The organism is Chryseobacterium sp. FP211-J200 (genome assembly GCF_001643375.1).
Classification (GTDB): domain Bacteria; phylum Bacteroidota; class Bacteroidia; order Flavobacteriales; family Weeksellaceae; genus Epilithonimonas; species Epilithonimonas ginsengisoli.
Genome location: NZ_LSHB01000056.1, coordinates 1 through 230686 on the forward strand (window position 1 = coordinate 1; position 230686 = coordinate 230686).

The 230686-nt window shown below is 37.2% G+C and carries 209 protein-coding genes, 2 tRNA genes and 1 riboswitch (1 of these 212 cut by a window edge); of the genes, 115 read left to right on the forward strand and 96 right to left on the reverse strand.

Annotation, left to right across the window (positions count from 1 at the left end; genetic code table 11):
* Positions 1–57: 57 nt before the first annotated feature.
* Entirely contained in the window at positions 58–927 is an 870-nt protein-coding gene (gene lipA / locus AXA65_RS15585) for a lipoyl synthase (protein WP_063970999.1), read from the reverse strand.
* Positions 928–941: 14 nt separating this feature from the next.
* Positions 942–1499 (reverse strand): RNA polymerase sigma factor, encoded by a 558-nt coding sequence (locus AXA65_RS15590; RefSeq protein WP_063971000.1) that lies wholly within the window; start codon positions 1497–1499, stop codon positions 942–944.
* A gap of 200 nt (positions 1500–1699) precedes the next feature.
* On the opposite strand from AXA65_RS15590, the gene dapF reads away from it, so the two are divergent.
* From dapF to AXA65_RS15610, 4 genes are all read left to right on the forward strand, one after another.
* The gene (dapF, locus tag AXA65_RS15595) at positions 1700–2479 is read left to right on the forward strand and encodes a diaminopimelate epimerase (protein ID WP_063971001.1); all 780 of its coding nucleotides are present in this window, start codon (positions 1700–1702) and stop codon (positions 2477–2479) included.
* 50 nt (positions 2480–2529) lie between these two features.
* Complete coding sequence (gene mltG, locus AXA65_RS15600) at positions 2530–3555, forward strand: endolytic transglycosylase MltG (RefSeq protein ID WP_063971002.1); 1026 nt, start codon at positions 2530–2532, stop codon at positions 3553–3555.
* Between the two features lie 31 nt (positions 3556–3586).
* Positions 3587–6130, forward strand: a complete 2544-nt coding sequence (locus AXA65_RS15605) for a TonB-dependent receptor domain-containing protein (RefSeq protein ID WP_063971003.1) — start codon at positions 3587–3589, stop codon at positions 6128–6130.
* A gap of 91 nt (positions 6131–6221) precedes the next feature.
* On the forward strand, positions 6222–6659 hold the full coding sequence (locus AXA65_RS15610) for a hypothetical protein (protein WP_063971004.1): 438 nt from the start codon (positions 6222–6224) through the stop codon (positions 6657–6659).
* Positions 6660–6775: 116 nt separating this feature from the next.
* Here AXA65_RS15610 and AXA65_RS15615 read toward each other — a convergent pair whose 3' ends face one another.
* From AXA65_RS15615 to AXA65_RS15630, 4 genes are all read right to left on the reverse strand, one after another.
* Positions 6776–7981: an efflux RND transporter periplasmic adaptor subunit gene (locus AXA65_RS15615; RefSeq protein WP_063971005.1), complete on the reverse strand. Its 1206-nt coding sequence runs from the start codon at positions 7979–7981 to the stop codon at positions 6776–6778.
* A 43-nt stretch (positions 7982–8024) separates the two neighbouring features.
* Positions 8025–9293, reverse strand: a complete 1269-nt coding sequence (locus AXA65_RS15620; RefSeq protein WP_063971006.1) for an ABC transporter permease — start codon at positions 9291–9293, stop codon at positions 8025–8027.
* Positions 9294–9327: 34 nt separating this feature from the next.
* Positions 9328–10557 (reverse strand): ABC transporter permease, encoded by a 1230-nt coding sequence (locus AXA65_RS15625; RefSeq protein ID WP_063971007.1) that lies wholly within the window; start codon positions 10555–10557, stop codon positions 9328–9330.
* A gap of 116 nt (positions 10558–10673) precedes the next feature.
* Positions 10674–11375: an ABC transporter ATP-binding protein gene (locus AXA65_RS15630; RefSeq protein WP_256333666.1), complete on the reverse strand. Its 702-nt coding sequence runs from the start codon at positions 11373–11375 to the stop codon at positions 10674–10676.
* A 355-nt stretch (positions 11376–11730) separates the two neighbouring features.
* Between AXA65_RS15630 and AXA65_RS15635 the strand changes: the two genes are divergently transcribed.
* From AXA65_RS15635 to AXA65_RS15645, 3 genes are all read left to right on the forward strand, one after another.
* Positions 11731–13092, forward strand: a complete 1362-nt coding sequence (locus tag AXA65_RS15635; protein ID WP_063971232.1) for a TolC family protein — start codon at positions 11731–11733, stop codon at positions 13090–13092.
* A 152-nt stretch (positions 13093–13244) separates the two neighbouring features.
* Positions 13245–13874, forward strand: coding sequence for an NUDIX hydrolase (locus AXA65_RS15640; RefSeq protein ID WP_063971008.1), 630 nt, complete (start codon positions 13245–13247; stop codon positions 13872–13874).
* A 93-nt stretch (positions 13875–13967) separates the two neighbouring features.
* Entirely contained in the window at positions 13968–14759 is a 792-nt protein-coding gene (locus AXA65_RS15645; RefSeq protein ID WP_063971009.1) for a lysophospholipid acyltransferase family protein, read from the forward strand.
* 90 nt (positions 14760–14849) lie between these two features.
* On the opposite strand, the gene fabV is transcribed toward AXA65_RS15645, so the two are convergent.
* The 8 genes from fabV to AXA65_RS15685 form a co-directional block, all read right to left on the reverse strand.
* Positions 14850–16052 (reverse strand): enoyl-ACP reductase FabV, encoded by a 1203-nt coding sequence (gene fabV / locus AXA65_RS15650; protein WP_063971010.1) that lies wholly within the window; start codon positions 16050–16052, stop codon positions 14850–14852.
* 106 nt (positions 16053–16158) lie between these two features.
* The gene (locus AXA65_RS15655) at positions 16159–18258 is read right to left on the reverse strand and encodes a type IA DNA topoisomerase (RefSeq protein WP_063971011.1); all 2100 of its coding nucleotides are present in this window, start codon (positions 18256–18258) and stop codon (positions 16159–16161) included.
* Between the two features lie 494 nt (positions 18259–18752).
* Entirely contained in the window at positions 18753–20039 is a 1287-nt protein-coding gene (locus tag AXA65_RS15660) for a TolC family protein (protein ID WP_063971012.1), read from the reverse strand.
* An 87-nt stretch (positions 20040–20126) separates the two neighbouring features.
* Positions 20127–22553, reverse strand: coding sequence for an FtsX-like permease family protein (locus tag AXA65_RS15665; protein ID WP_063971013.1), 2427 nt, complete (start codon positions 22551–22553; stop codon positions 20127–20129).
* Between the two features lie 266 nt (positions 22554–22819).
* Positions 22820–25237, reverse strand: a complete 2418-nt coding sequence (locus tag AXA65_RS15670) for an ABC transporter permease (RefSeq protein ID WP_063971014.1) — start codon at positions 25235–25237, stop codon at positions 22820–22822.
* A 115-nt stretch (positions 25238–25352) separates the two neighbouring features.
* On the reverse strand, positions 25353–26075 hold the full coding sequence (locus AXA65_RS15675) for an ABC transporter ATP-binding protein (RefSeq protein WP_063971015.1): 723 nt from the start codon (positions 26073–26075) through the stop codon (positions 25353–25355).
* Between the two features lie 64 nt (positions 26076–26139).
* Positions 26140–26895, reverse strand: a complete 756-nt coding sequence (locus AXA65_RS15680; protein ID WP_063971016.1) for a GIN domain-containing protein — start codon at positions 26893–26895, stop codon at positions 26140–26142.
* 24 nt (positions 26896–26919) lie between these two features.
* Positions 26920–28161, reverse strand: coding sequence for an efflux RND transporter periplasmic adaptor subunit (locus AXA65_RS15685; protein ID WP_063971017.1), 1242 nt, complete (start codon positions 28159–28161; stop codon positions 26920–26922).
* A 258-nt stretch (positions 28162–28419) separates the two neighbouring features.
* Here AXA65_RS15685 and AXA65_RS15690 point away from each other — a divergent pair, with 258 nt between their 5' ends.
* The 3 genes from AXA65_RS15690 (at position 28420) to AXA65_RS15700 (ending at position 32157) form a co-directional block, all read left to right on the forward strand.
* On the forward strand, positions 28420–29763 hold the full coding sequence (locus AXA65_RS15690) for a sigma-54-dependent transcriptional regulator (RefSeq protein ID WP_063971018.1): 1344 nt from the start codon (positions 28420–28422) through the stop codon (positions 29761–29763).
* Positions 29764–29846: 83 nt separating this feature from the next.
* Positions 29847–31163: a sensor histidine kinase gene (locus AXA65_RS15695; protein WP_063971019.1), complete on the forward strand. Its 1317-nt coding sequence runs from the start codon at positions 29847–29849 to the stop codon at positions 31161–31163.
* 154 nt (positions 31164–31317) lie between these two features.
* Positions 31318–32157 carry a restriction endonuclease gene (locus AXA65_RS15700; protein ID WP_063971020.1) on the forward strand — a complete coding sequence of 280 codons (840 nt, stop codon included), beginning with the start codon at positions 31318–31320 and terminating at the stop codon, positions 32155–32157.
* Positions 32158–32255: 98 nt separating this feature from the next.
* Here the strand turns inward: AXA65_RS15700 and AXA65_RS15705 are convergent, their stop codons facing one another.
* Together AXA65_RS15705 and AXA65_RS19955 are read right to left on the reverse strand one after the other, a co-directional pair.
* Entirely contained in the window at positions 32256–32789 is a 534-nt protein-coding gene (locus AXA65_RS15705) for a DUF4136 domain-containing protein (protein ID WP_063971021.1), read from the reverse strand.
* An 8-nt stretch (positions 32790–32797) separates the two neighbouring features.
* Entirely contained in the window at positions 32798–32971 is a 174-nt protein-coding gene (locus AXA65_RS19955; protein WP_165569350.1) for a DUF5522 domain-containing protein, read from the reverse strand.
* A 229-nt stretch (positions 32972–33200) separates the two neighbouring features.
* Here AXA65_RS19955 and AXA65_RS15710 point away from each other — a divergent pair, with 229 nt between their 5' ends.
* The 15 genes from AXA65_RS15710 to hisIE all read left to right on the forward strand — a co-directional run bounded on the left by AXA65_RS15710 (position 33201) and on the right by hisIE (position 48541).
* On the forward strand, positions 33201–33527 hold the full coding sequence (locus AXA65_RS15710) for a hypothetical protein (protein ID WP_063971022.1): 327 nt from the start codon (positions 33201–33203) through the stop codon (positions 33525–33527).
* Positions 33528–33674: 147 nt separating this feature from the next.
* Positions 33675–35654: a KUP/HAK/KT family potassium transporter gene (locus AXA65_RS15715; RefSeq protein ID WP_063971023.1), complete on the forward strand. Its 1980-nt coding sequence runs from the start codon at positions 33675–33677 to the stop codon at positions 35652–35654.
* Between the two features lie 28 nt (positions 35655–35682).
* A complete protein-coding gene (locus AXA65_RS15720) occupies positions 35683–36162 on the forward strand; it encodes a Fur family transcriptional regulator (protein ID WP_063971024.1) in 480 nt (159 codons plus the stop codon).
* On the forward strand, positions 36162–37907 hold the full coding sequence (locus AXA65_RS15725) for an OstA-like protein (RefSeq protein WP_063971025.1): 1746 nt from the start codon (positions 36162–36164) through the stop codon (positions 37905–37907). The genes AXA65_RS15720 and AXA65_RS15725 overlap by 1 nt, the downstream gene beginning before the upstream one ends.
* A gap of 458 nt (positions 37908–38365) precedes the next feature.
* Positions 38366–39544: an aspartate aminotransferase family protein gene (locus AXA65_RS15730; protein ID WP_063971233.1), complete on the forward strand. Its 1179-nt coding sequence runs from the start codon at positions 38366–38368 to the stop codon at positions 39542–39544.
* 409 nt (positions 39545–39953) lie between these two features.
* Positions 39954–40340 (forward strand): START-like domain-containing protein, encoded by a 387-nt coding sequence (locus AXA65_RS15735; RefSeq protein WP_034970246.1) that lies wholly within the window; start codon positions 39954–39956, stop codon positions 40338–40340.
* 49 nt (positions 40341–40389) lie between these two features.
* Positions 40390–41196, forward strand: coding sequence for an aminotransferase class IV (locus tag AXA65_RS15740; RefSeq protein WP_063971026.1), 807 nt, complete (start codon positions 40390–40392; stop codon positions 41194–41196).
* 231 nt (positions 41197–41427) lie between these two features.
* On the forward strand, positions 41428–42285 hold the full coding sequence (gene hisG, locus AXA65_RS15745; RefSeq protein WP_086048247.1) for an ATP phosphoribosyltransferase: 858 nt from the start codon (positions 41428–41430) through the stop codon (positions 42283–42285).
* Positions 42285–43577: a histidinol dehydrogenase gene (gene hisD, locus AXA65_RS15750; protein WP_063971234.1), complete on the forward strand. Its 1293-nt coding sequence runs from the start codon at positions 42285–42287 to the stop codon at positions 43575–43577. The genes hisG and hisD overlap by 1 nt, the downstream gene beginning before the upstream one ends.
* Positions 43567–44598, forward strand: a complete 1032-nt coding sequence (gene hisC, locus AXA65_RS15755) for a histidinol-phosphate transaminase (protein ID WP_063971028.1) — start codon at positions 43567–43569, stop codon at positions 44596–44598. Before hisD ends, hisC begins: the two co-directional genes overlap by 11 nt.
* 1 nt (position 44599) lies before the next feature.
* On the forward strand, positions 44600–45733 hold the full coding sequence (gene hisB, locus AXA65_RS15760) for a bifunctional histidinol-phosphatase/imidazoleglycerol-phosphate dehydratase HisB (RefSeq protein WP_063971029.1): 1134 nt from the start codon (positions 44600–44602) through the stop codon (positions 45731–45733).
* The gene (hisH, locus tag AXA65_RS15765) at positions 45730–46311 is read left to right on the forward strand and encodes an imidazole glycerol phosphate synthase subunit HisH (protein ID WP_063971030.1); all 582 of its coding nucleotides are present in this window, start codon (positions 45730–45732) and stop codon (positions 46309–46311) included. The genes hisB and hisH overlap by 4 nt, the downstream gene beginning before the upstream one ends.
* Before the next feature lie 177 nt (positions 46312–46488).
* A complete protein-coding gene (gene hisA, locus AXA65_RS15770) occupies positions 46489–47205 on the forward strand; it encodes a 1-(5-phosphoribosyl)-5-[(5-phosphoribosylamino)methylideneamino]imidazole-4-carboxamide isomerase (protein WP_063971031.1) in 717 nt (238 codons plus the stop codon).
* Positions 47205–47957 carry an imidazole glycerol phosphate synthase subunit HisF gene (hisF, locus tag AXA65_RS15775; protein ID WP_063971032.1) on the forward strand — a complete coding sequence of 251 codons (753 nt, stop codon included), beginning with the start codon at positions 47205–47207 and terminating at the stop codon, positions 47955–47957. The genes hisA and hisF overlap by 1 nt, the downstream gene beginning before the upstream one ends.
* Entirely contained in the window at positions 47954–48541 is a 588-nt protein-coding gene (hisIE, locus tag AXA65_RS15780; RefSeq protein ID WP_063971033.1) for a bifunctional phosphoribosyl-AMP cyclohydrolase/phosphoribosyl-ATP diphosphatase HisIE, read from the forward strand. The genes hisF and hisIE overlap by 4 nt, the downstream gene beginning before the upstream one ends.
* 27 nt (positions 48542–48568) lie before the next feature.
* Here hisIE and pdxH read toward each other — a convergent pair whose 3' ends face one another.
* Entirely contained in the window at positions 48569–49219 is a 651-nt protein-coding gene (gene pdxH, locus AXA65_RS15785) for a pyridoxamine 5'-phosphate oxidase (protein ID WP_063971034.1), read from the reverse strand.
* 375 nt (positions 49220–49594) lie between these two features.
* Here pdxH and AXA65_RS15790 point away from each other — a divergent pair, with 375 nt between their 5' ends.
* Entirely contained in the window at positions 49595–50143 is a 549-nt protein-coding gene (locus tag AXA65_RS15790) for a YqgE/AlgH family protein (RefSeq protein ID WP_063971035.1), read from the forward strand.
* Between the two features lie 63 nt (positions 50144–50206).
* On the opposite strand, the gene AXA65_RS15795 is transcribed toward AXA65_RS15790, so the two are convergent.
* The 5 genes from AXA65_RS15795 to AXA65_RS15815 are packed head-to-tail and all read right to left on the reverse strand — an operon-like array spanning position 50207 to position 52761.
* A complete protein-coding gene (locus tag AXA65_RS15795; protein ID WP_063971036.1) occupies positions 50207–50596 on the reverse strand; it encodes a DUF1398 domain-containing protein in 390 nt (129 codons plus the stop codon).
* Between the two features lie 2 nt (positions 50597–50598).
* Positions 50599–51435 carry an alpha/beta hydrolase gene (locus tag AXA65_RS15800; protein WP_063971037.1) on the reverse strand — a complete coding sequence of 279 codons (837 nt, stop codon included), beginning with the start codon at positions 51433–51435 and terminating at the stop codon, positions 50599–50601.
* Positions 51436–51445: 10 nt separating this feature from the next.
* Positions 51446–51940 carry a Smr/MutS family protein gene (locus AXA65_RS15805; RefSeq protein ID WP_063971038.1) on the reverse strand — a complete coding sequence of 165 codons (495 nt, stop codon included), beginning with the start codon at positions 51938–51940 and terminating at the stop codon, positions 51446–51448.
* Between the two features lie 3 nt (positions 51941–51943).
* Positions 51944–52438: a metallophosphoesterase family protein gene (locus tag AXA65_RS15810; RefSeq protein ID WP_063971039.1), complete on the reverse strand. Its 495-nt coding sequence runs from the start codon at positions 52436–52438 to the stop codon at positions 51944–51946.
* A 20-nt stretch (positions 52439–52458) separates the two neighbouring features.
* Complete coding sequence (locus tag AXA65_RS15815) at positions 52459–52761, reverse strand: hypothetical protein (RefSeq protein WP_063971040.1); 303 nt, start codon at positions 52759–52761, stop codon at positions 52459–52461.
* Positions 52762–52844: 83 nt separating this feature from the next.
* Between AXA65_RS15815 and truA the strand changes: the two genes are divergently transcribed.
* The 3 genes from truA to AXA65_RS15835 all read left to right on the forward strand — a co-directional run bounded on the left by truA (position 52845) and on the right by AXA65_RS15835 (position 56518).
* Complete coding sequence (gene truA, locus AXA65_RS15820; RefSeq protein WP_063971041.1) at positions 52845–53573, forward strand: tRNA pseudouridine(38-40) synthase TruA; 729 nt, start codon at positions 52845–52847, stop codon at positions 53571–53573.
* A gap of 465 nt (positions 53574–54038) precedes the next feature.
* Positions 54039–55787, forward strand: a complete 1749-nt coding sequence (locus tag AXA65_RS15830; RefSeq protein WP_063971043.1) for an ABC transporter ATP-binding protein — start codon at positions 54039–54041, stop codon at positions 55785–55787.
* A gap of 14 nt (positions 55788–55801) precedes the next feature.
* Entirely contained in the window at positions 55802–56518 is a 717-nt protein-coding gene (locus tag AXA65_RS15835; RefSeq protein ID WP_063971044.1) for a phosphodiester glycosidase family protein, read from the forward strand.
* A 2-nt stretch (positions 56519–56520) separates the two neighbouring features.
* On the opposite strand, the gene AXA65_RS15840 is transcribed toward AXA65_RS15835, so the two are convergent.
* The 6 genes from AXA65_RS15840 to AXA65_RS15865 all read right to left on the reverse strand — a co-directional run bounded on the left by AXA65_RS15840 (position 56521) and on the right by AXA65_RS15865 (position 62719).
* Positions 56521–56766 carry a hypothetical protein gene (locus AXA65_RS15840; RefSeq protein WP_063971045.1) on the reverse strand — a complete coding sequence of 82 codons (246 nt, stop codon included), beginning with the start codon at positions 56764–56766 and terminating at the stop codon, positions 56521–56523.
* Between the two features lie 37 nt (positions 56767–56803).
* Positions 56804–57628 carry a flavin reductase family protein gene (locus AXA65_RS15845; protein WP_063971046.1) on the reverse strand — a complete coding sequence of 275 codons (825 nt, stop codon included), beginning with the start codon at positions 57626–57628 and terminating at the stop codon, positions 56804–56806.
* Positions 57629–57728: 100 nt separating this feature from the next.
* Entirely contained in the window at positions 57729–58985 is a 1257-nt protein-coding gene (fahA, locus tag AXA65_RS15850) for a fumarylacetoacetase (RefSeq protein ID WP_063971047.1), read from the reverse strand.
* 90 nt (positions 58986–59075) lie between these two features.
* Positions 59076–60206, reverse strand: coding sequence for a 4-hydroxyphenylpyruvate dioxygenase (gene hppD, locus AXA65_RS15855; protein ID WP_063971235.1), 1131 nt, complete (start codon positions 60204–60206; stop codon positions 59076–59078).
* A gap of 375 nt (positions 60207–60581) precedes the next feature.
* Positions 60582–61376 carry a hypothetical protein gene (locus AXA65_RS15860; RefSeq protein ID WP_063971048.1) on the reverse strand — a complete coding sequence of 265 codons (795 nt, stop codon included), beginning with the start codon at positions 61374–61376 and terminating at the stop codon, positions 60582–60584.
* A gap of 71 nt (positions 61377–61447) precedes the next feature.
* A complete protein-coding gene (locus AXA65_RS15865) occupies positions 61448–62719 on the reverse strand; it encodes an acetyl-CoA hydrolase/transferase family protein (RefSeq protein ID WP_063971049.1) in 1272 nt (423 codons plus the stop codon).
* 175 nt (positions 62720–62894) lie between these two features.
* Between AXA65_RS15865 and AXA65_RS15870 the strand changes: the two genes are divergently transcribed.
* On the forward strand, positions 62895–63188 hold the full coding sequence (locus AXA65_RS15870; RefSeq protein ID WP_228391696.1) for a hypothetical protein: 294 nt from the start codon (positions 62895–62897) through the stop codon (positions 63186–63188).
* 146 nt (positions 63189–63334) lie between these two features.
* Here AXA65_RS15870 and AXA65_RS15875 read toward each other — a convergent pair whose 3' ends face one another.
* Positions 63335–64672, reverse strand: coding sequence for an IS1182 family transposase (locus AXA65_RS15875; RefSeq protein WP_063971050.1), 1338 nt, complete (start codon positions 64670–64672; stop codon positions 63335–63337).
* A gap of 101 nt (positions 64673–64773) precedes the next feature.
* Positions 64774–65928 (reverse strand): homogentisate 1,2-dioxygenase, encoded by a 1155-nt coding sequence (locus AXA65_RS15880; RefSeq protein WP_063971237.1) that lies wholly within the window; start codon positions 65926–65928, stop codon positions 64774–64776.
* Between the two features lie 373 nt (positions 65929–66301).
* Here AXA65_RS15880 and AXA65_RS15885 point away from each other — a divergent pair, with 373 nt between their 5' ends.
* The 3 genes from AXA65_RS15885 (at position 66302) to AXA65_RS15895 (ending at position 69677) form a co-directional block, all read left to right on the forward strand.
* Positions 66302–66985 (forward strand): Bax inhibitor-1 family protein, encoded by a 684-nt coding sequence (locus AXA65_RS15885; RefSeq protein WP_063971051.1) that lies wholly within the window; start codon positions 66302–66304, stop codon positions 66983–66985.
* A gap of 152 nt (positions 66986–67137) precedes the next feature.
* A complete protein-coding gene (locus AXA65_RS15890) occupies positions 67138–69162 on the forward strand; it encodes a TonB-dependent receptor plug domain-containing protein (RefSeq protein WP_063971052.1) in 2025 nt (674 codons plus the stop codon).
* Positions 69163–69194: 32 nt separating this feature from the next.
* A complete protein-coding gene (locus AXA65_RS15895) occupies positions 69195–69677 on the forward strand; it encodes a thiol:disulfide interchange protein (RefSeq protein ID WP_131797839.1) in 483 nt (160 codons plus the stop codon).
* Between the two features lie 33 nt (positions 69678–69710).
* Here AXA65_RS15895 and AXA65_RS15900 read toward each other — a convergent pair whose 3' ends face one another.
* The 4 genes from AXA65_RS15900 to AXA65_RS15915 form a co-directional block, all read right to left on the reverse strand.
* Positions 69711–71048 (reverse strand): UDP-N-acetylmuramate--L-alanine ligase, encoded by a 1338-nt coding sequence (locus AXA65_RS15900; RefSeq protein WP_063971054.1) that lies wholly within the window; start codon positions 71046–71048, stop codon positions 69711–69713.
* 130 nt (positions 71049–71178) lie between these two features.
* Positions 71179–71583, reverse strand: coding sequence for a hypothetical protein (locus AXA65_RS15905; protein WP_063971055.1), 405 nt, complete (start codon positions 71581–71583; stop codon positions 71179–71181).
* A gap of 140 nt (positions 71584–71723) precedes the next feature.
* On the reverse strand, positions 71724–73721 hold the full coding sequence (locus AXA65_RS15910; protein WP_063971056.1) for an ATP-binding protein: 1998 nt from the start codon (positions 73719–73721) through the stop codon (positions 71724–71726).
* Positions 73718–74422: a LytR/AlgR family response regulator transcription factor gene (locus AXA65_RS15915; RefSeq protein WP_063971238.1), complete on the reverse strand. Its 705-nt coding sequence runs from the start codon at positions 74420–74422 to the stop codon at positions 73718–73720. The genes AXA65_RS15910 and AXA65_RS15915 overlap by 4 nt, the downstream gene beginning before the upstream one ends.
* Before the next feature lie 128 nt (positions 74423–74550).
* Between AXA65_RS15915 and AXA65_RS15920 the strand changes: the two genes are divergently transcribed.
* From AXA65_RS15920 to AXA65_RS15935, 4 genes are all read left to right on the forward strand, one after another.
* Positions 74551–75030, forward strand: a complete 480-nt coding sequence (locus AXA65_RS15920; RefSeq protein ID WP_063971057.1) for a T9SS type A sorting domain-containing protein — start codon at positions 74551–74553, stop codon at positions 75028–75030.
* Positions 75031–75034: 4 nt separating this feature from the next.
* The gene (locus AXA65_RS15925; protein WP_063971058.1) at positions 75035–77578 is read left to right on the forward strand and encodes a beta strand repeat-containing protein; all 2544 of its coding nucleotides are present in this window, start codon (positions 75035–75037) and stop codon (positions 77576–77578) included.
* An 11-nt stretch (positions 77579–77589) separates the two neighbouring features.
* The gene (locus AXA65_RS15930; protein WP_063971059.1) at positions 77590–78000 is read left to right on the forward strand and encodes a hypothetical protein; all 411 of its coding nucleotides are present in this window, start codon (positions 77590–77592) and stop codon (positions 77998–78000) included.
* 296 nt (positions 78001–78296) lie between these two features.
* Positions 78297–79259, forward strand: a complete 963-nt coding sequence (locus AXA65_RS15935) for a helix-turn-helix domain-containing GNAT family N-acetyltransferase (protein WP_063971060.1) — start codon at positions 78297–78299, stop codon at positions 79257–79259.
* A gap of 49 nt (positions 79260–79308) precedes the next feature.
* On the opposite strand, the gene AXA65_RS15940 is transcribed toward AXA65_RS15935, so the two are convergent.
* Positions 79309–79503, reverse strand: a complete 195-nt coding sequence (locus tag AXA65_RS15940; RefSeq protein ID WP_063971061.1) for a hypothetical protein — start codon at positions 79501–79503, stop codon at positions 79309–79311.
* A gap of 322 nt (positions 79504–79825) precedes the next feature.
* Positions 79826–79896 (reverse strand) — tRNA-Cys (locus tag AXA65_RS15945).
* Positions 79897–80192: 296 nt separating this feature from the next.
* Between AXA65_RS15945 and ribB the strand changes: the two genes are divergently transcribed.
* On the forward strand, positions 80193–81314 hold the full coding sequence (ribB, locus tag AXA65_RS15950; RefSeq protein ID WP_063971062.1) for a 3,4-dihydroxy-2-butanone-4-phosphate synthase: 1122 nt from the start codon (positions 80193–80195) through the stop codon (positions 81312–81314).
* A gap of 204 nt (positions 81315–81518) precedes the next feature.
* Here ribB and AXA65_RS15955 read toward each other — a convergent pair whose 3' ends face one another.
* Entirely contained in the window at positions 81519–83717 is a 2199-nt protein-coding gene (locus tag AXA65_RS15955; RefSeq protein ID WP_063971063.1) for a M1 family metallopeptidase, read from the reverse strand.
* Positions 83718–83873: 156 nt separating this feature from the next.
* Positions 83874–84755, reverse strand: coding sequence for an SDR family oxidoreductase (locus AXA65_RS15960; RefSeq protein WP_063971064.1), 882 nt, complete (start codon positions 84753–84755; stop codon positions 83874–83876).
* A 196-nt stretch (positions 84756–84951) separates the two neighbouring features.
* Between AXA65_RS15960 and AXA65_RS15965 the strand changes: the two genes are divergently transcribed.
* The 5 genes from AXA65_RS15965 to AXA65_RS15980 all read left to right on the forward strand — a co-directional run bounded on the left by AXA65_RS15965 (position 84952) and on the right by AXA65_RS15980 (position 88751).
* Positions 84952–85863 carry an alpha/beta hydrolase gene (locus tag AXA65_RS15965; RefSeq protein ID WP_063971065.1) on the forward strand — a complete coding sequence of 304 codons (912 nt, stop codon included), beginning with the start codon at positions 84952–84954 and terminating at the stop codon, positions 85861–85863.
* Positions 85864–85927: 64 nt separating this feature from the next.
* The gene (locus AXA65_RS20495) at positions 85928–86446 is read left to right on the forward strand and encodes a hypothetical protein (protein ID WP_317040361.1); all 519 of its coding nucleotides are present in this window, start codon (positions 85928–85930) and stop codon (positions 86444–86446) included.
* A 71-nt stretch (positions 86447–86517) separates the two neighbouring features.
* Positions 86518–86838, forward strand: coding sequence for a helix-turn-helix transcriptional regulator (locus tag AXA65_RS20500; RefSeq protein WP_317040362.1), 321 nt, complete (start codon positions 86518–86520; stop codon positions 86836–86838).
* Positions 86839–86949: 111 nt separating this feature from the next.
* Positions 86950–87789, forward strand: coding sequence for an SDR family NAD(P)-dependent oxidoreductase (locus AXA65_RS15975; protein WP_063971066.1), 840 nt, complete (start codon positions 86950–86952; stop codon positions 87787–87789).
* A gap of 47 nt (positions 87790–87836) precedes the next feature.
* The gene (locus AXA65_RS15980; RefSeq protein WP_063971067.1) at positions 87837–88751 is read left to right on the forward strand and encodes a helix-turn-helix domain-containing protein; all 915 of its coding nucleotides are present in this window, start codon (positions 87837–87839) and stop codon (positions 88749–88751) included.
* A gap of 36 nt (positions 88752–88787) precedes the next feature.
* Here AXA65_RS15980 and AXA65_RS15985 read toward each other — a convergent pair whose 3' ends face one another.
* Positions 88788–90128, reverse strand: a complete 1341-nt coding sequence (locus tag AXA65_RS15985) for a dihydroorotase (RefSeq protein WP_063971068.1) — start codon at positions 90126–90128, stop codon at positions 88788–88790.
* 157 nt (positions 90129–90285) lie between these two features.
* Here AXA65_RS15985 and AXA65_RS15990 point away from each other — a divergent pair, with 157 nt between their 5' ends.
* The 9 genes from AXA65_RS15990 (at position 90286) to ribA (ending at position 99547) form a co-directional block, all read left to right on the forward strand.
* Entirely contained in the window at positions 90286–92583 is a 2298-nt protein-coding gene (locus tag AXA65_RS15990; RefSeq protein WP_086048234.1) for a GH92 family glycosyl hydrolase, read from the forward strand.
* Between the two features lie 45 nt (positions 92584–92628).
* Entirely contained in the window at positions 92629–94086 is a 1458-nt protein-coding gene (locus AXA65_RS15995) for a lipopolysaccharide biosynthesis protein (protein ID WP_063971069.1), read from the forward strand.
* A gap of 42 nt (positions 94087–94128) precedes the next feature.
* Positions 94129–95148: a sugar phosphate nucleotidyltransferase gene (locus AXA65_RS16000; RefSeq protein ID WP_063971070.1), complete on the forward strand. Its 1020-nt coding sequence runs from the start codon at positions 94129–94131 to the stop codon at positions 95146–95148.
* 128 nt (positions 95149–95276) lie between these two features.
* Positions 95277–96074 (forward strand): DUF4292 domain-containing protein, encoded by a 798-nt coding sequence (locus tag AXA65_RS16005; RefSeq protein ID WP_063971071.1) that lies wholly within the window; start codon positions 95277–95279, stop codon positions 96072–96074.
* Positions 96071–97606, forward strand: coding sequence for a murein hydrolase activator EnvC family protein (locus AXA65_RS16010; RefSeq protein WP_063971072.1), 1536 nt, complete (start codon positions 96071–96073; stop codon positions 97604–97606). The genes AXA65_RS16005 and AXA65_RS16010 overlap by 4 nt, the downstream gene beginning before the upstream one ends.
* Before the next feature lie 30 nt (positions 97607–97636).
* The gene (locus AXA65_RS16015) at positions 97637–97849 is read left to right on the forward strand and encodes a twin-arginine translocase TatA/TatE family subunit (protein WP_063971073.1); all 213 of its coding nucleotides are present in this window, start codon (positions 97637–97639) and stop codon (positions 97847–97849) included.
* A gap of 9 nt (positions 97850–97858) precedes the next feature.
* On the forward strand, positions 97859–98473 hold the full coding sequence (locus AXA65_RS16020) for a DUF4254 domain-containing protein (protein ID WP_063971074.1): 615 nt from the start codon (positions 97859–97861) through the stop codon (positions 98471–98473).
* Entirely contained in the window at positions 98470–98928 is a 459-nt protein-coding gene (locus AXA65_RS16025; protein WP_063971075.1) for a hypothetical protein, read from the forward strand. The genes AXA65_RS16020 and AXA65_RS16025 overlap by 4 nt, the downstream gene beginning before the upstream one ends.
* Positions 98929–98950: 22 nt before the next feature.
* On the forward strand, positions 98951–99547 hold the full coding sequence (ribA, locus tag AXA65_RS16030) for a GTP cyclohydrolase II (RefSeq protein WP_063971076.1): 597 nt from the start codon (positions 98951–98953) through the stop codon (positions 99545–99547).
* Between the two features lie 60 nt (positions 99548–99607).
* On the opposite strand, the gene AXA65_RS16035 is transcribed toward ribA, so the two are convergent.
* Positions 99608–99907 carry an HU family DNA-binding protein gene (locus AXA65_RS16035; protein WP_063971077.1) on the reverse strand — a complete coding sequence of 100 codons (300 nt, stop codon included), beginning with the start codon at positions 99905–99907 and terminating at the stop codon, positions 99608–99610.
* 359 nt (positions 99908–100266) lie between these two features.
* Here AXA65_RS16035 and panD point away from each other — a divergent pair, with 359 nt between their 5' ends.
* Complete coding sequence (gene panD / locus AXA65_RS16040; RefSeq protein ID WP_034970107.1) at positions 100267–100617, forward strand: aspartate 1-decarboxylase; 351 nt, start codon at positions 100267–100269, stop codon at positions 100615–100617.
* Between the two features lie 6 nt (positions 100618–100623).
* Entirely contained in the window at positions 100624–101646 is a 1023-nt protein-coding gene (locus AXA65_RS16045) for a lysylphosphatidylglycerol synthase transmembrane domain-containing protein (RefSeq protein WP_063971078.1), read from the forward strand.
* Here AXA65_RS16045 and AXA65_RS16050 read toward each other — a convergent pair.
* From AXA65_RS16050 to AXA65_RS16065, 4 genes are read right to left on the reverse strand one after another with little or no spacing between them, the layout of a single operon-like run.
* The gene (locus AXA65_RS16050; RefSeq protein WP_063971079.1) at positions 101643–104678 is read right to left on the reverse strand and encodes an AAA family ATPase; all 3036 of its coding nucleotides are present in this window, start codon (positions 104676–104678) and stop codon (positions 101643–101645) included. The two genes, AXA65_RS16045 and AXA65_RS16050, sit on opposite strands and share 4 nt — an antisense overlap.
* Positions 104679–104726: 48 nt before the next feature.
* Positions 104727–105932, reverse strand: a complete 1206-nt coding sequence (locus AXA65_RS16055; RefSeq protein WP_063971080.1) for an exonuclease SbcCD subunit D — start codon at positions 105930–105932, stop codon at positions 104727–104729.
* Between the two features lie 48 nt (positions 105933–105980).
* Positions 105981–108794, reverse strand: a complete 2814-nt coding sequence (locus AXA65_RS16060; protein ID WP_063971081.1) for a T9SS type A sorting domain-containing protein — start codon at positions 108792–108794, stop codon at positions 105981–105983.
* Positions 108791–110134 carry a T9SS type A sorting domain-containing protein gene (locus AXA65_RS16065; RefSeq protein WP_063971082.1) on the reverse strand — a complete coding sequence of 448 codons (1344 nt, stop codon included), beginning with the start codon at positions 110132–110134 and terminating at the stop codon, positions 108791–108793. The genes AXA65_RS16060 and AXA65_RS16065 overlap by 4 nt, the downstream gene beginning before the upstream one ends.
* 73 nt (positions 110135–110207) lie before the next feature.
* Between AXA65_RS16065 and uvrC the strand changes: the two genes are divergently transcribed.
* On the forward strand, positions 110208–111998 hold the full coding sequence (uvrC, locus tag AXA65_RS16070) for an excinuclease ABC subunit UvrC (protein ID WP_063971083.1): 1791 nt from the start codon (positions 110208–110210) through the stop codon (positions 111996–111998).
* Between the two features lie 37 nt (positions 111999–112035).
* On the opposite strand, the gene AXA65_RS16075 is transcribed toward uvrC, so the two are convergent.
* Positions 112036–114855 carry a T9SS type A sorting domain-containing protein gene (locus tag AXA65_RS16075; RefSeq protein WP_063971084.1) on the reverse strand — a complete coding sequence of 940 codons (2820 nt, stop codon included), beginning with the start codon at positions 114853–114855 and terminating at the stop codon, positions 112036–112038.
* Positions 114856–114954: 99 nt separating this feature from the next.
* Entirely contained in the window at positions 114955–115359 is a 405-nt protein-coding gene (locus tag AXA65_RS16080) for a hypothetical protein (RefSeq protein WP_063971085.1), read from the reverse strand.
* A gap of 183 nt (positions 115360–115542) precedes the next feature.
* Here AXA65_RS16080 and AXA65_RS16085 point away from each other — a divergent pair, with 183 nt between their 5' ends.
* A complete protein-coding gene (locus AXA65_RS16085) occupies positions 115543–116106 on the forward strand; it encodes a hypothetical protein (protein WP_063971086.1) in 564 nt (187 codons plus the stop codon).
* 154 nt (positions 116107–116260) lie between these two features.
* On the opposite strand, the gene AXA65_RS16090 is transcribed toward AXA65_RS16085, so the two are convergent.
* From AXA65_RS16090 to AXA65_RS16100, 3 genes are all read right to left on the reverse strand, one after another.
* On the reverse strand, positions 116261–116893 hold the full coding sequence (locus AXA65_RS16090) for a trimeric intracellular cation channel family protein (protein ID WP_063971087.1): 633 nt from the start codon (positions 116891–116893) through the stop codon (positions 116261–116263).
* A gap of 94 nt (positions 116894–116987) precedes the next feature.
* Positions 116988–117752, reverse strand: coding sequence for an exodeoxyribonuclease III (locus AXA65_RS16095; RefSeq protein ID WP_063971088.1), 765 nt, complete (start codon positions 117750–117752; stop codon positions 116988–116990).
* A gap of 3 nt (positions 117753–117755) precedes the next feature.
* The gene (locus AXA65_RS16100) at positions 117756–118259 is read right to left on the reverse strand and encodes a hypothetical protein (protein ID WP_063971089.1); all 504 of its coding nucleotides are present in this window, start codon (positions 118257–118259) and stop codon (positions 117756–117758) included.
* A gap of 184 nt (positions 118260–118443) precedes the next feature.
* Between AXA65_RS16100 and AXA65_RS16105 the strand changes: the two genes are divergently transcribed.
* Positions 118444–118800 carry a type II toxin-antitoxin system RelE/ParE family toxin gene (locus AXA65_RS16105; protein WP_063971090.1) on the forward strand — a complete coding sequence of 119 codons (357 nt, stop codon included), beginning with the start codon at positions 118444–118446 and terminating at the stop codon, positions 118798–118800.
* On the forward strand, positions 118797–119111 hold the full coding sequence (locus AXA65_RS16110; protein WP_063971091.1) for a helix-turn-helix domain-containing protein: 315 nt from the start codon (positions 118797–118799) through the stop codon (positions 119109–119111). Before AXA65_RS16105 ends, AXA65_RS16110 begins: the two co-directional genes overlap by 4 nt.
* 256 nt (positions 119112–119367) lie before the next feature.
* On the opposite strand, the gene AXA65_RS16115 is transcribed toward AXA65_RS16110, so the two are convergent.
* The 3 genes from AXA65_RS16115 to AXA65_RS16125 all read right to left on the reverse strand — a co-directional run bounded on the left by AXA65_RS16115 (position 119368) and on the right by AXA65_RS16125 (position 123135).
* On the reverse strand, positions 119368–120912 hold the full coding sequence (locus AXA65_RS16115) for a PglZ domain-containing protein (RefSeq protein ID WP_063971092.1): 1545 nt from the start codon (positions 120910–120912) through the stop codon (positions 119368–119370).
* A 146-nt stretch (positions 120913–121058) separates the two neighbouring features.
* Positions 121059–122615, reverse strand: coding sequence for a ribonuclease E/G (locus AXA65_RS16120; protein WP_063971093.1), 1557 nt, complete (start codon positions 122613–122615; stop codon positions 121059–121061).
* 229 nt (positions 122616–122844) lie between these two features.
* The gene (locus AXA65_RS16125) at positions 122845–123135 is read right to left on the reverse strand and encodes an HU family DNA-binding protein (protein ID WP_027383593.1); all 291 of its coding nucleotides are present in this window, start codon (positions 123133–123135) and stop codon (positions 122845–122847) included.
* Positions 123136–123182: 47 nt separating this feature from the next.
* Here AXA65_RS16125 and mutY point away from each other — a divergent pair, with 47 nt between their 5' ends.
* The 12 genes from mutY (at position 123183) to rimM (ending at position 136518) form a co-directional block, all read left to right on the forward strand.
* Positions 123183–124241: an A/G-specific adenine glycosylase gene (mutY, locus tag AXA65_RS16130; protein WP_063971094.1), complete on the forward strand. Its 1059-nt coding sequence runs from the start codon at positions 123183–123185 to the stop codon at positions 124239–124241.
* Between the two features lie 29 nt (positions 124242–124270).
* A riboswitch (cobalamin riboswitch) is annotated at positions 124271–124459 on the forward strand.
* A 99-nt stretch (positions 124460–124558) separates the two neighbouring features.
* A complete protein-coding gene (locus tag AXA65_RS16135; RefSeq protein WP_063971095.1) occupies positions 124559–126475 on the forward strand; it encodes a TonB-dependent receptor plug domain-containing protein in 1917 nt (638 codons plus the stop codon).
* A gap of 212 nt (positions 126476–126687) precedes the next feature.
* A complete protein-coding gene (locus AXA65_RS16140; RefSeq protein WP_063971096.1) occupies positions 126688–127947 on the forward strand; it encodes an NAD(P)/FAD-dependent oxidoreductase in 1260 nt (419 codons plus the stop codon).
* Between the two features lie 73 nt (positions 127948–128020).
* The gene (trmD, locus tag AXA65_RS16145) at positions 128021–128695 is read left to right on the forward strand and encodes a tRNA (guanosine(37)-N1)-methyltransferase TrmD (protein ID WP_063971097.1); all 675 of its coding nucleotides are present in this window, start codon (positions 128021–128023) and stop codon (positions 128693–128695) included.
* Positions 128696–128741: 46 nt separating this feature from the next.
* The gene (locus AXA65_RS16150; RefSeq protein WP_063971098.1) at positions 128742–129797 is read left to right on the forward strand and encodes a serine hydrolase domain-containing protein; all 1056 of its coding nucleotides are present in this window, start codon (positions 128742–128744) and stop codon (positions 129795–129797) included.
* A gap of 8 nt (positions 129798–129805) precedes the next feature.
* On the forward strand, positions 129806–130693 hold the full coding sequence (gene bla / locus AXA65_RS16155) for a class A beta-lactamase, subclass A2 (RefSeq protein ID WP_063971099.1): 888 nt from the start codon (positions 129806–129808) through the stop codon (positions 130691–130693).
* A gap of 118 nt (positions 130694–130811) precedes the next feature.
* Positions 130812–131261 carry a hypothetical protein gene (locus AXA65_RS16160; RefSeq protein ID WP_063971100.1) on the forward strand — a complete coding sequence of 150 codons (450 nt, stop codon included), beginning with the start codon at positions 130812–130814 and terminating at the stop codon, positions 131259–131261.
* A 90-nt stretch (positions 131262–131351) separates the two neighbouring features.
* A complete protein-coding gene (locus tag AXA65_RS16165) occupies positions 131352–131864 on the forward strand; it encodes a nitroreductase family protein (protein ID WP_063971101.1) in 513 nt (170 codons plus the stop codon).
* Positions 131865–132455, forward strand: coding sequence for a hypothetical protein (locus tag AXA65_RS16170; RefSeq protein WP_063971102.1), 591 nt, complete (start codon positions 131865–131867; stop codon positions 132453–132455).
* A gap of 176 nt (positions 132456–132631) precedes the next feature.
* Positions 132632–134941, forward strand: coding sequence for a gliding motility-associated C-terminal domain-containing protein (locus tag AXA65_RS16175; protein WP_063971103.1), 2310 nt, complete (start codon positions 132632–132634; stop codon positions 134939–134941).
* A 277-nt stretch (positions 134942–135218) separates the two neighbouring features.
* Positions 135219–135791, forward strand: coding sequence for a 30S ribosomal protein S16 (locus tag AXA65_RS16180; protein WP_028121128.1), 573 nt, complete (start codon positions 135219–135221; stop codon positions 135789–135791).
* 184 nt (positions 135792–135975) lie between these two features.
* Complete coding sequence (rimM, locus tag AXA65_RS16185; RefSeq protein WP_063971104.1) at positions 135976–136518, forward strand: ribosome maturation factor RimM; 543 nt, start codon at positions 135976–135978, stop codon at positions 136516–136518.
* 3 nt (positions 136519–136521) lie between these two features.
* On the opposite strand, the gene AXA65_RS16190 is transcribed toward rimM, so the two are convergent.
* A complete protein-coding gene (locus tag AXA65_RS16190) occupies positions 136522–137451 on the reverse strand; it encodes a hypothetical protein (protein WP_063971105.1) in 930 nt (309 codons plus the stop codon).
* A 102-nt stretch (positions 137452–137553) separates the two neighbouring features.
* Here AXA65_RS16190 and AXA65_RS16195 point away from each other — a divergent pair, with 102 nt between their 5' ends.
* The 8 genes from AXA65_RS16195 to AXA65_RS16230 all read left to right on the forward strand — a co-directional run bounded on the left by AXA65_RS16195 (position 137554) and on the right by AXA65_RS16230 (position 147767).
* Positions 137554–138120, forward strand: a complete 567-nt coding sequence (locus tag AXA65_RS16195) for a hypothetical protein (protein ID WP_063971240.1) — start codon at positions 137554–137556, stop codon at positions 138118–138120.
* Positions 138121–138138: 18 nt separating this feature from the next.
* Positions 138139–138738: a CDP-alcohol phosphatidyltransferase family protein gene (locus tag AXA65_RS16200; RefSeq protein ID WP_063971106.1), complete on the forward strand. Its 600-nt coding sequence runs from the start codon at positions 138139–138141 to the stop codon at positions 138736–138738.
* A gap of 116 nt (positions 138739–138854) precedes the next feature.
* Complete coding sequence (asnS, locus tag AXA65_RS16205; RefSeq protein ID WP_063971107.1) at positions 138855–140303, forward strand: asparagine--tRNA ligase; 1449 nt, start codon at positions 138855–138857, stop codon at positions 140301–140303.
* 105 nt (positions 140304–140408) lie between these two features.
* On the forward strand, positions 140409–142481 hold the full coding sequence (locus AXA65_RS16210) for a M13 family metallopeptidase (protein ID WP_063971108.1): 2073 nt from the start codon (positions 140409–140411) through the stop codon (positions 142479–142481).
* 144 nt (positions 142482–142625) lie between these two features.
* A complete protein-coding gene (rpoN, locus tag AXA65_RS16215; protein ID WP_034976517.1) occupies positions 142626–144092 on the forward strand; it encodes an RNA polymerase factor sigma-54 in 1467 nt (488 codons plus the stop codon).
* A gap of 193 nt (positions 144093–144285) precedes the next feature.
* Positions 144286–144945, forward strand: coding sequence for a succinate dehydrogenase cytochrome b subunit (locus tag AXA65_RS16220; protein ID WP_063971109.1), 660 nt, complete (start codon positions 144286–144288; stop codon positions 144943–144945).
* Between the two features lie 14 nt (positions 144946–144959).
* Complete coding sequence (locus AXA65_RS16225; protein WP_063971110.1) at positions 144960–146969, forward strand: fumarate reductase/succinate dehydrogenase flavoprotein subunit; 2010 nt, start codon at positions 144960–144962, stop codon at positions 146967–146969.
* A gap of 24 nt (positions 146970–146993) precedes the next feature.
* Positions 146994–147767: a succinate dehydrogenase/fumarate reductase iron-sulfur subunit gene (locus tag AXA65_RS16230; RefSeq protein WP_063971111.1), complete on the forward strand. Its 774-nt coding sequence runs from the start codon at positions 146994–146996 to the stop codon at positions 147765–147767.
* Between the two features lie 299 nt (positions 147768–148066).
* Here AXA65_RS16230 and AXA65_RS16235 read toward each other — a convergent pair whose 3' ends face one another.
* The 4 genes from AXA65_RS16235 to AXA65_RS16250 all read right to left on the reverse strand — a co-directional run bounded on the left by AXA65_RS16235 (position 148067) and on the right by AXA65_RS16250 (position 153006).
* Entirely contained in the window at positions 148067–148303 is a 237-nt protein-coding gene (locus AXA65_RS16235) for a hypothetical protein (protein ID WP_034969986.1), read from the reverse strand.
* A 15-nt stretch (positions 148304–148318) separates the two neighbouring features.
* Positions 148319–149587: a DUF2851 family protein gene (locus AXA65_RS16240; protein WP_063971112.1), complete on the reverse strand. Its 1269-nt coding sequence runs from the start codon at positions 149585–149587 to the stop codon at positions 148319–148321.
* A gap of 430 nt (positions 149588–150017) precedes the next feature.
* Complete coding sequence (bshA, locus tag AXA65_RS16245; RefSeq protein ID WP_063971113.1) at positions 150018–151178, reverse strand: N-acetyl-alpha-D-glucosaminyl L-malate synthase BshA; 1161 nt, start codon at positions 151176–151178, stop codon at positions 150018–150020.
* 76 nt (positions 151179–151254) lie between these two features.
* Entirely contained in the window at positions 151255–153006 is a 1752-nt protein-coding gene (locus AXA65_RS16250) for a glycoside hydrolase family 3 protein (protein WP_063971114.1), read from the reverse strand.
* A gap of 114 nt (positions 153007–153120) precedes the next feature.
* Here AXA65_RS16250 and AXA65_RS16255 point away from each other — a divergent pair, with 114 nt between their 5' ends.
* Both AXA65_RS16255 and AXA65_RS16260 read left to right on the forward strand, forming a co-directional pair.
* A complete protein-coding gene (locus AXA65_RS16255) occupies positions 153121–153630 on the forward strand; it encodes a hypothetical protein (RefSeq protein WP_063971115.1) in 510 nt (169 codons plus the stop codon).
* Between the two features lie 144 nt (positions 153631–153774).
* A complete protein-coding gene (locus AXA65_RS16260) occupies positions 153775–154410 on the forward strand; it encodes a peroxiredoxin (protein WP_063971116.1) in 636 nt (211 codons plus the stop codon).
* A 72-nt stretch (positions 154411–154482) separates the two neighbouring features.
* Here AXA65_RS16260 and AXA65_RS16265 read toward each other — a convergent pair whose 3' ends face one another.
* Genes AXA65_RS16265 through AXA65_RS16280 form a run of 4 tightly spaced genes read right to left on the reverse strand, consistent with a single transcriptional unit; the run spans position 154483 to position 160061 of the window.
* A complete protein-coding gene (locus AXA65_RS16265; RefSeq protein WP_063971117.1) occupies positions 154483–155262 on the reverse strand; it encodes a hypothetical protein in 780 nt (259 codons plus the stop codon).
* Positions 155263–155272: 10 nt separating this feature from the next.
* Positions 155273–158056 (reverse strand): T9SS type A sorting domain-containing protein, encoded by a 2784-nt coding sequence (locus AXA65_RS16270; protein WP_063971118.1) that lies wholly within the window; start codon positions 158054–158056, stop codon positions 155273–155275.
* Positions 158057–158068: 12 nt separating this feature from the next.
* A complete protein-coding gene (locus AXA65_RS16275; RefSeq protein WP_063971119.1) occupies positions 158069–159151 on the reverse strand; it encodes a PorV/PorQ family protein in 1083 nt (360 codons plus the stop codon).
* A 10-nt stretch (positions 159152–159161) separates the two neighbouring features.
* On the reverse strand, positions 159162–160061 hold the full coding sequence (locus AXA65_RS16280) for a DMT family transporter (RefSeq protein ID WP_063971120.1): 900 nt from the start codon (positions 160059–160061) through the stop codon (positions 159162–159164).
* 290 nt (positions 160062–160351) lie between these two features.
* On the opposite strand from AXA65_RS16280, the gene AXA65_RS16285 reads away from it, so the two are divergent.
* From AXA65_RS16285 to AXA65_RS16305, 5 genes are all read left to right on the forward strand, one after another.
* Positions 160352–161980 (forward strand): acyl-CoA carboxylase subunit beta, encoded by a 1629-nt coding sequence (locus AXA65_RS16285; RefSeq protein WP_063971121.1) that lies wholly within the window; start codon positions 160352–160354, stop codon positions 161978–161980.
* 37 nt (positions 161981–162017) lie between these two features.
* Positions 162018–162716, forward strand: coding sequence for a hypothetical protein (locus tag AXA65_RS16290; RefSeq protein ID WP_063971122.1), 699 nt, complete (start codon positions 162018–162020; stop codon positions 162714–162716).
* A gap of 144 nt (positions 162717–162860) precedes the next feature.
* Entirely contained in the window at positions 162861–163127 is a 267-nt protein-coding gene (locus AXA65_RS16295) for a DUF2089 family protein (RefSeq protein ID WP_063971123.1), read from the forward strand.
* Between the two features lie 5 nt (positions 163128–163132).
* Positions 163133–163702 carry a YIP1 family protein gene (locus tag AXA65_RS16300; RefSeq protein WP_063971124.1) on the forward strand — a complete coding sequence of 190 codons (570 nt, stop codon included), beginning with the start codon at positions 163133–163135 and terminating at the stop codon, positions 163700–163702.
* Between the two features lie 101 nt (positions 163703–163803).
* On the forward strand, positions 163804–165465 hold the full coding sequence (locus tag AXA65_RS16305; RefSeq protein ID WP_086048236.1) for a serine hydrolase domain-containing protein: 1662 nt from the start codon (positions 163804–163806) through the stop codon (positions 165463–165465).
* A gap of 29 nt (positions 165466–165494) precedes the next feature.
* Here AXA65_RS16305 and AXA65_RS16310 read toward each other — a convergent pair whose 3' ends face one another.
* The 3 genes from AXA65_RS16310 to AXA65_RS16320 all read right to left on the reverse strand — a co-directional run bounded on the left by AXA65_RS16310 (position 165495) and on the right by AXA65_RS16320 (position 166470).
* Positions 165495–165713, reverse strand: coding sequence for a T9SS type A sorting domain-containing protein (locus tag AXA65_RS16310; RefSeq protein ID WP_165596615.1), 219 nt, complete (start codon positions 165711–165713; stop codon positions 165495–165497).
* A gap of 70 nt (positions 165714–165783) precedes the next feature.
* Positions 165784–166044, reverse strand: coding sequence for a hypothetical protein (locus tag AXA65_RS16315; RefSeq protein WP_063971126.1), 261 nt, complete (start codon positions 166042–166044; stop codon positions 165784–165786).
* A 78-nt stretch (positions 166045–166122) separates the two neighbouring features.
* Entirely contained in the window at positions 166123–166470 is a 348-nt protein-coding gene (locus tag AXA65_RS16320; RefSeq protein WP_063971127.1) for a winged helix-turn-helix transcriptional regulator, read from the reverse strand.
* Between the two features lie 185 nt (positions 166471–166655).
* Between AXA65_RS16320 and AXA65_RS16325 the strand changes: the two genes are divergently transcribed.
* On the forward strand, positions 166656–167288 hold the full coding sequence (locus AXA65_RS16325; protein WP_063971128.1) for a nitroreductase family protein: 633 nt from the start codon (positions 166656–166658) through the stop codon (positions 167286–167288).
* 70 nt (positions 167289–167358) lie between these two features.
* Here AXA65_RS16325 and AXA65_RS16330 read toward each other — a convergent pair whose 3' ends face one another.
* Complete coding sequence (locus tag AXA65_RS16330; protein ID WP_063971129.1) at positions 167359–168750, reverse strand: arginine decarboxylase; 1392 nt, start codon at positions 168748–168750, stop codon at positions 167359–167361.
* Positions 168751–169087: 337 nt separating this feature from the next.
* On the opposite strand from AXA65_RS16330, the gene tssD reads away from it, so the two are divergent.
* From tssD to AXA65_RS16375, 9 genes are all read left to right on the forward strand, one after another.
* Positions 169088–169495, forward strand: a complete 408-nt coding sequence (gene tssD / locus AXA65_RS16335) for a type VI secretion system tube protein TssD (protein WP_034976471.1) — start codon at positions 169088–169090, stop codon at positions 169493–169495.
* 196 nt (positions 169496–169691) lie between these two features.
* A complete protein-coding gene (locus AXA65_RS16340; protein WP_371131446.1) occupies positions 169692–171692 on the forward strand; it encodes a type VI secretion system Vgr family protein in 2001 nt (666 codons plus the stop codon).
* Position 171693: 1 nt separating this feature from the next.
* Entirely contained in the window at positions 171694–172746 is a 1053-nt protein-coding gene (locus tag AXA65_RS16345) for a LysM peptidoglycan-binding domain-containing protein (protein WP_063971130.1), read from the forward strand.
* Between the two features lie 2 nt (positions 172747–172748).
* A complete protein-coding gene (locus AXA65_RS16350) occupies positions 172749–173879 on the forward strand; it encodes a PAAR-like protein (RefSeq protein ID WP_086048238.1) in 1131 nt (376 codons plus the stop codon).
* Between the two features lie 137 nt (positions 173880–174016).
* On the forward strand, positions 174017–174481 hold the full coding sequence (locus tag AXA65_RS16355; protein WP_131797840.1) for a hypothetical protein: 465 nt from the start codon (positions 174017–174019) through the stop codon (positions 174479–174481).
* Positions 174482–174889: 408 nt separating this feature from the next.
* Positions 174890–175327 carry a hypothetical protein gene (locus tag AXA65_RS16360; RefSeq protein ID WP_063971133.1) on the forward strand — a complete coding sequence of 146 codons (438 nt, stop codon included), beginning with the start codon at positions 174890–174892 and terminating at the stop codon, positions 175325–175327.
* On the forward strand, positions 175327–176436 hold the full coding sequence (locus AXA65_RS16365) for a PAAR-like protein (protein ID WP_063971134.1): 1110 nt from the start codon (positions 175327–175329) through the stop codon (positions 176434–176436). Before AXA65_RS16360 ends, AXA65_RS16365 begins: the two co-directional genes overlap by 1 nt.
* A 16-nt stretch (positions 176437–176452) precedes the next feature.
* Positions 176453–177007 (forward strand): hypothetical protein, encoded by a 555-nt coding sequence (locus AXA65_RS16370; protein ID WP_131797841.1) that lies wholly within the window; start codon positions 176453–176455, stop codon positions 177005–177007.
* Between the two features lie 387 nt (positions 177008–177394).
* Complete coding sequence (locus tag AXA65_RS16375; protein ID WP_063971136.1) at positions 177395–177607, forward strand: hypothetical protein; 213 nt, start codon at positions 177395–177397, stop codon at positions 177605–177607.
* Between the two features lie 497 nt (positions 177608–178104).
* On the opposite strand, the gene AXA65_RS16380 is transcribed toward AXA65_RS16375, so the two are convergent.
* Both AXA65_RS16380 and AXA65_RS16385 read right to left on the reverse strand, forming a co-directional pair.
* On the reverse strand, positions 178105–178734 hold the full coding sequence (locus AXA65_RS16380) for a thiamine diphosphokinase (RefSeq protein WP_063971137.1): 630 nt from the start codon (positions 178732–178734) through the stop codon (positions 178105–178107).
* Between the two features lie 18 nt (positions 178735–178752).
* Positions 178753–179325 carry a cob(I)yrinic acid a,c-diamide adenosyltransferase gene (locus tag AXA65_RS16385; protein ID WP_063971138.1) on the reverse strand — a complete coding sequence of 191 codons (573 nt, stop codon included), beginning with the start codon at positions 179323–179325 and terminating at the stop codon, positions 178753–178755.
* Between the two features lie 320 nt (positions 179326–179645).
* Between AXA65_RS16385 and AXA65_RS16390 the strand changes: the two genes are divergently transcribed.
* Genes AXA65_RS16390 through AXA65_RS16400 form a run of 3 tightly spaced genes read left to right on the forward strand, consistent with a single transcriptional unit; the run spans position 179646 to position 183428 of the window.
* Positions 179646–181373, forward strand: a complete 1728-nt coding sequence (locus tag AXA65_RS16390; RefSeq protein ID WP_063971243.1) for an ABC transporter ATP-binding protein — start codon at positions 179646–179648, stop codon at positions 181371–181373.
* A complete protein-coding gene (locus tag AXA65_RS16395) occupies positions 181366–182322 on the forward strand; it encodes a helix-turn-helix transcriptional regulator (RefSeq protein ID WP_063971139.1) in 957 nt (318 codons plus the stop codon). The genes AXA65_RS16390 and AXA65_RS16395 overlap by 8 nt, the downstream gene beginning before the upstream one ends.
* Before the next feature lie 5 nt (positions 182323–182327).
* On the forward strand, positions 182328–183428 hold the full coding sequence (locus tag AXA65_RS16400; RefSeq protein ID WP_086048239.1) for a linear amide C-N hydrolase: 1101 nt from the start codon (positions 182328–182330) through the stop codon (positions 183426–183428).
* A 117-nt stretch (positions 183429–183545) separates the two neighbouring features.
* Here AXA65_RS16400 and AXA65_RS16405 read toward each other — a convergent pair whose 3' ends face one another.
* On the reverse strand, positions 183546–184028 hold the full coding sequence (locus AXA65_RS16405; RefSeq protein WP_063971141.1) for a DinB family protein: 483 nt from the start codon (positions 184026–184028) through the stop codon (positions 183546–183548).
* A gap of 179 nt (positions 184029–184207) precedes the next feature.
* Positions 184208–184936 carry an LPS export ABC transporter ATP-binding protein gene (lptB, locus tag AXA65_RS16410; protein WP_063971142.1) on the reverse strand — a complete coding sequence of 243 codons (729 nt, stop codon included), beginning with the start codon at positions 184934–184936 and terminating at the stop codon, positions 184208–184210.
* Between the two features lie 269 nt (positions 184937–185205).
* Between lptB and AXA65_RS16415 the strand changes: the two genes are divergently transcribed.
* Positions 185206–185976, forward strand: coding sequence for a TrmH family RNA methyltransferase (locus tag AXA65_RS16415; RefSeq protein WP_063971143.1), 771 nt, complete (start codon positions 185206–185208; stop codon positions 185974–185976).
* A 50-nt stretch (positions 185977–186026) separates the two neighbouring features.
* Here the strand turns inward: AXA65_RS16415 and AXA65_RS16420 are convergent, their stop codons facing one another.
* Positions 186027–186242 carry a hypothetical protein gene (locus AXA65_RS16420; protein WP_063971144.1) on the reverse strand — a complete coding sequence of 72 codons (216 nt, stop codon included), beginning with the start codon at positions 186240–186242 and terminating at the stop codon, positions 186027–186029.
* Positions 186243–186407: 165 nt separating this feature from the next.
* On the opposite strand from AXA65_RS16420, the gene AXA65_RS16425 reads away from it, so the two are divergent.
* A complete protein-coding gene (locus AXA65_RS16425) occupies positions 186408–187490 on the forward strand; it encodes a hypothetical protein (RefSeq protein ID WP_063971145.1) in 1083 nt (360 codons plus the stop codon).
* On the forward strand, positions 187474–188070 hold the full coding sequence (locus tag AXA65_RS16430) for a hypothetical protein (RefSeq protein ID WP_228391697.1): 597 nt from the start codon (positions 187474–187476) through the stop codon (positions 188068–188070). Before AXA65_RS16425 ends, AXA65_RS16430 begins: the two co-directional genes overlap by 17 nt.
* A 32-nt stretch (positions 188071–188102) precedes the next feature.
* On the opposite strand, the gene AXA65_RS16435 is transcribed toward AXA65_RS16430, so the two are convergent.
* The 3 genes from AXA65_RS16435 to AXA65_RS16445 all read right to left on the reverse strand — a co-directional run bounded on the left by AXA65_RS16435 (position 188103) and on the right by AXA65_RS16445 (position 190431).
* Positions 188103–188339, reverse strand: coding sequence for a hypothetical protein (locus AXA65_RS16435; protein WP_063971146.1), 237 nt, complete (start codon positions 188337–188339; stop codon positions 188103–188105).
* A gap of 171 nt (positions 188340–188510) precedes the next feature.
* Entirely contained in the window at positions 188511–189140 is a 630-nt protein-coding gene (locus tag AXA65_RS16440; RefSeq protein WP_317040364.1) for a 5-formyltetrahydrofolate cyclo-ligase, read from the reverse strand.
* The gene (locus tag AXA65_RS16445; RefSeq protein ID WP_063971148.1) at positions 189088–190431 is read right to left on the reverse strand and encodes a rhodanese-related sulfurtransferase; all 1344 of its coding nucleotides are present in this window, start codon (positions 190429–190431) and stop codon (positions 189088–189090) included. The genes AXA65_RS16440 and AXA65_RS16445 overlap by 53 nt, the downstream gene beginning before the upstream one ends.
* Positions 190432–190707: 276 nt before the next feature.
* On the opposite strand from AXA65_RS16445, the gene AXA65_RS16450 reads away from it, so the two are divergent.
* Positions 190708–192843, forward strand: coding sequence for a S9 family peptidase (locus tag AXA65_RS16450; protein WP_063971149.1), 2136 nt, complete (start codon positions 190708–190710; stop codon positions 192841–192843).
* 73 nt (positions 192844–192916) lie between these two features.
* Here the strand turns inward: AXA65_RS16450 and AXA65_RS16455 are convergent, their stop codons facing one another.
* Both AXA65_RS16455 and AXA65_RS16460 read right to left on the reverse strand, forming a co-directional pair.
* Positions 192917–193198 carry a type II toxin-antitoxin system RelE/ParE family toxin gene (locus tag AXA65_RS16455; protein WP_063971150.1) on the reverse strand — a complete coding sequence of 94 codons (282 nt, stop codon included), beginning with the start codon at positions 193196–193198 and terminating at the stop codon, positions 192917–192919.
* Entirely contained in the window at positions 193195–193452 is a 258-nt protein-coding gene (locus AXA65_RS16460; protein ID WP_063971151.1) for a DUF2281 domain-containing protein, read from the reverse strand. The genes AXA65_RS16455 and AXA65_RS16460 overlap by 4 nt, the downstream gene beginning before the upstream one ends.
* 83 nt (positions 193453–193535) lie before the next feature.
* Here AXA65_RS16460 and AXA65_RS16465 point away from each other — a divergent pair, with 83 nt between their 5' ends.
* The gene (locus AXA65_RS16465) at positions 193536–195209 is read left to right on the forward strand and encodes a peptide MFS transporter (RefSeq protein WP_063971152.1); all 1674 of its coding nucleotides are present in this window, start codon (positions 193536–193538) and stop codon (positions 195207–195209) included.
* A gap of 163 nt (positions 195210–195372) precedes the next feature.
* On the opposite strand, the gene AXA65_RS16470 is transcribed toward AXA65_RS16465, so the two are convergent.
* Positions 195373–195855 carry a GNAT family N-acetyltransferase gene (locus tag AXA65_RS16470; RefSeq protein ID WP_063971153.1) on the reverse strand — a complete coding sequence of 161 codons (483 nt, stop codon included), beginning with the start codon at positions 195853–195855 and terminating at the stop codon, positions 195373–195375.
* Positions 195856–195963: 108 nt separating this feature from the next.
* Here AXA65_RS16470 and AXA65_RS16475 point away from each other — a divergent pair, with 108 nt between their 5' ends.
* From AXA65_RS16475 to recG, 5 genes are all read left to right on the forward strand, one after another.
* Positions 195964–197682, forward strand: a complete 1719-nt coding sequence (locus tag AXA65_RS16475; protein ID WP_063971154.1) for a peptide MFS transporter — start codon at positions 195964–195966, stop codon at positions 197680–197682.
* A 61-nt stretch (positions 197683–197743) separates the two neighbouring features.
* Positions 197744–198739 (forward strand): YhcG family protein, encoded by a 996-nt coding sequence (locus tag AXA65_RS16480; protein ID WP_063971155.1) that lies wholly within the window; start codon positions 197744–197746, stop codon positions 198737–198739.
* Positions 198740–198791: 52 nt separating this feature from the next.
* Complete coding sequence (locus AXA65_RS16485; protein ID WP_063971156.1) at positions 198792–200303, forward strand: peptide MFS transporter; 1512 nt, start codon at positions 198792–198794, stop codon at positions 200301–200303.
* A 38-nt stretch (positions 200304–200341) separates the two neighbouring features.
* The gene (locus tag AXA65_RS16490; protein ID WP_063971157.1) at positions 200342–200878 is read left to right on the forward strand and encodes a thioredoxin family protein; all 537 of its coding nucleotides are present in this window, start codon (positions 200342–200344) and stop codon (positions 200876–200878) included.
* A gap of 115 nt (positions 200879–200993) precedes the next feature.
* Positions 200994–203081 (forward strand): ATP-dependent DNA helicase RecG, encoded by a 2088-nt coding sequence (gene recG / locus AXA65_RS16495; RefSeq protein ID WP_063971158.1) that lies wholly within the window; start codon positions 200994–200996, stop codon positions 203079–203081.
* A gap of 762 nt (positions 203082–203843) precedes the next feature.
* Here recG and AXA65_RS16500 read toward each other — a convergent pair.
* The 5 genes from AXA65_RS16500 to AXA65_RS16520 are packed head-to-tail and all read right to left on the reverse strand — an operon-like array spanning position 203844 to position 209081.
* Positions 203844–204338 (reverse strand): GNAT family N-acetyltransferase, encoded by a 495-nt coding sequence (locus AXA65_RS16500; protein ID WP_086048240.1) that lies wholly within the window; start codon positions 204336–204338, stop codon positions 203844–203846.
* A 56-nt stretch (positions 204339–204394) separates the two neighbouring features.
* Positions 204395–205072, reverse strand: a complete 678-nt coding sequence (gene recO, locus AXA65_RS16505; RefSeq protein WP_086048241.1) for a DNA repair protein RecO — start codon at positions 205070–205072, stop codon at positions 204395–204397.
* A gap of 49 nt (positions 205073–205121) precedes the next feature.
* On the reverse strand, positions 205122–207368 hold the full coding sequence (locus AXA65_RS16510) for a T9SS type A sorting domain-containing protein (protein ID WP_063971160.1): 2247 nt from the start codon (positions 207366–207368) through the stop codon (positions 205122–205124).
* Between the two features lies 1 nt (position 207369).
* Positions 207370–208320: a bifunctional metallophosphatase/5'-nucleotidase gene (locus AXA65_RS16515; RefSeq protein ID WP_063971161.1), complete on the reverse strand. Its 951-nt coding sequence runs from the start codon at positions 208318–208320 to the stop codon at positions 207370–207372.
* On the reverse strand, positions 208320–209081 hold the full coding sequence (locus AXA65_RS16520; RefSeq protein WP_063971162.1) for a 5'-nucleotidase C-terminal domain-containing protein: 762 nt from the start codon (positions 209079–209081) through the stop codon (positions 208320–208322). The genes AXA65_RS16515 and AXA65_RS16520 overlap by 1 nt, the downstream gene beginning before the upstream one ends.
* A gap of 172 nt (positions 209082–209253) precedes the next feature.
* On the opposite strand from AXA65_RS16520, the gene dapA reads away from it, so the two are divergent.
* Genes dapA through AXA65_RS16535 form a run of 3 tightly spaced genes read left to right on the forward strand, consistent with a single transcriptional unit; the run spans position 209254 to position 212187 of the window.
* A complete protein-coding gene (gene dapA / locus AXA65_RS16525; RefSeq protein WP_063971163.1) occupies positions 209254–210126 on the forward strand; it encodes a 4-hydroxy-tetrahydrodipicolinate synthase in 873 nt (290 codons plus the stop codon).
* Positions 210127–210156: 30 nt separating this feature from the next.
* Positions 210157–211119 (forward strand): YjgN family protein, encoded by a 963-nt coding sequence (locus tag AXA65_RS16530; RefSeq protein WP_063971164.1) that lies wholly within the window; start codon positions 210157–210159, stop codon positions 211117–211119.
* Positions 211120–212187: a M48 family metallopeptidase gene (locus AXA65_RS16535; protein WP_063971165.1), complete on the forward strand. Its 1068-nt coding sequence runs from the start codon at positions 211120–211122 to the stop codon at positions 212185–212187.
* 39 nt (positions 212188–212226) lie between these two features.
* Here AXA65_RS16535 and AXA65_RS16540 read toward each other — a convergent pair whose 3' ends face one another.
* Genes AXA65_RS16540 through mqo form a run of 3 tightly spaced genes read right to left on the reverse strand, consistent with a single transcriptional unit; the run spans position 212227 to position 214580 of the window.
* Positions 212227–212622 (reverse strand): hypothetical protein, encoded by a 396-nt coding sequence (locus AXA65_RS16540; RefSeq protein ID WP_063971166.1) that lies wholly within the window; start codon positions 212620–212622, stop codon positions 212227–212229.
* Positions 212623–213099: a GNAT family N-acetyltransferase gene (locus tag AXA65_RS16545; protein ID WP_063971167.1), complete on the reverse strand. Its 477-nt coding sequence runs from the start codon at positions 213097–213099 to the stop codon at positions 212623–212625.
* Positions 213099–214580, reverse strand: a complete 1482-nt coding sequence (gene mqo, locus AXA65_RS16550; RefSeq protein ID WP_063971168.1) for a malate dehydrogenase (quinone) — start codon at positions 214578–214580, stop codon at positions 213099–213101. Before mqo ends, AXA65_RS16545 begins: the two co-directional genes overlap by 1 nt.
* Before the next feature lie 174 nt (positions 214581–214754).
* Here mqo and AXA65_RS16555 point away from each other — a divergent pair, with 174 nt between their 5' ends.
* Both AXA65_RS16555 and AXA65_RS16560 read left to right on the forward strand, forming a co-directional pair.
* On the forward strand, positions 214755–216443 hold the full coding sequence (locus tag AXA65_RS16555; protein ID WP_063971169.1) for an ABC transporter ATP-binding protein: 1689 nt from the start codon (positions 214755–214757) through the stop codon (positions 216441–216443).
* A 138-nt stretch (positions 216444–216581) separates the two neighbouring features.
* A complete protein-coding gene (locus AXA65_RS16560) occupies positions 216582–216917 on the forward strand; it encodes a DUF3276 family protein (protein ID WP_063971170.1) in 336 nt (111 codons plus the stop codon).
* Positions 216918–216940: 23 nt separating this feature from the next.
* Here AXA65_RS16560 and AXA65_RS16565 read toward each other — a convergent pair whose 3' ends face one another.
* The 11 genes from AXA65_RS16565 to AXA65_RS16615 all read right to left on the reverse strand — a co-directional run bounded on the left by AXA65_RS16565 (position 216941) and on the right by AXA65_RS16615 (position 228325).
* Positions 216941–218170, reverse strand: coding sequence for a glycosyltransferase family 39 protein (locus AXA65_RS16565; RefSeq protein WP_165596616.1), 1230 nt, complete (start codon positions 218168–218170; stop codon positions 216941–216943).
* A gap of 81 nt (positions 218171–218251) precedes the next feature.
* Positions 218252–218328, reverse strand: a tRNA-His gene (locus AXA65_RS16570).
* Positions 218329–218362: 34 nt separating this feature from the next.
* Positions 218363–219085, reverse strand: coding sequence for a bacillithiol biosynthesis deacetylase BshB1 (gene bshB1 / locus AXA65_RS16575; protein WP_063971246.1), 723 nt, complete (start codon positions 219083–219085; stop codon positions 218363–218365).
* Positions 219086–219215: 130 nt separating this feature from the next.
* Positions 219216–220859, reverse strand: coding sequence for a tetratricopeptide repeat protein (locus tag AXA65_RS16580; RefSeq protein WP_086048250.1), 1644 nt, complete (start codon positions 220857–220859; stop codon positions 219216–219218).
* Between the two features lie 115 nt (positions 220860–220974).
* Positions 220975–221841 (reverse strand): PstS family phosphate ABC transporter substrate-binding protein, encoded by an 867-nt coding sequence (locus AXA65_RS16585; RefSeq protein ID WP_063971173.1) that lies wholly within the window; start codon positions 221839–221841, stop codon positions 220975–220977.
* The gene (locus AXA65_RS16590; protein ID WP_063971174.1) at positions 221838–222026 is read right to left on the reverse strand and encodes a hypothetical protein; all 189 of its coding nucleotides are present in this window, start codon (positions 222024–222026) and stop codon (positions 221838–221840) included. The genes AXA65_RS16585 and AXA65_RS16590 overlap by 4 nt, the downstream gene beginning before the upstream one ends.
* A gap of 72 nt (positions 222027–222098) precedes the next feature.
* The gene (locus tag AXA65_RS16595; protein WP_063971175.1) at positions 222099–222923 is read right to left on the reverse strand and encodes an energy transducer TonB; all 825 of its coding nucleotides are present in this window, start codon (positions 222921–222923) and stop codon (positions 222099–222101) included.
* A 34-nt stretch (positions 222924–222957) separates the two neighbouring features.
* A complete protein-coding gene (locus AXA65_RS16600; protein ID WP_034976389.1) occupies positions 222958–223497 on the reverse strand; it encodes an ExbD/TolR family protein in 540 nt (179 codons plus the stop codon).
* Positions 223498–223505: 8 nt separating this feature from the next.
* Positions 223506–224111: an ExbD/TolR family protein gene (locus AXA65_RS16605; protein ID WP_034976387.1), complete on the reverse strand. Its 606-nt coding sequence runs from the start codon at positions 224109–224111 to the stop codon at positions 223506–223508.
* 68 nt (positions 224112–224179) lie between these two features.
* Positions 224180–225043, reverse strand: coding sequence for a MotA/TolQ/ExbB proton channel family protein (locus AXA65_RS16610; RefSeq protein WP_034976385.1), 864 nt, complete (start codon positions 225041–225043; stop codon positions 224180–224182).
* 294 nt (positions 225044–225337) lie between these two features.
* Positions 225338–228325, reverse strand: a complete 2988-nt coding sequence (locus AXA65_RS16615; RefSeq protein WP_063971176.1) for a leucine--tRNA ligase — start codon at positions 228323–228325, stop codon at positions 225338–225340.
* A 435-nt stretch (positions 228326–228760) separates the two neighbouring features.
* On the opposite strand from AXA65_RS16615, the gene AXA65_RS16620 reads away from it, so the two are divergent.
* Both AXA65_RS16620 and AXA65_RS16625 read left to right on the forward strand, forming a co-directional pair.
* Positions 228761–229513 (forward strand): glycosyltransferase family 2 protein, encoded by a 753-nt coding sequence (locus AXA65_RS16620; protein ID WP_063971177.1) that lies wholly within the window; start codon positions 228761–228763, stop codon positions 229511–229513.
* A complete protein-coding gene (locus AXA65_RS16625) occupies positions 229513–230139 on the forward strand; it encodes a hypothetical protein (RefSeq protein ID WP_063971178.1) in 627 nt (208 codons plus the stop codon). The genes AXA65_RS16620 and AXA65_RS16625 overlap by 1 nt, the downstream gene beginning before the upstream one ends.
* Before the next feature lie 103 nt (positions 230140–230242).
* Here the strand turns inward: AXA65_RS16625 and AXA65_RS16630 are convergent, their stop codons facing one another.
* Positions 230243–230686: the final stretch of a 3-deoxy-D-manno-octulosonic acid transferase gene (locus tag AXA65_RS16630; protein ID WP_063971179.1), read on the reverse strand. 816 nt of this gene lie beyond the right edge of the window; the window shows 444 of its 1260 coding nt (coding positions 817–1260); the start codon falls outside the window, past its right edge; it ends in the stop codon at positions 230243–230245.

Below are 230686 nucleotides of genomic sequence, written 5' to 3' on the forward strand. Positions count from 1 at the left end.
CTTCCGACCATGACTACCATATAGGAGTCTTTTTATATTTTAAATCTGAATTCAATCTTAATGAATATGTTTCTCTGCGTGATAAGAACTTCTTACCAAAGGTGAACTTTCTACGTGGCGGAAGCCTAAACTTCTGGCAAAATCACCATACTCATCAAATTGTTCCGGCGTGATGAAACTTTTCACAGGAAGGTGTTTTTTGCTCGGCTGCAGATATTGACCCATCGTGATCACATCTACCTTGGCGTTTCTGATATCCTCGATCGTTTGGAAAACTTCATCTCTAGTTTCGCCTAGACCTAACATTACGCCAGTTTTGGTTCTGTTTTGTCCAGCTTCTTTTAAATATCTCAAAACCTCAAGGCTTCTTTCATATTTTGCCTGGATCCTCACTTCTCTGGTCAAGCGTTTTACGGTTTCCATATTATGAGAGATCACTTCTGGAGCAACTTCCACCATTCTGTCAAGGTGTTTTGTAATGCCTTGAAAATCCGGGATCAAAGTCTCCATCGTAGTTCCTGGTGAAATTCTACGGACAGCATTTACAGTTTCGCCCCAAAGAATCGAGCCCATATCTTTCAGATCATCGCGGTCAACAGAAGTCAAAACAGCGTGTTTGATCTTCATTAATTTGATAGAGCGCGCTACTTTTTCTGGTTCATCCCAGTTTACATCCAGAGGTTTTCCTGTTTTCACACCACAAAATCCACAGCTTCTGGTGCAGATATTTCCAAGGATCATGAACGTCGCGGTTCCCTCGCCCCAGCATTCGCCCATGTTTGGGCAACTTCCGCTTTGGCAGATCGTGTTCAGCTTATATTTATCTACCAAATGTCTCAGTTCGCGGTAATTCTTGCCAGTTGGCAATTTTACACGGATCCATTTTGGTTTTTGAATGGCTGTATCTTGTTGAATTAAATCCTCCATTTTTGATCTTAAATTTAAAAATCGGTTTCGTCTTCTTTTAATAATTCGGCCAAGATCTTTTTGGCGCGCATTATTCTCACTTTTGTATTGGCTACAGAAAGATTGAGTTCTTCTGCTATTTCTTTGATGCTTTTTTCCTCGAAAAATCTGAGACGGATAATGTCCTGATTTTTAGCATCCATTGTTTCTATGATCTTGATGATCTTTTGCTGGTCTTCCTCGGAAATCAATAATTCCTCGGGAGATCTTGCAAATTCATTTTTAACGTCTTGTAAATTGGCATTTGGATCTTCGTTTTCGCGACTTCTTTTTCTCCAAAAATCGATGATCGTATTTTGAGCGATCGTCAGGATCCAGGTTTTGAACTGAAAGCTGGGATCAAAAAGTTCCAACTTATTCAGAACCTTGGAAAAAACCGAAACCGTGATCTCATCTGCATCATTTTCGTCTTTCACTTTGTTCATCACAAAGGAGAACACATCCACCCAAAAAGAATTAATGAGTTGTGTCTGAGCCTTTTGATCTTTGTCTCGGGCTTTTAGGATGAGTGTGAGTAACTGATCTTCTTTCATTTTTCCGACGAACAAAGATAGGTATAATAATTAAAAAAAATCGATATAGTAAGATTGAGAAATTCTATAATCCATTGGCATTTTAGATTAAATTTAAATAACATTGATCAAGATTAAATTGTCTTTAAAAGCAGTAATTTTACAGGCTTGATTTTTGTAATGGAAAATCAGATTAATCAACTAATATTCAGAATAATAAAATGAAATTTTATAAATATCAGGGAACAGGAAACGATTTTGTAATGCTCGACAACCGATTAGGCGAATGGGACGACCTATCTATTGAAGAAATACAAAAGCTCTGTGACCGCAGATTTGGGATTGGCGCAGATGGATTGATTAAAATCAATACGGCTCAAGATGTGGATTTTGAAGTGGATTATCATAACTCTGACGGTTCCAAAAGTTTCTGTGGAAATGGCGCGCGATGTTCGGTTGCATTTGCTCATTTTTTGGACATTATTGAAGATAAGACAACCTTCACAGCCATCGATGGAATCCACGAAGCGGAAATCAAGAACGGTATTATCAAGTTAAAGATGGGTGATGTAAAAACCATTGACAGAGACGGTGATGATTTTGTTTTGAATACTGGTTCTCCACATTATATAAAGTACGTGGAAATGTTAAATAATTATAATGTTTTCAAAACTGGTAACGAAATACGAAATTCTGAAACTTATAAGAAAGAAGGAATCAATGTCAATTTCGTAGAAGCATTTTCGGACAAAGAATTATTTGTGAGAACTTACGAACGCGGCGTGGAAGATGAAACCTACAGTTGTGGGACAGGAGTTACGGCTGCGGCTTTAACTTTTATGGATAAAAACAATCAAACCTCTGTTGCAGTCAAGGTTTTGGGTGGACAGCTGAAGGTTTATGCTGAGAAAAAAGGCGAAGGTTTCAGTGATATTTGGTTGGAAGGTCCGGCAAATCAAGTTTTTAAAGGAGATATTGCATTATCATCAAAGATTCAATAATTGAAAAATTAAAAGATTTAAAATTCTAGATCTCTTTTACAAATTAAACTATGAAAAAAGTAATTCTTATAATATCTATTGTTGTCATCATCATTCTGGGATTTTTCGGAATTAGATTTTTCAATAAATATGTCGGAAATAATGTGGAGAAAGATGGATTTGTCTTGATTCCTCACAATGCGAAGTCTCAACGGATCTTAGATTCGATCTCGCCTTATATCAAAAACAAAGATTATTTCACAAGCATTGCCGAAGACAAAAATCTTGGAGAAAATTATAAGCCAGGACGATACGAATTGAAATCGGGAATGAACAACCGCGAAATCGTCAATATGATCATCGCTGGCAATCAAACGCCTAATTCTTTTCGGATCAAAGACTTCGATGATGTTTACCAAATGATCGGGCGCGTGACCAAAAAGACAGAGATCGATTCAACGAAATTCGCTGATCAATTAAATGAAATTGCTATTAGCAAAGGTTACAAAAATGCAGAAGATCTGAAAAAATATTTTTTCAACAACACCTATGATTTCTTCTGGACTGTGACGCCGAAAGAATTTTTTGAGAAATTCGATAATGAATACAAAGCATTTTGGACTGCGGAGAGAATTGCAAAAGAAAAACAATCCGGCTTGACAAGAGACCAGATCTATGCTTTGGCCTCGATCGTTTACAAGGAATCAGGAGGAAAACCAGATGAGCAGAAAACCATTGCCGGACTCTATCTGAATCGATATAAGAAAGGAATGAAACTACAAAGTGACCCAACAGTCATTTATGCAGTGAACAAGGCCAGCAACTTTACATTACAGATCAAAAGAGTTTATTATAAACACCTGAAGGAACCTTCGCTTTACAATACTTATGCGAACAAAGGCATTCCGCCAGGGCCAATTTGTATCGTAGACAAGAATTCTCTGAACGCCGTTTTGGATGCGGAAAACAACAACTACATTTTTATGTGTGCCGATCCAGCGAGATTTGGTTACCATAAATTTACGGACAATGCAGCGGAACATGCGATCAATGCGAAAGTCTACCAGGATTGGCTAGATAAGAAAGATATAAAATAAAATAGAGCAACGGCTCAAAAACAAACTAGGAATGAAAAGAACGGAAATTGTAAGTGTATTTCAAAAGAAAGCTTTTGGTTTGGCACTAACTATTGGAGCAGCAAGCTTTCTAATGGCACAGCAGAAGGTGAATATCACAGGGAATGTAAAAGATACGAATGGCGCTATTGGCTATGCATCTGTAACATTTACGAGTCAACAGAATTCACAATTCAGCGATGCAGCACTGGCAGATGCAGATGGAAATTACACCTTAGATCTGGCTCCCGGAAGCTATGACGTCAGCATAGAAGCTGTGGACTATAAAAAATTCACCCAGACAATCAGAGTTGAAAAAGCGGGGGCCATTGCACCTTTTGTGATTGTTTCTGCAGGAAAAACAAATCTCACGAATACTACAGATATCCAAGGCGTGGTGATCACAGCAGCTTCTACAAAACCATATAAGGTAGAACTTGATAAAAGAACCTATGATCCATCTCAAGATATTGTAAGTAAAGGTGGAAGTCTGCAGGATGTTTTGTCAAACGTTCCTTCTGTTGAAGTTGGTACCGATGGTTCCGTTTCTATGAGAGGAAGTAGTAATGTAAAGTTCCTAATCAATGGGAAACCTTCTGCATTACTTGGAATCGATGATGGTGCAAACGCATTGCAAAGTATCCCAGCAGATCAGATCGAGAAAATCGAGGTGATCACCAATCCATCTTCGAAATTTGAAGCGAGCGGAACAGCAGGTATTCTTAATATTATTTTAAAGAAAAGTAAAAAAGCAGGTTTCAACGGAAGTGTTACAGGTACTTTAGGCTATCTACCTCAAACCAATCTTAATACTAACCTTAGTTGGAGAAAAGGCGACCTGACAGTATTTGTAAATGGTGGTGGTGGTTACCGTGAATCTAAAAACACCAATAGAAATGACATTAATTATTACGAAGGTTTAACTGGTGATCTTAATAACAGACACTCAGATGCCATCACTAAAAGCAAAAGTGAAAATTACAACGCCACGACCGGACTACTTTACGATATCAATGAAAAAACTTCCGTCAATGCTTCAGGTACTGTAAGGACTTTTAGCAATGACAGTAATGGATATACAAATACCAACGAAAATTATTTTGGAGATACATCTATTTTTACTCAGAGAGAAAATACTGGAAGAAGTACCAATTTGGCTTTCCAAGGAGATTTTGGAGTAGATCACAAATTTGATGACAAAGGACAAAACATTTCCCTGTCATTAAGTTTACAAAGAAACCGTTCAAATAACTATACAGGCATTGATGAAACAAAGAATGATGCCTTTAATCTACTAAACATTATCAATCAGAAGACCATCAATAAAACTTTGGTTGGTAAATTGGACTACGAATTACCTATTGGAGAATACTCCAGTTTAAGTGCCGGTTACAGATTAGATGTTAACGAGAATGACTATAATAATATGGTTCAGGAAAGTAGCGGCACCAACCCGGATTTGCGCTATTTAGGCTTATATTCTTACACCGCTAATTATAAGGAGATGTTCAACGCATTTTATCTTCAGTTTAAAAGTAAGATAGGAAAACTTGGTTATCAAGTTGGTCTGAGAGATGAGATGTCAAATGTAACCATCAATTATGAAAACTTGCTAAAACCAGGTGAAGAATTATATACAGAGCCGATTGACAACAAAAAGAAGAATTACAACAATCTTTTCCCAAGTATTTTCTTGAGCTATGAGATCTCCAAAGACAACCAGTTCCTTGTGAACTATTCCAAAAGGATAGACAGGCCGCGTTCGTTCTTTATGATTCCGAATCCTAGCTACAATAACAACCTGAACATTTTTGACGGAAATATAGACCTAAATCCATCCTACGTAGATTCTTACGAATTCGGTTACAGTATTTCTAAAAAAAGTTTTACCATTAATCCTACCCTTTATTATAGACATCAAACTGATGATGTAAAGACAATTACCTACAGTAAAACTGAACTAATTAATGGTGACCCAACAAATGTTATCCATACAAAGCCTGTGAATGTGGGAACAGATGACAGAATTGGATTAGAGGTAAACTTCAGTTGGGATGCTACAAAATGGCTGAAGTTCTTAGGAAATGTAGATGGATTCAGATATAGTACGACTGGAGATTATTTCGACCCAATTCTAATGAAAGAATCTTTACCGTTTGACGGGAAAGGCGTTTCCATGAGATCTAGATTAACTTCTACTTTCAAGCTTGATAAAACATTAAGTTTTCAGGTTCAAGGATTTTATGGCGGTCCAAGAAAAACAGCCAGCCAGGACAGAAAATCGATGTACGCAGTTAACTTTGGCGCATCCAAAACGGTCTTAAACGGAAATGGAACCATCTCATTCAACATTCAGGATGTTTTCAACACAAGAGCAATGCGAATGGTGAATTATAATGGTGACTTCACTTCAGAAAATTACATGCAATGGCAACCAAGACAGTTTGCGCTTTCTTTCACTTATAAATTCAAACAAGGAGAAAAGATAGAACAGCCCAAACGCAAAAAAGATATCAACTCCAACGCAAGTGGCGATGACCAACAAGCGCCAATATAATTCTGGGAATAACAGATTTGAAAAATCCTGCAAAAAAAATTGCAGGATTTTTTTATTAAACAATATTTAATTATATTTAAAATTAAAAAAAATGAAACTGATTACCAATTACATCACTGTATTACTTTGCAGTATTTTCCTGATCTCTTGTGGCAGCAAAGCCTCCACGTTACCCAATGGGAAACAAATAGATCCTAGACTGGCAGGAGTCTGGGCTGGTTCCGAAGCCGACAAGCAGATGGAAGGCATGACGAAGGAATGGGTGATGACCAGAAATACCGATGGTACTTTTGTCCTTGACTTTACATTCACGCAAGACGGAAATACCAATAAAAACGTTGAAACCGGAACCTGGTGGATACAGGATGACAAATTTTATGAAGCCCATTCAGAATCTGGCATGACAGATATTTACACCTATGACGTGCTAGATAACAATCATATCAAATTCAAAGCGGTACATAACAGTATGGACATGAATACCGAATCTTACGAGTTCATTGATACCCGAAAATCTGCTGGGAAATAAAATGTTAATCTGACATCAGCGCTTTACACGGAAAGCGATGCAACACCACTGCAAACAAAAAATCCGTCTCGCTATGAATACGAGACGGATCTTTTTAACAATTATAATTTAAAGGTCTATTTCTTTTTGTCTTTCAACTCCTCCTTGTCTTTGTCAGAAGGATTCCAGACTTTAACTTCTGCATTTTTATCGATTCCGGATAGGATCTGAACATTGATCCCGTCACTAGAACCTAACTTCACATATACTTTTTTGAAGCTTCCGTTCGGCTGTTTTACCTCAACAAAAGCTTTGTCTTTTCCGCCAGACGCTTTTTCATATTGAATAAGTGATTCATCCAAAAGTAGTGCGTTTTTCTTAGAACTTAGCAAAATCTCTCCGTTGGCACTGAATCCTGCACGGATATAATCTCCGGTTTTGTTGTAAACATCACCTTCTACAGCAAATTTGATGGTTCCGCTCTCCTCTTTTCCTTTTGGTGCAATAAGTGTCAATTTTCCAGGGAAAGATTTATTTTGCAAAGCACCAACTACCACTTTCATTTCCATTCCCTGCTGCAGTTTTCCAGCCTGCGCCTCATCAATATCACCTTTGAAGATCAATGAATTAAGGTCAGCAATAGAACAGATCGTAGTTCCAGCATTGAAGGAGTTCGCCTCGATCACCTGGCTACCTACTTTTACAGGAATCTCTAAGACCGTTCCAGCCGCTTTTGCACGAATCTGTGTCGTTGCCATACTTTGAAGTTCCGGCGTTGCACCAGTTCTTACGATCTGCAATTGTTTCTGCGCTGCATTCAAACTTTGAACTGCCAATTTTTGTTGTTGTGTCGTAGTCTGCAACTGTTGTTCAGCAGTGATATATTCCTGTTTGGAGATTACGCCTTGCTTGTACAGTTTCGCCTGCATCTCATATTGTTTCTGCTGATTCGCTACATTGATCTTTGCGTTCGCCAATTGGATCTGTGAGTTGCTAACCTGCATCGTGGCGTTATTAACTTCAGTAATGTTAGGAACAATTCTGATAGTTGCGATCAATTGTCCAGCTTGTACTTTATCACCTTCATCCACGCTGATCGTTTGAATGATCCCCGCAATATTTGGTTTGATCTCAATTTCTTCACGTGGTTCTATTTTTCCAGTGGCCATCACTTTGTCATCCAGGTTTTGGATTGTTGGTTTTCTGGTTAGAAAAACCTCGTTTTCTGCAGAATTTGATTTGATGAGATAACCGATTCCGCCAACCAAAGCCACAACGAACAGCAATCCCAGAAATATGGACAATGCCTTTTTGAATGTAAATTTCTTTTTTTCCTTTTCCATTATGTAGAAATATAGTTTGTTTAATTAATTGTTGATTATTAGTTTACTCAGTCCTTAAAGCTTCGATTGGTCGTATTTTAACCGCTCTTTGCGCTGGGATCAATCCGATGATCAGTCCAAGGAAGATCATAATTCCCATGGCAGAAAAAACGTTCCCGTAATCTACCGTTGGATTGTAAAAAGGAAAAGCATCATTGTTCATCGTTGCAATATTCAGAATGATAAGTAAGAAAATTCCTGATAAGAATCCCAATAATCCCGATGATAACGTAATTACAACGCTTTCCAGCAAGATCTGATTCCTGACCTCCGATGGTTTTGCGCCCAAAGCTCTTCTGATTCCGATTTCTTTTGTTCTTTCTTTTACTGTGATTAATAAAATATTCGATATGGCGATGACACCAGCCAGAATCGTTAACGTTCCCACGATAATGGTCAGTAATTGCATTCCCGTCAGAAATCCAGTCACCTTTTTGAATTCCTTAGCCAGATTGAAACTTCCAAACGCATTCGTATCTTCCGGTGAAACATGATTGATTTTTTTCAATTCATCTTTCACTTTTGTTTCGACAATTGCCGCTTCTGCATTAGGTTTACCAACAATTGCAAAGAAACCAACTTTATCACCTTCGTTATACATTCCGGAATAGGTCGAAAACGGAATATACGCCGATTGGTCATTCTCCATTCCGCCGCCTCTTGGCACTCGGAAAACACCAATAACATTGAAAAATATGCCTTTCAAATTGACAGATTTCCCAATTGGATTTTCATTCTTCTTGGCATCGAAGAGATTTTTGTAGATCTCCTCTCCTATCACGATCACATTCTTTTTGGACTGGATATCGGCATCATTGATGTATCTTCCAAACAATAATTTCTTCTTTGAGATCTGATTACCAACAGGAAAATCCCCTGTGATCATATACGTATTTTTCTTCCCGTTTCTAGAGATCTGATCGCCAGGCGTCCCAAAATTCCCTCGCACACTTTGAGGTGAGATATAATCGACTTCAGGAACCTTCTTGGTGATATATTCTATATCTTTCAAATGAAGATCCATCTTTCTGCCTTTTGGAAAACCTTCGTACGGAATATTTGTACTTTGAGGCCAAAGGAAAACGGAATTGGTAGCAAAACCTGAGAACAATCTGTTGAACCCATTTTCCATTCCGTTTGCCGCCCCCAACAAACTCACATACAAGAACATTCCCCAACCAACGCCGATCATCGTCAGAAATGTTCTGAGCTTATTATTCCGAAGGGAATAATAGATTTCTTGCCAGGTATCTCTTTTGAAAAGTATATTCATTTTTGGTTGATGGTTGTTTCTTGACTCTTAATTTTTATTCTGATCTTAATGCTTCAATCGGTTTGATTCTCGAAGCTTTGTAAGCTGGGACAAAACCGGCAATTGTACCTGAAAGGAGCAAACAGAAAAATGCAGCGATGATCAATCCCCAACCAACAGAAGGTTCTGAGATGAAGTAATCTTCGAGATTGTTTCCTATTAACTTTAAAGCTAAAACGCCAAGTCCAACGCCAACAAACCCTGAAATCACCGTGATCACAATACTTTCCTGAAGGATTAAGGCTACGATTCCGCCTGGTTTTGCACCAATGGCTTTTCTGACACCTATTTCTTTGGTTCTTTCCTTAACAATATATACCATGATATTACTGATCCCAATGATTCCCGCAAGCAAAGTTCCAAGACCAATAAATCCTACAACTGCAGTGATCACAAAAAGGAATGCGAACGAATCTTGCGTATTTTTTGCATTGTTATTAATCCTGACTCCTTGCTGATCTTCGGGTGAGATCTTATGTCTTGCTTTTACCTTTTTCTCCAGTTCATCACCATATTTCACACCTTCTTCTGGTGTCATATTAGGATTGTAAGAAAGCATGACCGTGCTGATTGTATCAGAGCTTTTCTTCATTTGCTGAAGTGTAGAAAGTGGAATCGAGATATGTCGCTCGTCCCAGTCACCACCCGGATCCGAGAAAACACCAACCACTTTGAACATTGTCCCGTTGATCTCCAGATCTTTCCCAATTGGATTTCCGTCTCGGATCAGATCCCGCCAGACCATTCTTCCGATGGAAGCTACATTTTGTTTCAGTTCATTATCTCGCTCATTGATGTACCGCCCATCGATCATGGTTCTGTTCTCCAAAAATTTTTCATCGCCTAGAACACCATTGATCTGATAACCACCGCTTTCTTTTCCATATTTCACGGTAAGACTTGTCGTATATCTTGGGGAAGCATATTCTAATTTACCTTCACTTTCTTTTACGATTTCCTCAAAATCATCATTGTTGAAAGTGATCTGTCTGTCCGACTGTAATCCTGCGTAAGGAATGGTCGTCTTGCCACCGAAAAGCATGATCAGATTGGTCGCATCTCTTGTAAATGCTTTCGCAAAAGAGTTATTGAGACCATTTCCAATCCCGAACAACACGATGAAAATAAACAATCCCAAAGCCACAGTAAACCCGGAAAGTACCGTCCGCAATACATTACTGCGAATAGAACTGAATATCTCTTGCCAGCGGTCTAAGTCAAACATAATTTTTGGGTTGTTGGTGAGTTTGTTGTTAGTTGGTTAATTATTTTTAATAAGATAACTTTATAAATGATGTAAAAAACTGATCACTAATTAACTGTTTTACTTAATAACTACTATTATAATACTATTTGATCAATGAATGTATCGCTTTCTATCAAGCCGTCTTTGAGGACGACATTTCTTTTGGTTTGTGCCGCGACATCGGGTTCGTGTGTTACCACGACAATTGTTTTTCCTTCTTTGTTGATATCCTGAAGGAGCTTCATAATGTCATGCGTGGTTTTGGAATCCAAAGCTCCAGTTGGCTCATCTGCTAGAATCAATTTTGGGTCTGTGATGAGTGCTCTTGCGATGGCGATCCTTTGTTTCTGTCCACCCGAAAGTTCGCTTGGAAGGTGATTTGCCCAAGCTAGAAGTCCTACTTTTTCCAGATATTCTTCGGCGCGTTTGGTTCTTTCTTTTCGGGAGACATTTTGATAATATAAAGGCAAAGCCACATTGTCCAAAGCCGTTTTATAGTTGATCAAATTAAATGACTGAAAGATAAATCCAAGAAAACGACTTCTATATTCCGCCGCTTTTACTTCTGTCAAATGTTTGATGGGAACGCCGTCCAATTCATAAACACCATTATCAGCTTCATCCAATATTCCGATGATGTTCAGCAAAGTAGATTTTCCGGAACCGGAACTTCCCATGATAGAGACAAACTCGCCTTGCTCGATATTCAGGTTGATGCCTTTCAGAACATGAAGTTTGCTTTTGCCTGTATCGTAGGATTTGTTGATATCTTCTATTTTCAGAATCGGATGAGACATTGTCTGGATTTTACATATAAGTAAATGTTAATATGAAATTGTTACAATGAAATAATTAAAAGATCAAAAAAACTGAAAACTCAAATCATAATTGAAATATGAAACAAGGTAGACTGTTGAATAGAGGCGTCAGCGCGTGAGGGCGGAGGGCTTTGTTGGAGCTCTTTTTTATTTTTGTCATCCTGAGGCTCTCGAAGGGTGGCAAAAATAAAAAAGAGCGACTGCCCGTAGACCGAACCATTTTTTTTGCGGAGGGACCTCGGCGATGAAAAAAAATGGGGCACGCCCAAATTATTTTTTTTTCGACGTAACATTTTCACAATTCCGAAGTCTTATTGTATATAATTTTTCTCTTATGCTTAAAAAAGTTTTTTGTATTTCGCTTTTGTCTATTGGAGTTTTGGGGTTTTCTCAGAAGAAATGGACCATTCAGGAATGTGTGGATTATGCGATCAAAAATAATCTGCAGGTTCAGGCACAGGCTTACAACAAAGATGTGCAGACAAAAAATCTTGAAATGGCAAAGAGAGAATATCTGCCTTCGGTTTCCGGAACGATCTCCAACAATGCCAATTTCGGACAATCTTTGGTAGGAACCACAAGTATCCGAAACGACAGCTACTACAACGGTGCAAATGTTGGCGCCAATATTTTGGTTTACAACAACGGAAGGCTTGAGAAAACGGTAAGAAAAACAGGCTTCGATGTCGAGGCAAGTTTACAGGACATCGAAACGATAAAAAATAACATCGCACTTCAAATCGCTCAACAATATTTGAATGTCATGCTAAACAGAGAGATCAAAAAAATCTCTGAAAGCGCGATGGAAAATGCGCAAAAGCTTTATGACAGAGCTAAGATCACCACCGATGTCGGAACAACTGCGCAAACGGTTCTAGCAGAAGCAACCGCCTCTCTCGCCAGAGAAAAGCAAAATGTGAAAACAGCGCAGATCAATGTGGACAAAGCTTTGTTTGCAATGGCGCAGATCTTACAACTTCAGGATTATAAAACCTTTGACGTGGTCGACATTCCTGTTCCGGATGAATTGACGCCTCAAACAGAAACTGTAGATGAAGTTTTGAACATTGCCTACGGCTCTCAACCTGTCATAAAAGCAGCTGAAACCAGAATCAAAGCTGCAGAAGCTCAAACCGAAGTTGTAAGAACCAATTTTTATCCAACGATAAGCGCCTCTGCAGGAATTGGAAGTTTTTACAACAATCTTTTGAACAAGAACACCCTTGGTTACGGTCTGGATGCAGTGGGAAATCCTGTTGCCGTTACAGAAAGAAATTTCACCCAGCAATACAGTGATAACTTCGGACAACAACTTAGTTTAACGGCAAACATTCCGATTTTTAATAAAGGAATCACGAAACTTCAAGTGGAGCAAACGAAGATCAATGAACTGGTGGCCAAGAATAATTTGGAGCAACAAAAATTCCAATTGAAGCAGGATATTCAGCAAGCGCAGTTCAACGCAGATTCAAATTACGAAATATATGTTTCTGCTATGGAAGCTGAGAGAAGTACAAAATTGGCTTTAGATTTCGCCACAAAAAGTTATGATGCCGGACGTTCCACAATCTATGATGTAACGATGGCGAGAAATAATTACGCCAATGCGCAAGGTTCTGTGGCTCAGGCAAAATACAACTATCTCTTCAGCATAAAAGTTCTGGATTTCTATGCAGGACGTGGGATTTCGCTTTAAGTAAAACAAAAACGCAAAGACGCAAGCAAGTTTTTGAATCGATAATATTTTAAAAGTCGCAAAGCCAATCTTTGCGACTTTTTCTTCTTTTGTAGAGACAACTTTTGCGACTTTGCGATAAAAATTATTGATATTTTTCTTATCTTTGAGAGATGCAGACCTTCGGAAAAGATTTACTCAGAGATATAAAAAGCGCGGAACTATTGGGCGAGAATGCACACAAGATCTATTCTCCGCCTTATCGTCCTGTTTACAGTTATGAAGACATCCTGACGAAGAATCCGAAATTTGCAGCCGTCAACATTCTTCTTTATTTAAAAGATAACGAGTGGCATTTTCCATTGATCGTACGTTCTCAAAACGAAAGAGATCGACACAGCGGACAAATATCTTTGCCAGGCGGAAAAAATGAAAAAGAAGATTTGGACTTTGCTCACACGGCAAAACGTGAAACGTCGGAAGAATTGGGAATCGAGGAACATTATGTGAGAATCATTCGAGAAATGTCACCGATATATATTCCACCTAGTAATTTCTATGTTCATTCCTTTGTTTCCTACACCAAGAAAAATCCAGAATTTTTCCTTCAGGAAAGTGAAGCTGTGGAATTGATAGAATTTCCGATCTCGTCTTTATTAAGTCTTCCAGACCAGCCAAAAAATATGGTATTGCCTTCAACAAACGGAGCGCAAGTTCCAGTCATCGATTTTAATGGTTACATCATCTGGGGCGCTACCTCTATGATACTCAGCGAATTCAGTAACTTATTAAAAAATGTTTAGTTTTGCACAGATTCCTACAGCTTAGGAACGGAAATTGGTTATCACTTTCAACACATCACATTGATTTTTAGTCTCAAAACTAATTAAACGTAAATGGCAAAAAAAAATATTTTTACCGATTCTTTTGGAAATATTTATATTCTGAAAAGAGTGATCATCTTCATTCTTGGCGTGGTTTCTTACAGGAGATTCAATGGCTTTAATAAACTGAAGATCACAGGAACAGAAAATCTTTCTGATCTGCCAGACAGCAATGTCCTTTTCGTTTCCAATCATCAAACTTATTTTGCTGATGTTGCCGCGATGTATCACGCTTTCTGCGCGGTAAATAATGGTTATCACAACACGATAAAAAATCCAGTCTATCTTCTAAACCCAAAAGTCGATTTCTACTATGTTGCGGCAGAAGAAACGATGAATAAGGGAATTCTTGCAAGAATTTTTAAAATTGCCGGAGCGATCACAGTCAAAAGAACTTGGCGCGCCGAAGGTAAAAATGTCAACAGAATGGTTGACTTATCCGAAATTGAAAATATTATGAAAGCCCTCGATAATGGCTGGGTCATCACATTTCCCCAAGGTACAACTTCCGCTTTTGCACAAGGCAGAAAAGGAACGGCAAAACTCATCAAGAATCAAAGACCAACCGTCATTCCGATCAAGATCAATGGTTTCCGACGTGCATTTGACAAGAAAGGTTTGAAGATAAAAGTAACAGGCGTAAAACCGACGATGGAGTTCAAACCGGTTTTGGATATTGATTACGACAACGAATCGGCGACTGAGATCCTGGACAAGATCATGCACGCCATCGAGCAGACTCCGGAACACAACATTCTGCACGATTACGATACCAAATTGAAAGAAACAAAAACTCAAGAATAAAAAACGGCTACTGGAAAAGTAGCCGTTTTTGTTTTAATTTAAGAACTTAACAAATCTATTATCTATCAGTCTATTATCTCTTAGTCTTAATTAAGCTTCAATACTTGGAACTTGAACATTCTCGTTTGCATCTTTTTCATAATCGATCCCGTCTACTTCGAAGCCAAAAAGGTTGAAGAATTCTTTTCTATAACCAGCGATATCACTGATTTCAGAAAGGTTTTCGGTTGTCGTTTCCTTCCACAATCTGTCCACCTCTGCTTGTACATCTTCTGCCATTTCCCAGTCGTCAACGCGGATTCTACCAGCTTCATCCAAAGGAACTTCGCCATTTTCTGTGTATAATCTATCAGCAAAAAGTCTTTGGATCTGCTCAATGGTTCCTTCGTGCGTTCCTTTTGCCTTCATCACTTTATAAAGTAGAGAAATATACAATGGAACTACAGGAATCGCTGAACTAGACTGCGTTACCAAAGCTTTGTTCACAGAAACATAAGATTTTCCGTTAAGGTCTTTTAGAAGGTCATTTAGAACTGTTACAGTCGCTTCAAGGTCGTTTTTCGCCTGACCGATGGTTCCGTTTCTGTAGATTGGGAAAGTCAGCTCAGGGCCGATGTAAGAATAGGCAACCGTCTGAACGCCGTCAGCTAAAACGCCAGCCGCTTTCAAATCCTCCATCCAGAATTTCCAGTCTTCGCCACCCATTACGGCAACCGTGTTAGGAATATCCTCTTCGTTTTCAACAGGAGCAATCGTCACATCAGAAACTACGCCTGTGTGGAAATCAACCGTTTTGTTGGTGTAAGAATTTCCAATTGGTTTAAGAACAGATGAATGTGCAACGCCAGTTTTTGGATGCGTTCTTCTTGGAGAAGCCAAACTGTAAACCACCAGATCAATTTGACCAAGATCTTTTTTGATTAGCTCGATTGTTTGTTTTTTGATGTCGTCTGAGAATGCATCACCGTTGATACTTTTGGCGTAAAGTCCGGCTTCCTGCGCTTCTTTTTCGAAAGCGGCAGAATTGTACCAGCCAGCAGTTCCCATTTTCCCTTCAGAAGCTGGTTTCTCAAAGAAAACACCCACTGTAGCAGCATCTGAACCGAAAGCCGCTGTGATCCTGGAAGAAAGTCCAAAACCTGTAGAAGCACCGATGACCAAAACTTTTTTTGGTCCGTTTTTGATGGCACCTTTGGACTTTACATATTCTATTTGATTTTTTACGCTTTGAAGCGCTCCATCAGGATGCGCAGTCAAACATATAAATCCTCTTGTTCTTGGTTGAATAATCATTGTTGAAATTATTTTTAGCATTGCAAATTAAAGAAATTTGAGCAAATAATAAGGAATTATCTGCAAAAAAGGTTTTCAGAAATCGATGCGTGAAGGGTTTGATTTTTTATTTTAAGCCAACGGAAAAATCATCATTCAGAATTAAAACACCTTCTTCCTGGCCTTCTGTGAAACCTTTTAGTTTGGATGTTTTGCTTTTCAGAATCAAATCCTGTAGTTGCTTTTCCGACAGTTTTTTTCCAAGTATTTCAAATGAGACTTTGAAGCCACAAGCTTTGAAATCCGAACAGCCGATGGCCGTTTTTCCTTTCATCAACATATTGGATTTACACTTTGGACATTGGGTTTCTGTCCAGATGATCTCCGTTTTTACTCTTGGTACTTTTTCTTTTGGCGGTGGAGGTTTTTCTTCCTCAAAATTGATCACTTTTCCTTTTGAACTAATGACTTTTCGCGTAAGTTCCGTTACCATTTCTATCAATTCGTCTTTGAATTGGTTGGCTTCGTACTCACCTTTTTCGATTCTGCGGAGTTTGGATTCCCATTCTCCTGTGAGTTCTGGGCTTTTCAAAACTTCATCTTCAATCGTGTCAATCAAATCAATACCAATCGAGGTTGCGACAAGGTTTTTCTTTTTACGTTCGATGTATTTTCGTCGGAACAAAGTTTCGATGATGTTGGCTCGGGTTGATGGTCTTCCGATGCCGTTGTTTTTGAGCATTTCGCGGAGTTCCTCATCTTCCACTTGTTTCCCTGCAGTTTCCATTGCTCTCAGCAATGTCGCTTCTGTGTAAGGTTTTGGTGGCGAGGTTTTTCCTTGATGAATCAAAGGTGTGTGGTCGCCATTTTCGCCCGCTACAAATTCCGGAATTGTTTGTTCCTCGTCTTTATCTTTTTCGTCCTTTTCCTCTTTTTTGTCTTTTGCATAAACCGCTCGCCAGCCTGGTTCCAGGATTTGTTTTCCGGAAGCTTTGAAGGGAATTGTCCCGACTTGACCTTCCACCAAAGTATTTGAAATTTTACATTCTGGATAAAAAACAGCGATGAATCGTTTGGCTACTAAATCATAAATTAATTTTTCCTCTCGACTCAAGTTTGATGAAGGCGGAATTTCTGTCGGAATGATGGCGTGGTGGTCCGTCACTTTTGTATCATCGAAAACCGCTTTCGTTTTCGGGATTGGCTGAGAAAGTAAGGGCGAAATCAAGTCTGAGTAAATCGTCATACTTTTCAGAATTCCACCAATTTTTGGATAGAGGTTTTCTGATAAATAAGTCGTATCAACTCTTGGATAAGTTGTGTGTTTTTTCTCGTAAAGACTTTGAATATAATTAAGCGTATGTTCCGCAGAGAAACCAAATTTCTTATTCGCTTCCACCTGAAGTCCCGTCAAATCGAATAATCTTGGATTTTTTTCTTTTCCTTCCTTAATTTCGAAAGAGACAATTTCGAATTGATTATTCTTGAGATATTCTAAACCTTTTTCTGCTTTTTCTAAGGTTTTTAATCTATCGATTGATGCGCTAAAAAGAACATCCCTGTATTTCGTTTTCAGTTCCCAATATTCTTCCTGAGAAAACGCATCGATTTCTTTTTGACGCTGAACAAGCATTGCCAAAGTCGGCGTTTGAACGCGTCCAATCGATAAAACCGCTTTGTTTCCTCCAAATTTCTTGGTGAATAATCTTGTAGCGTTGATTCCCAGAAGCCAATCGCCAATTGCTCTTGCGTTTCCCGCCTGATACAGATTTTTGTAATCTTCTGCAGGTTTCAGATTTTCAAAACCTTCTTTTATAGAATCTTCTGTCAAGGACGAAATCCAAAGACGTTTCATTGGTTTGTCGCATTTTGCTTTTTGCAGAACCCAACGCTGGATGAGCTCTCCCTCCTGCCCGGCATCACCACAATTGATGACCTCATCACATTCCTGCACCAATTTTGCGATGGTGTTGAATTGTTTCTCAACGCCATTGTTATCAATCAATTTGATTCCGAATTGTTTGGGAATGATGGGCAGGAAAATTAAATCCCAGGATTTGAAATGTGGTGCATAATCCTGCGGTTCTTTCAGGGTGCAAAGATGTCCGAAAGTCCAGGTGACACAATAGCCGTTTCCTTCCATATAGCCGCTTTTGGGATTATTGGCTCCCAAAACTTTGGCAATATCACGGGCAACGCTGGGTTTTTCGGCTATACAAAGTTTCATTTGAGGATTCTATTTTCTTTAAAGGTCAAATGGAACGTCAAGACGTTTCATTTTCAGTTTGGAAATAAGGCTTGCAAAAATGCGATTTTTAAATTGAAAAAACGAGGGATTTTTAATCTAAAGTCTTCAAATATTATTGTATCATTTAACACTTAAGTTTAATTGTAATTGAATATAAAGTCACATAAGAACACGTAAGTTTTTTTAATCTTCGATCTTTAAAATAATGTTTCAACTCTGCGAAGCGCGCCCCGACTTGAGTGGAGCTCATTTTTTGTGGCTGGTTTTAGGGTCGGCAAAAATAGCGGGAACGGAAGGCGGATAAAGGCGCCCAAACCTAACAAAGTGGTTCGACGTAGTCAAATAATTATTAAAAAGAAAAATCCCTCCGAAGTGTGAGCCGTCGGAAGGATTCGTGAGAAAATAATATAATGTATGTTTTGAAATTGGTGTGAAAGTCTTTGACTGCGCTCAGACTGACATTTTTCACATCTTTAAAATCCGGATTCGAAAACTTTGAGCAATTCGGTTTGTTGGATGACTTCGTTTTTGCTGTTGATAAGATTGTAATTCGCTTGAAGCCAGTTGTTTCTGACCACAAAAAAGGTGTAAGCGTCCATTAAACCTTCTTTGTATTTCTCTTCAGATTTTTGGAAAGATAGTTTTTGGTTTTCGAAATTGGCCTGGAGCAAAGTGTATTTTTCTTCGGAGTTTTGGAATTGTGCTTTTATGGAATTGATGCTTTGCGTGAGATTATTAATCACGATTTCCTTGTCGTAATTGGAATTGATGACATTCAATTTGGCAATCTCAACATTGTTTTTAACTTGCAATTTGTTGAAAATCGGAATATTGAGACCGAATCCAACCTGTTGATTTTTGTTTCGTTTGAATTGGTCAGAAAATGCATCTGCCGACTCGCCCAAGGTTTTGCTGTAGAAACTAGACCAATTGTACGAGCCATTCAAAGTTGGTAAATATCCAGATTTTGCGATGGCTACATTTTTTTGCTGTGCTTTGATCTCTGTCTGAATCGATTGATAAGCCGGATTTTTCTCCAAAAGATTTTTCACGAAATCAGCGTCATTGAAATTGGAGCTTGCAAGCGCGTCATCTTCCATTTTGAAATCCAAAGAATCTGTTGTGATAGCCAAAGCATTTAGCAAATTAATTTTGGACAAATCTCTGGAATTTTTTGCGGAAACCCATTGCTCCTGCAGAGTTCCGAGGTTGGCTTTGATGTCGTACACATCACTTTTTGGTCGATTTCCGATTTCGACTTCTTTTTCGGTGCGTTTGATCTGATCCTCGATTCCGGAGATTTGGGTTTCCAAAACTTCTAACCAGCTTTTGCTGTTATGATAATTGAAAAACATTTGGATAACATTTAGTTTCACCTCATTTTGCGCTTGTTTCATTCGGCAAGTTGACGTTTCACGATTGATTTTGGATAATGAAATATTGAGGTAATTGCGCCAGTTCATCAATTCCCAATTGGCTTGTGCGTAAAAATTGTCGTTTTGCGTATTGATACTTTCACGCTGATTGTTCTGCGGATTGATTCCGTTTCCGAAGTTATAATTATGATTGATTCCTACTTCTGCAGACGGCAACAACATTCCTTTTGATGCGGAAACCCATCGGTCATTTTTTTGAATATTTACAGACGATTGCTTTACTAAAGGATGATTGGCGGAGGCATAATCCAGACATTGTTTTAAGGTCCAACTTTGCTGCGCCGGGAAAAGGTTGATGATGAATATGAAGAATAGTTTTTTCATTGTTTTGATTATTTGATAGATTTTCTGCTATCTATTGTTCCATAGGTTTTACCTAAGACTACTGATATTGAACCCATTCGGGTTCTTTTATTCATATTTTAGGTGTTTAACCAAATTGATTTTCGTAGCACGATAAGCTTTGAAACTTACCACGACAAAAGTTAAAATCAATAGAGAAATCATACTCAGAACGTATGGCCAAACGGGCATATCGATTCTGTAAGCGAAATCTTTGAGCCATTCATTCATTGCATAATAACTGATCGGAATGCTTAGTATCACAGCAAAAAAACAAATGATCAAAAACCTTCTTGTCAAATCCCAAATGATGGTTTTCTCTTCTGCACCCAAGGTTTTCTTGATTGCGACGTCTTTTAGTTTTTGTTCTATCAACAATGATGACAACGCGAACAATCCCAATAATGCAACAACCAAAACCACGATATTCAAAGTTGTGAAGAGTGTCTGCTGTTTTTGAAATTTCTCATAAGTTTTTGCAAACTGCTTATCTATGAAGTCATAATCGAAAGGATAACCTGGCTCGGCTTTCGTAAGCCAAAATTCTTTAATCCTCTCAATCGTTCCATTGATATCGTTTCCATCTAATCGGATCTGGAGATTGGTCATACTGTTTTTTGCCCAATTTCTGTCGTAGTTGTAGAAAGCGGCAGCTTCTATCGGTTTGTCGACACCGCCATAATAGAAATCCTTGACCACGCCAAGAATTTTATACTTCTTTTTGTCTTCCCAACCAGGAAGAATTTCTTTCCCAACGGCCTGCTGAATGTTCCAGCCCATTTTTTTTGCAAACGTTTCATTAATAACTGTTCCGCTGATCGTGTCAGACGCTTTTTTCCAATTGAGATCATTGCCGGCAACAATTTTCATATCGTAAAAACGGAAATAGTTTTCCTCAATCCCACCGACTGCAACATTGTTGATCATTTTGGTCGTGTCGGCAGCATATTTTGCTACAGATGCGTTACGAAGTCCCATTCCCAAAGACTGCACAGAACCGGTAGTTTCGACAACGCCTGATATTTTTCGGACCTCATTTTTCAGGAGTTCATATTTTTTGACATCGTAATCTTTCTCATTGTAATTGGTCTTTTTGAAATCGATTTGAATAACCTGATTGCCTTTGAAGCCGAGATCTTTCTTCATCATAAAATCTACCTGAGAATGAATGATCAATGAAGAAATGATGAAAAATGAAGAAATTATCAGTTGTAAAGTCAAGATAGAATTCCGCAACCAAACGCCGTGTTTACTTCTGGAAAAATTGCCTTTCAAAGTATTGATAGGTTTGAAATTCGATAAATAAATGGCCGGAATAATGCCTGCAAACAATGCGAACAAAATCAACAGAATTGCCGAGCCAATGAAAATATTAGGATCATTCAGTTTAATCTCTTTGCCCAGATATTTGTTGTATGAAGGTAAAAGTAACTCGACCAAAGCGAAAGCAATAAAGTAAGCTACCAGACAGATCATAAAAGTTTCTATTAAAAACTGAATGACCAAGCTTTTCTTCGAAGCTCCCACCGCTTTTCTGACACCAACTTCTTTTGCTCTTTGAGCAGATTGTGCGGTTTTTAGATTGATTAAATTAATGCCGGACAAGATCAAAATCAAGACAGATAAGCCGAGTAATATTTTCAAAGATTTCTTGTCGCCTTTTGATATTCCATCGCCTTTGGCATCCAATTTCATTTTTGTGAGTGGTGTCAGAAATACTTTGGTGGGATTTTTCTTATCGACTTTGGAACCCCATTTTTTAGAAAGAATTTCTTCGTGGTATTGCTGTTGTTTTGATAATTTCTCTTCCAGTTTTTGTATATCCGTGCCTGGTTTCACTTTGAAAAGTCCCAAGAAACTATAGCTCATCCATTGCGTATCATCTTTCGGTTGATTTTCTAATGTCAGATAATCTGCTTTGAACACTGAATTCTCTTCAGGTAGTTTATAAATCAACGAAACTGTGTAAACATTGCCATTTTGGTCTTTCTTTACTGTTTTTCCAATACTGCTTTTGTAATCGTCACCGAATAATTGTTTCGCTGTATTTTCTGACAACGCCATTTGTGATTTGTCTGTCAATGCATTATTGATATTCCCAGCAACCGTCTCGAAGGGAAAGAATTTAAAAAAAGAACTGGAAACCTGACCTGTCGTAGAATAGCTTGAATTATCACCTGCTATTAATCTCGTTTTGTACCAGCCCCAAATATTGGCAATCGTATAATCCTCGATCTCCGGAAATTTCTCTTTTGAAACATACAATTCCGGATAACTGGATTGCGACATATCACCAAAAGAAGAAAGATGATTCTCTACCAAATAAATATTCTCCTTATTCGGAACCCACTGTTCATAAGATCTCTCGTCCTGCCAATGGATGAATATCAACAGGAAAACACACAAGCCAACACTCAATCCCAAGATGTTGATCATGGTGGAAAGCCAGTTTTTCCGGTAATTGATGAATGCTATTTTGAGCCAGTTCTTGATCATAATTGATGATTGATAAATTTTAAAAATGGATTCCCCAGGCAAGACCTTTAATTATCTTCTTAACCCCCGTAACTGTCTACTTAAGTTCTGTAAATATCTACTTAACTCCTCTGATTGTTTACTCAAGACCTTTGACAGTCTACTTAACCCCTCTGATTGTCTACTCAAGACCTTTGACAGTCTACTTAACTCTTCTGATTGTCTACTCAAGACCTTTGACAGTCTACTTAAAGTCTTTGATTGTCTGTTTAAGGCGCTTTTTAGCTTTACTCGTATTTCAGATATTTAACCAAATTCACTTTCGTTGCTTGGTACGCTTTGATGCTTACGAGCGAGAATGTCAATAAGAGCAAAACGACAAGGCTTAAAATGAAGGGTAAAATTGGCATCTCAATTCGGTAAGCGAAATCTTTCAGCCATTCATTCATCAAATAATAACTGATTGGAATACTGATGATAACAGCGATTAATGTAATCCAAAGGAATTGCTTCGTTAATCCAAAAATCAAAGTTTTGTCTGATGCGCCAAGTGTTTTTCTGATGGCCATATCTTTCAGTTTCTGTTCGATCATCAATGATGACAAGGCAAATAACCCCAATAATGCGACCATCAAGACCATGGCATTCAGGATGGTGAACAGTGTCTGTTGCTTCTGATATTTCACGAAGGTTTTTGCAAATTGCTGATCAAGGAAATAATAGTCGAAAGGATAGCCTTGCTCTACATTATTCTGCCAATAGGTCTTCAGTCTCTTCACGGTTCCATCTATATCATTGGGATCAATTTTCAATTGGATATTATAGACATTGAATCTCTTCCATTCGGTTTCCCTATAGTGGAAAAAAATGATCGGTTCTACTTCGGCTCTCAAACTTCTGATGTTGAAGTCCTTGACGACACCCACTATCTTGTACTTTTTATTATCAAAGCCCGGCTTGATCTCGTTCTTCAAAGCATCTTCATCTTTCCAACCGAATTTTCTTACAAAAGCTTCATTTATCAAAACATTATTGATGGTGTCTGAAGAAAGGTGAGGATCCAACCAACGACCTGTTTTTAGTTTTACATTGATGAATTGCAGATAGTTAAAATCCATAGAACCATGTTGACCCTGGATACTTTTATCCATAAAATCCATATTGGAACTGCTAGATCGATTGCTTCCCGGCACAGCTTCTCCGTAAGAAATATCAGTCACCCCTTTGATCTTTTTCATTTCGGTTTTCAGTCTTTCATATTTCAGCCAGGGCTTTGGGCTACTTTCGCTGAAGTTGATCATCATAATCTGTTTCCCGCTGTAGCCCAGATCTTTGTTCATCATGTATTTCACTTGCTGGTTCACAATCAATCCACCAATGATGAAGAATGAAGAGATGATCAATTGTAAAGTCAAGATCCCGTTTCTAAGCCAAACGCCGTGTTTGCTTCTGGCAAAATTTCCTTTCAGAGTTTCTATCGCCTTGAAGTTTGAAAGGTAAGTCGCCGGAATCAATCCTGCTATCAATGTTACCATAATCACCATCAAAAATGAGTAGAAGTAGATGCGCCAATCATTCATCACCATTTGCTTGTCATAGAACTTGTTGAAGCTTGGTAGAAGAAGCTCTGTCAAGGCCAGAGAAAGTAGATAAGAAGCCATACAGATCAGAAATGTTTCCATCAAAAACTGTATAAGAAGATTGGATTTTGTACTTCCAATGGCTTTTCTCACGCCAATTTCTTTCGCACGTTGAGAGGCCTGCGCTGTTTTTAGATTGATGAAATTAATGGCTGACAAAATCACGATCAAAACGGAAAGTGTAAATAAAATCATCAAAGTTTTAAAATCTGGCTGTCCGAACCAAGATGCCTTTGCATAAAGCTTTATTTGATCTAGTGGTGTCAGTACACTATCTGTTGGTCCGTAAAGGTCAAGGTATTGTTGAATGGTCATTCCCGCAGAATCTTTGTCCAAACTTGCGCGATATTCAAAGACATCTTTCACAAATTTTTGCTCCACAACCTTCGGGTCTGTTCCTTTTTTCAGCATAAAAAATGAACCGTAATTGAAGTTTCCCCAATTCTGCTCGTCGCCTTTAAACTGTTCCATAGAAGGATGGATGATGAACTCCGGTTTTATCTGGCTGTTTTCTTTTGGCAACTCATAAACTGCCGTTACGACATAATTTTTGTTATCAAATTTCACACTTTCCCCAGCAACATTAGTTCTACCAAAGAGATTTTTTGCGGCATCTGTAGAAAGTGTGATTGCATTTTCACCTTTTAAGGCATTTTTATAACTTCCTGCAGCCAATTTGAAAGGAAAGAATTTGAAAAAACTTTCCGTAGCTGTCATTCCGTCTTTCTGGAAAACAGTTTTAACTTTCGTCGTCATCTTCAGACCAATTCCAGAACCGTTGAACAATACGTAATCTTCGACACCGGGAATCACTTCTTTGGCACGCTTTGCCATCGGGATTGAAATATTATTCCCGTAAGAATTCTCTGGTTTATGATAAGTTTGGAATGAGTAGATCTGGTCTTTCCCCGGATTCCATTTTTCGAAGGATTCTTCGTCATTCCAGTGCATCAGGATGAGCATGAATCCCGTCAAACCAATGGTCAATCCAAACAAATTGATGATGGTGGAAAGCCAGTTCTTTTTATAATTGATGAAGGCAATTTTGAGCCAGTTGTTTAACATAATTGATAGTTGATAAGTGATAAATGATAATCTTGGAAGTCGGTTGCGGGAAGATGGAAGAAATCCGGCAGTGTAAACATCCAGCTTCCATCGTCCAGCTTCCTTTATTTAACAATTATTCGAAGTTCTTGGAATCAGCCTTTTCGAAGACGTCTTTTCTTTGAGAAGAATGTTCTTCGCTGAAAATCTCGCCATCTTTCATATTCACGATCTTGGAAGCGTAACCGGCGTCATACGACGAGTGCGTTACCATCGCAATCGTGGAACCTTCTCTGTGAAGTTCTGCGAGAAGGTTCATCACCTCGTTTCCGTTGGAGCTGTCGAGATTTCCTGTTGGCTCATCGGCGAGGATTAATTTTGGTTTTGTCACCAATGCTCTTGCAACGGCCGCTCTCTGCTGTTGACCTCCGGAAAGTTGCTGTGGATAATGTTTTGCTCTGTGCGCGATGTTGATTTTCTCCATAATTTCTTCTACTCGTTTTTTTCTTTCTGATGAAGAAACGCCGTTGTAGATTAATGGAAGTTCGATATTTTCGTAAACTGTCAGTTCATCAATCAAATTAAAATTCTGAAAAATAAAACCTATATTTTTCTTTCTGATGTGCGATTTTTTCTTCTCAGAAGTTCCGATGGTTTCTACGGATTCAAACTGATAAGAACCGGAAGAAGCGCTGTCGAGTAGTCCAAGAATATTAAGGAAAGTGGATTTCCCACAGCCTGAAGGTCCCATTATGGCTACAAACTCTCCTTCTTTGATGTTTAAGCTTACATTATTAAGCGCATTGGTTTGTACATCTTCGGTTTTATATACTTTTGAAAGGTTTTGGATATTTATCATTTTGATTTAGTTTTAAAGTTTGTGATTTGAGTTTTAATAAAAATTTATCAATAATCGATTGTAATTAAATTGAATCGATTGTCCCGCCGGAATCTCTGTCCGCAGAGAATTTGATTCCCGACAAGGTTTTGTATCTGATTTTCGCCATGGAACTTGCAGAAGCCGTGAGTTCTTTAGAAACACTTAAACTAACCGAAGAAGCCGATTCCGCAGTCACAGTTGCGACAGAAATATTAGTTTTTGTTGCTACGATTCTAGATGCGCCTTGAGAAGTGATTTTTGCGGAATCAATTTTTCCTTGAATATCAATTTTACTTCCTGATCGTGCGTTCAACACAAGATTTTCTGTATTTACAGTTCCTAAAACCGAGCCTCCGGATTGCGTGTTGATGACAATATTTTTCGCATTGGAATCGCCAAATATTTTTCCGCCACTTTCCGTAGAAAATTCCTGAATATTAAAGTTGTCTTTGATTTTCACGATAGAACCAATGCCTGCACTAACGGATTTTACATCTTTTGCGTAAATCACAATTTTGGTATTCACATTTTCCATAGGCTGATTTCTTTTATAGTCAATTTCTAATTTATTATTTGTCACATTGACTTCAACAAAACGAAGATAATTGCTCGTAATCACGACTTTTTCTTCATTTGATCTTCTTATTTCCACATCAAAAACCATCGCAGAGTCAATAGAATCAAAATGTTCCAAATTGATGGTTTTGCTTTCCAGATTTTCAGTCGGTTTTGTTGGGCTTTGTGCGTTTACAAATATCGCAGTGATAGTAATTATAATTAATAATAGTAATTTTTGCATTGTTATATTTTTTAGTTTTTTATTTTATTTTTGGATATCCAATATCTCATATTTCTTAAGTTCGGTGTAATCTGATGTGATTATAGTTTCGCCTTGTTTCAGTCCGGAAACCACTTCATAATACATTTGATTTTCTCTTCCAAGGCTGATGTTTCGTTTTTCGGCTTTGTTATTTTTCATTACAAAAATCCATTTTCCGTTCGTGTCTTTGTAGAAATTCCCTTTTGGAATCATCATACTTTGCGTGTCAGCAGACAATTTCAGCTTCACTCCGAACGTCATTCCGATTTTCAGATTCTCCGGTTTTACATTGACGAAATTAAGTTCTACTGAGAATTGTCCGTCTTTTACTTCCGGAAGAATTTTGGTAATGATGACCTCAAATTGCTTTGCATTGTTTTCCAGACTTCCTTTGATTCCGTTTGTGAGTTTATTAATGTAATATTCATCCACTTTTGCAATCAACTTGTAACCGCCCATCAAATCAACTTTTCCAATGCTTTCGCCAGTCGTCAGATTCTGTCCTAATGAAATATTAAATGACGATAATCTTCCCGAAACAGGCGACATTATCAGGAAATTATTTTTGTTGGAACGAAGGATATTCAAACTTTTTTCCATTTGATTGATGGAATTATTGATGGCAGAGAACTGAGAATTTCTCGAAGCCTTTTCGCTGGAAGCGCCTTTTTCGACAATTACTTTTCTTTGTTTCTGATAATTGAGATTTTGTAAAGCAATATCATAATCGGTTTTCTTTCCGATTTCCGCATCGTACAATCTTTTCTGAAGATTGAAGGACTGCAAAGCTGTATTGTAATCATTTTGAGATTGTAGCAATTCTTTATCCTGATTGAATTCCTGATTCTTCAGTTCCAAAAGCGAACTTCTCATCTGACTGATCTGCTGCATAATTCCAGTTTCCTGATTCAGATAATTAAATTCCGTATTTGGATTGTAAACTCTTGCGATGGGTTGTCCTTTCGTCAACATTTGTCCGTCTTCTGCAAAAATTTCTTTTACCGCACCACCTTCCAAAACGTTCACTAAAGAAGAATTAAGAGATTGCGTTTGCGCCGTAACCATCAACATATCTTCGAATTTCCCATTCGTCACCACATCAGTTTGAATATCTTCTAACTTCACATTGTACGTTTTTTTCTGATTCAGAAAGTACCATCCGAAAACTGAAACTGTCAAAGCAGAAACAACGATAATCGATATTAATTTTAGTTTAGACTTCTTTTTTACTATTTTCGTATCCATCTTTAAGATAACTTATTTACTTACAGACTATTACACAATGTAAATACCAGAGATTTATAAACTACTAACTCCCTGAAAATGTGATTAAATATATTTTAATTAATTTTAAGACTGTTCATTATCGGACACTATTTGTGCGAAAACGGACAATTTTAGTTGATAGTTAATTAGTTTTGAGTGATAGTTAATAAGTACGTTCGGACGATTGTCATCCTGAGGCTCTCGAAGGAATATTAAATAAACTTTCAAATTATAAAAATGCGAAAAAAAGAAGCACATATTTTAATTGTGGATGACGACGAGGATATTTTGTTTTCGGCGAGAATCTGGCTCAAGAAATTTTTCACGGAAGTGAGTTGTCTCAGTCAGCCGAAAAATATTCTGAAGTTTTTAGCGGAACATCAAATTGATACGGTTCTTCTCGATATGAATTTCCGGAAAGGTTTTGAAAGCGGACAAGACGGATTGTATTGGATGAAAGAAATCAAAACTTTGGAACCTCAGCTTCCAATAATTCTGATGACTGCTTACGGCGAAGTGGAATTGGCGGTTGAAGCTTTGAAAAACGGCGCCTCCGATTTTATTTTAAAACCTTGGAATAATGAAAAGCTTTATGCTTCCGTAAATCTCGCAGTCGATATTTCCAGAAAAAATAAAAAACTGAATCAATGGGAAAATGTTAGCGTAAAAACAAATCAGTATCAATTGGAAACTGCTTCTTTTGCAATGCAGGAAGTGATGGACCAAATCACGAAAGTGGCGCCGACTGACGCCAATATTTTACTTTTGGGAGAAAACGGAACTGGAAAATATGTCCTCGCAGAACACATTCACGAATTATCGGAAAGAAAAAATCAGCCATTTGTCCACATTGATTTGGGAAGTCTTTCCGAGAATCTTTTCGAAGCGGAATTATTCGGTTATAAAAAAGGAGCTTTCACCGATGCGAATCAGGATTATTCCGGGAAGATTGAAAATGCTCAGAACGGAACGGTATTTCTGGATGAAATCGCGAATCTTCCGCTTCATCTTCAAACCAAATTATTGAGTTTAATTCAAAATCGAAAATTGACTAGAATCGGAGAAAATAAAGAACGAACTTTGGACGTAAGATTTATTTTTGCAACAAATGAAAACCTTAAAAAAGCTGTTTCAGAGAATCGTTTCAGGAAAGATTTATATTACAGAATCAACACCGTTGAATTACAAATTCCTAGTCTGAGAGAGCGTTTGGAAGACATTCCAACTTTAGCCAATTATTTTTTAGAAAAGTACAAACAGAAATATCATAAATCAGATTTGGCTTTGAATGAATCTTTGATCAACGAACTCACAACGTATTCCTGGCCGGGAAATATCCGTGAACTTGACCATTGCATCGAAAGAAGCGTGATTCTTTCCAATGAGAAAAATTTGAAATTGTTAATGCCTCAAGATGAAGAATCTGATAAACCAATAGTCAATCTCAACATCGAAGAAATGGAAGAAATTCTCATCAAAAAAGCTTTGAAAAAACACCGTGGCAATATTTCTTTGGCGGCGGAAGATTTGGGATTGTCGAGAGCAGCATTGTATAGAAGAATGGAAAAATTTGAGTTGTAGAAAGTCGGAAGATGGAAGATGGAAGTTAAAAATTAGTCTTATCAAGGTTTTGAACCTTGACAAGGCTAGACAATAAAATTAAAATGAACAAGCAACAATTTATTTGGCTGTTATTTATTCTCCTGGCGATTGTCAGCGGGATTATTGCCTTTGATTTTTATTCTCAGAATAAGTGGATTAATTTCGGTTTGTTTACGATTTTGACGATTGGTTGTATTGTTTTGGCTCAAATTTCGGCTTTGACTTATGTTCAAAAAGGGGACAAGATATTATTGGCGATTCAGAAAAAAGATTTTTCATTATTTCCCAAAACTGAGGGAAATAACTTGGTTGACAGTGCTGTAAAACTCTATTATCAAAGCAAAGAAGAACATTTGTCTTTGTCATCTTACAAACTTTTGTACGAAGAAATTCTGAACCAACTGGAAATCGGATTGATGATTCTTTCTGAAAAAAATAATCAATGGGAAGTTTTTTATATGAATCCGGTTTTTCTGGAAATTCTTCAGATTCCAAAATATAATTCTTGGGATTTATATGAATCCAAAACATCAGAATTTTATAAAATCATCGAGCAAACTAATTACGAAAACTCGCAGGAATTTTTTGATATTTCCATTAATGAAAATGTGAAACAATCGTTTTCTCTTCGAACCAAAAAAGTTCAAAATGTGAAAAATCGTTTTTGCATCATCAGTTTGGAATCCGTTCAGAAAATCATTGAGCAAAAAGAAAAACTGGCGTGGAATAATTTGATGAAAGTAATTTCCCACGAACTTCTGAATACTTTAACGCCAGTTAATAGTTTGATTCAAAATCTTGAATATATTGCAAATCAGGAAATCGTTGAAAAAGAAGACCAAGAGGAAATGAAGGAAAGCTTGATGATTATTAATTCAAAATCCAAACAATTACTGAATTTCGTGGATGATTACCGACAAGTTGCTGAACTTCCAAAACCGGTTTTCAAAACCATTTCTTTGACGAATATTGTAGAATCTGCACTTAATTTCCTCAAACCAGAATTCGAAAAAAATCAGATCAAAATTATCAACTCTCTGGAAAATCAAGTGATATTCGCTGACCAGAAAATGATTGAAAGATGTCTGATCAATCTTTATCTGAACGCAATTTACGCAGTTGCCGACAACTCAGAAAAAATCATTAAAACAGAAATTAAAACTTTCAACAAAAGAATTTTATTAAGTGTTGAAGACAACGGAATCGGAATCTCCAATGAAATAAAAGACAAGATTTTCCTCCCATTTTTCACAACTAGAATCAGCGGTTCCGGAATCGGCTTAACTTTGAGCAAAAGCATTATCGAAGCACATAAAGGTTATCTTAACTATAAACCATTGGAACAAGGAAGTCGGTTTGAAATTTGGTTTGTAGAATAAACCGAAGAAAATTTTAACGCAAAGGCGCAAAAATTGATTGAAAATCATCAAATAAAAAGTCGCAAAGTTTTTATCTTCGATAAGATAATTTGCGCCTTTCAACATTATCAAAATCTAAAAAATTGCGCCTTTGCGTTAAAAACCAAACACAACTATGAAAATCAAAAATAACGCTGGCGAAATTGTAGAATTTGAAATCTCAAAACTGGAAAATTCACTTCAGAATTCCGGGGCGGATGAAAATTCTATCAAAAAAGTGATTGATAATATTTTGCCAAATTGCATCGAAGGCGTCACAACAAGAGAAATTTACAAATTGGCTTTCGACGAATTGAAGAAAGTTTCAAACTCGGTCGCAGCAAGATACAGCTTGAAAAAAGCGTTGTTGGAATTGGGACCTGCGGGATTTTATTTCGAACAGTGGATTGCAAGAGTTTTCCAAAATATCGGCTACAAAACGGAAACCGGGCAATTGATAAAAGGCCACGCCGTAACGCACGAAGCGGACGTCATCGCCAAAAAAGACGAGAAAACCTATTGGGTAGAATGCAAATTCCGAAATGCGGAAGACACGAAAATCTCCGTCACAACGCCGATGTACGTTTTGTCGAGAATCAAAGATATTTCTGAAATCAAATATAATCTATTCGGAACTCAAACCGAATTTACAGATGGCTGGCTCATCACGAACACTTATTTCACCAAAGATTCTGTGGCTTTCGGCGAATATTACGGACTCAGATTGTTGTCCTGGGATTATCCGAAAGATAAAAACATCAAAAGTCTGGTTGACCAAAATGCGCTTTACCCAGTCACTTGCCTCACAACGTTGGACGGAAAACAGAAGCAAAAACTGCTGGAGAAAAAATGTGTTTTAGTCAAAGAATTATTCAATAATCAAAATTTACTGGACGTTTTGAATTTGGATGAAGCAAGAAAATCAGAAATTCTGAAAGAAGCAAAAGAACTTCTAGTCATCAAAATTTCCGAATAAAAAACCATCTCATAAAAAATGAGATGGTTAATATAATATTTGTACAAGAAAGATAAAGTCAAAAATTTATCAGTCTATTATCTAAATGTCTTTGAAAACTATTTTCCTTTTTGTGGCGGATAATTTTTCATTATCTCAGCTACGATTTCTGGGATTTGTCTTTGTTTAGACTTCGGCGAATCCACGGAAAGTCCGCTTCCGATGCCCTGCCAAACCAATTTCTGGGTTTTCGCATCTACGATGTCCACTACGATGGTTCCGCTGTTGTAATTGTTCGTCCAGGTGTTTCCCATTCCGAAACCACCGCCCCAGCCCCAAGGTCTTCCCCAGCCGAAACCACCGCCGTACGAAGTTTGGATATCCTGTACTTTCTTATGAGACGCTTTTACATTGATGATCAAATCAGGATTCTGAGCCGACGTCAAAGTTTTTGCCTGCAATTGTTTTGATAATTCGTTCAGGACTCTGTCTTTATCGATGTCATTCAGTTTCAGGTCGTCTGTTCTCAGCAAATACGTTTTGTAGTTGGCAAAATTTGCTGTCGCAGCATAGTCAGATTTCACGTTGAAAGGGCTGCAAGAAGTCACGCCCAAAGAAACTGCTGCCAGTAATATGAAGAAATATTTTTTCATTATAGTAATTATTTAGATTTTTTAATAAATGTATCCGTCTTTTTATCGTAGCCATACGGGCAATGTCGGCATCCACTTTTACAGCAATAGCCGCGTTTCAGATGGAATTTCTCCGTGAAAACCTTGTAACCTTGCTCGTTGTAGTAGAAGTCTTCATTCTCTTTGATGTCATTTAGTTTCATAAGTTAAAAAACTGTACCAAAATTTTTATCTTTGATAGATTATTAATGAGAATTATTATGGCAGCTATTTCCGCCTTCCACTCCCGCTATTTTTTGCCCCCGTTTAACCAGCTGCAAAAAATGAGCTACGTTCAAGTCGGGCTGCGGGCTTTGTCTTCAAATCAAATTTATCCATTAAATATTAGAATTAAAATCTAATTTCTAACATCTAAACTCTAACTTCTCAGAAATGATAATCATCTGCCAAAGATTACTCAAAAATACTAAAATTTCGGGGATTACCTTGTTCCCGTTTATTTTGCTGAGGAAAAAAGAGTTGAGGCAAAACCAGAGTCTCATCAACCACGAGAAAATACATCTTCGCCAACAACTGGAACTTTTGATAATTCCGTTTTACATTTGGTATTTGTCAGAATATTACATCAAATATCTCAAATACAAAGATCCAGAACGGGCTTACCGCAACATCAGCTTCGAAAGAGAAGCTTACGAGAACGACCAAAACTTAGATTATCTCAAAACCCGGAAATTGTGGAGTTTCATTTCGTATTTGTAATTCAATAAAAAAACAAGGCTCACAACCAACTGACAATCAAGTATATCAATTGCAATAACCTCTCCAATATTACATTTTCATCAAAAAAACCTCTAAGACTATAAAATAATCTAAATTTGCAAAATTATTTTCAATAATTCTTAAATTATGTCGCAAGATAGCAGTGGTCATTTTGACCTCAAAAAACTTTCCGCAGTTGGCGTTTTGGTTTCATTAGGAATAGTTTTCGGAGACATCGGAACCTCGCCGTTGTACGTGATGAAAGCCATCATCAATGCTGGAAAATCCGGAGGAATTATTTCTGAGGAATACATCGAAGGGGCACTTTCGTGTATCATTTGGACACTTACCTTACAAACGACGATTAAATATGTTATCATCGCTTTAAAGGCCGATAACAAAGGTGAAGGTGGGATCTTATCGCTCTACTCCCTCGTCAAGCGATTCAAGAAAAAATGGCTTTACGGTGTGGCAATAATTGGTGCGGCGACTTTGGTTGCTGACAGTATTATCACGCCATCAATGACGGTAATTTCTGCGATAGAAGGTCTGGAGTTGGTATTGCACAAACCGCCTGTAGTTCCCATAACTTTAGTCATTCTGATCGTTATTTTTGTTGTTCAACAGTTTGGAACAAGCTTTATTGGAAAATTCTTCGGACCCGTAATGGTGCTTTGGTTCTTGGTTTTAGGAGGCTTTGGACTCGTACAATTGATAGAACATCCCACTGTTTTGAGGGCTTTCAATCCTTATTATGCTGTCAAATTAATATACAACTCGCCAAGTGCAATTGTCATTTTAGGAGCCGTTTTTCTTTGTACAACTGGGGCAGAAGCCTTGTATTCTGACCTTGGACATTGTGGCATCAAAAATATTCAGGCCAGTTGGATTTTCGTAAAAGCGATGTTGATTCTTAATTATCTTGGTCAAGGTGCTTGGTTACTAAGCAATTACCACGAGGTTTTTGCAGGCAAGAATCCATTTTTCGGAATTATGCCTGAGTGGTTCATTATTCCTGGCGTTGTATTGGCGACAGCAGCGGCAATCATTGCAAGTCAGGCCGTAATTACAGGCGCTTTCACAATGTTTTCGGAAGCAATGTCACTCAACTTCTGGCCAAATCAGGAAATCGAATATCCAAGTGGGATCAAAGGCCAAATGTACATCCCGAAAATCAATTGGGGACTTTTGCTGCTTTGTTTCATCGTCGTTATCTACTTCAAAGAATCCAGTAAAATGGAGGCAGCATACGGACTTTCCATTACTGTGACGATGTTGATGACAACCATTCTTCTAATTTTCTGGTTTCTCAAAACAAGAACCAATAAAATCTGGATTGCGATTTTCGCTTTAACTTATATTGTCATCGAAGGTGGATTTTTCAGTGCCAACATCATCAAATTCTTTGACGGCGGTTGGATGTCTGTCATACTTGCAGGATTCATCGGAATCTGTATGTATGCCTGGTACAACGGTAGAATTATCAAAACAACTTTCATCAAATTTGTAAAACTTGAAAAATATATCTCCACGATAAAAGATATGAAGTTGGATGAAACAATTCCAAAATATGCGACCAATCTTGCCTTCATCAGCCGTGCAAAAAGAGACGACGAGGTAGAATCAAAAATCATCTACTCCATCATCAGAGCACAACCGAAAAGGGCTGACCATTATTTCATTCTGAATATCGTTAACCAAGAAGATCCTTACAGTTTCAAATATAATGTCGAGGAAATCCTACCTGGAACAATCTATAAAATCAGTTTCTTGTTAGGTTTCAAAAGAGACCGAAGAATCAACGACTATTTCCAGCAAGTTTTGTCAGAGATGATGGAAGAAGGCACAATCCCTTCCAGAAGTTCTCATCCATCACTTAGAACGCATAATATTCCGCCGGATCTCAAATTTGTTATTATCGATAATGTTTACATCAACGATTTCTTATTGACAATTCGTGACAAGATCATTCTTAACATCTATAATTTTGTGAAGAAACTGGGCAGCAATGATTTCACAGCCTATGGTGTTGCAAGTCACAATGTAGTAGTAGAATCTGCGCCACTACTTGACCAGCAGATCAAAACAGAGAAGATAGAAAGAGTCGAAGGCAAGCATTTTGATTAATCAGAAAAAAAATCGCTAATTTTGTAAGATGGATACGAAACAAAAAGAGTTGAATATCGCAACTATAAAAGATGTTCTAAGGCAATACCTTATGGATAAAGGCTTCCGCAACACGCCAGAGCGTTATACCATCTTGGAAGAGATCTACAATATGGAACATCACTTCAACGTGGACGATCTTTATCTTCTGATGATGCAGAAAAAATACCACGTGAGCAAAGCTACGATCTACAATACGATCGAGATCTTCCTGGATGCAGGTCTAATAAGAAAGCACCAGTTCGGGGAAAAAACATTGAGCACATCGTCTTACGAAAAATCTTATTTCGATAAGCAACACGACCATTTGGTGATCTACAAAGAAGACTCAGATAAAATAATTGAGGAGATCATAGAATTTTGTGACCCAAGGATCCAAGGCATCAAAGACTCGATTGAAAAAGCATTTGGTGTAAGTATTGATACGCATTCCCTGTACTTCTACGGACACAAGAAGTCTGAAAATTAATGAAGAAAGTCTTTCTTTTAATATTACTTTTAGTTGTTGTAAGAATCTTTTCACAAGTTACGCCAACCCAAAATACAGGTTTGGTCAAAGATCCTTTTTTCAACAATTCCAAACCAAATACGGAAGCCTCAAAGAAAGTTCAGCATAAACATTCTGATGTTTTTGGTATCAAACAGGACAAGTACGAAGGCAATCCTGTTTTCTCAGGCAACGTCGTATTTGAACATCAAGGTTCTGTCCTTACAGCTGATGAAGTTGTTCTGTATCAAAAAGAAAATTTTCTGAAAGCCATCGGAAATGTAGTCCTTACAACAGCGGACGGAAGTAAAATTATCGCAGAAGAGATGGAATATGATGGTAATACAGAACGCGGGATAGCTAGAAGAAACGTTGTCCTTACCGATCCGAAACAGACCATCAAAACAGAAACCCTCTATTACGACAAGATCCCAAACACCGCTTACTTCAACACTGGCGGAACAATCTACAGCAATGACGGAAGTGTGATGTACACTAAAGCGGCAACGTATTATCTCAACACCAAGATGATCGATTTCATCGGTCGTTCCAACATCGAAACTGACAAGTACACAATTGTAAGTGATAACATCAAAACCAATCAAGTTACGGGTGTTTCAGACTTCTTTGGTCCAACAACCATTAGAGATAAAGCCAATCTAAGAAACTACGTTTACACAGAATTAGGAACTAATAATTCCAAGACCGGCGAATCTTTCCTTAACAAAAATTCCAGGATCCATTACAACGATAAAATTCTCACTGGAGACAAACTCTACTTCAACAGAAACACAGGTTTCGGAAAAGGAAACGGCAACGTAATGCTCGAAGATCCGAAAGAAAAACGTTTCATCAAAGGTGGTTACGGCGAGATCTATGAGAAAAAAGATTCTGCAATGGTAACAGACAAACCTTACGCTGTGAAAATTCTAACCAAAGATTCGGTTTATATTTCTGCAGAAAAATTCCTGACCTATCAAAAACCTGATTCTGCAAATGCACTCAAGAAAAAAAGTTTTCTGAGAGCCTTTAAAAAAGTGAGGATCTATAAGACGAATATGCAAGGCCGTTCCGATTCATTAAGTTTCAATGAGACCGATGGCGAGATGCACCTGATCAGAAAACCGATCCTTTGGATGGGCGTGAAACAAGTCACTGGCGATGAGATCCGCGTATACAGCAATCCTGAAAAAGAGATCACAGATTCCATCCGGGTTTTAGGAAATGCCTTCGCGATCAGCAAAGTAGACTCACTGAATATGAAAGACGAATTCCACCAGATCAAGAGCAAGAATATGATCGTCTATCTAAAGGACAATGCAATCGATGTTGCAAAAGCAGTTGGAAATGCCCAAGCCATCAATTACGCCGATGACGAAAATGAGAAGACGCACGAGATCACGAGAATTGGGGTCGCCTTGTCCACTTGCGGCGAGATCGCAGCACAGTTTTTGGAGCGCCGTCTGGAAGTTGTAGATTGTAATATTGGTGCCAATACGGACACTTATCCTATGAGCAAGATCTCCAAAGACGAACGTTTTTTCAAAGATTTCAACTGGAATACCAAAGACCGGCCGCAGAAATGGCGCGACATTTTCCTGGACACACCAAACTATCCTGAAACCGTTTATCAATCAGACAATTCCCTCTTTGAACGAGCTGACGCCGAACGCAAAAAACTCGAAGAAAAGAACAAACCGAAAGTGCCAATTCGGGTAAAGAAGTAATTTTATTTGGGCGCCTTTATCCGCCTTCCGTTCCCGCTATTTTTGCCTTCCCTAAAACCAGCCACAAAAAATGAGCTCCACTCAAGTCGGGGCGCGCTTCGCCAAGATTGAAATTTTTGTCGATATTTTTCACAAGAAAATAAGAATTTCACGAACTTTGCAGGAGTTTTTTAGTTGCAATAATTTTAATTTAAATCTCCATACTCCATCAAATGCATAACCTAAATTCAAAAATAATTTTAAAGTCTTTTTTAGGAAAAACAAAGGCGAATAAAAATTATAATGATGGTGAAAACTATTGGATTCTAATTGGCGAAACAGGAGAAATTATTGAAATTGAAGAAACAAGACTATTGATTCTGTTCGACAAGAATTTAGATTCTTTAGGCCTTATCAATCACAATCCTATAAAAAACTCTTTATGGATTTCAAAATCTGATGTAGAAATAATTACAAATATGAACGAAGATTTTTTCAAATACCAAGCCCAAACAACACCTTATGCCGCAGGTTTCGAAGTGGAAAAAGCAGAAGGAAGCTATATCTACGGCAAAAACGGAATCGCTTATCTGGACTTTGTAGCCGGCGTTTCTGCGAACACATTGGGACATTCGCATCCAAAAGTTGTGAACGCCATCAAAGAACAGGCAGACAAATATCTTCACGTGATGGTTTACGGCGAATATGCTCAGGAAAAACCAGTCGCGCTTTGCAAACTTTTGTCAGAAGCAACGCCTGAACCTTTGGAAGTGACATATCTTGTCAACTCTGGCGCAGAAGCCATAGACGGCAGTTTGAAATTGGCAAAACGTTATACAGGAAGAGAAGAAATCATTGCATTCAAAGAAGCTTATCACGGGAACACGCACGGCGCACTTTCTGTTGCTGGAAACGAAGTTCACAAAAGAGAATTCCGTCCGTTGTTGCCGATGGTCAATTTCATCGAGTTCAATAATGAGAATGATTTTGATAAAATCACGGAGAAAACGGCTTGCGTGATTGTGGAAACCATCCAAGGAGCGGCAGGTTTCATTATGCCAAAAGATAATTACTTCATCAATCTGAAAAAGAGATGTGAAGAAGTTGGTACGTTGTTGATTCTTGATGAGATCCAACCTGGTTTTGGACGTACAGGAAAACTGTTTGCATTTGAACATTTTGGGATTGTTCCGGATATTCTTGTGATGGGAAAAGGAATGGGCGGCGGCGTTCCGGTTGGTGCTTTTATGAGTTCTAAGGAAATTATGACCAGCCTTTCACACTCGCCGAAGTTGGGACACATCACGACTTTTGGTGGAAATCCGTTGATTGCAGCGGCCTCTCTTGCAACTTTGAAAGAAGTTCTGGAAAGTGAATTGATGAACGAAACCGACAAAAAAGAAAAGCTCTTCCGAGAATTGCTAGTCCATCCTAAAATCAAAAATGTGAACGGAAAAGGTTTGATGTTGGCGGTGAATCTTGGAAGTCCGGAATATACTTTGAAAGTAGCTTCCAGATGTATGGAAAAAGGATTGATTGTCTTTTGGCAACTTTACCGAAATGAATATATGCGAATTTCTCCGCCTTTGACCATATCAGAAGATGAAATCCGAAAAGGTTGTGCAATCATCTTGGAAGCTTTGAATGAAGTGAAATAGACTTTTACCAACATTCTATTTTAACATCCAGTTTGTCATTCTGTAGGAATCTCGACAGCGAAATTAGATTGACTTCGTCGAACCACTCTGTTAGGTTTCCTCCGGAATGACAAAAGTTCGTTTTTACCTTGACTTGTGATTTGTACTGAAAATTGCAGCCCGACTTGAGCGGAAATCCTTTTTTGCGTGTACTCGAGTTCAACTTAACGGAAATCTTGAGCAAAAAAGATTGGGAGCGGAAGGCGGATAAAGCTGCCCAAATAATCCTTGTAATGCACCTTTCCCGACTGTTTGAAATCAGCTAATAAAAATCATACATTATTTCTATAAAAATTTTGAATTTCCATAGACATTTTGATTTGGAAATAAAAAATTAATTTATATATTGCGCCACAATTAGAATTTGAATATGGCGAAAACGAAAGTGCAGTACGAATACAATATGCATTGTCTCTCAGAGATTTTGTACGAGTATTTGGCGAGTGCAGAAGGATTATCAGAATGGTTTGCGGAAGATGTGGTGGAGCGTGGAGACGATTTTTTCTTCAGCTGGGGAAGTGGTCCTGCTGAAAAAGCGACGCTTATCAGATATAAGCCGGAAAGCTTTGTGCGTTTCCGTTGGGAAGAGGACGAAGGTTCCAAATATTTCTTCGAACTTTCTATCGTTATAGACGAGATCACAGACGACCTTTCTCTTAACATCACAGACTTTTGCGAGCCTGGCGATGAGGAGGAAAACAGACTCTATTGGGAAAACCTGATAGAAAATCTACAGTTAAAATTAGGAGCTTCTTAAAAATAATGGATGAACGATTTTATCGTTCATTATTTTTTTATATTCTACAATGCAGAAGATAGTTTACACACAAGACAATTTACAGTTACTGAACCGTTCTTTCCTTTTTGGAGATTCGGTTTGGGTTTCATTTTTCATCCGAAACGGCCAAATTATAATGGCTGAGGAATCTTACTTTTTCCTGATGGCATCGATGCGGAAAATGAGATTGAATATTCCTTTGACTTACACGTTGGAATTTTTTCAGGATTTATTTCAAAATGAAGTTTTATCAAAAGGCGTCCAGAACGGAATCGTCCAACTGATGGCTTATAGAAAACAGGACGACAAACCGTTGGCAAAATCAGAAACGGCTTTCTTTTTCGAAGTGGATGAGACGGAAGATGTGTTGAGAATCCAGGGAAATGTAGAATTGGATTTAATTAAGGAGATCAATGTGAATGCCAATCTTTTGAGTAATATTCGCGTGCATTCTCCGGAAAATATCTATGCTCAAATCTATGCTAAGGAAAATGATTTGGACGATGTGATTCTCCTTAATCCAAACAAAAAAATTGCCAGAAGTATCTTTGGAAATCTTTTGTTTTTGCAGGATAATGTGATTAAAATACCGAAACAAACCGAAGGTGCATACATTTCACCTTTGATGGAAAACTTCGTCACTTTCATTCATAAAAATAAACTGGCTGAGATAGAAGAAGCGGAAATCATCGCTTTCGAATCTCAAAAGGCGGAAGAGATTTTGAGAATTTCGGATGAAAAAGGTGTTCATTCCGTTTCCAAAATCAGGAACAAAACCTTTGAAAACACTAGGTTTTCCGAGATGGTTCAAACGTGGGCCGAAAATTTTATTTAGTTAATTTTCCAGAAAAGTTAGATTTAATTAAAATAAGTTTTATACATTTGCTTCATCAAAATATCAAAATGACTACACAATTTATGCATCATCATCACCATTTCCTCGCACAGACGGGAAGGTAGTGATATGTCATAACTTCTAAAAATATAAACCGTCTGAGTAATCAGTCGGTTTTTTTTATTCCAAAAATTCTCCTGTCGTTTACTCGGACTTATGTCAAAATCTAAAATGAGTAAACTGAAATTAGCCTTACAAAAAAGCGGACGACTGAGCGAAAAGTCTCTGAAACTCCTCGAAGAATGCGGAATAAAAATTTCCAACGGCACCAGAAAACTGAAAGCTGTCTCTTCCAATTTTCCACTGGAAATCCTTTTCCTTCGCGACGATGATATTCCGCAATACGTGGAACAAGGCGTTGCCGATATCGGAATCCTTGGACTGAATGAAGTTCTGGAACAACAAAAACAAATCGAAACCATTCAGAAATTGGGATTTGCGCAATGCCGATTGTCTTTGGCAATTCCGAAAGAGGAAGGTTATAGCGGAATCCAATATTTTGAAAATAAAAAAATTGCAACTTCTTATCCTGAGATTCTATCAAACTATTTTCAAGAAAAAAACATCAATGCACAAATCGAAAAGATTGGTGGAAGCGTAGAAATTGCGCCGGGAATTGGACTTTCCGATGCGATTTTCGACATCATCAGTACAGGTTCTACTCTACTAACCAACGGTTTGAAGGAAGTAGAAATCGTTGTGGAAAGCGAGGCGGTTTTGGTTTCAAATAATGATCTATCCGATGATAAACAAGAAATTCTGAAAAAATTATTATTCCGAATCAATGCTGTAAAAGCAGCTTCGGAAAGCAAATATATTCTTCTGAACGCTCCCAATGAAAATGTAGAAAAAATCATCAACATTCTACCTGGTATGAAATCGCCGACAATTCTGCCATTGGCGGAAAGCGGTTGGTCATCCATCCATTCGGTGATCAAAGAAGATCAATTTTGGGAAGTTATAGAGAAGTTGAAGAATGAAGGTGCGCAAGGCATTTTAGTTTTGGAAATCGAAAAAATGATATTATGATGAAGCAGTACAAATATCCAAATATCACAGACTGGAAATCACTTTGTGAAAGGCCTTTGCAGAATCAGGAAAACCTTTCTGAGCAGGTAAAATCTGTTTTTAATGAAGTAAAAATTAAAGGCGATAAAGCATTAAAGCTCTTCACAGAAAAATTTGATGGCGTTTTTTTAAATGATTTTAAAGTTTCAGAAACAGAAATCGAAGAAGCGAAAAAATTAGTTTCTGATGAATTAAAATCTGCTATAGAAACTGCTTCCGAAAATATCCGAAAATTTCACATTTCTCAACAAGAAGAGAAAAAAATCGTTGAAACAACGGAAGGTGTTTTTTGCTGGCGAGAAAGCCGAGCGATTGAAAATATTGGAATTTATATTCCTGGTGGAACAGCGCCTCTGTTTTCTACGGTTTTGATGCTGGGAATTCCAGCGAACATTGCAGGCTGTAAAAATATTACACTTTGTTCGCCACCCGATGAAAATGGAAAAATCAATCCTGCTATTTTGTTCGCAGCAGATTTGGTTGGGATTAAAAACATTTTTAAAGTTGGTGGGAGTCAAGCGATTGCAGCTTTAAGTTTTGGGACAGAAACCATTACGAAAGTTGATAAGATTTTTGGGCCAGGAAATCAATACGTGACTTTTGCGAAACAATTGGCGCTCAATTACAATGTTGCCATCGACATTCCGGCTGGTCCAAGTGAGGTTTTGGTGATTGCTGATGAAAGTTCAATTCCTTCTTTCGTAGCGTCGGATTTATTGTCACAGGCGGAACACGGAACCGATTCTCAAGTGATTTTATTGAGTGATTCTGAAACTATTATTAATGAAATTAATGTCGAAATCGATAGACAACTAAAAGAATTACCGCGTAACGAAATCGCTGAAATTGCATTACAAAACAGCAAATCAATTTTGTTGAATTCAATTGACGAAGCCATTGAATTTTCTAATTTTTATGCGCCGGAACATTTGATTTTATCAATAGAAAACGCTGAAAACTTTACTGGAAAAATAACAAATGCAGGTTCAGTTTTCCTTGGAAATTACAGTCCGGAAAGTGCAGGCGATTATGCTTCTGGAACCAATCACACTTTGCCGACAAATGGTTTTGCCAAAAATTACAGTGGTGTTTCTCTGGATAGTTTTGTAAAGAAAATCACTTTTCAAAATATCACAAAGAATGGAATTAAAAACATTGGAAAAACCATCGAATTAATGGCTGAAGCCGAAGAATTAATCGCTCACAAAAATGCAGTTTCTGTCAGATTAAAATATTTAGAAAATGAAAATTGATATTCAAAATTTAGTTCGAAAAAATATTCTTGAGTTAAAACCTTATTCATCCGCAAGAGATGAATTTGAAGGTGAAAACGGCATTTTTCTGGACGCCAATGAAAATCCTTTCGGAGAATTGAACCGTTATCCAGACCCTTATCAGAGGAAAATAAAGGAAAAACTAAGCGAACTTAATCAGATTTCTGCTCACAATATTTTCCTAGGAAATGGAAGCGATGAAGTCATCGACTTGGCTTTCAGAATATTTTGTGAGCCTGGAAAAGATAAAGTCTTGACGTTTTCGCCAACTTATGGAATGTACGAAGTTTCCGCTAACATTAATAATGTAGAACTCGTTAATCTTGACTTGAACGAGGATTTTCAAATTGATTTGGAAACTTTAAAACCTTATTTGAACGACGAGAATCTAAAAATTATCTTCATTTGCTCTCCAAACAATCCGACAGGAAATTCAATCAAAAATATCAAATACATTCTTGAGAACTTCAACGGAATTGTCTTCATTGACGAAGCTTACATTGATTTCAGTCCGGAAGAAAGTTTTAGAAATCAAATAAAAAAATATCCCAATCTCATCGTCAGTCAGACTTTCAGCAAAGCCTGGGGAATGGCTTCTGTTCGGGTTGGAATTGCTTATGCTTCGGATGAAATTATCAGATTTTACAACAAGACAAAACCGCCTTACAACATCAGTCAGCTTAATCAAAATGCAGTTCTTGATGCTTTGAATGATGAAAATATTAAACTCATTCAAGATAATATCAAACTGATTTTGAATGAAAAAAAACTTTTGATTGAAAATTTAGAACAACTGGAATTGGTTAAGAAAATTTATCCTACTGATGCTAATTTTGTTTTGATAGAAGTTGGAAATGCAGATTTGATTTATAAAAAATTAGTAGAAGAAAATGTGATTATCAGAAACCGAAATTCAGTCATCAAAAATTGTTTGAGAATTACAGTTGGTTCTCCTGAAGAAAATTTAAAACTAATAGAAGACTTAAAATCAATTACTTAAAATGAAAAAACTATTATTCATAGACCGCGACGGAACTTTGGTTCTCGAACCCGAAGATTATCAGGTTGATTCTTTTCAGAAACTAAAATTTTATCCGCAGGTTTTCAAATACCTTTCAAAAATCGTGAACGAATTGGATTACGAATTGGTAATGGTGACCAATCAGGACGGTTTGGGAACAGATTCTCATCCGGAAGAAAACTTTTGGACGATTCAAAATTTTATCATTGATACATTTGAAAGTCAGGACATCAGATTCGAAGACGTTTTCATTGATAAAACCTTCGCCAAAGACAATGCGCCCACTAGAAAACCAAACACTGGACTTCTGACCAAATATTTTGATAAAGAAATTTACGATTTAGAAAATTCTTTCGTTATCGGTGACCGAATTACCGACGTGAAACTGGCAAAAAACCTCAATTCAAAAGCGATTTTCATTGATAATGACGAGAATCTTGGCGCTGATGAGATTTTAGAAAATGATGAACTCGAAGCTGTAATTGGTTTAAAAACTACTTCCTGGAAAGAGATCTATGAATTCTTGAAACTCGAAAATAGAGCCGCAGAAATCATCAGAAACACCAACGAAACCAAAATAAAGATCAATCTAAACCTCGACGGAACGGGAAAATCTAATATCGAAACTGGAATTCCGTTTTTCAATCATATGCTCGACCAGATTGCAAAACACGGTCAGATGGATTTGGAAATCAAGGTGGATGGCGATTTGGAAGTGGACGAACATCACACGATTGAAGACACAGGAATTGCCCTTGGAGAGGCATTTTATCAAGCTTTAGGAAACAAATTGGGAATCGAGCGTTACGCTTTCGTTTTACCGATGGACGACTGTCTGGCGCAGGTAGCGTTGGATTTTGGCGGCCGAAACTGGATTGTTTGGGAAGCCGATTTCAAACGTGAAATGATTGGAAAAATGCCCACAGAAATGTTCTTCCATTTCTTCAAATCCTTCTCCGATTCGGCAAGAGCAAATCTCAATATCAAAGCGGAAGGCGACAACGAGCACCACAAAATAGAATCGATTTTCAAAGCCTTCGCAAAATGCCTGAAATCTGCTGTAAAGCGCGACCCAGACAAAATGATTCTCCCATCAACAAAAGGAATGTTATGAATACAGTTATCATAGACTACAAAGCCGGAAACGTGCAAAGTCTGCTTTTCGCAATAGAAAGGCTTGGTTTTTCAGCAAAGATCACGAGCAATCCAGACGAAATTTCGAATGCCGACAAAGTCATTTTTCCAGGCGTTGGAGAAGCTTCGTTTGCGATGAATTCCTTGCGGGAAAACCAACTCGATTTACTAATTCCCGAACTCAAACAGCCACTTTTGGGCATCTGTCTCGGGATGCAGTTGCTTTGCAAAGATTCGGAGGAGAGCAATACGAAAGCTTTAGGAATCTTCGATGTTTCGGTTACAAAATTTCCGGATTCTGTTTTGGTTCCGCAAATTGGATGGAATCAGATTTATGATTTGAAATCCGATCTGTTCAAAGGCATTCCTGAGCAGACTTACACGTATCTAGTTCACAGTTACTACGTTGCGAAAAACGAAAACACGATTGCGACCACAGATTATTCCGAAGCTTACAGCACGGCTTTACAAAAAGATAACTTTTTCGGTGTTCAGTTTCATCCCGAGAAAAGCGGAATTTTGGGAAGCAAAATATTAGAGAACTTTTTAAAATTATAAAAATTGACCACGTCGAACCACTGCGTTAGGTTTGGGGCGCCTTTATCCGTCCTCCACTCCCGCTTTTTTGTGCCAAGGCTTTTCCAAGGCTTACAAAAAGAGCTCCGTTCAGGCCGGGGCGCGCTTCGCAAGTATCGAAGTTTTCCCAATCAATCGAACATAAAAGTAAAATAGAAAATGAGAATCATCCCAGCAATAGACATCATCAACGGCGAATGCGTCCGGCTTTCCAAAGGCGATTACAACCAGAAAACGATTTACAATTCCAATGTTTTGGATGTTGCCAAAAACTTTGAAGCCAACGGAATACAGTTCCTGCATTTGGTAGATTTGGATGGCGCAAAGCAAAATCAAATCATCAATTATAAAATCTTAGAACAAATCTCAAACGAAACCAATCTAATCATCGATTTTGGTGGCGGTTTGAAATCCGAAAAAGACATTGAAATCGCTTTTGAAAGTGGCGCCAATCAAGTTACGCTTGGAAGTGTCGCAGTAAAAAATCCGGAATTATTCCAGTCCAGTTTTAAAAAATATGGTTCAGAAAAAATCATTTTGGGCGCTGATGCAAGAAATGAAAAGATTGCCGTTTCTGGTTGGCTGGAAGAAAGTGAAAGGAACATTTACGACTTCATCACAGAAAAAACAGAAGCCGGAATCGAGTACGTCATATCAACAGACATCGATAAAGACGGAATGTTGGAAGGTCCTTCTTTCGAATTGTATCAAAACATAATTTCTCAAAATCCCAATATAAAACTGATCGCTTCCGGTGGAATTACTTCTACTAATGATTTAGTTCAATTAAAATCATTAGGTTGTGAAGGCGCAATCATCGGGAAAGCTTTATATGAAAACAGAATTACGTTCAACGATTTAAAACCACTTATCTAATGTTAGCAAAAAGAATCATTCCGTGCCTTGACATCAAGAATGGAGAAACGGTGAAAGGCGTTAATTTTTTGGATTTGAAAGAAGTTGGAAATCCTGTGGAAATGGCTATCAAATATTCTGAGCAAGGTGCAGATGAATTGGTTTTTCTGGATATTTCCGCAACCGATGAACGAAGAAAAACTTTAATTCCATTAGTGAAAGAAATTGCGAAAAATATCAATATTCCGTTTACCGTTGGTGGCGGAATCAACGCTTTGGAAAATGTGGAAGAACTTTTGAAAAACGGCGCGGACAAAATCACAATCAATTCTGCAGCATTATCGAATCCAAAATTGATAAGTGAAGTTGCTAAACGGTTTGGCTCACAATGTATGGTTTTGGCGATTGATACCAAATTCGTTGGAAATCAACACAAAGTTTTCAGCAACGGCGGAAAAATCGAAACTGAAAAAGAATTGTTTTCCTGGGCGAAAGAAGTCGAGAATCTAGGAGCAGGAGAAATCCTTTTAACATCAATGAATACAGACGGAACAAAAGCTGGATTCGCGATTGACATTACTAAAGAACTTTCAGCATTAATCAATATTCCAGTAATTGCTTCCGGAGGCGCAGGAACGATGCAACATTTTGAAGACGTTTTCACGGAAACCAAAGCAACTGGAGCTTTGGCGGCGAGTATTTTTCACTTCAATGAAATCGGAATTCCGGAACTTAAAAATTATTTAAAATCTAAAAACCTACCCATACGATGACTATAAAATTTGACAACAATACAGGCTTGGTTCCCGTAATCATCCAAGATTATCTTAATCTGAAAGTCCTCATGCTTGGTTATATGAATCAAGAATCTTTTGATAAAACTTTGGCAGAAAAGAAAGTCACTTTTTTTTCCCGTTCCAAAAACAGACTTTGGACTAAAGGTGAAACTTCTGGAAATTTTCTTGAGTTGATTGATTGGAAAATCGATTGCGACCAAGACGCTATCCTCATCAAAGCAAAACCTTTCGGACCAACTTGTCACAACGGAACGACGACCTGTTTTGCTGAGGAAAATGACAAAGCATTTCTTTACGAATTGCAACAAACGATCTCTGATAAAATTGATACCAATGATGAAAGTTCCTACACCAACGAGCTTTACAAAAGAGGCATCAACAAGGTGGCGCAAAAAGTGGGTGAAGAAGCTGTAGAGCTCGTAATAGAAGCGAAAGATAATAATACTGAATTATTCCTGAATGAAGCTGCAGACCTGATGTATCATTATTTGATTTTGCTGAAAGCGAAAGGTTTTACCTTGGAAGATGTGGAGCAGGTTTTGAAATCGAGAAGTAAATAAAAAAATTCCAGCTATTGCTGGAATTTTTTATGGTGCTAATCTTGATATTTTCCAATCGATATGATTTTCCAAAGTGTAAATAATTCTGTCGTGGAGTCGGTTTGGACGGCCTTGCCAAAATTCGATTTCGTAGGGTTTTGCGATATAGCCGCCCCAATTTTCGGGTCTTGGAATTTCTTTGTCTTCGAATTCTTTTTCTAGGTCTTTCAATTTATTTTCGAGGAAATCTCGATTCGGGATCTCTTGACTTTGTGGAGAAACTGCGGCGCCTAACTGGCTTCCTTTGGGACGTGAATGGAAATAGCCGTCGCTGAGATTTTCTGCAATTCTTTCCACATTGGCTTTGATGATGATTTGTCTTTCCAGACTTGGCCAGAAAAAATGAAGACAGGCTTTGTGCGTATTCTCGATTGATTTTCCTTTTCGACTTTCATAATTGGTGTAGAAGATGAAACCTTCCCAATTGTAGGATTTGAGCAGGACCATTCTTGTTCTTGGACAACCGTCTTCTTCTATGGTTGAGATGGCCATTGCATTGGATTCTGCGACTTCGGGATTATTTTCTGCATCCAGGAACCAATCGCGGAATTGTTCGATTGGATTTTCTTTTATCTGGGTTTCTATGAGTTGGGATTTTTCGTAGATTCTTCTTTTATCGTGGAGGTTTTCTGAGTTCATCTTCTTTCAAATTGTAAAATTTCTAAACGCAAAGTTCGCAAAGTTTTTTATATACTAACTGTTTTAAGTTCGCAAAGATGTAAAACTCATCAAAGAAAAACGAAATGTAACAACAAATGTTGAATTGAAAGACAAATCTTCAACTTGGCGAAGCTGCATCCTACTTTGACTGCGCCCAGTATAAACTCTTTGAACGGAAATCCTTTGATGGCTAGAAATGCTTGTGCAAAAAAGATTGACTACGTCATACCTCTTTGTTAGGTTTGGAAGTAGAAGACGGATCAAGCTGCCCGAATTATTTTAATTGAGATAATTTTAACTTAAATTTTAGATGAATTCTTTTTTCAAAAAAATATTTTTTTATAGATTTGATAGATGAATTACTCTTACAAAGGTAAAATTTTGATATCAACACCGGATATTTCGGGTGACATATTTTCCCGTTCGGTCGTTCTAATTATCGACCACAACGAGAATGGCGCATTTGGTCTGATCCTCAACAAAAAGAATCAGAACATGAGCTCCAAACTGTTGAATATCCTTGGTTTTCCAGTGGAACTGTACGAGGGCGGACCTGTGGAACACGGAAGAATTTACTTTATTTTGAAAGGCGAAAAAATAACGACAGAGTTTATAGAGATCAATAAGGAGTTCTATCTCACAGAAGATATAGATTCTGTGGTTTCGGCAATGATCAATGGAGAAATAAGTACGGCTGACATCAAGGTTTTCTCAGGTTATTCCGGTTGGGGTGCTTTGCAACTGGAGGGCGAATTGCAGCGTAAAATGTGGACCATCGTGGATGTTTACAATCTGGATTACACGTTACCAAACGATCAAGGTCTTTGGAAAAACATCATGCAGAATCTGGGAGGCGAATTTTTGCTTTGGGCGAATGCGCCGGAGGATGTTTCGATGAATTAGATTGAGAGATGATAGAGAAAAGAGAATAGACTTTTCAATTTGATTATAAAATTAAATCCCGAGTTAACTCGGGATTTTTTCTTCGTAAATAGCTGCTCCTTCGCAATCGTAATAAGTGCAGGTTTTTGCTTTTAGATCTACAACCCATTTGAAAACACCACTATCAGCACAATCTTTGCAAAATTGGAAAAAGTCTGTATTTCCCTGTTGGTGATTTCTTAGGTCTGATAAAAATTTCTCAGGATTCACGATGCCGTAAATGAGCAATGCTGCATATCGCTGAGCTGAAGTCACTTGTTCGTCATCATTTCCTTTGTATGTTGAAGATCCATCCTCTACATAAGTTTCGAATGATGAAACACCTAATTCTTTTACGGTTTTGGCAAACTCTGGAAAATCCTTCCCTGTTTCTATGTTTGAATACGCGGCTTCTATTTGTGCAAGTGTGAACATAGTTATAAATTTTTCTGTGTTTTGACTTTCTTTGATATCTCTCTGATTTCCTTTAATAACAAATGAAACCCTGGTTTTGCCATACTCACGTGGTCAAATCCATCTTCCTCTAATAATTTAACTGAAGGATGTTTCACAAGCTCCAACATTCTTGCCAAATAAGCGTTCTCCTCATATCTTCCGAATAATTCCAAATTTCTGTCACCTGTGATCAAGACAATTGGTGATGCATATTTTCTGACGTGGAACAATGGTGCGTACTCGTCAATCGTAGGTTGCAGTTCCGGGATCCCTTTTTCTTTTCTGATCTGGAAATGCGTGATGGCCTGTCCGCTGAAGGGAACCAATCCTGCGATTTGATCGGCATCGATCTTATATTTCTGAAGATATTTTTTGTCCAACGTGATCATCATCGCCAAATAACCGCCAGCCGAATGTCCGGATTGGAAGATCAAGTTTTTATTTCCACCAAATTTTTCGATATTATCAAAAACCCAAGCCGTAGCTGCCGCCGCATCTTCTATGTAAGCTGGTGCTTTCACTTTCGGAGCAAGCCGATATGCTACACTTACGACTGCGATATTTTCATTTAATAATTCTTTTGGCAATTCGTTATTTCCGCCGGTCAATCCACCGCCGTGAAACCAAATGACCGTTGAGAAGTTTTTGACATTGGTCGGATAGTAGAAACTCAGTTTGCATTGCGAATTGATGTAAGCATCTTTGTTGGAAATATTTTCCGGATAATAGGAGATGTTGTTCTCTGTTTTATACTCGGTCTGAGCAAAAGAAAATGCAAAGACAAGGATCAAAATAAGGCTTAAATGTTTTCTTAGCATAATTATCATTTTATAAAAATTTGACTTCTACTCTACCCGATTCGTGGTAGAAAAATCCGTGTTCATCGTATTCTACATTTGACAGACCTTCCAAAATATCATAGACCATCTTTTGCAAAACACCATCTCCAATTCCGTGGATGATCTCCAGATTCTTGATGTGATTTTTCCTGCAGAAATCTATCGTTTCCAAAAGTTTTTCTTTCTGGATCATCAACCTTTCAAAAGCGTCATGATCTGAAGGATTTTTGACCAACAGCTGAAAATGCAGGTCCAATTTCAAAGGTGTTTTGTTATGTTTTTTTGAAACGTTTTTGGAGGTTTCATTTTTTCTAATGACAGGCGAATTCTCGTACAATCCAGAATCGAGTATTGTCAATTGGCTTTTCGGAAAATTGTAGGTGAAACCGTGCTCATCCTCGATTTTCACCTGATCAGCAATGATCTTCAAAATGGTACCTTTCAGATCATCATCGATGACAGAAACTTTATCGCCTATTTTCATATTTTATTTCGTTCCTAATTCTATCACTTCCAGATCTTTGATCTCATCTTTAAAAATCGTAAAACGCATCATCGTCCTCACTTTGTGCCAGCCAACTTTTCCGCAAGCACCAGGATTGAGATGCAACAAATTATTTCGTTTATCATACATCGCTTTCAGGATATGCGAATGGCCAGAAATGAATAATTTCGGTTTGTTCTTCGCAATCTCTTCTTTCGCCAAAGCCGAATATCGCTCTGGATAACCGCCAATATGGATCATCAAAACATCCAAATCCTCACATTTGAAACTTAAAACCTCGGGGAATATCGTTCTGATTTTCGCCTCATCGATATTGCCGTAAACACCACGGATCGGTTTTATCTTTTCTAATTCTTCAATCACCTTCATATTCCCAAAATCGCCACAATGCCAAACTTCATCGGCGTCTTTTGCGTAGTCTAGAATGCGGTCATCAATGTAAGAATGCGTATCTGATAAAAGGAGGATGCGTTTCATTTTGAAATTTAAATTAATAATTAAAGCTGAAAAGTAATTCCGTACTTTGAATAATACCAGATTGCTACGGCTAACGAAATTCCCATTAATAACAAAATCATCAGGATCCAAAAAGCCAGACTTTTAATTCCCTTTTTGTACAAAATCACAAATGTCGATTGCAAAACAATGAAGAGGATCAGCAATACCACGGCATTAACAACGATCTGAGTTTCCGATAATCCTTGACTGAAAAGAAAAACCGAGACCAAAACAAAGATGATGACCATCAGTTTGATGAATTCTGCAGGATTGGAAAGTTTATTGGTTTTGAGAGGTTTCATTGATTCAAGGATTTTTCGAATCACGAAATTACGAATTAAGATCTTCTTGATAATTAAAAAAAAATCAGGAAATTTGCCACGAAATGAGATATTTTATAGAGTTTGCCTACAACGGTTCTTCTTTTTTTGGCTACCAGATCCAGCCCAACCAGATTTCTGTGCAGGAAGAATTGGAAAAAGCCTTGTCAACCATTCTGAGAGAACCAATAAAAACCACTGGTGCAGGAAGAACAGACACCGGCGTGCACGCAAAAAAGATGTTCGCTCACTTCGAAACCGAACAAAAGCTGGATAAAAATCTGGTCTACAAACTCAATTCTTTTTTATCAGAAAACATTTCTATCAAACAGATTTTTGAAGTTGCTGCCGATATGCACGCCAGATTCAGTGCGACTTTCCGGACTTATGAATATTATATTTCGACAGAGAAAGACCCCTTTACAATCAACTCTTCCTGGCAAACCTGGCGACAAAAACCTCTTGATATCGAAGCGATGAACCAAGCTTGCAAAATCCTCTTCGAATACGATGATTTTACAAGTTTCGCAAAATTACATACCGATAATAAAACCAATATCTGCAAAATCTATAAAGCAGAATGGGAACAAATTGAAGATCAATTGAAATTCACGATTTCCGCAGACCGATTCCTGAGAAATATGGTAAGAGCAATAGTCGGGACAATGGTAGAAGTAGGAACCGGAAAACTGCAGCCAAAAGATTTGCGAAAAATCATTGAAGACAAATACCGAAATTCTGCCGGTGTTTCTGCGCCAGCACAAGGACTCTTTTTAGTCGATGTAGGTTATTGATTTTGAACACTTTATTTGTTTTGGAAGAAAATAATTGCAATTTTAAATCATTGATTAAAAGTCCTTTACATTTCTTCTAAAATCCAGAAACTGTCGCAGCCCCCGAAAGCAGAAAGCTGGCAATAGACCCTCTTTCGAAATCAATTGTTAATGTTGAATTTAAGAAAGCTCATAATTCTATCTTATTTATCGGTGGTGGTAACGATGCTATTTTACCCCCGGAATTCACTGCAATAATTTGATAACGTAACCGCAGCCCGGCTTGAGTGGAAATCCTTTTTTGTGGCTGAAAAAGCTAGGCAAAAAGATTGGGAACGGAAGACGGATAAAGCTGCCCAAAATATCATCAAAAACATTCACAGTTTCTATCAATATTTTCTGTGGTTGGTCAAAGTTTAAAATTTTAAAGTCTTATTTTTGCAAAGATTTTTTCGACACTGAAAAATCTCTGGAATCAAAAGAAAAATGAAGAAACAAACGACCTGGGATATTGTAAAACGACTGTTTATGATTGGGATGAAATTCCGGTCGTGGTTTATCATCACCCTTGTAATCTCCATTGTTTTAGCAATCGTTTCTACTTACAGACCGATTCTGACGAAAAATGTGGTCGACATCGACATCGTTCAGCTTAAGGACAAAGCGCAACTGATGAAGCACATCTATCTGCTCATCGGATTGGTTGTCGCAGAGACAATTCTGAATTTCTTTCTGGTTTATTTCTCGAATTTTATTTCTCAAAATGTGATTCGTGACATCCGAGAAAGACTTTATCACAAACTGATTTACTTCAGAACGGCATTTTTCGACAAAACTCCAATTGGAAGTCTTGTTACAAGAGCAGTTGGCGATGTAGAAACGATTGCGACGGTTTACACAGACGGATTTCTAATGGTTTTCGGCGATATCCTGAGAATCATAATGGTTTTGTTTGCGATGTTTCAGGTGGATACGCATCTGAGTATGATCTCTTTAGCGATTCTTCCATTGATGGTCATCATCACAAGAGCTTTCCAGAAAAGGCTGAAAACTGCATTTGGAATGGAGAGAAGCTGGACTTCGACCCAGAATAGTTTTGTGCAGGAACGTTTGGCAGGAATGCCTTTGATTCAGGTCTTCAACAGACAAGAAGCGGAGTTTACGAAATTTGATAAAATCAATATTGAACTTAAGAAAGCCTTACTGAGAACGGTTTTCATCTTCTCATTATTCTTTCCCGTTGTAGAATTGATCTCTTCACTTTTTATTGGATTTATCCTGTTTTATGGAGGTTTTATCAAATCTACGCCAGGTGTAATCATTGCTTTTATTCAGTTTATTAATATGTTGATCCGTCCGTTGAGACAGATTGCGGATAGATTTAATAATATTCAGAGAGGAATTGTAGGCGCAGAAAGAGTTCTTGGCGTGATGGACGAAGACCAGGCGATGCCGAATAACGGAACAATTGCAAGAGACCACTTTGATGGAAAAATTGAATTTCAAAAGGTTCATTTCGCTTATGATGAAAAGCAATTGGTTTTAAAAGGGATTGATTTCAAAGTGAATTCGGGTGAAACTGTTGCAATCGTTGGTGCAACCGGAGCCGGAAAATCGACGATCATCAGTCTGATCACAAGACTTTATGATATCAATTCTGGAAAAATAATGTTGGACGACGTGGATATCAGAGATTATGAATTGTATAATTTGAGAAGTCACATTGGCGTTGTGCTTCAAGACGTTTTCCTTTTCCACGGCAGTATTTTTGAAAACCTGACTTTGGGAGACGAAAGCATCACGCTGGAGCAAGTTAAGAAAGCGGCGAAAGAAATAGAAGTTGATCAATTCATCGAGCAATTGCCTGGCGGTTACGATTATGTGGTGAGCGAAAGAGGTTCGTCGATTTCCCTTGGGCAAAGACAATTGTTATCATTTTTGAGAGCATATCTTTCTGACCCGAAAATTTTGATTCTTGATGAAGCAACCTCATCCATCGACCACGAAAGTGAAAAACTCATCCAAAGAGCAACCGAAAAAATCACTAAAAACAGAACATCAATCCTCATCGCGCACCGACTTTCAACCATTGAAAAAGCGGACAAAATCATCGTGATGGACCACGGATTGATTGTGGAAGAAGGAACGCATCAGGAACTGCTTGCGAAAAATGGTTATTATTCCTTGCTTTATAAGGCTCAGGTGGTTTCTCCGGATGGAGATACTGTGATTTAGATTAATTTTTGGAAATGAAAAACATCATTCTATTTTCGCTTTTAGCATTTGTCATTTTATCTTGTAGTGACAAAATTAAAAATGAAAAAGATTATGTTATTTTCGAAGCGAATCCAAAAACAGAAAACATCAAATTCTATTGGAAAAATGACAGCGGTCAAGTTATTAAAAGCATTAATAATTTGAAAAAACACGTCGAATCCAAAAATGAAAATTTGAAATTTGCAATGAACGGCGGAATGTTTGAAATCAATAATATTCCCAAAGGCCTTTACATTGAAAACTTCAAAATCCTCAATAAAATAGATACTTCAAACGGAAATGGAAATTTCTATTTGCAACCAAACGGTGTATTTTATTTGACTAAGAATAATGAGGCTAAAATTGTAGAAACACAAAAATTTCGTTACAACTCAAATATCGAATATGCGACACAATCTGGCCCAATGTTGCTGATAAATGGAAATATAAACCCCATTTTCCAAGAACAATCTACGAATGTAAATATCAGAAACGGTGTTGGAATCTTGGAGAATGGAAATATCGTATTTGTAATGTCAAAAACCAAAGTCAATTTTTACAATTTCGCCTTATTATTCAAAGAATTGGGTTGCAAAAATGCTTTGTATCTGGATGGTTTCGTCTCAAGAACTTATCTTCCAGAGAAAAAATGGATGCAGGAAGATGGCGATTTTGGAGTAATGATTGGCGTAACGGATTCTGAAAAATAGAATTAATCCTTCACAATCCGGCCTCGAAAACTCAACATTCCAGAAACAATGATTAGGCAAATCACAATGATGATTTTTGAAGCCAATAAGTCCTGACAAAGATTTCTACCAGAAACTAGCGAAATACAATCTTTCATATTTGCGGTTTCGTATTTCAGACTGACTTGGATGTTGACAACGGCAAAAACCGACATCACAATCACCAAAATCAGAAAGCTGATGATGGTTTGATAGACCGATTTTCTCATAGTTTAATTAATGGTTTTTGGTTTTTTTTAACGGTTATCAGTCAGATTTTAAAACATTCCACGCATTTTCAATTTCATTGTTTTTTAAATAATTCTGTGCTAATAAATGTACATCTTTTTCCGAAGAAAAACGACCAATTGGTAAAATTTCCACATTCGCCAACATCCCCAAATCGTTGCCTGTGAAGATATGACTTTGTTTGATTTCATTTGGAAGTTGGTCGTAGCCAATTCCTTTTGTAACCAGCGGTTTTGGAACTTCGAAGATGTTATTCTCGTTATTTCTGGAATAGAAATTCCCGCCTAATCGCGCGACCAGATCCAATTTTTTTTGGTCAAGATTTCCATTTTCGTCGAGATATTTTTCGTTGATATGGATTTTCGCAATCTCTGCAATCACAAGATTTCCCGCGCCACCAAGTTCTCCTAAACTTTTTATTTCAAGAACTTTGCATTCAAAATTAACTGGTGACTCTGAAATCAAAGGTGGTTTTACGATGTCGGCAGGCTTCATCGTCAAACCAGATTTAATGAATTCATTAATGCCATCTTCGTATTCCGTACTTGTCAAAGAAACTTGCTGAACCATCTCGAAATTTACGTTTCCGATGACCAACTCAGGAACTTCTTTCAGGTTTTCCAACGTATGTTTTGTCGTATTGTCACGCACGCGTCTGGAAGGCGAAATAATCACAATCGGCGGAACCGTGCTGAACATATTGAAAAAACTGAAAGGCGAAAGATTGATTTCTCCTTTTGCATTGATTGTACTTGCTAAAGCAATTGGTCTAGGTGAAAGTGCTGTTTGCATTACTTGTTGTAATTGAACTGCGGAAATATGGGATGGAATGATTGTTTTCATTTCTTATTTAATTAGAATATTTTTTAACCACTAGGAACACAAGAGTTTTCCAAAGGATACAAGAAAAAAATCTTTGTGAGCTTTGTGAAAATCTTTGTTTCTATTGTGGTAAAACTGCTGGCAAAATCTTTCCTGAAACCTCACCAAACCCAATTCGAATCCCGTCTTTTTCCGACCAAGCTTTCATCGTAATCGTATCGCCGTCTTCTATAAATTTTCTTTCGATTCCGTTTTTGAGTTGCAATGGTTTTGTGCCTTTCCAAGACAATTCCAGCATCGAACCGTACGATTTTTCATCTTCTCCGGATATGGTTCCGCTGGCGTAAACATCACCAACTTCGACATTGCAACCACCAACGGTGTGATGCGCCAACTGCTGGAACATATTCCAATACATAAATTTGTAATTGCTTTGCGAAATCAGATTTTCTTCTGAGTTTTCTGGTTTCAAATAAACTTCGAGGTTGATGTCATAATTTTTATCTCCTCCGAATTTCAGATAATCTAAAACTTCCGGTTCCTGTTTTGGAGATTCTGTTTTGAATGGTTTCAAAGCTTCCAAAGTCACAATCCAAGGCGAAATGGACGAACCAAAATTCTTTCCTAAAAATGGCCCCAATGGAACATATTCCCAACTCTGGATATCTCTCGCCGACCAATCGTTGAAAATCATCATTCCGAAAATCGCATCTTCTGCCTCAGCCACAGAAATCCTGTCGCCCAAATCGGTATTTTTATTCACAACAAAAGCCATTTCCAATTCGAAGTCGAGTTGTTTTGACGCACTGAAAATCGGTTTATCTGCATCCGGCGGTTTGATTTGTCCACAAGGTCTGATGATATCGATTCCTGACAAAACGATGGAAGAAGCACGACCGTGATAACCAACCGGCAAATGTTTCCAGTTTGGAAGGAGCGCATTGGCCGGGTCGCGGAACATCATTCCCACATTGGTTGCGTGCTGAATACTGCTGTAAAAATCGGTATAATTGGGGATGTGCAAAGGCATCATCATTTGGATCTCGTCGAGATTGTAGAAGCAATCTGTAATCGTTCGTTCGTCTTTTGAAAGAAGTGAATCTTCCAATAAAAGCTGTTGGATTTTTTCTCTGACCTTATTCGTAATTGGTTTCCCAAGTTCGATGAATTCGTTGATGGTGTAAGCTTCGAAGACATTATCGTCCATTTCGGTGATTTCTTCAAAATAGCCAAGGTCGTACAAAGTTGCAAGGTCTATAACGATGTCGCCAATTCTAGTCGCACACGCAATAAATTCTTTATTAAAAACACAAACGCCAAAAGGAATATTGTGAATGGAAAAGTCTGAATCTGAGGGATATTCTATGAATGATTTCATATTTTAGAAGTTAGAGTTTAGATGTTAGAATTTAGACAAAAAATTAAAGCATTAAAAATAATGCTTTAATTCTATAGTGAATGATTTGGTTTATAAGTTGCCACGTTTTTCCTGCTCTTTTTCCAAGGCTTCGAAAAGTGCTTTGAAATTCCCGGCTCCGAAGCTCTGAGCGCCGTGTCTCTCGATGATTTCGTAGAACAAGGTTGGTCTGTCTTCCACTGGTTTTGTGAAAATTTGAAGTAGATAACCTTCCTCATCACAGTCAACCAAAATCCCTAAACTTTGAAGTTTTTTGATATCCTCATCAATATCTCCAACTCTTTCGGGAATCATTTCGTAATAGGCTTCCGGCGGTGGCGAAAGGAATTCGATTCCACGACTTTTCAGTTCTGTAACGGTTTTTACGATATCTTTTGTCGCAACAGCAATGTGCTGAACGCCTTCGCCTTCGTAGAAATCCAGATATTCCTCCACCTGAGATTTTCTCTGACCTTCGGCCGGTTCGTTGATTGGGAACTTTGCAAATCCGTTTCCGTTGGACATTACTTTTGACATCAAAGCAGAATATTCTGTATTGATTTGTTTATCATCAAATGAAAGAATGTTGACAAATCCCATCACTTTTTCGTACCACTCCACCGTTGGAACCATCCTGTCCCAGCCGACATTTCCGACGCAATGGTCCACGTACAAAAGTCCAACATCAGAAGGATTATAGTCGCTTTTCCAAGGTTCGTAGCCTGGCATAAATGCACCAGAATAATTTTTACGTTCGATGAACATATGGATGGTTTCGCCGTAAGTGTAGATCCCAGACATCTTAACCTCGCCAAATTCGTCAGTCAAAGTTTGTGGTTCCAGATATGGTTTTCCACCACGTTTTGTGGTTTCTTCGAATGCTTTTTCGGCATCATCTACCCAAAGCGCCAAAATCTTGACACCGTCGCCGTGTTTTTTCTGATGTTCGCAAATTGGAGAATCGGATTTAAGTCCTGAAGTTAAAACAAGTCTGATCTTGCCCTGTTGAAGAACGTAAGACGAGCGGTCTCTTACACCAGTTTCCGGGCCCGCATAAGCTACGGACTGAAAACCGAATGCGGTTTTGTAAAAATGCGCTGCTTGCTTGGCATTTCCTACATAAAATTCTAAATAATCTGTTCCGTTGATCGGGAGAAAATTCTCCGCTTGTGCGATTTTCTCGGCAAAAGTGAGTGTTGACATTTTACTTTTTACTTTTATATCTGTTGATGCCAAGATAAGAATTTTCTAGAAACAAACTAACGATTGTTAGTTTTTTAAGGAATGTCGTATTTAATAAACAAATACATCAAGTCGGAAAACATAAAAATAAAGTATCCCAAAGGTTATTGAGAAATATTAAATAACATACAAAAAATACATAATTATAAATAATAATCAGTTAAAATTAACTAATGTTAATCATTTCACACCAAAAGCATTATAAAAATACACACAACACAATAAGTATTTTTAAGTACACTTAAGTTTATTAATATCTGTTATTCTAGTATTACATTTGTCAAAGAGTTTCTAACGATTCTAAAAACACAAACCATGAAAAAGGCCGTAATTTGTTTACGGCTTTTTATTTATAACATTGTTTAGCAATCCAGAGTTGGGATTGTAGTTGTCCCAGATCATCCATTTTTGATCGATGTTCTTTATAAAATAGATCTGGGTATTAAGTTCATTCACGATATATTCTTCTCCCGTTTCTTCCACCACGAAAACCAAATTCCAAAATTCCTGTGTCTTGATGACCATTTTGTCTGCTTCTTCAGAAATAACATCTAGATCAAAGATCTCAAAGTTGGATCGGTTGTTGTGTGTAAACAGTTTCAGTCCATTATCGCAAAGTTTGGTGCTGTAGTTTTTGATCCGTTCTATAAAAGGCGCTTCCGGAAAGATCAACTCTTTGAAGATCTCAAGTCTCAGCTCTGGAAAATATTTGAAAAATTCAAAATTCGTGTGGCAATATCTATACACAATATCACTTGTAAACTCTTTGCTGAACTCACTTTCATTATACACATTATTTTCTTTGACGCTCAGCACGAAGGCATTCAGGTCTTTGAAACACAAAAAGATGCAGATCTTGTCCAGAGTTTTCAAAAAACGAAGGTCGTTATGGGTTTTGTAATGATAATCACTCTCAAAGAAACGTTGAAGAGTGATGTGGGAAATACTGGTTCCCAACTCAAACTTCCTTTCGTTCTGCAATTCTTCTCTTTTGGAAAGATCTTCTTTTATGATCTCGGAAAGAATAACATAATGACTTCGCTTCCAAGGATTTGAATTTCCTAAAATCGAATTTTGGATAATTGGTTGCTGCCGAATTTCTTCTTTCAGCAAGTTGTATATTGATCTCAATTGATTTTTTTCTTATGTGTTCAATCAAATATACAACAAAACATAGAAAAAATTAAAGGTTTGTTTAATTTTTATTTAAACCTCTCATAAGCCGCTTTGTCCAACATCTCTCTGTCGTCTGGATGAGCAATCTCTATCAATGCTTGAGCTCTTTGACGCAGATTTTTTCCGTAAAGATAAGCCGTCCCAAATTCTGTAACAACGTAATGAATGTGACCTCTGGTTGTCACCACACCCGCGCCTTGTTTAAGAAAAGGAACGATTCTCGGAACACCTTTTTTGGTTCTGGAAGAAAGTGCCATAATTGGTTTTCCGCCTTCGCTCAGAGCTGCACCACGCATAAAATCCATCTGTCCACCAATTCCGCTGAACTGGTAAGTCCCGATAGAATCAGCACAAACCTGGCCCGTCAAATCAATTTCTATCGCAGAATTTATTGCGTGCATTTTCTTATTTTTCATAATATTAATTGGAAAATTCACGTGCTGAATATCCATAAAAGCAACCGCCGGATTATCATCCACAAAATCGTATAATCTCCGGGTTCCGAAACAGAAACTCGTGATCGTTCTGTTGGCGTGCGTTCCTTTGTATTTATTATTAATAACATCGTTTTTGATCAGATCGATGACACCGTCGCTTAACATTTCTGTGTGAACGCCTAGGTCTTTATGATTGTGAAGACACTGCAGAACCGCATCCGGAATGGTTCCGATCCCCATTTGAATTGTCGCTTTGTCATCTATCAATTCTGCAACATTTCTACCGATCATCATTTCTTCTTCACCCACTTTCTCACTGTAATTGATGGTCAGAAGCTCTTCCTCGCTCCAAACCAATTTTTCGATTCTCTTCACGTGGATCATTCCATCGCCGTGTGTTCTTGGCATTTTTGAATTCACAATGGCAATGATCCTCTTCGTTGTATCGATTGCACTTCTGGCAACATCAACAGAAGTTCCAAGCGTACAATAACCGTGAGCATCTGGAGGCGAAACCGTGATCAAAGCAACATCAATTGGCAAAATTCCGTTTTTGAAAAGAATAGGAATTTCACTTAAGAAGATTGGAACATAATCACCGTTTTCAGAATTGACCGCTTCCCGAACAGGCGCAGATGTGAAGAGTGAATTGATGTAAAAACTATCTTTATACTGAGGCTTGGCGATTTCCACATTTCCTTGTTGTGTGATGGAAACCATTTCCACATCTTTCAAACGTGAAGATTGATTGCCTAATTCATTATATAAAATATTGGGTGTACAAGCACTTCCGTGCCCGAAAATCCTGTCTCCGCTTTTAATAATTGAAACTGCTTCAGCTGCGCTTACGTAATTGATCATTGCTTTTAATTTTTGTTAAAGTTAGATTTTAATCCTTAGAATATGGATGAGCATTATCATTCAATCCCGTATTTATCATTCAAAATGACAAAAGTCACAATTATATTTTGAGAATTCGACAAAATGATTTTACTTTGCAATTCAAAGTTCTTTATAATCTTAATTAAATTTTAAAATGATGATAACACAAAACCAGACCCCAGCTTTTATTTACTTATCAGCAGCAATTATTTTGATTGCACCATTTATTGCAATGCAATTCACGAAAGAAGTCAATTGGACCGCTTCCGACTTTCTGATAATGGGAACATTACTTTTCACAACCGCATTGGCTGTGGATTTGGTTCTGAAAAAAGTGAAAAATTTCAAATCCAGATTGATATTGGTCTTCGGAATTTCAGCTTTATTAATTTTAATTTGGGCAGAAATGGCAGTTGGAATTTTCGGAAGTCCGATTGCCGGGAGTTAATCCATTTAATTTTGAAACTAAATTCAAAAGAGGCTGTCTCAAAAGGACAGCCTCTTTTTTGTGCTGAGTTGAAAAAAAACATTTTTAGGGTTTTGTATTTATAAAACTTTGAAAAATGAAGATAAAACTCAAAAAAGCAATCTATTTCAAGCTGCTTTTGCCATTTTTTTGAGATTATGGGCAATGGCGAGAATGCCGATTTCTACTTCGACCTTGGTTTTCCCCCGAAGCATAAAGCGTTTAAAGTTTTTGTTGTGTTTGAGCTCTGCAAAAACAGGTTCAACATCGTGACATCGCTGTTTTCGAAGTTTGATGCCTTTTTTGGTATTGAGAAGTTTGAAAACCCTTTCCCTGATTTTTGCCAGCTTCGGATTGTTTTGAGAAGTGGTTATTTGTCCCGATTTTTGATCTTTTCTGTAGTAATTGTATTTAACATAAGATTTTATTTTCTTGTTTTTCAGTAGGTTATAGTTTTCTTCCGAACCGTAGCCTGCATCGGCAACGAGCTCTTTCGGAACTTTATGATAGCTGTCTTCAAAACCTTTTAAATGAGACTCCAATGTTTTGGTATCCGTAGGATTGGGATGAATGGAATAATGTAAAATAAATTGTTTATTCGTAGAAATCTGTAGATTATAGGCCGCTTTGAGTTGTCCGTTTCGCATATGATCCTCTTTCATCCGCATAAAAGTAGCATCTGTATCGGTCTTGGAATAAGAGTTTCTGGCTTGTAAAATCGCCTGCTGCTTTTTGTATTTATCCAAATTGTTTGCCCAGTTTTTCTTGGCATAATTCAGTTTCTGACGAACTTTCGAAGGTATTTTTTTATCCTTCAACACCTCGTTGATCTTGTCGATGGTTTGTGCTACTTTTTCTGAATCAATCTCCTTAAAATCGATGTTTTCAGTGTTTTGAAGCTCTTCTTTTGCCACACTTTCTGCATAATTCCAAAGTTCTTCCAGTTGTTCTGCAATTCTTACCTGATGCTTCTTGATGGCTCTTCCCCAAACAAAAGTATAGCGGTTGGCGTTAGCCTCTATCTTGGTCCCATCTACAAAAGTGGTTTCCAGGCTTACCAAACCTTTCTTCTCCAAGAGCAAAACAATTTGTGTAAAGATGGCTTTGACTTCACCTTTCAATCGCTCGCTACGAAACCTGTTCAAAGTATTATGATCAGGACGGCTCATCGCCGAAAGCCACATAAAATGAATGTTTTCTTTCAATGCCTGTTCCATTTTCCGGCTCGAATAAATGTTACTCAAATAGCCATAAATCAATACTTTCAAAAGCATTTTCGGGTGGTAAGATGAAGTTCCTCCAGGTTTGTAGGTTTTGATTAAATTTTTAATATCCAAACCATCGATGATGTTTGAAACTATTTTCACAGGATGCTTTTCACCAATCAACTCCGACAAATTCGGAGGAAAAAGCAAATTTTCTTTGGGATTGTAATCTTTAAAGACTACTTTTGACTTAGTTAGCACACAGCAAATTACACAATTTGCAACTATTAGGAAAGCCTAGGCTTTCCTTTATTGCATAAAAAAGGCTATCTCGCTTTTGAGACAGCCTCTTCTTTATTAATTTAATCTTCCAACCAACTCGTCTTATAACTCGGATCCTCTACTTTTATCGCTTCTTCCGTCAGTTTGAAAGGCCGGAATGGGTCAACCATCACCGCATATTCGTCGGTAGATTTTTTACCAATGCTGCGTTCCATTGCGCCTGGATGCGGACCGTGAACAATCCCGCCAGGATGAAGTGAAAAGTCCATCAAATCAACGTGGTTTCTGCTCATAAAATCACCTTCTGTGTAAAACAAAACCTCGTCTGAATCGATGTTGGAATGATTGTAAGGCGCAGGAATCGCTTGTGGATGATAATCGTACATTCTTGCCACAAAAGAGCAAACCACAAAATTATGCGCTTCAAAGTTCTGATGAACCGGAGGTGGTTGATGAATTCTCCCCGTAATCGGTTCAAAGTTTTTGATATTGAATTTGTAAGGATAAAAATAACCGTCCCAACCAACGACATCAAACGGATGCGTGGCATAAATGAAATCCGTGATTTGATTTTCCTTTTTGACTTTGAAAAGGAAATCACCTTTTTCATTTTTCGGTTCTACGAAAGTTGGCGGAACAATATCACGTTCACAAAATGGTGAATGTTCCAGTAATTGCCCGAACTCATTCCGGTAACGTTTTGGTGTGTAAATCGGAGAATGTGCTTCTATGAAAAGGAAAACATTGTCTTCAGATTCCAATTCCAACTGATAAATTGTTCCTCTCGGAATGATGAGATAATCGCCGACAGAAAACTCGATATTTCCGAGCATTGTTTTCAGAATTCCTTTTCCAGCGTGTACGAAAAACAACTCGTCACATTCTGCATTTTTATAGAAATAGTCTGGAGATTTTTTTGGTTTTGCCAGACCCATTTTCAAATCATTGTTGAGCATCAAAACCTTTCGGCTTTCCAAAAAGTCATCTTCAGCGGTAACTTTTGCGCCTTTTATCATTCTTGGCGTTACGTTTTTTTCGACTGCAATTTTTGGCGTCACGTCTTTTGCTTCGCCGATAGATTTGATCTGAGTCGGGCGATGCGTGTGATACAACAACGATGCAATACCGTGAAAGCCTTCTGTTCCAAAGAGTTGCTCGTAATAGAATTGGCCGTCTTCGGATTTGAAAACGGTGTGTCTTTTTGGTGGAATCTTACCTAACTGAACGTATCTCATTTTGTTGGATTTGGCTTTTCTCAAATGTAATATTTTTTTGAGAATTAGATTGCAACTTATTTTTGAACACATACTTCCACTCCGCTCAGTACACACGCAAATATTTTTTTTGACTATACTAAAAATATTTTTGAGTTCGCAAAGACGCTTTCGCTGAGCTAAGATGACAAAACGTGATTTTACGCTGACTGTTGTTTTGTACTGAAAACTGCAGCCCGACTTGAGTGGAAATCCTTTTTTTGTGGCTGGAACAGCTAGGCAAAAAAGATTGGGAACGGAAGGCGGATAAAGCTGCCCAAATAAAAAATACGGCATCAACTTTTCTTGATTCTTGTATCTTTTACTATCTTTGAGATTATTAAAATTTTTACAAATGAATGATTCATTAATGGTTTCTCAGATTTCAGAAATCGAAAGGGCAGAATTTTACAGAAAAACGTATATGCACGTCGCAGTGGCGATTTTGGCGTTCGGAGCGGTGGAATATTTGTTGTTGAAAACGATTCCATTGGAGACCGTTTTGTCAATGGTAACCGGGAAATATATCTGGCTGGCGGTTATCGGCGTTTTTTGGTTAGCGTCTATGCTGGCGACAAGACTCTCTTTTTCAGTTTCCAAAAACACGCAGTATTTGGGATTGGGATTGTACGTTTTGATAGAAGCCGTCATTTTCCTTCCAATGCTGGGAATTGCAAGTTTGTACGCACCGGAAATCATCACACAGGCTGCGCTGGTAACAGCTTTTATGTTTGCGGGTCTGACTGCAGCGGTTTTTATGACCAACAAAGATTTTTCTTTCCTTAGGAACATCATCGTTATTGGTGGATTTGTTGCCTTGGGCGTGATTGTCGTTGGCGCAATTTTCGGGTTCAATCTTGGACTTTGGTTCTCTTTGGCGATGGTTGGATTGGCGAGTGCAAGTATTCTTTATGAGACTTACAACATCAAAAATATCTATACAAAAAACCAATATGTTGGCGCGGCTTTGCAAATGTTTGCTTCGATAATGCTTTTGTTCTGGTACATTCTGAGAATTTTTATGAGCAGAAGAAGCTAATCAAGAAGCTAGATTTTAGAGATTAGAATTTAGACTTATCTATAATTAAACTCATCATTTTTTGGTGAGTTTTTTTGTGTCCGAAAAATTAAAATAAAAGTAAATTTTTTATTTCTAATAAAATTGTTAGCTTTGTCTAACATTTTTGTTTTATGAAATTAATTCTCGTCTTGCTACTATTTTTATCTGTTTTTATTAATGCTCAACTGGATTCTGCTAATGTTTCTAAATCTGATACAATCAACAATTCTAAAAGCATTGACGAAGTCACCATAACTCAATTCTCTGTGAAGAAATTGAATAGTCCAATTTCCACGGATGTTTATTCGCAACAGTTTTTTCGGAAAAATCCGACGGCTAATATGTTTGAAGCAATTGCGATGGTCAACGGCGTGAAACCCCAATTGAATTGCGCGGTTTGTAATACAGGTGACATTCACATCAACGGTTTGGAAGGCGCTTACACGATGATTTTGATTGACGGAATGCCGATCGTAAGTTCACTTTCCACAGTTTACGGACTCAGCGGAATTCCGAATAGTTTGATTGATAGAATTGAGGTGACGAAAGGTCCCGCTTCGTCTATTTATGGTTCGGAAGCGATGGGTGGCGTTATTAATATCATTACAAAAAATGCTTTGCAGGCGCAGGATTTTGCGACCGATGTGATGACGGGAAATCAAGGTGAAATCAACCTTGACATTGCGAAAAAAGTGTTTGATAACAAGAATTTCTCCAGTTTATTGAGTCTTAATTATTTCTATTTCGGAAACAGAATTGACCAGAATAAAGATAATTTCACAGACACGCCTTTGCAAAACCGAATCTCAGTTTTCAACAAATGGAATTTCAAAAGAAAAGAAAACAGACAGGCGAGTTTTGCTTTGAGGTATTTTTATGAAGATAGATTTGGTGGCGAAATGCAATGGCAAAAGCGAAATCGAGGTTCTGACGATGTTTACGGAGAAAGCATTTACACGAATCGTTTTGAGTTTTTTGGAATTTATCAATTGCCTTTGAAGGAGAAATTTCTGCTTCAATATTCTTACAATTACCATCATCAGGATTCGTTTTATGGGAACACTTCTTACTTGGCGACTCAGAAAGTTTTGTTTCTGCAAATGAATTGGGAAAAGCAATTGGGTAAACATCTTTTGAGAAGTGGAACAACTTTAAAATCGACTTTTTATGATGATAATACGCCAGGAACTGCCAACTCGATGGAAGAAAATCAACCAATGAAATCTCCGATTTATGGTTTTTACCTTGAAGCCGAATGGGAAATCAATCATAAAAACACCTTGCTTTTGGGTTACAGATATGATTATCACAAGATTCACAAATCTGTGCATTCTCCGAGAGTGGCGTGGAAATTTGAGCCAAATCCTTACCATACTTTGAGGCTGAGTTTTGGAACTGGTTTCCGTGTTGTGAATCTTTTTACGGAAGACCACGCGGCGTTGACTGGTTCTCGGGAAGTGGTTATTGCGGATGATTTGAAACCGGAAAAATCTTTAAATACAAACCTGAGTTATCTGATGAAAATTCCAATCAAAGATTATTTTATTAACGTTGATGTGAACGGATTTTACTCTTATTTTAATAATAAAATTGTGGGCGATTTTGATTCGGAGCCTGATAAAATTATTTATGATAATTTGGCTGGACACGCGATTTCGAGAGGAATTTCTGCAGACGTCAGTACGAATTGGACTTTGCCGATTCAGCTGATGCTTGGAGTGACTTATATGGATGTTTATCAGGAAAATGAAGGCGACAGAATCCAACAATTGCACGCACCGAAATGGAGCGGAACTTACAATTTGAGTTATCAGTTTGCGAACAAATTTTCGATGGATTTGACGGGACAATTCTACGGACCAATGAGATTGCCAACTGTTCCAGATGATTTCCGACCGGAATATTCGCCTTGGTTTACATTGATGAATATCCAGTTGACCAAAAAAATTGACAATGGTTTTGAGATTTATGGAGGCGTGCGAAATCTGTTAAACTTTACGCCGAAAAATCCGATTCTGAGACCGTTTGACCCGTTTGATAATCAGGTGGATGATGTTGCGAGCAATCCTTATGGTTATACTTTTGATACGACTTATGGGTATGCGCCGATGCAGGGAATTCGGACGTTTCTGGGGATTCGCTATCAGATAAGGTAGATGTTAGAAATTAGATTTTAGAAGTTAGATTAATGAAAATATTGACTTTCATATTATTAATGATTTCCGGGATTTTAAATTCGCAGGAAGTGAAACATTATGGATTTGATAGTTTACCTGAGAAGTTGGAGAAACCGATTTTGATTTATATGAAAACCGATTGGTGCTCAATTTGTAAGGTTCAGAAATATCAAGTTGAGAAAGATTTGGAGTTGAGAAATCTGATGGAAGAAAAGGTTTATTTTATCACTTTTAATCCTGAAAAATATAAAGAATCGATTAAATTTTTTGATAAAAATTACAATTATATTTCGAACGGAAATTCTGGCATTCACGAATTGGCGGTTGAAATTTCATCCAACAAAAAACCAGTTTATCCAAGTTGGATTTTGATTGGTAATAATGGGAAAGTTTTATTTCGAAATGAAGGATTGATTGATAATGGGATTTTGAAATTATTGATAAGCAATTCGACTTCGCTCAGTGTGACAAACAAAAAACCTTCTGAAAATTAATCCAGAAGGTTGATAATTTATATTTAATAAAATTTATTTCGTCAAATCCAAGCCTCCAAAATTACCGGAACTCATCATCACAAAAGCGCCTTTGGATTTGTCCAAAGTTTCCCAATAGGCGTGAAGGTCTTCTGCGTTGGTAAAGACTTTCAGGTTTTCATTTTTGAATTTTTCCTTAATCAAATCCGGAGAAATCGGGTCCATTCTTTTGATTTTCAAAGCGTCTTCTGAATAGAAAACGACCGCATTATCCAAACCATCCATTGCGTGGTCGTATTGCTCGAGGAAAACCGGATTCAGACTGGAATAGGTGTGTAATTCTAAAAATCCGAATGTTTCGGTCTTTGAGAACTGTTCTGCAAACGCGGAAACAGTCGCTTTCACTTTGCTTGGTGCATGCGCGAAATCTTTGTAAAGTAGTCCACCATCGGCACGTTCAACTTTTTCAAGACGTTTGGAAGCACCTTTGAAACTCATAATCGCTTCGTAGAATTCTTCTTCCATTATTCCCAATTGCGAACAGATGAATCTTGCGCCTTCCATATTCAGCAAATTGTGTTTTCCAAAAACGGACAATGGAATATCGCCCATATCGGTTTTCAGATTGACAATCCCGTTTTCTATTTTGTAAGCTGGCGTTTTGTAAGGGATTTTTCTGAAATAATTTTCAGCACACTCCACCACTTTCACCACTTCCTCATCTTCTTCATTATAAACCAAAACACCGCCAGGCGTTATGCTGGCTACAAATTTTCTGAATTGGTCGATGTAATCATCAAACGTTTTAAAAACATTGATGTGGTCCCAGGCAATTCCGGAAACCAATGCGATATTGGGTTGATAGAGTAAAAATTTAGAACGCAAATCAATTGGAGAAGACAGATATTCGTCGCCTTCGAGAATCATAAAATCATTGTCATCCGTGATTTTCACCATACAATCGAAGCCTTCCAATTGTGCGCCGACCATATAATCGATATCTTTCTGATGAAAATTGAGAACGTGAAGGATCATCGATGTAATCGTGGTTTTCCCGTGGGAGCCGCCAATCACAACTCTGGTTTTTTCTTTGGATTGTTCGTAGAGAAATTCTGGATAAGAATAGATCTTCAAACCTAATTCTTTTGCTTTGGCTAGCTCAGGATTGTCGGTGTGCGCGTGCATTCCGAGAATTACGGCATCAATATCCGAAGTCAGTTTTTCGGGAAACCAACCCAATTCTGTGGGAAGAATTCCTTTTTTGTCCAATCGGGATTTTGAAGGTTCGAAAATAGCATCGTCTGAGCCTGTTACCTGATAGCCTTTATCTTTAAGAGCAATAGCAAGATTATGCATTGCAGAACCGCCAATAGCAATGAAATGGGTTTTCAATTCTGAATAATTTTAGACAAAAGTAAGGAAAGATGTTAGAAGTTAGAAACCAGAACTTAGATTTTTGCTTTCATTAATTTTAGACACAAAAAAACCTGATTCGTTTTTACAAATCAGGTTTTTATTTTTTTTAAGCCACAATCTCTTTTTGTGTAATATCGTGTGCTACTTTCAATTCCTCGCCCGTAAGCGTGAAATAGATATTTTGTAACTGATGAAGATGGGTGCATTTGATATAATTTCCAAAGAACAAAAATCCTTCAAGAATTTTGTTTGAACTAAGGTCAAAATCATATCTGCAAAAATTCGGAAGGTCAAATCTCACTCTCGTGGACGAACGGTAAACTTCCTTGAATCCAAGTTTTGAAAACCATTCTGCTGTCAGCGCAATCGGTTTTAACTTTCTTTGATCTACAGCTGTGTATGGATCGATCTTTACAAAAAGACCATTGTTTTTGTTTTCCATCCCGATTACTGGTACGATCTCATCTTCATAGATGACCAAATTGTTGAGTCTAAGTTCTGTGGCTTCCATATGCGAAAATGTTTGTGATTATATATAGGTGAAGTCTACTAAACAAAATCGTTGCCAAAAAAGCTAAACACTTCTTCTTTGCTCCTAAAAAAGCAAACTTTAACAATTGAACAGAAAAAAGAAAATTATCAAAAATGAAATTAAATCAAGCCTTTTTTTATGCATAGCATAATTTTGGTCTCGCCAACTATTGTATTAGAATCTACATCAATTTTACAATCAATTGCCTTACAAAGGTCACGGATAACGTGCATTCCCAAACCTTTTGTCGTTCCGATGCTCATTTTGTCATCATACAAAGCCTTAAATTTTTCGATGTTGGTTCCGCCGCCGTTGTCTTTGATGAGAATTTGAATGAAATCGCCCTGGTCATAAACTTTACATAAGATCTTCGGATCTGGGATATTTTGCAAAACCTTCACAGCGTTGCTCATCAAATTCCTGATGATTGTTTTTAAATATTCTTTGTCGGTAAATATTTTCAGTTTTAATGGAACATCGAATTCCATTTTGACATCTGAAGCCCAAACAAATTCCTTTTCCAAGTCGTTGAAGATCTCATCAATAAAATAAAACTGCTTGTTGGGTTCGAAGTTTTCCATTTGGCCTTTGCTCCACAGAAGCAGATCTTCCATTTGCGTCAAAAGCTGTTCTGCAGAATCGGAAGTTTGCTTTTCTAGTCTGATCTTGGTTTCATTATCAATTAAGTCCGGTGCATTTTTTTGCAGGTCCAGAAAATGGATGAGTGATACAACCGGACTTCTTAAATCATGATTTAGAATTCCGAAAAACTGCATTTTGGTCTTGTTTGCTTTTTCGAGATCGTGATTCAGTACTTGTAATTTTTCATTACTCTTTTTCCGGTTTCGGCTTTGGTAAAAAAGTAAGCCTCCAATAATTCCCAATAAACCGAGGCCGGCTATGAAATACCATTTCTGCTTCTCTTTGGCTTCAATTTGCAGTTTGTTGATTTGAATTTGCTTATTTTTGAGATCGATCGTTCTTTGGTCCTCAAGATTTTTGATAGATTCTTTTGTAGAAGTATTTAAAATAGAATCTCTGAATTTAGAATAGAGTTTATAATTTCCTAGACTATTTTTATAATTATTTTCTTTTTCATCGATCTGCGATAAGTATAGATAATTATCCGGAACGCCGTCTATCAAATCATTTTCGAGATACAATTTGTTGGATTTTTCGAGATTTTCTTTCGCCAGTTTCAGATCAGAAGCATTTTTGCTTTTTTCGTACATTTTATAATAACAGATTCCCAATTCGTTGCATGCATTGGCCATGCCCATTATATTTTCTTGCTCCGTTGATATCTTTAATGCTTCATTGATCTTCAAGATAGCCTGCTCGTAGTTTCCTTTTTTTTCAGCAACCAAACCCAAAGCAAACAAACTGGTTCCGATGTAATTTTTATTATGAAGTTCTTTTGCCAACAAATACGCTTTTTTCGCATAAAATTCTACTTTATCTGTCTGATCTTGATTCTCATAGAGATGTGCATAAGACAAATAAATATAAGTGAGTAGTTTTTTATCGTTTGCTTTTACGGCATTCTTGGTCGAAATATCCAAATAATATTTAGATTTTTTAAAATCATCTAATCCCCTGTATATTTCTGCAATGTAAACATAATCTTTACCCAACTCATTGGCATTGTGCAGCTCCTCGTCTATTTTTGCCGATTTGAAATAGTATTCTAAAGCAGAAGCGTAATTGTTATTATCTTGATAAATATTACCCATTTTCTTATAGAGTTTGGCCAATCTTTTAAAATCATTTTGAGAGACGCCTATTTTTATCGCATTGTTGTAATATTCTATCGCTTTTTTAAAATCAGGTTCCATACTGTAGAATTTTCCTATAATTTCATAAGAAGCAGCCTCTCCCGATTTAAAGTTTATTTTTTGGGAAAGCACAGTAGATTGCTGGGCATATTTTTTTCCTTCTTCATCATACAGGTTGGTATATTCTCCTGCAATAGCGTTCAGCAAATTCACTTTGTTGGTATCCTGTTTTGCCTTTGGTAATTCCAAAAGCAGAGAGTCTATTAGATCCTGGCCCTGTTTTTTTTGAGCATAGTTGGCTAAAGCGGAACAAATGGTAAGTAATAAAAATATTTTTCTCATAGCAGGAACTTCAAATTATCTTTAAAACTTCTTCCAATCGGGATGGCGAGATCATTATTAAGGATAATCTCATGGGAATTCATTTTATCAATGAATTGCTTCTGCACCGCAAAACTCCTGTGGATACGGACAAAAGACTGGAAACTAACTTCCTTCAAAAGAAGTCCAATACTGGAAAGGACGCAATGTCTTTTTTGGGAAGTGACAACCAAAGTATAGTCCTTCAAAGCCTCTAGATAAAGGATTTCATGGAGTTTGACCTTGATCTGGTCGTGCCCTTCTTTGATGTAGATCACATCGCCACCAATGCTGGATTCGAAAAGGCTGGCTTTGTTTTTCATTTCGAAAAAATCGATGATCCTTCTGATCGTCTGTTCAAAACGGTCAAACTTCAAAGGTTTTACGATAAAATCCAGGGTTTCCAATTCGAAACTTTCCACCGCATATTCCGGATGAGAAGTGATAAAAATACAGACAGGAACTTGCTTTACTTTTTTTCTAAGTTCAACACCGGACAATTCGGCCATATCAATATCTAGGAATAAAATATGGACCGGTTGACTTTCTATGGCTTTCAAGGATTCATTAGAATCAGAAAAAGTCCCTAGAATATTCAGGTTTGGAAACTTCTTCGCAAAGGACAAAACCGTCAATCTGTCGATCTCGTTATCGTCCACAATTATACAATTTAGTCTTTCCATGATTGCCCAGTGTTTCATCAAATTTAGGGAAAAAAGTCATTGGTCTATTTAAAATGTTGTTCGTCTATTAGATCTTTTCATAGGACAGCATTCTCTATAACTTCGGTAAAATTTTAAAACCTATTACAATGAGCAAAATATTATTAATGAAATTTCTGGCGCTGATCATCATTCCTTTCGGACTGACCAAGGCTCAGACAGCAATTCTCACAACGGGAACGACAGCAACAGGTGCATCCGGAAGTACAACCTACAGTGTTGGCCAAGTTGCATATTCTCAAAAAGGAGCTGATCAAGAGGTGATGGAAGGTGTACAACAAGCTTACGAGATTACCACACTAGAAGTAGATAACGAATCTATTATGGAGAAAAAAATCCTGCTTTATCCAAATCCTGTTCGTGATTTTCTGAACGTTGATTTCGGGAAGGAAAATTTCCATAATTCTAATTACGTTCTGTTTGATTCCCAAGGGAAATTGATCAGATCAGGAAATCTCCTCCAGCAAAAAACCGAATTGAATATGACCGAACTTCCAAGTTCCGTCTACATTATTCAGATTTTCCAAGATAGAAAGAACATCAAAACATTTAAAATCATCAAAAAATAACCGTATGAAAAAAATTGTATTAATTGCAGCTTTGGCACTTGGAACCTACATGGTCTCTGCCCAGGCTCCTGAAAAAATGAGCTATCAAGCCATTGTCAGAAATGCATCCGGACAACTGTTGACCAACCAAAACATTGCTGTACGAGTTAGTGTGTTGCAAGGTTCTGCGGCAGGAACTTCCGTTTATTCCGAGAGAGTATCAGGAACAACGAACGTCAATGGATTGTTAAGTCTGGAAATCGGTTCGGGAACTGTGCTTTCTGGAACCTTCAACGCCATCAATTGGGGAACCAACAGTTATTATCTAAAAACAGAGACCGATCCTGCGGGCGGAACCAATTACACGATTACCGGAACAAGCCAATTATTGAGCGTTCCTTATGCTCTGTATGCAAAAAGTTCCGGTGGTGGTGGAAGTTTAACTCTACCTTATACGGCTACGACCAATAATGCGAGCAGTTTATTTTCATTGACCAATGAAGGCGACGGAACTTCAGTAGAAGGTACTAACAATACTACAACTTCGAGCATTGCGGCTGTAAGAGGTATAGTTTCGAACGTTGCACCAGGTGGATTTTCCTCTGCTGTGAGAGGTATCAACAATGGTACAGGTGGACTAGGGATTGGCGTTTGGGGCTCACAAGCTGGCTCAGGCTGGGGTGTTTATGGTGTTACACCTACTGGTCTTGGCGTTTATGGAAACTCTTCCGGGTCAGGATACGGGGTTTATGCAAATAGCAATACAGGAACTGGACTCAATGCAACCAGTACCAATGGAATCGCAGCAAATATCGCCATCTCTAATAACGCCAATAACAATAACGTTATAAATGCCAATACCTTAGGAAACGGAACTGTCATAGATATCACGACTTCCGGATCAGGAGCTGGAATAAAAAGTACCACTGGAGCTGGCTTTGCGGTCCACGCCACAACCAACCAACAAACTTCTACTGGAATATACGGAGAAAATACCGGAAACGGAGAAGCGGTGGTTGGAATTGCAAATAGTGGTATCGCAGGAGCTGTGGTAGGGAGAAACAATGGTGCCGGTTATGGCGTAAGAGGTTTTGTGTCAGGAAATACTACAGGAACATCTGTTGGTGTATTTGGGCAGGTTGGACAAAATAGCGGTACAGGTCGTGCAGGAAGGTTCGAAAATTTGAACATGGCTAATGACAGAAACACTTTTGAGGTAGAATCCAACAGTTCCGGGAATATTCCTGACAATACTTTAGGAAACGTTTCTTCTTTTCTTAATACCAATAGCAATAGCGTGAGTGCGGCAGTACGAGGTGAAGTAAAAACTATTTTTGGAAACTTTGGAGCAGCTGGTATCTTTGGAGTTGCTTCTGGAACTGGAGGCTTTGGTGGACTTTTCTATTCGTCTAATGCCAATGGAAATGGAAATACGCTAGTAGCCCTGACTGATGGTAACGGTGACGCAATCCGCGCAAACGCTGGGAAAGATGGCGATGCCGTGGAAGCCAATGTAGACGGATCTGGACGTGCGATCTATGGCTGGGTACCAACTTTCAGTACAGGCAAAGCAGCGGAATTCAAAAATTTCAACACCTCGAATACTAGCTCTGTTGTCACTGCAACCACAGTTGGAAATGCCATTGCGGGAGACTTTTTTGTAGATAACACCAATGGAACATCTCCAGCTGTCAAAGGTAAAGTCAATTCGCAATTTGCCAACTTCGGAACTGCGGGCGTTTATGGAGAATCTGCTGGAACAGGTGGATTTGCAGGATTATTTTATGCCAGCAATGCTTCAGGAAATGGTCCCGCATTAATTGCGCTCGCCAATGGAAATGGAAACGGAATTACTGCTAACGCAAAAAACAGCGGAGATGGTGTAGAAGCAACAGTGGATGGAACAGGAAATGCACTCTACGGTTGGATCCCAAACTTCGGGACTGGGAGAGCTGCTTATTTCAGAAATTTTAATACAGCAAATTCTCAGCCCGTAGTCTCTGTTACAAATGTAGGGACTGGAACAGGTATTTTTGTTAACCATACGGGAGCTTCCGGAAATCTTGCCGTTTTCCAAAATGCAAGTACAAATGTTGCAAGAATTGATAAAACCGGAAGAGCTTTCTTTAATAATGGAACTCAAAACAGTGGTGCCGACGTTGCCGAAGCATTTGATGTGGAAGGTAACACCGTCGATTACGAACCTGGTGACATCTTGGTCATTTCTACTGATACAGACAGAACCATCGAAAAATCTTCCGAACCCTATTCTACGCTTGTAGCTGGTGTTTATGCCACAAAACCCGGCGTATTGTTAACTGAGGAGAATATCGATTCAGAATTGACCGGTAAAGTTCAAATGGGCGTGATCGGTGTGATTCCGACCAAAGTTTGTCTGGAAGGTGGAAACATCAAACGTGGTGACCTTCTGGTAACATCTTCAATCTCAGGCGTTGCGATGAAGGCTGACTCGAAAAAAATTCAAATCCGTCAGGTTGTTGGCAAAGCACTTCAGGACTACGATCAGGAAGGCATCGGAAAGATCAAAGTACTAGTAAGCATCAAATAAAATCAATCAAAATGAAAACATTATATATCACCATTTTCCTTTTAGCAGGCGTCGTCTCTTTACAAGCGCAGGAACATAAAACCGTCGAACAACAGGATAACATCCAGCACATCAAAGACTCAAAAGTATTTGAGCAGAAAATGATGAAACAACAAAGCGAGAAAAAAACGGAACCAAAAATTTCTCAGCTGGCATCAGAGCAAGGTCTTGAACAGAAAAATAAAACAGCAAGCCCACAACCAAGATCCAGCGGTTCCTCTGGCAAATTAATTCCGAACACTGCAAGCTTTGAAGAAATAATGGCAAGTATCCTCAACAGAAAAGTGGTAAGAAATACAGCTGCCAAACCTGCCAATAATGTTAAAGGTTTGCCTAGCACAGCAACCTTGGAAGAGATAAAAAAAACAATTCCTAAAAACTAATAACAAATTTTCTAAAACTAATACCCATGATCAGAGCAATTTATTTTGCTCTGATTTTTTATTGATCAAATCTTTGGCAGCATAATTGTTACTTAAAAAATACCATTCACTGTTATATATAGTTTTTAAGAATAAGTAGGGGGACGCTTTGTTGGTCTCCCTATTTTATTTTGATTAAATTAATTCTTATAACGAGCTTTTCCACTCTACTTCAATCAATTTTACCATTAATAATTTGCTAATTAAATTTACTTTTATAATTTTGCATAACTAGTTATGTAACCAATTATACTATTATGAATTTATTCGAGAGAACGGGTAAAATGGCGCTAGGAAGTAGATTGCGCCTATTGACAGCGAAATTCACCGATGATGCAGCGAAAATCTATGAATTGTATGGCGACGATTTTTCACCAAAATGGTTTCCCGTATTTTTTATTTTAGCAGAAGATGGCGAGAAAACCATTACTGAGATTGCAGACCAAATCTCGCATTCTCAACCTTCTGTTACCAAAATCATTAAGGAAATGGCAACATCAGGATTGGTAGAAAACAACTTAGAATCCAAAGACAAGCGAAGAAACTTGGTAGACCTAACGGAAAAGGGAAAACAACTTTCCGAAAAAATGAAAGTCCAGTGCGCTGATATTGATCTCGCTGTCGAAGCAATGATCAACGAGGCCACGTACAATCTTTGGGAGGCCATCGCAGAATGGGAATTTTTATTGGAGCAAAAGTCATTACTGAAAAGAGTTCTAGACCAGAAGAAACTGCGTGAAAGCAAAAATGTAAAAATCGTTGACTACGAACCAAAATACCAATCTGCCTTCAAATCCCTGAATGAGGAGTGGATCTCCAACTATTTTGAGATGGAAGCGGCCGATTACAAAGCACTAGACAATCCGCAGGAATACATTCTTGACAAAGGTGGCAAAATCCTGGTCGCACTTTACAACAATGAACCACTGGGAGTTTGTGCTCTCATAAAAATGGATGACCCGGATTATGACTTCGAAATGAGCAAAATGGCGGTTTCTCCAAAAGCGCAAGGCAAAAATATCGGCTGGCTGCTAGGACAAGCAATCATTAATAAAGCAAAAGAACTAAGCGCCTCAAAATTATATCTGGAAAGCAATACAATCCTGAAACCGGCCATCAATCTCTACTACAAAATGGGTTATGAAAAGATCGTTGGCCGTGCGACGCCTTATAAACGTTGTAATATCCAGATGGAATTGGATTTGTTACAATTAATTTAAGGTACGATCAAAATTAAAAAACCTCCCATTGCTGAGAGGTTGTTCAATTTTAAAGTTCTCTAAAAAACACACAACTCTTAGTAATTGTTGCTTTTAATCCATAATCAAAACTTCTATTCTTTGCCATTTGCAAAAAATCAGAATATTGAATTTCGAATTTTTCCTCGATCTCCTCTCTAGAAATCCCTCTGCATTCATTTTTTGAAATTACATTTAATACATAATTAAAAATAACTGTTTCCATCTGTGAAAAATTTTATCTTCTCTTGGCAGTATTACCAATTATCTCTAATATAATAAATTAGATTTAGAATTTAAAATTATTTTGCAAATTTTTTAACATATTCAAAGTTTGTTTTGAGCGAGAGCAATATATTTCACTTTTACAATGTACAATTATTTTTGGAATTATCTTTTTTACATAGATAATCTGATTTCAATTCAGAAATTGCTTCTAATATTTTTTTGATAACGTATCTCATTATGTTGCATAAAATGAATATCGGGAAACACGCATAACAAAAAACCCTAAATCATTGTCAATAATGAATTAGGGTTTACCAGTGAGGTGCCTAGCGGATTCGAACCGCTGTAGATGGTGTTGCAGACCACTGCCTAGCCGCTCGGCCAAAGCACCATTTTGTTGGAGTGCAAATTTAATGAAATTTTTCTAATTTCAAATTTTAAAGGCTCTTTATTTCAAAAAATTATTTCTAGCAGTGGTAAAATGTTGATTCATAGACCAAACATCTCCTAGCCCTGATGGTAATGGAAATCCCACAGCAAGCGATAGGAAAGCAAGGCGCGAGGAATTGTAATGGACAGCAGGTTCCCGGCTCCAAAAAAATATACAGGTTTTACATATCTTTAATCGATTATTACAATCCTTATTTAGGTTCTAAATAAGTATCTTTGCAAAAAAATTTTACAACAATGGATAAGATCCAACTTAATACGATAGCAGAAGCACTGGAAGATCTTAAAAACGGGAAAATGATCATCGTTGTAGATGATGAGGACCGTGAGAATGAAGGTGACCTTCTTGCTGCTGCAGAACTGACAACGACGGAGATGATCAACTTTATGACCATCCACGCAAGAGGCTTGATCTGTATGCCGCTGACCGAAAAAAGATGTGAAGAACTGGAACTTAATTCTATGGTGGCCAATTCTACGGATCCAAAAGAAACGGCATTTACCGTTTCTGTCGATCTGCTTGGAAAAGGTGCTACAACTGGAATATCTGCTGGTGACCGTGCCAAGACGATCTTGGCGATCATGGACGAGAACACCAAACCTGGCGACCTGATGAGACCTGGACACATCTTCCCGCTCCGTGCAAAAGAAGGTGGCGTTCTGAAAAGAGCCGGACATACAGAAGCTGCAATCGACCTAACAAGATTGGCCGGACTGAAAGAAGGCGGTGTGATCTGCGAGATCATGAAGGATGACGGCGATATGGCAAGAATGCCAGACTTGCTGGAATTCGGACAGAAACACGGGCTGAAAGTGGTTTCCATAGAAGACCTGATCCATTACAGATTGAGACAGGGCGACCTTGTGGAAAGAATCGAGGAGCGTGATATCAAAACACATTTCGGGGATTTCAAATTCTATGTTTTTGAGGAAAAACCAACGGAACAAATACACTTTGCTTTGACGACAGGAAGTTGGACGCCAGACGAATCTGTTTTGGTAAGAGTTCAGTCTTCAAGTTCTTATTTTGATGTTTTGAGCAGATTGTCAAATGGTGAGCATCCGTTGATGCAGCGTGTTGTAGACCTTATCAATAAAGAAGGAAAAGGCGCCGTGGTTTTCATTAATAATGTTTCAAACAAAGAGAATACACTCAGCAAACTTCAGCATTTCCTCAATTATCAGGACGGAACGAGCGAACTTCCGACAATCGCCCCAAACTTCCGCGATTATGGAATTGGAACGCAGATATTGAAAGATCTTGGAATCAACAAATTCAAAGTGATCACGCAGAATCCGAATATCAAACCAGTGATTTCTGGTTACGACGTTGAGGTGACGGAAATGGTGGCGCTGTAAATTATTTGGGCAGCTATTTCCGTCTTCCGTTCCCAAACCTACGAAGTGGTTCGACGAAGTCAATCTTTTTTGCCTAAGCTTTCCCAGCCGCAAAAAAAGGATTTCCACTCAAGCCGGGCTGCAAAGATTCAGCGTTTAAAAACTATAAAATAAAAAAAAGCTCCGAATAATTTCGGAGCTTTTTGATTGTAAAGTATCATCAACTTATTCTTTATTGAATTTGAAAGCTTTTCCACCTTGCGTGAAATCAATACTTTTCTTGTCTTTGCTGAACGTGATGGAAACATCTGCATCTTCGAAAGCGAATTTGTTCTGTCCCAAATATTCCAAAGCAAACTCCGGTTGACCCGTTGCCTGTCCGTACAATTGCCCTCCTTTTTCTGTGAAAGTCAGTTTCAATGGAACTTCTTTGGTGCTGAAGGTCCCGGCAAATTCTTTCATATTCACTTTCTCTACCGGCGCAGCTTGTGCAGAAGTCCAAACATTGTTTTTAGGATTCACATCCGGAACGCCAGAAGCTGGATCCAATTTCACATCCGTCACTTCTTTGGTAGAATTCACTTTGAAGGTCCATTCCGTGTTGCGTTTCCAAACCTCAACTGGTAATTTCACCACTTGCTTCGTTCCATCTTTGAAGGTCAATTCAACCGTAGTTGGCATAGGCAATTGGCCAAGATTCTCAACGGTGATCTGAGCACCGTTTTTGTAATCGCCATTGAAAGGTTTTACTGATTTTACAGCCTGATCCACTTTCCATTTGTTGATGAACCAACCTCTCCAGAACCAGTTCAGCTCTTCTCCGGAAACATTCTCCATCGTATGGAAGAAATCCCATGGTGTTGGATGTTTGAACGCCCATCTCGCCACATAAGTTTTGAAGGCTTTATCAAACTTCTCAGGACCTAAGATCGTCTCTCTCAAAATCCCCAATCCCAAACCTGGTTTGAAGTAAGCCAGAACGCCGATGCTTCTTTCCTTCATATTATCTGGACCTACCATGATCTGTTCGTAGCTGTCATTCAGTACAAATGAGCCCATTTTGCCAATGTTTTGCTTGTGGTAATATTCACCATTGTTGAAAGCTGCTGTAGAACCTTCATTGATAAAAGTATTGAAACCTTCGTCCATCCAAGCGAACAATCGCTCGTTGGAACCAACTATCATTGGGAACCAAGTGTGACCAAATTCGTGATCGGTAACACCCCACAGACTTTCGCCTTTGGAACTCATATGACAGAAAACAATGCCCGGATATTCCATTCCACCTTCGTTTCCGGCAACATTGGTCGCTGCTGGATAAGGATATTCAAACCATTTCCCCGAGTAATGTTCGATGGAAGCTTTGGTATATTCCGTGGATCTTCCCCAAGCTTTTTCGCCGGCACTTTCTACCGGATAAGCAGAGATCGCCAAAGATTTTTTACCACTTGGCAAGTTGATTCTCGCTGCATCCAAAATAAAAGCGGCAGATGAAGCCCAAGCAAAATCCCTTGCATTTTCTATTTTGAATTTCCAGGTTTTGGTGCCTGTTGCATTATTTTTTCCCAATTCAGATTCTGGACGGATCGCAACTGTTTTCTCACTGCTTCTCGCCTGATTCCAACGGTTGATCTCTTCTTTGGAATAAACTTCTTTTTCATTAAGCAATTCTCCAGATGCTACCACATATTGGTTGGCAGGAACGGTGATGTTTGCTGATAAAGTTCCGTATTCCAAATAAAACTCCGAAGCTCCTAGATACGGTGAAGTGTTCCATCCCAAAACGTCATCATAGACACACATTCTTGGGTACCATTGCGCCATTGTGAAAATCTTTCCGTTCTTCGTATCTTCGATTCCCATTCTGTCGGAACCATATTTTGGTGATAGGAAAGAATATTCTATTTTTAGTTTTGCAATACCGCCGTTCGCTTTCAGATCTTTTGGAAGATCGATTTGCATTCTGGTATCGGTAATGGTATATTTTACATCTTTACCATCGTATTTTACAGATTTGACCTTGTAACCACCATCAAACTCTTCGCCATGTGCGCCATTTCTACTTCCGGAAAGTGGCACCACTGCATTACCTCGTGAATCCTTTGCGAAAAGATTCTGATCCAGTTGCAACCAAAGAAATCCTAACTGATCGGGACTGTTGTTGGTATAAGTGATTTCTGCTGAACCTGTGATCTCATTTTTAGTTTCATCAAGACTCACATTCAGTTGATAATCCGCTGAATTCTGCCAATATTTGTGACCAGGTTGTCCGCTTGCAGAACGTGTCTCTGTTCCGGTCTGAGGATAGAACAAAGGCTTGAAAGCCTCGGTATAACTGTAGGCCGGCGTTTCCTGCGCATAGCTATTTGCTGTGAAAGCAAATATCGCAACCGCAGAAAGAAGTGTTGAAAGTTTGAAGTTCATTAATAGATAGATTTATTGTTAAAATAAAATTAGTCAATAAAATCCGGAACTTGTTACATCATTGGAATGAACTATCATTAAGTCCATAAAAAAAGCAAGCTTGCTATCGGGTGAAAGCAAGCTTGCTTTTTTAAATAGGTTGAAATTAATGAAACATCAGTTACATTTTTTCGCTTTGATCATCGCTTCCAGAGTATCCCACATCTCCTGCGGAATATCCTCCAGCATATTGAATTCTCCTGCACCCTGAAGCCACTCGCCACCATCGATGGTCACGACTTCACCATTCACGAAAGATGAAAAATCAGAGACCAGATAAGCCGCAAGATTGGCCAATTCCTGATGCTCTCCTACTCTTTTGAGCGGATTTTTCTTCGCCAAATCAAATTTATCTTTCATATCGCCAGGCAATAATCTGTCCCAAGCACCTTTTGTAGGGAAAGGTCCCGGCGCAATAGCATTGAAACGGATATTGTATTTGCCCCACTCTACAGCCAAACTTCTGGTCATTGCCAAAACACCAGCTTTAGCACAAGCGGAAGGCACCACATAAGCCGAACCTGTCCAGGCATAAGTGGTTACGATATTCAGAACTGTTCCAGGCACTTTGTTATCAATCCAATGCTTCCCGACAGAAAGTGTACAGTTCTTTGTCCCCTTCAAAACAATATCAAGGATAGAATCGAAGGCCGAATGTGTGAGTCTTTCTGTGGGCGAAATGAAGTTTCCGGCGGCGTTGTTCAAAAGAATATCAATCCTTCCGAATTCTTTCAACGCTGCTTCTTTCATTGCCTCTACTTCGTCCCAATTACGAACATCGCACGCTACGCAAAGCACTTTTCCGCCGGTTTCTTCTTCCAGTTCTTTGGCAGTTCCTTGAAGTTTTTCCAAGTTTCTAGAAGTAATGACGACTTTTGCGCCAAGTTGCAGAAAATATCTGGTCATTGCTTTTCCAAGTCCGCTGCCACCTCCTGTAACGATGGCAACTTTATCTTTCAGTGCGTCCTCGCGCAACATTGGTTGAGAATATAGGTTCATTAATTAAATGATTTTGAGATTAAAATTAAGATTAATTGTGTGCGTTGTAAAATTAGATTTTTATTTTGTATTGAAAATTAACAAAAGTTATGCACGAAATAAAACCGCAATATGAAAACACATCTCCACGATCTGGAAACAAACTCTATCTTTAAATCAAGGAACTTTGCATTACTAATTCAAATCAATATAATTAATGCAGAAATCAATTCAATTCAAAAATAAAAACTGGGAAGTTGCAGCGTACCTCAATTTACCCGAAAACTTCGACGAAAACTTAAAACAACGCGCCATCATTTGTGTGCACCCGGGAAGCAGCGTCAAGGAACAGACTGCTGGAGAATATGCTAAAAAACTAGCACAAGAAGGATTTATAACACTTGCCTTCGATGCTTCTTTTCAAGGAGAAAGTGGTGGTGAACCAAGATTTCTGGAAGATCCGGCAACCAGAGTCGAAGATATAAAATGTGCTGTGGATCATCTCACAACTTTAAAGTTCATCGATAATGAAAAAATAGGAGTTCTGGGAATTTGCGCTGGTGGAGGTTATGCAGCCAATGCAGCTTTGACGGAACGCAGAATAAAAGCCGTCGCCACAGTTTCGACCTCCAATTTTTGCAGAGCTTACAAAGAAAGTCTTGATCCAATCCAGATTCTGGAAGCCGTCGGAAAACAGCGCACAGCGGAAGCAAATGGCGCTGAACCAATAATTGTCAACTGGACTCCCAATTCTGTGGAAGAAGCCAAGGCACAAGGGATGGATGAGCTGGACCTTTTGGAATGTATCGATTATTACAGAACGCCTCGCGGAAATCATCCGAGGTCGTCTAATCAATTGCTGTTTACAAGTTTTGGGAATAATGTCAATTTCGATGCTTTTCATCTAGCTGATCAACTACTGACGCAACCATTATTGGTCATCGTTGGGGACAAAGTTGGCGCTTTTGGTTCTTACAGAGATGGATTCGAACTTTATAACAAAGCCGCTTCAAAAAGTAAAAACATCCACGTTGTGAAAGACGCAAGTCATTATGACCTCTATGACCATCCAAAAGCAACTTCTGAGGCTATGTCAGCATTAATTCTTTTCTTTAAAGAAAACCTATGATCTAATTATAGGAAGGCAGGACAATACCAATTTTGCCTTCCTTATATTTGTATCAATAAACCGAATGAATAATACTAATTCCACATTAAAATTCCACCGTTTGCTGTCTTTGCCAGATCCTTTGCACCCGATGATAAGCATTATTAAGCTGGAAGACATTCGGTTCCAAAGCGATCCAGTTTTAGAGAAATTTTCCACTGATTTTTATAGCATTTCCTTAAAAAAAGAGGTCAAAGCGAAGATGAAATATGGCCAAAACCTATATGATTTTGATAAAGGCGTTCTGAGTTTTACAGTGCCGAAACAAATTCAAACCTTGGATTTGACTGATACCGATTCCGAAAACAATGGTGCAGGAACTGGATTTGCTTTACTTTTCAATCCGCATTTTCTGGGCAAACATTCTGTTGCGACAAGCATCAAAAACTATGGTTTCTTCTCCTACTCCACTAATGAAGCCTTGCATCTTTCCGAAAAAGAGGAAAAGAACATTCTCGACATATTTCTAAAAATAGAACAGGAATATCAACATATTGATAAGCACACACAGGAAATCATTGTCGCCCAAATTGATTTAATATAAGTTACTGCAATCGTTTTTATGAAAGGCAATTCATCACTCGAAAAGCGGCAAACAATGACCTTTTAATCAAAATGGAAAATCTGCTGAACGACTATTTCAATGATGGGGAAAGTCTGAAAGAAGGCATTCCCGCTGTTGATCATTTTGCAAGCCAACTCAATCTGTCACCGCATTATTTAAGTGATATGCTTCGGTCTTTAACTGGTCAAAGTACGCAGCAGCATATCCAGAATAAACTGATTGAAAAAGGCAAAGAATTCTTATCGACAACTGAGTTTTCTGTAGCGGAAATAGCTTATCAGTTAGGTTTTCAGTATCCACAATCATTCAATAAATTATTTAAAAAGAAAACCGAAATGTCGCCTTTGGAGTTTCGGAGATCTTTTCATTAAGTAATATCAATTTGTATTTCAGCTACAACGAACATTGATTCAGCTACATCCAGCTTTTAGAATCTGACCAACTTTGCATTGTAAAAATTAATCAATTAAAAACAATCAAAAATGGACAAAAAAAAAGTATGGTTCGTGACAGGAGCTTCAAAAGGTTTAGGTTTAACTTTAGTCAGAAGATTATTGGCAGAAGGTCATTCTGTAGTGGCAACTTCAAGAAATATTGCTGAACTTCAGAAAGCCATCAGTGAAGAAAACGATTCATTTCTTCCGTTAGAAGTTGATTTGATTATCGAAAATTCTGTGGAAAACGCAGTTTCAAAATCAATAGAAAAATTCGGAAAATTGGATGTTGTGGTGAACAACGCTGGGTACGGACAATTGGGGACTTTGGAAGAAATATCGGATTTGGAAAGTCGTCAGAATTTTGATACCAATGTTTTCGGTTCTCTGAATATTATTAGAAAAACAATGCCTTATTTAAGAGAACAAAAAAGCGGTTTCATCATCAACATCGCTTCAATCGGCGGATTAACGGGAGAATTTGCAGGTTGGGGAATCTATTGCGCAACAAAATTTGCAGTGGTAGGTTTTACAGAAGCTTTGGCTGCGGAAGTAAAAGAATTTGGAGTAAATGCGACCGTCGTTTATCCGGGATATTTCAGAACAGATTTCTTAAAGGGTGGTTCACTCAGAACTCCGAAAACTGAAATCGAAGAATACACTGTAGCAAGACAACTTCAGACGGCACACGAAAAAGACATCAATGGAAATCAGCCGGGCGACCCTGAAAAAGCAGCTGTGGCATTGATGGAATTGGTAGCATTAGAAAATCCGGCTGTGCATTTGGTTTTAGGTTCTGATGCATTTGGCATTGCAGGAAACAAATTAAATGCACTTCAAAACGAATTTTCTGAGTTTAAAACACTAAGTACATCTACAGATTATTAAATTTGTAAAGGCAACAGTTTCTTGCTGTTGCCTATAATTTTAAAGTTATGACCAACAGAAAATTATACACCATCGATACCATTTCTGAATTTCACAGAATTTCAGGATTGCCAAAACCTCAGCATCCGCTCATCAGTTTGGTAGATTACAGTTTGGTCGAGTATCAAATTGAGGAATCCGAAATCAGCTGGGTTCAGGATTTGTATTTTATGGGTTTCAAAAGAGATATTCAGGGGAAGTTTCATTATGGACAGAGTCAATACGATTTTGATGAAGGTCTGATGTGTTTTATTGCGCCGAGACAGGTCGTGAAAATGGTTATCAGCAAATATGAGACAAAACCTTCAGGTTATCTTTTGGCTTTTCATCCTGACTTTATTTGGAACACGCCTTTGGCAAAAACGATTAATAATTATAAATTTTTCGGCTATGATGTGAATGAAGCCTTGTTCCTTTCTGAAAAGGAAGAAGAGACTTTAATTGGACTTTTTAAAGGCATCGAAAAAGAATATCAGTCGGGAATTGACCAGTTTACTCAGAATATCATCATTTCTCAGATTGAAGTTATTTTAACTTATTGCGAAAGATTTTATCAAAGACAATTCATTACCAGAAAAAAGACCAATCATCAGGTTTTGGATAAATTAGAAACGGTTTTGGAAGATTATTTTAATGATAATATGATTGATAAAGGCTTACCAACAGCCAATTACATTGCCGAACAATTGAATATTTCTACCAATTATCTCGGAAGTTTACTAAAACAACTGACCGGACAAACCACGCAGCAACACATTCACGAAAAACTTATTGAGAAGGCCAAAGAAAAGCTGTCAACAACAGAACTTTCAATAAGTGAAATTGCCTATGAATTAGGGTTTGAACATTCTCAATCTTTCAGTAAATTATTTAAAGCCAAGACGGATATTTCGCCTTTGGAATTTAGGAAGTCTTTTAATTAAAACAAAAAACGACTGCAAATTTAGCAGTCGTTTCATTTATTCCTGAACTTCAAAAAGCAATCGCTCCCCGAATTTTTCTTCATTAATTTTTCCGTTGTCGTAAACCAGATTTCCGTTGACAAAAGTATGCGTCACTTTAGAATGAAACTCGGTTCCTTCCAATGGGCTCCAACCGCACTTGTAAAGGAGATTATCTTTTGCAACCGTCCAGTTTTCTTCTAAATCTACCAAAACAAGATCGGCTTTATACCCTTCTCTCACAAAACCTCTTTTCTCTACCCGGAAAAGAATCGCAGGATTATGACACATTTTCTCCACAATTTTCTCTAAAGTAATTTTTCCATTTCGGAAATTCTCCAGCATCACAACCAAAGAATGCTGAACCAAAGGCGCTCCCGAAGGACATTTTGTATAGACGTTCTGTTTTTCTTCCCAAGTGTGTGGCGCATGGTCGGTGGCAATCACATCGATTCTGTCATCGAGCAAGGCTTCCCAAAGTCCGTCTTTATCTTTCAAAGTTTTGACCGCCGGATTCCATTTGATAAGGTTTCCTTTCGTTTCGTAATCTTCATTGGTGAAAGTCAAATGGTGAACACAAACTTCTGCCGTTATTTTTTTATCTTTTAAGGGAATATCATTTCTAAAAAGGTCAGTTTCAATAGCCGTTGACAAATGGAAAATGTGAAGTCTTGCGCCAGTTTTTTGTGCTAATTCAATTGCTTTTGAAGATGATTTATAACAAGCTTCCTCACTTCTGATCAAGTGATGAAATTTCACAGGAATGTCGTCGCCGTATTCCGCTTTGTACTTTTCCGTATTTTCTCTAATCGTCGCTTCATCTTCGCAATGAACGGCAATCAGCATTTTGGTGTTGCTGAAAATATTTTCCAGCGTTTCAGGATTGTCAACCAGCATATTTCCTGTGGATGAACCGAGAAATAATTTGATTCCGGGAACATTTCTTGGATTTGTTTTGAGGATTTCTTCAAGATTATCATTGGTTCCGCCCATCATAAAACCGTAATTGGCGTAAGCTTTTTGAGAACCGATTTCGTATTTATCTGCCAACAATTCCTGAGTTACAGCATTAGGAACGGTATTAGGCTGGTCAATAAAACTTGTGATTCCGCCGGCAATTGCTGCTTTTGATTCGGTTTCTATGTCGCCTTTTTGCGTCAAACCTGGCTCACGGAAATGCACTTGGTCATCAATAATTCCTGGTAACAGATATTTTCCGGAAGCATCAATAATTTGGTCAACATTTTCTTCAGAGATATTTTTTGCAATCTTGGAAATCAAATCATCTTCAATCAGAATATCACTTTCGAAGACCAGATTTTCGTTGACGATTTGGGCGTTTTTTATTAGAATTTTCATTTTTAATTAGATATTAGAAGTTAGATATTAGAAGTTAGACTTCAATCTAAAAATTTCATTTTAAGCAAAATTAAGTTTTTGAAAACGATTACTCAAGTTTTTGAATTATTAAGTCATTAAAATATTATTTCAGTAAATTGCTTCAAAATTCCAAAGAATGTCTCCGAGAAAATACATTTTAGTCCTACCCGTTTTATTCGCTTCATTATTCAGTTCCCAAAAATTAGAAAACCTCTCAAAATTCGTGAATCCCATCATTGGCACCGAAAAAATGGGACATACTTTTCCAGGCGCAACAGTTCCTTTTGGCGCGGTTCAACTCAGTCCGGAAACCGATTCGCTTTCATATGAAGTCAATGGAAAATACAATCCTGATGTTTACAAATATTGTGCTGGCTACCGTTATGAAGACAAAACGATTGTCGGATTTTCGCATACGCATTTCAGCGGAACGGGACATTCGGATTTGGGAGATTTCTTGATTATGCCAACGGTTGGAAAATTAAAATTAAATCCAGGAACTGCACAAAAACCAGGAAGTGGATTCCGTTCCAGATTTTCTCACCAAAACGAAAAGGCGGAAGCCGGCTATTACAAAGTGAAACTTGACGATTATAATATTCTGGCTGAAATGACGGCTACAACAAGAGTTGGCGTTCATCAATATACATTTCCGAAATCTGATGATGCGCATATTATTCTGGATTTGATGGCGGGAATTTACAATTATGATGACAAAAATGTATGGACTTACGTTAGGATTGAAAATGACCACAGAATCACAGGTTACCGACAAACCAACGGTTGGGCGAGAACAAGAACGGTCTATTTCGCAATGGAATTTTCCAAGCCTTTCAAATCTTACGGGCAGAAAAATTTTGACACTAAACAAGCCTACCGAGGTTTCTGGAGAAAATGGAATCAGGACGATAATTTCCCCGAGATTGCAGGCAAAAAAATCAGAATGCATTTTGATTTTGATACTCAGGAAAATGAAAAAGTTCAAATCAAATTTGCGATTTCGCCAGTCAGTCAAGCCAATGCTTTGGAAAATTTAACCACGGAAACGCCGGATTGGAACTTCGAAAAGATAAAATCACAAGCTCAAAACGTTTGGAATAAAGAACTTAATAAAATCGTTGTCAACACACTTTCCGAAGATGACAAAGTGAATTTTTACACGGCGATGTACCACACATTCATCAATCCAACAACCTATATGGATGCGAACGGCGAGTACAAAGGTCTTGACCAAAATGTACATCAGGCGAAAGGTTTTACTAATTACACGACGTTTTCGCTTTGGGACACTTATCGCGCTTTGCATCCGTTTTTCAACATCATTCAGCCAAAACGGAATGATGATATGATAAAATCGATGATGGCGCATTATGACCAATTCAGTTTGAAAATGTTGCCGGTTTGGTCACATTATGCCAATGAAAATTGGTGCATGAGCGGTTATCATTCGGTTTCCCTGATTGCTGATGCGATTATCAAAGGTACTTACACCGGAAATCCAGAGGAAGCTTTGAAGGCTTGTATCGCCACTTCCAACAAAAGAAATTACGAAGGCATCGGCGAATATATTGACAAAGGTTATATCTCTGCGGAGAAAATTGGAACATCGGTTTCCAACACCGTGGAATACGCGTATGACGATTGGGCGATTGCTCAAATAGCCAAGAAATTAGGAAAAACTGACATCTACAATGAATATCTGAAACGTTCCGAAAACTGGAAAAATGTCTTCGACAAATCGATTGGTTTTATGAGACCAAGATTGTCTGACGGAAGTTTTAAAAAGGAATTTGATTTGATGAGCACGCACGGGCAAGGCTTTATCGAAGGGAATTCCTGGAATTACAGTTTCTTCGTTCCGCATAATCCTGAGGAATTAATGAAAGTTATGGGTGGAAAAAAGAAATTCGGAGGAAATCTTGATGAACTATTTTCAATGCATTTGCCTGACGCGTTTTTTGCTGACACGGAAGACATTACTCGAGAAGGAATTATCGGCGGTTATGTTCACGGGAACGAACCAGCGCATCACGTGGCTTACTTATATAATGTTGCCGGACAACCTTGGAAAACACAGTCTCAAATCCGAAAAATTCTGACGATGCAATACAAAGCAAAGCCAGACGGATTAGGCGGAAATGACGATTGTGGACAGATGAGCGCGTGGTATATTTTCAGCAGTTTGGGATTTTATCCGGTTTCGCCGGGTTCTGATGAATATTGGATTGGAAGCCCGAGTATCATTAACGCAAAATTAAATTTGGAGAACGGAAAAACGTTTGAAATCGAGGCTGAAAATCAATCAGAAAAGAATGTTTACATCGAAAGAATCGAGCTGAATGGGAAACCGTTTGACGGTTACAAATTGAAGCACGAAGATATTATGAAAGGTGGAAAACTGGTTTTCTTTATGAATTATAAGCTGAAGAAATAAATCGGATTCTTATCAGAATAGATTATTTTTGCAAAAATTTTTGAATTGAAGAAACTTCTCGGACAAACCGCTCTTTATGGATTAACAACTGTGATTATCAGGCTGTTTCCATTTGTAATTAATCCAATTATTACGAGAACTTTTGGTCCGTCTGCCTATTCGCCTTACGCGGATTTTTATTCCGTAGCCGGCGTTATCGCCGTACTTTTGACCCACGGAATGGAAACAACTTTTTTCCGATTTGCATTGGATGAAAAAGACGACAGAAAACTGATTTCGACTGCTTTTTTCAGTGTGTTGGCTGTGACTTTGGTTTATTTATTTTTCACATTAGTTTACAGAAAGCCTTTAGCAATTGCTTTCAAAACGCCAGACCAAGTTGATTTACTGGCAATTCTTACTGTAACTTTGGCTTTGGACGCTTTTTCTGCAATGCCTTTCGTAATGCTGAGAAAAAATGAAAGACCTTTAAAATATGCCGGAATCAGAATCACAAATGGAATTATCAATTTCCTATTAGTCGTATTTTTTATCATTATTCTTCCAAGATATCCAGAAGGGATTTTCAGTTTGAAATACAGTCCTGAATTTGGAATTGGTTATGTTTTTGTCGCTAATTTAGTGGCGAGTTCTGTTACATTTCTGATGTTATATCAAGAATTATTAATCGCGAGGATTAAACATTTCTCTTGGGAACTTTGGAAAAAAATGATAAAATATTCCTGGCCAATTACAATCGCTGGATTAGCCGGGATTATCAATGAAACTTTTGACAGACAGTTTCTTAAATTTCTTTTACCTGAAGAAATCGGACGACACGAATTGGGCGTATATGGCGGTGTCGCAAAAGTGGTGACCTTTGTTATTTTGTTCCGTCAAGCTTATTCTTTGGGAATTGAACCTTTCTTTTTCAGCAATTCAAAGAATAAAAATGCAAAGGAAATGTATGTCAAACTGATGGATATTTTCATCGCCATCAACTGTCTCATCGTCTTATTCCTTTCTGTAAATCTTAATCTGATTGCGAAAGTTTACATCAATAATCCGGAGTATTATGAAGGAATATCAATTCTGCCAATCTTATTTTTTGCAAGCTTATTTATAGGAATCTATCTCAATCTTTCAATTTGGTATAAATTGACGGATAAGACTATTATTGGCGCTTATATCTCAGCCATTGGTGTTTTGACAACCATAATAATTAATTTTTATTTTATTCCTAAATACGGATATTGGGCATCCACTTGGGCAACCATTGCAAGCTACTTCGCAATGATGGTCATATCATACGTTTGGGGACAATACAAATATCCAGTCCCCTATAATATTTATAAAAATTCAATTATCATTCTCGTAACAATGGTTGTATCTTTGGCATATTACCAATATTTAAAAGAAAATATTTGGTTGGGAAATCTTATATTTCTACTTTTGGCAACCATTTTGCTAAAGACAGAGAATTTGATTCCTCAAAAAATCTTAAATAAAATCGGAATGAAATGAATCTATTAATTCACTAATAGTCAATAATTTAACAACAAACTTATGAAAATAATAGTTCCAATGGCTGGACGTGGTTCACGTTTGAGACCACATACATTAACGGTTCCAAAACCATTGATCCCGATTGGCGGAAAACCAATTGTACAAAGACTCGTAGAAGACATTGCAAAAGTTGCAAATCAACCTATAGAGGAGATCGCTTTCATTATCGGTGATTTTGGTCCAGAGGTAGAAGCATCTCTTATAAAAGTAGCAGAAAATCTTGGTGCAAAAGGAAGCATTTATGCTCAAACTGAACCTTTAGGAACAGCTCACGCCATTAATTGTGCTAAAGAAAGTATGACCGGACCGGTAATCATCGCTTTTGCTGATACGCTTTTCCGTGCAGATTTCCATCTAGACACCAATGCTGACGGTGTGATCTGGGTAAAGAAGGTAGAAGACCCTTCTGCTTTCGGTGTTGTGAAATTGGACGATTATGGTTTTATCACAGACTTCGTGGAAAAACCAAAAGAATTTGTTTCCGACCTTGCGATCATCGGAATTTATTACTTCAATTCTGCTGAGAAATTGATGACAGAAATCGATTATATTATGGAAAATAATATTACCGAAGGTGGCGAATATCAATTGACAACGGCATTAGAAAACCTGAGAGCAAAAGGCGCCAAATTCTCTCTTGGAAAAGTGGATGACTGGATGGATTGTGGCAACAAAAATGCTACGGTGGAGACCAACAGTAAGATCCTACAGTACGAAAGAGCCAATATGGCCAACTTCCCAGAGTCTGCAGACATCGAAAACTGCATGATCATTCCACCTTGTTTCATCGGGGAAAATGTAAAGATTTTGAATTCTAAAATCGGACCTAACGTATCTCTTGGGAACAATACGGTTGTCATCAATTCTAATATCGATAACTCATTGATCCAGGAAAACACAATTATCGATCACGGAAACTTGAGCAACTCGATGATCGGGAACTCTGCCAAGTATTTTGGTGTTGCGAGAGAGATTTCTTTGGGAGATTATTCCGTTTTGGATTTCGTTTCGAAAGATTAAATTTAATTTTAATAAAATATCAACTTTGTCAAGGTCTAGAACTTTGACAAAGTTTTTTTTTAGATACTTATTTGAAAATATAAGCTTATTTTTGGCGTTAATATTGTAAGTTTCATCGTAAAAAAGTTATGCAAAAATACATTCTCATCATAGTTTCAGCTCTACTTGTCACTTCTTGTAAAGTTCAGAAAAACCAGGGCACAACTCCTATCAGTACAACAAAACCAATCTCCAACAACGCCAGTTTTTTTTCAGCAATTGAAAAAAAATCAACTTTCGATGCTGTGAAGATCAATAGTAAAATCGATGCAAAGACGGGCTCGTTCATTCCAACTCTAGATGCTGTAATCTACATAGAGAATGGCCAAAAAGTTTGGATGAATCTGACTGCGGTCATTCTCCAGGCGGCGAGAGGTGTTGCGACTCCAGAAGGTATCAAAGGTTATTATAAATTGGACAAAACTTACATTGATTCTGATTTTGGTTATCTTAATAAATTATTGAATGTCAACTTCATCGACTACAATGCTTTGCAGAATTTGCTTTTGGGAAAGACCTTTATCCCAGTTTCTGAAAATGATTATAATCTAACTCAAAATATTTCTGGTTTCAATTTGACTTCAAAACAAAATCAAAAAATTACTGAGAACGGAAAAACAACGGAGTACAAGATCTCTTTGGATTACGATGCAGAATTCAATCTCAGTCACGTTCTATTATCAAATCCAGCGAATAATGACCAGCTGGAAATCACTTATTCGAATAGAGAAATCCTCAACAACGAGAGCTTTCCTAGAAGTGTTAAAATAATTATAAAAGCCAATAAAACAGACGAAATATTATTAGAAAATACGAAATTTGATTTTTCCCGGATGGAAACTACTTATTCCGTTCCTGCCAATTACAAAAAGACAGAGATTAAATGATCAAGAAATTAAGTTTTTTTATAAGTATCATCCTTTTCGGAAGCGCATTTGGACAAAAAGACAAAGAGGTTTTGCAAAAGCAGAACGCAGATTTGAAGAAACAGATTTCTTCTCTCAATGCGACGTTGAATCAAACCAAGCAAGAATCCAAACTTTCCATTTCCTACCTTAACGCTGTAAATCAAAAACTTAGCCTGCGAGAAAAAGTTTACCGCAATACTCAGAAGCAGAAACGATTTATCGAAGATGATATTTATAAACGTCAGTTGGAGATCAACAAAAACAATCGTGAGCTGGAAGTTCTCCGAAAAAACTACGCTGAAATTCTTGTAAAAGCCTACAAAACAAAAGGTGTACAAAACAAAGTAACCTTCATTCTCTCTTCCAAAAATATGGGAGAGGCGCTTAATAGAATCGAATATTTGAAAAGATATTCTGAATATCAAGACAAGAAAGCAGCAGAAATTTCTAACAAGGCGAATGAAATCAAGAAAAATATTACGCTCAAGAAAAGATCTGTTTCCGAGAAAGACAACCTTTTATTATCTCAGAAAAAAGACCTTGCTACCATAGAAGCAGAAAGAATAGAGAAGCAAAAACTATTAGACGACTTCAAAAAGAACGAAGTTAAACTTACCGCCGAACTTAGACAAAAACAGACGCAATCCAAGGAATTGGAGCGCCAGATCAGAAATATCATTGCTGAAGAGATCAGAATTGCCAAAGCAAAAGAAGAAGCAGAAAGGAAAGCTGAAGCAGAAAGAAAAAGACTGGCCGATATTGCTGCCAAAAAAGAAAAAGACAGGATTGAAGCTGAAAACAGAGCCAAGATCGCCGCTGCCGAAGCCGAAAGGAAAAGAGCAGAACTAGAAGCAAAACGCGCTACGGAATTAGCCGCAAAACGTGCAGAAGAAGAAAGGAAATTAGCCGAAACAAACAAGGCGATCGAAAGAAAAGAAGCTGCAGAAAGAGCTACCAAGGAAGCTGCGGACAGAGCTAAAATAGCAAATGAAAGAGCTGCTGCTGCAAAAGCCAACGAAGTAGCCGTCAACAAAAAGAATGATGATGCCAAAGATGAAGTAGAAAAAAAGGTGATGAAAAGCTATGGCGTAGGTTCCACGGTTGGAAATAACTTTGCAGACAACAAGGGAAGAATAGGTTTCCCTGTAGAAAAAGGAACTGTGACACACCGATTTGGAAGACAGCCACATCCAGTCTTCAAAAATATTGTTGAAGAAAATATCGGGATCAAAATATCAGTTGCAAAAGGCACAAAAGCAAGATGTGTTTTCCCAGGTGTCGTTTCCAGTATTCAGGCTATCAACGGTAGCAGAACGGTTGTTGTGAAGCACGGAAACTACTTTACAGTCTACTCCAACCTTGCCAGTACTCTAGTAAAAGCCAACCAGCAAGTTTCTGCGGGAACGCTTATTGGAGAAGTTGGCAGTGATTTTGATGAATCTATTACATTGGATTTCCAGATCTGGAGTGGTACAAATCCAGTTGATCCATTAGGTTGGGTTTCGTATTAAAAAATAATTTAACTTTGTAAAAAAATTAAGATGATAATATCAACTGTTATATTAAGTATTTCTTGGCAGCATATCCTAATTGTAGCCTTGATATTGCTTTTGTTGTTCGGAGGTAAAAAAATCCCTGAATTGATGAAAGGTTTGGGCTCTGGTATAAAAGAGTTTAAAGACGCTGTAAAAGAAGAGGATAAAAAGAAAGATCCTAATTCTACCACCAATAATGAACCTAATCAAAATCTATAAGAATTATTGATGAGTTTAACAGAAAAATCATGGGAGATCTTTAACCAATCGGTTAAGGATTATCATATTAATGACGACGTTAATTCACTAGAAAACAATCCATTCCAAGCTGACAGTTTGGAATGGATTTTGTATTCAAAGAACTGGATTGATACCGTTCAATGGCATTTGGAAGATATTATTCGTGAAGAAGATATCGACCCTACAGAAGCTTTAAAAATAAAAAGAAGAATTGATAAACTCAACCAAAAAAGGACAGATCTGGTAGAACAGATCGATTTTTGGTTTTATAAAAACTTCGAAAATATTACTTCTGACCCAGATGCAAGAATTAACAGCGAAACTCCGGCTTGGTGTATAGATCGATTTTCGATATTATCTTTGAAAATATATCATATGTCTATTGAGGCTTCTCGTGCAGATGCTTCTGAAGAACATAAATTACAATGTTCACAAAAGTTAAATGTACTTTTGGAGCAGAAAAAAGACCTTTCCACAGCCATAGACCAACTGCTTTCTGATATTGAGAACGGTAAAGTTAAGATGAAGCTTTATAAGCAAATGAAGATGTATAATGACGAAAGTCTTAATCCGATCCTGTATCAAAAAATGCAGAAAAAATGAAAAGTTTCCATAAACTTTTAACGATAACAATTATTACAGTCTTTTTAGGATCTTGTTCTACAAATTCCGCAGCGTCGGAACAGGTACAATCTGACATGCTTTCAGACACCTATGCCTATCTTACTCCAGAAGCTATTGTTTATGCTTCGTCCATTTCCAATTTGATTGCAACATTTCCAAAATTCAGGAATGATGCTGTGAACAGAGAGGTCTCTTCTTTGAAAGGTTCACTTTCAGATTATTTGGGCGCTGTCAGAGATTTTAACCAATCTTCAAAGCATCGATCACTGGAGGATTTTGAAAAGTATTACAAAAAGATCCAAAAGCTTAGAAAGTTTATGGTAAAAGATGATGACGAGGTTTTGAACAGATACATGGTCAAAATCAAAACCAACATCAATCTTCTTGAAGCTTCTCAATCTAAAATAGATGAGACTTCTATGTCTTCCAACTAATTATTACTACTCCATTTAATTAATGTTACAATTACAAGCAGAATCGAATGTTCCCACAGATTTCGGGGAATTCAGAATGATGGCTTTTTCCGAAAACGAGAAAGACTGGATGCCACATATGGCTCTGATTGCTAAAAATACAGACCTTAGTAAACCCGTCAACGTAAGAATCCACTCGGAATGTATTACCGGAGAGGTTTTCCACTCGCAAAAGTGTGAATGTGGACAGCAACTGAATACAGCGATGCAATATATGCAGGAAAACGGCGGAATAATCATCTACCTTAGACAAGAGGGCAGAAACATAGGAATCATCAATAAGTTGAAAGCTTACGCTTTGCAAGAGAGAGGATTTGACACCGTTCAAGCCAATCTGGAACTAGGATTGCCAGCAGACGACCGTAATTTTGATATTGCGATAGAAATGCTTAAAAAATTAGAGGTGAAGTCTCTCAATCTGATGACCAACAATCCGGAAAAGATTAAAATCATTGAGGATAGCGATATTAACTTCAATTCTAGAATACCTTTGCAGATCAAGTCAAACTTGTCCAGCGCATCTTACCTCAAAACTAAGAAAGACTTTTTCGGACATCTCTTGGATGACGAGAATTCTTGATCATAAAAACAAAAAAAACCGTCTTGCGACGGTTTTTTATTTGAATAAACTCAAATAAAATTATTTTTTCTTACCTGTAGCAGGACCAGCAACCGCAGTAGCCAAATCAGCTCCAGCTTTAAATTTAGCAACAGTTTTTGCTTCAATTTGGATTGGTTTTTTAGTTGCAGGGTTGATACCTTGTCTTGCAGCTCTTTCAGATACTGAGAAAGTACCGAAACCTACTAGAGATACTTTACCGTCTTTTTTCTTAAGTGTTTCTGTTACGTGAGCAACAAAAGATTCCAAAGCTTTTTTAGCAGCAGCTTTTGTGATTTCTGCATCCTTCGCGATAGCGTCGATTAATTCAGACTTGTTCATAATATTTATTAATTAAAGTTATGTTGTTATAGCAAATATAAGACAATTTTCATATCGTGCAAATATTTTTATAAAATTTAGTGAAGTACGTATCTTTCTTTTTAAAACGATGCATTTTCGACAAATCAAATTTTTACGAAAACACTCGATTTATTAAATATGATTTTTAATAATTTACCTTTATTCATCAACAATGATAATAAGTATTATTAAAATTTTGTCATATTCATAAATTCATAAAAACAAATGTTGATTTTAAAACTATCTACAATGGTGCTTGAATAGAAAAATGATGCCACTTTTTGAGGAAACACAAAATCTTCTTTTCCACTTTTATTATTTAACGTAAATTTGCAACTATGTTTATCGAAGTTTTTAAATCGAAAATCCACAGGGTTCGTGTCACGGCATCAGACCTTGATTATATTGGAAGCATTACCATTGATGAAGACCTTATAGAAGCGGCCGGCTTGATTGTTGGCGAACGAGTCTATATCGTGAACGTGAATAACGGCGAACGTTTTGACACGTACGTCATCAAAGGGAAAAGAAAATCCGGCGAAATATGTCTTAACGGTCCAGCGGCCAGAAAAGTCCAAAAAGGCGATATTATCATCATTATAGCCTATGCACAGATGAGTCCTGAGGAAGCCAAAGATTTCCAGCCAAAAATCGTTTTCCCGGACGAAGCGACTAATCTTCTTACATAATTACTTTTGGAAGAAAAAAAATCCTCAACGCTTAAGAATCTGATCACTGTTTTGGTATCTATTGCTATTGCAGGATTGTTCCTTTGGTTAGCATTGCGAGGATTGGACTTTGACAAAATCAAAGGCTCCTTACAAAAAGCCAATTACCTTTGGGTCGCTTTCGCGGCAGTTTTTGGTGTTTCAGCTTATTGGTTCAGAGCCATCCGTTGGAATCTGTTGTTGGAACCTATGGGTCATAAGATCTCAAATACCAATTCACTTTGGTCACTTTCTTTCGGATATTTGATGAATCTAACCATTCCAAGGAGTGGTGAAGTTGCTCGTTCCACAGCGCTTTATGGTGTGGAAAAAGTTCCGGTTGATAAATCATTTGGAACGATTATTTTGGAAAGAGTTGTCGATTTGGTTTGTATGGGGATCTTCGCATTATTAACTTTGATTTTCAAATATGATGCGCTTTTGGCCTTCTACAAAGCGGCGACTCAACAAAAAAACCAAACGACACCGAAATCAGATTCAAACATAACTTACATTATCTTAGGTTGTGTAGTTTTTATCGTAATATTATTGCTCGTTTTCAGGAAATCATTACAAAAACTTTCTATTTATAATAAAGTTATCGACTTCGGAAAAGGAATTATTGAAGGTTTAAAATCTATTTTGACCTTAGAGCAAAAAGGAAAATTCATCCTTTACACAGCGGGAATCTGGATTTGCTATTTCTTCGCTTCTTATCTAGTTTGCTTTGCTTTGCCAGAGACCTCCAATTTTACACCGGCAGACGGCTGTTTCATCTTAGTCGTTGGAACATTGGGAATGATAATCCCAGCAAGTGGCGGAATTGGTGCTTTTAATTTGGCAATGAAATTTGGATTCACAGCCTTATTCATTTCGATGGGGAAAGACGCTGTAGAAGGTGGAGAATTGGGACTCGCCTACTCTTTCATCACATTGCCTCTTCAAATCTTAATTATGCTTGTAATGGGCTTGATCTCGATTCCGATGTTGGCGAGGAATAGGAAGATCTAACTCAGAATCATTTCAATCTTACTTCCTGTTTCTTCATCTTTAGTAATGTTCAGCGACATTGGGATTTTCTCTTTCAATTCTTCGACGTGCGAAATAATGCCGACGATTCGATTTTCTTTTTGCAGATTCATCAAGGTTTCAAAAACCAAATTCACAGATTCTGGGTCTTGTGTTCCAAAACCTTCATCAATAAAGAAAAAGTTCCTCTCCGATTTCGCCTGCGACTGTACACTTTCCGCCAAAGCCAACGCCAAACTCAAAGAAACCTGGAAACTCTGTCCGCCAGATAAAGTCTTTACACTTCGTGTTTTGCCCTCATTCAAATAATCAATGATTTCAAATTCATTCTTGTCATTGATTTGCAAACTGAGTTGGTTTCTTGTCATTCTATGGAATCTAATGTTTGCATTATCACAAAGTTGTTTCAGATAAATCGACGAAACATATTGCACAAAACCAGCGCCTTTGAAAAGATTAGAAAGTGTATCAAGATCCGCTTTTCTTAGTAATAATTTATTTTGCTCAAGAATCAATTCTTTCTTGGTTTCAAAGCTTTTCTGAAAATCCAAAAGTTGTTGTTCGATAATTGTCAACTGCTTTTGCAATTGAGAAATATTTTCCTGAGAAATCAAAAAATCATTCTCCTTTGCCACAAAATCCGATTCATCGAAATTGGACTCTTTCAATTTCAACTTTAAAGAATTAATGATTTCTTTCAGAGTACTAAAACTGATTTTAAAATCCTGTATTTCCTTCCTCGACGTCTGGATATCCAAATCCTGAGATAAAATAGTTTCTATTTCCTCAAGGTTTGAGAATGACGATTTTGATAAAACTGATTCTAAATTCTCATCAATTTCTCCCTTTGCTTTTTGAAGTTCATCAATCTGTTTTGAAATTTGAGAAAGCAACGTTTCCTTAGAAGCGACTTTCGGCGTTGTTTCCAACAAATCTTTTTGAAATTGCTTGTATTGATTTTCTACCGAACTATTTTTGATAGACAAATTTTCAGATTCACTCTTGATTTCTGACGAATTTGCGGATTCAAAATCTTTAAAATCGAGAACTTTCAAACTATGCTTTAAATCTGAAATAGAAGTTTCCAGACTGATTTTTTTATTCTTAAAATCAACGATCGCCTCTTCAAAACGTTTGGTTTCTTTTTGTTGATTTTCTAAAGTTTTCCGATGTTCATCAAGCAATTTCTCTGCAGAAGAAATTTTCTGTTCCAAGGCAAAAGCTTCGGTTTTTTGAGTGGAAAATTGAGTTTCATCTTCTTTATCAAATTGATTCCAAATGAATTGGTCAGAATGTAGTCTCCGTTTTTTATCAGATTCTTCTTTTTGATTTTCCAGTTCGACTTTTTGATTTTCCAAAAGCTGTTTCAGCTCCAGAATTTTCTCAATCTGTTTTTCGTCTGTTTTAATTTTCTCAATTGATTTTTCAATTTCAACAATTTCACCATTCAAACTTTTCATTGATTCCGAAACATTTTCTGAGACCAAAATCTCCGGATGTTCCAGCGAGCCACAAAGCGGACAAGGTTTTCCGTTCTCAATATTCTGAGCAAATTCTGACAGTTTTTGAACCAACTCCAAATGACTTTTCTTATTCTGATGATTCAGTTTTTTCTCATTCAAAACAATATTTCTGGAAGAAAATTCCTCTTTCCAGTTTTCTGGAAATTCATTCAGTAAGATTTGCTGTTTCGCAATTTCTTCAGATTTTGAAAGAATATTTTTTTGAAAATTAGACAATTCGGTTTGGTAGTTTTGCCTGATTTGAAACCAGCTTTCAACTTCCATCAGAATTTTAGTATCCGTTTTCTTCGACTTCAAATCCGAAATCGACTTAGATTCAACATCTATTGTTTTTTGAATCTCAATTTCCTTTTGTTTCGAATCTGAAATAGTTTTTTCGCCTTTTTCAATTCTTTCCAACAAGAGATTTTTTTGAGTTTTAAAATCCAAAACCTTAGAAACATTCAGCAAATCAACCGCTTTTTGTTTGCTGTTTTCAAGTTGAGCGAAATCATTTTCTAATGCCGAAATGTTCTGTTTTAATTGATTCAAAGTTTCAGAAAGCGCATCAAATTCACTCTTCGTTGATTCCTGAGTCTTTACATTTTGAGTGATTTCAGAAGACAAACGCTTCCTTTCCGTCAACAACGATTTGAAGTTTCTTTCCGCAGTTTCAAAAACTTCCAATCGCTGTTCAAGCTTCTGGAATTTTTCATTTTCTGTTTCTTTAATTATGAATTCGGCTTCTTTTATTTTAAGATTATCAAAATCGGTTTTGAGGTTTTTGAGTTTCTGAAAATTGGTTTCCAGCTGATTATGAACTTCTTTTTCTTTACCAAAATTAATTTTAGAAAGATTCAGTTCTTCATTTTTTTGATTGATAAGCTCTCCTGAAACTTCCTCAAAAGTTCCCAATTTTCCTTCGAGTTCTGCCAGGTCATATTTGGTTTCGGAAACTTTTGTTGAAACTTTATCCTGCAAATCGTATTTATGAAGTCCGAAGATTTCCTTCATCATTTGCGTTCGGTCTCTTGCGCCCAATTCCAGAAACTCCTTGAACTGACCTTGTGGAATGATAATCGTTCGCTTGAAATTCTCATAACTCAAACCCAGAATTTGAGAAGCATTCGTATGTTCCAGTGGAATCCACTCGCCATTTTTTTCTTCGTAAAAACAAGTGTTGTAAACTTTGACATCATCAAAACGTTTCGCATTTCTTCTGAATTCTCGGACTGTGCGAAACGTTCTGTTTTCATAATTCTGAAAATCAAACTCGATGAAAGACCGATTGCTACGGAGATTCATCATATTGTAAGCGCGACTGTCCTTGCTGTTCATCCTTTCAGTTTCACCATAAAGTGAAAAACTGACAGCCTCCAAAATTGAAGATTTTCCCGAACCGACTGCCCCAAAAATCCCGAACAAACCAGCTTGAGTCAGTTCAGAAAAGTCAATCGTTTGTCTGGTTTGATAGGAATAAAGTCCTTCTATGGTAAGTTTGAGTGGAAGCATTTTGGTCGTTGGTTGATTGTCTTTTGAATCTTAAAATTTTATCTTTCTTTAAATTAATTCTTTGAAAATATTCATCAGTCCGTCATTCGGTTCCTGATTGTGATTTTTCGATTTGAAGTAATCTTTGAACAAATCCTGAATGTCTTGATTCAGATTGATGCTTTTATCTGCTTCATTCGAATCGATGATGTCATATTTCAATTTCGGAATGAGATGAATAATGCCGTGATGGGTTTGGTAAAGCAACTTTCTATCTTCAGCTTTTAGAAAAGTGTCGCTTTCCAAAGTCAATTCTACCAAAGTTTCCGGATTATCTTGCAACCAAGAAATTGTATCTTCAATGTTATCAAAGGTTTTCCGGAAAAGCGGTTTTCCACTCTTTATTTCGACGGTTTTGGTTTGAGGATTTTCGGCAGGTTTCAAATCAATGATATTGACTGATTTTTTCTGTCCAGCTTCACTAAAACTGTAGCAAAGAGACGATGACGAATAAACCACAGGCTTCTCCAAAGTCCCAATATTCCGGAAGTTATGGAGATGTCCCAAAGCTGTGTACTGGATTTGTGATGGAATAATTTCCGTGTAAAGCAAGTCGGCGTTTCCGATCATAATTGGTTTTTCGCCTTCTGGTTCTTCGGGTTTTTCCGTTCCTCTTTTCATCATATACAGATGCGCCATCAGAACATTGATTCCGTTCTCGTCGCAATAAGTATCAGCTAGATTCTGCCACGTATAATGCAAAGAATTGCTGAGTGCGACTTCTTTATTGTCTTCTCCGAGATATTCCTTCAAACGGATTTCGTTGGCATAAGCCGTGTGAAGAATTCTTATTGGATAATCAAATTGGTTTAATTTGAGTTCAATGAATCCTTTATCAGTATTGATAATTTTAAAATGCTCCAGTTCGAAAATCGGAATTTCTGCGTTCGGATGACCAATCAAAATGATTCCACACTCTTTTGCCAAAGGATCTGGCGCATCAATCCTGTCTGGCGAATCGTGGTTTCCTGCAATAGCGACGACAGGACGTTTTCCGTTTTTGGAAAGCTGTTTCAGAGTCCTGTAAAATAACTCTACCGCTTCCGTAGCCGGATTGAAATTATCGAATAAATCGCCCGCAACGAGAACCAGATCTACCTCCTCGGCATCAGCAATCTCTACCAACTCATTCATTACAAGCTTTTGTTCTTCCAGACGGGAAAAATTTTCTAGACGTTTACCGAGATGCCAATCGGCGGTGTGAAGGATTTTCATAAGACAAATGTAAAAAAAATAAGCCTGAATTAAACTGAGGCTTATTTTTTAGTATTTTATAAATTTAGATGACTTCACGCCTGATTCTGTTGTGACCTTGATCATGTAGTTACCAACAGAGAGTGAGTTGACCTTGATCTTTGTGTCAGGTTTTTCTAAATGTAGAATCAACTTTCCAGATAGGTCCAGTATCTCTACTTTTATCAATTTTTCTGTGCTGTCCAGCTTTATATTTATAAAGTCTGAACTGGGATTAGGGTAGACAAGAATCCGTTCTTTATTAATATGATTCTCATCATTTACACTTAACCATGGCTCTAGCCCTTCCGAGATTATGGATTGCTCCAGTCCGCTATAATGCTCCATAATATTGCTAACATACAGCTCTTTTCCATTACCATAAAGCTCGGAAAGGTGTGCGGCACCATCACCTTTGCTATAAAACATATTGTCTTTGTTCACTTGGAAAGAGAAACTTGACACTCCAGCACTATTGAGCCTAACCAATGTTTTTGGTATTCCATCACTTGTTTCTCTTACGGTGTAGATATAATCATTGGCGCAAGCTAAACCGTATGAACTTATACTGGTGAGAGATCTGGTACCTAATGCAGTTCCGTCCGTTTTCCAAATCGAATTGTAGAATGGTTTGAAGTAGAGTAAGTTATTACATTTTCTAAACGGATCAGTTTGCTGCGAAAGATCATAGCCTATGGATTTGATAAAAACTGTTCCCGAAGTTGAACCATCTGTAGCGTACAAACTCGTAGCTGCCGATGAACCCATAGTGAGGAAATACAGTCTATCCTTGTAGATGATCGGATTATCATTGAGAGGTGTTGTAAGTTGTCTTAAAAGTGTTGCCGCAGTATTATTTTCTGTTCCAGCATACAAATTATATTGATTATAGCTTCCATCAGAAATATTAAAAATTACTTTGGAGTTGACCTCTCCTAGAATCCTTAGGTATTGCAAGTTAAAGAATGGAAAATCTATCGCCTTCTTGGTGCCCGCAACTGTTCCGTCTGTTTTCCATATGCTCAAATGGCTGCTGTCATCGAAAAAGGTAAAATAGAGTTCATTATTGATGAGTGCTGCATTACCATCATAATTATAAATTGAGGTGTTTCTTGGCTTTTCTGCTAATAGTGTGAAATGATTTGATGCAAGGTCATACTTATAAAGCTGGACATTGTATTCATTTCTTGTGGTGATGGCAATGTTCTGATCATTAAATTTGTACAGACCCATGATTGTACCGGTCGGAATCTTAATGACCGCTGAGGACTCTTTGGTACCGGAAGACTTATAAAACCAAAAACTTGTGCTATAGGTGATGTAATGATTTCCAACCGCAAGTTTTTTGTCCGGAAAGAAATTGTTATCTTGGAAATCTGACACAATGGTTGTGATCTTCGTATCCTGATTTCTTTTGACGATCTGATAGTAGCTATTGGTTCTGGCCATAAAATAATCATCTTTCCCAATGGTCAAATAATTAAAAGGAGCGCTGTCCGTTTCGTAATTGAGGTCTACTGTGAGCTCCTCTTCCTGATTGGAAAACTCATAGGAAAAGAGTTCGTTACCTTGATCATCAAAGTAGCCATTGTAGAAAATTTTTGTCCCAAACTCTAAAAATGGATAGGCATTATTATCATTGAAATTAATCTCTGAGAAGAAGTGTACAGGATATTTCATCTCTTTTGTGACCTGTCCGTCAAAGGCCAATATTGGATCTTTGTAGTACATCAGTTGTTCTTTTTGTAAGATCAAGTAGTTGCCTTCTGTCGAAACATTCAAGATCTTGTAGAAAGTGTTTTCTGCATCAAAGCTAACTTGGCTCACCGTTTGAAGGTCACTGCCGATTTTGACCATATTTTTATCTGTATCTACATAAATTTCATTTTTATAAAGATGCATTCCTGTAATATTATCCTGGATCTGCGTTATCACTTTAGTATTCTCAATGGTACCATCGCTGCTCCAGACTTTATTATTTTCTCCATTAAAGATTATTTTGTTGCCAAAAATCTTAGCGTTTGACAATATTCGTGTTTCAACTTCTTTGATCTTTTCTGTACCATCGATTGACCCATCTGTTTTCCACAAATACTTCTTACCATTCTCTGCGCCAACAAAATAGGTTTTACCCTGGTAGGCTATCATTTTATTGTTGCCATAAGAAGTATTGTCTCTTTCAAACGATCGGACAACACTTGTACCTTCTGCAGTACCATCTGTTTTGTAGAGGTTGTCTTTTCCATTGTAGTTGGCGTCATAGTCGTAGGACATAAATAGGATCTTACCATCGGTTTCTGTAAAAGAGCTGTCCGAATAAGTATTGAAATCACCAATCCTATGCGTACCATCCTCTGTCCCATCAGAAGACCAAAGAGTACTTTGAATCCTGAAAAAAAGTTTATTGCCAGTAACTACTATTTTCAACAGGTTATCATAGATAGTAGAAGAAGCATTCAGGTTGGAAACAAACTTGGTTCCTGCACTTGTCCCATCTGTTACCCAAAGCTGATTGACCAAAGGAAAAGTATTGGTTGCAATGAAGTACATCTGGTCATTATACAAGACAAAATTACTTTTGATACGAGATCCTGATTCTTGGAAGATCTGAAAGTTCTTTATTATCTCAGCACTGTTGTCTTCCGGATCATAGCTCCAAAGCTCATTGCCTCCGTTTTTATCTCCACGAAATCCTGAAAAATAGATCTTGTTTTTATATTTGATCAAATTAAGTGGATTTATATTTCCTTTATAATTTAATTCGTTCAAATTCGCAATCAGATTATTTTGTGAAGATGCTAGAAAAAAAGAAAATAGAATAATGAGTGAATAAAGTTTTTTCATCTTTTGATAAATTTAAAATTCTGTGTCTTATTGTTTATAAGAAAATTAATATTGTAGCTTCCTGTGGCTAAGTTTTTTACATCGATTCTTTTGGTATTGCTTAGAATACCACTTTTTACAATTCTTCCAATGACATCAATGATATCAAATCTTGCGTCCACTCGTATACCTCTTACAAGGATATGATCTGAGGCTGGATTTGGATATAAAGCAATGTTTTTAGCAGCTTCTTCATTTGTAGTCAGTACAACATCACTTTGATTGTATAAAATATTGAGCGTACTGTAATCTGCAACTATAATATCCTGAAGACCGTCATTATTAATGTCTCCAACACCCATACTTCCAGAGTTGATACTTGTAGTAATGCAATTGAATAATTGGTAATTAGAAAAAACATTATTCTTCGATGAGAAAACGCTTACATTATTAAAACCATAGTGAGCGGCGGCTATTTCGTTCTTGCCATCATTATTGAAGTCTGCAATTTCAATACTACCCGTATTGTTGTAAGCAGGTACTTTGATGTAACTGTAAAAAATATAATCATTAAAACTCGGGTACAAAATCTTAACAGAAGAATCACCTCCAGACTGCGTAATAACCAGATCATTAAGTCCATCATTATTAACATCTTTTACGGCAATATCATCCACCCAGTCATTCACATAGGTCTTAACGGGGACATCAAAGCCACCTTCCGCTTTTTGCCTATAAGTGAAAATCTGAGCTGTTCCTGGTGAGGCAAAAATAATATCATTTCTCCCATCATTATTAATATCAGCAACTCGGGATATCCCCAAAGTAGAAAGCTTATCTTGCGATGTGACACTGAATTTGGCAGGCTCTCCCACTTTCTGATAGGCAAAATACATTTTATTGTAACTGGTCAAAAGCAGATCATTGACATTGTCACCATTAAGCTCGCCAATTGTGATACCAACAGGAAATGGCAGATCCAAGACCTTAAAATCAGAAAAAGTCCCATCCGCTTTCATCATGTACGCACCAGTTGAAGTTGGAGTACTAATAAGTAGATCCGACAATCCATCTTGATTGATATCACCGAAGTTGATGGCACTTATCTTGGATTGATCGTTGCTGTAAATTTTTTGTGGCTGTGTGGACAAGGTTCCATTTGCATTCTGAAGAAAAATCGAGAGATAATTATTGTCATAGTATGAAACCAATACATCTGTTAAATCATCATGATTCAAATCTTGGATAACAACCCCAACTGGATCTTTTTCCAACGGAATGGTTATATTATTCTTGAAGGACAACTGAGAATTTACCTTGATGCCAAACAGCACCAAACTCGTCAGTAGAATTTTTTTCATGGTAGTTTTTGGCTAAAATAATTAAATTTATACATAAGTAAAAAATTACTTACACATTCCTTAAATTTGTCCTGTGAATCCCGACTTAGAACTTCAGCTCAAAACACTTCCATCGGAACCCGGCGTTTATCGTTATTATGATAAGAACGACCAGCTTTTGTATGTAGGAAAGGCAAAACATCTCAACAAGAGAGTCCTCTCCTACTTCAATAAAAACCAGAATGGTTACCGAACCAGAATTATGGTTTCGAAGATTCACAGATTGGAAACAACCGTTGTGAACAGTGAATATGACGCACTTTTATTGGAAAACAATCTGATAAAAGCACATCAGCCTTTCTATAACGTGATGCTGAAGGATGACAAAACCTATCCGTGGATTTGCATCAAGAATGAAGATTTTCCAAGAATATTTCTCACTCGAACCAAAATAAAAGACGGCTCAGAATATTTTGGTCCTTACGCCAAAGTAAAACCTGCGCGAGTTCTGCTTGATACAATTAAGAACCTTTATAAAATCAGAACGTGTAATCTGAATTTGGCACCCTCAAAAATCGCTGAAGGAAAATACCGTGTTTGCCTGGAATATCACATCAAAAATTGCAATGGCCCTTGTGAAGATCTGGAATCCAAGGAAGATTATGATGAAAAAGTAGAAGCTATAAGAGGCATTATTAAAGGTGATTTCCGGTTTGCCAAGAAATACTTGGAAGAAAGAATGTTCCGTTTCGCTTCGAATCTTGAGTTTGAGAAAGCGCAGATGATTAAGAATAACATTGAATCTTTGGAAAATTACCAGGAAAAACATACGGTTGTGAATCCAAGTATCGATGACGTGGATGTTTTTGGAATGACGAGCGATGAGACGGCGGCTTACATCAATTATTTCAAGATCAGAAATGGTTCTATCGTTCAAAGTTTCACTACTGAAATTAAAAAAGTTTTGGAGGAAACCGATGAAGATATGTTGGAGGAAGCGTTGGTGGAAATTCGTCAGAAATTTGATTCCACATCAAAAGAGATTTTGATTCCCTTTCATCTCGGTTTGGAAATCCCAAATGTCAAGTTGATCGTTCCAAAAGTGGGCGACAAAAAAAGAATCGTAGAACTTTCCGAAAAGAATGCAAAAGAATACAGACTTGAAAAACTGAAACAAGTCCAAATCATCGACCCAGAAAGACACACCAACAGAATAATGGCAGAGATGCAAAAATTGCTTCATATGCCTTTGGAACCAAGACACATCGAAGGTTTTGACAACTCGAATATTCAGGGAACCAATCCTGTTTCGGCGTGTGTGGTTTTCAAAGATGGGAAACCGAGCAAAGCGGATTACAGGATTTTCCATCCAAAAACTGTGGTTGGCCCGGATGATTTCAAAACGATGGAAGAAGTGATTTACCGTCGTTACCGAAGATTGCTGGATGAAGGTGATGACTTACCACAATTGATTTTGATTGATGGTGGTAAAGGACAATTATCTTCCGCTGTGAAAAGTTTGAAATTGCTTGGGCTTTACGGAAAAATCACGATTGTCGGGATTGCAAAACGTCTGGAGGAAATCTATTTCCCAGAAGATTCGATTCCTTTGTATATCGATAAAAAAGCTGAAACGCTGAAAATCCTTCAACGTGTGAGAGACGAAGCGCACCGTTTTGGTGTGAAACATCACAGAACCCGACGAACAAATTCGACCATCAAATCTGAACTGGAACAAATCCCAGGTGTTGGCCCAAAATCCATAGAACTGCTTCTTTCAAAACTGAAATCTGTCAAAAGAATCAAAGAAGCTGATATTGTTACCTTGGAAGAAATCCTTGGAAAAGTGAAGGCAAAAGTGGTTTGGACATTTTTTAATTCCTAAAGCAAAATGGGATGCTCTTATGAACATCCCACTTATTTTATTTCTTAATGACTTTCTTTGTCTCTATAAAATCATTTGTGTAAATCTTGATAAGATAAACACCTTTACTCAATTTCCCTAAATCTAAATTATCCGATTGATATTCTCCAATCTTAACACCTGAGTAATCATACATCTCAACTTTGTTAATTTTTGATTTGCTGTAAATTTTCAAATGATCAGCAGTCGGATTCGGAGAAACTGTAACATTTGAATGTCTTACACTTCCTATATTATCGGTGGAAAGAAAAGTTGGAAGATCTGTTTTGATATGGAATAGCTCACTTCCCGACTCAGCAGTTGTTGCTACAAAATAAAGATGACCATCAAATAGAAACATATCATCTATCGAGTCTGTTGCGGCTAACTGCTCGGCATTATCCATCGTGACATCGACTGTTGTTATACTTTGAGCAGTTCCACTTGTACGGAAAAGCTTGTTGCTATTTTCTCGTAAATAGTACATGTAATTATTTACGCAAGCTAGATCTTTGACTCTGTTGGTGTTGGAATAATCATTCATAAAGATGAGATTATTGGTATTACTTTCAGGATTCAAGCTCCAAAACGCATTGTATCTGTTTTCAAACGGTCCTGTTGCAAAATAGATTTGGTTACCACATTTCTGAAATTCGGAAACGTATGACATCCTATTATCACTCACGAGTGCAACAGGCGGATTCTGAAAATCATCAAATTTATACACCGTTCCGTAACCATTTTGAGATAATAGATAGAGTTTACCATCAATCACCTCGGGTTTTATCGAAACATTAATTTGTGTAAAAAAAGGAGTGTCTGTCGGCAGGATTATTTCCTTCACCGCATTTGTAAGTCCGTCGTAGGTCCAAAGTCTGTAATCTTTATTGATTAGTATTTTATTATCAAAAACTGTGAGTAATACCGGAATATTGTTGTTATTACCTGTATCCGGAATTGTAAACGGTGCCAGAGTGGTATTTTCAGTTGTTCCATCTGTTCTCCAAACCTCCAGTTTATTGTCAGCATTTTCAGCCATAAAATAGACGAATCCATTGTATAAGATAGTTTGTGTAAAACCATAACGAGTTCCAGAAGTTGGTAATTCTTTTAAAAGCGAAAGCTCTGTTCCGCTATTTTCGGTTTTCCATACTTTGATGGTCCTTCCGACGTCTGAACTGTAGGTTGTGAAAATCAATGTATTGTCCTTCAGGTTGCCAAACGAACTGCTTTCATCAATATTGTCATTCCCTGTCAGGACCAGTGCTTTTGTGTTCTCGAAAGTCCCGTCTGTTTTTGCAAGCGTCTTTGTGTAAGAAGTTGGTTTTTGATAATAATAATTCCCAACTTTGAAAAGAGTGCCATTTGGAATACCGTAAGAAAAATCACCATTATAATCAAAGTCTTTGATAAGCTGAGGCTGGCTATTTTTGTCCTCTAATGAATAGAATTCGTTTCCATTTTCGGCATTGCCAGCGGTAAAGATGAGTTTGTTATCACTATTGATATTAAAACTTTTTGGATTGCTGCCAGACGAGTGTTTACCGTCATGGAACAAAACAATCGACTGGGAGTTGAAGCTATATTGGAAGAACTCTCTCCCATATTTTCTATTTGTAAAGGGAAAGATAACTTTGCCAGCTTCTTCCACGCCATCATCCATCTTATCAGTTATGGGAATCAAATTTTCGGATTCGTCAAGTAACCAGTGTTTGTTGTATGTCGCGTTTCTGATGACCAGATTTTTATTAAGTGGAAAAGATTTATCGATATTTGGTGCATAATTATCCACCAACACGTCGGTTGCAGAAGTTCCTTGCAATGTTCCGTCTGTTCTCCATAGCCGATTGCTGTAATTGTTGATATGTGGAAAAAAATAAGCATAATTTCCATTTTTCATCATGATATCATGAACAGAAAAACTGGTAAACCCTTTTTGTGTATTCAATGAAATAGTATTCTGAGACGTTCCGTCAGTTGCCCAAAGATTATCTGTGGACTGAGAATTGGACGCTTTATAGACCAACTTATCATTTAGCAATACTCCGCCTGTGAAGTTTTTGGCTGGATAGATGAAAGTAGCTTTTTTTGAATTGATATCAAAAGACCACAACCCTTCCTTGCTGCTATTGGCATTCATCGCATAAAATATAAACTTATCTCCAACATTATAGCCATAAGCATCATGATAGATATATAGAATACCATTTGTCTCTGCATCTAAGATCCTAAAGGTCTCATTGCCAACACTTGCCCACATCTCATTAGAAAAATTCGGATTTTTTGCTGCAAAAACTAGATGGTTTTTGTGATACTCGATCCCTGGCGCTATCTCGCTTTTTATTTCTGGGATTATCTTGGTGCCTGCTGTGGTACCATCCGAAACATACAATCCCTTACTGGTTTTAATGTAAAGGATATTATTATCACAAGATTTCATTTCAAAGACAGAAGTATCCTGTGGAAACTCAAAAACCCTGTATGTACCGTTGGTTGTAGCATCTGTGGTCCAAAGTTCGTTATTTGGGGAATTGACAATGGTAAAGTAAACTTTATCATTTAGTTCCGAAAACCATGGGCTACTAGAAAAAAGCGAACTCCAACCCGTAACAATTTCTTTGACAGGAAAGCTTTTTTTTGTAGAAAAATCGTATGCCCAAATGACATTATCTTTACCATTGATATTATCTCCAGTGAATATTATTTTATCTTTATACTTAAAAAGATTTTTGCCATTTATACCGGTTTGGTAATTGATCTCAAAAACATCGGCGTTCACGTTTTGAGAAAATAGAGGAATCGAAAAAAGAGAAATTAAAAAAGTAAAGAAATACTTCATTGTTATTTGTTTTTATTAAGTCCGCAAATATAATAATAATGAGGATATTTGACTTAAAACAAACAAAAAGAAGTTATTACGATTTTTTCAATTCCTAAATCACTCAGCCATTCCCACAGCCTCTTTTTTGTAACCATTGCCGTCGAAAGCGGATTCCCTTTCTCCACAATTATCATTGATGATTGTAAATATCAACGTGTCATTGGCAATTTGATATTTATACAAGCCCTCCTCTCTTGAGTCGCAAGGAGAATTGCCTTCAATCTTTACCAATTTCAAAACACCTTGGTCCGTGAAAGAATATTTCATTTTTTCGATGACATTTCCTTGATAAAGCAGATCCAGATCGTCGGTATTAAATTTAAAAATAACCTCAGCAGGCGTTGGAATATTGGCAACACCTTTCCATTGCGTATTGGCCAAAGGATTTGTGGTTTGTTGTGAAAAACAAAATAGACTTGATAGAAATAACACCGCGATCAATGAATTTGTAATTGTTTTCATGACTTAAATTATTTGAGATTAAACAAATTAAAACCTGATAATCAATCAATTACCAACAATTAAAGTTAGTATTATAATCTGGACATCAAATATTATATCTCAATAATTTAAAATTGAAATCAATAAAGTTCCTATTCGGAATTTCAATCGTTAATTATTATCTTTGCAACCTAAATTTTAAACATGAACAAATACATAAAATTTGTAATTGCAGCAATCATTATCGCTTTGGGCGTTTACCTGATGTTCAACCGAAACATTGGTTGGGGCGTCGTTTTGGTCATTCTTTCTGCGATTCCAATTGCTCTGTTCTTCAAAAACGAAAATATCCTTTTAGCTTTTTGGCAACTTAGAAAACAAAACATGGAAAAAGCTTCGAAGTTTTTATCCAATATCACCAATTACCAATCTCAACTTCACAAAAGCCAATACGGTTATTTCCACTATCTGCAGGCATTGACAACCGCTCAGGACAATCCTCAAAAGACAGAGGGATTAATGAAAAAAGCATTGGATTACGGCTTGAATATGAAACACGACAGAGCCATGGCAAAATTAAACCTTGCCGCATCCGCCCTTTCCAAAGGAAGAAAATCTGAAGCTCAGAAACTTTTGGAGGAAGCAAAACAATTAGATTCTGCAGGCATGATGACCGATCAGATCAAAATGATCAAAGACCAGATGAAAATGCCTACAATGCAAAAACATATGCACAATCCTCACATGAGACAGAGAGGGAAATTCTAAGAATAAATATTTGTATTTATAATAAAAAGGGTTGAAGCTATTTTCAATCCTTTTTTATTTTTAGGAGCCGGGAACCTGCTTTCCACTATATCTTTTGCTCTTCGTTCCTCATCACAAAAGGATGCCGTTGCAATCAGGGCTATGATTCGCGTGTTTACATTTCCTGATTACTTTCGTAGCCATAGAATTTTGGGATTCTCCAATGGTATTTCACGGCCAGAGTTCTGATGGAAACAATCAGAAGGATGGTGAAGATCTGAACCAGCGTGTAAGATAAAATAGAATATTTCGACAACAATAAGAACGTTCCCCCACCAACAATACAAGCCGTTGCATAGATCTCCTTTCGGAAGATCAATGGAATTCGGTTAAGCAAAATATCGCGGATGATCCCGCCAAAACAACCCGTTATAGTTCCCAAAGTCAAACAGATCAAAGGATGAAAACCTAAAGTCAATCCTTTCTGAATCCCTATAATCGTAAACAATCCCAACCCAAAACTATCAAAGATAAACAGGGTCACTTTAAAGTTCTTCTCAATCGATTTGAAGATCATCGTAAACACACAGGTCGTCAAGATCAAAACAAAGGTCAAGAGATCTGTCATCCAAAAGACAGGAACATCCAAAAGTATATCTCTCACCGTTCCGCCACCAACCGATGTTACGAACGCAATGATCAAAACACCAAAAGGATCCAGACGTTTCTGCATCGCTGCAAAACTGCCCGACATCGAGAAAGAAATGGTTCCCAGGATTTCTATGATAAGATTGAATTGCTCGTGCACGTTTAATTATAATTGATTGTTGATAAATGATAAATGATGACGTTAGATGAAAAATAATCGTTAATAAAATCAATTATCGATTATCATTTATCATCTATAAACTCAGTTCCACCATCACCGGACAATGGTCGGAATGTTTGACTTCTGGGAGAATTACGGCTCTTGTCATTTTGTCTTTCAAAGGTTCGGAGACGAAGTTGTAATCCAAACGCCAGCCTTTGTTCCTTGCTCTGGAACCAGCTCTGTAACTCCACCAGGAATATTGGTCCGGCTGGTCATTGAAATGTCGGAAACTGTCTGTCAGACTATTTTCGTTCATAAACTTCGTCATCCATTCGCGTTCCATCGGGAGAAATCCGGAAGTGTTTGCCAAACCAATGGGATTATGAATATCAATCGCCTGATGACAGATATTGAAATCACCACTGATGATGAGATTCGGAATGGTCTTTCTGAGTTCTTTGATATATTCCAAAAAGTCAAAGCAGAACTGCATTTTGAATTCTAATCTTTCGATATTGGAAGCAGACGGAACGTAAACTGAAATCACGGAAAAACCATCAAAATCTGCGCGGATGATCCTGCCTTCGTTGTCATAACTTTCAATTCCGCAACCGGATTCTATGTGGTTCGGTTTCACTTTGGAAGCAATTCCTACACCACTGTAACCTTTTTTCACCGCAGAGTGCCAGTAACTGTGATAGCCTGCTTTTTCCAGACTTTCTATATCAATCTGGTCATTTCCTGCCTTACTTTCCTGGATACAAATAACATCCGGACTTGCGACGTTGAGCCAGCCGAGGAAGTCTTTTGTAAATGCAGCACGGATTCCGTTGACGTTGTAGGAAATGATTTTCATGGTTTATGAATTAGAATAAATGAGATAAATAATTACAATTGTGAAAACAGCTGCCAAAAGTACGACTTTCCATTTTCTTGAACCTTCATCTTCTATGAAAAGTGTGTTTTTCTGACTTTGAAATTTAGTCGGATTTTCCAGATATTCTTTTTCGTAAGCGATGAGTTCAGGTTTGTCTCCCATTATTCTTTTGACCTCAGCCCAATCAGGGTCGGAAGGAAACACCACTTTTTCGGGTTGATTGTTCAATTTTAATTTGACCGTGAGTTGTCCATTTTTACTGAACGTCTTCACAGAGACATTGCTGTTGCTGGAAGAATTATCTTCTGTATAATGGGTTTCTTTCCTCTGGATAGCTTCTACAATGTCTTTGGAATTTTTCAGACCTAGACCTGTTTTATCAAATACCAATTTGATGGCTTGCAACTTTTCATTTTGTTGGAGCAATTCTTCTATTTCTTGCTTATCAATGTTGTGTTCGTGTAGTAATGTGTCGATATCATTCATAATTTCAATTTTGTTTTTTCAAGATTTTGTGATTCAGAACAAATTCCGTTGACTTTCGGGAAATGATTTTCGTTATGTTTCAAAGTTAGGAATTTTGGTTTTGAATCTTCAAAAGAAATACCAAGTTGAAAAAAAAGTTTCGCTATAATGAAACTTTAATTTAACTTTGCAAAAACATAAATGAATGAAAAAACTTTTTGAAATTATATTTCTGGAAGAGGCTTTTGAATTTTTACGCGGACTTGACAAAAAACATTATGAAAAGATTCTTTATAATATTCGTACATCTCAAATGCAACACGACCCGGAACTTTTTAAAAAACTGACTGATGAAATTTGGGAATTCCGAACACTTTATCAAGGATTTCAATATAGATTGTTGGCATTTTGGGATAAAAATTCAGCCGCAGAAACTTTGATAATTTCAACACACGGATTTGTAAAAAAGCAAAGTAAAGTTCCTGCAAATGAAATTCAAAAAGCGGTAAAATCTAGAACAGAATATTTTGCAAACCAACAATTAAAAAATAAGAAAAAATGAAAACATTCACATTGGACGAAGTTCAAGATAAACTCATCGGAAAAGTTGGAACGCCAGAGCGCAATATTTTTGAATACGAACTTCAAATGGACTTAATTGGTAAAGCAATAAAGGAAACTAGAAAAGAAAGAAATCTTACTCAGGAACAATTGGGAAAGCTAATTGGCGTACAAAAAGCTCAAATTTCAAGGCTAGAAAGTAATGCAAGTAATGCGACAATTGATACTTTGATGAAAGTTTTTTCTGCTTTGAAAGCGAATGTTAAACTACAAGTAGAATTGCCAAATTTGAATATTAGCATTGGAAAATAAGTTCGGAATTCTGGATGCAATCGTCAAAAGAAATACCAAACCTCAACATAGCCCCGATAGGAACGGCATCCTTTTTTGCTTGTTTCGGAAATTCTGTGTGGATGACAAAACGTTGTAAAGCAAAAAAGATATAGTGGATAGCGGGATGGACTGGTGAAAAGAATGACAAATCGTCTTGCTCCTAAAACAAAAAAGGCGGAAAAAGCATTCGCTTCTTCCGCCCCGGTAAACCCAAATCAAATAAACTATGAAAAAACTACTTGGGTTCTAGGATACTTATCGGGATGATGACCTCCTCTAGGGAGATCCCACCGTGCTGATAAGTTTCTTTGTAATAATTCACAAAGTGATTATAGTTCTTTGGGTATGCTAAAAATATATTGTTCTTCGCAAATATATATTTTGAACTCAGATTTCCTTTTGGTAGAAATAGTTTGCCGGGATCGTTGACCGCCCAAACATCTTTGTCCTCATAGGTTAAACTTCGCCCGGTCTTGTATCTGATATTGGTAGAGGTTTCTCTGTCACCAACTACCTTACTAGGTTTTTTAACATAAATTGTGCCGTGATCGGTCGTGATCACCAATTTGAATCCACTTTCTGCAGCCAGTTTGATGATTTTCAGTAATGATGAATTCTCGAACCAGTTGTATGTAAGCGACCTGAAGGTTTTGTCGTCTCTAATCAATTGATTTACAATATTATTATCGGTTTTTGCGTGCGACAAAATATCGATAAAGTTGTAGACGATCACTAATAGATCATTGTTCTTGTGCTGGTTGAAGTCTTCCAGAATTTTTTTCTCAAAGTCTGAATTCAGGATCTTCAGATATTTCATGGATTTGCTGGATAATCCCAAACGTTTCATCTGGTCTTCCAGAAAGTCTCTTTCGAATTCGTTTTTGTTACCTTCTTCGTTGTCATTGAACCAGTTGTTAGGAAATCTTTTCTCGATTTCCGATGGCATCAATCCTGCGAAGAATGAGTTACGCGCATATTGTGTCGCCGTTGGCAAGATGCTGAAATAATAATCTTCGGAAGTTTTGTTGTAAAACTTTGTGAATAATGGTTCTATGACTTTCCACTGGTCATATCTCAAATTGTCCACCATTAGAAGAAGTACTTTCTCCTTTTCCAATTCCGGTTTCACTTTGTCTTTGAAAAGCGTGTGGCTCATCATCGGTTTATCGTTGCCGTGAAGCCAGTCTTCATAGTTATTTTCTATGAATTTTGAGAATTGGATGTTCGCTTCTTCTTTTTGATTTTGAAGCAGATCGGCGAACTCGTTGTCGGAGACTTTATCGAATTTTACTTCCCAATTCAGGATTTTCTTATAATATTCTGCCCAATCTTGATAAGTTCTCAAGTAAGATAATTCCATACTTAAGTTTCGGAATTCCTGCTGGTAATCAACGATTGTTTTTTGCTCAACAAGAGATTCACTTTGAAGGATTTTTTTGAGTGACAAAAGAACCTGATTTGGATTCACAGGTTTCAAGATATAATCCTCGATCTGCGAGCCAATCGCTTGTTCCATAATGTGTTCTTCTTCACTTTTGGTGACCATTACGATCTTGATCGCATTATCTTTTTCTTTGATCATTGGAATCGCTTCCAGACCAGAAATCCCAGGCATATTTTCGTCGAGAAGTGTCAGCACAAATTTTTGTTTTTCTATCAATTCCAAAGCCTCATTCACGTTGTTCACGGGGGTTACCGTGTAACCTTTGTTTTCCAAAAAGACAATATGAGGTTTGAGAAGATCTACTTCATCATCGATCCATAAAATTTTTCCTGACATATATTTTTATTTAGTTTTAAAGCATCAAAATTATGACCAAAATATCACAATAATATGTAAATAACAGAGGATGGGCGTTAAATATTAGTTAAAGGAAAAAATAAAAAAAACTTTGCCAGCGATGTGACAAAATTTTTGAATTTTCTTTAATTGGAAAAGCTGATCAATTCCTTTTTCTGAGCGTTGTAGAGATGGAACTCCAACATCTTGAAAGAATCTCTAGGAATGATAGTTACCCATTTTTTGTATTTGATGAACCATTTGTTTTGGATGCTCGCCAAACCTTTGGTAAGATAAGCTTCTACAAACGGATGCACGTGAAGGAAAAGCTTTCCTTTCTCCGTGGCCATAATGGTTCTGATGGAATCTTCCATCTTTTCGATGATCACGATCGGGGCGATGATCTCGCCGTCCTTATTCGGGTTTTCTTCGTTGGTCTCGATGCTTTTTTCTGCGCGAACACGCTGTCTTGTCATTTGGATCAGTCCAAACTTCGAAGGTGGTAAAATTTTGTGTCTTGCCTTGTCGCGTTTCATCTCGTCTCGGAAATGTTCGTACAATTCTTTTCTGTGTTCCGCATCGACCATATCAATAAAATCCACTACGATGATTCCGCCCATATCCCGAAGACGAAGTTGTCTGGCGATTTCTGTGGCCGCCATTTTATTGACAGTCAAAGCGTGCATTTTGTTGGTAGATGATGATGAAATGTTGTTCCCAGAATTCACATCCACCACGTGAAGTGCTTCTGTGTGCTCGATCACGAGGTAGGCACCTTTTGACGCAGGAATATTCACGTGTTTTCCGAAACTCTGTTTCAACTGTTTTTCAACATTGTAATATTCCAAAAGCGGAATATGAGAATCGTAGAACTGAACGATATTTTTTCTTTCAGGAGCAATGACCTCTATGTAAGCTTTCATATCTTCCACCATTTTTTCGTCATCACAGATGATGCTTACGAAATCCTGGTTGAAGTTGTCCCGAAGGATAGAGGATGCTTTGTCTTCCTCACTCAGAACCTTACTAGGAACTTTATTTTTCTGAATATTCTTGAAAGTCGTTTCCCACTTTTTCACCAGCTGATTCATATCATTATGAAGTTCAGCCACCTTTTTCCCTTCGGCCACCGTTCTGATGATGACACCAAAACCTTCTGGACGGATACTTTCGATCAAAGTTTTGAGACGTTCTTTTTCAGCACCGTCGCTCACCTTTTTGGAGATTGAAATTTTATTGTCAAAAGGGATCAAGACCAAAAATCTTCCCGTGAGAGAGATCTGCGTAGAGATACGCGGTCCTTTGGTAGAGATCGGTTCTTTTGTGATCTGAAGTAGTACAACATCGCCTGCAGTCAACACTTTGTCCACCGTTCCCATCTTATCGATGTCTTTGGCGTGTTCGGCATTTTTGAGACTTGGCGTCTGTTGTTTTTTGGAAAGTGTATTTTTCAGGAATTTCTGGTAAGACAGAAATTGAGGACCAAGATCCTGATAATGCAAAAATGCATCTTTGTCTGTTCCGATGCTTACAAAAGCAGCATTTAGGTTCGGGGCAAGTTTTTTTATTTTTCCTAAAAAAAGGTCTCCAACTACAAAATCGGATTTGGTTTTCTGCTCGTGAAGTTCAAAAAGGCGTCCATCTTCCAACAATGCGATCTTCGAAGCGTCTTCCTCATTGGAAATTATCAGTTCTTTCTTCATAACTTCATAAACTGGTTTTTTACTAAGATTAGGTTGTAAATATAAAACAAAAATATAGTTGGCAATAGAACCAACTATATTTATATGTGTAAGACGTTAAAATAATAAATTATTTCTTCTTGTGTCTGTTTGCTCTTCTTCTTTTCTTTCTTTTGTGAGTTGCAACCTTATGTCTCTTTCTTTTTTTTCCGCTTGGCATAATTTATATTTTTATACGTTAGTTATTTAATTATTTTACTGCAACTTTAGTTTTTACTTTCTCTACAAAAGTTTTTGAAGGTTTGAAAGCAGGAATATTATGAGCAGGAATTTCAATTGCTGTGTTCTTAGAAATGTTTCTTCCTGTCTTAGCCGCTCTTGTTTTGATGATAAAAGAACCAAAGCCTCTTAAGTAAACATTATCTCCATTATACATAGAGGTTCTGATTTCCTGCATGAATGCTTCTATAACTTTCTGTGTATCATTCTTTTCTACTCCCAGCTTGTTCGAGATGGTATTTACCAATTCTGCCTTTGTCATTTTATAATTTTCTTTATATTTTTGGTGTGCAAATATAAGATATATTTTTGAAAACAAACAAACAAAATGCTGATTTTCTTCACATTGGGAAAAAGCTAATAAAGTGGTACGATACTAATGCCAGAGAACTTCCTTGGAGAGAAAACCAACATCCTTATAATATATGGATATGCGAAATTCTTTTGCAGCAAACCCAGGTAAAACAGGGTCTCGGACATTACCTCAGATTCATAGAAAGATTCCCCAATGTTGAGGAATTGCATAAGGCTTCGGAAGATGAAGTTTTGCTTTACTGGAAAGGCTTGGGCTATTATTCACGCGCCATCAATCTTCACAAGGCGGCACATCAAATCATTGAGGAATTCGAAGGTAAATTCCCGACGCATTATCAAGATATTCTGAAACTGAAAGGCGTTGGAAAATACACCGCTGCGGCAGTCGCAAGTATTTGTTTTGATGAAAAAATTCCGGCGATCGATGGTAATTTCTACCGGGCTTTGTCAAGGATTTTCGCTGATGATTTTGATATGTCAAGCTCCAAAGCGTTTCAATATTTTACAGATTTGGCCTTATTGATCATGCCGGAAGACAAACCTGGGGATTTTAACCAAGCGATTATGGACATTGGGTCAGAGATTTGCAAGCCTAAAAATCCACTTTGCGGAGAATGCCCTGTGAATAATGATTGTATCGCCTACCAAACCGGAAGAATATCAGAATTTCCCGTTAAAACCAAAAAGACAAAAGTCACGGACTTGAGTTTGAAATATTACTTTATCAAATTTCAAAACCAGTTTCTCATCAAACAAAGAGGAAATGACTTCATCTGGAAGAAACTTTATGAATTTCCAATGTCAGTTCCAGAAAGTTGGGAAGAATTAATTATCAATTCGAAAATCATCAATCACAAACTGACACATAAAAATATGACAATCGAAATCAACACGATTGAACTGGAATCAAAAAAAGCTTTAGAGAGATTTGCCTCGGAAAATGATTTCATAATCGTGGATGAAAAGTTGGCGGACGAAAAATCTTTCCCGAAACCGTTGGAAACTTTTTATAAAAAACGAGACATAGCGGAAATTGGAAAATTGCCGTTTTAACTATTTTTAAATTGTTGCCCGAACTTCATTATATTTGCCGAGAATTTGGTTTCGAATATTTCGAATTAAATGGGAATGAAGCGTAATTCTTCAACTGTCCCCGCAACTGTAAATCGCATAAAAGAGATTTTGTAATCTTTGCCATTGTCTTTGATTAAGGATGAGAAGGCGCAAAATCAGCGAAAGTCAGGAGACCTGCCAAAATTAAAACAATGAATAAATGCTTTCGGAGGAAAAGCCTGATTCTATACACGTGTTGTGCTATATTTTCATGCCTTTTTTTCTGGAAGTTATTTTATAAACTTAATTATATCTTAATGAACAGAAAAGTATTTTTGGCTGGCGCCATGCTTACCATTGGTGCATCGTTTTTTGCCCAACAAAATGAGACCACTTCCATTGAAGAAGTGACTGTAGCTTCCAAAATCCCACAACAGCTTTACAAGACGGGAAAAAACGTAAAGCTTTTCACAGAAAAAGACCTGGAAAACTTCAAAGGCCAAACGCTGAATGATGTCTTGAACCAAGTCGCAGGTTTTCAAATCTCTGGAAACTTCAACAACCAATCAGAACCAAAATCTATGAAGATCAGAGGCGGAAAAAGCGCCAATGTTTTGATCCTTTTGGATGGCATTCCGTTGAAAGATGTTACCGGAAATGATTACACGGTTTCCGACCTTCGCCTGATCGCATTGGAAAGTGTAGAAAGCATCGAGGTTTTGAATGGTTCATCATCTGTTCTCTATGGTTCCAATGCTACGGTATCTGTCATTAACATCAAGACAAAAAAAACTTCTCAAAAAGAGATTGAAGGTGTGATCTCTGCAAGAGGCGGTTCTTTCAACACATTTTCCCAGAACGCTACAGTTAAAGGAAAACTTGACAAATTCAATTATCAAGTGAGCGGATTCAATGAAAAATCCCAAGGTATCTCTTCTGCAGAAGGCAATGATTCTTTTGACAAAGATGGCTGGGAGAAACAAAACGTCTCTGCCAATGTGGGTTATTCTGATGAGAAATTCAATGTCAATCTATCCGGAGGTTGGAATCATAATTTGTACAAATTTGACGAAGGTGCTTTTACAGACGGACTTTACAGAGGAAATGACAAGCAGTTTTTCGGTGGTTTGAATGCTGGCTTCAAATACAACAACGGAGAAGTGGTTTTCAATTCCAGATTTTCTGGGACAGACAGATTGGGTCAAAATTTTTATTCCGACAAGTACAATGACCAGTTTTCTTACACAGGAAAAAACCTGTTCTCAGAATTGTATAATTTCTATAAAGTAAATGACTTCTTCAATTTCACAGTTGGTGTCCAGTACGAAGATCAAAAAATGGGTGCTGCATCTTTGTCTTGGGAAGGCACATCATTAGAAGATGTACTTTTAAAGGATGACACAAAAATCTCTAACTTCGATGCTTTTGCAAAGGTTAATCTAAATTACAAAGGATTCAACTTGGATGCAGGCGCAAGAATGACAGACAACTCCAAATTCGGAAATCACTGGGTTTATTCTGTGAATCCTTACTATTTGGGCGAAACGGAAAATTTGTTTTTCAAAATCGGATATTCCTATGCGACCGCTTTTATTGCGCCTACGCTATATCAGAACTACGGTTCTTTGCCATACATCCTTCCAAATGCAGATCTAAAGCCTGAGACCAACCAGAGTCATGAGATCGACATGAGTATCGGTAACACTTCCAGATCATTTGTCGTGACCGCAAGCCTTTTCCAACGTCAGGAGAAAGATGTTTTCGCTTACCAAACAGTTGACTTTGTGACCTTCGCAGGCCAATATCTTAACGTTGACCAAAACAAGGCAAAAGGTTTTGAGATTGGTTTCGATTATGATATCAATCAATATGTTGGTTTTGGTGGTAACTTCAGCTACGTGGAAAAAGACGAAGAAGCTACGATGCTGCGTCAGCCAAAACAGAGAATCAACTCTTATGTTGAAGTGAAACCTTTCAAATCGACAAGATTGTACATCAATCACCAATTTGTTGGAACAAGAACCGATGCTTATTACGACTCTTCAACCTTCTCGACTGTCAATTTGATCAATAAAAAATTTCATATGTTTAATTTGAATATCAATCAAAAGATCACCGACAAAATTGAAGCATTTGCAAATGTTGGCAATCTTTTCAACACATCATATGTAGACATCGTCGGATACAAAACAAGACCTAGAAATTATACTGTTGGTGTGAGCTACCAGTTTTAATTTTCTTACATAGATGCTAAAATTCCCTATAAATAGGTTTTTATAAAAATTAATTTTTCATCATTTGTGTTTTTAGAGCCCTGTCATTCTTTATGGTAGGGCTCTTTTTTTATTTTTGATATGATATTAATTATGGTCCACACCAGTCATTCAGCATAAAATTTGCTTAATGCCAAGAAGAATAAAAACCTTAATTTTATAAAAAATTCACAATGAGGGAAAAGATCGTCATCATCGGAGGTGGTTTTGCAGGTTTACAATTAGCTCGAAATCTCAATAACCAAGGAAAATACAAGGTCATGGTCATTGACAAGATGAACCACCACATGTTCCAGCCATTATTCTACCAAGTAGCAACAGGGCGGATCGAGCCTTCCAACATCTCCTTCCCTTTCAGAAAAATTTTTCAACGATCAAAAAACATACAGTTTCGAATGACGGAAGTCAAAAACATCATTCCAGCAGAAAATAAAGTCATTGGCGAAGATGGTGTTTTCACGTACGATAAACTCGTGATCGCGACAGGTTGCAAAACCAACTTTTTTGGAAACGAAAAGATGCAGGATCTGGCTCTCGGAATGAAAAATACCCAGGAAGCGATTACGATAAGAAATCACATTCTAATGACTTTCGAAAAGATGATCATCGAAAGAAAAGCCAGTGATGATGGGAATTGGAATCTCGTAATTGTAGGAAGCGGACCTACTGGAGTTGAACTGGCGGGCGCATTTTCTGAGATGAAATCCAGCATATTACCAAGAGATTACCCAAGAATGAATTTCTCCGACCTTAACATCATTCTCATTAGTTCCAGCGACAAACCTTTGGATGCCATGAGTCAGGAATCTCAGGATGCTGCAGAGAAATACCTGGTTCAGTTAGGTGTCAATTTTATGAAAAACGAGCGCGTGACAGATTACGATGGCGAAGTGATCTATATGAAAAGCGGCAACTCTATCCCAACCAACAATGTCATCTGGGCAGCAGGCGTTACAGGAAATATCATCGATGACTTCAACAAAGAAAATCTGGTAAGAAACAGATACATCGTTGACCGATACAACAAAGTCAAAGGCTTCGACAACATCTTTGCGATTGGAGACATTGCCTATATGGAAACGCCAAAATATCCACAAGCACATCCTCAGTTGGCAAATGTGGCCATCAATCAAGGAAAAAATCTGGCTAGAAACTTCAAAAAGAATTCGGAAAAAGACTGGTCAGAATACGAATACATCGACCGTGGATCGATGGCTACAATTGGTAAACACCGCGCGGTTGTTGACCTTCCGAAATTTAAATTTCAGGGATTTCTTGCTTGGTATTTCTGGATGTTCTTACATTTGATGCTGATTCTGAGTGTCAGAAACAAGCTGGCGATATTCTTCAACTGGATGTGGAGTTATATCAACAAAGACTCTTCATTAAGGCTGATCATTGCGCCATCTAGGAAAAACGCTACAGAACAATAACATAATCGATAGTTGATAAATGATAATTGATTGCAATTCATCACTTATCATTCATCATTCATCATTTATAATTATGCGAATAGACATCATAAGCGTACTTCCGGAACTCATGGAAAGCCCGTTCCAAACCTCAATACTGAAAAGAGCGATGGAAAAAGGATTGGCCGAAGTACATTTCCACAACGTCAGAGATTGGAGTACCAACAAACACCGCAAAGTGGATGACGAACCTTACGGCGGCGGCGCAGGAATGATCATGACAGTCGAACCTTTGGACAACTGCATCTCCGACCTAAAATCGCAAAGAGATTACGACGAGATCATCTACCTCACACCAGAAGGTGAAACTTTGAACCAAAGAATTGCCAACACGCTTTCTATCAAAAAAAATCTAATTTTCCTTTGCGGACATTACAAAGGCGTTGACCAGCGAGTTCGTGACCTTCACATTACGAATGAAATTTCCATCGGTGATTATGTTTTGACAGGTGGAGAATTGGCAGCTTGCGTTTTGGCAGATTCCGTGATCCGACTTTTGCCAGGCGTTTTGAATGATGAGCAAAGTGCATTGACAGATAGTTTTCAGGACAATCTTCTTTCACCACCAATCTACACAAGACCAGAAACTTACAAAGGTTTATCTGTCCCGAAAATCTTATTGAGCGGTAACACTTCAGCCATCGAAGATTGGTTGCACGATGAAGCAGTGAGAGTGACAAAGGAAAGACGACCTGACCTTTTGGAATAATTCCAGGAATAAAAACAAAAACTTTTAACCAATTTCAAAAACACAAATGAGACATTTTTTCAAACTGGCTGGCTTTGTTGTCGCTTTTTCATTGACTTCTTGCAATGCAGACGCACAGCAAAAAGACAATTATTCTGTAAAAATAGACAGCTTGGTAAAAGCTACCAATCCTCGAAGTTTCAACGGTGTTGTTTTCATCCAACAAAATGGCAAGACAAAGTATGAAAAAGCGTATGGTTATGTAGATTTCAAAAAAAAAGCACCCCTGAAAATCTCTGACCGATTATCAACAATGTCCATCGCAAAACAGATTACCGCAACGCTTATTTTGCAGGAAGTAGAAAAAGGAACGATTGATTTACACGTACCTATTCGAAAATATCTGCCGGATTTTGATTATTCTTGGGCAGATACAATTACTGTTCATCACTTGCTGAATCATACTTCGGGATTATATAGCGATGATTTGAAACCGAATTTGAAACTCAAAACGGGAAAAGAATTCAGTTATTCTAATGTTGGATATTCTGTCGCGGGAATGGTTTTGGAAAAGCAAAGTGGGAAAACTTATAATGAATTAGTGACGGCCTTATTCAAAAAATGTAAAATGAATAGCAGCTCATATCCTACTGAAACTAGCTGTCAACTTCTGACAAAAGGACACACCATTAGAAAAGACGGAACGTTTAAGCTGAATGAAAAATCAGATTTCAATGCATCAAATTATTTCGCAAGTCATTTGATTGTGACTGCACCCGATTTAGCCAAATGGAACGAAGCTTTGCACAACGGTAAACTTTTGAAACCAGAAACTTATCAATTGATGACGAATTATTCCACAACCGCAACGCATCAACTTTTCGGCAAAAAGCCAATTGGTTATGGCTATGGTTTGAGAATCAATGATAAAGCTGACGTTTACGAAATTGGTCACACGGGTTTTCATCCTGGCGAAGGTTTTACGGCGGTCAATTTATATTATCCAAAGACTAAAACGAGTGTTATAGTAATGGAAAATGTAGCTAATGAAAATTTTGAGATTGCTTATTATTTTGAGCAGGAAATCAGAAAGATTGTGATGAATTCTAAACTTTTGAAATAATATTTTCGATGAAAAAACTAATTTTAATTCTCAGCCTTTCTCTTTTCCCAGTTCAGATATTTTCTCAAAATATAGATGAACTTCGGAAAGAGCTTAGTAAAATCATCACAACAAAAAATGCAACAGTCGGCGTTTCAATAAAAGGAATTGAAAACAAAGACACTTTGAGCATCAATGGAAATATGAACATGCCAATGATGAGCGTTTTCAAATTTCATATTGCGTTGGCGGTTTTGAATGAGGTCGATAAGGGTAAACTCAATTTGAAACAGAAAATTTTCATTAAAAAAGAAGATTTAAAAGAAGATACTTGGAGTCCGATTCGAGAAGAATTCCCTAATGGAAATATGGACTTGACTATAGACCAATTATTACGCTACACCGTTTCTCACAGCGATAATAATGGGTGTGACATTCTTTTGAAATTAATTGGCGGTATAGAAGCAGTTCAGAAACTCATCAATAAAAACGGAATAAAAGATTTCACCATCAAAGTTAATGAAGAACAAATGCGGACTTGGGAAAATCTTTACATCAATACAACAACGCCGATTGCTACGACAGAATTATTAGAAAAATTCTACAAAGGAAAAGTGCTGAAAAAAGCAACTACAAAATATCTCTATCAAATAATGGTGGAATGTTCCCGTGGAATTACCTGGATAAAAGCCGGACTTCCTGAAGGAACAGAATTGGCGCACAGAACAGGAATTTCCGGAACGAATGATGAAAATTTACGAGTTGCTATGAACGATATTGGCATAATAAAACTTCCGAACGGAAATCATTTTATCCTTTCCGTTTATCTGAAAAACATTACCGAATCAAGGGAAGATACCGAGAAAATAATTGCGGATATTACGAAAGCGACTTGGAATTATTTTATCCAGAAATAAACAGCTTTGATTTTGGAATAATTTATGATTTTCATATTCGAAATATACCTTTCTAAATATTTTTAGAGAGGTTTTTTATTTATTTTATTAATTATTATCTTTATTCAAAATTGGATTTATGCAGAAGACGGTTTACGATAAAAGTGAGTTGCGCAATTTTGTGAATGACAGTATTTCGGGGAAAGTGAAGACGCTTGAGTTTTACCTTAATTTTTCCTTGGAAGCCAGCCGAGACATCAAGAAAACTTCAAAATACGATTCGATAAGAGAAGAAATCCAGGAGGAAATTTATCTTCTAGACAAACAAATGGTGTCTCTGAAAAATATGCAACGCGAAATGAGAAGAGTTTTGAACTCCGTTTCCGATAAAGTGAAACTTGGCTCATTGGTCATCACAAACAAAGCACGCTTTTATATTTCGGTTTCCTTAGGAGAATTTTTCTTCGAAGGCGACCGCTTCTACGCCATCTCGCCAGAAAGTCCAATGGCGCAGACAATGATGGGAATGCAAGCCGGCGATTCTTTTATCCTCAACAGAATTGGGCAGGAAATTGTGGAGGTTTTTTAGAGTGATGGAAGTCGGAAGATGGATATTGGAAGTTTTCCAGCGTAAATCTTATCACTTTGTCCTTTTGCCTTGATTCCCGTATCTTTGATTATGGAAAACGCTAAAATTTTAAAAAACATCATAGAAGAGCGCAGAAGCATCTTCCCAAAAGATTACACCGACAAAGAAATCCTTCAACATATTCTTGACGAAATCCTAAGCAATGCCGTTCTGGCTCCCAATCACAAGCGTACGAAGCCTTGGCGTTTCAAAACGTTCAAAGGCGAGGAAAAACAAAAATTAGGATTGGAACTTCAAACCATTTATAAAAATTCGACGGCGGAAGCTCAGTTTCTGCAGAAGAAATATGATGATATTGGATTCAAAATTTCGAAGGCTAATGTGGTGGTTTCAATCGTGGTCAATTTCAGTGGGTTGGTTCCGGATTGGGAGGAGATTTCCGCAGTTTCTATGGCCGTTCAAAATATGTATTTGACTTGCACCGCCAATAATATAGGTTGCTATTGGAGTTCTCCAAAAATTGTTGAGCAACTTAAAAATTCTTTGACCATTGAAGAAAACCAACAATGTTTGGGATTGTTTTATATGGGAAGTTTGGATTAAATGAACATCTACAAGAATTTCAGCGAAGAAGAGTTGCTGATTGCCTACAACGAATTACTGGACAACTCCGGCAAAATCAATCGTGATATGCAGGAAATTCTAACTGAAAAAAGTTATAATGAAGAATTCTTTGCGAAGGCTAATCACAAAAAAGTTCTTGTTAAAGAAAAAGGAAGAATTGCTTTTGAAGTTAATAAGATGGTAGAAAAGGGGAATTTTTTTGAAGAGATAGAACCTACAATTTCATCCGATGTTTTAAATGATGATGAATTGTTTAACTTCATTTTAGCAAAATATATTATTTTTAAAAGCAATCACGAAAACGACAAAGTTGATAAGAAAACTTTGTACAAAAGCTTTTTGGGCTTATTTGTGGGAACTTTTGCAGGAATTTCGTTTCTCTACTTGATTGTAACTTTCCTTCAAGCATTTAGTTTCTTTTTCTTGATTCCAACTTATGTAGTTTGTTATTTGGTTATAAAAAAAATCACAGGCAAAACGCGAGATAATTTGGCCGTTTTTATTTCCACTTTTCTTGCCACGACTTTCTCTGCAATTATTAGTTTTCTATTTACTGAAGGTCTTTTTTAATTTTAAACTTCATCAATGCAAAAAGTTTAAATATTTTGGTCTCGTCGAGATTTACATTTGGAAAACCAACAATGTTTGGGATTATTTTATATGGGAAGTTTGGAGTAGGCTTAAATTTATTTGTAGGAGACGCTCGTTATCTTTAGTTTTGCGCAAAAACTACAAATTACCTATCCGTGAAAAAGACCTCTATCCTATTTTTCTTATTATTCGTTTGTTTTCTATTTTCTCAAAACAGAGAAGCAAATGACTGTGTCAATTACATTCAGATTTGTGGCAACCAAACCATTACACTCAATCCAAATGGATATGGAGTACAAGAGCTAAATCCCTCGAATGTTTGTCAAAGTAAAGAAAACAATTCTTTATGGTTAAAATTCACAGCTAAAACTACGGGAACGTTAGGATTTGACCTTATTCCGACAAGTAGTGCTATAGATGTGGATTACGATTTCTGGATCTTCGGACCAAACGTCTCTTGTGGTAATATTGGTTTCTCTGTCAGATGCTCTACAACTAATCCGGAAGCAGCCTTTCTTGTCAATAACCATACTGGGATGAGAGATTCTGAGCCTGCAGGAGATTTTTCTGAAGGACCGGGAGAATTGGGAGACGGCTATATCAAATCTATGGATGTGGTTGCAGGAGAATCTTATTTTTTAGTCATAGACAGACCGCAGGGCAATGGATCATTCTCACTTAACTGGACAGGAACTGCGATGCTGGAAGATCCATTTGGGACAGCGCCCAATGTTTTTGGGACAGTAGCCCCAATTGATGTATGTAATAGCAGTCTTTTATATGATTGTTCCACCTATAGCCCTTATATTCTAAATAGCAATCCAGAATTCGACATTACTTATTATGCGACATACGAAGATGCAACGTATGATGAGAACAGGATCACAACTCCTACTACACTTAGTAATCATGATTATTATTACAGAATTCAGAGCACGGTCACAGAATGTTTCCGGGTAGAGACAATCAAGGTCACTTGGAAACCTTTGACGTTGAATACGCCAGAACTGAAAGCTTGCAAAACCAGCAATGATGAAGGTATTTTTAATCTTACTTCGGCAAATCTTACTAGTGAAAGTATTGCAGATATCAAATATTACCTGACATTCCAAGATGCACAAGATCATATTCCAGGAACAGAAATACCAACACCTGGTCTTTATTCTTCAGTAGAAAAATCTGTCTTTGCATTGGTAAAAACAGTTTCCGGATGTGAAAACATTGCAGAGATTGTACTAAGTTTCTTCCCATTACCAAATGTTGACGCCAGTCTTTACGATGCAAGCCTTTGTGACAATGACCTCGATGGTTCTGTTAGTTTGAAATTCTCAGACATTACACCAACCATAATCATCAATCCTACTGATTTTGACGTTTATTATTATTTGTCCACGAGTCCAGGAACTGCATTGGCAAATGATTTTACATTCACTGCTGATAGAAATGTAATCGTAGAAGTGAGAAGTAAAAATGAATGCCCATCCGTCTTTGGGACCATCAATTTTAAAATTGCACCGCAAATTAAATTAAACCCTGTACAACCAATACAGATTTGCGACTCAGACCGTTCCGGAAATGAATTGGTGGACCTGAACGATTACACGGCCCTATTTACAACACAAGCCACCGCTACAGCATACGAGACACTAGCTGATGCAAAAAAAGATATCAATCGTATTTCTTTTTCACAAGATCTGAAAGTTAATAAAAGTTTTTTCTTTCGCTTTCAAAATAGTGTGGACTGTCCGAGTGTAGGAGAATTAAAATTAATATTCCAGAGTCCAAAAATTTCCAGTCTTTTACAAGATGTTATCATCTGCAAAGAAAACAGCATCGCGCTTGACGCAGGGCCTGGCTTTGATTCTTATGTATGGAGTTCCGGATCCACAAAATCTTCTTCTGGTGCTTTAAAAGTTGGTGATCATTGGGTAGACCTGACATTTGACCGTTGTACCACCAGACAAACTGTAAAAGTAATTGCGGAGGAAGAGGTCATCATTAAAATCCTGGAAATTGACAATGATAGATTGACAGTAACCGTAACTGGCGGAACAGCACCCTACGAATATTCTTTGGATGGTTTTACATGGCAATCGTCCAATATATTCAATAATATCCCCAAAGGTATTCAGCAGATCTATGTAAGAAGTTCCAAAAAATGTATCCCTTCTATACGTGAGTTTTCCAATATTAATCTTGTGAATGTGATCACGCCAAACGGGGACGGCAAAAACGATGTTTTGGACTATTCTGCTCTGAGACTGAAAAACAATGTCACTTTCAAGATCTTTGACCGTTTTGGTAGATTTGTATTCATAGGAAAAGACGGCAATTACATCTGGGATGGGAAAGATGGAAAAAAACTTCTTTCTACAGGCACATTCTGGTACACCTTGGAATGGACAGAGCCCGACACCGAAGTTATTCACAGATATAATTCTTGGATTTTGTTGAAAAACAGATAGATAATACTCAAAACACTTCCTAATTACCACAAAACCCCTAGCCCTGATTGAAGCGACATCCTTTTTTGCGTGGGAAAAGCTCTGGCAAAAAGATATAGCGGAAAGCAGGTTCCCGGCTCCTAAAAATCTAATGTAACAATATATCAATTTAACGATGTAGCAATATAATTTTCAAATTGGTAAATTATTAGATTTTCAAATTGTTACATTAAAATATTTTTCTATCTTTGCACACTTAATATTTAACCGGGACGTGTTCCCAAAATTTTAAAATTATATGTCAGTAAAAATCAGATTACAAAGACACGGATCTAAAGGGAAACCTTTTTTCCACATCGTGGTTGCAGATTCTAGAGCTAGAAGAGATGGTAGATTCATCGAAAAACTAGGGATCTATAACCCAATTACCAACCCTGCTACAATTGAATTGAACGTAGATTCTGCTGTACAATGGTTGAACAACGGTGCACAACCAACTGACACTGCAAGAGCTATCCTTTCTTACAAAGGTGCTTTGTACAAAAAACACCTTCAAGGTGGTGTTGCTAAAGGTGCTTTCGACGAAGCTGAAGCTGAAAAGAGATTCGGTGCTTGGTTGGAAAGTAAAGAAGCAAAAGTACTAGGTAAAGTTGAAGGTTTATCTACAGCAAAATCTGACGCTAAAAAAGCGGCTTTGGAAGCTGAAGCTAAAGTAAACCAAGCAAGAATTGATGCTGCTGCGAAAGCTGAAGCTGATGCAAAAGCTGCTGAAGAGGCTGCAAACGCACCTGCTGAAGAAGTTGCAACTGAAGAAACTGCTACTGAAGAACCAACTGCTGAAGCAGAAGGAACTGAAGAAACTCAGGCTTAATTCTTTACAAAAAGATACAATCTCAAAGACACGATAATCTCGTGTCTTTGTTGTTTAATAAAAAACCAATTTGTTTCCCCTACCCTAAAGGGAGCAAATTAATTTTGGACTTCGTCGAACCACTTCGCCACGTTTCTTCCACCCTTTAGGGCTGGGGAAAAGAAGAAAATTAATTTTTGAAATAATGAGAAAAGAAGACTGCTATTTTTTAGGAACCATCACCAGAACACACGGACTGCAGGGCAATGTGATCCTGAAACTGGACACAGACCAACCTGAAATGTACGATAAACTGACATCGATTTTTTTGGAAATCAATGGTTTGCTGGTTCCGTTTTTTGTTGAAAAACAGCAGTGGCAGAGAGGCGACACGAAAATCCTTTCTTTCAAAAATTCTTCCGAAGCTTTGGTCAACCAAACGATTGGCAAAGGTGTTTATCTTCCGCTTTCTACCCTACCTCCATTGACTGGGAAAAAATTCTATTATCACGAAGTTGTGGGTTTCGAAATCCGTGAAGAGGATGGAAAATCTTGTGGAACTATTGTTTCTATCAATGATATGACGGCTCAGAATTATTTCATTCTAGACCTTGCCGGAAAACAAATCATCATTCCGCTTATCAGAGATTGGATTTTGGAAGTAAATCGTGAGGAGAAATTCATCAAAATGTTTTTACCGGAAGGTTTGATGGATGTTTTCCTGATTCCTTCGAAAAAGGATGAATAATTCCTAAATCGAATTCTTCAGACTTTCTATTCTTTCCAACATACTATTGAAAAATCTTTTGCGGTCGCGCTGACCGGAAAAACTGAGCGATGTTGAGTTTTTGATTTGATGTTGAAAAAAATTCAGCGCATCATCACACGTACTTTGGTCATCCGTCATCATATAACCGAACATATTGTACGGAACGAAAAGTGATGATTTTTCTTCATTTTTAAATAAAATACTGTTGTTCAAAATCAGAATATCGTGGGCATAGATGTGAAAATTCTTGCTTTCATTTTCGGCTTTTTTCTCGATGCTTTTGATTAATATTTTCAGTTCTTCAAGAATTAATTTTGCCGTTTCCTTAGACAGAATTTCGATTTCTGAATAAAACAAAACCTGATTCAGAATGCTGGAAATTGTGGTGTTGTTCCAGATTTCTGTGACATTCAAATTCTCATAAAGACTTTTTAAATCTTCACTCTTGTCGGAATATCGTTCTAATTTGAAATCATCAAACGGTTGCATAAAGTCTTTTTCGTTCAAGAGATTCATCCAGACAAACAACTTAAACCTCGACAGGACTGAATCCGAAATCGTATAGAAAAACGGAATATCCTTCGCCGAATAATAAACCTCGGTTTCTTTGTTGATTTTAAAATCATTCAGAAGATGCAACGCGTCATCAAAATAATTGAGTAAATCCGTAACAGTTCTGATGGGTTTGGTTTTTTTTGCAATGATTTGGTTGTCGCCTTCCATAAAACTGTCGAGCGAAATATTGTAGAATTTTGCCAAAACCAGACTTTCTTCCAGAGAAAATTTAGATTTCATCGAGGTTCTTCGGTGCGCTGCGTCGTAACTGATGTTGAGAACATTGGCAATCTCATCGTTCAGAGATTTGTCTCCAATCTTGCTTCTGATCTGTTTCAATAAAAGTTCCTGATACATTTTTTGCGATTTTCACAAATTTAGAAAAAATAATAATTCTTTTCCGCATTGAGAAGCTTGAATTTCGAATATAATTTTACATCAGAATTAAAAGATAAAATTATGAAAACGAAAATATTAGGACTCGCTATTCTTCTGACAACGCTAACTTCTTGCGTCAGTTTTGACAGAAAATTAATCAAAGATGATTTGACAAAGATTTCTGAAAACAACTGGAAATCAATTGAAGGAAAATATGAATTCAAAGGTTATGACAACTCAAGTTCATTAATTTCAAAACCAAGCGAATCCATAGGAATTGCCAGAATGTTGGATTTGAAAAATCAAGGTTTGGAAGATTGCGACTTTTTGGAAATCAAATCTAAAAAATTGGAACCCAAACTTTATGAACTCGAATTGACATTATTCAAAAATGATTCGGTAAAACATTCGTACAAGCTGAACGCCACTTTGAAAAACGGAATTCTGACTTTGAAAAACAGAACGACAAAATGCACCGGAATCCCCTACTTTCTTGGCGGATGTGAGGTTTCCCAATCCAGAATCGGTTTGACGGCGGACAATAATCTTGTGATTCACAGCTACAACGACAACAACGGTTCTTTCCTTTTTCTAATGTGGGCTGGAAGAACGATTAATTATGCTGAAAAATTCAAACGTATTCAATAAACTTTTAAAACATTCATTATGAAAAAGTTACCATACATTCTCATCGCAACACGATTTCTACTTGCACCAATTATCTTCCTGCTGGCTTATTTTGAAATTGAAAATTCCCGGAATTTGATTTTAATATTAATGTACTTCGGATTGTTCACCGATATTTTTGATGGAATCATTGCCCGGCAAGTTGGTGTTTCATCAGAAAAACTAAGACGATTGGACAGCCAGACCGATTTAGTCTTTTGGTTATCGATTGGTTTCGCCACTTATTTTCTGAATCCCGAAATCATCCAAGAACATTGGAAAATTACCGCTTTGATTTTCATAATGGAAGCTTTGTGCTACATCGTCAGTCTTTGGAAATTCGGGAAAGAAATTTGTACGCACGCTTGGCTGGCAAAACTTTGGGGATTGAGTTTGCTCATCGCTTTCACTTCTCTCATTGGATTTTCGGAAGCTGGCTGGGCTTTTTATCTTTGCGTGATTTTGGGTTTCATCTCGCATTTGGATGTCATTTTGATTATTATGATCTTACCAAAATGGCAGTTTGATGTTCCAAGTTCCTATCACGCCTGGAAAATCCGAAACGGAAAACTATTGAAAAAATCTGTTTTGTTGAATTAAAAATTTCAAATAATTGAGAATTTTAACCATTAATTTTCAATCTAACATCTAAAGTCCAATATCTAATATCTATTTACAACGTTTTTTCGTAAATTTGCACTCACTAATTTTTGATAATGAACCGACAGACAATTAAAGACCTATTAGCAGATTACAAAAAAGTATTACACCACGACATTACCGTTCAGGGTTGGGTTCGGGCTTTCCGTTCCAATCGTTTTATCGCGCTAAATGATGGCTCTACGATTAATAATTTGCAAATCGTGGTTGATTTTGAAAGTTTTGATGAAGAAACAATCAAGAAAATCAATACGGCTTCGTCTTTGAAAATTGTAGGTGAAGTGGTGGAAAGCCAAGGCGCTGGACAAACGGTGGAAATCATTGCGAAAAAAATCACGATCCTGGGCGACAATTTCTTTGAGGAATTGCAGTCGACGATACTTCAGCCAAAGAAACACAGTTTGGAGAAATTGCGTGAGCAGGCGCATCTGAGATTCAGAACCAATGTTTTTGGGGCGGTTTTCAGAATCCGTCACTCGGTGAGTTTTGCGATTCACTCTTTCTTTAATCAAAATCAATTTTTCTACATCAACACGCCAATTATCACCGGAGCTGATGCGGAAGGCGCTGGCGAAATGTTCGGTGTTACCAATTTTGACCTTAATAATATGCCGAAAACCGAAGAAGGAGAAATCGATTTTTCTCAGGACTTTTTCGGAAAGAAAACCAATTTGACCGTTTCTGGTCAGCTTGAAGGCGAAACTGCAGCGATGGGATTGGGAAGAATTTATACTTTCGGACCAACTTTCCGTGCAGAAAACTCTAATACGACGCGTCACTTAGCCGAGTTTTGGATGATTGAGCCGGAAGTTGCGTTCAACAATCTTGAAAATAATATCGACCTTGCTGAGGATTTCTTGAAATATGTGATTCAGTACGTTTTGGACAACTGCAAAGACGATTTGGAGTTCCTAGACAAACGTTTCGAAGAAGAGCAGAAATCGAAACCTGAAAAAGACAGAGCCAAAGAAGGCTTGATTGAAAAACTTCAAAACGTGGTTGCGAAGCGTTTCAAAAGAGTTTCTTACACAGAAGCGATTGAGATTTTATTAAACTCAAAAGAAAATAAAAAAGGTAAATTCCAATATCCGATTGAGAAATGGGGAACCGATCTGCAGTCTGAGCACGAAAGATATTTGGTGGAGAAACACTTCGAAACGCCAGTTGTCCTTTTCGATTATCCGAAAGAAATCAAGGCTTTCTATATGAAACTGAATGACGACGGAAAAACGGTTGCAGCAATGGACGTTCTTTTCCCAGGAATCGGCGAAATCATCGGAGGTTCTGAAAGAGAAGCAAGACACGATGTTCTTCTTGAAAAAATGAAAGACTTCGGTGTTGATGAGCACGAACTTTGGTGGTATCTTGATACTAGAAAATTCGGTTCTGTGCCGCACGCTGGATTTGGTTTAGGTCTCGAAAGATTGGTACTTTTCGTAACCGGAATGACAAATATTAGAGATGTGATTCCTTTCCCAAGAACGCCTAAAAATGCAGAATTTTAAATTCAAAATATCAAAATCCCATTCATACCGAGTGGGATTTTTCATTTCAGAACATTCATAAAAAATTTAAATTCCTTACTTTTGAAAGTATTAAAATAAATCTCAATGAAAAAAATCAGCGTTTACATCCTGACTGTTGCAGCAACATTTTATCTTGGCAGTACCGTCAATGCCCAGAACAAAACCGCAGTCCAAAAATCCGTACAAACTAACACGTCAAAAGATGAGGGACTTAATATTTCTTATATGAACAAATCTGTACGACCTCAGGACGATTTCTATAATTATGTCAATGGAGGCTGGATGAAAACGGCCGTAATTCCATCGGACAAACCAAGCTGGGGCTCATTCAATGCTTTGAGGGAAGATGTAGATGTGGCATCATTGGATATTTTGAACAAAGTACTTTCTGAGAAATTCGCATCTAATTCCGAAGGTGAAAAAATCCAGGCGCTTTATGGAACTTTTATCGATTGGAATAAGAGAAATGCGGAAGGAATCAATCCTATCAAATCTCAGTTAACTAAAATCGATGCGATTAAAAATGTAAAAGATTTACAAAAGTACCTTATTGAAGCAACACCTTCCGGAGACAATCCCTTTTACGGATGGAGAGTTGGTGCAGATATGAAAAACTCTGTAATGAACGCCGTTTATCTTGGTGGGCCAAGCTTAGGTCTGGGTAAAGATTACTATCAAAAAGTGAATCAAGCCAATACCAAAACATTGGCAGAATACAAAAATTATGTTGCCAAACTGGAAACCGTTCTTGGAAACAAAAATCCAGATGCAACAGCTCAGCAAATTGTAGATTTCGAAAAAAAACTGGCGCAAGACCTTCTGACTTTGGAACAAGGCCGTGATGCAAATTTACGTTACAACCCTAAAACTGTCGAAGAATTAAAAGCTTTGGTGAGAAATGTCAATCTACCCGATTATCTGAAAACGGTTGGCGTCAACACAGACAAAGTCATCATTGGAGAATTAAAATACTATGAAAATATGGATTCATGGATGACGGATAAAAATATTGGTCTCATCAAAGAATACATGAAGTATGACCTTTTGAACAACAATGCAGGAAATCTTAATCAGGATTTGGATAATATCCGTTTCGATTTCTATTCCAAATATCTGCAAGGCCAACAAGAACAGCGTTCTATGGAAAAGCGAGGACTTGCCGTTATCAATGGCGTTTTGGGAGAAGCTTTTGGAAAGCTTTATGTTGAGAAGTATTTCCCGGCAGAAGCCAAACAAAAGATGGAAACTTACGTGGATTACATCAAAAAATCTTTCAAACTACACATAGAAAATATAGATTGGATGTCTCCCCTGACCCGAGAAAAAGCTTTGGAAAAGTTATCAAAATTCAAAGTGAAGATTGCCTATCCGGACAAATGGAAAGATTATTCTAAGTTAAATCTTCAATTAGCATCCAACAACGGAACTTACTACAATAATCTTCAGAAAATATCTGAATGGAGTTATGCTAAGAATCTTGATAAAATAGGAAAACCAGTAGATAAAACAGAATGGGGAATGTCGCCTCAAACGGTGAACGCTTATTACAGCTCTTCTAATAATGAGATTGTTTTCCCGGCTGCGATTTTGCAACCTCCGTTTTTCCATTTCAATGCTGACCCTGCGGTTAACTTTGGCGGAATTGGTGGCGTTATCGGTCACGAGATCTCTCACGGATTTGATGACAGCGGTTCTAGATTTGATGGCGATGGAAATTTAAACAATTGGTGGACGGAAAGTGACAGAAAAAACTTTGACGAAAAAGTGGGACAACTCGCTGCGCAATATGATAAATATGAGCCTGTGACAGGAAGTTTTGTCAATGGAAAATTCACAAGTGGTGAGAACATTGGAGATTTGGGAGGAATTAATGTCGCTTACACGGCATTGCAAATGTATCTGAAGGACCACGGAAATCCTGGAGCAATCAGTGGTTTGACGCAGGACCAAAGATTCTTTATGAGCTGGGCAACGGTTTGGAGAACCAAATCTACCGACAAGTATATGACCAATCAGGTGAAGACAGACCCACATTCTCCGGGTTATTACAGAAGCTTTGGACCTTTGGTCAATATGGACGCCTTTCAAAAAGCATTCGACATCAAACCAGGTGACAAACTCTATGTAGCTCCTGAGAAAAGAATAAAAATTTGGTAGAACAAAAGCAAAAAACCTTCAGAAAAATCTGAAGGTTTTTTGTTAACTTTTATTAACTCATCAAATATCGTGCTAAACTTGTTGTTTTTTGAAAATTATTTTTTAACTTCGTAAAGTTGATATTAATTGACAAACTCAAACATTATGCTAAAGCAAAATCTACAACTTAGACTCGGTCAAAAACTAGCTCCACAACAGATTCAATTGATGAAGCTGATACAACTTCACACTTTGGAATTTGAAGAAGAACTCGAAAGAGAGCTTGAGGAAAACCCTGCTTTGGAAAAAGTAAATGAAGAGGAAAGCAAAGAAGACGACTACACAGCCGCCGAAGAAGCTTATGAAAACGAAGGAACAGAAAGCATAGAAACGGATTTCGATGTCAACGATTATCTTTATGACGACGAACCAAATTATAAAACCGCCAGCAGCAACTATTCTGCAGACGACGAGGAATTTGACAATCAATCACTTTTAACGGAAGGACAAACGCTTTACGATTATCTTTTGGAACAAATCAGACTATCAACTGTTGAAGAAGAAGATTTGAAAATCTGCGAATATGTGATTGGAAACCTTGACACAGACGGCTATTTGAGAAGAGACATTAAATCTATCGTTGACGATTTGGCATTTTCCCAAGGCATTTATACAACCATTGAAAGAGTCACATATATTCTTGAAAATTATGTTCAGAAGCTGGATCCGCCAGGCGTTGGTGCAAGAGATTTGAGAGAATGTCTTTTGCTTCAAATCGAGAAAAAAGTGAGTTCAAATAAAACTGTAATTCTGGCAGGAAATATTTTGAGAAATCAGTTTGATGCCCTTGCCAATAAGCATTACAACAAAATCATTCAGAAATACGATATCGAGGAAGAGGATTTGAAAGATGCTTTGGAAGAGATTGCAAAACTTTCGCCTAAAGTTGGTGGAAACTTTGATACTCAAACGATTACAATTAATCAAGAAATTATTCCAGACTTTGTACTTCAAGTGAAAGACAACCAGGTTATTCCAACTTTGAATAACAAAAACGCACCTTCGCTTCGAGTTTCGGATGAGTATAAAGAAATTTTAACGACTTATTCTCACGATAAGAAATCGGCTGAACATAAGCAAGCTGCGCTTTTCATCAAGCAAAAACTGGATGCGGCAAAATGGTACATCGATGCGATCAACCAAAGACAGAATACACTTTTACAAACCATTACGGCAATTGTAAAACTTCAAAAAGATTATTTTATTTCTGGCGATGAGAAAAACATCAGACCAATGATTCTAAAAGACGTTGCTGATATTACTGGATTCGATATTTCTACAATCTCGAGAGTTGTGAAAAGTAAATACGCTGACACACCAAATGGAATTGTTTATTTGAAAAACCTTTTCTCAGATTCATTGACCAATGATGACGGTGAAGAAGTTTCAACTAAAGAAATCAAACAGCATTTGCAGGAAGCCATCGACAAAGAAAACAAAAGAAAACCTTGCACAGACGATGCTTTGGTAGGAATTCTTAAAGAAAAAGGTTACAACATCGCGAGAAGAACGATTGCAAAATACAGAGAACAACTCAACATTCCGGTCGCAAGATTGAGAAAAGAATTATAATAGACAGAATCCCGAATCAATTTCGGGATTTTTCTTTTCATATCATATAGAATGAATACAGGATTTGAAAAATCGTTAACATTCCCTTAAAGTTATTTAGAAAGATTACAAACTGTATTTTTGTGACATTTCTCAATGTTAGTTGGGTCAACTATTTTCTAAATTTGTGGAAATTCAAATAACAAACAGAATTATGGCAGGGATTACGTCTTCTATAGGCAGAAAATATGCTATGGCACTTTCAGCAATGTTTTTGCTGATCTTCTTGGTGATGCATTTGTCCACCAACATGATCTCAATCTTCAGTGAGGATGCGTTCAACGCCGCTTCCCATTTTATGGGATATAATCCGGCGGTTCAGTTTCTGATGCAACCGATTTTGATCTTTGCAGTTGTATTCCACTTCGTAATGGGATTTGTGCTGGAAATCAGAAACAACGGTGCGAGACCAGTGAAATATGCAATGAACCAAGGTTCTGCTAATTCTACTTGGATGTCTAGAAATATGATCATTTCAGGCGCTGTGATCTTAGCATTTATTGCCTTGCACTTTTACGATTTTTGGTTTCCAGAGATCAGCTACAAGTATATCCAAGGTAACAATCCAGACGAAGTAAGATATTGGGAAGAATTGCACCACAAGTTCCACGACCTTTGGAGAGTTGTACTTTACGTAATCGCATTCGTATTGTTAGGTCTGCATTTGGCACATGGATTCCAGTCTTCTTTCCAATCTATTGGAGCAAGACATCCTAAATACACGCCTTTCATCAAAGCGTTTGGAAACTGGTACTCTATTATCATTCCATTAGGATTTATCATCATCGCTATTTATCATTTCGTTACTCAATAATAATAAAATAAATTATGGGTTTAGATTCAAAAATTCCTGCTGGTCCGCTTAAGGATAAGTGGAAAAATCATAAAGATCACATGAACTTGGTTGCACCTAACAACCGGGACAAAATAGATATTATCATCATCGGAACAGGATTGGCCGGCGGTTCTGCTGCTGCAACTCTTGCCGAGCAAGGTTATAATGTAAAGGCATTCTGTTATCAGGATTCTCCTAGGAGAGCACACTCTATTGCTGCTCAAGGTGGTATCAACGCTGCTAAGAATTATCAAGGTGACGGAGATTCAACTTACAGATTGTTCTACGATACGATCAAAGGTGGAGATTACCGCGCCAGAGAAGGTAATGTTTACAGATTGGCAGAAGTTTCTGCTAATATCATTGACCAATGTGTGGCACAAGGTGTTCCATTTGGAAGAGAATATGGCGGACAATTGGACAACCGTTCATTTGGAGGTGTTCAGGTAAAAAGAACTTTCTACGCAAAAGGACAAACCGGACAACAGTTATTATTAGGAGCCTATTCTGCAATGAGCCGTCAAATCGGTAAAGGTAGGATCAAAATGCACAACCGTCATGAGATGCTAGATCTTGTGATCGTTGACGGAAAAGCAAGAGGAATTATCGCAAGAAACCTTGTAACAGGAGAAATCGAAAAACATTCTGCACACGCAGTTGTTATTGCTTCCGGAGGTTACGGAAATGTTTATTTCCTTTCTACCAATGCAATGGGATCCAATGTTTCTGCAGCTTGGAAAATTCATAAAAAAGGAGCGTATTTCGCAAATCCTTGTTATGTTCAGATCCACCCTACTTGTATTCCGGTTCACGGAACGCAACAGTCCAAATTGACCTTGATGTCAGAATCTCTTAGAAACTCCGGAAGAATCTGGGTTCCTAAAAATATTGAAGATTCTGTTGCCATCAGAGAAGGAAGATTGAGACCAGAAAATATCGCTGAAGAAAACAGAGATTATTATCTTGAAAGAAGATATCCTGCATTTGGGAACTTGGTTCCTAGAGACGTAGCTTCCAGAGCTGGAAAAGAGCGTTGCGATGCTGGATACGGAATCGAAAACAATGATACGAAGGAAGGCGTTTACCTAGATTTCTCTACAGAGATCATGAAAAAAGGTAAAGAAGCCGCTATCGAAAAACATATTCATAATCCAACAGATCAGCAGATCTATGATCTTGGGAAAGCTTGGATCGAGGAAAAATACGGTAACTTATTCGTCATGTACGAGAAGATTACCGCCGATGATCCTTATAAAACACCGATGAAGATCTATCCAGCGGTTCACTACACAATGGGTGGCGTTTGGGTTGATTATAACCTTCAGTCTACAATTCCTGGATGTTTCGTAATTGGAGAAGCTAACTTCTCAGATCACGGTGCCAACAGACTTGGAGCTTCTGCTTTGATGCAAGGTTTGGCAGACGGCTATTTCGTTCTACCTTACACGATTGCAGATTATCTTTCTGCAGACATCAGAACTGGAAAGATCTCTACTGATACACCAGAATTCAACGAAGCTGAAAAAGAGATCAAAGAAAAAATTAATTTCTTCTTGACCAATAAAGGAACGCACACAGTCGATCATTTCCACAAACAATTGGGCCACATCATGTGGAACAAAGTTGGAATGGGAAGAACGCCTGAAGGTCTTAGAGAAGCGATCAAAGAGATCGAAGAAGTAAGAAACAACTTCTGGAAAGATGTCCGTGTTCCTGGTGATTCTGACAATATGAATCCAGAATTGGAGAAAGCTTTCAGAGTAGCTGATTTCTTGGAATTAGGACAATTGATGGCGATTGACGCGCTGAACAGAAATGAATCTTGTGGAGGACATTTCCGTGAAGACCATGCAACACCAGAAGGTGAGGCAGAACGTGACGATGTGAATTACAAATACGTTGCAGCTTGGGAATACAAAGGTATGGACATCAATCAATCTGTAGTGCACAAAGAAGACCTTGTGTATGAGAACATTGAAGTTAAAGCAAGAAGTTACAAATAATCTCCATTCAAAAATATATATAAAATGAGTGCAAAAAAAGGCTTAAATCTTACGCTGAAAATTTGGAGACAAAAAAACAATAAAACAAAAGGTCAGTTCGAAACCTATAAGATCTCTGATGTTTCTACGGATTCTTCATTCCTGGAAATGTTGGATATACTGAACGAGCAGTTGATCAACGACGGGAAAGACCCTGTTGCCTTCGACCACGATTGTCGCGAGGGAATCTGCGGAATGTGTTCACTTTACATCAATGGTAGAGCGCACGGACCAGATACAGGAATCACGACTTGCCAGCTGCATATGCGTCATTTCAAAGATGGCGAAACCATCCACATCGAACCTTGGAGAAGCGCTGCTTTTCCGGTGATCAAAGATTTGGTGGTAGACAGATCTGCATTTGACAGAGTAATGGCTGCCGGTGGATTCGTTTCTGTGAATACTTCTGGAAACACTTTGGATGCCAACGCAATCCTGGTTCCGAAAGAAGACGCTGACAAAGCGATGGATGCTGCGGCGTGTATCGGTTGTGGTGCTTGCGTTGCTTCTTGTAAAAACGGCTCAGCAATGCTGTTCGTTGGAGCAAAAGTATCTCAGTTCGCATTGTTGCCTCAAGGTCGTGTAGAAGCTACCAGAAGAGTCCTGAATATGGTAAAAGCAATGGACGAAGAAGGATTCGGAAACTGTTCCAACACCGGTGCTTGTGAAGTAGAATGTCCGAAAGGAATCTCTCTAGAGAACATCGCAAGAATGAACAGAGAATATGCATCTGCAAACCTTAAAACTGCAAATCCATAAGCAAGATTTTAGAAGTTAGATATTAGACTTCTTTCAAAATACAAATCCGGTTGAGTTTTTCAATCGGATTTTTTTGTGGATTATAATTTGGGCAGCTTTTCCGTCTTCCGTTCCCAATCTTTTTGCCTTTGCTTTTCCAGCCGCAAAAAAGGATTTCCACTCAAGCCGGGCTGCGTATTTCAGGACAAAACAACATTTGTCTATAAAATGGAAACCCGTTCAAAATCTGAAACTTTGAACGGGTTTTAATATCTAAAAATTAATCTGCAAAATTTGCTAAATCTGCGACAAACAATCTTTTACAAATCAAAAACGCTCGGCCTTTTCGTCACAATACAATCCTTTATCCAAAGCATAAAAGCCAACCCAAGATAAAACAAAAAGAAAATCCCAGCCGTCGCAAATGTAGAATAAATAAAGAAAACACGCAGTTTCGAAACAGGAATTCCAAGTTTGGTACCATATCTTGTGAGCACGCCAAACCATTCTCTTTCCATTTTGTGGCGCATACCGTTGATTACAATTGGCTCTTTCATTTTGGATTTGTTACTTTAATCTGGGCTCTTCAAAAGTTGAAAACCGATACTGCAATTTAAGCATTTTTTCTGAGTGCAAAATGTTTTGTATTGGTAAAGAAAAGCTTGTGTCTTCAACGCATTTTCGAACTTCACACCCAAGTTTTTCCATTCATCAAGAATAGAATTCTTCTCCGATTTCAGGTATTTATAAAAATCAAAAATATCATCTACTATTTCAGGATTGTGATTCTTTTGATAGAAATACTTGATGGGCAGAATCGCATTGATGATAATCAAATCGATGAAATCTTTGCTCAACAATTTCTGATTTTCGACAGACGAAATCTTCCCAAAATTAAAATGATTATCCCAATATTCCGAAGCAGAAATATTCTCGAAAATCAAATACAAATCATCAATCGTTTTAGCCTCAATAATCTTCGAAAAGAGATTCGGTTGAGAATGATAAAGATTCGCCAATTGCGAAAGCCGAATCGTAGGGAAATTTGGTGGACGAAGTTTGGAGAATTTTGGAGCGATTCTAACTTCATTAATATTAAATTTAATCTTCAAAAAATCAAATTCCCGTTTCCAGACTTTCATCATTTCATCTTTAGGCTCATCAAGAAAATTACAAATCCCAAATAATAAAGCTTCCAACTGAACTTTATTCTGTTTTATTTTTTGAATGACAGAAAAGTCCAAACTTTCAGCTAATTGGAGGAAAATCTCAGCGTTGACTTTCAATCCAAAAGTGTAAGCCAATTGTTGAAACAGAACGGCTTCGTAATTATTTTGATTCTTCTTCAAAGACAATTCCAGAGATTCAGATTTTAAATCTAATTTCTTGAGCAAAACTTCTTCTTCAAAAAACAATGGAATTTTATCCTTATCAAACAAATCTTCGCAAGGAATAAACGAATGTTCTTCCCTCAAATTTTGATGCTTCTGAATCAAAGTTTCATCAATATAATCCTTGAGTTCCAAAGTGGGAATCTGCTGGTTTTCCAATTCCGGAATATCGCAATCATTGATGTAAACGGCGTGAAGAATCAAATTTCCAAACTCGGGATTTCCGGAATGGTTGTGGAAAAACCAATCGGAAGCTTTGGTGTGAATCTCGATGTTTCCGGCGAAAATGATGTCGTCAATTTTAATCTTTGCAAACAAAAAATCCGGTCCCGAATTCTTGTTCCATTCGCCAAAGTCTAAGATTTCAATACTCTTTCCATTGACGGAAACAAAATCGAAACACCGGAATTTCTTAAAATTCCAGAGATATTGTAATATTTCTTCATTCATTTGTGTGTGTGATTTTCTTTAAACAAAAACCCTTTCAAAGTAAATACTTCGAAAGCGTTAAGTTATAAAAATTTTGGAAATTTCTAAATATTTTTAACAGCGAAAAGAAGTAATAAAGTTTAACGCAAAGTCCGCAAAGATTTTTTTTGCAATTATTGAGAATTTTTTAAGATTCGCAAAGACGTAAAACTCATCAAAGATTATCAACGAAATTCTTTGTAACAATAACATTCCGTAGAAATCTCGACAGCGAAGTTTAGATTCCTACGGAATGACAAACGTTGTGTTTATAGACAACTGTTTTTGTATGCTGAATCTGCAGCCCGACTTGAACGGAAATCCTTTTTTGCTTCTACTTAAGTTCTATTTAGACTGAAATCGTCTGCAAAAAAGATTGGGAGTGGAAGGCGGAAAAGCTGCCCACATTATTTTAATTCCCAGCGTCAATCAACTTCGCTTCTTCAAACTTCGCAATCGTGGTTTCATACATTTCGATGTAGATTGGAAGGATATTTTTGAGGTCAAATTTCAGTGCTTGTGCTTTGGCATTCTTTTTCATTTCGGCAAGAAGGTCTTCATTGCTCAAAAGCTTGATGCAATAATTGGACATCGCTTCCACATTCCCGATTTCAGCCAGGAAACCAGTTTCACCCTGAATATTAACTTCTGGAATTCCACCAGCATTACTACTGATTACGGGCGTTTTTGCAGCCATCGCCTCCAAAGCCGCCAATCCGAAACTTTCCTGCTCGGAAGGCAAAAGAAAGACGTCTGAAAGTTGTAGAATTCTGTAAAGATCATTCACTTTTCCGAGTAATTTTATTTTCCCAATCAATTCTGGATTTTCTTCTAAAAACTGGTTGATTTTCTCCATTTCCGGACCTTCGCCAATGACAATCAATTTTGATTGTACTTTTCTGTTGACATTCTTGAAAATCTCCAAAACATCCTGAATCCTTTTCACAGGACGCAGATTGGAAACGTGAATCAGGATTTTTTCGTCGTCGCTGGCAAACTGTTCTCTCTGGCAGGTTTTACAATCTTCATCAAAAACCGAATTATCAATAAAATTGGTAATCACCTGAATCTCTTTGTGAATATTAAAAAACTGAAGGGTGTCTTTTTTCAGACTTTCGGAAACGGAAGTTATCGTATCACTCTGATTGATAGAGAATTCGACTGCGTGTTTGTAACTTGGATGTTGTCCAACCAGGGTAATATCTGTCCCGTGAAGTGTCGTTACCAAAGGCACATCTTTGTGTTCTGCCTTCAACATTTGCTTCGCGGTGAACGCGGCGTAAGCGTAAGGAATCGCATAATGCGCGTGCAATATATCCAGTTTGTAAAGATTCACAACGCGATAAATCATCGATGACAATGCGATATCGTAAGGCTGATATTGGAACAGCGGATAAGTCTGAACATTTACTTTGTGGAAGAAAATATTCGGATTGGTAACGTCCAAACGTGCTGGCAATGCAGAACTTATGAAATGAACTTCATAGCCTTTGTCGGCCAGACTCATCCCTAATTCTGTTGCAACAATTCCGCTTCCGCCGTAGGTTGGATAGCAAAGTATACCTATTTTCATTTTTTTATGTACAATGTATTATGTAAAAAGTACAATGACTTTTTTGTTGATTTATTTAAAAAATAATACTTCAAATTTACTCAATTACAGTCTTGGAATTTTTCGTTTCCGAACTATTTTTTCTATCAGTTTGATTGGTTGGAATTTTAGTGTCAACATCCATTCCCATTCCGAATTTTAAGTTGTCGTTTACCAAAACCGGAAGTCTTCCCCATATTTTTGTCTGTCCTAAAAGTCCATTGGCTGTTGCTTTCATCGCGTCGTCATTATTTTCATAAGAAACTAATACTGTGGAAACTTTTGAAATATCAATGTCTTTCAAAGCATAAGGACTTCCAAAAACATCAAGAATGACAGTTTGATTTTTGCTTAAATCTGAAAGAATCTTCTTGCCTGAATCTGAGATTTTATAAGGTTTGTAGGCTGTGGAATTATCCTTGTGAAAACCAACAATCACTTTTGAGTTGGCTGGAATTGAATTGATGTCTGACGCTTTTTTAAGAATTACTGTTGTTCCTGTATTCAATTGGTTGAGGAAAGTTTCGTAAGCCGCTTCTTCCAATGGAACGTAATAATAAGTTTCTTTGCAATCGAGAGGTAACAGTTTTTTGTCATCTTTAATTAACGTCAAAGCGTTGGAATACATTTTCTGGGCAATCTCGGAATGTGAATCGTTGTTCAGATCATCATTGATATTTTCCGGATTGACGTTCGAATATTGATCAAGACCTAAAAAATATTTGGTCAACAAAATTTTCTTCACGCTCTCCTCTACTCTACTTTGTGGAATTTCTTTATTATCAATCGCTTTTTGAATCAATCTTTTTCCTGTCGCAACATCTTGTGAAAACAACATAATATCATTACCTGCTTTGAAAGCCAACGCATCCAATTCTCCCGCTTTGAATTTGTTCGCCACCGCGCCCATATTGAGCGCATCGGTGATAATCAAACCTTTGTAGCCGTATTTTTCTTTCAAAAGTCCTGTAACAATTTTCTTTGAAATTGAAGCTGGAATTCCTTTTTTGCTTTCAAGACTTGGAACGTAAAGGTGAGCGACCATTACGCCTCCAATTCCTTTGTCCATCAACGCTTTGAATGGTGCTAACTCGGTTTTTTCCAATCGTTCTATATTGTGGGAAACAACTGGTAAATCCAAGTGAGAATCTGTATCTGTGTCGCCGTGACCAGGGAAATGTTTAATCGCTGCCAAAATCTTATTATCCTGTAAACCATTGGAATATGCCAAAGCGGAACTTACCACATTATTCACATCAGAACCGAAACTTCTGTTGCCGATGATTGGATTGTTTGGATTCGTATTCACATCCACAACGGGCGCAAAATCCCAATTGATGCCCATTCTCTTGCAATCTTCGGCAATTTTGGATGACATATCGTGAATGAGATTCTTATCCTGAATCGCTCCCAAAGTGATTGCCCACGGATATTTGTGCGCTTTTGCAATCCTCTGGAAAACGCCCCATTCTGCATCCATCCCGATCATCAACGGCACTTTTGACTGGGATTGGAACTCATTGACCAAATTAATTTCTCTCGCTGCATCATCTTGCATTAATATCAATCCACCGATTTTATCATTCAAAACAATGTTTCGGATCTGATTGATGTGCGCTTTGTCTTTATTGGTGTAAAGTGCAACGATGAAAAGCTGACCGATTTTTTCCTCTTGTGAAAGTGCGTTGTAGGTTTTATCCACCCAATCATTTGCTTTTTTGAGGTCGGAACTGGAAAGATTTTTTGGTTGGTACTGAGGGAAATAAAACTGCGAAATAAAAGTTATTATTATAAGACTTAACCTTTTCATTTTTTTGATATCTAAAATTTAGAAAACTTTCCATAAAGATATTAAATCCGCTGAAAATGGCTATTTTTATGGTCTGTTATTTGTAATAAAATTTATAACGTAAATATTAAACCTATGAAAAAGTTTCTTCCCCTTTTATTATTACTGATTTCCAGTATATTTATCTTCAGCTGTAAAGACGATGACGACGATGTACAAGTACAAGTAGATTATCCTGCAGTTTATGACCTTAATGTAAATTTCAAATTCAACGATACTGATGGTTGGTTTTATGATCAGGCGTTCAACAATCCACTTTTGGATCAGGATTATGTCTTAATCTTTAGACAAGCTGGCACAGAAAACGGAGCTGTTGTTTGGCAACAAATCCCTAGAACATTGTACCTTGATCAAGGCGAATTAGACTATGACTTTGATTTCAGTAAAAATGATTTCCTTATCTATGCAGGTGGAACCTACGATATCAGCACGACACCACAGTATTTGAACAATCAAAGATTTAGAGTAGTTTTAGTGCCTGCCGTTTTCGGTAAAAATGCTAATACTGAGGACATCAAGAAAATGTCTTACGAAGAAGTTATCTCAAAATATAATATCGATGACAGTAAAGTTGGAACTTTGTAATTCAACTTTCTTTAATAAATTTAAAACCATTTGGAAATTTCTGAATGGTTTTTTTATTGGCAAAAATAAATAATACCAAATCAGTATGAATTAACCTTTTTATTATTAAATTTGTTAACCATTAATCAAAAAAAATATTACAATATGTCTATAAAACTTGGCGACACAGCTCCGGATTTTGATGCAGAAAGCAGTCTTGGAAAACTTAATTTTTATGATTACCTAGGTGATTCCTGGGGAATCTTATTTTCACATCCAGCAGATTACACACCAGTCTGCACGACGGAGCTTGGTAAGACATCAGAATTGAAACCCGAATTCGATAAAAGAAATACAAAAGTAATTGCCTTGAGTGTTGACGGAATCGATAATCACAAAGGCTGGATCCTTGACATCAATGAAACTCAAAATACGAAAGTGGAATTTCCTATCATTGCTGATCAGGACAAAAAAGTGTCTGAATTGTATGACTTCATCCATCCCAATGCGAGCGCAAGCCTTACCGTAAGATCCTTGTTGATCATCGATCCAAATAAAAAAGTAAGATTGATCATCACTTATCCTGCTTCCACGGGCCGAAATTTCACAGAGATATTAAGAGTCCTGGACTCTCTACAATTGGTCGACGGTTACGGTGTTGCAACACCTGTTGACTGGAAAGACGGGGACGATGTGATCATTCCACCAGCAGTTTCTCAGGAAGATGCGGAGAAAAAATTCACTAAAGGTGTGAAGGTCATCAAACCATATTTGCGGTATACTCCTCAACCCAATAAATAAATTGAATTAAAACTAAAAAGGTCAGAATTGCTTCTGACCTTTTTCTATTTTATTAATGAAAGTATAATCAAATTAATTGGCAGAGAATACCTCGTTGGAAAATTCGCCATTACTTTTTGGCATTTCTATGATGATATTTCCATTTTCATAATAACCGATCGTGGACTCTCCAGAGCCCAATTTCACTCTGTAAACGTCTTTTTTAGCAGTAGATTTGAATGTTGCGAAAGGCACAGAACTATTTCCATCTACCAAAATAAACTGATCGTCTGCAATCTGGATCTTTTGCAAGGATAGATTACCTTTTGTATATCTTTGAGCCGTTGAAGTTTGCGTAACTGTTTGCTTCGGCTGAACAACTTCTACAGATCTATCTGTTTCTTGTGGCTTACTTATTTCCTGAGGTTTTGAATCTGCAAGATTTTCAATTTTCGAAGAAGGGTTTGAAACCGGAATTTTGACCAATGCTTGTTTCAACGCATCCTGATATCCAGGTTCAAATTCTTTGATCGCACTGTTCCCTTTTTCTGCCAATACAACTTGATTGCTACAATCTTTGAATTGAAGGATCAGTTTGTTTCTGAACATACTTTTTTCATTTAGGACATCTGCGTTCAAAACTTTGCATGCATTTGAAAGTGCATCTGCTGGCCAATTGGATTTGTTCTCTGATAGAATCGTATATTTCTTACCTTTCAAAGCCTTTTCAAGGATCATATTCAATCCATAAGATCGATCTTCTTTGAAATCTGTCAATTCCGATGGAACCGAAATATACCTATAATCAGAAACGGTCTGAGCTTTTATTAATGTTATTAAAATGATTGATAGTAGAGTTGCTATTTTTTTCATATGATGGACTTTATTTTTTAATGAATTTATGCGAATATGAAATGCCTGAGCTTGTTTTGACTTCTATCATGTAAACCCCTCTGTTCATCTTAGAAACATCAATATTTTGATCTTCTCCAAGATATTTGCCCTCCAAAATTATTTTTCCACTAAAATCATAGATCACAAATGAGTCTATTTTCTTTGCTGACTCATTTCTTATTTTTATTAAATCAGTGGCAGGATTTGGATACAGATAAATTTGGCTTTTCCCATTACCCTGAATACTTTCAGATGTTGCAAGATCTAGTTCCGAAATAACTTCAAATAACTCATAACCATTCTCCTCTGTTTTGTAATTGAAGTATAGTTTTTCCCCGTCGGTGCCTATTTCGCTTATGTAGTTTGCCTTGTTATTGTTGTAGTAAAGCGTGTATTTTTTTGCAGTATTTTCATTTTTTTCAACTCTAAAAAGGTCAGGATTAGCGTTGACGAAGAATGTATCTTTCAGACAAACCTGTCCTCTCATATACAAAGCATATATATTATTCATGGATGTATTATTATATTTGATCTCCGCTGGAGCACCTATGCCATCATATGCAAAAATGCCTTGTCCGATTTTGCCCATGAACAATCGCCCACCACAAGCACTGAAGTACAGTCTTTCATTGGTTTCAAAATCTTTTACTACAGACACCCCAGTTTTATCTATGGTCATCAATACGCCATTCGCATCAAAATAGATCTTACCTTTATACATTACTGATTGATTCGGATAATAATTTCCCGTAATCAAATCATAATTGGTGTTGTTCGATAAATCAATATAACTAAATCTGTCTTGAAAATTACCAGAGAATGGATTGTAGGTAAAGAATATTTTGTTGTCTGATAGTCCTAAAAACAAATAACGACCTTGGCCCTTATTGATGGTTGTAATGATTTTTGTATTTATCAAGCTTCCATCTGTTCTCAAAAAATTGGTGGATCCATCATAATTTGACACCATAAAATAAGCCCAATTATCATCAGTCACTGAAATATCCAAATTTTCGTTATTAGAAGCATTATTGGTGGTACTGTAATAGGTCTTGAGAAGTATTGGAGCCTGCCAATCATTATTGACGACCCAAATCTTTGTCTCATATTGGCTCGAGTTATAAGTCAAATAGACCAATTGGTTTTTGATGATCTTGTACGACATGATCTGGTCATTGATTGGACCTGCCAACTGTAAGGATGAACCTTCATTGACTGTTGTCCTGTAAAAAGAACTACCATTGGCATAATAGAAATGTTCTCCCAAAGAAAATATCGTATTCTTAATGGGATAGACATTAAATTCGCCTGTTGGCGTGGTAGTGAAATTGCTTAATTGTGTAACAGAATCTTGGTTTCTTTTCTTTACAAAAAACTGATATCTCTGACTATCATCTTTTGCCAAGAAAATCAAGTTATTGGATTCATCATTTGTAAAAAGTCTTGGGTCTCCACTCCCTTTGAGGTTGGCATCTTGTGTGAGACTAATGGCGCCATTGGTTTTACTAATTTTGTACAACTCTCTATCATTAGCTGCTTTTTGACTTGCAAAATAAATGTGATCTCCGACTGAAGCAAAATTGGACTTGTCAGAAGACACTAGGATCTTAAATTTTTTGTCTCCTCCATTATATAACCACATATCAGCAGAGGTAGTGGCATTACTTGGAAGACCTGCAAGTAGAAAGCCAGAATCATCAAGTGATTTTAGAATTACAGAATTTGAATTTTCAAAATCAACTTGAGTCAAGTTAAGATCGCTATCTAATGAAAGTACTTTGTTATCTGTTGTATTAAAGAAAAGTTTGTTATTAAGCGCGTAAGAAGTAGAACTGATATTTCCGTTGTATTCCTGTGGGAAGTCTTTTACAAATTCCAAATCTGTCTCAGTTATTTTATATAATTTTCTATTAATGACATAGATCAAATCATTACCCAATTTCCCACAGATTGAATTGATTGCATTGGTACTTGTATTTGAATTAAAGATGACACTATTATTCTTAGAAAGTAAATCAAAAGCAAATAATTTATATTTGTAATCAGAATCTGAAATACTGTAGTATAATTTGTTGTTATCTAAGGTAAGCTGAAGATTGTAATAAAAAGTATAGTAGATAAAGTTGTTGGTTGAAAGTATTTCTGTACCACTCAGTGTTCCATCTGTCTTTACAAGTTTTATATCCAAACCATTTTTTACGAAGAAATAGCTGTAGTTTACATCTTGGACAATATTACTAATGATGTTGCCCGATGTTAATTTGACAGGTTCAGCTCCATCCTCTCCAATTGCATAAGTATTTTGGTCGTTATAATAATCTCGAGAAAAGATCAACCTATTTTTAAATACTTTTGAAACAGTGAAATCATCAAAGTAGGTAGAAAAAGTAAAGATCTTCGTTGTACCTGATTCCGTACCGTCTGTTCGCCAGAGTTGAGCATTGTCGTAATAACCTGTTTTGGAAAGAAACATGGCAGTATTATTACTCAATTTATAAATTCTAGAAGTAATTCCTGGGTAGAGATATGAGCTATTGACTTTCTTCACAAGATTTACTTTGTTATCACTAGGATCATACATAAAAAGGTTTCTACCTTCATAAGAAGATTCACCGCTTGCACTACTGTACAAGATCTTATTATTAAACTCAACCATCCCTTTTGGGTCACTGGATCCAGAAGTATTGGTTTCTATGAGTTTTGAATCTAAAATTTCCTGAGAAAAAAACAAATTGGAAATAAAGATCAAGGAAAGCGTAAAATTTTTGATCATATGTTATAGTTATTAGTTTCTAAAGCCTTGCATATCCAATTTCAAAGAAAAGAAATTGGAGTAAAAATTGGAACCTCCGATGCCAGAATTGGTGATCGCATAGTCCAACGTTAAACCTTTATATTTGATTCCAATTCCCGCGCTCGGCTGGAAAGAAACTTTACGTTTCAGATCCTCGATATCGGAAATTGTTTGAAATCTGTTGAAACCTAATCTTACGAATATCATATCCTGAAAGATCAACTCACCACCTGCATACGGCGTAATGCTCGCAAAATCTGTAGAAACTAAAGCAGCCGTTTTTGCAAAATCTATATTGACTCCCGCTTCTGGCAATAATTTCAGATCTCTATTGAACTCAAATGTTTTACTGATACCAATATTAAGTTTTGGCATCGTGATCTCCATCTTGTCCGTTGGCGCCGGATTGAATTCTTCGCCATTCACAACTGCGGATAACTCTTCCTGATTGATGGTCCAGAAATTGACCGTCGTCGTTGCATCTCTCAGCATAAAACCATAATTCCAATCTGTATCTGAGTGGTAGATCGCACCAACATCAAAACCGAAACCATAACCGCTTGCAAATTTTCCGACATTTCTGTAAACAATTTTTGCCGTTGCTCCGACGTCTAATTTCTGATTTCCGTTCGGATGAAAAGCATATGAAAATAAAGCTGCATAATCTGAAGTAGAAAAAGAACTGATCTTATCATAATCAATATTACCTTCGGAATCAATTAATTGTGTTGTATTAAGGATATTATCGACGCCTAATCTCACCAATGAAATTGCGAAAACACCGTTCCCGTAATCCAAAGGTTTGGCGTAAGAGAGATAGTCATATTTTGCGATGGATTCGAAGTATTCTGCGTGCATTGCCGCCACTTGCCAGTCTCGGTCGATCTTCATCAAACCAGCAGGATTCCACATCGGAGAATAGACATCATCCTGATTGGAAACCACTGCGCCGCCCATTGCAAGACCTCTTGCGCCGGCTCCAATATTCAGGAACTCATTGGAATATTTCCTGATGATCTGTGCATCAGAAAACTGGACTAAAGTGATAAGTAAAAAAAATAAAATTCTTTTCATTAATTTGTGTTTACAGAGTTTCAGTTTCTGTAATGGCAGCTCCTTTTTTTCGTCTCGATTTGATGATCCCATTGACCACGATCGAAGCGATCATTACGAAAGAAGCGCCATAAAAAATAGGACTCATATGCTCTGATGCTCCAAAGATAAAAAAAGCTAGGATAATCCCGTAAACCGGTTCCAAATTCACTGTTAAGATCAATGTAAATGGCGAAATGAACTTCATCAATTTCACACTTTCAAACATTGGATAAGCTGTAAAGACAGAAGCCAGCAATAGTACTAACGCAATATCGGTATAACTTATTTCGCTGACAGAAGAAATTTGTCCTGTGAAAAGAAAAAAGAGACTAATGACCAACCAACCACCGGCGATCTCATAAAAAATAATATTTCCAGAACTGGTTTTTCCAAAGATCTTTCCATTGAAAACAGAAAATATCGTCCCGCAAAACGCACAGAGAATTCCGTAAATGATCCCTTCTTTATATTTAAGTTCCGCGTTGAAAATCAAAGAGATACAAACTACGATGATAAGACCGATAATCACTTCTACCCAATCTGGTTTTCTGCGATAGACTAGAGGTTCTATCAAGGATGCAAATAATGTTGATAAGGAGAGACAAGACAAAGCGATAGAAACATTTGAAACTTTGATGGATTGGAAAAAGAAAAGCCAGTGAAAAGCCATGACACTTCCAATTGCTACCAATTGAAGTAAAAGATTCTTAGAAACCTTGATACTTTCTTTTTTGATCAATCTTATATATAAATAAAGAAAAACGGCCGCAAACAACATTCTGTAGAAAACGAGAACTTGTGCCTCGGCCAAGATCAATTTTCCCAAAATGGCTGTAAAACCCCACAAAAACACGATAAAGTGCAACCTCAGCAAATAAGAATTCTTCATTGGAACTATTGATTTTCAGTTTGCAAAATTAGGATAAATATTACAGATTTTATGTTTAAAACTAGGATCAGCTACGAATTTGGTCATAAAAAATCCGCATAATTGGATTATACGGATCTTTTAATAAAGAACTTATTAAAATAACATAAACTAACTAAAAATTTAATGTATTTGGATTAGTAACGTAGAAAAGCCAATTATATTTTATTTTAAATTCTAAAATTACGAATGAGCTTTTCTGCTTTGTGATTATTTAAAATATTTTATCTTTAGAGCCAAAGAAAATCAAAATGGATTTAGAATTCAACAAAAGAGAAGATATCAACAAACTGAAATATTCTGACATCAAGAAAACCTTGTCAACAATCAAATTGGGCGGCGGCGAAAAATCGCTCCAAAAACAACGTGACCAAGGAAAAATGACTGTCCGAGAAAGATTGGAATATCTTTTCGATAAAAATTCTGAATCGATAGAAATCGGCGCTTTCGCCGGTTACGAGATGTATGAAGAACAAGGCGGATGTCCTGCTGGCGGCGTTGTGGTCATGATGGGCTATGTTTCCGGCAGACAATGTATCGTGGTCGCCAATGACGCAACCGTCAAAGCTGGCGCTTGGTTCCCGATCACAGGAAAGAAAAATCTGAGAGCTCAGGAAATCGCGATGGAAAACCGCTTGCCTATCATTTATCTTGTGGATTCCGCGGGTGTTTTCCTACCAATGCAGGACGAGATCTTCCCAGACAAAGAAATGTTTGGGAGAATTTTCCGAAACAATGCTAAGATGAGTTCCTCAGGAATTGTCCAGATCTCTGCAATTATGGGAAGTTGTGTGGCTGGTGGCGCTTATCTCCCGATCATGAGTGACGAAGCGATGATCGTCGATAAAACAGGAAGTATTTTTCTAGCCGGAAGTTATCTAGTGAAAGCAGCCATCGGAGAATCCATTGACAATGAAGCGTTGGGCGGCGCAACCATGCACAGCTCTATCTCTGGTGTTGTAGATTACAAAGCCAAAGACGACAAGGATGCTTTGAACAGAATTAAAAACATAATGAAATCCCTTGGAGACTTCGATAAAGCTGGATTTGACCGAATAGAAAGTGCACCTCCAAAAGAAAATCCAGATAATATCTTTGGAATCATGCCTGCCATCAGGTCTGAGCAATATGATACCTTAGAAATCATAAAATGTCTAGTCGATCATTCTGAATACGAAGAATACAAACCAGATTATGGTAAAAGTATTATTTGCTGTACAGCAAGAGTTGATGGCTGGAGCGTGGGAATCGTTGCCAATCAGAGAAAACTGGTAAAAAGTGGTAAAGGCGAAATGCAGTTCGGTGGTGTGATCTATTCCGATTCTGCTGACAAGGCGACAAGGTTCATTGCCAATTGTAATCAGAGAAAAATTCCCTTGGTTTTCCTACAGGACGTGACCGGCTTCATGGTTGGTTCCAAGTCTGAACAAGGCGGAATCATCAAGGATGGTGCAAAAATGGTGAATGCGGTGGCGAATTCTGTAGTTCCAAAATTCACGATCATTACAGGAAATTCTTACGGTGCGGGAAATTATGCGATGTGCGGAAAAGCCTATGATCCAAGATTGATCGTTGCCTGGCCTTGGGCAGAACTAGCTGTGATGGGCGGTTCGCAAGCCGGAAAAGTATTGCTTCAAATTCAGGAATCTGCGCTCAAAAAGCAAGGAAAGGAAATCACTGACGAAGACAGAAAAGAATTACTGGACAGAATATTGAAAGATTACACAAGACAAACCCAACCAACTTACGCAGCTGCGAGACTTTGGACAGATGCCATCATCAACCCTGTGGATACCCGAAAATGGATCAGCATGGGAATCGAGGCTGCAAATCATTCTCCGATCACAGAAAAATTCAATCTGGGTGTGATTCAGGTGTAAAAATTGTTTTACATTTGCAGAACACACATAGATACCGATGAAAAAATATTTAACTCTGGCTGCAGGATTCCTGGCAACCATTTCCTTTGGGCAATGTACTATTGTCGGAAGCAGCACAATCAAGATCAATGAAACAGCCCCTTTTTCTGTAAATGCGAAAGCACAATGTGAAGAATGCTACTCATGGAAACCATCCCCTGATCAAAACTTTACAGTTGATGGAAATACAAAATCGAATGTGATAAATGTCAAGGCTGCGAATCCCGGACAAGGCACAATTTCGGTTTCAATCCTTAGCGATAAAGGATTGTTGCAATGTGAAAAGACCATTGATGTTTTTGATGCAAAGCAAGATCTAACAGATAAAAATTGCGGTGTTTTCATTGATGATTTCAAAGAGGTAAAGGTTACAGAATCTGTCATTTCATTTTTCCCAAACGAGAATTCCAATGATTATCTTTACAAATGGGCAGTCTCCTATATCAATGGTGATACTCAGGAGTCAACAGAGAAAATACCTCAATTCTTTTTTTCTGACATCAATTACATCACTTCGGTCAAACTAAAGATCACGACCAAAACGCCGTTATGTTCTGTAACACTTTCTAAAAAATTCGAGCAGAGTTATTGGAAACCAACTTCGGCAAATTTCGGAAGTATAGAACAGAAGGCCTATTCTCAAGGAAGTTATAGTGATTATGTAAAAAAGGACAATATCAACAACGGTCAAAAATAAATAGAATCAACCTTATTTGAATCTTTAAAACTTCCAACATTGGGAGTTTTTTTATGTCTTTAAATCAAACAAATTTTAATAAAATTAAAATAATTTTTAACTTTATTAAAATAATTATTACATTTGTACAACAAAATTAAAGAAATGAAACTGCCAATCGTTTGCCCAAGCTGCGATCACACACTGAATGTAAGCCAAATGAAATGTCCTTCCTGCGCCACCCAAGTGAATGGAGATTACGAGCTTCCCGTACTTTTGAAACTGAGCAGAGACGATCAGGAATTTGTACTCAAATTCTTGCTTTCCAGCGGAAGCATCAAGGAAATGGCAAAGCAGGCTGAACTCTCCTACCCGACTATGAGAAACAAAATGGACGACCTCATCGAAAAAGTTAAAAAACTTCAAAACTAAAAGCTATGACCTGGAAAACTATTTTCAATCCGTTTGGACGATTTGATGAGAAACATATTCTGATGGTCGGAATTGTATTTTTTATCTTTAATATTTTCGGTTGTTATTATGCTGGAAATGTGAACGACAGTATTTTCCACTTTGCTCACCTCGAAGATGGGCAAACGATATGGGATATTGCAAGAATTAACTCACTGAGTTCGGTATTTGCCATCGTCTTTTTATTTGCCTTTGCTTACCTTCTTAATAATAAAACCAGACTCATCGATATCATCAATACTGTTTTGATCGCTGCCATTCCATTAATTGTCATCATGCCGATCTCAGGACTGTCATTTTTGAAGAATGCCACACAAAGCATCACAAAAAGTGCCGGTGATCCAAATCAAATAGAGATGATAAATTTGGTACTGATCATAGCTTTTGGATTTTTGACATTACCATTTCTGATTTACAGTTTCGTCCTATACTACAACGGATTCAAGACGGCTACCAACATCAAAAAGTGGCAACATATTGTTCTCTTCGCTGTTGTTTCATTGATATTGACCATAGTGAGTCAAACCATTCTATAATCGGAATTTAAAACAATCAAATTGCTTTTCTCTAAATTTTCTAGCCAGATCCAGTTGGCTGGTGGTTTCTTACGACCCTAAACAAATCTAAAATTTTACATATGAAAACCAAACTATTATGGGTGCTGATTTTATTAGCACAGACTTTTTACGCCCAAGATTTAACAGGTTCCTGGAAAGGCGAGCTCGACCTCGGTGGAACACAACTGCCTCTGATCTTTAATATTAAAAAAGAAAACAACACCTATACATCTTCCGCAAGAAGTCCAAAACAAGGTGACAAGATCATTACTGTTGATAAGACAGAGTTCACCAATAATGAACTTATTTTTGAAATGAATGAGTTGGACGCTTCCTACAAAGGACAATACAAAGCAGACCATTTTGAAGGAACATTCACACAAAGAGGCCGTTCATTCCCAATGAATCTTTTTAAAAATAATGGTACCGAAAAATCAAACCCGAAAGATGAGAAACTGAAAGACATCGGAAACCGTGAGATCAATACGGCGAAACTGAATGATTACTTCAATTATCTCACTCAGAACAAACAAGGCATCGGTAGTATTTCCATCTTCAGAAAAGGAAAGGAAGTTTATCAAAATGATTTCGGGCAAGATCAATTACCGAATGTAAAATGGGATTCTAACACCCGTTATCAAGTGGGTTCTGTCAGTAAGTTATTCACTGCGATCATGCTGATGCAGCAAGTGGAAAAAGGAAAACTGAACCTTTCCGATAAACTTTCCAAATATTATCCAGACGTTCCAAATGCAGATAAGATCACGATAGAAACAATAATGAATCACACAAGCGGATTAGGCGATTATGCTGGAGAACATTATCAATGGCTGTTCAAAAGACCAGTTGGTGACAAAGTTATCCTTGACACGATCAACGCTCAAGGTGTGGAATTTCAACCTGGTGAGAAAACAAGATATTCCAATTCTGGTTATTATTTGTTGAGCAGAATATTGGAGAAAGTGGCAAAGAAACCTTACAATGTTCTGTTGAAAGAAAATATCACGAGCAAAGCTGGAATGAAAAACACTTTTTCTGTGCTTGATGATCCTAAAAATGTCTTTAGAGGATACGAAAATGAAAACGGAATCTGGAAAGAAGTAGAGGATTTTGATTTTCACAATTGCGTTGGTGTGGGCGACATCGTTTCTACGCCGAATGACTTGAATATCTTAATTAATGCTTTATTTAATGGAAAATTTGTAAAGAAGGAAACGCTGGATAAGATGATGCCGAAACCTGGATCTAAAGTGGTTTTCGGATTGGGAATGATGGCTGTGCCTTTCTACAATCAGGTTTCTTTTGGTCACGGTGGCGACACGGCTGGTTCACACGCTGTTACATCTTACAGTAAAAAAGAAGATTACTCGGTTTCTATGGTCATCAACGGCGAGAATTATCCGCACAACACACTATCTATCGGTGTTCTGAACATCATCTATGATCAGGATTTTGAATTTCCGAAATTTGAAAATACCAAAGAAACGGCGGCTTACAATGGAGAACTTAAAAAATACATTGGCGATTACACTTCACCCGACATTCCTTTGGACCTGAAGATCTTTGTAAATGGCGACAAGTTATTTGCACAAGGAAAAGGCCAAGCAGAGTTTCCTTTGGAACTGGTTGAGAAAGACCAATTCGGATTCGAAAAGGCTGGCATCAAGATCAATTTCTTTCCAGAAAAAAATCAGATGCAGCTTCTCCAGAATGGAAAAACGTATAATTTCACAAAGAAGTAAACGATAAAAAACACAATTATGATAAAATTTTATTTCTTGATAACTTTGAAAGTCTGTATCTCACTTCCAATATTGGTCTTTATCAAATAAATCCCAGTCGAAAGTGTGCTCATATCAATCGTATTGGCGTCTTTGTTAGATTTGATCAATTGTCCCGCAACATTATAAATTGAAATCGAATTCACTTTTTCGCTGCTTGACAAGGTCAAAATATCTTTTACCGGATTTGGATAATATTTGAATGACACTTTATTGACATCCGAAACAGCCAATCTTCCAATATTCAGACTGTAATCTTCTACCTGACCGTAATAGGAATTACCACACGCTCCCTTTGGCCAGAATCACAAAAGTAGAAGGTGAATTAACTTTAAGTAGTCTTAATCTTGTATTTCCGATCACTGCATTATCTGGTACCTTGATGTTAAGTTCTGCCGACATATCATCCATTCCTGTGCTTCCTTTCACAAAACCAACTCTGTTGACATCTTTTGTCAGGTTCTGAGCATCATTGACCTGGGCATTTACATTCACTGCAAACACCAAAAATAACAGCAAAGAAAAAATTCTGACCAGCATTTTCTGAAAAACCAAAGACAAGGTTTAAAGATAAAAAATTATAAGATCAATCCAATTTAAAAGAACATTGAAATCCAATCAATTTTCCAGGACTTTTCCAACAATCCTTTTTCGGTGTTGAACGCCCCAATCGGCTAGATTCTCAATGACTTTTTTCAAAGTATAACCATATTCCGTCAGTTCATACTCCACACTAATTGGTTGGGCTTTCAGAACAGTTCTTTTTACCAGTTGATTAATTTCCAGATCCTTCAGTTCGCTACTTAGCATTTTCGCAGAGATCCCTTCTATTTCTTTCTGCAAATCAGAAAATCTCATCTTATCGTAGCACAAAGCCGCGATGATATGAATTTTCCATCGGCCTTTCAAAACATCCATCGTATCTTGAACCGCCATCATATTGGTCTTACAGCATTTTATTTTCATAAGTTTTCTTTTATTTAATCAATTATACATCTTGACATATGATAAGAAATCAAATTTACAAATCACACAACAATCTAATTATCAATTACGTAACTTTTTTGTAATAATAACTTTTTGTAACCTTATTACAAAAATAAACTTTTCTTGATTAACTTTGCTCATTCAAATTAAAATACTATCAGAATATGAGTTTATTAGAAGACTTGAACTGGCGTTACGCAACAAAGAAAATGAACGGCGAACCCGTTCCTCAAGATAAAGTAGATTATATCGTGGAAGCTGCAAGATTGGCTCCTTCATCATCTGGTTTGCAACCTTACAGATTATTCGTAATCACCAACAAAGAATTATTGGAAAAAATTCAACCCATCGCTTATGACCAAGCTCAGATTACGGATGGTTCTCACCTTTTGGTTTGGGCAGCTTGGGACGGCTATTCCCACAACAGCATTTCTGAAGTTTTCGAGAAAACCACGAAAGAAAGAGGAATTCCAACAGAAGCGATGGATGATTACAAAGCGAGACTTTGGGGAATGTACGAACCTCTTGGAAGCGAATGGCACGCAACCCACGCTGCAAAACAAGCTTATATCTCATTCGGATTAGCAATTGCTGCAGCAGCTGAACAAAAAGTGGACGCAACACCAATGGAAGGTTTTAACAATCAAGCTCTTGACGAATTGTTAGGATTTACTGAAAAAGGATTGAAAAGCGTTGTGATTCTACCTTTAGGTTACAGAGACACAAGCGGAGACTGGCTGGTAAATCTGAAAAAATACAGAACACCAACCGAAGAATTCATCACAGAAATCAGATAAATTAAAAAGCGACCTGAAACTTCAGGTCGCTTTTTAATTTATCTTTTATCTAGAAGTCTATTTTCTAGGCTTAATATCCTAACAATTTAAGAACATCTTCCGCCCTTTGTTCTTCGCGGAAAAGCTCGTATGTGAAGTTTCCATCTTCGTCCTTATCAATCAAAATATGTTTTGGCTGAGGCATCAGACAGTGGTGAACACCGCCATAACCGCCAATAGTTTCCTGATAAGCGCCCGTATGAAAAAATCCGATGTACAAAGCTTTTGTCTCATTGAAAACCGGAAGATAAATCGCATTTGTATGTTGCTCCGAATTGTAGTAATCATCTGAATCACAAGTCAATCCACCAAGAAAAACCCTTTCGTAAGAATCCTCCCAACGGTTAAGCGGCAACATTATGAAGTGACGGGAAATTGCCCAGGTATCAGGTAAAGTCGTCATAAAAGAAGAATCAATCATATTCCATTTTTCTCTGTCGTTTTGACGTTTCTGAGAAATAATTTTATATAAATGTCCACCACTTTCTCCAACAGTAAAGCTTCCGAATTCAGTGTAGATATTTGGTTCTTCTACACCTTCTTCTTCGCAGAATTTCTTGATTTGAGAGACAATCTCATTGACCATATACTGATAGTCATAATCGAAATTAAGCGAAGTTTTAATTGGAAAACCACCACCAATATTAAGTGAATCAACTTCCGGTGCAATCTTTTTCAATCTTGCATAAACACGAAGACATTTGTACAATTCGTTCCAATAATAAGCCGTGTCTTTGATTCCCGTATTGATGAAAAAGTGAAGCATTTTCAGCCTAGCATTCGGATGTTCAGCAATTTTTTGACTGTAATAAGGAATAATATCCTTGTATCCAATTCCTAATCTTGAGGTATAAAATTCGAATTTTGGCTCTTCCTCAGAAGCAATTCTGATTCCGATGTCAAAAGTTCTGTCGATACTTTCCGTCAATTTATCCAACTCTCTATAGTTATCAAGAATCGGCGTAATATTTTCGAAACCTTTATTAATTAGCTCAGAAATCTTTGCCAAATAATCGTCAGTTTTGAAACCGTTACAGATTACTTCGATACTTTTATCAACTTTACCTTTGTCATAAAGCGACTTCACAATATCCATATCGTAAGCCGAAGATGTTTCCAGGCTAATGTCATTTTTCAATGCTTCTTCTACAACAAATGCAAAATGGCTGGACTTTGTGCAATAGCAATATTTGTAATTTTTCTGGTAATCGTTCTTTTCAAAAGCTTCTTTGAACCAGAATTTTGCCCTTTCTATATTCTGAGATATTTTTGGTAAATAATTGAACTTCAAAGGAGTCCCGAATTTTTCCACAACCTCCATCAGATTGATATCGTGGAATTTCAGATTATTTTCTTCTACACTGAATTCTTCAGTCGGAAAATAAAGCGTTTGGTCAATTAGTTCAGAATATTTTATTTTCATTTCTGGCTAAAAAAATTTAATTGTTTTACGATGCAAAAATGATGAAATAAACTGAATTTCTACGTTAATAAATGTATAAAAAATGATGACAAAAAACTTTATGAAAAATTGCGTGAAAATTTACATTATAGTAAAAATACAACCACTGAAGTTTGTTCAGATATTTAAATAAAATAGGTATTTTGAAATACATTAAGCTATTATTGTTGAATGCTATGCTTCTGATTTGGCAAGAATTGTAGTAATTCTACGACCGAAAAAATAAGTTTCCGGTTCTATCTTTGGTATATTAAAATCAGGAAATAAATTCATTATTAATATTTAAAATTTAGAAATCATGGCAAACAATTCACGAGCGATCCTAAAATTCAATGGTGGATCCGAACAAAAAATTCTTAAACTGAATTACGGCGTATCAAGAAACACAGATGTCTCAGGTCGAGTGGCATCCGATCCTTCTAATGCATTAATCAAAATTACTGTGGAAGCTACAGAAGATTCTGGTATTTTGGAAAGTTTACTGAATGGTAAATACAAACCAACCAGTGGTGAGGTAACATTTAACAAATCTCACGAAGAAGGAACATTGACTACATTGAAATGGGAAAATGGCTATGTGATACAGCACGAAGTAGATTATGATGCTCTGAATGAGGATAATATGTTTATCAGTTTTATCGTGAGTGCAGAGAAAATCGAGTACGGTAATTCTGCTTACGACGGAATCTGGCCGGGAGCAAAATAGTCCCTTAGATTTTTACTATTCTAAAAAAAACTGCAATTAATACTAAATCCTGATGAATGTACTGAAAAGTAATTGCGTCAGGATTTTTTCTTAAAATCAGGTTCGGAATTGCAAAATTTGCATAAAAATTGTTCCTTACTTACAGAGCAAAGCCAACATTCGCAAGTTACTTGTCTAAATCACAAAAACAGAAGTGATGTTTCGAGATTCAAAAAACCTCAATACCGCAAGCCAATCGTGGACAACAGCTGACCAGGAAGATGGCTCAATGCAAAATGATAAGCTTTGGAAAAAGCAACCAACGTCAAAGATCTACAATTCCAATGCAATAGACGTGAATCAAATTTTTGGAATCAACCGAGTTGTAGGACTCAAAATTATTGTCGAGGGAACAGTCATCAATCATTACAATCATTTTTCTCTGAATCAAAGTGCTTGCAAACACCATTCTTTTGAGCTCAAACTGCCACACGATGCTTTAGAAAAATCGGAAAATCATGAACTGAATGAAGCTCAAAATTTTCTTGGGAAGAGACTCACAGTCGTTTTCAGTTATAAAGGTGTGCCTGATGGACCCGAAAGAACATTTGTTGGAGTCATCCTGAGTGTGGAATACGAACAGGAAGAAGGAAATTTAGGAATCATTGTACTTTCCGGATACAGTCCTACGATTCTTTTGGATGCCGCACCACACACGCAAAGCTTTGGAGGTTCATCTTCCGTAAGCCTGAACACGATTGCCGATGCCGTTATAAAAGAAGCGCTCAACAACAATTATGACTTCCGTATCGATTGCGGTTATGTGAAAAACATCAGCTACTCATCTCAATACAATGAAACGCATTACAATTATCTTGCTAGAATGGCGGAGGCATACGGCGAACAGTTCTTTTATGATGGTGAAGTGTTGCATTTCGGAACATTACCGCCACCAGAAGATCCGCTTCGTTTGATCTATAAAAGCAACATCTCAGATGTAAAATTAAAAATGAAAGCAACGCATGTCAATCCTACATTTTATGGCTACAACAGCAGTAAAAACGAAAAATTGACCACAGGCAAATCTACTGTAAAACATGTTTCGGATATTGCAAACCGAGCGCAACAGATTGCAGAAAAAACCTTTACCACACCATCACTCCGCATAGCACCCATAAGATCATCAACTTCTATGGATATCGCTGCTTCACAAAAAGGAGCAGCAGGCAGCAAAGTTGCAGAAGTTTTTGTAACGTCAGGAAAAACATCAATCCCTTTTCTTTATCCCGGCTGTACAGCAGAAATTAATATGAGAAAGAAAGACAGCAGTCAAACATCTTACTTTACGAAGTTGATCATTACCGAAACCCAACACGAGGTAGATGGTAAGGGAAATTACCAGGGAACTTTTGAAGCCATCGCTGCAGACAGCGGATTTCTGCCTCGTCCAGAATTTGAATATCCAAATGCAGAAACGCAAATGGCGACCGTAATTTCCAATACAGACCCTCAAAATCAGGGCAGAGTGCAAGTGCGTTTTGACTGGCAATTGCATGAGACCACAGATTTTATACGCGTTATGACGCCGGACGCTGGGAGCAGTGAAAAAGTGAGCAAAAACAGAGGATTTATGGCAATCCCCGAGATTGGCGATCAGGTAATGGTCGATTTTATCCACAATCATCCGGATCGTCCTTTTGTGATGGGCGGATTGTTCCACGGGAAAGTTGCAGGAGGCGGCGGAAGCGGAAATAATATCAAAAGTATCAGTAGTAAGAGTGGAAATATTATCCAGTTTAATGACATCAACGGTATTGAAATAAAAGACCGGAACGGAAATCACGTGACCTTGAGCGGAACAGGAGATGTAACTACTTCGGTAAGCAATAATGCAACGGAAAATGTTGGCGTCATGCATTCCATTAATGTGGGGAGTAAGGAAGGCGGCGGCTCCAATGCCGTTCTAAAAATGGACAATGCTGGAAATGTAAGCATTACTTGTGACAAAGAAATAAAGTTTGAAACAGGAACAAGTTCAATGACAATGAAATCAGACGGAACGATTGAAATTTCTGGCAAAAAAATATCTATAATAGGCGAAGATGTTTTGCTTGGAGGAACTAAATTAGCAACTGTAGGTTCCAGTGGAGAAGGAAGTGTCAAAATAACGGGAGGAACTGATGTAACGATTAAAGCAACAGAAGTAGATATTAATTAATATGGAGTTTACAAAATACAATATTCAAAAAGAAGACACCATAGAATCCATCGCCACTAAGCATAAAATAAGCGTAAATGAGCTATTGGATTTTCATAATGCAAATTCAACTTTGACTCAGCAGTTTTTTGGAAGCACAATTCCGATTCATATTGATGAATTGATTGTTCCTCTATTTTTAGAAAAAAAAGAAAAAGGCATTTCGGATTCTGTCAACTTTGAGCAAAAAGCGCGATATAGATGTGAGCAAACGGTTGTAATGAAGTTGAATGGCATAATTCATAGTCATGCAGATACAAAAAGAGAATTTGTAGTCGAAAAAAGGAAAACAAAAAATAATCAAATTGTAAAAATAAAATTAACAGAAAATATCATTGATGCCTATCAAAAACAACTGGAACTTGCTCTAAAACTTGTTTGCGAAATAGATATGATAAAGTCTGATGTCTTAGTTAATTTAAATCAAAATGGAAAAATAAGCAACATTTTAAATCATAATGAAATCATCCAAAAGTGGCATCACAAGAAGAATCAGTATGAAAATGATTTCACTTTTATGAGAGACTCCAATTCTAAACAAGATTTCAAAAATTTTTTAAACATTACAGACTTACAAATTGTAAGTGAGGAAAATCTTATCAATTATTTATATTCAAAACTATTTTTTGACGTATTTTTTGACAAATATCTAGTAAATGACAATTTTTTAGATGACTACTCTCGGACTTTTTACTCTCAACTATTTGATGGTTATGCTGTAAAACTAAATTTCACACAAAATATATTATCAGAAAGTCCGTCTGATGTTGCAATACGAAAAGTAAGCTCATTCTCAAAATCTGATTTGGATAATGAATTTTTGGAAAAACAATATGATAATAAATTTAAACCAATTGTAAAGTACAGATTCTCGGAATACAATTTTAGTGTAAGAGAAAGATGCATAATAAATACTGATGAAAATTGGATTGAAAGTTCAGACATTACAATCATTGAGGAAGTAAAAAACAATGTGCAGGTATTAATAGATTATAAATTACGAAAAATAGAATAACGATGGCAGAATCGTATATACCTGAAGGAACTAGTGTCATTTGTACATTAATGCAGAAAGGTCCAAACAAAATCGGGCTCATTGAGGGTAGAAAATCTCACGTTTTATACAAAGGTGGCAATGCCCCATTACTAAACGAATTAGATAAAAAAATAGACGAATCGTTCAATTGCAAAAACGCATCAAAATTTTGGGGAGGACTTCAAGCTTTGTGTGTAGGAATAGCGATAGGTGCTTTGATTGTAGCCGCAGTTGCAGCAACAGTTCTTACGGGCGGAGCGGCGGCTGTTTTTCTTATTGCCGCTGGCGCCACTGCAGGCACAAGCCTTGTTGCAGGCGTTGTGGGCTTATATAAAATGGCTCATGACTGCGATGCAACAAAAGATTCACAGTGGCAACTATTGCATGACACAGTGAAAATCGAGGGGCAAAAAGCAGTTCTGAACAGATCTTTTATTAGTTGCAATAAAGGAGGAAAAGTAACTATAATTATTGATCCTGTAATTGCACAAAATGCAGCAGAGATATTAATAAATAATAACGAAAACGAGGTTGCTGCACACATGACAAGCCAATTTGTGATGGGGGTTATTACGGGTGCTACTTCTGCATCTCCTGCTGCATTAGCTGTCGCTTCTCCTTTAGCAGTTTATTCTTATGCAGATGCAGAGAACAAGGAACAAGAACAGCGATCTAAAAACCAAGGAAGAGATCCTTTTTGGACACAAGCAGGTGACGCTGCTAAAGACGAAGGCAGAGATGCAGCCTTGGGTCTACCGGGGGATTTTTATGAAGAAGTGACCGAAGTGACCGCAAACAACCAAGCTGTTCAAAGAGAGGTGATAGAGTTTGGGCAGCAAGCAGCAACTAGAGAAGCCGCAGGAGATGCTGCAGGTGCTTTAAATGCCAGAATTGCGCAGCAAATAGCAAGTAACTCTTTTAAAACGCCATGGAAAGGTTTGCTAAAAGGGTTAGGAATAGGCCTTGCCGCAGGGGTGGTAAACTTTGGAATAGATCAATGGTCGAACTCTTTTGAGGATAGAATGCATAAAGGTTCAAGAGATGAAATAAGAGATTCCGATGAATTAGATGAAAATAATAATAATATTGGAATCATAGCAACAGATGTATGAAAAATTTAGGGATACCATATGCCATAGGATATATTTTGGCAGGATTAGTTCTTCTACCACTATTAATAATTGGTATCAACAAATTATTTTTTCAAGGAAATGATGCTGATAAAAATATTGATCAGTATTTAAATAACATGAAAAATATAAGAATTCATTTGAATGAAAATGATAAAATAATAAGAGGTTATGAAAGGTACACCGCTTTTCTATCAAAAGGTAGAGATGGAATTATTCATATTGATGTAAATACTTTTTTCTCTACAGAATATAAAAAATATTTCTCATTTCGGATGGCAAATATCGGAGACAACTTTTATTATGCATTTGACAATCATATTAAAAAGTTAGGATTTATTGTAACCGTCAACAAAGACGACCTACAAAATCCAAAAATGGGAACAAAGGAACACCCAATTCCCGTATTTCGTGTTATTGGCGACGAAAAGCCAATCCGTCTTTGGCACACTGGAAAAAATGGAGAAACGGTTTACGAAAACTACGACATTACCCAACAGCAATACGAAAACAGCGTGTATTGCCATTTGAAATATGTAATGTCTAAAGAAGAATTCGAAGAAAGGTTTGAAAAACAGAAGTAAAAATTCAGATGTTTCTTATGCCAGTGTGAGCAAACAATTGTTACCAAACTAAACGGAATTCCTACAAATACTGCAAAAACAAAAAGAGAATTTCTTGTAAAAAAGCAAACAGAAGATGAAAATATTTTTTTTACAATTTCTATCACAGATCAGATTATTGAAACAAATCCTAATCAGTATCAAGAAGCGATAGAACTAGTTTCTGAACTTGATTGGGTTAAATGCGACGGAATTGTACTGAAAGTAAATTCCCTTACTGGAAACATCGAAAAAATAGTCAATCACGAAGAAATTATTAATAAATGGTGTGAACACAAAAAAAAGCTAGAAAACAAATACGCTTTCATAAGAAATCCCAAAGGGAGTGATGGTATTAAAAAATTCATTCAAACTGCAGAGCAACAGATTGTGAACGAAAAAACGCTACTTGAGGATTTGGAAACCAAAATGTTTTTCGATATTTTTTTTAACAAATATCTTGTTAATGCGAAAGATAAAATGGATGCTTTTACCCGAAATTTTTATTCTCAATTGTTTATTGGAGAAAAAATTGAATTGAAAATAAATCAAAACTTACTTCGGGAAAGTGAAGATAAAATATTAATAAGAAAGGTAAGCTCAATAAATGATACACTAAGAAAATCTGCAAAATTTGCTGATATGTATGATGAGAGGTACAAACCAATTCTACAGTACAAATTTTCCGAGTATAATGCCAGTTTGAGGGAAAGAGTTGTTTATGACGAAAATTTGAATGTACCAGAGGAGGGCGAAGTAACTATCATTGAAGAGATAAAAAACAATATCCAGCTACTTGTGAGTTATAACTTTAGAAAAATCGAATAATGGCAAATTCTTATATCATACAGGGTACCAATGTAGTTTGTACCAATATGCAGGTTCCCGAACCTCTAAAAGTTGGTGTTTCCAGAACTAATACCAATATTGTACATACCAATAAAGCCCAATATTTTTTGAATATTAAGGATCGAAAAATTAGTGAATCCTTCAAATGCAAAATGGCGGCAAAAAAATGGTGCGGTTTAGCATTATTGTGTGCTGGTTTAGCAATTGGCGGTGCTATTTTGCTTACCGTTGCAACGGGTGGTTTGGCAGCTCCAGCTTTGATAGCACTTGCTGCAACTGTAACTACCGCCGGTGTGGCCGTAGCAGCCACAGGTGCTGTAGTAGCAATTGGAATAGGCATTTACAAAGAAGTCCACGATTGCGATGTTACTTTATCAACACAATGGGAGAGATTTCACGATTCTGTAAAATTTCAAGGACAAAATGCGCTGTTGAACTCCTCCATTATGAATTGTCCACAAGGAGGTGTAGTAACTTTAATTGTAGATCCTGTGATCGCACAACAAGCCGCTGAATTTATAAGCAATAACAACCGAAAAGAGATTCTGGCACAAGGTCTTAGCAAATTGGGAGTGGGTATTATTGGGGGACTTACTGGTGGAGCAAACGGACTTGGTGTGAGCTTGGCAATAGGTTTTGATATTTTGTTTGAGGATGGAGAGAGCGAAAGATTTGATCTGGCTAAAGAAACAAAGGAATCTGGTATAGAAACCGGATCAGGCTTATTAATAGATGGTGGCCAGGAAATAAATGACATCAGAAAGCTCACTGCCCACAATCAGGGGGTACAAAGAAACATTACGCAGTTTTCTACCGAAGCAGCGCAAGCAAGAGCTGCAGGCGACGCTTCCAGAGCCTGGAGCAGAGAATTGGCTGCAGAGATGGAAGCAAGTGCTTTTAAGGATTTTGATCCTTCAGGTCTTAAAAACATAGGAATTGGTCTTGGCGGTGCTGTTGCAGGTTTTGTACTGGAACAGGCTGTGAATCAGTATAAAGATAATTTGTATAGAGATTCAATAAAAATGCTTTCAAATTCTGAGATTGCAGATTCTAAAAACAATATAGGTGTAATAGCAACGGAAAGATAAAATGAATATGAAAAATATGGGTTACGTTATCGGTTTGGTTATTGGGATTCCACTATTTATTTTGGTTGCTAATTTTTTCTTCTTTCGAGGGAATGCTCCAAGTGAAACAGAAGTATTGAATTATATAAAAAACTCAAATGTTGATACCATAATTCTTCCGCAAAATGTACAAGAAAATTCCGAACAATATATTAAAGGTTTAAGTCGGCGTGGGAGACCATCGGGATTTCTAGATAAATATCCTTTTTTTGATAAAAAAAATAATAAACATTTTGTTATGTTAATAATTAATTTTCTAGATAACACTTCTGTAATGAGGTCACTTGTACTTCGACGTAATGAAGAAGGCGATAAAATCTCCGTTCGCATCAATCAAGACCAACTCAATAACCCAAAATATGGCACCAAAGAAAATCCGGTTCCTGTTTTTCCAATAGATATTTTAAATGCAAAATGGGACTCTGATATTAGCCAATTTCACGTTTCAGAAGAATTGAATAAAATATTTGTAGAGCAATATCTCAAACACTTTATGCCAAAAGAAGAATTTAAAGAAATGTTTAGAAAATAAATCCTCAATTAAATTTCTATTAAAAAAATGGGCTATGTTATTGGATTGGTAATTGGAATTCCTTTATTTATTTTACTGGCAATTAAAAAAAACAACAAATAAAAGTTCATCAATTTTCCGATTATAAAGTGGATATTAGGATTCATAGAACAATAGATTTTAAAACGAAATTAGTAGTAGATGGTAGAATTACTAGTTCCATCAAAAGATGAAAAATATGAAAAAGAGTAAATTTGAATTTTATGGTGTTGATTCTAAAACAGAATTGTCCATAGGACTCATCGCAGGCTTATCACTCATAGTCGTGTGGTTTGGTCTGCTGCTGTTCTATTACGAATATTTCCAGTTAGATTCTGTGTTACGTATTTCCAAAAGAATTTTTTTCCTGTGTCTCCTCATTTATCTTTTTTTGCCAAAGAGCAAAATATTAAAATTAAAGTGGGCACAAGTTTTTTAACTCCATTTTCAACAAAAGAGGATTTGCGAATAATAGACGGATTTGTAGAATTTATTTCTCCTTTTCTGAAAAATAATTTTGATAATAAAATCAAAAAAGCGATTCATTTTGAAAACCAAGGCATTTATTTAAAAAATATTTGATGAAAGAATATAAATTCAAAGGTTTAGACAATAGGCAAATATAAAATCAGGAATTGTAGTAGCAGTTATAATTACAGTGCCATTTGGCCTCACTTCTTTAATGAGAAAATAAAAACCTGTTTTTCAGCTATTTTTTCATTCAGTGCTGAATTTCTATTATTAGTAAAACCTTTTTCAAATCAAAAAGAAACCTATAATCAAGGATATAGAATCATTAATTTATCAAAAAACAATTAATTATGGGAATTTATTTGCCGGATAAAGTATACACTGTTTGTATGAACCAACTCGGTACAGAATACAAACAGCTCACAATTGACAATGAATTAAGACCTAAAGCAAATCAAACCGTAAAATTAGGTTCGGAAAGCCGTATATTTCTGTCAAAATTAGTCACTATGGGAGTAATTGCCATATAGAAATAGGTAAAATAAAAAAATAAGGTTATACGATTGGATTGCTGATAGGGAGGAAAAATAAGCAGCCGGTTTTATTGATTACTTCCCAACAAAAATAAGCAAATCTCCTTCTTTGTATTTAACAGAAACTTCCTGATTCTCTGCAATATTCCGAGTTCCAATTCTTTCTCCCAACATCAGATCTTCTTTATGTAAAGGCCATTTCAATCCTATAGTTTCAATATTTTTAGCAATTGGAAATGGCATTAATGAAATCATCTTGTCCTTCACATCAGAAATTGCGAATTCTTTTGGAATAAAATAATAGGACGAATAATTATCAAAAAATCTGAGTTTCAAGTTATCTTTAAAGAAAAAAGCGACGCTCAAGTTTCCTAAAAAATGGTCTTGTTCTCCTCCACTTGCGCCGTAAACATCAATATTTTCAAAGCCTTTTTCAAAAATTAATTCCAAAGCTTTGTGGAAATCAGTTTTATTTTGGTCGGGCGTTTCGATAATTTCAAAACCGTGAACTTTGGATTGAAGAATTTCTTCGTCATTTGAATGAGAATCAAAATCGCCGGAAATAAAATCCAATTTTTCTAATGGAAAATTCAATTCTCTTAAATAATGAAAAGCACCGTCAGTACAAGCAATCAACTCATAATCTGACAGATTTGGAAATTCTTTTGGTGGTTCGCCGTTGATGAAAAGTAAGGCCTTTTTCATTAATGAAAATTTTCAAATCTAACTTCTATCATTAGGATTCCAATATTCCTCCGACTCATTATTTAACTTAGAAACATATCTTGCCAAAACGAATAGATAATCCGACAAACGATTTAGATATTTGATTAATTCCGCTCGCACTTCTTCCGATTGATTTAGGAAAACCAAACTGCGTTCTGCTCTTCTGCAAACCGTTCTTGCGACGTGAAGAAAAGTTGCTGCTTTCCCACCGCCTGGCAAAATGAAATATTGCAAAGGTTCCACTTTCTCTTCCATCGCATCCATCCAAGTTTCCAATTCTTCGATTTCTTTGTCAGAAATCACGAGTGGTAATCTGGCTTTTCCATTCGCCAAAAACAATTTATCAATCGGCGTTGAAGCTTCCGAACCAACTGTAAAAAGGTCAAACTGGATTTTTTTGAGTTGAGAAATCACTTCTTCATCGTTTATATGAGATTTTGCAACGCCAATGTTGGCATTCAGTTCATCGATGTTGCCATAAGATTCTACTCGTGCGCTGGCTTTGGAGACTCTGCTTCCACCGTAAAGTCCGGTTTCGCCTTTGTCGCCGGTTTTTGTGTATATTTTCATTTTCTGTTTTTATGAAAGTTTAAAATTAAGGTTTTTATTTTTGAACGCGCAGATTTTTGAACCACAAAAGTCATAAAAGCAGTAGCTCTTATTAGTAATTCAAAAGCGCAAAAAAGAAAAGTGTTTGAAAGATTATCTTATTCTTTCTCTACAATTCTTTTGTGCCTTTTGTGGTTAATTAATCTAAAACTGAATGGTTAATTTTTATGTCGTTTTTATATTTTTCTTAAATTGCTGTAATAAAAAAGCCATTTCAAAAAACCACCAATCTCATTCATATTTATCAGCAGTTGCGGCGCTTCATCAAGCCTTACCGAATGATGATTTTCGTGACTTTAGCTTTGACTTTCATCGGCGCATTATTCGCTCAGGTCAATCCTTTGGTTTTGAAATATACTGTGGACGAAGTGACAAAACTGACTCAACTTCCGAATCCAATGAAAGAAGGAATTCACGTTCTGACGCTCATTTCAATCATACTTTTAGGAAAAGAATTGGCGAATATTTTCATTCAGTTTGGGCAGAAATTTTATGGCGAAAAGATTAGAATTAATGTCAGTTCCGAACTCGCACAAGAAGCCATCAACAAAATCCTGACGTACCGAATCGCCTATTACAACGACGAAAACCACGAATCTGGAAAACTTCAAATCCGCATCGACCGAGGAATTGAAAGTTTGACGAAACTCGTTCAGAACTTTTTCATCGATATTCTTCCGCTTTTTTCAACAGCCTTCATTGCATTGGTTGTGATGTATATGCAGAACATTTATGTTGGTTTGGTTTCAACTTTTGTGATTCCGATTTACTTTTATGTCACCTCAAGACAGGCAAAAAAATTAGGAAACGTCAGACGAACGCTCAGAAATCAGCGTGAACAGAAAACTTCCGGACTTTTGAATTTGATTAATTCCATAATGGTTATCAAAAGTTTTGTCCGTGAAAAATTTGAAGGAAGCAAGCAATACAATCTTCAGATGAAGCTGATGGAAAGCCAACTTTACACGAGACGAACCAGTTTTATTTATGACGGTTTGAAGACTTTTATTGAGCAATTCGGTGTCGTTTTGATTATCCTTTTAACGGTTTATTTGGTTCTTGATCAGCAAATGACGATTGGTGCGATTACGCTTCACATTATGTTGTTCAACAATGTTTCTGCGCCTATTCGTCAGCTTCACAGAATTTATGATGATATGAATGACGCTTTTATTTACGCCGAAGGTTATTTTGAAATCCTGAATGCCGACGAAGAAACCGAACCAAGCGGAACCATCAACAATATCCCAATCAAAGGAAATTTCGAAATCAAAAATGTGGATTTCACTTATCCAAACGGGATGAAAGCGCTTCACAATGTGTCCCTTAAAATCGAAAACGGAAAAACGACCGCTTTGGTTGGTTTAAGTGGCGCTGGAAAATCTACGATTATCAATTTGCTTTGTAAATTCTACGAACCAGATTCCGGCGAAATCCTTTTGGATGGCAACAATCTGAATGATTTTGATAATGATTTTCTGCGTGATGACCTTGGTTTGGTGCTTCAAAAAAATCACATTTTCAAAGGAAGTATTGAGGATAATATCCGTTACGGAAATCTGGAAGCCACTTTGGACCAGATCAAAGAAGCAGCAACAAAAGCCTATCTCCACGAGCAGATTATGGATTTGCCGGAAGCTTACAACCACGACGCCACGCAACTTTCCGGCGGTCAGCAACAGAGAATTGCCATCGCCAGATTGTTCCTGAAAAATCCACCCATTATTTTTCTTGACGAACCAACTGCCAGTCTGGACGCCATCGCCACGGAACAGACTAAAAATTCTCTTGACGCAATAAAACAAGGAAGAACCGTCGTGATTATTTCACATTCGTTATCGCAGATTTTGGATTCGGATATGATTTATGTGATGAAAAAAGGCGCAGTGGTGGAAAACGGAACACACGAGGAACTCTATGAAAAAGACGGGACTTACCGAGAAATCTTCGATGCGTCTGCAAGAAGTCTGAATCTTGATAGATTGGTGAAAACTTATAAAGATGAATGAAGACCATTACATTAAAAAAATAGACCGCGTCACTTCGATTCTTATGCAGTTGCAAAGCAAGCCGATTGTGCGTGCGCAGGATTTGGCGGATAAATTTGAAGTGAGTGTACGAACAATTTATAGAGATATTAAAACTTTGGAAAATGCCGGTATTCCGATTTTTGGGGAAGCTGGTTCCGGCTATTCGTTGGTCGATGGTTACAAACTTCCGCCTGTGATGTTTAACAAAGAGGAAGTTTTGAGTTTCATTACCGCAGAAAAACTAATGCAGAATTATTCCCACGAAAGTCTCGGTTCTCATTACAATTCGGCAATGGAAAAAGTAAAATCCGTCCTTCGAAGTTCAGAGAAAAATCTGGTGACCGATATTGAAAATCAAATCAATATCTATTCTTATCAGCCGGAAAAAACGGATTCGATTAAAAATATTATTCCGACAATTCTGGAAAGCATTTCTGAGAAAACGCAACTGAAAATCAATTATGAAAGTGCAAAAACCGAAGCTTCGGAAAGGATTATTGAAGCGGTTGGGATTTTTTATGAGTTCAATTATTGGTATGTAATGGCGTTTTGTACGATGCGAAAAGATTACCGACAATTCCGGGTTGACAGGATTTTGAAAATCATTAAAACCGAAAATCCTTTTCATCAGGAATATGGAAAAGTCGGAGATTACAAGCAAAAATCAAATACAGAAAAAGTACAGGTCAAAATTTTGGTCGAGAAGAAAATAATGCCTCATATTATGCACTCGATGAAATATAATGGTTGGATTGCCGATGAAGAAACGGAAAACGGAATGCTCATCACCTTTGAAACAAGCTGGATTGATGAAGGTTTTCCGCGCTGGTTGATTACCTTTGCGGATTATGCGGAGATTATCGAACCGGAATATCTCAAGGATACAATGGCTGACTTAATCCAAAACATTTCAAAAAAATTAAATTAAAAAATATGAAGTCTTTACTTATAAGAAGTTTTCTATTGATGACAATCGCTTATTCTACGGCACTTTCCGCGTGTTCAGCATTTCTGTTGCGGGGAAAAGACCATTGCGTGGTTGGATTCAATGAAAACTGGAAAACGATGCCCGGAATGATTGTGGTAAACAAACGTGATGTTTTGAAAAGAAATATCAGCTGGGAAAATCTGACCACCGACAATTTGAATTCCAAAAAACAATGGACATCGAAATATGGTTCGGTGACGTTCAATCTTTTAGGCTATGATTTCCCTTGTTATGGCGTGAATGAAAAAGGACTTTTCCTGGTGGAACTTTACCTTGAGGAAACTTCGAAAGTTGTAAATCCAAAACAACCGAATCTATTTTGGGCGCAATGGATTCAGTATCAATTGGATAATTATAAAACCGTAAAAGAAGTCGTTGACAATCTGAACAAAGGTCCGAACATCGATTGGTGGCCAAATGCCGCAGGAAGTCATTTTTTCCTGACTGATGCGAAAGGAAATGCAACAACGATTGCTTTGCTAGATGGAAAATACAAAGTGCTGACTGACAAAGAAATGCCGATGCCACTTTTGTGCAACAACCAATATAAAAAAGATTTTGACAAGGCTAAGAAATTTGATTTTCTGGGCGGAAATGAGAAGTTCGATTATGATAAAAGTGGAAATTGGGACGACCGCTACAACCGAGCTTATTATATGCTTCAAAATTACAAATACGACGGAAAACCAGTAGATTACGCCTGGAATATTCTGAATTCTGTGCACGCCGGCGAATGGCAAACCGTGATTGATGCTAAGAATATGAACTTATTTTTCCGTTCAGATTTAAAGAAAGAAATTAAGAAAATCGATTTGACAAAATTTGATTTTTCAAAGAATTCAACAGTGAAATATCTGGACATTCATACCGATGAATTGGGCGAAGTGAATCAGGATTTCCAACCGCTGACATTGAGTAAAAATAATGAATACGTGGAAAAAGGCTTCCCGATTGGTTATGATAACAAGGAATTCGGAACGTCGGAAACTTTTGCAAAACTCAAGGAAAACATTGTGAAATTCTTCAGTAATATTTTACCTAATTAAACTTTGTAATCTTTAAACCACAAAAGTCACAAAAGCTTTAGAGTTTTCTTTTGTGACTTTTGTGGTTTCATTAATATAAAAAGAGCTTTCAGAAAATCCTGAAAGCGCTTTGCTTTTTTATCTTTCTCTTTCCCAGAAAAATGGAGGCTCGATTCCCAAAGCTCTCAGGTAAACGTAAGATTGACCACGGTGATGAATCTCATTATCAACGAAATAAAGAATATTCTGATAAATAGGAAATTCATATTGTCCAAACAAATTGAAAGTTTCCTGAAAACGTTCTTCCGAAATCTGACTAAAATATTCATTGATGACTTCCGTCTGTTCGTCCCATTTTGAAAGGATTTCAACTTTTGTAGTTGGTTGGAAAGCTTCTTCGTCGAAAGTATTTTCCGAACCGTCAACAATGGCTTTCAAAGCTGGTCCGGCGATTGCCAAAAGTTCAAGTGTCAATTTGGAAAATGGTCTCATTCCACCGATTGAAAATTCGAATAAATCTTTCTCAGGAAAAGCTTCTATTACTCTTCTGGTTAGATTTCTGTGGCCTTGCCAATAGATTAAAAGTTGTTGTGAGTTGAGGACTGTGGCTGTTGCATTCATATTAGTTTGTTTTATTTGATACAAATGTACAGCGAGGTTGTGACAGTAGTTTGTCAGGAGGAATTTTAAAATTATCGCAAAGGCGCAAAAAAAATTAATCATAGAAAAAAGAAAGTCGCAAAGTTTTCCTTTGCGACTTTAAGTAATATTTTTAGAAATCTTCTGCCTTTGCGTTAGAACTATATCTTCTCAAACCTAAAATTCTCCCCAAGATAAGCTTTCCTAACATCCGGATCGTTCGCCAGATCTTCAGGAATTCCCTCTTTCAGAATTTTCCCTTCGAACATAATGTACGTTTTGTTGGTAATCGCCAAAGTCTGCTGAACGTTGTGGTCGGTAATCAAAATCCCGATATTTTTCTCCACCAGAGACCTGACGATTTTCTGAATATCCTCCACCGCAATCGGGTCAACACCCGCGAACGGCTCATCCAAAAGGATAAAATTCGGACTTGTCGCCAAGCATCGCGCGATTTCCGTACGGCGTCTTTCACCTCCGGAAAGCAAATCGCCACGGTTTTTACGCACGTGTTCTAGGTGGAATTCCTCAATCAGTTCGTCGCATTTTTTCTGCTGTTCTTTTTTGGAAAGCTTCGTCAGTTGCAAAACGCCAAGAATATTATCTTCCACAGACAACTTCCGGAAAACCGATGCTTCCTGCGCCAAATAACCAATTCCATTTTGCGCACGCTTGTACATCGCGTCCTGCGTAATATTTTGTTTATCAAGAAAAACATTGCCTAAAGTGGGTTTTACCAATCCAACAATCATATAAAACGACGTTGTCTTTCCTGCACCATTTGGCCCCAAAAGTCCGACGATTTCGCCTTGCTGAACTTCCAATGACACGCCTTTCACCACCTTTTTCGGTCCGTATTCCTTGATTAAATTTTCTCCTCGTAAAATCATAAAACAAAGATATAGAAATTTTTATCTTCTTATTACAACAAATTTGGGCGTGACCCTAGCCAGCGCAAAGGCCAGCGCTCGGGTCGGGCTTTCCGTTACAAGTCCTCACTCGTTGCCTCGCTCCGGGCTTTCCACTACACCCGAGGCTTTAGCCGAACTGTACGAAGTAAATCCCTTACGCGCTTCGCCTCGATTGAACATTCAACTTTTTACGACGGACATTTTACATTGTACATTATACATTGTACATTTGTGAAAAATTTCCAAAAATGCTGATAGAAAGCCTTCAAAACGAAAAAATCAAAAGACTGACCAGACTTCTCACCAAAAATCAGGAAAGAAGAAAAGCAGGCGTTTTCATCGTGGAAGGTCAGCAGGAAAACGAACGCGCTTTGGAATTTGGGAATCTACCCGAAGAATATTATATCTGCGAAAATATCTTCAAAGGGAAATTGCCAACGACAAAAATCCATTACGTTTCAGAAAAATTGTACGAGAAAATCGCTTATCGCGGAACAACAGAAGGAATTATCGGAATTTACAAATTGGAATCAAGAACTTTAGAAGATTTCAAACCCAAAAAGGATTCTGCAATTATCATTTTGGAAAGTGTAGAAAAACCGGGAAATCTTGGCGCCATTTTGAGAAGTTGCGAAGCATTCGGAATCAATGCTTTAATTGTGACCGACCCAAAAACAGATTTTTACAATCCAAATGTGATTCGCTCCAGCGTTGGCTGCCTTTTCGGAATGAATATTTTCCAAGCTTCAAACGATGAAACTTTGGAATTCCTGAAAATCAATGAGTATCAAATCTTCACTACTTTTATGAGTGAGGACGCAAGACATATTCAGGAAAAGAATTTGAAAAGCAAATCGGCCGTTTTATTCGGAACAGAACATTCCGGTTTGAGCGACTTCTGGAAACAAAAAGGAGAAAACGTTCTCGTCCCAATGGCAGGAACCATCGACTCATTGAATTTGAGTAATGCTGCAGCGATTACCTGTTATGAAATCCTTAGACAGAAATTAGAGAAATAAAAAAACCGCTTCTCGAAAGAAACGGTTTCATATATCTTAAAAGTTTAAGATTATTTTACTTTAGCAGCAGCAGAATCAACTTTAGCAGCAGCGGAATCAACTTTTACAGCAGCAGAATCAACTTTAGCAGCAGCAGAGTCAAGAGTTGCAACAGCAGTTGAATCAACGTTAGCAGAATCAGCAGAAGTAGTTTCTACGTTTTCAGTTTTTTTACAAGCTACAAGAGCGAAAGCAGCAATAGCAGCTACGAATAATGACTTTTTCATAATAATAAAATTTAAATTGTTAGTTAATAGATGTTCTCTTTTGAACGGGACAAAATTACATCGATAAATAAATTTTGTTTTTGAATATTAATTGTAATATATTTGTAAAACAAGATTTACAAATTAAGATAACTGTAAATCAACAAATTAAGCATAAATAGAATTTTGACCGATATAGAATTTTTATATTTCCAAAACTTAAAAAAAGCCGTTCAGGATAAATATCTTGAATCACATTCCCCGTCTTTTGATGATATTTCCAAATGGAAAGGTATTGATATCATTTATTTCCAGGAAGATCTGAGACAAAAAGCTAAAGGAAATATCAGCGAAAAAACTTTTTATACCTATTTCAAGAACAATGCACACGAAAAGATACCAAGAATTGATATGCTCAATATCCTTTCTGTGTATGTGGGTTTCAATTCTTGGTCAGAATTCAGAAAGAAAAATCCGATTGCCGAACAAAAAAAATTCATAGAGACCACCAACGTTCCGGTTATCAATGAAGCAATTGCTACTGATAACCAAGAAGCAATGCCAATCTCAAAACCGGAAATACCAGTTGACAATCAAACTTCTTATGATATCAATCAAAATATCAACTTCAGCAATAATGAAAGTAAACCTAATTTCCTAAAGCGATATCTATGGTTGGGAATTTCCGTATTCCTTTTTGCTATTGTCCTTATTTTGGTTTTTTATGATAATCTTTTTTATAAAAAATACACTTACGCCTTTACAGATGCAGACAGAAACTCATCTATCAAAGGTGAATTGGACGTAAAGATCATCCGTGACAATGAATCACCCATTCTTTTCAAAGTAAAACCGAACTCACCTTTCGTCTACGAGACAAAAAGCAAAAAACTAAAGATGGTGATCTCTTCACCTTTTTACAAGACAGATGTAGTAACAAGAGACCTTACAAATGCGCCAGAATCAGAAAACATAGAATTGAAGCCGAACGATTATGCAATTCAGCTTTTTTATTATTCAAAATCAATTAAAGATTTCAAGAAAAAGACATATCAACTGAATCGCCTGATCAGTGACAAAGCCTTGATCTATCAGGTGGTCGATAGTGATATCTATGGCATAGAAACTTTGGACAAACAAAAATACATCTCGCTGGTTACACTTCCTACGACTTCTCTTGAGAACCTAGAAGTGATCGACTCTCAAATGGAAAATGGAAAAATCGTCATGATCAAATTCAAAATCACAGAAGATGAAAAATCAAAATAAATTTTATTGGTGGACCTTATTTCTATCAATGATCATCTCAGGATTTATCTCCTGCAACAAGAAGTACGAAGGCGAGGACAACTCTCTGGAAACCATAAGAAACGCCAACAACAGGGTGACTTACACCAAGTCAAGTTTGGATAGTTTACAGGCGATCAATCTTATAACAACTCAAAAAGTTCAAGATCTATTAGACCTATCAACACTCTATACATCCGGAAACAAGGATACAGAGATAGATTCTGTGATCTACACGCAAATGCAGGCGCACTTTATGACCAAAGATTCCAATAACTTGAAACCTTTGCTAAAAGAAATGGATAGTTTGAAAGTGAGATTCGCAAAAGTGAATAATCTAAAGACTACAAAATCCGTTGTTGATAAAGACACCCTCGATTTTGCAAACTTCGATGTCGAATATTACGACAAGAAAAGAACTTACATCACGACAGTCAACCGGAAAGCGCAATACATGCTGAAAGCCTCGCCGGTGAAATTCCAGAAAGAGTTCAAATTCTACTTCAATAATTTCTATAAACAAGAAACAGACAGTATAAAAATAACAAAACCCGCTAATTAGCGGGTTTTGTTTTAATTAAATCTGGGATTTAATTATTTTTTGATTTCTTCTTTAACAGCTTTCTCGTCAGCTTTTACTTCAGCTTTAGCAGAATCAGCAGTAGCTTTTACAGAATCAACTACAGCAGTTTTTGTAGAATCAATTGCAGTGATAGCAGAATCAGCAGTAGCGTCAACAGAATCAACAGCAGCAGATTCTACTTTATCAGTTTTTTTACAAGCTACAAGAGAGATAGCAGCGATAGCAGCTACGAATAATGACTTTTTCATGTTCTTAAAATTTAAATTAATTATTATTATATTATTGTTGTCTTAATTAATTATCGAGTTATAATTACAAGACAAAATTAGCACCGTCTGACAAAAATCATTAAAAAATAGCTTGTAATAAGCTTGTAAAAATAGTTTACAAATAAATAATATTGATTATCAACTACTTAATCAAAATTTTAAAATTTCAATTGGTGTAATCAGACCGTCCAATTGAACATCTCTTTCATACACATCAGCGATAATTTCATTGGGAGGAAAGAAATTAAGTCCTATTTTATTTTTAATATTTGAATACGCATTAAAGAATTGGTCATAGAAACCTTTTCCATATCCTACTCTATCCCCAAATTTATCACAATATAGCAAAGGCGTTAAAACATAGTCCAGCTCTACGTTTGAAGCAATATTTGAAATAGGTTCTATGATTCCCCAACTATTGATTTCAAATTTAGAATCGGGAAAAATCTCAACAGAGATGATTTTTTCACCTTGAATTTTCGGAACAAAAACTCTCATTCTACTGTCAAAAAAATAATCGATGAAAATCTGAGTATTAACTTCGTTAAACTTTTCAATCGATAAAAAAATATTAACATTTTGATTTTCAATAGGATTAAATTGTAAAATAAAATTTTCCAGCAGTTTTTTGGACAAAAAATTGACCTCATCTTGCGATAAGGCCATTCTTTTTGCTTTGTAAAGTGTTCTAAGTTCGTTTTTTGTGAGACTTAAATTCATCTTTATTTTATATGATTTTATACAATTTATCAGATAATCTAACTCTAAAAGGAAGTTCAAAAGTAATTTGGTCTGCAGCTTTTGCAGTTTGAACCGAATTTCCGTCAACAACTATTTCATTAATAACAATCTCTTGCTCTCCAGTTGTTGGTCCGGAAATCAAAACTTTGTCACCAACAGAAAGTTCATTTGAAAGTAAAAACTGAGCAATCTGGGACTTGGTATAATAATGTTCTGCCTTTCCAATCAAGCTTTTCTTCATTTTTATCTTCTGACGAATATCTTTTGCCTTGGCCAAAGGTTTATCTATCAAATCACCGGAATTTTTAAACTTCAAAGCTTCAGATTTACCTTTTCGGAACACTTTATTCCCAACTTGAAGTCCTTTTCTCAACGCCAACTGCTCTTCCACTGGTAAATGGATTATTTCCAAACATTCCGAAGAACAGGTATTTTCCATAATCGCCTTACAATCATCACATTGAATAAACAACAAATGACAAGCATCATTCGCACAATTCGTGTGATTGTCACAAGGTTTTCCGCACTGGTGGCATTGCGCAATGATATCATCCGTGATTCTTTCGCCCAATCTGTGGTCAAACACAAAATTCTTCCCAACAAATTTACTTTCAACACCTTCTTCCTTTACCTGACGCGCATATTCGATAATTCCGCCTTCCAATTGGTACACATTTTTGAAACCCTGATGTTTAAAATACGCACTCGCCTTCTCACAACGGATTCCGCCAGTACAATACATCAACAGGTTTTTATCTTCCTTGAAATCCTGCAATTGCTCATTGATAATCGGCAAACTTTCTCGGAAATTCTCAACATCAGGTGTAATTGCCCCTTCAAAATGCCCCACTTCACTCTCATAATGATTCCTGAAATCTACCACAATCGTATCCGGATTTGCCAGCAGATCATTGAATTCCTGAGCTTTCAAATGGATTCCTTTATTCGTCACATCAAAAGTCTCATCATTCAAACCATCCGCAACGATCTTATGTCGGACCTTAATAGTCAGCTTCAAAAACGAGTGATTATCCTGCTCCACTGCCACATTCAGACGAATGCCTTTCATAAAATCGTAAGCTTCCAAAGTTTCACGGAAAGTCTCAAATTGATCCGCCGGAACACTCATCTGAGCGTTGATTCCTTCGTGCGCCACATAGATACGGCCGAGCGCATCCAGGGCGTTCCAGGCTATAAATAAATCGTCACGAAATTTCTTTGGGTTTTCAATTTTGGCATACGCATAGAAAGACAATGTAAGGCGTTCCTTACCAGCTTCATCAATAAGTCTGGCTCTTTCTTCTGCGCTTAAGGTGTTGTACAGTTGCATGCTATAAACGTTTTAAGTGAGAAAAATAATGGCGCAAAGATAAGGAATTTGGGCGAAAGTTTTCAGTTGACAGTTATCAGTATTTGGGCGTGCCCCTCGCCAGCACTAATGCCACCGCTCGGGTCGGGCTATCCGCTACAATCTTTTTCCCACACCAATTCCCCCCGCAAAAAAGGATTTCCACTACTATCCCTCACGCATTAGCAATTCCACGTTTCAATAATTAGGTTCAAAACAATATATCTTTATTATATTTACGTCATTAAAATATTAAAAATGAAGAAAGTCTTATTTTCTGTTGTTATGATGACAGCAGTTTTCTCACAAAACACTTATGCTCAAGAAATTACACTCGATAAAATCTATTCCGGCTATTACCGCGGAAAAGGAATCGCAGGAATTGCATCTCTGAATGACGGCGAAAACTACGCTACCATCGAGAAAGACGGCATTGCAAAATACAATTACAAAACGTCTCAGAAATCCGGAAATATCGTAGATGGAAAATTCGAATCGTATATTTTCTCTGCCGACGAATCCAAAACCTTGTTGCAAAAAGAAAGTGAGTCGATTTACAGACATTCATTTTTGGGAAAATTTGATGTCAAGGATTTGAAATCAAATAAAGTAACTCCTCTTAATAACGGCAACTATATCCAAGAACCAAAATTCTCTCCGGACGGAAGCAAAGTCGCTTTCATCGTTGATAATAATTTGTTCTATCAGGATTTGACTTCTGGAAAAATCACGCAAATTACAAATGATGGAAAGAAAAATTCTATCATCAACGGCCTTGGAGATTGGGTTTATGAAGAGGAATTTGGTCACGCAGATTATTATCAATGGAACAAAGCTGGAGACGCAATCGTTTTCGTGAAATTTGACGAATCGAAAGTTCCGGAAATTTATATCCCAATCTACGGAAAATCGCTCTATCCAACCGAAATGCGATACAAATATCCAAAAGCAGGTGAAACCAACTCAACTGTTTCTGCTAATCTTTATCAATTAAATTCAGGAAAAACAACTGCGTTAAATATTGCAGGATTTGAGAATCATTACATTCCTCAAATCTGGCAAACCAATGACGCAAACGAAATTGTCATCGCAACAAGCAACAGACATCACAGCAAAGTCGATTTAATTAAAGTGGATACAAAATCCGGAAACTTAACCAAATTGTTCTCAGAAACCGACAACGCCTGGATAGAAACCGACAATCTGACTTTGGAATTCTTGGATGACAATTCTTTCCTTTGGGCTTCCGAGCGCGATGGTTACAGACAATTGTATTGGTACGATAAATCTGGAAAACTAAAAAAACAAGTCGCAAAAGGAAATTGGGAAATCACAGATTACTATGGTTACAATCCAAAAACCAAGGAAGCTTACATCCAAACGACAGAAAAAGGAAGCTTGAACAAAGTAGTTACCAAACTGAATATCAATTCCGGAAAAACTACGTTGATTTCTTATCCTGAAGGGAATAACTCGGCAAGTTTCAGCAAGACTTTTAATTATTTTATCAATACAAATTCTACAGCTGGAACACCTTATAAATATGTCTTGAAAGATGCTTCCGGAAAGGAAATCAAAGAACTTCAAAACAACAATGAATTGCTTTCTAAACTTCAGAAAGACAGTTTTGTTACGAAAGAATTCATCACCATTCCAAATTCTGCGGGCGATCAACTGAATGCTTGGATCATCAAACCAAAAAACTTTGACCCGAACAAAAAATATCCATTATTTATGTTCCAATATTCTGGCCCAGGTTCTCAGCAGGTTTCGAACTCTTGGGATGGCGGAAACGCAATCTGGTTCGAAATGTTGGCCCAAAAAGGTTACGTTGTAGCTTGCGTGGACGGACGAGGAACTGGTTTCAAAGGTTCGAAATTCAAAAAAGTAATTTACAAACAGCTTGGGAAATATGAAATCGAAGACCAAATCTCTTCCGCACAGTGGTTTGGAAATCAATCTTATATCGACAAATCAAGAATCGGAATCTTCGGATGGAGTTTTGGTGGCTATATGAGTTCATTGGCGATGACAAAAGGTGCAGATGTTTTCAAATTGGGAATTGCTGTTGCGCCGGTGACAAACTGGAGATATTATGACAGCGTTTACACAGAAAAATTTCTGCAAACACCACAGGAAAACCCTGAAGGTTATGACCAAAATTCACCAACGACTTTTGCAAAACTGTTGAAAGGTAAATTCTTATTAATTCACGGAACAGCGGATGACAACGTGCATTTCCAGAACTCAATGGAGTTTTCCGAGGCTTTGATTCAGAATAAAAAGCAATTTGATTTTATGGCTTATCCGGACAAGAACCACGGTATTTTTGGTGGACAAACCAGACCTCAGCTTTATGAGAAAATGACGAATTTTATTTTGGAGAATTTATAGGAGGCTAGAAGTCGGAAGACCGAAGCTGGAAGATAAAAAAACCGCAGAAGATATTTCTTTTGCGGTTTTTTATTTAATATTGATGAGAACTTCTATTATCAATCAAAGAAATTAGAAATATTTTTCCATTAATTTCTTGATAAACTAACGAATTATTTTTATCAATCAGACATTTTCTAAAGTTCAAAATTTTTGACTTTGGACAAATTTCAGTATTGTCCGTTATTCTAGTAATTAAATTATCAAAATTATTTTCGAAATTTTCGATTTCACTGGATGACCAATTATCAAAGAGATAATCCAAAATCTTGAAATAATTTCTTAAAACCTCATCCGACCAAACAACTTCCATCATTTTGATTTTTCCAAAAGATAATTTTTGATTCTTTGTTTTGCTTCTTCGTGAGAATAAGTTTTTCCATTTTCAATATCTTTAAGACCTTTCTTAATTGATTCTTTTTGAGATTCAGTTAAATTTTCTGACCAATCTTTTGAATCTTTATTTTCATATTTGGTTTTCAAAAAATCTACAAAGTCATTCACTTCTTCATATAAATCTTCTGGAAGTGTTTTGATATTAGCTTCTAAATGTTTTATCGTGATTGGCATTTTGACAACTTTTCATCAAAGTTATTAAAATTTTTTAATTCATTTTAAAATTCTATTTTTACGACGCAAGAAAAATAAATTATATGAAAAAACATCCTAAAGGCCTACCCTATCTATTTTTCACAGAAATGTGGGAACGTTTTGGTTATTATTTGATTTTGGGGATTTTTGTCCTTTATGTTATTGAACCGAACGGCGACAAAGGCGGACTTGGATTGCCAGATAAAATGGCTGATGATGTTTTCGGAACTTACATCGCATTGACTTATTTGACACCTTTTCTCGGTGGTTTTCTTGCAGAAAGACTTTTTGGCTACATCAAATCCATTTATCTTGGTGGCGTTTTGATGGCAGCTGGTTATATTGGTTTGGGAATATTCAAAGAATTGCCATTATTTTACGGTTCATTAGGATTAATTATCATTGGAAATGGTTTTTTCAAACCGACGATTTCTACGATTTTGGGGAATCTTTACTCTGAAGAACCTTATAAAAAAAATAAAGATACGGGCTACAATATTTTCTATATGGGAATCAATATTGGGGCGTTTATCTGCAACATTATTGCTGCTTATATGCGAAATAGATTTGGCTGGGGCGAAGCATTCATCGCAGCCGGAGTCGGGATGTTGATTGGTTTGGTAATTTTCAGCTTCGGATTGAAGCATATCCGTCACGCTTGCGAAATGAAAGCTGCGAAAGAAGGCGACAGCAAGATTTCTGACGTTTTATTAAAAGTCTTTTTACCAGCTTTAATTGTTGGTGCCATTGGTTGGGTAATTCCAGGCAATATCTTTGGGAGTGATAGTACAGACGCGTTTATTTTCGCTTGTGTCCCTGTGATTTATTTCTATGTTTCACTTTACTTCAAAGCACATCAGGACGAGAAAAGGTCTATTGGCGCTTTGCTGATGATATTCCTGGTGTGTATGTTTTTCTGGGCGATTTTCAAACAGAACGGAACGGCCCTGACACGTTGGGCAAATTACTATACCGACAGAAGTATTCCTGAGAAATTAGTTGAACCAATGCGTGGCATTTATATGCTTGATGGAAAGGATGGAACAACCGGAAAATCCTTTGAAGACAAAGAAGTCGCCGTTTATGATGACCAATTCCGTTCTCAGAAAAATGAAGCTGGCGAGACCATCAAAGTGTCTGGTAAAGACGTTTATTTTAAAAACATTAATCCAGAAGAACGTGCTCAATTAGCTACAAATCCTAAACAGGAAGTTTACCTTTTCAATACCGAACTTTTCCAATCCGTGAATCCGTTTTGGGTAATTGTCCTCACGCCAGTGATTGTCGGATTCTGGGCATTATTCAGAAAGCGTGGAAAAGAACCAACGACGCCTACCAAAATCATGATAGGCCTTTTCATTACAGCATTATCCTGCCTTGTGATGGTAGGCGCTGTGTTTGCCGGACAAAACGGAGCTGTAAAAGTATCACCACTTTGGCTGGTTGCCAGTTACGGTGTTGTGACGATTGGAGAACTTTGCCTTTCACCGATGGGATTGTCTGTGGTTTCAAAATTGTCACCAGCAAGATTGACAGCCTTGATGATGGGTGGCTTTTTCCTTGCCAACTCTGTTGGGAACAAACTTTCCGGAATCCTTGCCAGCACTTGGTACAATTATGAAAATAAAGAATATTACTTCCTTGTCAATTTCGCCTTGTTGATTTTCGCTTTTGTTTTAGGGATTTTTATGTTGAAGTTTCTAAATAAAGTGATGAAGGAAAATGGTGTGGATTAAATAAAATCCAAGATACTAGACTCAAGACATTAGACTAAAATCATTTCGAATTATCGAATTATCGCAGCCCGACTTGAACGGAGCTCATTTTTTGTGGCCGGAAAAGCGATGGCAAAAAATAGCGGGAGTGGAAGGCGGAAAAGCTGCCCAAATTACTATTCAGTTATATTTTCTGAAAAGCCAATCTAGGCGTTCCATCTGCCACATAGATGATTCCGCATTTTTCGTAGCCTAATTTTTCCAAAACCTTTTGCATCGGAATATTAGTTTCGTGCGTATCGATTCTAATGTTCGGGAATTGGGAGAAACACCATTCGAAGCAGAATTTTGCGACGCCTTTTGCTTTTCCGTTGGATGCCAATCTGTGGATGACGCCGTATTTTTCGTCATTCAGCCAAGCGCCATTTTCAATTACTGCATAATTTGGGTCGGCACCGATAATGAAATCAAATGTCGCAACAACCTCATCATCTTCAAAAATCAAAAAATTAAATCCATTCTCAATGCTTTCCAACATCAAGTCCCTGGAAGGATAACCATTGGTCCATTGGATTAAGTTTCCGCTTTCTCGCATCAGCTGTCTGGCTGTGTCTATACAGCTCATTATTTGGTTGATATCTTCGGGATTTGATTTTCTGATTTCCATAATTTTAAGATTATCGGGTGTAATTGTGTTAATCGGCTGCAATTTAGCTTTCCCGTTTATGAAAAAAAACTATATTTGTTACCTTTAAGAAAATTTAACAATTAAAATATGGATACAGCGGTACAAGCTAAACAAAAGCATCCAAAAGGTCTTTGGGTATTATTCGGCACGGAAATGTGGGAGCGTTTTAATTTTTACGGAATGAGGGCATTGTTGACGCTCTTTATGGTAAATTCTCTCCTTATTAAAGAGGCAGATGCGGCAATTATTTATGGTGGCTTTTTAGCATTGTGTTATTTGACTCCACTATTGGGCGGTTTCATCGCTGATAAGTATATTGGAAACAGAAATGCCATTTTGGTGGGCGGTAGTTTGATGGCGATTGGACAATTACTTTTGTTCTTCAGTGCCTCGACATTTTCCACTAATCTTGGCGGTGCGAAAGGATTGATGTGGTTCGCACTGTTCGTGATCATCTTCGGAAACGGATTCTTCAAACCGAATATTTCATCGATGGTGGGAAGTCTTTATCCAAAACAGGAGAAATCTAAACTGGATTCTGCTTTTACGATTTTCTATATGGGAATCAACATCGGAGCGTTTTTGGGTCAGTTCATCTGTCCTTATTTAGGCGATGTGAAAGATGCCGGAGGCGTGAGAGATATTTTCGCTTTCAAATGGGGATTCTTAGCGGCTTCTATCGCCATGATGGTAGGAACTGTCACTTTCTTTATCCTTAAAAACAAATATGTTGTAACACCGGAAGGCCGACCAATTGGTGGTTTACCAAAAAACAACACGAGCGAGGATTTTGAAGAAGGCGAAACACAAACGGCTAAATTCTCTGGTCAAAATATGGGAATCGCAGCATTGTTATTTGTAGCGCTTTTCTTTGTTTTCAGATATATTTTGGTGAGCGAATTTGGTTTCAGCTCTGTGGGAATGGGACAATTGATCAAAGGAATTATCTATCCATTCATCTACGCAGCCGGGATTTCATTGGCATTCTTGATCATGAGCTCTGCCGAAAATAAAGTAGAGAGACAAAGAATCTGGGTAATCTATATCGTATCATTCTTTATCATATTCTTCTGGGCAGCTTTTGAGCAGGCTGGTTCATCATTGACCTTCATTGCTGACAACCAAACCGACAGAGATATCTTTGGCTGGAATATGCCGCCATCTATGGTTCAAATCTTCAACGGAATGTTTGTTGTGGCTTTGGCTTTACCATTCAGTTTGCTTTGGGATAAATTGAGAGCACAAGGAAAAGAGCCCGTTTCGCCAATGAAGCAGGCGATTGGTTTGGCATTGATTGCTTTATCCTATTTCATCATCGCTTACAACGTAAAAGACCTTGGCAACACCGGACTATTGGCTATCAAATGGCTAATGTTACTATATCTGATCCAGACAATGGGTGAACTTTGTTTATCACCAATCGGCTTATCTTTGGTAGGAAAATTGGCGCCAAAGAGATTTGCATCTTTATTATATGGGGTTTTCTTTATCTCTAATGCCGCTGGTTATGCATTAGCAGGTTCATTGGGAGCAATCATCCCAGCAACAGGAGACAAATTTGTAAAAGCAGAAAAACTAGGTGTTAATCTTCAAGACGTTTTAGACAAAAAAGTAACCTTGACACCTGAGCAGGTCGCTTTGTTCGAAAAAGAGCAATTACCAATCGCCAACACTACTTTCGCAGGCGTTGAGATCCATAACTTGTTTGAGTTCTTTATGGTATTCGTAGTACTTTGTGGAATTGCTTCTGTGATTTTGGCAATCCTATCTCCGAGATTAAAGAAAATGATGCACGGACTGAGTTAAAATCCGACCAACATAAAATTATAAAACCACCGAATATTCGGTGGTTTTTTGTTAAATTCGTATGATGGAAATCTCAGAAGATTCTTTGTTTCTTTCCGTAAAAGAAATTATAAACCAATCGCGCGAACGTGTTTTTCGACTTGCGAATTCTACGCTATTGCTTTCTTATTGGCAGATTGGACAAATTATCGTTGAAGATGAGCAGCAAGGAAAGGGACGTGCAACTTATGGAAAATTTGTCTTGAAAAATCTTTCAAAAAAATTGACTTTAGAGTTTGGGAAAGGTTTTGATTATACGAATCTATCTAATATGAGGAAGTTTTATCAAGCTTTTCCAATTGTTGACACATTGTCTCAACAATTGAGTTGGTCACATTACAGATTGCTGTCAACTCAAGAAAATAAAGAAAAAAGGGAATACTATCTTGAAGAAGCAGTCCAAAATAATTGGAATGTTCGCGACCTAAAGAGACAAATCAATTCCCTTGCCTATGAAAGAGTTATTCAGCATAAAAAATCTCCCGTTGAAAATATTAACAGTGTTTTAAAAGACCCGTATATTTTTGAATTTTTGGGTTTGAAAACTGATGAAAAAATATCAGAACAAGAAATCGAAACTGCAATCATCGACCATATTCAGAAATTCTTGCTGGAGTTTGGGAAAGGTTTTGCTTTCGTAGCGAGACAACTTCATATTGCCACAGACACATCAGATTTCTACATCGATTTGGTTTTCTACAACTACATTCTAAAATGTTTCGTCATTATTGATTTAAAAACTGGCGAGCTTTCTCATCAGGACATTGGTCAAATAGATATGTACGTCAGAATGTACGATGATTTGAAACGAAACGAAGGCGATAATCCTACAATCGGAATTTTACTTTGCTCAGAAAAGGATGAAACCATAGTAAAATATTCTGTCCTTAATGATAAAAACAATCTGTTCGCAAGCAAATATCTGCTCTATCTTCCGAAGGAGGAAGAGCTTAAACAAATCATCGACCAAGATAGAATTCGTTTTGAGCTCGAACAAGAAGATAAAAAATCAAAATAATAAATGCGTGACACACTAGGTCACAAATTAAATCAATTGTCATCAATCATCTATGAACTTAACTCTCGAACAAATACAGGATTTCAAAGGAAAATATCCAAAACAAATCTGGTCACTCTTTTTCTCCGAAATGTGGGAACGATTCTGCTTCTACGGAATGCGCGGAATGCTGGTTTTCTTTATGATTTCTCAACTTAAATTCGATGATGAGCAAGCGAACTTACAATACGGTGCAACGCAGGCCTTTGTTTATGCTTTTACATTTGTGGGCGGCATATTTGCTGATAAGATTCTAGGCTTTAGGAAATCTCTATTTTGGGGTGGATTGCTGATGATTGTTGGAAGTTTGATTTTAGCAACCAATCCACACGATTATTTCTTCCTCGGGATTTCGTTTACCGTCGTAGGAACAGGTTTTTTCAAACCGAATATTTCCACAATGGTGGGGAAATTATACAGATCCGGAGATTCCAGAACCGATGCCGGATTTTCGCTTTTCTATGCGGGAATCAATCTGGGAGCGCTTTTAGGCGGTTATCTATGTATTGCCATTGGAAAAGGCGAAATGTTATCACACCTAATCCCAGAACACAAAAGATGGAATGTGGCTTTCGGTTTGGCCGCAATTGTAATGGTGGTTTCTTTAATTAATTTCATTTTTACGCAAAGACAGTTGGGTCCCATCGGACTTCAACCTCAAAAATTGAACTCCGACGGCACTTTCTCACCTTTAGCAAAATGGAATGAGTACAGCGTCTATATTTTATCATTGATTTTTGTTCCATTAATTATGATAATGGTCTCCGTCCCACAATACACCGATTATTTTATGTGGACTGTCGGACCTTTGACCTTGATTTATTTGTTTTATGAAATGACAAAAGTGACGTCATCCGAAAGAAACAAACTTTGGGCGGCCTTGGTTTTCATTATTTTCTCCATCGTTTTCTGGGGAATCTACGAGCAATCTGGAGGTTCATTAAGCATTTTTGCTGCAAACAATCTCAACAAAGATTTATTAGGATTAGACCCAAATGGCGTGAATAATTCCGGAGGTGCTTTCTTCATTATTTTCCTTGCGCCAATCGTTGGTTTGCTGTGGATTTGGCTTAGCAAAAGAAAATTGGAACCAAATACATTAATCAAATTTGGTTTAGGATTCATCTTTCTTGGTTTGGGATATTACGTCCTTTTCGCAACCAAATTCTTTGCAACTTTACAAGGAATCACTTCTCTTAATATTTTTACAATTGCCTTGCTAGTAATCACTTTCGGCGAATTGTGCCTTTCGCCTATCGGATTATCGATTATGACGAAGCTTTCTACAGAAAAACTACAGGGAATGATGATGGGAATGTGGTTTTTGGCTTCCGCTTACGGACAATACGTGGCTGGACAAATTGGTGCAGGAATGGCAAAAGTAAAAACTGGCGCCAACAATTACGACGCACTCATCACTTACACCGATGGATACAAACAATTAGGTTTATACGCCCTGATTGCAGGCGTTGTGCTAATTTTGATTTCCCCACTCGTGAAAAAACTAATGCAAGAGGTGAGATAATGATTTAACTAAAGTCCATTTCAACAATCCAAACACAGATGAAAAAAAATACATTTTTACTTATTCTCCTTCTGATTCCAATCTTTGGGTTTTCGCAAGTCCAATGGATGACGATTGCCCAAGCGCTGGAAGCTCAGAAAAAGGCCCCTAAAAAAATATTGATTGATTTCTATGCTGACTGGTGCGAGCCGTGCAAAGAAATGGACAAAAAAACCTACAACCATCCCGAAATCGCCAAGATCATCAATGACAGTTTTTATGCTGTGAAGTTTGAAAGCGATGGCAACGAAGCTGTAAATTTCCTAGGACACAAATTCGCAAACCCCGAATACAAAGGCAAAAAAGGCAAATCCACACTTCATCAGTTTTCGAAATATATGAACATCAATATGATTCCGACGATGATTTTCCTTGATGAAAAAACCGACCCTATCACAAGTCTTTCCGGATTCTTAAAAGCGAAAGAAGTGGAACCATACTTTACAATGATTGCCTCCGACGAATACAAAACCATCAAATCCAGACAGGAATGGGAAGGTTATCAGAAGAAATTCAGGTCGAAGATCAAGGAATGATTTTTCAGAAGTGAGATATTAGAATTTAGATGTTAGATTTTGCAAAGTGATGAAACATTCTATTCCTATAAATTCATAAAATTTCCCGAAATTCGTCGGAACAAATTTTCCTTTCTTGGCATTAGAAACTTCCATAGAATTTCTCAAAGGCATCGGCACCGAACGCGCAAAACTCATCAGAAACGTGTTGGGGATTTCGACTGTGGAAGATTTGCTCACTTTTTACCCGATCAGATACATCGATAAAAGTAAAATTCACAAGATTGGAAATATCGCCAAAGATACAGAAACAGATATCCAGCTGAAGGGAAAAATCACGGACATTCAGGAAGTGGTTTACGAGAAAGGGAAACGATTGTCTGCTAAATTCCGCGACGAGACCGGAACGATGGATCTCGTCTGGTTCCGATATACGAATTGGATGAAAGAAGCGATTCCACTCAATCAAGAAATCTTCATTTTTGGAAAAGTCAATTTTTTTAATGGAAACTTCTCGATGCCTCATCCGGAAATCGAGGTTGATGAGAAAAAAGCTTTGCAAGGGACGCTTCTCCCGGTTTATCCAGGAAGTGAAAAGCTGACGAAAAGAGGCATTACGAATAAATTATTTCAAACCGTTATTTTTAATCTTCTGAAAGATCTACCCAATTTGATTCAGGAAAATCTGCCAGATTACTTGATGAAATCGATGAAGTTGATAGGAAGACTGAATTCCTTTTATTTCATTCATTTCCCTAAAGATTTAAAACAATTTGATGAAGCCAACAGACGATTGAAGTTTGAGGAAGCTTTCTTTTTCCAACTTGGTTACGGCTTGAAGAAACTTCATCAAAAAACAAAGTCCTTCGGAAATCCGTTTCCAATCGTCGGCGAATATTTCACCAATTTTTACGAAAATAATCTTCCGTTTGAACTCACGAATGCTCAAAAACGCGTTCTGAAAGAAATCAGGATCGATATGAAACGGTCGACCCAAATGAACCGATTGCTTCAAGGCGACGTTGGTTCGGGGAAAACAATGGTGGCGTTATTAACTATGCTGATTGCGATGGACAACGGTTTCCAATCTTGTTTGATGGCGCCGACGGAAATATTGGCTCAGCAACATTTTAATTCAATCAAAGAATTACTACAAAATACGAATATCAACGTCCGACTTTTGACCGGTTCTTCCAAAACTGCGGAAAGAAAAATCATCCACGAAGAATTGGAAAACGGGCAACTTTCTATACTGATTGGAACGCACGCACTTTTGGAGGACAAAGTAAAATTCCAGAATCTTGGTTTGGCAATTATTGACGAACAGCACAGATTTGGTGTAGCTCAGCGGGCGAAACTATGGGCAAAAAATAATATTCCACCCCATATTCTAGTAATGACTGCAACGCCGATTCCACGGACTTTGGCGATGAGTTTTTATTCCGATTTGGATGTGTCTGTGATTGATGAAATGCCGGTCGGAAGAAAACCAATCATCACCGCTCACAGACGGGAAAAAGACCGACTTTCGGTTTATAATTTCTGCCGGGAAGAGATTGAGAAAGGCCGACAGATCTATTTCGTCTATCCGCTCATCGAGGAATCTGAGACTTTGGATTACAAGAATCTAATGGAAGGTTTGGAAAGCGTAATGAACTTTTTCAAAAGTTACAATGTGACGATGGTTCACGGTAGAATGAAGCCTGCTGAGAAAGATGCGAATATGCAATATTTTGCTTCCGGACAGGCACAAATTATGGTGGCGACAACTGTAATTGAAGTTGGCGTGAACGTTCCGAATGCGTCTGTAATGGTCATTGAAAGTTCGGAGCGATTCGGATTGTCACAGCTTCACCAGTTGCGTGGACGCGTTGGTAGAGGCGCAGAACAAAGTTATTGCATCCTGATGACGGGCGATAAACTAAGCAAAGAAAGCCGAACCAGAATCAAAACGATGGTGGCGACGACGGACGGTTTCAAAATCTCGGAAGTGGATATGGAATTGCGTGGACCTGGCGATATTCTCGGGACTCAGCAAAGTGGTGTTGTGGATTTTAAAAAGTTGAGTTTGATAGAAGATTCTGCCATCATCAAAGCTTCAAAACTGGCTGTGGAAAAGATATTGGAACAAGATGCACTTCTCACGCGTCCCGACAATCAGATGATGAAGCAATATTACATCAAGCAATATAAAGGGAAAAATAAGTGGTCGCAGATTAGCTAAATCCATTAAGAATGTACTCCCAACATCTGGATAGTGACCCGCATCAATCGTTAATTCATTTGCAAATAGTTTTCAGACACGGCCGTAAAGTGCTGATATTAAACAAAATGTACTTGATTGCCTCAACTAAATGGTTGATTCCCTTCACGAAGTGACTGATTTCCTCAACTAAGCGGTTGAATGCTTTAACTGAATGATTGGATGGCTCAACAGAATGGTTGGCTGATTTAACTGACCGGTTGAGCGCCTTCACAAAATGGTTTGTTGCCACAACTGAATAGTTATTTGCAACTACCTAATCAATTTATACCTCTGAAAACCAATTCAAATAATTTCAAACATCAAAAAAAGTCTGCTACGAATAGCAGACTTCTTAAAATTTAAAAATAGTATATGAAGAAAAATTTACTCTCAGGCATTCTGCTTGATTTCGTTCTGCGACAAATCTAAAATTATACTTGACATCAAACTTTAATGAATCATTATCCCTTTATTAATAATACTTAAGAATCAATTCAGGTAAGTTTCAATGAGAATTCACATCTGCATAACCTTACTTTTATTAATCGATTTTGGATATCATTTTTATATCATTAATGAACTTAAAATCAGTACTTAAACAAAACGACCAAGTTTTATTCTGATAAATTAAAATCTTGAAGTTTTAAAGTTGTTCATCGTCTATTCATTTTACAACATTAAATCCGGGGAAAAATCAATCACAAAAAAAAGCATCTGCGGAGTTGGCAAATGCTTTATAAGTTATTTAGCGATGATGAATTCCATCAAATAATCGTCCATCACATAGCTGTTTCCAATATCAAAAATGGCTACGTCATAAACTTTGAACCCTTGTGATTCGTAGAATTTTTTGGCGTCGTTATTTTTATTGACCGTTAAAGTCAATCTTTTGTCACCAGCTTTTTCGGTTTCAGTTTTTACAAATTCTAAGGCTTTTTTTCCAAGTCCTTTCCCTTGCGCTTCCTTCAGAAAATAGATCCGGTGAAGTTTTGTAGTTTCTGGTTCGTTATGAAATTCGAAGCCGATAAATCCTAAGAAAACCTCATCTTCCTGAATCAAATAATATTGATAGTTTGGATTTTTGAAATGGGTTTTCAAAGTGGATTCAGAATACATCAAACCTAACATATAATCAATTTGCTTTTGCTCTAAAATATGGGCGTAAGTGGAATTCCAAGATTTTTTTGCAAGGTGTTGGATTGTGGGAATATCGTTTTCTGTGGCTTTGATAATCATAAAATTGTATAATGTATAATGTATAATGTATAATGTAAAAAATAAATCAATTCAGGTTAGAAAATTTCTTTGATGATTTCTAACGATCTCGGTTCGCGGAAATCAGTGAAATGGTAATGGAAATAAACCAATATCGAATCCAGGAAATTCTGTTTTTCAGCTCTACTCAGTTTGATACTGTATGGATCTTGTGATGTGATCAAGTCTTTCCATATGTCAGAAATCGTTTTGTCAAAAAAATGATGCATTTCTATATCTTCGAAGTTTCCGGTTTCGGGATTGAGGAACGTTTTGTCTGAGAATAGAGGCTGTAAACCCTGTTGTTTCAATAGTCTGAAAATAAAGATCAAATGTGATTGGAAATTATCAATCTGAAGTTGACTCAGGAAAATGGAAATCTCAGAATAGATGCCAACGTTTTGATTTTCATTCCTCAACACCTGATTCAGCAAATCCGATATAAAAAACAAAATAGAATTTTTACGAATATCCGAACTGAAAAGATCTATGTTTTTCTGCTCGATTTTCTGAACGTTTTGGATGCTTTTTTTCTTATCGGAAGTGTAAAGCAATAATTCATTTAATGGAAAAAGGAAAGCCTTCTTTTTGTTCTTCGGAGCGTAGATTCCTTTTGCAAAGAAACTTTCGAAGCCATTTTCCCTACAAAAACAATGGAGAACAGCATCGTGATCTCCATATTTTGTATAAGACAGTAAAAAAACTTCTTGTGTCATCAAGAATAGATGTTAGAAATTAGATTTTAGAAGTTAGATTAGACTTATTTTAATTCACTACAGCAATTTTCGCTGTGGCCGTATCGGTTCCGTCCTCGTTGGTCATCAAGACATAATAGATTCCGGAGGCTACTCTCACGCCTCTTTGGTTGTTGAGATTCCATTCGAAATAACCGCCATTTGCCACCGCAGAATGTACGAGATTCCCGGCTGCATCTGTGATTCTAATATTGGTTTTAGCTGCAAGGCCTCTTATTCTTACATTTCCTTTGAATTGCGAGTAAACAACAGGATTTGGATAGACCAGAACATCTCCAAAGTTAGAGGTAACATCTGTCACATCACCCTGATAAACAACGATTCCATTTATGGTTGCGAAATACACTTTTCCTGTCTTATTATCCACTTGGATGTCTGTCACACTATCATTTGGCAATGGGGAATTAGATTTTGTGAAATGATATATCGTCTTGTCGCCGTTAGGACTTAGATAGAATACACCTCCGCCATCCACAGACACCCATTTTTGATTGCCTGTATCTGCTGTGATCTGTAAAATGTTAGCATCACGGAACAATTCTTCTGCCAGTCCGTTTTCCTCTATGATGATGGCGTCTGTCTGAGGATTATCTTCCAGTACTGCAGATTTTGGGTTGGATAATATCCTTAATCCTTCTCTACTTCCGATCCAAAGGTCATCATTATTATCAATCGATAAAGAAACTGTACCATTTACCGGCAAGTTATTACTCATCTTTAAAACTTTGAAGCTATCATCAGAGCTATTGGCAGGAGAATTATTATAATTGTAGATCATTGCACCTCCATCACTGTAGAAAGGCGCCGCAATATAGATGACCCCATCTTTTGCAACAGGTTTTTGGACACCTCCTATATTAAAGGTTGTAAATGGAGTTGAACCGAATGCATCGTTAGATCTATTAAAAACATAAAAACTAGAATTTGCACAATTCCCAGATAAAGAGGGCACCGTACACTGAACACTGCAGAAAAGATTATTCTGACCATCAAAAACAAGTCCTACGGGTTTATAATAAAACTGACTGTTAGGATTAAAAGAATATTTTTTAACAAAGTCATTATTATTCATTTTGTAAACCCCTTGTGCCGCTCCAGAAGTATATGTAAAATTGGTGAAATAAACCTCGGTGGGATTAGATGGATCGGGGACCACATCTAAAATATTATAGCCGGATGGATTATTGAGGAAATATTGAGGATAGATCCACTTTGAACCATCATAATGATAGTAACCTAGGTTTTTACCGGAATCCGCATCTTTATTTCCTGACGCGACCCAGATTTGGCCATTTAATAATGAAATTTTATTGGATGCACTATTGTAAGGACCATCTGGTTTCAAACTATTTTTTTGTTCGTTGTAGATCCCAGACAACTTGGTTCCCGTGAACAAAGCGCCATTGGAAACCAAAGCCGTATTGATGTCTTCGCCAGCATTGAAATTCTTCTGCTGTACTCCATTTGTGCTGTAAATATAAACCTGAGTTTTGTCCGTGACAATGATCTGACTATCTGTAACTCTCAAATCCTGAACATCTGTAAATGTTCTTGGGACTTGTGCAAATGTTGATCCTGTGCCATAGCTCACTTGCGTACTTGTTGAAAACGCGATACTTGCCGACGCATCGATTTTTTTAAATGAACCTGAAACTAGATTTGTCCAAGTTGTGTATACTGGAAACGTGGCATTGATCTCATGAGATTTTATCCCTGAATTGGTTGCCACATATATTGTATTTTCTTTTAAAACTGCAGCATTGGCAGCGAGATAAGCTCCACCTGTTGAAAAGAAAGCCGTGTCTCCAAACTCTCTTCTAGCAATATTGAAAACCGAAACGCCATACCCAGCAGAAACGATAGCTTTATCACCATTAATAGAAATATGATTGATTTTCTTAGTACCATTATATCCTGTTGCAAGCGGTATATCCACAATCAGAAAAATACCGTTGGGCGTGATAACATCCATATTACCGTTCTGGTAACCAACTATTCCTGTCTGTGTCGCAGCATTGTAATCGAATGCCGATATCTTGACCTCGTGGAGGCCATTTGCTTTGGATAATTTTTTGACCTCCCCAGTTCCTGGATAATAGTAGAAAACACCATTCTCCGTGGCCGCGATCAATCTGTCATTATCTTCCCTGATAGTAAGAACATTGTTATAGGAAAACAGATCGCTCCATTTGGTTGTGGTTTGAGCGTATGAAAGCACTGTTACATACAACAATAAAAGTGATAAAATTTTCTTCATCCTAAGCTATTATGTTTTCATCTATTAACTGATTATTCCACGAAATATTTTTCACATCTTTATTTTTATCGAAATAAAAATCCAATCTCCCCAATAAAATACCGGCCCAGCCTACTTGATTCACTATCACATTCTTGTGTTCCTTATTTTGAAAAGTAAGAGGTTCCGGTAAAAATGTATGTGTGTGACCACCGAGGATCAAATCGATCCCTGAGGTTTTTGCCGCCAAATGCTTGTCTGACATCTTCTCCGGTTCATCCTTGTAATCAAAGCCAATGTGTGAAAGGCAGATTACCAGGTCACATTTTTTATCCTTTCTCAAAAAGTCTGCATAATGTTGTGCTATTTCTATCGGATCATGGTAAATCGTCTCTGCATAATTTTTCTTTCCAACTAATCCATTGAGTTCTATTCCGACAGCGAAGATCCCAATTCTTATTCCATCTTTCACGAAGATCTTGTAATCTTCTGTCTTGCCATCCAGGACCGTGTTTTTAAAATCATAATTGGAGCAGATGAAGGGGAATTTTGCGTTTGGTAAAACTTTCAGAAAACCTTCCAGGCCATTGTCAAAATCGTGGTTTCCCATGGTAGAAGCATCATACTTCATCATGCTCATCAGTTTGAACTCAAGCTCGCCTCCAAAAAAGTTGAAGTAAGGTGTTCCTTGGAAAATGTCACCTGAATCCAATAGCAACACATTCTTCTCCTCACTTCTGATTTTTTGAATTAATGAAGCTCTTCTTGCAAAACCGCCTTGGTTGGGATTCTTGGTATAAGACGCATCAAAAGGTTCTATCCTGCTGTGCTGGTCATTGGTATGCAAAATTGTCAATTTGTGAGCCGACTCTTTTTTCAGAATATCAAATTGTTCTGCGAGCAAAAGATTGGGAGCAAGCGTCAAAGCAAGACTTCCTCCACTTATATATTTTAAGAATTCTTTTCTTTGCATTATTCCTGTACTTTTTTGTCCTTGAAAATTAATCTTACATCATCTGGTGTAGAAACCTCAGGATTTTGCTTGAACTTTTCTAAGAAAAGGTCACGCATCTTAAGACCTGTCGAGATCATTTCGCCTTTTCCGAAAAAGAACATATTATCTCCGCCCAATGCCAAATAATCGGATGTTGCGATGTAATAGGTTTTGTTTGGTTCAATACTTTTTCCGTTGATCAATTTTTTAGAAAGACTTCCGTTATCGGTCTCAATAACGAGATGTGACACTGGATTATTTTTCTTGGTCTTCAAATAATAATCGAACAAGCCTTCTACCTCTTTTCCATTAATTTTAATAATGACGATCTCATTCTCAAAAGGCATCACTTCGTAGATCTGTTTTGCAAGGATATCACCTTTCGGGATGATGGTTCGTATTCCGCCAATATTGATGACAGCTGCATCTATCGGAGGAATGTTATTTTTTTTTGCCCACTCATCGGCACCTTGGAAAGTGTAATCTGCAAGAAGATTTCCGAGATTGCTATTGTCTCCGGACTTTGTAAGTTCTACGTTGGTATGGGAGATCTTGGTATTCATTTGACCTTCCAGTTCGTGTTTGTAAGGTTGGATGATCGCATCCATCGCTTTATCTTCTGGTAGCTGATCGGTAATGTAGATGTTTTTTTCGGTATGAATATTTGCAATGTTAAGTGGTGCTTTACAGCCAACCAACAGCAATCCAATGATCCCGAATCCAAAAAACTTGTTTTTCATTGAAGGAAAATATGGATACAAATCTAAGGATTTTAGCGTTTTAAAACTAACTAATTCAGAATTAGATCATTCAAAAAAAAGATTCATTTTTATCCGAAAACAAAGAACAATATAATCTTTGTGCTTTCATTTAAAATAAATTAAATTTGGGAAAATTAAATTTAATATAAAAATGGGTCAGTTAAAAGGCGTAGGTGTGGCTTTGGTAACACCTTTCAATGAAGATCTTTCTGTAGATTTTGATTCTCTTACCAAATTAATCGATTATAATATAGACAACGGGACCAACTTTCTGGTTGTCTTGGGAACTACAGCCGAGGCTGCAACGCTTTCCAAGGAGGAAAAGGACAAGGTCATTGCGCATATCACAAAGATCAACAACAACAGACTGCCTTTGGTTTTGGGAATCGGTGGAAACAATACAGCGGAAGTAAAACAACAGATCCTGGATACCGATCTTTCGGACTTCGATGCGGTGTTGTCTGTTTCTCCTTATTATAACAAACCAAATCAGGAAGGACTTTATCAGCACTACAAAGCTTTGGCAGAAACTGGAGCCAAGATCATCATCTACAATGTTCCTGGAAGAACGGGACAAAATGTAGAAGCTTCTACAACTTTGCGTTTGGCAAATGAGTTCCCAAACCTTTTCATGGTAAAAGAAGCAGCACCAAACATTTTACAATACTTCGACATCCTTAGACAAAAACCGGATAACTTCTCTCTAATGTCTGGCGACGACGAATATACTTTGCCAGTAACTTTAGCTGGAGGTGACGGCGTAATTTCCGTAATTGGTCAGGCTTATCCAAAAGAATTTTCTACAATGGTAAAGTTTGCGCTTAGCCGTGAAGTTGACGAAGCTTACAAGATCCACAATTCATTAGTGGAAATCACAAGATTGATATTTGCTGAAGGTAATCCGTGTGGTGTAAAAACTATTCTTGCCGAGAAAGGGATCATCAAAAATTATCTAAGACTACCTCTTGTCGCAGCCTCTGAAGGTTTGCAGGAAAAGATCAGACAAGAAATGGAGAAAATCTAATTTACAAAAACTAATAACCTAAAAATACATATGGAAACTAAGAACATGAAGCGCTATGCCTTTTCTTTTCAGGGAAAAGGAGGAGATTACTTTGGGGTCGTGGTTGTCAATTGGCTTTTGACGGTCATCACACTTGGACTTTACTATCCTTGGGCAAAAGAAAGGACTTTGAAATACCTATATTCCCACACCAACTTGGAAGGCGATAATTTCCAATTTACAGGAACAGGGAAGGAAATGTTCGTTGGTTTCATCAAAGTATTCGGAACTTTTGTAGCATTATACGCCGGAATATTTATTGCCGCAAAAACACAGAATTCTGTGTTAATGGTCATATTCATCATTGTCTTTTATGCATTGCTAATCGGTATCATTCCATTTGCGATCCATGGTTTTTATAAATACAGAATGTCGCGCACATCTTGGCGAGGTGTGAGATTTGGATACAGAGGTGACAGAGGAACATTGGTAAAGATCTATTTTAAGGATCTGCTCCTGTCCATTGTCACTTTAGGTCTTTATGGTTTTTGGATGACAATCGACCTTAGAAATTACACCTTGAGTAATATCAAATTTGGGAATGCAGAATTCAAGTACAACGCCAAAGGTTCAGAATATTTTTTCCTTAATTTGAAAGGCATATTCCTGACTTACATCACATTGGGCATCTACAGCTTTTGGTTCCAAAGGGACATTCTGAGATTCTATTTGGATCATTTGACACTTAACAACGGTAATGAAAAAGTGAGATTCCAATCCAAGTTGACGCCTGGCGACATCTTTGAATTGACAATCATCAATATGTTGATCATCATTTTCACCTTAGGAATTGGTTATGCATTCGTGGAAGTGAGAACTTTGACCAAACTTTTCAGCAATATAGAAATTGTCGGAAATATCGACCTTGACGCTTTGAAACAAACGGAAGCCGAGTACAAAAATGCCTTTGGCGATGAAGCTTTGGACGCGATGGACCTTTCCGGAATCATCTAAATGAAACTTTCTACACCAGCAAAATATTTTGATGGCAAAACTTCCAGACCCTATCTTTTGGATCTGGAAGTTTTTCTTGGTGAGCAGATTTCTTATTATTTCGAGAACAAAAGATCAGTCTGGAAATTTCAGGATATCAAGTTTGAAAAAATTGGAGATCATCTGATTATCACCAGAAAGGACAATCTTTCGGAAAGTCTAAAAATTGATAATGCTGAAGTTGCAAATACCATTTACCAATCTGCAAAACAATCCAGAAATATCTCTTGGTATCATACACTTCTCGACCTTGGCCCGAAATTTTACCTTACAGCCACAGTTGCGACGTTTACTTTGATTGCCTGTTTTTACATTTTCATCATTCCTTGGATCGGTGAAAAAGTAACGGATCTGATGCCGCTAAGTTTTGATGAAGAAATTGGTGACAGAAGTTTTCAGCAGATCAGATCATTTTCTAATATTGATGAAAAACGTTCTGCCAAACTTCAAAACTTTGCGGATCACATTGATTTTGGAACCCATCGGAAACTTAACTTCAAAGTTATCGATGATAAGGAGATCAATGCTTTGGCTTTACCCAATGGAACTATTGTAGTTTACACAGGTCTTCTTTCTAAAATTGAGAATTACGAAGAACTGGCCGCACTTTTGGGGCATGAGGCAACACACGTCAAGGAAAGACACAGCACAAAAACCTTGGCAAGAAGTCTCGCTGGTTATCTTGTAGTTTCGGTCGTAGTCGGCGATGTGAATGGCGTTATGACAAGTCTCGCCGACAATGCGAACCAGCTGAATAACCTTTCGTTCTCCAGAGCATTTGAATCATCTTCCGACCTTGGATCTTATGAAATTTTGAAAAAGAATAAAATCGACCCTGATGGAATGTATCAACTCTTCAAAACGCTCAAGACAAGTCATGACGGAGAAATTCCCGAACTCTTATCTAGCCATCCTTTGACAGATGATAGGATCAAGTTTTCAAAATCGCTTTTAGACAAAAAAGAATACAAGTTTGAAAAAAATTCGGAATTGGAAAATGCTTTTAAAAGACTAAAAGAAAATCCTTAATAAAATAAAGAAGGTTCAGAAATTTCTGAACCTTTTACTTTACATATCTAATCTGATCTTATAAACATCCGACCCATTTCTCGCAATACCTTCTTCAAAAAAACCATTGTTCTGAGGAATCAATTCTATAAAATCGAAACTTTTACAATCTTTTGGCAATCCTGCAAATACGAGTGTAAACCAATATTCTTTCCCATGCGGAACATCTGTCCAGGTTGGGAACAAACTGATGTTCTCGAAGTGGATAAGTTTGGAAATATGGTCAGAATTCCTGTCTATCAAATAAGTGGATGACCATATCCTGATCTTCTCTTCCAAAAAAAACTGAGATTTGTAGCAGCAATGCAAGATCACCTGCTTTTCCTCTATCGTCTCCGATTGAAGTTGGCGAAGGATCTCTTCATCGATCTTTGGTTTTACAATTGTTTCGCTCATTTAAATTCTCTTTGATAAAAGATGTTGAGATCCTTTACTCATTTCCCTAGTTTTACCTTCGTCCAAGAAACCACATTTCAGATACAGATTGTAAGCACTTTTATTATTGAAGTTGACAGCCAAGACAATTTCTGTACAAGGTGGAAAATTCTCTTTGATAAAATCAGAAACGATGACCATTGCTGTTTTTCCAACTCCTTTACCTTGATACTCAAGATTAATAGATAACGACCTGAGCAAAGTAGAGTTTACATTTTCTGTCAAATCAAATTTATCTTCTCCGAAATCGAGGACGAAGAATCCAACCGCTTTGTCATTAAAAAAAATACTAACTGGAAATTTGTCTCCTGTATTTTTCTCTTTTATAATTTCCAAAGTTGCTTTCGGCATTGCCGTGAATTGGCTTTGTTCATCGTCCAACGTGTAATTCGTAAGATCGATAAAGTCCTCGGGTTTATAAAAAGCTAAAGTGGTCATTAATATTCCAGTTCTAATTTCTCCTTAGAATAATCTCTTATTTCGTTGATCAATTCAGGATATTCTGCCAGTTTTTTACCGTAGCTCGGAACCATTTCTACCAATTTATCTTTCCAATCGGTTTTCAGTTTATCGGCAAAGCAATTTTCCAAAACCATGATCATTGCAAATGCAGAGGTACTTGCACCAGGAGAAGCGCCTAAAAGTGAAGCGATGTTTTTGTCTTTGTTCACGACCACTTCAGTTCCAAATTCTAATCTTCCACCTTCGAAACGGTCTTTTTTGATGATCTGAACTCTTTGTCCGGCTTGCATCAATTCCCAATCTTTTTCCTGAGCATCGGTCACAAAGTCTCTTAAATGCGACATTCTTTGAGATTTGTTCATCGTCACCTGTTGGATCAGATATCTGGTCAAAGGCATGTTGTGCCACCAAACACCGAATAAAGATCTTATATTTTTGAAGTTCACACTTTCTGGAAGATCAAGATAACTGCCCTCTCTCAAAAACTTGGTCGAGAATCCCGCGAAAGGGCCAAACAATAATGCTTTTTCTCCATCAATAATTCTAAGATCCAAGTGAGGGACAGACATTGGTGGTGCGCCTACTGTAGCTTGCGTGTAAACTTTCGCCTGGTGTTTTTCTACCAATTCAGGATTTCTGCTGACCAGCCATTGTCCACTGATCGGGAATCCACCGTAGCCTTTACTTTCTTCAATCCCAGAACTGTCCAAAAGTGGCAAGGCATAACCGCCAGCACCAATGAAAACGAAATCTGCATTCACGGTTTGTTTGTGAAGGTTTTTTCTGTCGTTCACTTTCAAATTCCAGCTTCCTTTTCCGTCTGCATCGATGTCTTTAACTTCGTGGTAGGTGAAAACTTCTACTGACTCGGTCTTGTCCAGATGTTCTATCAATTTAACCGTTAACTTTCCAAAGTCCACATCAGTTCCCAGATCCATTTTGGTTGCAGCCAATTGATCGGAAGCCATTCTTTTTTGCATCATTAATGGGATCCATTCTGTCAGTTTCTCATGGTCATCGGAAAATTCCATTCCTTGGAATAGTGGTGATTTTAGAAGTGCATCATGTCTTTTTTTAAGATAATTGACATCCTTCTCTCCAAAAACGAAACTCATGTGTGGACAAGAATTGATGAATTCTTTTGGATTATCAATGATTCCTTTGTTGATCAGGTAAGACCAGAATTGCTTGGAAACTTCGAATTGTTCAGCAATATATTCTGCCTTTTTGATATCGATCTTACCGTCTTTTTCCGGTGTATAATTTAGTTCACAAAAAGCGGAATGTCCTGTTCCTGCGTTGTTCCATGCAGACGAACTTTCCTTGGCTACTTTTTCCAGTCTTTCGAAGATTGCAATTTCCAATGTTGGATCAAACTCGTGGAGCATCGTTGCCAATGTTGCACTCATGATCCCACCACCGACCAGTACAACATCGTATTTAGGTTTCGGATTCATTTTTAATTAAATTTTTCGAATACAAAAATACTGAATCTTGTTATTTTTCACGCCCTTTATGAATGATAAATTGACTTACCATTTGTTAAGAAATCTCAAATAAGGCTTTAAAATCTTTTCTGAAATTTTAAATCATTAATTTTGCATCGCTTTTGGAAAATCAAAGCAAAAAGAATGAAAGCTTTAAAAACACTTAATCCATATTTCTGGAAACATCGCGTGCTATTATTTTGGGGATTTTTATTCATTATTCTCAGTAATTTCTTTGCGATATACAAGATCCAATATATCGGACAAACCATCAATATCATTGAGAAAAATTACTCAACAATCAAATTATCTGACGAAGCAGGACTTATAGAGAACGTCCAAAACAACTGGGCTTATTTTAGGATCATTTTCATCAATTCAGGAATTTTGATCGTTTGTTCATTGCTCTCCGGATTTTTCACCTTTATGATGCGACAGACCATCATCGTAGCATCTAGAAGAATCGAGTACGAACTGAAAAACAAGATCTACACACACTATCAGGAATTATCTGTCACCGATTATAAAAAAACGACCATTGGCGACTTAATGAACCGATTGAGCGAGGATGTGGTCGCCATCAGAATGTACCTTGGTCCTGGCGTGATGTACGTTGTGAATCTCATTATCCTATTGATCATCACGAGTATTTATATGTTCATGACCGATGTTCAGATGACGCTTTGGACTTTGGTTCCACTGCCGATTCTCTCTTTCGGAATTTATAAAGTGAGTGACATCATCAACAAGAAATCGAAGGTGATGCAAAAGAGTCAATCAGGGATTTCAACTTTTGTACAAGATAGTTTCTCGGGAATCCGCGTTGTAAAGTTCTTTAGTAAAGAAAGGTATATCGAGAAAAACTACGGCATCAAAGTCAAAGATTATCAGGACAAAGCACTTGACCTTGCAAGAACTGAGGCTTACTTCTTCACAATCATTCTTTTCGTTGTCGGACTTTTGAATGTCGCTATTCTCTACATCGGCGGGCAGAAATATATTGCCGGCGAAATGAGTGTAGGAACCATTGCCGACTTTTTCATGTACATCAACATGCTGATCTTCCCTTTCTCGATGCTAGGTTGGGTCACTTCCGTCAATCAAAGAGCAGAAGCGAGTATGCAGCGTGTGAACGAATTTATGAATGTAAAATCTGATATCATCAATACAAATTCAGAAAACTATCCCATAAACGGCGAAATTGAATTCCGAAATGTAAGTTATACTTATCCAAATACAGGAATCAAAGCTGTTGATAACCTTAGCTTCAAAGTTGACGCCGGAAAATCCCTTGCGATCATGGGGAAAACCGGAAGCGGTAAATCTACCATCGCGCAACTGATCTGCAGATTGATCGATCCAGACGAAGGCGAAATTCTCATCGACGGAAAAAATCTGAAAACCCACAATTTGAAACTTTACCGTGACCAATTGGGCTACACACCGCAGGAAAGTTATCTTTTCTCCGATACTATCGAGAACAATATCGGCTTTGCGATTGACAAGCCAAACCGCAGCTTGGTGGTAGAAATGGCGAAAAAAGCAGACGTTCACAAAAACATAGAAGAGTTCAAAGAACAGTACGAAACAATGGTGGGCGAACGGGGCGTAATGCTGTCTGGTGGGCAGAAACAGAGGATTTGCATCGCCAGGGCCATGATAAAACAACCGAATATCTTGATCTTCGATGATTGCCTATCTGCCTTGGATACGGAGACCGAAGAGAATATTCTTCAAAACATCGATAAAGACCTTAAAACAACGACATCCATTATCATAACTCATAGAGAATCAAGCGCAAAGCGAGCTGATGATATCTTATATTTGAACTGATTTTACCGCTAAATCGTTAATGATATTATCAAAATTTTAAGAAATTCGCTCAATTTAAAGGTTTTTTTAACAAAACATTTTGAATTTCGGAGAATTCTGTTATATTTGTTAATACAGATTTCTAAAAAATAAATAACGATGAGTGAATTTAAAGAACGACATGAGAATGAGATTTTCACTAAGGTGTTGAAAGCAGGCAGAAGAACGTATTTCTTTGATGTGCGGGAGACGAAAGCGGGTGATTACTATTTGACCATTACAGAAAGCAAAAAGAATTTTGGGGAAAATGGAGAAGCAACTTTTGAAAAACATAAGATCTACCTTTACAAAGAGGATTTCAAAAGTTTCCAAGAACTATTCAATGAATCTACAGACTTTATCATCCAACAGAAAGGTGAAGATGTGATCTCTGAGAGACATGACAAAGATTTCAAATCAAAATCTTTTACCATAGAATCTGACGACGAGGTTTAGAAAATTAGAAAAGACAAACGCATCTACACAGATGCGTTTTTTTGTTTGTAATATCTCGACAGTTCCCAAACTAGGAAAGATGCTAAGATCAATTGATACCATTCAAAATCCAACTTGAATCTCATATTGGCAGCGTGTCCGATCATGTAGGGGAAAGAAAAATTAGCAAAGAACAGAAGCGAAAACCAAAACAACAGTCTGGACCTCTTGTACAAAAAGACTAGAGATACGATTGTCATTAGATTTAGAATAACGACATAAACCTTGCGTCCCATCAATACTGACAGGCTGTTGTCATAAAAATATTTGGGAGGTACAAACCAAAGACAAAGGAAATTGCTAGCTGCTTTTTTGATAAAGTAATGCGGTTTACCATGAGTAACTCTTTCAACTTCCTTTTTGTAGGTTTCTTCCATCGCAAACTCATTGACTTCATCCCTCATTTGGTAGAGATAATGATCTCTCTCGAAAGGGATCAATTTGAGATCATCCAACAACTGCCCTTTCTCCGTAAATCCATAATATATATTTTGCCAAGTGGGTGATTTGGACAAAACCACCTTATCAAAGACACCATAATTCCTGATGACCCAAGGCGAATATAGAAGCCCAGTAACAAGTAGTAGACAGGAAAAATGTTTTAAAGTAATTTTTTTGAGCACCAAAAGTGCTAAAAGCATCAAACAACATAACGGTACTATAACGACCTGTGTGAGGAATAATAAAGCGGTGACAATACCTAACATTACAATACTTGTATTCTTAATTTCTACCGTAAACCAAATCCTGAAATACAAATAAAACCATAAAAGAAGAATGCTTATAAAAATATTGGAAGCCTCTATGATTCCTGGATAAAGAAAATACGCCGGTGACAAGAGAAATAAAAAACCAGAAATAATACCCATCTTTTCATTTCCGAACATCCTTATGATCTTATACAAAAGTACAGGTGTGAAAAAACTTAATATAGCTTGCGTGATCGCTATAGCTAAAAGTGCATGACTTCCCAAAAGCCATAGAAAAAAACTTATAAAAAAAGGATAGACTGGTAATTTGAAAGCCGTTCCGCCTTGCGCCACAAATTCTGAATATTGGTGATATTCGACGATATTTTTTGCTATCGTAAAATCTTCCAAGGTCAAAAACTCTTTTTGTATCATCGTTACATAAAGAATTTTGAGAACAACAATGAAAATGTTCGCTATCAATAAATTCCTGTATGATAAGAGAGAACTCAGTTTTATGAACATCGCAAAGATTTGAATAGGTAATTTAAAAAAATATTCTTGAATAATAAAAAAGCGCATCCTAAAAAGAATGCGCTTTTAATTTGGGGTGAATGAGGGGTCTCGAACCCCCGACCTCCGGAACCACAATCCGGCGCTCTAACCAACTGAGCTACAATCACCGTTTTTGCGTGTGCAAATATAGTACTTTATCGTTTAATTGCAAATAATTCCTTCAAAATTTTTGAGTGCAACCAATTTTTCTGTGGTAAAACCTTCAGCAAATTCTACTCCAGAAAGCCTTCCCAAGTCTTGAGCCCTGTAAGTCAAACTTTCAAGGAAATCCTTTGTAGCAATAGGTGTAACAGGTTCTTTGGATTCTGGATTATAGAATTGAGTTTTGTAAGCCAGGCAAGCTTCTATTTTTTTATCCAAAAAACCAGTAATATCTATCACAAATTCTGGCACCACATTTTTCCATTGGATATAATGGAAGATATGTTTGGGTCTCCAAACTTCCTGTAACTCGTTATTATCATATGTTTCAATTTTTTTAAGGCCTGCCAGGAAACAAGCATCCGAAACCAATTTTGCTGCTTTTGCATGATCTGGGTGTCGATCATCTATGGCGTTTGCCAACACAATTTCTGGTCTGTATTTTCTGATCTTTTCTACGATCTTCAGTTGGTATTCTTCAGAATTAGTAAGGAAGCCATCTTTTAGTTTTAGATTTTCCCTTGCACTTATGCCTAATATCTTTGCTGCATTTTTAGCTTCTTCGGCTCTAGTCTCTGCAGTTCCTCTGGTCCCTAATTCTCCTTCGGTCAAATCGATCACACTGACCGTTTTTCCTTCGGATATCAATTTAACAATAGTTCCACCACACCCTAATTCTACATCATCCGGATGAGCGCCTATGGCTAGAAAATCACATTTCATATACTGTTTTTTATTGGTCTTACTTATGTAATCACTGTTAAGCGATTTCATTTTTAATTAATGCAAAATTACTAAAAACAAAACTTCCCAATCTTATGAATTGGGAAGTTTGATATGTATCTCGGTGAGATTATTGATTAAGTGCTTTTTGCAATGCAAGTGCATCTGCATACGTTGGATTCAGCGCCAATGATTTTTCAATATTAGCTTTTGCTTTTTCCTTATCACTGTCTTTAGCTATAAATGCGATTGCAAAGTACGCATAAGACATTGTTTCTTTATTCGTTTCCTGATCGGTCGCGGGTTTTGCCAACAAAATATCAATATACTTTTGATAAGCAGCAGATGCCAATTCTTGGCTTCCCGCTTGCTGATAAGCATAACCTTGGCTATAATAAGCCGGCTCCCAAGTAGGAAGAAGCGTGATCATTTTTTGCCAAGTTAAGATAGCACCATTCCAGTTTTTGATATCTTGGTATGCTTGTGCCAATTTGTAGATCGCATCTGTATCTTGAGCGTTTGCTGCAACTTTAGTCTTCAAAGCTTCAATCTCCGGAGATGTACCACCTGCATCAGCTGTAATACCTACCAATCCGCCTTTGATCTTTGCTAACTCTTCGTCCCAGTTCAAAGTTTCGTCTTTTGCATTCTTCGCAATAGCAATCTTTTGTTGAACTGTAGATTCAAGTTGTGCTTTTTTAGCTGCATCTTTCTCATCTTTTGCCAATCCTGCCGCGATAAGACCTTGTAAACCTTCGTCAGAAGCTTGTACTCTGGATTTATCGGCCTGAGACAAGAAAGTACCGATGCTTTGCTGAGCTTCTGCATACTTAGCTTCTCCATATTGGATGTAAGCTCTTAATTTGTATTTGATTGGATCATTTACTTTATCAAAAACAGAATCTAATGTTGTTTTTGCATTAGCATAATCTTCATTGGTAAAATAAAGTTTTGCAATCTCCAACTGAGTATATGGATCCTCATCAGCATACTTCGTGTAGTTGATCAAATTCTGAGTTGCCTCAGCATTTTTCTGATATTTGATATTGAAACCCGCCAAAGCTTTGTAAGCTGGTGCGTAAGTTGGATCTACAGCAATCGCTTTATCGATGTTCGTTTTCGCTTGTTGCCACTGTTGTGCAGCAATCCAAAGTGTACCTTTTCTTGTATAAACTGAAGCCTTATTTTTTGCCACAGCTTCTGCTTTATCATAAGCAGTCATTGCGTTTCCTGGATCCTTCTTGATTCTGTATGCATCACCCAAAGCATAATAGTAGTTCGCAGGAACTCCCGCTTTTTGAGACTTTTCGATTGCTTTGTTCAAGAAACCGATAGCCAGATCAGGTGAACTATTTTTTTCAAACAATGTCAAAGCTTCACCAGCACGGAAAAGTACCTCTGCATCTTTCTCTCTAGAATCTTTTACGATCTGCTGAATCTCTGCGACAGCAGATTTATCTCCTTTACCTAGTTTTATAGAAGCCAAACCTAATTTGTTCAAATAACTTTTGGCATCAGTTGCAAGCCCCTTATTGAAACTCTCCTGAGCCAAATCAAAATTAGGATCGAACTGTGTTAAATATGTGTTACCTAAATAGAAGTAATTGCTTGCTTCTTTAGGATTTTGATTAATAAGGTCTGTGTAATTTTGTTTTGCCTTTGCATATTTTTGACTATCTACAAAGTTAATCCCGTCTTGTACAGATTGTGCAAAACTAAAACTTGTAAAAAAGCCTACCGTAGCTGTAACAACAATTTTTTTTGATAAATTCATTCTATTCTCTTTTTTCATTTTTCTTAACTGATAAATTTTGGTTTTATCGACAATATTTAGACCAAAATAGATAATTATATTTAATTCTTCTGTTAAATAAATATTAAAAATTGGCTTATCTCATTTGAACTTCCCTTTTAAAAATATTGTAAGGTTGTAACCCTTCTTTTTCTACAATAATCTGACCCAATTGCTGGCAAGAAAATCTAATGAAACCATTTCCTAAACCGTAATATGCTTCATTGGTAATGAAATATAAAACCCGGGTAAATGGATAACTCATATCTTTCAATGTATCAGTAGAAACATCATAAGATTTATTATTTTTTATGACCTTCAGAACTTTCAGCTCATTTCTAAGTTTTTCCGCTTCTACTCCGAAAGGTCTGCTGATTGTATTGTAGCTGATAACACCAATTTTATCAGGATAATTTTTAAGCTGTTCCGCAACATTTTCGTTTCCATTAATGATAGAAAACTTTAATTCAGAAGGATTTTTATTAAACTTTTGAGCAATAAAATTTAAGTTACTGGAATTAACGCCGTCAAAAATTAATCTCTTTTTATCAGAATTCAAATCAGCATAAATTTCTTCCATTGAAATAGACTCTAAAGGCGAATCTTTAGGTACAACAAACAGTACAGCATCTGCAGCAAATTTTGCAGGCTTCCAAGGAAGATCTATCTTTTTGTCATAAGCTTCTTTTTCCTTTTTGGAAAGTTCCCTAGACATAACAATTACTCGTGCTTTCTTATCCAACAGATCCAGAAGACCTAAATCTTCTTTCTTAATAACCAGATTAATTTTTGTCTTTGGATTAAGTGCGGTGTATCTTTCAACTAAAGCTTCTGCTACACTTTTAAAAGATTCGTCGGCTTCTATGGTAATTTCGCCTTTGTTAGGATTATCTATGTCCTTATCTTTTGAACACGAATAGATCAAAGCAAAACTTGCGATGATCAGAAAAAATATTTTTTTCATTCTGATTTATCATTTTTGAGTACAATTATTGCTCTCACAAACCTAAAAATACCATACACCAAAAGTAATGCACCTAGAGGATAAGCGATATCGGATTCTGTAATCTGCTTATATCTGTAAACCAAAATAAAAACACCAAATGCGATGTAGAAAAATCCTACAACTAAAGAAAGCCATTTATACATAAAAACAAATTTAATAAAAAAAGAGAAGTTATAAAAACTTCTCTTTTGTATAATACATTACTATTTTATTCCTTATTGGAAATTCATTGTAACTGGGAATCTAAATCTAGATCTTACAGGCTGTCCGTTAACTTTACCAGGAGTCCATTTTGTTCTCAATCCTTTAACGGTTGCTTCCGCTTCCTTGTTAAAGTCAGAATTTGAGCCCGAGGCTTTTACCTGCGTAAGAGACCCGTCCTTTTCAACAACAAATGTCACTTCTGTTTTCAAAGTACCTTCACCTTCCAAACTTCCTGAATCAAAATTATTCTGGAATTTATTTCTGAATGAATTGATACCTCCAGGATATTCTGCTGCCTGATCTACTGATTCGTAAACCTCATTAGTCACTGGCTTCACCTCTGCTGTCACTACTTTACCAGTTCCTGGGGGCGGTGGCGGTGGCGTGTAAGTTGGTGTTTTCACACCCTCTTGATTGTTAAGACCAGTCGTCGTTTCCAACTGTTTTGTAATTGGCGGCGGTGGAGTCTCGATCTTTGGAGCTTTCTTAGGTTCCGGAACTACGTTCTGAATTACCTCCTGTTTCTCTTCCTCTTTTGGTGGAGGTGGTGGAGGTGGTTCTTCTTCCTTAGGTTGTTCTAAAATGGGTTGTTCTTCCAAAATATTAACCAAGTTTGCATCCACTTCTACTTTATCTTTAGCATTCATCTGTTGAATCTTAAGATAGATCAAAGGAGATACAGCAAGAAGGATAAAGAAAGCGGTCCCAATTAAGAATGATTTTGTAAGCACATTGGCATATCTTGTCCTAAGGTCATATGCTCCGTATTCTTTATTTCTATTTTCAAATACAATCTCATCAAGAGAAAGATCGTACTTCAAATTTTCGTCTGCCATTTTAATATTATTAAATATGATACTTGTAGTGGAACTATTCTCCTACTTTCTTTTTGTAAATAGCTTCTTCCCACGGTTTGATATCGGTAACCCCATATCTTTCGTTTTTGGTAATAGCCATTTCATCTAGAATGTCTACAAAGTTTTTATATACTGCATCGTCCGTTGGCTTGATAATTACTGTGAACTTTTCTTTATCAGATGCTCCGGCTTTTGCTCTCTCTATTACTTTCGTAATACCTTCTCTATCAAAATTGGTTTCAACAAGAGTTTGCTCATTAAGACCTGCTTGATCCAACTGATGGTAAAATATCTTGTTATCTTTCCCTATAATGATAGAAATTGAATTATTCAATTTGATTTCTGTTTCAGGCTGTTGTTTAGGATCCTTAGGTTTTGCTGGAAGACCAAGGTCCATCACATTTGGTTTACTAAATGTTGTGGTGAACATAAAGAACATCAACATCAAGAAATTCAAATCAACCATCGGTGTCATATCTACACGTGGATTCTGCTTTTTCGAGCGGACCTTGCCGCCTTTCCCGGAATCCTCTTTTACTTGTACTTCTGCCATTTCTCGAATTAATTTGTTTTAGCTTCTTGTGATGTGATCAACCAGAATTTAAGAAAATCAATATCTCTTAAACCTTCAAATAAACCTTTCACTTTTGGGTATTTTGTAGTTACATCACCTTTGATCGCTAACTTGTAGTTAGGATTAACTGCTAAACTTTGCTGTACCCAATCAATCAATTGTTTATTTGTACTATCCATCGGAACTCCTTCCGTCGCTTTGTAAGCTTTTTGTTTTTCTGCAGGCAGATTCAAAAAACTTTTCAGCTGCCCCATTGGCACTCCTACTGATTCTAATTTTGCAAACGCAACTTTTTCTGGGTTTGTGAAAGTCATATTATACTTTGCTCCCATTTTGTCCAAAAGCTGTAATTTTTCTGTACCGTTATCTACGGGTTGAAAATAAAACACACCGTTTGGATCAACATTTACTGTCATTAGACTTGCATCAGGAAGTATTTTCTCTGATATAGAAGAAGGCGGTTTTATCTGTGCCACATCGGGCTTTTTGAACTGGGTAGTCATAATGAAGAATGTAAGAAGTAAAAATGTCACATCACACATTGCTGTCATATCCAGAGCTACACCATGTCTTTTTGGTTTAATTCTCGCCATTGTTTTGTCTATTTAACTATTTGATGAAATTTAAAATGTAAAATACATTTTATAAGACGCTCAATTTCTTAATGAAATTCAGCAAAAGATTGTTGGATGCTCATAGAGATTTCGTCAATCTTGTAAGTCAAACCATCAATTTTAGATGTGAAATAGTTATAAAGAATAATCGCGATTGCAGAAGTACCAATACCTAAAGCTGTATTCATCAATGCTTCAGAGATACCAATTGATAGTGCAGCAGCATCTGGTGTTCCACCTGCTTCTCCTAACGCCTGGAATGAACGGATCATACCTAGTACAGTTCCCAACAATGCTACCAAAGTGGCAACAGTACCTAGTGTAGAAAGAATGTTCATATTTTTCTCCAACATTGGCATTTCAAGAGTTGTAGCTTCTTCAATCGCTTTGTTAAGACCAGCCATTTTCTGTTCTTTATCAAGAGTTGTGTCGTGAGCCAAAGCTTTGTAAGTCGTAAGACCTTCTTTCACAACGTTTCCGATAGAACCTTGCTGTCTGTCGCACTCTTCAAGAGCCTCGTCAACTTTGTTGTTGTTTAATAAACTTCTGATTTTCAAAACGAAATTATCAACATTTCCGTTTCCTGAAGCTTTGCTTAAAACGATTGCTCTCTCGATAGAGAAAACGATCACGATGATCATAAAAGTAATCAAAACAGGAACAAGAACTCCTCCCATATAGATAACTCCTAATCCGTGTGGATGTAACTCCGTCCCTTTGATATCAGCAAAAGCTACTGAAGCTGTACCGGCAGTACGCGCATCCTCCTGAAAGTTAGATGGGTTACCTAATACAAATAAAAAGATTGCAATACCAATAGCGAATAAAATTGGTATAATTACCGCAGGATTAAGACCTCCCTTTTTTCTAGCAACTACTTGCTCGTCTGTGTTTGAAACATTCATTTCCATATTAAAACTAAATTATAATTGTTAAATTTTATTCTGTAAAATAAAGTCAAATTATTTAAAAATGCAAACTAAATAATGTTACTTTTTGTTTTTTTTGTCAATGCAATCGAGACCGCATTCGTATATTATTAAAATTAAACTTATTTTTTATCAATTTATTATCAATCTTTCCAAACATTATAAAATATAACCAAAAATTGTGAATTATTTTTATGTTTTCCGATTCAATAATTACATTTATAATATATAATAAATTTTTGTTAAATTTTAAAAACGCCCCATTTCATTGCTTACTTATGAGACAATATTAATGATTTTCTTGGGAACAAAGATGAAATTTTTCACCGTTTTGCCTTCCAAGTATCTTTTTGCATTCTGATTCTCCAAAATTATTTTTTCAACTTCGTCCTTTTGTAAATCAGAAGCCAATTTAATTTTGAATTTCATTTTTCCGTTAAAACTTACTGGGTAATCTATCTCATCTTCTACTAGATAAGCTTCATCGAGAATTGGAAACTTCTCGAACTCTATAGACGAATTATTTCCCAGCAAATTCCATACCTCTTCACAGATGTGTGGCGCATAAGGCGAGATTATTATTGCCAATGGCTCCAGAATCGCTCTCTTATTACATTTCAACTTTTGTAACTCATTGACTGCTATCATAAATGACGACACTGAGGTATTGAAAGAAAAATTCTCGATATCAAAAAGCACTTTCTTGATTAATGTATGCAGAATCTTGAATTCCGCTTTTGTAGGCTCTTCATCAGAAACTTCAAACGTATCGCCATCGAAATAAAGATTCCAGAATTTTTTCAGGAAACCATAAACTCCGCTTAGGCCTTGCGTGTTCCAAGGCTTGGATTGTTCTAATGGACCCAGAAACATTTCATACAATCTTAAACCGTCCGCGCCATATTCGTTACAGATATCATCCGGATTAACGACATTGTATTTGGATTTTGACATTTTTTCAACTTCACGGTCTGTAATATATTTTCCATTATCTGTAATTACAATAGCATCAAAAAATTCTTTATTATATAGTTCATTATTTCTAAACATTTCTACATCAAGCTCGTCCGTAGTTCCTTTTAATAAAGAAATATTAATATGAAATCTTTGAGGAGAAAACCCTTTGAATTTTTCTATATCGATACTTGTTTTTTCTTTAATCTGTTTTATAACTTCTTCCTCATACTTTTCACTTATGACAAAAGCTTCTTTCACTTCTTTTCCGTCAGGATTTATATGAAAATCGAGATATTTTGAAGGAATAACTAAATTTAACCTTTTCTTTTCAAGGTTTTTATCTTTTAAGTCATATTGATTAGCATCAAGAAAAATTCTATACCCAAAAGCACTCATTCCCAAAATCATTCCTTGATTAATCAATTTTTGGAAAGGCTCATTTTGTTCAATGTAACCTCTGTCTTTCAAAAACATATTCCAAAAACGGGAATATAGCAAATGTCCTGTTGCGTGCTCGCTTCCACCGATGTACAAATCAACTTGTCCCCAATAATCGGTCAATTCTTTTTTAGCAAAAACTTCGTCATCATTCGGGTCCATATATCTTAGGAAATACCACGAACTTCCTGCCCAACCTGGCATTGTGGATAATTCTAATGGGAAAACGGTTTTATCATCAATCAAATCCGTATCAACCACTTTCTGATTTGCTTCGTCCCACGCAAATGTTTTTGCATTTCCTAATGGCGGGTCGCCGTCTTCTGTTGGTAGATATTTTTCGACTTCAGGAAGTTCCAAAGGCAAAGCGGAATTTGGTAAAGTGTACGGCATTCCATCCTTATAATAGATAGGAACCGGCTCGCCCCAATATCTTTGTCTGGAGAAAATCGCATCACGCTGTCTGTAATTAGTTGTTCCGTGACCAATTCCTCGGTTTTCGATTTCAGCAATTATTTTGGATTTTGCATCCTTATAATTAAGGCCATTCAGGAAATCAGAATTCACACAAACCGAATCCTTAGAATCGTACGCTTCTTCCTGAACATCCACATCAGACTCTACAACCTTGATGATTTCCAGATTAAATTTCTTAGCAAATCTATGGTCACGTTCGTCGTGCGCAGGGACAGCCATTACAGCACCAGTTCCGTAACCCATCAACACATAATCCGAAATATAAACTGGAATATTCTTCCCAGTAAATGGATTGATGGCATAACTTCCCGTGAAAGCACCACTCACGTTTTTCACGTCAGCCATTCTATCACGTTCAGTTTTTTTTGACGTTTCTTCTATATATTGGTCAACCTCAACTTTTTGTTCTGCTGTTGTTAAATATTGAACCAAAGGATTTTCCGGTGCCAAAACCATAAAGGTTGCTCCGAAAATCGTGTCGGGACGGGTTGTAAAAACTTCAATCGTTTCTCCGTTTTCAGTTGAGAATCTTACCTGCGCACCTTGAGATTTTCCAATCCAATATTCCTGAGCATCTTTCAAAGGTTGAGGCCAGTCCAAAGTTTTCAAACCTTGTAACAATCTTTCCGAGTATGCAGAAATCCTCATACTCCACTGCATCATTTTCTTTTGGAAAACAGGATAACCGCCTCGTTCGGATTTTCCATCCTTGATTTCGTCGTTCGCCAAAACGGTTCCCAATGCTGGACACCAGTTCACAGTTGTTTCTGCACGGAAAGCCAGACGATAATTTAATAATATTTCTTCTTTCTTAATTTCAGAATAATTTTTCCATTCATCTGAAGTGAAATTCAATTCCTCATTTTGATTGGCATTCAAACCTTCTGTTCCTTTTTCATCAAAATGTTTGATCAAAGTTTCGATAGATTCAGCCTTGTCTGTATCTGTATTGTACCAAGAGTGAAACAATTGAATGAAAATCCATTGCGTCCATTTATAATAAGAAGCGTCCGAAGTTCTCACTTCCCTGCTCCAGTCAAATGAAAACCCGATTTTTCTTAATTGCTCCTCGTATCTCGTGATATTTTGTTCAGTCGTAATTGCAGGATGCGTTCCGGTTTGTATCGCATACTGCTCAGCAGGAAGTCCAAAACTGTCATAACCAACAGGATGCAAAACGTTGAAACCCTGATGCCTTTTGAATCGCGCATAGATATCCGACGCGATGTATCCAAGCGGATGCCCCACGTGAAGTCCCGCTCCGGATGGGTACGGAAACATATCGAGGACGTAGAATTTCGGTTTATCGGTTGAGTCGGAAGTCTTGTAAGTTTGGTTGTCTTCCCAGTATTTCTGCCACTTTTTTTCTATCTGCTGATGGTCGTAAAACATTCTATAAAGTAAGAATTAGTAATGAATAATTTTTTTAAGATTCACAAAGTTAAGATTTTGAAATAAATAGACAATTTTAAATTTTCGGATTCACTTTTCCACAATAATAATTATTTGGGCAGCTATTTCCGCCTTCCGCTCCCAATCTTTTTTGCAGACGGTTTCAGTTAAGTTGAACCTGATTACACGCAAAAAAGGATTTCCGCTCAAGTCGGGGCGCAGATTCCAGCTTCGAATCAACATTTGTCATTCAAAAAGAAGTGAAGCATATAAAAGATAAAGTCTTTGACTCCGCTCACACTGACAACTTCAAAAACCCGTTAGTATTAGAGATGTCACACTGAGCGGAGTCGAAGTGTTTTCATTACCAAAAGTCTATTATCTGAAAAATCATTATCTTAAAGTCTATATCTTTATCTTTGTAAAAAATCGAAAGTGCCGGAAATCTCAATCATCACACCGAGTTACAATTCTTCAAAATATTTGGATGAAACCATCAATTCTGTCCTCAATCAAACTTTCAAAGATTGGGAATGGCTGATTACTGATGATTGTTCCACAGACAATTCCGTAGAGATTCTGGAAGAACAAAATGACCCAAGAATCAAAGTTTTCAAAGCGAAGAAAAATGGCGGCGCAGGACACGCAAGAAATATTTCTTTGGAAAATGCTACCGGAAGATTTATCACATTTCTGGATGCCGATGATTTTTGGGAATCGAATTTCCTCGAAGAAATGGTCAACTTTATGAAATCTGAAAATGCAGAACTCGCCTACTCCACTTATTCCCGTTGCGACGAAAATCTGAATCCTACAATCGGTGATTTTGAAGCAGACACGATTGTCAATTTCAATAATCTCTTGAGAACCTGCAGATTATCTTTACTTTCGTCAATGTACGATTCCAAAAGAGTTGGAAAATTCTACTTTCCAGAAGGCACAAAACGCGAAGACCACGTGATGTGGCTGGAACTTTTGAAGAAAATTCCACAAGGAAAACCTTTAAAAAAAACCTTATCAAAATACAGAATGTTGCCAAACAGCGTTTCCCGAAACAAATCAAACATTATGAAAGACCAATATCTGGTTTACAAAGATTATATGAAATTTTCCACTTTGAAATCCCTGTATTATACAGCGAATTGGGCGTTTAACGGTTTTATCAAATATTCAAAAATCTTCAATTAATGGAATATTCAAAAGAATTCAAGCAGGCTTTGAGCGAATTTTCGCCGGCCGAAAAAGATAAATTGATTTTCCGATTGCTGAAGAAAGACAAATTGCTTTCCAAGAAACTCTATTTCGAATTGATTGACCTAGAAACCGTTGACGACAAACGAGATGCAATGGAAGAAATCATTCATGAAAAAGTTTCGTTGGCTTCAAAATATATTGCAAATCAAAAATATTTTCTCGTTCTCATCAGAAAAATAAGTGCTGAAATCACTGAACACGTGAAAATCACGACGGATAAATTTGGCGACGTTTCCTTGAATTTATTTTTAATCAATGAAATATTAGAACACAACGAAAAACTTGGAACACAAAGATTCGACAACGTCTACAAACTCTATATTTATCTCATCAACAAAATCTTCAAAGCCCTGACCTTGACCAAAAAACTGGATGAAGATTATTGGATGGAAATCGATGAATTTTTGGAAAACCTCAATGAAAAAATCGATGGCAATATTTATTTCCAGAAACTTTGCATCAATAATGGTTTAGATTTCAACTGGTTGAAAAGTGAAAACATTCCCGACCATTTTGAATTGATTGTGAAAGGAATTAAGAGTGAGGGATTTTTGAGGTAATATTTTAATCACAAAGACACCAAGCTCTTCACAAAGAACACAATTAAGCTTTTGAGGAAATGAAAATAGCAAACCTTGTGTAAAAACTTTGTGAACCTTGTGTTTAAATCAATATTTTCTTCAAAATAATCTCCGTAGAATTTGGCTGAGATTTCACAAAATCACCCGCATTTTTCGACATTTCTTTCAGGTAAGAAACTTCGCCTTCTTCGGCTGACAAATCTTTTTTCATCACTTCCTCGATGAAAGCAGCTGCGGTCACAAAATCGTCAAAGTGTTTTCCGCCTTTGGCTGCAACCAAATTATCTGCTTCCGGATTTTTTTTATACTGATTTCCAAAAATGACTGGAACGTCATAAACTGCAGCTTCCAAAATATTGTGCAATCCTGCCGTATGAAAACCGCCGCCAACAACCGCCAAATCTGCGTAAGAATATAATTTTGAAAGCTTTCCAATACTGTCGATGATGAGAATTTGATAATTCGAAGTTTGAAGCGTTGGAGAATTGGAAAGAGCACTGTAAAGAATGGCGTTCGGAAATAATTT

Coding starts and splice junctions, on each gene's coding strand:
- AXA65_RS16530 (WP_063971164.1), top strand. CDS start 210,157: ATGGAAACTAAGAACATGAAGCGCTATGCCTTTTCTTTTCAGGGAAAA.
- AXA65_RS15690 (WP_063971018.1), top strand. CDS start 28,420: ATGCGAAAAAAAGAAGCACATATTTTAATTGTGGATGACGACGAGGAT.
- AXA65_RS16110 (WP_063971091.1), top strand. CDS start 118,797: ATGAAAACATTCACATTGGACGAAGTTCAAGATAAACTCATCGGAAAA.
- hisH (WP_063971030.1), top strand. CDS start 45,730: ATGAATACAGTTATCATAGACTACAAAGCCGGAAACGTGCAAAGTCTG.
- fahA (WP_063971047.1), bottom strand. CDS start 58,985: ATGAAATCATTCATAGAATATCCCTCAGATTCAGACTTTTCCATTCAC.
- AXA65_RS16000 (WP_063971070.1), top strand. CDS start 94,129: ATGAAAATAATAGTTCCAATGGCTGGACGTGGTTCACGTTTGAGACCA.
- AXA65_RS16400 (WP_086048239.1), top strand. CDS start 182,328: ATGAAGTCTTTACTTATAAGAAGTTTTCTATTGATGACAATCGCTTAT.
- AXA65_RS16325 (WP_063971128.1), top strand. CDS start 166,656: ATGAGTTTATTAGAAGACTTGAACTGGCGTTACGCAACAAAGAAAATG.
- AXA65_RS15610 (WP_063971004.1), top strand. CDS start 6,222: ATGAAACTGATTACCAATTACATCACTGTATTACTTTGCAGTATTTTC.
- AXA65_RS16270 (WP_063971118.1), bottom strand. CDS start 158,056: ATGATCAAAAATTTTACGCTTTCCTTGATCTTTATTTCCAATTTGTTT.
- AXA65_RS15640 (WP_063971008.1), top strand. CDS start 13,245: ATGCAGACCTTCGGAAAAGATTTACTCAGAGATATAAAAAGCGCGGAA.
- AXA65_RS16315 (WP_063971126.1), bottom strand. CDS start 166,044: ATGCTGGTCAGAATTTTTTCTTTGCTGTTATTTTTGGTGTTTGCAGTG.
- AXA65_RS16210 (WP_063971108.1), top strand. CDS start 140,409: ATGAAAAAAATCAGCGTTTACATCCTGACTGTTGCAGCAACATTTTAT.
- AXA65_RS16500 (WP_086048240.1), bottom strand. CDS start 204,338: ATGATTATCAAAGCCACAGAAAACGATATTCCCACAATCCAACACCTT.
- lipA (WP_063970999.1), bottom strand. CDS start 927: ATGGAGGATTTAATTCAACAAGATACAGCCATTCAAAAACCAAAATGG.
- AXA65_RS15725 (WP_063971025.1), top strand. CDS start 36,162: ATGAAGAAAGTCTTTCTTTTAATATTACTTTTAGTTGTTGTAAGAATC.
- AXA65_RS16010 (WP_063971072.1), top strand. CDS start 96,071: ATGATCAAGAAATTAAGTTTTTTTATAAGTATCATCCTTTTCGGAAGC.
- AXA65_RS15795 (WP_063971036.1), bottom strand. CDS start 50,596: ATGTTCACACTTGCACAAATAGAAGCCGCGTATTCAAACATAGAAACA.
- AXA65_RS16385 (WP_063971138.1), bottom strand. CDS start 179,325: ATGAAAATATACACAAAAACCGGCGACAAAGGCGAAACCGGACTTTAC.
- AXA65_RS16060 (WP_063971081.1), bottom strand. CDS start 108,794: ATGAAAAAACTTTATTCACTCATTATTCTATTTTCTTTTTTTCTAGCA.
- AXA65_RS16190 (WP_063971105.1), bottom strand. CDS start 137,451: ATGTATCAGGAACTTTTATTGAAACAGATCAGAAGCAAGATTGGAGAC.
- AXA65_RS16595 (WP_063971175.1), bottom strand. CDS start 222,923: ATGGCAGACGAAAATTTGAAGTACGATCTTTCTCTTGATGAGATTGTA.
- AXA65_RS15955 (WP_063971063.1), bottom strand. CDS start 83,717: ATGAACTTCAAACTTTCAACACTTCTTTCTGCGGTTGCGATATTTGCT.
- AXA65_RS16605 (WP_034976387.1), bottom strand. CDS start 224,111: ATGGCGAGAATTAAACCAAAAAGACATGGTGTAGCTCTGGATATGACA.
- AXA65_RS16320 (WP_063971127.1), bottom strand. CDS start 166,470: ATGAAAATAAAATGCTGTAAGACCAATATGATGGCGGTTCAAGATACG.
- AXA65_RS16290 (WP_063971122.1), top strand. CDS start 162,018: ATGAAAAAATATTTAACTCTGGCTGCAGGATTCCTGGCAACCATTTCC.
- AXA65_RS15685 (WP_063971017.1), bottom strand. CDS start 28,161: ATGGATACGAAAATAGTAAAAAAGAAGTCTAAACTAAAATTAATATCG.
- AXA65_RS16470 (WP_063971153.1), bottom strand. CDS start 195,855: ATGGAAATCAGAAAATCAAATCCCGAAGATATCAACCAAATAATGAGC.
- AXA65_RS16115 (WP_063971092.1), bottom strand. CDS start 120,912: ATGTCAGGAAAAATTTTATGGATCGATGATGAAGTAGATCTTCTCAAA.
- AXA65_RS15835 (WP_063971044.1), top strand. CDS start 55,802: ATGAAAAACATCATTCTATTTTCGCTTTTAGCATTTGTCATTTTATCT.
- AXA65_RS16485 (WP_063971156.1), top strand. CDS start 198,792: ATGAACTTAACTCTCGAACAAATACAGGATTTCAAAGGAAAATATCCA.
- hisF (WP_063971032.1), top strand. CDS start 47,205: ATGTTAGCAAAAAGAATCATTCCGTGCCTTGACATCAAGAATGGAGAA.
- AXA65_RS16580 (WP_086048250.1), bottom strand. CDS start 220,859: ATGAATTTATCAAAAAAAATTGTTGTTACAGCTACGGTAGGCTTTTTT.
- AXA65_RS16480 (WP_063971155.1), top strand. CDS start 197,744: ATGATGGAAATCTCAGAAGATTCTTTGTTTCTTTCCGTAAAAGAAATT.
- AXA65_RS16615 (WP_063971176.1), bottom strand. CDS start 228,325: ATGTTTTACGACCATCAGCAGATAGAAAAAAAGTGGCAGAAATACTGG.
- AXA65_RS16405 (WP_063971141.1), bottom strand. CDS start 184,028: ATGAATGCAACAGCCACAGTCCTCAACTCACAACAACTTTTAATCTAT.
- AXA65_RS20500 (WP_317040362.1), top strand. CDS start 86,518: ATGGAAAATCTGCTGAACGACTATTTCAATGATGGGGAAAGTCTGAAA.
- mqo (WP_063971168.1), bottom strand. CDS start 214,580: ATGAATCCGAAACCTAAATACGATGTTGTACTGGTCGGTGGTGGGATC.
- AXA65_RS16560 (WP_063971170.1), top strand. CDS start 216,582: ATGAGTGAATTTAAAGAACGACATGAGAATGAGATTTTCACTAAGGTG.
- AXA65_RS16170 (WP_063971102.1), top strand. CDS start 131,865: ATGAACATCTACAAGAATTTCAGCGAAGAAGAGTTGCTGATTGCCTAC.
- AXA65_RS15695 (WP_063971019.1), top strand. CDS start 29,847: ATGAACAAGCAACAATTTATTTGGCTGTTATTTATTCTCCTGGCGATT.
- AXA65_RS16005 (WP_063971071.1), top strand. CDS start 95,277: ATGCAAAAATACATTCTCATCATAGTTTCAGCTCTACTTGTCACTTCT.
- AXA65_RS15885 (WP_063971051.1), top strand. CDS start 66,302: ATGAATGATTCATTAATGGTTTCTCAGATTTCAGAAATCGAAAGGGCA.
- AXA65_RS16135 (WP_063971095.1), top strand. CDS start 124,559: ATGAACAGAAAAGTATTTTTGGCTGGCGCCATGCTTACCATTGGTGCA.
- AXA65_RS16535 (WP_063971165.1), top strand. CDS start 211,120: ATGAAACTTTCTACACCAGCAAAATATTTTGATGGCAAAACTTCCAGA.
- AXA65_RS15615 (WP_063971005.1), bottom strand. CDS start 7,981: ATGGAAAAGGAAAAAAAGAAATTTACATTCAAAAAGGCATTGTCCATA.
- AXA65_RS16610 (WP_034976385.1), bottom strand. CDS start 225,043: ATGGAAATGAATGTTTCAAACACAGACGAGCAAGTAGTTGCTAGAAAA.
- AXA65_RS15700 (WP_063971020.1), top strand. CDS start 31,318: ATGAAAATCAAAAATAACGCTGGCGAAATTGTAGAATTTGAAATCTCA.
- AXA65_RS16150 (WP_063971098.1), top strand. CDS start 128,742: ATGAGACATTTTTTCAAACTGGCTGGCTTTGTTGTCGCTTTTTCATTG.
- AXA65_RS16355 (WP_131797840.1), top strand. CDS start 174,017: ATGAAAAATATAAGAATTCATTTGAATGAAAATGATAAAATAATAAGA.
- AXA65_RS16435 (WP_063971146.1), bottom strand. CDS start 188,339: ATGAAAAAGTCATTATTCGTAGCTGCTATCGCTGCTATCTCTCTTGTA.
- AXA65_RS16285 (WP_063971121.1), top strand. CDS start 160,352: ATGGATTTAGAATTCAACAAAAGAGAAGATATCAACAAACTGAAATAT.
- AXA65_RS16235 (WP_034969986.1), bottom strand. CDS start 148,303: ATGAAAGAGCCAATTGTAATCAACGGTATGCGCCACAAAATGGAAAGA.
- AXA65_RS16275 (WP_063971119.1), bottom strand. CDS start 159,151: ATGAAAAGAATTTTATTTTTTTTACTTATCACTTTAGTCCAGTTTTCT.
- bla (WP_063971099.1), top strand. CDS start 129,806: ATGAAAAAACTAATTTTAATTCTCAGCCTTTCTCTTTTCCCAGTTCAG.
- AXA65_RS16160 (WP_063971100.1), top strand. CDS start 130,812: ATGCAGAAGACGGTTTACGATAAAAGTGAGTTGCGCAATTTTGTGAAT.
- AXA65_RS15730 (WP_063971233.1), top strand. CDS start 38,366: ATGAACGAAGATTTTTTCAAATACCAAGCCCAAACAACACCTTATGCC.
- AXA65_RS16050 (WP_063971079.1), bottom strand. CDS start 104,678: ATGCTTCCACTCAAACTTACCATAGAAGGACTTTATTCCTATCAAACC.
- AXA65_RS16625 (WP_063971178.1), top strand. CDS start 229,513: ATGGAATATTCAAAAGAATTCAAGCAGGCTTTGAGCGAATTTTCGCCG.
- AXA65_RS16465 (WP_063971152.1), top strand. CDS start 193,536: ATGAAAAAACATCCTAAAGGCCTACCCTATCTATTTTTCACAGAAATG.
- AXA65_RS16035 (WP_063971077.1), bottom strand. CDS start 99,907: ATGAACAAGTCTGAATTAATCGACGCTATCGCGAAGGATGCAGAAATC.
- AXA65_RS16085 (WP_063971086.1), top strand. CDS start 115,543: ATGAACAAATACATAAAATTTGTAATTGCAGCAATCATTATCGCTTTG.
- AXA65_RS16520 (WP_063971162.1), bottom strand. CDS start 209,081: ATGAAAAACAAGTTTTTTGGATTCGGGATCATTGGATTGCTGTTGGTT.
- AXA65_RS15705 (WP_063971021.1), bottom strand. CDS start 32,789: ATGAAAAAATATTTCTTCATATTACTGGCAGCAGTTTCTTTGGGCGTG.
- AXA65_RS16510 (WP_063971160.1), bottom strand. CDS start 207,368: ATGAAGAAAATTTTATCACTTTTATTGTTGTATGTAACAGTGCTTTCA.
- AXA65_RS16065 (WP_063971082.1), bottom strand. CDS start 110,134: ATGAAAAAAATTCTACTGACGAGTTTGGTGCTGTTTGGCATCAAGGTA.
- AXA65_RS16380 (WP_063971137.1), bottom strand. CDS start 178,734: ATGAAAAAGGCCTTACTTTTCATCAACGGCGAACCACCAAAAGAATTT.
- truA (WP_063971041.1), top strand. CDS start 52,845: ATGAGATATTTTATAGAGTTTGCCTACAACGGTTCTTCTTTTTTTGGC.
- AXA65_RS15805 (WP_063971038.1), bottom strand. CDS start 51,940: ATGAAAATAGGCGATAAAGTTTCTGTCATCGATGATGATCTGAAAGGT.
- AXA65_RS15890 (WP_063971052.1), top strand. CDS start 67,138: ATGAAATTAATTCTCGTCTTGCTACTATTTTTATCTGTTTTTATTAAT.
- AXA65_RS16095 (WP_063971088.1), bottom strand. CDS start 117,752: ATGAAAATCATTTCCTACAACGTCAACGGAATCCGTGCTGCATTTACA.
- AXA65_RS15975 (WP_063971066.1), top strand. CDS start 86,950: ATGGACAAAAAAAAAGTATGGTTCGTGACAGGAGCTTCAAAAGGTTTA.
- AXA65_RS15665 (WP_063971013.1), bottom strand. CDS start 22,553: ATGATCAAGAACTGGCTCAAAATAGCATTCATCAATTACCGGAAAAAC.
- fabV (WP_063971010.1), bottom strand. CDS start 16,052: ATGATTATTCAACCAAGAACAAGAGGATTTATATGTTTGACTGCGCAT.
- AXA65_RS15680 (WP_063971016.1), bottom strand. CDS start 26,895: ATGCAAAAATTACTATTATTAATTATAATTACTATCACTGCGATATTT.
- tssD (WP_034976471.1), top strand. CDS start 169,088: ATGGCAAACAATTCACGAGCGATCCTAAAATTCAATGGTGGATCCGAA.
- AXA65_RS16120 (WP_063971093.1), bottom strand. CDS start 122,615: ATGAAGAAAGAACTGATAATTTCCAATGAGGAAGACGCTTCGAAGATC.
- AXA65_RS16565 (WP_165596616.1), bottom strand. CDS start 218,170: ATGTTCATAAAACTGAGTTCTCTCTTATCATACAGGAATTTATTGATA.
- AXA65_RS15810 (WP_063971039.1), bottom strand. CDS start 52,438: ATGAAACGCATCCTCCTTTTATCAGATACGCATTCTTACATTGATGAC.
- recO (WP_086048241.1), bottom strand. CDS start 205,072: ATGACACAAGAAGTTTTTTTACTGTCTTATACAAAATATGGAGATCAC.
- AXA65_RS15655 (WP_063971011.1), bottom strand. CDS start 18,258: ATGAAACTTTGTATAGCCGAAAAACCCAGCGTTGCCCGTGATATTGCC.
- AXA65_RS15800 (WP_063971037.1), bottom strand. CDS start 51,435: ATGCTAAGAAAACATTTAAGCCTTATTTTGATCCTTGTCTTTGCATTT.
- bshB1 (WP_063971246.1), bottom strand. CDS start 219,085: ATGAAATGTGATTTTCTAGCCATAGGCGCTCATCCGGATGATGTAGAA.
- AXA65_RS15715 (WP_063971023.1), top strand. CDS start 33,675: ATGTCGCAAGATAGCAGTGGTCATTTTGACCTCAAAAAACTTTCCGCA.
- AXA65_RS15590 (WP_063971000.1), bottom strand. CDS start 1,499: ATGAAAGAAGATCAGTTACTCACACTCATCCTAAAAGCCCGAGACAAA.
- AXA65_RS15985 (WP_063971068.1), bottom strand. CDS start 90,128: ATGAAAATTCTAATAAAAAACGCCCAAATCGTCAACGAAAATCTGGTC.
- lptB (WP_063971142.1), bottom strand. CDS start 184,936: ATGATTTTACGAGGAGAAAATTTAATCAAGGAATACGGACCGAAAAAG.
- AXA65_RS15940 (WP_063971061.1), bottom strand. CDS start 79,503: ATGGAAACAGTTATTTTTAATTATGTATTAAATGTAATTTCAAAAAAT.
- AXA65_RS20495 (WP_317040361.1), top strand. CDS start 85,928: ATGAATAATACTAATTCCACATTAAAATTCCACCGTTTGCTGTCTTTG.
- AXA65_RS15880 (WP_063971237.1), bottom strand. CDS start 65,928: ATGAGATACGTTCAGTTAGGTAAGATTCCACCAAAAAGACACACCGTT.
- AXA65_RS19955 (WP_165569350.1), bottom strand. CDS start 32,971: ATGAAACTAAATGACATCAAAGAGAATGAAGACTTCTACTACAACGAG.
- dapA (WP_063971163.1), top strand. CDS start 209,254: ATGGGTCAGTTAAAAGGCGTAGGTGTGGCTTTGGTAACACCTTTCAAT.
- AXA65_RS16445 (WP_063971148.1), bottom strand. CDS start 190,431: ATGCAACTGTACAACACCTTAAGCGCAGAAGAAAGAGCCAGACTTATT.
- AXA65_RS16370 (WP_131797841.1), top strand. CDS start 176,453: ATGGGTTACGTTATCGGTTTGGTTATTGGGATTCCACTATTTATTTTG.
- AXA65_RS15830 (WP_063971043.1), top strand. CDS start 54,039: ATGAAGAAACAAACGACCTGGGATATTGTAAAACGACTGTTTATGATT.
- AXA65_RS15605 (WP_063971003.1), top strand. CDS start 3,587: ATGAAAAGAACGGAAATTGTAAGTGTATTTCAAAAGAAAGCTTTTGGT.
- AXA65_RS16545 (WP_063971167.1), bottom strand. CDS start 213,099: ATGACCACTTTAGCTTTTTATAAACCCGAGGACTTTATCGATCTTACG.
- asnS (WP_063971107.1), top strand. CDS start 138,855: ATGAACCGACAGACAATTAAAGACCTATTAGCAGATTACAAAAAAGTA.
- AXA65_RS16180 (WP_028121128.1), top strand. CDS start 135,219: ATGTCAGTAAAAATCAGATTACAAAGACACGGATCTAAAGGGAAACCT.
- AXA65_RS15905 (WP_063971055.1), bottom strand. CDS start 71,583: ATGGAAGCCACAGAACTTAGACTCAACAATTTGGTCATCTATGAAGAT.
- AXA65_RS16195 (WP_063971240.1), top strand. CDS start 137,554: ATGAAAACGAAAATATTAGGACTCGCTATTCTTCTGACAACGCTAACT.
- AXA65_RS15930 (WP_063971059.1), top strand. CDS start 77,590: ATGAAAACATTATATATCACCATTTTCCTTTTAGCAGGCGTCGTCTCT.
- AXA65_RS16140 (WP_063971096.1), top strand. CDS start 126,688: ATGAGGGAAAAGATCGTCATCATCGGAGGTGGTTTTGCAGGTTTACAA.
- AXA65_RS16540 (WP_063971166.1), bottom strand. CDS start 212,622: ATGAGCGAAACAATTGTAAAACCAAAGATCGATGAAGAGATCCTTCGC.
- AXA65_RS16475 (WP_063971154.1), top strand. CDS start 195,964: ATGGATACAGCGGTACAAGCTAAACAAAAGCATCCAAAAGGTCTTTGG.
- AXA65_RS16600 (WP_034976389.1), bottom strand. CDS start 223,497: ATGGCAGAAGTACAAGTAAAAGAGGATTCCGGGAAAGGCGGCAAGGTC.
- AXA65_RS15625 (WP_063971007.1), bottom strand. CDS start 10,557: ATGTTTGACTTAGACCGCTGGCAAGAGATATTCAGTTCTATTCGCAGT.
- AXA65_RS16230 (WP_063971111.1), top strand. CDS start 146,994: ATGAGTGCAAAAAAAGGCTTAAATCTTACGCTGAAAATTTGGAGACAA.
- rimM (WP_063971104.1), top strand. CDS start 135,976: ATGAGAAAAGAAGACTGCTATTTTTTAGGAACCATCACCAGAACACAC.
- AXA65_RS16305 (WP_086048236.1), top strand. CDS start 163,804: ATGAAAACCAAACTATTATGGGTGCTGATTTTATTAGCACAGACTTTT.
- AXA65_RS15630 (WP_256333666.1), bottom strand. CDS start 11,375: ATGTCTCATCCGATTCTGAAAATAGAAGATATCAACAAATCCTACGAT.
- AXA65_RS15965 (WP_063971065.1), top strand. CDS start 84,952: ATGCAGAAATCAATTCAATTCAAAAATAAAAACTGGGAAGTTGCAGCG.
- AXA65_RS16240 (WP_063971112.1), bottom strand. CDS start 149,587: ATGAATGAAGAAATATTACAATATCTCTGGAATTTTAAGAAATTCCGG.
- AXA65_RS16555 (WP_063971169.1), top strand. CDS start 214,755: ATGAAAGCTTTAAAAACACTTAATCCATATTTCTGGAAACATCGCGTG.
- AXA65_RS15845 (WP_063971046.1), bottom strand. CDS start 57,628: ATGAAAACAATCATTCCATCCCATATTTCCGCAGTTCAATTACAACAA.
- panD (WP_034970107.1), top strand. CDS start 100,267: ATGTTTATCGAAGTTTTTAAATCGAAAATCCACAGGGTTCGTGTCACG.
- AXA65_RS16430 (WP_228391697.1), top strand. CDS start 187,474: ATGAAAAATCAAAATAAATTTTATTGGTGGACCTTATTTCTATCAATG.
- AXA65_RS16020 (WP_063971074.1), top strand. CDS start 97,859: ATGAGTTTAACAGAAAAATCATGGGAGATCTTTAACCAATCGGTTAAG.
- AXA65_RS15740 (WP_063971026.1), top strand. CDS start 40,390: ATGCAGAAGATAGTTTACACACAAGACAATTTACAGTTACTGAACCGT.
- AXA65_RS15990 (WP_086048234.1), top strand. CDS start 90,286: ATGTCTCCGAGAAAATACATTTTAGTCCTACCCGTTTTATTCGCTTCA.
- AXA65_RS15710 (WP_063971022.1), top strand. CDS start 33,201: ATGATAATCATCTGCCAAAGATTACTCAAAAATACTAAAATTTCGGGG.
- AXA65_RS16015 (WP_063971073.1), top strand. CDS start 97,637: ATGATAATATCAACTGTTATATTAAGTATTTCTTGGCAGCATATCCTA.
- AXA65_RS16340 (WP_371131446.1), top strand. CDS start 169,692: ATGTTTCGAGATTCAAAAAACCTCAATACCGCAAGCCAATCGTGGACA.
- AXA65_RS15735 (WP_034970246.1), top strand. CDS start 39,954: ATGGCGAAAACGAAAGTGCAGTACGAATACAATATGCATTGTCTCTCA.
- AXA65_RS16080 (WP_063971085.1), bottom strand. CDS start 115,359: ATGAAAACAATTACAAATTCATTGATCGCGGTGTTATTTCTATCAAGT.
- AXA65_RS16255 (WP_063971115.1), top strand. CDS start 153,121: ATGAAAAAGTTTCTTCCCCTTTTATTATTACTGATTTCCAGTATATTT.
- AXA65_RS16200 (WP_063971106.1), top strand. CDS start 138,139: ATGAAAAAGTTACCATACATTCTCATCGCAACACGATTTCTACTTGCA.
- AXA65_RS16420 (WP_063971144.1), bottom strand. CDS start 186,242: ATGAAAAAGTCATTATTCGTAGCTGCTATTGCTGCTTTCGCTCTTGTA.
- hppD (WP_063971235.1), bottom strand. CDS start 60,206: ATGTCAACACTCACTTTTGCCGAGAAAATCGCACAAGCGGAGAATTTT.
- AXA65_RS16250 (WP_063971114.1), bottom strand. CDS start 153,006: ATGAAAAGGTTAAGTCTTATAATAATAACTTTTATTTCGCAGTTTTAT.
- ribB (WP_063971062.1), top strand. CDS start 80,193: ATGGATAAGATCCAACTTAATACGATAGCAGAAGCACTGGAAGATCTT.
- AXA65_RS16055 (WP_063971080.1), bottom strand. CDS start 105,932: ATGAAAATCCTTCACACCGCCGATTGGCATCTCGGTAAACGTCTAGAA.
- AXA65_RS15865 (WP_063971049.1), bottom strand. CDS start 62,719: ATGATCAATTACGTAAGCGCAGCTGAAGCAGTTTCAATTATTAAAAGC.
- mltG (WP_063971002.1), top strand. CDS start 2,530: ATGAAAAAAGTAATTCTTATAATATCTATTGTTGTCATCATCATTCTG.
- AXA65_RS16225 (WP_063971110.1), top strand. CDS start 144,960: ATGGGTTTAGATTCAAAAATTCCTGCTGGTCCGCTTAAGGATAAGTGG.
- AXA65_RS16455 (WP_063971150.1), bottom strand. CDS start 193,198: ATGATGGAAGTTGTTTGGTCGGATGAGGTTTTAAGAAATTATTTCAAG.
- AXA65_RS15935 (WP_063971060.1), top strand. CDS start 78,297: ATGAATTTATTCGAGAGAACGGGTAAAATGGCGCTAGGAAGTAGATTG.
- AXA65_RS16450 (WP_063971149.1), top strand. CDS start 190,708: ATGAAGAAAGTCTTATTTTCTGTTGTTATGATGACAGCAGTTTTCTCA.
- AXA65_RS16515 (WP_063971161.1), bottom strand. CDS start 208,320: ATGCAAAGAAAAGAATTCTTAAAATATATAAGTGGAGGAAGTCTTGCT.
- AXA65_RS15840 (WP_063971045.1), bottom strand. CDS start 56,766: ATGAGAAAATCGGTCTATCAAACCATCATCAGCTTTCTGATTTTGGTG.
- hisIE (WP_063971033.1), top strand. CDS start 47,954: ATGACTATAAAATTTGACAACAATACAGGCTTGGTTCCCGTAATCATC.
- AXA65_RS15635 (WP_063971232.1), top strand. CDS start 11,731: ATGCTTAAAAAAGTTTTTTGTATTTCGCTTTTGTCTATTGGAGTTTTG.
- AXA65_RS15925 (WP_063971058.1), top strand. CDS start 75,035: ATGAAAAAAATTGTATTAATTGCAGCTTTGGCACTTGGAACCTACATG.
- AXA65_RS16265 (WP_063971117.1), bottom strand. CDS start 155,262: ATGAAAAAAATAGCAACTCTACTATCAATCATTTTAATAACATTAATA.
- AXA65_RS16365 (WP_063971134.1), top strand. CDS start 175,327: ATGGCAAATTCTTATATCATACAGGGTACCAATGTAGTTTGTACCAAT.
- hisB (WP_063971029.1), top strand. CDS start 44,600: ATGAAAAAACTATTATTCATAGACCGCGACGGAACTTTGGTTCTCGAA.
- AXA65_RS16300 (WP_063971124.1), top strand. CDS start 163,133: ATGACCTGGAAAACTATTTTCAATCCGTTTGGACGATTTGATGAGAAA.
- AXA65_RS15910 (WP_063971056.1), bottom strand. CDS start 73,721: ATGAGAAAAATATTTTTATTACTTACCATTTGTTCCGCTTTAGCCAAC.
- AXA65_RS16105 (WP_063971090.1), top strand. CDS start 118,444: ATGAAAAAACTTTTTGAAATTATATTTCTGGAAGAGGCTTTTGAATTT.
- AXA65_RS16460 (WP_063971151.1), bottom strand. CDS start 193,452: ATGCCAATCACGATAAAACATTTAGAAGCTAATATCAAAACACTTCCA.
- bshA (WP_063971113.1), bottom strand. CDS start 151,178: ATGAAAATAGGTATACTTTGCTATCCAACCTACGGCGGAAGCGGAATT.
- AXA65_RS15670 (WP_063971014.1), bottom strand. CDS start 25,237: ATGTTAAACAACTGGCTCAAAATTGCCTTCATCAATTATAAAAAGAAC.
- AXA65_RS16295 (WP_063971123.1), top strand. CDS start 162,861: ATGAAACTGCCAATCGTTTGCCCAAGCTGCGATCACACACTGAATGTA.
- AXA65_RS15980 (WP_063971067.1), top strand. CDS start 87,837: ATGACCAACAGAAAATTATACACCATCGATACCATTTCTGAATTTCAC.
- AXA65_RS16585 (WP_063971173.1), bottom strand. CDS start 221,841: ATGAAAAAAATATTTTTTCTGATCATCGCAAGTTTTGCTTTGATCTAT.
- pdxH (WP_063971034.1), bottom strand. CDS start 49,219: ATGAACTCAGAAAACCTCCACGATAAAAGAAGAATCTACGAAAAATCC.
- AXA65_RS16415 (WP_063971143.1), top strand. CDS start 185,206: ATGCTGATAGAAAGCCTTCAAAACGAAAAAATCAAAAGACTGACCAGA.
- AXA65_RS15720 (WP_063971024.1), top strand. CDS start 35,683: ATGGATACGAAACAAAAAGAGTTGAATATCGCAACTATAAAAGATGTT.
- hisD (WP_063971234.1), top strand. CDS start 42,285: ATGAAGCAGTACAAATATCCAAATATCACAGACTGGAAATCACTTTGT.
- AXA65_RS15675 (WP_063971015.1), bottom strand. CDS start 26,075: ATGATAAATATCCAAAACCTTTCAAAAGTATATAAAACCGAAGATGTA.
- AXA65_RS16100 (WP_063971089.1), bottom strand. CDS start 118,259: ATGAATGATATCGACACATTACTACACGAACACAACATTGATAAGCAA.
- AXA65_RS15645 (WP_063971009.1), top strand. CDS start 13,968: ATGGCAAAAAAAAATATTTTTACCGATTCTTTTGGAAATATTTATATT.
- AXA65_RS16125 (WP_027383593.1), bottom strand. CDS start 123,135: ATGACAAAGGCAGAATTGGTAAATACCATCTCGAACAAGCTGGGAGTA.
- AXA65_RS15815 (WP_063971040.1), bottom strand. CDS start 52,761: ATGAAACCTCTCAAAACCAATAAACTTTCCAATCCTGCAGAATTCATC.
- ribA (WP_063971076.1), top strand. CDS start 98,951: ATGTTACAATTACAAGCAGAATCGAATGTTCCCACAGATTTCGGGGAA.
- AXA65_RS16165 (WP_063971101.1), top strand. CDS start 131,352: ATGGAAAACGCTAAAATTTTAAAAAACATCATAGAAGAGCGCAGAAGC.
- AXA65_RS16490 (WP_063971157.1), top strand. CDS start 200,342: ATGAAAAAAAATACATTTTTACTTATTCTCCTTCTGATTCCAATCTTT.
- AXA65_RS15895 (WP_131797839.1), top strand. CDS start 69,195: ATGAAAATATTGACTTTCATATTATTAATGATTTCCGGGATTTTAAAT.
- hisC (WP_063971028.1), top strand. CDS start 43,567: ATGAAAATTGATATTCAAAATTTAGTTCGAAAAAATATTCTTGAGTTA.
- hisG (WP_086048247.1), top strand. CDS start 41,428: ATGAGTAAACTGAAATTAGCCTTACAAAAAAGCGGACGACTGAGCGAA.
- AXA65_RS15620 (WP_063971006.1), bottom strand. CDS start 9,293: ATGAATATACTTTTCAAAAGAGATACCTGGCAAGAAATCTATTATTCC.
- AXA65_RS16330 (WP_063971129.1), bottom strand. CDS start 168,750: ATGAAAATAAAATATTCTGAACTAATTGACCAAACGCTTTATTTTCCG.
- AXA65_RS16280 (WP_063971120.1), bottom strand. CDS start 160,061: ATGAAGAATTCTTATTTGCTGAGGTTGCACTTTATCGTGTTTTTGTGG.
- rpoN (WP_034976517.1), top strand. CDS start 142,626: ATGCTAAAGCAAAATCTACAACTTAGACTCGGTCAAAAACTAGCTCCA.
- AXA65_RS16260 (WP_063971116.1), top strand. CDS start 153,775: ATGTCTATAAAACTTGGCGACACAGCTCCGGATTTTGATGCAGAAAGC.
- hisA (WP_063971031.1), top strand. CDS start 46,489: ATGAGAATCATCCCAGCAATAGACATCATCAACGGCGAATGCGTCCGG.
- AXA65_RS15790 (WP_063971035.1), top strand. CDS start 49,595: ATGAATTACTCTTACAAAGGTAAAATTTTGATATCAACACCGGATATT.
- AXA65_RS16220 (WP_063971109.1), top strand. CDS start 144,286: ATGGCAGGGATTACGTCTTCTATAGGCAGAAAATATGCTATGGCACTT.
- AXA65_RS16350 (WP_086048238.1), top strand. CDS start 172,749: ATGGCAGAATCGTATATACCTGAAGGAACTAGTGTCATTTGTACATTA.
- AXA65_RS16025 (WP_063971075.1), top strand. CDS start 98,470: ATGAAAAGTTTCCATAAACTTTTAACGATAACAATTATTACAGTCTTT.
- AXA65_RS16075 (WP_063971084.1), bottom strand. CDS start 114,855: ATGAAGTATTTCTTTACTTTTTTAATTTCTCTTTTTTCGATTCCTCTA.
- AXA65_RS15660 (WP_063971012.1), bottom strand. CDS start 20,039: ATGAAAAAACTATTCTTCATATTCATCATCAACCTTTTCCCGGCGCAG.
- AXA65_RS15915 (WP_063971238.1), bottom strand. CDS start 74,422: ATGGAAAGACTAAATTGTATAATTGTGGACGATAACGAGATCGACAGA.
- trmD (WP_063971097.1), top strand. CDS start 128,021: ATGCGAATAGACATCATAAGCGTACTTCCGGAACTCATGGAAAGCCCG.
- AXA65_RS16395 (WP_063971139.1), top strand. CDS start 181,366: ATGAATGAAGACCATTACATTAAAAAAATAGACCGCGTCACTTCGATT.
- AXA65_RS16590 (WP_063971174.1), bottom strand. CDS start 222,026: ATGTATAAATGGCTTTCTTTAGTTGTAGGATTTTTCTACATCGCATTT.
- AXA65_RS16390 (WP_063971243.1), top strand. CDS start 179,646: ATGATTTTCGTGACTTTAGCTTTGACTTTCATCGGCGCATTATTCGCT.
- AXA65_RS16345 (WP_063971130.1), top strand. CDS start 171,694: ATGGAGTTTACAAAATACAATATTCAAAAAGAAGACACCATAGAATCC.
- AXA65_RS15870 (WP_228391696.1), top strand. CDS start 62,895: ATGATGATAACACAAAACCAGACCCCAGCTTTTATTTACTTATCAGCA.
- dapF (WP_063971001.1), top strand. CDS start 1,700: ATGAAATTTTATAAATATCAGGGAACAGGAAACGATTTTGTAATGCTC.
- AXA65_RS15960 (WP_063971064.1), bottom strand. CDS start 84,755: ATGAACCTATATTCTCAACCAATGTTGCGCGAGGACGCACTGAAAGAT.
- AXA65_RS15920 (WP_063971057.1), top strand. CDS start 74,551: ATGAGCAAAATATTATTAATGAAATTTCTGGCGCTGATCATCATTCCT.